At 70.2% G+C, this 227,732-nt stretch carries 198 protein-coding genes and 17 pseudogenes (2 of these 215 running past the window's edge); 89 read left to right on the top strand and 126 right to left on the bottom strand.

The genetic code is table 11. The features are described 5' to 3' along the window. The 5 genes from QBL25_RS01370 to QBL25_RS01350 all read right to left on the bottom strand — a co-directional run. Window positions 1-608, bottom strand: the 5' portion of a protein-coding gene (locus QBL25_RS01370; RefSeq protein WP_409055092.1) for a pyridoxal phosphate-dependent aminotransferase. 694 nt of this gene lie to the left of the window's left edge; only the first 608 of its 1,302 coding nucleotides appear in the window; the start codon lies at window positions 606-608; its stop codon lies off the left edge, out of view. Between the two features lie 88 nt (window positions 609-696). Beyond that, entirely contained in the window at window positions 697-2,031 is a 1,335-nt protein-coding gene (locus QBL25_RS01365) for a KamA family radical SAM protein (protein ID WP_409055091.1), read from the bottom strand. Further along, window positions 2,031-3,695 carry a carbamoyltransferase C-terminal domain-containing protein gene (locus tag QBL25_RS01360; RefSeq protein ID WP_409055090.1) on the bottom strand — a complete coding sequence of 555 codons (1,665 nt, stop codon included), beginning with the start codon at window positions 3,693-3,695 and terminating at the stop codon, window positions 2,031-2,033. The genes QBL25_RS01365 and QBL25_RS01360 overlap by 1 nt, the downstream gene beginning before the upstream one ends. A 40-nt stretch (window positions 3,696-3,735) precedes the next feature. Beyond that, a complete protein-coding gene (locus QBL25_RS01355) occupies window positions 3,736-6,219 on the bottom strand; it encodes an ATP-grasp domain-containing protein (protein ID WP_409055089.1) in 2,484 nt (827 codons plus the stop codon). 44 nt (window positions 6,220-6,263) lie between these two features. Continuing rightward, on the bottom strand, window positions 6,264-7,514 hold the full coding sequence (locus QBL25_RS01350; RefSeq protein ID WP_409055088.1) for a condensation domain-containing protein: 1,251 nt from the start codon (window positions 7,512-7,514) through the stop codon (window positions 6,264-6,266). A gap of 339 nt (window positions 7,515-7,853) precedes the next feature. On the opposite strand from QBL25_RS01350, the gene QBL25_RS01345 reads away from it, so the two are divergent. The 3 genes from QBL25_RS01345 to QBL25_RS01335 all read left to right on the top strand — a co-directional run bounded on the left by QBL25_RS01345 (window position 7,854) and on the right by QBL25_RS01335 (window position 12,447). Continuing rightward, complete coding sequence (locus QBL25_RS01345) at window positions 7,854-9,704, top strand: AMP-binding protein (protein ID WP_409055087.1); 1,851 nt, start codon at window positions 7,854-7,856, stop codon at window positions 9,702-9,704. A gap of 161 nt (window positions 9,705-9,865) precedes the next feature. Continuing rightward, the gene (locus QBL25_RS01340) at window positions 9,866-11,128 is read left to right on the top strand and encodes an MFS transporter (RefSeq protein ID WP_409055086.1); all 1,263 of its coding nucleotides are present in this window, start codon (window positions 9,866-9,868) and stop codon (window positions 11,126-11,128) included. Between the two features lie 38 nt (window positions 11,129-11,166). After that, on the top strand, window positions 11,167-12,447 hold the full coding sequence (locus tag QBL25_RS01335; protein WP_409055085.1) for an ATP-grasp domain-containing protein: 1,281 nt from the start codon (window positions 11,167-11,169) through the stop codon (window positions 12,445-12,447). A 173-nt stretch (window positions 12,448-12,620) separates the two neighbouring features. Here QBL25_RS01335 and QBL25_RS01330 read toward each other — a convergent pair whose 3' ends face one another. From QBL25_RS01330 to QBL25_RS01310, 5 genes and pseudogenes are all read right to left on the bottom strand, one after another. Next, the gene (locus QBL25_RS01330; protein ID WP_409055084.1) at window positions 12,621-12,980 is read right to left on the bottom strand and encodes a hypothetical protein; all 360 of its coding nucleotides are present in this window, start codon (window positions 12,978-12,980) and stop codon (window positions 12,621-12,623) included. 218 nt (window positions 12,981-13,198) lie between these two features. Next, window positions 13,199-13,831, bottom strand: a complete 633-nt coding sequence (locus tag QBL25_RS01325) for a hypothetical protein (RefSeq protein ID WP_409055083.1) — start codon at window positions 13,829-13,831, stop codon at window positions 13,199-13,201. 251 nt (window positions 13,832-14,082) lie between these two features. After that, window positions 14,083-14,832: an ANTAR domain-containing protein gene (locus QBL25_RS01320; RefSeq protein WP_409055082.1), complete on the bottom strand. Its 750-nt coding sequence runs from the start codon at window positions 14,830-14,832 to the stop codon at window positions 14,083-14,085. Between the two features lie 61 nt (window positions 14,833-14,893). Beyond that, window positions 14,894-15,565: an ANTAR domain-containing protein gene (locus tag QBL25_RS01315; protein WP_409055081.1), complete on the bottom strand. Its 672-nt coding sequence runs from the start codon at window positions 15,563-15,565 to the stop codon at window positions 14,894-14,896. A gap of 263 nt (window positions 15,566-15,828) precedes the next feature. Continuing rightward, window positions 15,829-16,107, bottom strand: a pseudogene (locus tag QBL25_RS01310) (cardiolipin synthase B); the annotation flags it as partial. A 193-nt stretch (window positions 16,108-16,300) separates the two neighbouring features. Between QBL25_RS01310 and QBL25_RS01305 the strand changes: the two are divergent. From QBL25_RS01305 to QBL25_RS01290, 4 genes and pseudogenes are all read left to right on the top strand, one after another. Then, the gene (locus QBL25_RS01305; protein ID WP_409062508.1) at window positions 16,301-17,161 is read left to right on the top strand and encodes a SigB/SigF/SigG family RNA polymerase sigma factor; all 861 of its coding nucleotides are present in this window, start codon (window positions 16,301-16,303) and stop codon (window positions 17,159-17,161) included. 264 nt (window positions 17,162-17,425) lie between these two features. Then, window positions 17,426-17,776, top strand: a complete 351-nt coding sequence (locus QBL25_RS01300) for an ATP-binding protein (RefSeq protein ID WP_409062507.1) — start codon at window positions 17,426-17,428, stop codon at window positions 17,774-17,776. Window positions 17,777-18,473: 697 nt separating this feature from the next. Then, window positions 18,474-19,154, top strand: a pseudogene (locus QBL25_RS01295) (DUF2637 domain-containing protein); the annotation flags it as partial. A 1,999-nt stretch (window positions 19,155-21,153) separates the two neighbouring features. Then, window positions 21,154-22,119: a DUF4331 family protein gene (locus tag QBL25_RS01290; RefSeq protein WP_409055080.1), complete on the top strand. Its 966-nt coding sequence runs from the start codon at window positions 21,154-21,156 to the stop codon at window positions 22,117-22,119. A gap of 209 nt (window positions 22,120-22,328) precedes the next feature. Here the strand turns inward: QBL25_RS01290 and QBL25_RS01285 are convergent, their stop codons facing one another. Beyond that, the gene (locus tag QBL25_RS01285) at window positions 22,329-23,972 is read right to left on the bottom strand and encodes an ABC-F family ATP-binding cassette domain-containing protein (protein ID WP_409055079.1); all 1,644 of its coding nucleotides are present in this window, start codon (window positions 23,970-23,972) and stop codon (window positions 22,329-22,331) included. A 662-nt stretch (window positions 23,973-24,634) separates the two neighbouring features. Here QBL25_RS01285 and QBL25_RS01280 point away from each other — a divergent pair. Next, entirely contained in the window at window positions 24,635-26,068 is a 1,434-nt protein-coding gene (locus QBL25_RS01280) for an MFS transporter (RefSeq protein ID WP_409055078.1), read from the top strand. Between the two features lie 83 nt (window positions 26,069-26,151). On the opposite strand, the gene QBL25_RS01275 is transcribed toward QBL25_RS01280, so the two are convergent. Genes QBL25_RS01275 through QBL25_RS01225 form a run of 11 tightly spaced genes read right to left on the bottom strand, consistent with a single transcriptional unit; the run spans window position 26,152 to window position 36,612 of the window. Further along, window positions 26,152-29,649, bottom strand: a complete 3,498-nt coding sequence (locus tag QBL25_RS01275; RefSeq protein WP_409055077.1) for a LysM peptidoglycan-binding domain-containing protein — start codon at window positions 29,647-29,649, stop codon at window positions 26,152-26,154. Between the two features lie 2 nt (window positions 29,650-29,651). After that, complete coding sequence (locus QBL25_RS01270; protein ID WP_409055076.1) at window positions 29,652-30,041, bottom strand: pilus assembly protein TadG-related protein; 390 nt, start codon at window positions 30,039-30,041, stop codon at window positions 29,652-29,654. 59 nt (window positions 30,042-30,100) lie between these two features. After that, entirely contained in the window at window positions 30,101-30,634 is a 534-nt protein-coding gene (locus QBL25_RS01265; RefSeq protein WP_409055075.1) for a TadE/TadG family type IV pilus assembly protein, read from the bottom strand. Continuing rightward, on the bottom strand, window positions 30,631-31,044 hold the full coding sequence (locus QBL25_RS01260) for a TadE/TadG family type IV pilus assembly protein (RefSeq protein WP_409055074.1): 414 nt from the start codon (window positions 31,042-31,044) through the stop codon (window positions 30,631-30,633). The genes QBL25_RS01265 and QBL25_RS01260 overlap by 4 nt, the downstream gene beginning before the upstream one ends. After that, window positions 31,041-31,262, bottom strand: a complete 222-nt coding sequence (locus QBL25_RS01255; RefSeq protein WP_409055073.1) for a hypothetical protein — start codon at window positions 31,260-31,262, stop codon at window positions 31,041-31,043. The genes QBL25_RS01260 and QBL25_RS01255 overlap by 4 nt, the downstream gene beginning before the upstream one ends. A 58-nt stretch (window positions 31,263-31,320) precedes the next feature. Next, complete coding sequence (locus QBL25_RS01250; protein WP_409055072.1) at window positions 31,321-32,178, bottom strand: hypothetical protein; 858 nt, start codon at window positions 32,176-32,178, stop codon at window positions 31,321-31,323. A gap of 50 nt (window positions 32,179-32,228) precedes the next feature. Continuing rightward, window positions 32,229-33,188, bottom strand: a complete 960-nt coding sequence (locus tag QBL25_RS01245) for a type II secretion system F family protein (RefSeq protein ID WP_409055071.1) — start codon at window positions 33,186-33,188, stop codon at window positions 32,229-32,231. Beyond that, a complete protein-coding gene (locus QBL25_RS01240; protein WP_409055070.1) occupies window positions 33,185-34,720 on the bottom strand; it encodes a CpaF family protein in 1,536 nt (511 codons plus the stop codon). Before QBL25_RS01240 ends, QBL25_RS01245 begins: the two co-directional genes overlap by 4 nt. Beyond that, entirely contained in the window at window positions 34,713-35,627 is a 915-nt protein-coding gene (locus QBL25_RS01235; RefSeq protein WP_409062506.1) for a hypothetical protein, read from the bottom strand. The genes QBL25_RS01240 and QBL25_RS01235 overlap by 8 nt, the downstream gene beginning before the upstream one ends. Window positions 35,628-35,642: 15 nt before the next feature. Next, window positions 35,643-36,302: an SAF domain-containing protein gene (locus tag QBL25_RS01230; RefSeq protein WP_409055069.1), complete on the bottom strand. Its 660-nt coding sequence runs from the start codon at window positions 36,300-36,302 to the stop codon at window positions 35,643-35,645. A gap of 46 nt (window positions 36,303-36,348) precedes the next feature. After that, window positions 36,349-36,612: a hypothetical protein gene (locus QBL25_RS01225; RefSeq protein WP_409055068.1), complete on the bottom strand. Its 264-nt coding sequence runs from the start codon at window positions 36,610-36,612 to the stop codon at window positions 36,349-36,351. Here QBL25_RS01225 and QBL25_RS01220 point away from each other — a divergent pair. Further along, window positions 36,611-36,916 (top strand): hypothetical protein, encoded by a 306-nt coding sequence (locus QBL25_RS01220; RefSeq protein WP_409055067.1) that lies wholly within the window; start codon window positions 36,611-36,613, stop codon window positions 36,914-36,916. The two genes, QBL25_RS01225 and QBL25_RS01220, sit on opposite strands and share 2 nt — an antisense overlap. A gap of 301 nt (window positions 36,917-37,217) precedes the next feature. Here QBL25_RS01220 and QBL25_RS01215 read toward each other — a convergent pair whose 3' ends face one another. The 8 genes from QBL25_RS01215 to QBL25_RS01180 all read right to left on the bottom strand — a co-directional run bounded on the left by QBL25_RS01215 (window position 37,218) and on the right by QBL25_RS01180 (window position 42,463). Beyond that, the gene (locus QBL25_RS01215) at window positions 37,218-37,823 is read right to left on the bottom strand and encodes a hypothetical protein (protein ID WP_409055066.1); all 606 of its coding nucleotides are present in this window, start codon (window positions 37,821-37,823) and stop codon (window positions 37,218-37,220) included. Window positions 37,824-39,044: 1,221 nt separating this feature from the next. Beyond that, complete coding sequence (locus QBL25_RS01210; protein ID WP_409055065.1) at window positions 39,045-39,686, bottom strand: hypothetical protein; 642 nt, start codon at window positions 39,684-39,686, stop codon at window positions 39,045-39,047. Beyond that, window positions 39,683-40,261, bottom strand: a complete 579-nt coding sequence (locus QBL25_RS01205) for a hypothetical protein (RefSeq protein WP_409055064.1) — start codon at window positions 40,259-40,261, stop codon at window positions 39,683-39,685. Before QBL25_RS01205 ends, QBL25_RS01210 begins: the two co-directional genes overlap by 4 nt. Before the next feature lie 204 nt (window positions 40,262-40,465). Then, window positions 40,466-40,570: a DUF5999 family protein gene (locus QBL25_RS01200; protein WP_409062505.1), complete on the bottom strand. Its 105-nt coding sequence runs from the start codon at window positions 40,568-40,570 to the stop codon at window positions 40,466-40,468. A gap of 40 nt (window positions 40,571-40,610) precedes the next feature. Then, window positions 40,611-41,069 carry a DUF6302 family protein gene (locus tag QBL25_RS01195; RefSeq protein ID WP_409055063.1) on the bottom strand — a complete coding sequence of 153 codons (459 nt, stop codon included), beginning with the start codon at window positions 41,067-41,069 and terminating at the stop codon, window positions 40,611-40,613. 25 nt (window positions 41,070-41,094) lie between these two features. After that, the gene (locus tag QBL25_RS01190; RefSeq protein WP_409055062.1) at window positions 41,095-41,499 is read right to left on the bottom strand and encodes a DUF6415 family natural product biosynthesis protein; all 405 of its coding nucleotides are present in this window, start codon (window positions 41,497-41,499) and stop codon (window positions 41,095-41,097) included. Continuing rightward, window positions 41,496-41,918 carry an ATP-binding protein gene (locus QBL25_RS01185; RefSeq protein ID WP_409062504.1) on the bottom strand — a complete coding sequence of 141 codons (423 nt, stop codon included), beginning with the start codon at window positions 41,916-41,918 and terminating at the stop codon, window positions 41,496-41,498. Before QBL25_RS01185 ends, QBL25_RS01190 begins: the two co-directional genes overlap by 4 nt. 8 nt (window positions 41,919-41,926) lie before the next feature. Beyond that, a complete protein-coding gene (locus tag QBL25_RS01180) occupies window positions 41,927-42,463 on the bottom strand; it encodes a hypothetical protein (protein ID WP_409055061.1) in 537 nt (178 codons plus the stop codon). Between the two features lie 262 nt (window positions 42,464-42,725). Here QBL25_RS01180 and QBL25_RS01175 point away from each other — a divergent pair, with 262 nt between their 5' ends. The 3 genes and pseudogenes from QBL25_RS01175 to QBL25_RS01165 all read left to right on the top strand — a co-directional run bounded on the left by QBL25_RS01175 (window position 42,726) and on the right by QBL25_RS01165 (window position 45,745). Further along, window positions 42,726-44,057: a hypothetical protein gene (locus QBL25_RS01175; protein WP_409055060.1), complete on the top strand. Its 1,332-nt coding sequence runs from the start codon at window positions 42,726-42,728 to the stop codon at window positions 44,055-44,057. Window positions 44,058-44,082: 25 nt separating this feature from the next. Then, a complete protein-coding gene (locus tag QBL25_RS01170; RefSeq protein ID WP_409055059.1) occupies window positions 44,083-44,643 on the top strand; it encodes a GNAT family N-acetyltransferase in 561 nt (186 codons plus the stop codon). A 629-nt stretch (window positions 44,644-45,272) separates the two neighbouring features. Further along, window positions 45,273-45,745: pseudogene (locus QBL25_RS01165) on the top strand (TrmO family methyltransferase). Window positions 45,746-46,736: 991 nt separating this feature from the next. On the opposite strand, the gene QBL25_RS01160 reads toward QBL25_RS01165, so the two are convergent. From QBL25_RS01160 to QBL25_RS01110, 11 genes are all read right to left on the bottom strand, one after another. Then, window positions 46,737-49,343 carry an ATP/GTP-binding protein gene (locus tag QBL25_RS01160; RefSeq protein ID WP_409055058.1) on the bottom strand — a complete coding sequence of 869 codons (2,607 nt, stop codon included), beginning with the start codon at window positions 49,341-49,343 and terminating at the stop codon, window positions 46,737-46,739. Then, window positions 49,340-49,984, bottom strand: a complete 645-nt coding sequence (locus QBL25_RS01155; RefSeq protein ID WP_409055057.1) for a hypothetical protein — start codon at window positions 49,982-49,984, stop codon at window positions 49,340-49,342. The genes QBL25_RS01160 and QBL25_RS01155 overlap by 4 nt, the downstream gene beginning before the upstream one ends. After that, complete coding sequence (locus QBL25_RS01150) at window positions 49,981-51,141, bottom strand: NlpC/P60 family protein (protein ID WP_409055056.1); 1,161 nt, start codon at window positions 51,139-51,141, stop codon at window positions 49,981-49,983. The genes QBL25_RS01155 and QBL25_RS01150 overlap by 4 nt, the downstream gene beginning before the upstream one ends. Further along, window positions 51,138-53,888, bottom strand: a complete 2,751-nt coding sequence (locus tag QBL25_RS01145; protein WP_409055055.1) for a hypothetical protein — start codon at window positions 53,886-53,888, stop codon at window positions 51,138-51,140. The genes QBL25_RS01150 and QBL25_RS01145 overlap by 4 nt, the downstream gene beginning before the upstream one ends. Beyond that, the gene (locus QBL25_RS01140; protein ID WP_409055054.1) at window positions 53,888-54,262 is read right to left on the bottom strand and encodes a hypothetical protein; all 375 of its coding nucleotides are present in this window, start codon (window positions 54,260-54,262) and stop codon (window positions 53,888-53,890) included. Before QBL25_RS01140 ends, QBL25_RS01145 begins: the two co-directional genes overlap by 1 nt. Next, window positions 54,259-56,937 carry an ATP-binding protein gene (locus QBL25_RS01135; protein ID WP_409055053.1) on the bottom strand — a complete coding sequence of 893 codons (2,679 nt, stop codon included), beginning with the start codon at window positions 56,935-56,937 and terminating at the stop codon, window positions 54,259-54,261. The genes QBL25_RS01140 and QBL25_RS01135 overlap by 4 nt, the downstream gene beginning before the upstream one ends. Then, on the bottom strand, window positions 56,937-57,527 hold the full coding sequence (locus QBL25_RS01130) for a hypothetical protein (RefSeq protein ID WP_409055052.1): 591 nt from the start codon (window positions 57,525-57,527) through the stop codon (window positions 56,937-56,939). Before QBL25_RS01130 ends, QBL25_RS01135 begins: the two co-directional genes overlap by 1 nt. Beyond that, complete coding sequence (locus QBL25_RS01125; RefSeq protein WP_409055051.1) at window positions 57,524-57,832, bottom strand: hypothetical protein; 309 nt, start codon at window positions 57,830-57,832, stop codon at window positions 57,524-57,526. The genes QBL25_RS01130 and QBL25_RS01125 overlap by 4 nt, the downstream gene beginning before the upstream one ends. Then, on the bottom strand, window positions 57,829-58,746 hold the full coding sequence (locus QBL25_RS01120; protein WP_409055050.1) for a conjugal transfer protein: 918 nt from the start codon (window positions 58,744-58,746) through the stop codon (window positions 57,829-57,831). Before QBL25_RS01120 ends, QBL25_RS01125 begins: the two co-directional genes overlap by 4 nt. 942 nt (window positions 58,747-59,688) lie before the next feature. Beyond that, window positions 59,689-60,132, bottom strand: coding sequence for an arsenate reductase ArsC (locus QBL25_RS01115; RefSeq protein ID WP_409055049.1), 444 nt, complete (start codon window positions 60,130-60,132; stop codon window positions 59,689-59,691). A 53-nt stretch (window positions 60,133-60,185) separates the two neighbouring features. After that, window positions 60,186-60,398 (bottom strand): hypothetical protein, encoded by a 213-nt coding sequence (locus QBL25_RS01110; RefSeq protein ID WP_409055048.1) that lies wholly within the window; start codon window positions 60,396-60,398, stop codon window positions 60,186-60,188. A gap of 76 nt (window positions 60,399-60,474) precedes the next feature. On the opposite strand from QBL25_RS01110, the gene QBL25_RS01105 reads away from it, so the two are divergent. The 3 genes from QBL25_RS01105 to QBL25_RS01095 are packed head-to-tail and all read left to right on the top strand — an operon-like array spanning window position 60,475 to window position 62,950. Further along, on the top strand, window positions 60,475-60,780 hold the full coding sequence (locus tag QBL25_RS01105) for an ArsR/SmtB family transcription factor (RefSeq protein ID WP_409055047.1): 306 nt from the start codon (window positions 60,475-60,477) through the stop codon (window positions 60,778-60,780). Then, window positions 60,780-61,895 carry an ACR3 family arsenite efflux transporter gene (arsB, locus tag QBL25_RS01100; protein WP_409055046.1) on the top strand — a complete coding sequence of 372 codons (1,116 nt, stop codon included), beginning with the start codon at window positions 60,780-60,782 and terminating at the stop codon, window positions 61,893-61,895. Before QBL25_RS01105 ends, arsB begins: the two co-directional genes overlap by 1 nt. Continuing rightward, the gene (locus QBL25_RS01095; protein ID WP_409055045.1) at window positions 61,892-62,950 is read left to right on the top strand and encodes an ArsO family NAD(P)H-dependent flavin-containing monooxygenase; all 1,059 of its coding nucleotides are present in this window, start codon (window positions 61,892-61,894) and stop codon (window positions 62,948-62,950) included. Before arsB ends, QBL25_RS01095 begins: the two co-directional genes overlap by 4 nt. A gap of 45 nt (window positions 62,951-62,995) precedes the next feature. Here the strand turns inward: QBL25_RS01095 and QBL25_RS01090 are convergent. The 4 genes and pseudogenes from QBL25_RS01090 to QBL25_RS01075 all read right to left on the bottom strand — a co-directional run bounded on the left by QBL25_RS01090 (window position 62,996) and on the right by QBL25_RS01075 (window position 65,406). Continuing rightward, window positions 62,996-63,327: pseudogene (locus QBL25_RS01090) on the bottom strand (YnfA family protein). A 50-nt stretch (window positions 63,328-63,377) separates the two neighbouring features. Further along, the gene (locus QBL25_RS01085) at window positions 63,378-64,193 is read right to left on the bottom strand and encodes a MerR family transcriptional regulator (protein ID WP_409062503.1); all 816 of its coding nucleotides are present in this window, start codon (window positions 64,191-64,193) and stop codon (window positions 63,378-63,380) included. Window positions 64,194-64,427: 234 nt separating this feature from the next. Next, window positions 64,428-65,000 carry a DinB family protein gene (locus tag QBL25_RS01080; RefSeq protein ID WP_409055044.1) on the bottom strand — a complete coding sequence of 191 codons (573 nt, stop codon included), beginning with the start codon at window positions 64,998-65,000 and terminating at the stop codon, window positions 64,428-64,430. 37 nt (window positions 65,001-65,037) lie between these two features. Then, on the bottom strand, window positions 65,038-65,406 hold the full coding sequence (locus tag QBL25_RS01075) for an ArsR/SmtB family transcription factor (protein ID WP_409055043.1): 369 nt from the start codon (window positions 65,404-65,406) through the stop codon (window positions 65,038-65,040). A 518-nt stretch (window positions 65,407-65,924) separates the two neighbouring features. On the opposite strand from QBL25_RS01075, the gene QBL25_RS01070 reads away from it, so the two are divergent. From QBL25_RS01070 to QBL25_RS01055, 4 genes are all read left to right on the top strand, one after another. Next, window positions 65,925-67,334, top strand: a complete 1,410-nt coding sequence (locus tag QBL25_RS01070) for an NAD(P)-binding domain-containing protein (protein WP_409055042.1) — start codon at window positions 65,925-65,927, stop codon at window positions 67,332-67,334. Window positions 67,335-68,899: 1,565 nt separating this feature from the next. Then, a complete protein-coding gene (locus tag QBL25_RS01065) occupies window positions 68,900-69,853 on the top strand; it encodes a hypothetical protein (protein WP_409055041.1) in 954 nt (317 codons plus the stop codon). 36 nt (window positions 69,854-69,889) lie between these two features. After that, entirely contained in the window at window positions 69,890-70,441 is a 552-nt protein-coding gene (locus QBL25_RS01060; RefSeq protein ID WP_409055040.1) for a hypothetical protein, read from the top strand. 203 nt (window positions 70,442-70,644) lie between these two features. After that, window positions 70,645-71,220 carry an RDD family protein gene (locus QBL25_RS01055; RefSeq protein WP_409055039.1) on the top strand — a complete coding sequence of 192 codons (576 nt, stop codon included), beginning with the start codon at window positions 70,645-70,647 and terminating at the stop codon, window positions 71,218-71,220. 189 nt (window positions 71,221-71,409) lie between these two features. Here QBL25_RS01055 and QBL25_RS01050 read toward each other — a convergent pair whose 3' ends face one another. The 3 genes from QBL25_RS01050 to QBL25_RS01040 all read right to left on the bottom strand — a co-directional run bounded on the left by QBL25_RS01050 (window position 71,410) and on the right by QBL25_RS01040 (window position 74,736). Further along, window positions 71,410-71,769 (bottom strand): hypothetical protein, encoded by a 360-nt coding sequence (locus QBL25_RS01050; RefSeq protein ID WP_409055038.1) that lies wholly within the window; start codon window positions 71,767-71,769, stop codon window positions 71,410-71,412. Window positions 71,770-72,514: 745 nt separating this feature from the next. Continuing rightward, window positions 72,515-73,207 (bottom strand): hypothetical protein, encoded by a 693-nt coding sequence (locus QBL25_RS01045; protein WP_409055037.1) that lies wholly within the window; start codon window positions 73,205-73,207, stop codon window positions 72,515-72,517. Between the two features lie 908 nt (window positions 73,208-74,115). Further along, window positions 74,116-74,736: a HEAT repeat domain-containing protein gene (locus QBL25_RS01040; protein WP_409055036.1), complete on the bottom strand. Its 621-nt coding sequence runs from the start codon at window positions 74,734-74,736 to the stop codon at window positions 74,116-74,118. A 739-nt stretch (window positions 74,737-75,475) separates the two neighbouring features. Here QBL25_RS01040 and QBL25_RS01035 point away from each other — a divergent pair. Then, window positions 75,476-76,372, top strand: coding sequence for an NADP-dependent oxidoreductase (locus tag QBL25_RS01035; RefSeq protein ID WP_409055035.1), 897 nt, complete (start codon window positions 75,476-75,478; stop codon window positions 76,370-76,372). 313 nt (window positions 76,373-76,685) lie between these two features. Here the strand turns inward: QBL25_RS01035 and QBL25_RS01030 are convergent, their stop codons facing one another. Next, on the bottom strand, window positions 76,686-77,777 hold the full coding sequence (locus QBL25_RS01030) for a Gfo/Idh/MocA family protein (protein WP_409055034.1): 1,092 nt from the start codon (window positions 77,775-77,777) through the stop codon (window positions 76,686-76,688). A gap of 74 nt (window positions 77,778-77,851) precedes the next feature. Then, the gene (locus tag QBL25_RS01025; RefSeq protein ID WP_409055033.1) at window positions 77,852-78,823 is read right to left on the bottom strand and encodes an aldo/keto reductase; all 972 of its coding nucleotides are present in this window, start codon (window positions 78,821-78,823) and stop codon (window positions 77,852-77,854) included. A gap of 110 nt (window positions 78,824-78,933) precedes the next feature. On the opposite strand from QBL25_RS01025, the gene QBL25_RS01020 reads away from it, so the two are divergent. Then, window positions 78,934-79,611, top strand: a complete 678-nt coding sequence (locus QBL25_RS01020; protein WP_409055032.1) for a MarR family winged helix-turn-helix transcriptional regulator — start codon at window positions 78,934-78,936, stop codon at window positions 79,609-79,611. A 220-nt stretch (window positions 79,612-79,831) separates the two neighbouring features. Here the strand turns inward: QBL25_RS01020 and QBL25_RS01015 are convergent, their stop codons facing one another. The 5 genes from QBL25_RS01015 to QBL25_RS00995 all read right to left on the bottom strand — a co-directional run bounded on the left by QBL25_RS01015 (window position 79,832) and on the right by QBL25_RS00995 (window position 85,059). Further along, the gene (locus QBL25_RS01015; protein WP_409055031.1) at window positions 79,832-80,371 is read right to left on the bottom strand and encodes a hypothetical protein; all 540 of its coding nucleotides are present in this window, start codon (window positions 80,369-80,371) and stop codon (window positions 79,832-79,834) included. Window positions 80,372-80,779: 408 nt separating this feature from the next. Next, window positions 80,780-81,334, bottom strand: a complete 555-nt coding sequence (locus QBL25_RS01010; protein ID WP_409055030.1) for a hypothetical protein — start codon at window positions 81,332-81,334, stop codon at window positions 80,780-80,782. Window positions 81,335-81,354: 20 nt separating this feature from the next. Next, window positions 81,355-82,275, bottom strand: coding sequence for a hypothetical protein (locus tag QBL25_RS01005; RefSeq protein ID WP_409055029.1), 921 nt, complete (start codon window positions 82,273-82,275; stop codon window positions 81,355-81,357). Window positions 82,276-82,844: 569 nt separating this feature from the next. Further along, window positions 82,845-83,537 carry a hypothetical protein gene (locus QBL25_RS01000; protein WP_409055028.1) on the bottom strand — a complete coding sequence of 231 codons (693 nt, stop codon included), beginning with the start codon at window positions 83,535-83,537 and terminating at the stop codon, window positions 82,845-82,847. 478 nt (window positions 83,538-84,015) lie between these two features. Continuing rightward, window positions 84,016-85,059, bottom strand: coding sequence for a zinc-dependent alcohol dehydrogenase family protein (locus QBL25_RS00995; protein WP_409055027.1), 1,044 nt, complete (start codon window positions 85,057-85,059; stop codon window positions 84,016-84,018). 109 nt (window positions 85,060-85,168) lie between these two features. Between QBL25_RS00995 and QBL25_RS00990 the strand changes: the two genes are divergently transcribed. From QBL25_RS00990 to QBL25_RS00970, 5 genes are all read left to right on the top strand, one after another. Further along, window positions 85,169-86,086: a LysR family transcriptional regulator gene (locus QBL25_RS00990; RefSeq protein WP_409055026.1), complete on the top strand. Its 918-nt coding sequence runs from the start codon at window positions 85,169-85,171 to the stop codon at window positions 86,084-86,086. A 369-nt stretch (window positions 86,087-86,455) separates the two neighbouring features. Then, the gene (locus tag QBL25_RS00985; protein ID WP_409055025.1) at window positions 86,456-87,286 is read left to right on the top strand and encodes a DUF4397 domain-containing protein; all 831 of its coding nucleotides are present in this window, start codon (window positions 86,456-86,458) and stop codon (window positions 87,284-87,286) included. Window positions 87,287-87,425: 139 nt separating this feature from the next. After that, window positions 87,426-88,130 carry a class F sortase gene (locus QBL25_RS00980; RefSeq protein WP_409062502.1) on the top strand — a complete coding sequence of 235 codons (705 nt, stop codon included), beginning with the start codon at window positions 87,426-87,428 and terminating at the stop codon, window positions 88,128-88,130. 47 nt (window positions 88,131-88,177) lie between these two features. Continuing rightward, window positions 88,178-88,738 carry an RNA polymerase sigma factor gene (locus QBL25_RS00975; protein WP_409055024.1) on the top strand — a complete coding sequence of 187 codons (561 nt, stop codon included), beginning with the start codon at window positions 88,178-88,180 and terminating at the stop codon, window positions 88,736-88,738. Continuing rightward, window positions 88,722-89,498: an anti-sigma factor gene (locus QBL25_RS00970; protein WP_409055023.1), complete on the top strand. Its 777-nt coding sequence runs from the start codon at window positions 88,722-88,724 to the stop codon at window positions 89,496-89,498. The genes QBL25_RS00975 and QBL25_RS00970 overlap by 17 nt, the downstream gene beginning before the upstream one ends. Window positions 89,499-89,730: 232 nt before the next feature. Here QBL25_RS00970 and QBL25_RS00965 read toward each other — a convergent pair whose 3' ends face one another. Further along, window positions 89,731-90,141: a hypothetical protein gene (locus QBL25_RS00965; RefSeq protein ID WP_409055022.1), complete on the bottom strand. Its 411-nt coding sequence runs from the start codon at window positions 90,139-90,141 to the stop codon at window positions 89,731-89,733. Window positions 90,142-90,580: 439 nt separating this feature from the next. Continuing rightward, entirely contained in the window at window positions 90,581-91,924 is a 1,344-nt protein-coding gene (locus QBL25_RS00960; RefSeq protein ID WP_409055021.1) for a hypothetical protein, read from the bottom strand. A 343-nt stretch (window positions 91,925-92,267) separates the two neighbouring features. On the opposite strand from QBL25_RS00960, the gene QBL25_RS00955 reads away from it, so the two are divergent. The 3 genes from QBL25_RS00955 to QBL25_RS00945 all read left to right on the top strand — a co-directional run bounded on the left by QBL25_RS00955 (window position 92,268) and on the right by QBL25_RS00945 (window position 93,602). Further along, on the top strand, window positions 92,268-92,693 hold the full coding sequence (locus QBL25_RS00955; RefSeq protein WP_409055020.1) for a hypothetical protein: 426 nt from the start codon (window positions 92,268-92,270) through the stop codon (window positions 92,691-92,693). A gap of 273 nt (window positions 92,694-92,966) precedes the next feature. After that, the gene (locus QBL25_RS00950; protein WP_409055019.1) at window positions 92,967-93,257 is read left to right on the top strand and encodes a hypothetical protein; all 291 of its coding nucleotides are present in this window, start codon (window positions 92,967-92,969) and stop codon (window positions 93,255-93,257) included. 42 nt (window positions 93,258-93,299) lie between these two features. Next, window positions 93,300-93,602, top strand: coding sequence for a hypothetical protein (locus QBL25_RS00945; RefSeq protein WP_409055018.1), 303 nt, complete (start codon window positions 93,300-93,302; stop codon window positions 93,600-93,602). A 112-nt stretch (window positions 93,603-93,714) separates the two neighbouring features. On the opposite strand, the gene QBL25_RS00940 is transcribed toward QBL25_RS00945, so the two are convergent. Further along, window positions 93,715-94,473, bottom strand: coding sequence for an SDR family oxidoreductase (locus tag QBL25_RS00940; protein WP_409055017.1), 759 nt, complete (start codon window positions 94,471-94,473; stop codon window positions 93,715-93,717). Window positions 94,474-94,574: 101 nt separating this feature from the next. On the opposite strand from QBL25_RS00940, the gene QBL25_RS00935 reads away from it, so the two are divergent. Beyond that, complete coding sequence (locus QBL25_RS00935; RefSeq protein ID WP_409055016.1) at window positions 94,575-95,462, top strand: helix-turn-helix transcriptional regulator; 888 nt, start codon at window positions 94,575-94,577, stop codon at window positions 95,460-95,462. A 169-nt stretch (window positions 95,463-95,631) separates the two neighbouring features. Then, window positions 95,632-95,883 (top strand): hypothetical protein, encoded by a 252-nt coding sequence (locus tag QBL25_RS00930; RefSeq protein ID WP_409055015.1) that lies wholly within the window; start codon window positions 95,632-95,634, stop codon window positions 95,881-95,883. Here the strand turns inward: QBL25_RS00930 and QBL25_RS00925 are convergent. Then, on the bottom strand, window positions 95,870-97,129 hold the full coding sequence (locus QBL25_RS00925; RefSeq protein ID WP_409055014.1) for an MFS transporter: 1,260 nt from the start codon (window positions 97,127-97,129) through the stop codon (window positions 95,870-95,872). The two genes, QBL25_RS00930 and QBL25_RS00925, sit on opposite strands and share 14 nt — an antisense overlap. A gap of 85 nt (window positions 97,130-97,214) precedes the next feature. Here QBL25_RS00925 and QBL25_RS00920 point away from each other — a divergent pair, with 85 nt between their 5' ends. Beyond that, window positions 97,215-97,541 (top strand): ArsR/SmtB family transcription factor, encoded by a 327-nt coding sequence (locus QBL25_RS00920; protein ID WP_409055013.1) that lies wholly within the window; start codon window positions 97,215-97,217, stop codon window positions 97,539-97,541. 1,154 nt (window positions 97,542-98,695) lie between these two features. Here QBL25_RS00920 and QBL25_RS00915 read toward each other — a convergent pair. The 3 genes from QBL25_RS00915 to QBL25_RS00905 are packed head-to-tail and all read right to left on the bottom strand — an operon-like array spanning window position 98,696 to window position 100,754. Next, the gene (locus tag QBL25_RS00915; protein ID WP_409055012.1) at window positions 98,696-99,472 is read right to left on the bottom strand and encodes an SDR family NAD(P)-dependent oxidoreductase; all 777 of its coding nucleotides are present in this window, start codon (window positions 99,470-99,472) and stop codon (window positions 98,696-98,698) included. Window positions 99,473-99,499: 27 nt separating this feature from the next. Further along, complete coding sequence (locus QBL25_RS00910) at window positions 99,500-99,898, bottom strand: hypothetical protein (RefSeq protein WP_409055011.1); 399 nt, start codon at window positions 99,896-99,898, stop codon at window positions 99,500-99,502. A gap of 7 nt (window positions 99,899-99,905) precedes the next feature. Further along, entirely contained in the window at window positions 99,906-100,754 is an 849-nt protein-coding gene (locus QBL25_RS00905; RefSeq protein ID WP_409055010.1) for an NAD(P)-dependent oxidoreductase, read from the bottom strand. Window positions 100,755-100,857: 103 nt separating this feature from the next. Between QBL25_RS00905 and QBL25_RS00900 the strand changes: the two genes are divergently transcribed. After that, window positions 100,858-101,688 carry a helix-turn-helix transcriptional regulator gene (locus tag QBL25_RS00900; protein ID WP_409055009.1) on the top strand — a complete coding sequence of 277 codons (831 nt, stop codon included), beginning with the start codon at window positions 100,858-100,860 and terminating at the stop codon, window positions 101,686-101,688. A gap of 64 nt (window positions 101,689-101,752) precedes the next feature. On the opposite strand, the gene QBL25_RS00895 is transcribed toward QBL25_RS00900, so the two are convergent. The 6 genes from QBL25_RS00895 to QBL25_RS00870 form a co-directional block, all read right to left on the bottom strand. Further along, window positions 101,753-102,931: an IS30 family transposase gene (locus QBL25_RS00895; protein WP_409055008.1), complete on the bottom strand. Its 1,179-nt coding sequence runs from the start codon at window positions 102,929-102,931 to the stop codon at window positions 101,753-101,755. A gap of 807 nt (window positions 102,932-103,738) precedes the next feature. After that, window positions 103,739-104,437 (bottom strand): substrate-binding domain-containing protein, encoded by a 699-nt coding sequence (locus QBL25_RS00890; protein WP_409055007.1) that lies wholly within the window; start codon window positions 104,435-104,437, stop codon window positions 103,739-103,741. Window positions 104,438-104,548: 111 nt separating this feature from the next. Then, window positions 104,549-104,857, bottom strand: coding sequence for a GntR family transcriptional regulator (locus QBL25_RS00885; RefSeq protein ID WP_409055006.1), 309 nt, complete (start codon window positions 104,855-104,857; stop codon window positions 104,549-104,551). Between the two features lie 252 nt (window positions 104,858-105,109). Next, complete coding sequence (locus QBL25_RS00880) at window positions 105,110-105,952, bottom strand: maleylpyruvate isomerase family mycothiol-dependent enzyme (RefSeq protein WP_409055005.1); 843 nt, start codon at window positions 105,950-105,952, stop codon at window positions 105,110-105,112. Between the two features lie 48 nt (window positions 105,953-106,000). Then, the gene (locus QBL25_RS00875) at window positions 106,001-106,264 is read right to left on the bottom strand and encodes a hypothetical protein (protein ID WP_409055004.1); all 264 of its coding nucleotides are present in this window, start codon (window positions 106,262-106,264) and stop codon (window positions 106,001-106,003) included. A gap of 397 nt (window positions 106,265-106,661) precedes the next feature. Continuing rightward, complete coding sequence (locus tag QBL25_RS00870; RefSeq protein ID WP_409055003.1) at window positions 106,662-107,330, bottom strand: nucleotidyltransferase domain-containing protein; 669 nt, start codon at window positions 107,328-107,330, stop codon at window positions 106,662-106,664. A gap of 178 nt (window positions 107,331-107,508) precedes the next feature. On the opposite strand from QBL25_RS00870, the gene pip reads away from it, so the two are divergent. After that, entirely contained in the window at window positions 107,509-108,471 is a 963-nt protein-coding gene (pip, locus tag QBL25_RS00865) for a prolyl aminopeptidase (RefSeq protein WP_409055002.1), read from the top strand. Window positions 108,472-108,666: 195 nt separating this feature from the next. Here pip and hypE read toward each other — a convergent pair whose 3' ends face one another. The 9 genes and pseudogenes from hypE to QBL25_RS00820 all read right to left on the bottom strand — a co-directional run bounded on the left by hypE (window position 108,667) and on the right by QBL25_RS00820 (window position 116,027). Beyond that, window positions 108,667-109,701, bottom strand: a complete 1,035-nt coding sequence (gene hypE / locus QBL25_RS00860; protein WP_409055001.1) for a hydrogenase expression/formation protein HypE — start codon at window positions 109,699-109,701, stop codon at window positions 108,667-108,669. After that, entirely contained in the window at window positions 109,698-110,804 is a 1,107-nt protein-coding gene (gene hypD / locus QBL25_RS00855; protein WP_409055000.1) for a hydrogenase formation protein HypD, read from the bottom strand. The genes hypE and hypD overlap by 4 nt, the downstream gene beginning before the upstream one ends. Next, the gene (locus QBL25_RS00850) at window positions 110,801-111,049 is read right to left on the bottom strand and encodes a hypothetical protein (protein WP_409054999.1); all 249 of its coding nucleotides are present in this window, start codon (window positions 111,047-111,049) and stop codon (window positions 110,801-110,803) included. Before QBL25_RS00850 ends, hypD begins: the two co-directional genes overlap by 4 nt. A gap of 10 nt (window positions 111,050-111,059) precedes the next feature. Further along, window positions 111,060-112,388 carry a Ni/Fe hydrogenase subunit alpha gene (locus QBL25_RS00845; protein WP_409054998.1) on the bottom strand — a complete coding sequence of 443 codons (1,329 nt, stop codon included), beginning with the start codon at window positions 112,386-112,388 and terminating at the stop codon, window positions 111,060-111,062. Beyond that, window positions 112,385-113,140 (bottom strand): oxidoreductase, encoded by a 756-nt coding sequence (locus QBL25_RS00840; RefSeq protein ID WP_409054997.1) that lies wholly within the window; start codon window positions 113,138-113,140, stop codon window positions 112,385-112,387. Before QBL25_RS00840 ends, QBL25_RS00845 begins: the two co-directional genes overlap by 4 nt. 1 nt (window position 113,141) lies before the next feature. Beyond that, the gene (locus QBL25_RS00835; RefSeq protein WP_409054996.1) at window positions 113,142-113,960 is read right to left on the bottom strand and encodes an FAD/NAD(P)-binding protein; all 819 of its coding nucleotides are present in this window, start codon (window positions 113,958-113,960) and stop codon (window positions 113,142-113,144) included. Beyond that, the gene (locus QBL25_RS00830) at window positions 113,957-114,415 is read right to left on the bottom strand and encodes a Crp/Fnr family transcriptional regulator (protein WP_409054995.1); all 459 of its coding nucleotides are present in this window, start codon (window positions 114,413-114,415) and stop codon (window positions 113,957-113,959) included. Before QBL25_RS00830 ends, QBL25_RS00835 begins: the two co-directional genes overlap by 4 nt. Continuing rightward, a pseudogene (locus QBL25_RS00825) lies at window positions 114,412-115,586 on the bottom strand (4Fe-4S dicluster domain-containing protein). Before QBL25_RS00825 ends, QBL25_RS00830 begins: the two are co-directional and overlap by 4 nt. 168 nt (window positions 115,587-115,754) lie before the next feature. After that, window positions 115,755-116,027: a DUF1876 domain-containing protein gene (locus tag QBL25_RS00820; RefSeq protein WP_409054994.1), complete on the bottom strand. Its 273-nt coding sequence runs from the start codon at window positions 116,025-116,027 to the stop codon at window positions 115,755-115,757. A gap of 712 nt (window positions 116,028-116,739) precedes the next feature. On the opposite strand from QBL25_RS00820, the gene QBL25_RS00815 reads away from it, so the two are divergent. Both QBL25_RS00815 and QBL25_RS00810 read left to right on the top strand, forming a co-directional pair. Next, on the top strand, window positions 116,740-117,276 hold the full coding sequence (locus QBL25_RS00815) for a 2'-5' RNA ligase family protein (RefSeq protein ID WP_409054993.1): 537 nt from the start codon (window positions 116,740-116,742) through the stop codon (window positions 117,274-117,276). A 97-nt stretch (window positions 117,277-117,373) separates the two neighbouring features. Further along, window positions 117,374-117,811 carry a hypothetical protein gene (locus QBL25_RS00810; RefSeq protein ID WP_409054992.1) on the top strand — a complete coding sequence of 146 codons (438 nt, stop codon included), beginning with the start codon at window positions 117,374-117,376 and terminating at the stop codon, window positions 117,809-117,811. 158 nt (window positions 117,812-117,969) lie between these two features. Here the strand turns inward: QBL25_RS00810 and QBL25_RS00805 are convergent, their stop codons facing one another. After that, complete coding sequence (locus QBL25_RS00805) at window positions 117,970-118,854, bottom strand: universal stress protein (protein ID WP_409054991.1); 885 nt, start codon at window positions 118,852-118,854, stop codon at window positions 117,970-117,972. A gap of 34 nt (window positions 118,855-118,888) precedes the next feature. Further along, on the bottom strand, window positions 118,889-119,791 hold the full coding sequence (locus QBL25_RS00800) for a universal stress protein (protein WP_409054990.1): 903 nt from the start codon (window positions 119,789-119,791) through the stop codon (window positions 118,889-118,891). 212 nt (window positions 119,792-120,003) lie between these two features. Between QBL25_RS00800 and QBL25_RS00795 the strand changes: the two genes are divergently transcribed. Continuing rightward, window positions 120,004-120,702: an AMP-binding protein gene (locus tag QBL25_RS00795; protein WP_409054989.1), complete on the top strand. Its 699-nt coding sequence runs from the start codon at window positions 120,004-120,006 to the stop codon at window positions 120,700-120,702. 23 nt (window positions 120,703-120,725) lie between these two features. On the opposite strand, the gene QBL25_RS00790 is transcribed toward QBL25_RS00795, so the two are convergent. The 9 genes and pseudogenes from QBL25_RS00790 to QBL25_RS00750 all read right to left on the bottom strand — a co-directional run bounded on the left by QBL25_RS00790 (window position 120,726) and on the right by QBL25_RS00750 (window position 127,239). Next, on the bottom strand, window positions 120,726-121,253 hold the full coding sequence (locus QBL25_RS00790; RefSeq protein WP_409054987.1) for an IS630 family transposase: 528 nt from the start codon (window positions 121,251-121,253) through the stop codon (window positions 120,726-120,728). Beyond that, on the bottom strand, window positions 121,250-121,789 hold the full coding sequence (locus tag QBL25_RS00785; protein WP_409054986.1) for a winged helix-turn-helix domain-containing protein: 540 nt from the start codon (window positions 121,787-121,789) through the stop codon (window positions 121,250-121,252). The genes QBL25_RS00790 and QBL25_RS00785 overlap by 4 nt, the downstream gene beginning before the upstream one ends. A gap of 57 nt (window positions 121,790-121,846) precedes the next feature. Continuing rightward, window positions 121,847-121,972, bottom strand: a pseudogene (locus QBL25_RS00780) (IS5/IS1182 family transposase); the annotation flags it as partial. 107 nt (window positions 121,973-122,079) lie between these two features. Then, window positions 122,080-123,861, bottom strand: coding sequence for a reverse transcriptase domain-containing protein (locus tag QBL25_RS00775; protein WP_409054988.1), 1,782 nt, complete (start codon window positions 123,859-123,861; stop codon window positions 122,080-122,082). 532 nt (window positions 123,862-124,393) lie between these two features. Then, window positions 124,394-124,717 (bottom strand): annotated as a pseudogene (locus QBL25_RS00770) (transposase); the annotation flags it as partial. Window positions 124,718-124,745: 28 nt separating this feature from the next. Then, window positions 124,746-125,659: pseudogene (locus QBL25_RS00765) on the bottom strand (IS5 family transposase); the annotation flags it as partial. Window positions 125,660-125,723: 64 nt separating this feature from the next. After that, a pseudogene (locus QBL25_RS00760) lies at window positions 125,724-126,095 on the bottom strand (transposase); the annotation flags it as partial. A gap of 80 nt (window positions 126,096-126,175) precedes the next feature. Further along, window positions 126,176-126,703 carry an IS630 family transposase gene (locus QBL25_RS00755; protein ID WP_409054987.1) on the bottom strand — a complete coding sequence of 176 codons (528 nt, stop codon included), beginning with the start codon at window positions 126,701-126,703 and terminating at the stop codon, window positions 126,176-126,178. Continuing rightward, window positions 126,700-127,239 carry a winged helix-turn-helix domain-containing protein gene (locus tag QBL25_RS00750; protein WP_409054986.1) on the bottom strand — a complete coding sequence of 180 codons (540 nt, stop codon included), beginning with the start codon at window positions 127,237-127,239 and terminating at the stop codon, window positions 126,700-126,702. The genes QBL25_RS00755 and QBL25_RS00750 overlap by 4 nt, the downstream gene beginning before the upstream one ends. A 65-nt stretch (window positions 127,240-127,304) precedes the next feature. Between QBL25_RS00750 and QBL25_RS00745 the strand changes: the two are divergent. The 5 genes and pseudogenes from QBL25_RS00745 to QBL25_RS00725 all read left to right on the top strand — a co-directional run. Beyond that, window positions 127,305-128,453 (top strand): annotated as a pseudogene (locus QBL25_RS00745) (AMP-binding protein); the annotation flags it as partial. Continuing rightward, window positions 128,450-129,508: a pyruvate dehydrogenase (acetyl-transferring) E1 component subunit alpha gene (gene pdhA, locus QBL25_RS00740; RefSeq protein WP_409054985.1), complete on the top strand. Its 1,059-nt coding sequence runs from the start codon at window positions 128,450-128,452 to the stop codon at window positions 129,506-129,508. The pseudogene QBL25_RS00745 and the gene pdhA, both read left to right, overlap by 4 nt. A 2-nt stretch (window positions 129,509-129,510) precedes the next feature. Further along, a complete protein-coding gene (locus tag QBL25_RS00735; RefSeq protein WP_409054984.1) occupies window positions 129,511-130,536 on the top strand; it encodes an alpha-ketoacid dehydrogenase subunit beta in 1,026 nt (341 codons plus the stop codon). After that, complete coding sequence (locus QBL25_RS00730; RefSeq protein WP_409054983.1) at window positions 130,529-132,070, top strand: dihydrolipoamide acetyltransferase family protein; 1,542 nt, start codon at window positions 130,529-130,531, stop codon at window positions 132,068-132,070. The genes QBL25_RS00735 and QBL25_RS00730 overlap by 8 nt, the downstream gene beginning before the upstream one ends. A gap of 5 nt (window positions 132,071-132,075) precedes the next feature. Then, entirely contained in the window at window positions 132,076-132,330 is a 255-nt protein-coding gene (locus QBL25_RS00725; protein ID WP_409054982.1) for an acyl carrier protein, read from the top strand. A 377-nt stretch (window positions 132,331-132,707) separates the two neighbouring features. Here the strand turns inward: QBL25_RS00725 and QBL25_RS00720 are convergent, their stop codons facing one another. The 5 genes from QBL25_RS00720 to QBL25_RS00700 are packed head-to-tail and all read right to left on the bottom strand — an operon-like array spanning window position 132,708 to window position 136,852. Next, window positions 132,708-133,238: a flavodoxin domain-containing protein gene (locus QBL25_RS00720; RefSeq protein WP_409054981.1), complete on the bottom strand. Its 531-nt coding sequence runs from the start codon at window positions 133,236-133,238 to the stop codon at window positions 132,708-132,710. Further along, window positions 133,235-133,762: a universal stress protein gene (locus tag QBL25_RS00715; protein ID WP_409054980.1), complete on the bottom strand. Its 528-nt coding sequence runs from the start codon at window positions 133,760-133,762 to the stop codon at window positions 133,235-133,237. Before QBL25_RS00715 ends, QBL25_RS00720 begins: the two co-directional genes overlap by 4 nt. Further along, window positions 133,759-134,148, bottom strand: coding sequence for a HypC/HybG/HupF family hydrogenase formation chaperone (locus QBL25_RS00710; protein WP_409054979.1), 390 nt, complete (start codon window positions 134,146-134,148; stop codon window positions 133,759-133,761). Before QBL25_RS00710 ends, QBL25_RS00715 begins: the two co-directional genes overlap by 4 nt. 5 nt (window positions 134,149-134,153) lie before the next feature. Then, window positions 134,154-136,535: a carbamoyltransferase HypF gene (locus QBL25_RS00705; RefSeq protein ID WP_409054978.1), complete on the bottom strand. Its 2,382-nt coding sequence runs from the start codon at window positions 136,533-136,535 to the stop codon at window positions 134,154-134,156. Next, on the bottom strand, window positions 136,532-136,852 hold the full coding sequence (locus tag QBL25_RS00700) for a hypothetical protein (protein WP_409054977.1): 321 nt from the start codon (window positions 136,850-136,852) through the stop codon (window positions 136,532-136,534). The genes QBL25_RS00705 and QBL25_RS00700 overlap by 4 nt, the downstream gene beginning before the upstream one ends. A gap of 200 nt (window positions 136,853-137,052) precedes the next feature. Between QBL25_RS00700 and QBL25_RS00695 the strand changes: the two genes are divergently transcribed. Then, window positions 137,053-137,928 carry a universal stress protein gene (locus tag QBL25_RS00695; protein WP_409054976.1) on the top strand — a complete coding sequence of 292 codons (876 nt, stop codon included), beginning with the start codon at window positions 137,053-137,055 and terminating at the stop codon, window positions 137,926-137,928. A gap of 25 nt (window positions 137,929-137,953) precedes the next feature. Here QBL25_RS00695 and QBL25_RS00690 read toward each other — a convergent pair whose 3' ends face one another. The 6 genes from QBL25_RS00690 to QBL25_RS00665 all read right to left on the bottom strand — a co-directional run bounded on the left by QBL25_RS00690 (window position 137,954) and on the right by QBL25_RS00665 (window position 144,198). After that, window positions 137,954-140,284: a heavy metal translocating P-type ATPase gene (locus QBL25_RS00690; RefSeq protein ID WP_409054975.1), complete on the bottom strand. Its 2,331-nt coding sequence runs from the start codon at window positions 140,282-140,284 to the stop codon at window positions 137,954-137,956. A 98-nt stretch (window positions 140,285-140,382) separates the two neighbouring features. Further along, entirely contained in the window at window positions 140,383-140,880 is a 498-nt protein-coding gene (locus QBL25_RS00685) for a hypothetical protein (RefSeq protein WP_409054974.1), read from the bottom strand. 219 nt (window positions 140,881-141,099) lie between these two features. Beyond that, window positions 141,100-141,711 (bottom strand): hypothetical protein, encoded by a 612-nt coding sequence (locus QBL25_RS00680; RefSeq protein ID WP_409054973.1) that lies wholly within the window; start codon window positions 141,709-141,711, stop codon window positions 141,100-141,102. A 30-nt stretch (window positions 141,712-141,741) separates the two neighbouring features. After that, window positions 141,742-142,536 carry an OsmC family protein gene (locus QBL25_RS00675; protein WP_409054972.1) on the bottom strand — a complete coding sequence of 265 codons (795 nt, stop codon included), beginning with the start codon at window positions 142,534-142,536 and terminating at the stop codon, window positions 141,742-141,744. A 198-nt stretch (window positions 142,537-142,734) separates the two neighbouring features. Next, window positions 142,735-143,319 (bottom strand): hypothetical protein, encoded by a 585-nt coding sequence (locus QBL25_RS00670; RefSeq protein ID WP_409054971.1) that lies wholly within the window; start codon window positions 143,317-143,319, stop codon window positions 142,735-142,737. Window positions 143,320-143,496: 177 nt separating this feature from the next. Next, complete coding sequence (locus tag QBL25_RS00665; RefSeq protein ID WP_409054970.1) at window positions 143,497-144,198, bottom strand: CBS domain-containing protein; 702 nt, start codon at window positions 144,196-144,198, stop codon at window positions 143,497-143,499. A gap of 624 nt (window positions 144,199-144,822) precedes the next feature. On the opposite strand from QBL25_RS00665, the gene QBL25_RS00660 reads away from it, so the two are divergent. Both QBL25_RS00660 and QBL25_RS00655 read left to right on the top strand, forming a co-directional pair. Then, the gene (locus tag QBL25_RS00660; RefSeq protein ID WP_409054969.1) at window positions 144,823-145,545 is read left to right on the top strand and encodes a response regulator; all 723 of its coding nucleotides are present in this window, start codon (window positions 144,823-144,825) and stop codon (window positions 145,543-145,545) included. 185 nt (window positions 145,546-145,730) lie between these two features. Further along, window positions 145,731-147,455, top strand: coding sequence for a GAF domain-containing protein (locus QBL25_RS00655; protein WP_409054968.1), 1,725 nt, complete (start codon window positions 145,731-145,733; stop codon window positions 147,453-147,455). A gap of 26 nt (window positions 147,456-147,481) precedes the next feature. Here the strand turns inward: QBL25_RS00655 and QBL25_RS00650 are convergent, their stop codons facing one another. The 5 genes from QBL25_RS00650 to QBL25_RS00630 all read right to left on the bottom strand — a co-directional run bounded on the left by QBL25_RS00650 (window position 147,482) and on the right by QBL25_RS00630 (window position 151,500). Then, entirely contained in the window at window positions 147,482-148,006 is a 525-nt protein-coding gene (locus QBL25_RS00650; protein ID WP_409054967.1) for a pyridoxamine 5'-phosphate oxidase family protein, read from the bottom strand. Between the two features lie 144 nt (window positions 148,007-148,150). Continuing rightward, entirely contained in the window at window positions 148,151-148,495 is a 345-nt protein-coding gene (locus QBL25_RS00645) for an STAS domain-containing protein (RefSeq protein WP_409054966.1), read from the bottom strand. 43 nt (window positions 148,496-148,538) lie between these two features. Beyond that, window positions 148,539-149,408, bottom strand: a complete 870-nt coding sequence (locus QBL25_RS00640) for a universal stress protein (RefSeq protein WP_409054965.1) — start codon at window positions 149,406-149,408, stop codon at window positions 148,539-148,541. Window positions 149,409-149,584: 176 nt separating this feature from the next. Beyond that, window positions 149,585-150,799 carry a globin domain-containing protein gene (locus QBL25_RS00635; RefSeq protein WP_409054964.1) on the bottom strand — a complete coding sequence of 405 codons (1,215 nt, stop codon included), beginning with the start codon at window positions 150,797-150,799 and terminating at the stop codon, window positions 149,585-149,587. 320 nt (window positions 150,800-151,119) lie between these two features. Beyond that, complete coding sequence (locus tag QBL25_RS00630; protein ID WP_409054963.1) at window positions 151,120-151,500, bottom strand: hypothetical protein; 381 nt, start codon at window positions 151,498-151,500, stop codon at window positions 151,120-151,122. A gap of 421 nt (window positions 151,501-151,921) precedes the next feature. Here QBL25_RS00630 and QBL25_RS00625 point away from each other — a divergent pair, with 421 nt between their 5' ends. Further along, window positions 151,922-152,911: an Acg family FMN-binding oxidoreductase gene (locus tag QBL25_RS00625; protein ID WP_409054962.1), complete on the top strand. Its 990-nt coding sequence runs from the start codon at window positions 151,922-151,924 to the stop codon at window positions 152,909-152,911. Window positions 152,912-153,151: 240 nt separating this feature from the next. Here the strand turns inward: QBL25_RS00625 and QBL25_RS00620 are convergent, their stop codons facing one another. Next, window positions 153,152-154,135, bottom strand: coding sequence for an Acg family FMN-binding oxidoreductase (locus QBL25_RS00620; protein WP_409054961.1), 984 nt, complete (start codon window positions 154,133-154,135; stop codon window positions 153,152-153,154). A 271-nt stretch (window positions 154,136-154,406) separates the two neighbouring features. Here QBL25_RS00620 and QBL25_RS00615 point away from each other — a divergent pair, with 271 nt between their 5' ends. The 4 genes and pseudogenes from QBL25_RS00615 (at window position 154,407) to QBL25_RS00600 (ending at window position 158,021) form a co-directional block, all read left to right on the top strand. Then, window positions 154,407-155,036 (top strand): hypothetical protein, encoded by a 630-nt coding sequence (locus QBL25_RS00615; RefSeq protein WP_409054960.1) that lies wholly within the window; start codon window positions 154,407-154,409, stop codon window positions 155,034-155,036. 152 nt (window positions 155,037-155,188) lie between these two features. After that, the gene (locus tag QBL25_RS00610; RefSeq protein WP_409054959.1) at window positions 155,189-156,094 is read left to right on the top strand and encodes a universal stress protein; all 906 of its coding nucleotides are present in this window, start codon (window positions 155,189-155,191) and stop codon (window positions 156,092-156,094) included. Between the two features lie 37 nt (window positions 156,095-156,131). After that, a pseudogene (locus QBL25_RS00605) lies at window positions 156,132-157,154 on the top strand (zinc-dependent alcohol dehydrogenase). 6 nt (window positions 157,155-157,160) lie between these two features. After that, window positions 157,161-158,021, top strand: coding sequence for a universal stress protein (locus QBL25_RS00600; protein ID WP_409054958.1), 861 nt, complete (start codon window positions 157,161-157,163; stop codon window positions 158,019-158,021). Between the two features lie 606 nt (window positions 158,022-158,627). On the opposite strand, the pseudogene adhE reads toward QBL25_RS00600, so the two are convergent. The 3 genes and pseudogenes from adhE to ppdK form a co-directional block, all read right to left on the bottom strand. Further along, a pseudogene (gene adhE, locus QBL25_RS00595) lies at window positions 158,628-161,271 on the bottom strand (bifunctional acetaldehyde-CoA/alcohol dehydrogenase). A 635-nt stretch (window positions 161,272-161,906) separates the two neighbouring features. Next, the gene (locus QBL25_RS00590) at window positions 161,907-162,287 is read right to left on the bottom strand and encodes a hypothetical protein (RefSeq protein WP_409054957.1); all 381 of its coding nucleotides are present in this window, start codon (window positions 162,285-162,287) and stop codon (window positions 161,907-161,909) included. A gap of 86 nt (window positions 162,288-162,373) precedes the next feature. After that, window positions 162,374-165,070 (bottom strand): pyruvate, phosphate dikinase, encoded by a 2,697-nt coding sequence (gene ppdK, locus QBL25_RS00585; protein WP_409054956.1) that lies wholly within the window; start codon window positions 165,068-165,070, stop codon window positions 162,374-162,376. Window positions 165,071-165,343: 273 nt separating this feature from the next. Here ppdK and QBL25_RS00580 point away from each other — a divergent pair, with 273 nt between their 5' ends. From QBL25_RS00580 to QBL25_RS00565, 4 genes and pseudogenes are all read left to right on the top strand, one after another. Continuing rightward, on the top strand, window positions 165,344-166,300 hold the full coding sequence (locus tag QBL25_RS00580; protein ID WP_409054955.1) for a universal stress protein: 957 nt from the start codon (window positions 165,344-165,346) through the stop codon (window positions 166,298-166,300). 185 nt (window positions 166,301-166,485) lie between these two features. Further along, window positions 166,486-167,172, top strand: a pseudogene (locus QBL25_RS00575) (pyruvate formate lyase family protein); the annotation flags it as partial. A 13-nt stretch (window positions 167,173-167,185) separates the two neighbouring features. After that, the gene (locus QBL25_RS00570; protein ID WP_409054954.1) at window positions 167,186-167,578 is read left to right on the top strand and encodes a universal stress protein; all 393 of its coding nucleotides are present in this window, start codon (window positions 167,186-167,188) and stop codon (window positions 167,576-167,578) included. Continuing rightward, window positions 167,520-168,020, top strand: a complete 501-nt coding sequence (locus QBL25_RS00565) for a universal stress protein (protein ID WP_409054953.1) — start codon at window positions 167,520-167,522, stop codon at window positions 168,018-168,020. Before QBL25_RS00570 ends, QBL25_RS00565 begins: the two co-directional genes overlap by 59 nt. 66 nt (window positions 168,021-168,086) lie before the next feature. Here the strand turns inward: QBL25_RS00565 and QBL25_RS00560 are convergent, their stop codons facing one another. Continuing rightward, a complete protein-coding gene (locus QBL25_RS00560; protein WP_409054952.1) occupies window positions 168,087-169,850 on the bottom strand; it encodes a SulP family inorganic anion transporter in 1,764 nt (587 codons plus the stop codon). A gap of 309 nt (window positions 169,851-170,159) precedes the next feature. Here QBL25_RS00560 and QBL25_RS00555 point away from each other — a divergent pair. The 9 genes and pseudogenes from QBL25_RS00555 to QBL25_RS00515 all read left to right on the top strand — a co-directional run. After that, window positions 170,160-171,036 (top strand): annotated as a pseudogene (locus tag QBL25_RS00555) (universal stress protein); the annotation flags it as partial. A 91-nt stretch (window positions 171,037-171,127) separates the two neighbouring features. Next, window positions 171,128-172,000 carry a universal stress protein gene (locus QBL25_RS00550; protein WP_409054951.1) on the top strand — a complete coding sequence of 291 codons (873 nt, stop codon included), beginning with the start codon at window positions 171,128-171,130 and terminating at the stop codon, window positions 171,998-172,000. A 154-nt stretch (window positions 172,001-172,154) separates the two neighbouring features. Then, on the top strand, window positions 172,155-174,539 hold the full coding sequence (locus tag QBL25_RS00545) for a phosphoketolase (protein ID WP_409054950.1): 2,385 nt from the start codon (window positions 172,155-172,157) through the stop codon (window positions 174,537-174,539). A gap of 30 nt (window positions 174,540-174,569) precedes the next feature. Continuing rightward, window positions 174,570-175,583, top strand: a complete 1,014-nt coding sequence (gene gap, locus QBL25_RS00540; RefSeq protein ID WP_409054949.1) for a type I glyceraldehyde-3-phosphate dehydrogenase — start codon at window positions 174,570-174,572, stop codon at window positions 175,581-175,583. Continuing rightward, window positions 175,583-176,323 (top strand): HAD family hydrolase, encoded by a 741-nt coding sequence (locus QBL25_RS00535; protein WP_409054948.1) that lies wholly within the window; start codon window positions 175,583-175,585, stop codon window positions 176,321-176,323. Before gap (QBL25_RS00540) ends, QBL25_RS00535 begins: the two co-directional genes overlap by 1 nt. A 14-nt stretch (window positions 176,324-176,337) precedes the next feature. After that, a pseudogene (locus QBL25_RS00530) lies at window positions 176,338-176,577 on the top strand (glycoside hydrolase family 65 protein); the annotation flags it as partial. Window positions 176,578-177,478: 901 nt separating this feature from the next. Beyond that, window positions 177,479-178,210 carry a CBS domain-containing protein gene (locus QBL25_RS00525; protein WP_409054947.1) on the top strand — a complete coding sequence of 244 codons (732 nt, stop codon included), beginning with the start codon at window positions 177,479-177,481 and terminating at the stop codon, window positions 178,208-178,210. A gap of 324 nt (window positions 178,211-178,534) precedes the next feature. Further along, complete coding sequence (locus QBL25_RS00520; RefSeq protein WP_409054946.1) at window positions 178,535-178,966, top strand: Hsp20/alpha crystallin family protein; 432 nt, start codon at window positions 178,535-178,537, stop codon at window positions 178,964-178,966. 182 nt (window positions 178,967-179,148) lie between these two features. Continuing rightward, entirely contained in the window at window positions 179,149-180,021 is an 873-nt protein-coding gene (locus tag QBL25_RS00515) for a universal stress protein (RefSeq protein WP_409054945.1), read from the top strand. Between the two features lie 290 nt (window positions 180,022-180,311). Here QBL25_RS00515 and QBL25_RS00510 read toward each other — a convergent pair whose 3' ends face one another. Then, window positions 180,312-180,518 carry a DUF2180 family protein gene (locus QBL25_RS00510; RefSeq protein WP_409054944.1) on the bottom strand — a complete coding sequence of 69 codons (207 nt, stop codon included), beginning with the start codon at window positions 180,516-180,518 and terminating at the stop codon, window positions 180,312-180,314. Window positions 180,519-181,146: 628 nt separating this feature from the next. Between QBL25_RS00510 and QBL25_RS00505 the strand changes: the two genes are divergently transcribed. Beyond that, entirely contained in the window at window positions 181,147-181,428 is a 282-nt protein-coding gene (locus QBL25_RS00505; RefSeq protein WP_125509839.1) for a metal-sensitive transcriptional regulator, read from the top strand. Window positions 181,429-181,466: 38 nt separating this feature from the next. Here QBL25_RS00505 and QBL25_RS00500 read toward each other — a convergent pair whose 3' ends face one another. Genes QBL25_RS00500 through QBL25_RS00490 form a run of 3 tightly spaced genes read right to left on the bottom strand, consistent with a single transcriptional unit; the run spans window position 181,467 to window position 183,999 of the window. Further along, window positions 181,467-182,216, bottom strand: coding sequence for a sulfite exporter TauE/SafE family protein (locus tag QBL25_RS00500; RefSeq protein WP_409054943.1), 750 nt, complete (start codon window positions 182,214-182,216; stop codon window positions 181,467-181,469). Beyond that, on the bottom strand, window positions 182,213-182,584 hold the full coding sequence (locus tag QBL25_RS00495) for a rhodanese-like domain-containing protein (RefSeq protein WP_409054942.1): 372 nt from the start codon (window positions 182,582-182,584) through the stop codon (window positions 182,213-182,215). The genes QBL25_RS00500 and QBL25_RS00495 overlap by 4 nt, the downstream gene beginning before the upstream one ends. 38 nt (window positions 182,585-182,622) lie before the next feature. Continuing rightward, a complete protein-coding gene (locus QBL25_RS00490; protein ID WP_409054941.1) occupies window positions 182,623-183,999 on the bottom strand; it encodes an MBL fold metallo-hydrolase in 1,377 nt (458 codons plus the stop codon). A 464-nt stretch (window positions 184,000-184,463) separates the two neighbouring features. Between QBL25_RS00490 and QBL25_RS00485 the strand changes: the two genes are divergently transcribed. Both QBL25_RS00485 and QBL25_RS00480 read left to right on the top strand, forming a co-directional pair. Continuing rightward, entirely contained in the window at window positions 184,464-184,838 is a 375-nt protein-coding gene (locus QBL25_RS00485; protein ID WP_409054940.1) for a hypothetical protein, read from the top strand. 189 nt (window positions 184,839-185,027) lie between these two features. Then, the gene (locus tag QBL25_RS00480) at window positions 185,028-185,366 is read left to right on the top strand and encodes an ArsR/SmtB family transcription factor (protein WP_409054939.1); all 339 of its coding nucleotides are present in this window, start codon (window positions 185,028-185,030) and stop codon (window positions 185,364-185,366) included. Window positions 185,367-185,931: 565 nt separating this feature from the next. On the opposite strand, the gene QBL25_RS00475 is transcribed toward QBL25_RS00480, so the two are convergent. Beyond that, the gene (locus tag QBL25_RS00475) at window positions 185,932-186,288 is read right to left on the bottom strand and encodes a hypothetical protein (RefSeq protein ID WP_409054938.1); all 357 of its coding nucleotides are present in this window, start codon (window positions 186,286-186,288) and stop codon (window positions 185,932-185,934) included. A gap of 138 nt (window positions 186,289-186,426) precedes the next feature. Between QBL25_RS00475 and QBL25_RS00470 the strand changes: the two are divergent. Further along, window positions 186,427-188,640, top strand: a pseudogene (locus QBL25_RS00470) (bifunctional polysaccharide deacetylase/glycosyltransferase family 2 protein); the annotation flags it as partial. Between the two features lie 198 nt (window positions 188,641-188,838). Further along, window positions 188,839-189,864 carry an acyltransferase family protein gene (locus tag QBL25_RS00465; RefSeq protein ID WP_409062501.1) on the top strand — a complete coding sequence of 342 codons (1,026 nt, stop codon included), beginning with the start codon at window positions 188,839-188,841 and terminating at the stop codon, window positions 189,862-189,864. Window positions 189,865-189,903: 39 nt separating this feature from the next. Here the strand turns inward: QBL25_RS00465 and QBL25_RS00460 are convergent, their stop codons facing one another. Further along, window positions 189,904-190,128: a hypothetical protein gene (locus QBL25_RS00460; RefSeq protein ID WP_409054937.1), complete on the bottom strand. Its 225-nt coding sequence runs from the start codon at window positions 190,126-190,128 to the stop codon at window positions 189,904-189,906. A 723-nt stretch (window positions 190,129-190,851) separates the two neighbouring features. Between QBL25_RS00460 and QBL25_RS00455 the strand changes: the two genes are divergently transcribed. Beyond that, the gene (locus tag QBL25_RS00455; protein ID WP_409054936.1) at window positions 190,852-191,343 is read left to right on the top strand and encodes a Gmad2 immunoglobulin-like domain-containing protein; all 492 of its coding nucleotides are present in this window, start codon (window positions 190,852-190,854) and stop codon (window positions 191,341-191,343) included. 119 nt (window positions 191,344-191,462) lie between these two features. Here QBL25_RS00455 and QBL25_RS00450 read toward each other — a convergent pair whose 3' ends face one another. Continuing rightward, window positions 191,463-192,506: a universal stress protein gene (locus QBL25_RS00450; RefSeq protein WP_409054935.1), complete on the bottom strand. Its 1,044-nt coding sequence runs from the start codon at window positions 192,504-192,506 to the stop codon at window positions 191,463-191,465. Window positions 192,507-192,683: 177 nt separating this feature from the next. Next, window positions 192,684-194,111, bottom strand: a complete 1,428-nt coding sequence (locus QBL25_RS00445; protein ID WP_409054934.1) for an MBL fold metallo-hydrolase RNA specificity domain-containing protein — start codon at window positions 194,109-194,111, stop codon at window positions 192,684-192,686. Window positions 194,112-194,405: 294 nt separating this feature from the next. On the opposite strand from QBL25_RS00445, the gene QBL25_RS00440 reads away from it, so the two are divergent. Continuing rightward, on the top strand, window positions 194,406-196,145 hold the full coding sequence (locus tag QBL25_RS00440; protein ID WP_409062500.1) for a GAF domain-containing protein: 1,740 nt from the start codon (window positions 194,406-194,408) through the stop codon (window positions 196,143-196,145). 21 nt (window positions 196,146-196,166) lie between these two features. Here the strand turns inward: QBL25_RS00440 and QBL25_RS00435 are convergent, their stop codons facing one another. From QBL25_RS00435 to QBL25_RS00425, 3 genes are all read right to left on the bottom strand, one after another. Beyond that, window positions 196,167-197,141 carry an Acg family FMN-binding oxidoreductase gene (locus QBL25_RS00435; protein WP_409054933.1) on the bottom strand — a complete coding sequence of 325 codons (975 nt, stop codon included), beginning with the start codon at window positions 197,139-197,141 and terminating at the stop codon, window positions 196,167-196,169. Window positions 197,142-197,261: 120 nt separating this feature from the next. Further along, window positions 197,262-197,963, bottom strand: a complete 702-nt coding sequence (locus tag QBL25_RS00430; protein WP_409054932.1) for a response regulator — start codon at window positions 197,961-197,963, stop codon at window positions 197,262-197,264. 259 nt (window positions 197,964-198,222) lie between these two features. Continuing rightward, window positions 198,223-198,687 carry a cyclic nucleotide-binding domain-containing protein gene (locus QBL25_RS00425; protein ID WP_409054931.1) on the bottom strand — a complete coding sequence of 155 codons (465 nt, stop codon included), beginning with the start codon at window positions 198,685-198,687 and terminating at the stop codon, window positions 198,223-198,225. A gap of 539 nt (window positions 198,688-199,226) precedes the next feature. Between QBL25_RS00425 and QBL25_RS00420 the strand changes: the two genes are divergently transcribed. After that, complete coding sequence (locus QBL25_RS00420; RefSeq protein ID WP_409054930.1) at window positions 199,227-200,132, top strand: universal stress protein; 906 nt, start codon at window positions 199,227-199,229, stop codon at window positions 200,130-200,132. Between the two features lie 86 nt (window positions 200,133-200,218). Here QBL25_RS00420 and ppk2 read toward each other — a convergent pair whose 3' ends face one another. Further along, entirely contained in the window at window positions 200,219-201,022 is an 804-nt protein-coding gene (gene ppk2 / locus QBL25_RS00415) for a polyphosphate kinase 2 (protein ID WP_409054929.1), read from the bottom strand. 211 nt (window positions 201,023-201,233) lie between these two features. Here ppk2 and QBL25_RS00410 point away from each other — a divergent pair, with 211 nt between their 5' ends. From QBL25_RS00410 to QBL25_RS00375, 8 genes are all read left to right on the top strand, one after another. Further along, complete coding sequence (locus QBL25_RS00410) at window positions 201,234-203,924, top strand: GNAT family N-acetyltransferase (protein ID WP_409054928.1); 2,691 nt, start codon at window positions 201,234-201,236, stop codon at window positions 203,922-203,924. Window positions 203,925-203,958: 34 nt separating this feature from the next. Further along, the gene (locus tag QBL25_RS00405) at window positions 203,959-204,690 is read left to right on the top strand and encodes a CBS domain-containing protein (RefSeq protein ID WP_409054927.1); all 732 of its coding nucleotides are present in this window, start codon (window positions 203,959-203,961) and stop codon (window positions 204,688-204,690) included. A gap of 16 nt (window positions 204,691-204,706) precedes the next feature. Continuing rightward, complete coding sequence (locus QBL25_RS00400) at window positions 204,707-205,213, top strand: flavodoxin domain-containing protein (protein ID WP_409054926.1); 507 nt, start codon at window positions 204,707-204,709, stop codon at window positions 205,211-205,213. A gap of 80 nt (window positions 205,214-205,293) precedes the next feature. Continuing rightward, window positions 205,294-206,334 (top strand): zinc-dependent alcohol dehydrogenase family protein, encoded by a 1,041-nt coding sequence (locus QBL25_RS00395; RefSeq protein ID WP_409054925.1) that lies wholly within the window; start codon window positions 205,294-205,296, stop codon window positions 206,332-206,334. Window positions 206,335-206,534: 200 nt separating this feature from the next. Further along, window positions 206,535-207,581: a type I glyceraldehyde-3-phosphate dehydrogenase gene (gap, locus tag QBL25_RS00390; protein ID WP_409054924.1), complete on the top strand. Its 1,047-nt coding sequence runs from the start codon at window positions 206,535-206,537 to the stop codon at window positions 207,579-207,581. Next, window positions 207,578-208,453: a universal stress protein gene (locus QBL25_RS00385; RefSeq protein ID WP_409054923.1), complete on the top strand. Its 876-nt coding sequence runs from the start codon at window positions 207,578-207,580 to the stop codon at window positions 208,451-208,453. Before gap (QBL25_RS00390) ends, QBL25_RS00385 begins: the two co-directional genes overlap by 4 nt. Window positions 208,454-208,494: 41 nt before the next feature. Next, window positions 208,495-209,061: an HAD family hydrolase gene (locus tag QBL25_RS00380; protein WP_409054922.1), complete on the top strand. Its 567-nt coding sequence runs from the start codon at window positions 208,495-208,497 to the stop codon at window positions 209,059-209,061. Then, entirely contained in the window at window positions 209,058-211,439 is a 2,382-nt protein-coding gene (locus QBL25_RS00375; RefSeq protein WP_409054921.1) for a glycoside hydrolase family 65 protein, read from the top strand. The genes QBL25_RS00380 and QBL25_RS00375 overlap by 4 nt, the downstream gene beginning before the upstream one ends. A 23-nt stretch (window positions 211,440-211,462) precedes the next feature. On the opposite strand, the gene QBL25_RS00370 is transcribed toward QBL25_RS00375, so the two are convergent. Further along, window positions 211,463-212,317, bottom strand: a complete 855-nt coding sequence (locus tag QBL25_RS00370) for a universal stress protein (protein ID WP_409054920.1) — start codon at window positions 212,315-212,317, stop codon at window positions 211,463-211,465. Between the two features lie 56 nt (window positions 212,318-212,373). Continuing rightward, complete coding sequence (locus QBL25_RS00365) at window positions 212,374-213,237, bottom strand: universal stress protein (RefSeq protein WP_409054919.1); 864 nt, start codon at window positions 213,235-213,237, stop codon at window positions 212,374-212,376. 171 nt (window positions 213,238-213,408) lie between these two features. On the opposite strand from QBL25_RS00365, the gene QBL25_RS00360 reads away from it, so the two are divergent. The 4 genes and pseudogenes from QBL25_RS00360 to QBL25_RS00345 all read left to right on the top strand — a co-directional run bounded on the left by QBL25_RS00360 (window position 213,409) and on the right by QBL25_RS00345 (window position 217,180). Beyond that, window positions 213,409-213,909 (top strand): hydrogenase maturation protease, encoded by a 501-nt coding sequence (locus tag QBL25_RS00360; protein ID WP_409054918.1) that lies wholly within the window; start codon window positions 213,409-213,411, stop codon window positions 213,907-213,909. Window positions 213,910-214,090: 181 nt separating this feature from the next. After that, a pseudogene (locus tag QBL25_RS00355) lies at window positions 214,091-215,418 on the top strand (Ni/Fe hydrogenase subunit alpha). Window positions 215,419-215,435: 17 nt separating this feature from the next. Further along, window positions 215,436-216,092, top strand: coding sequence for a CBS domain-containing protein (locus QBL25_RS00350; RefSeq protein ID WP_409054917.1), 657 nt, complete (start codon window positions 215,436-215,438; stop codon window positions 216,090-216,092). Window positions 216,093-216,307: 215 nt separating this feature from the next. Next, entirely contained in the window at window positions 216,308-217,180 is an 873-nt protein-coding gene (locus QBL25_RS00345) for a DUF6461 domain-containing protein (RefSeq protein WP_409054916.1), read from the top strand. A gap of 166 nt (window positions 217,181-217,346) precedes the next feature. Here QBL25_RS00345 and QBL25_RS00340 read toward each other — a convergent pair whose 3' ends face one another. Together QBL25_RS00340 and QBL25_RS00335 are read right to left on the bottom strand one after the other, a co-directional pair. Next, window positions 217,347-218,081 carry a DUF2637 domain-containing protein gene (locus QBL25_RS00340; RefSeq protein WP_409054915.1) on the bottom strand — a complete coding sequence of 245 codons (735 nt, stop codon included), beginning with the start codon at window positions 218,079-218,081 and terminating at the stop codon, window positions 217,347-217,349. Between the two features lie 794 nt (window positions 218,082-218,875). After that, a complete protein-coding gene (locus QBL25_RS00335; RefSeq protein ID WP_409054914.1) occupies window positions 218,876-220,336 on the bottom strand; it encodes an MFS transporter in 1,461 nt (486 codons plus the stop codon). A gap of 220 nt (window positions 220,337-220,556) precedes the next feature. On the opposite strand from QBL25_RS00335, the gene QBL25_RS00330 reads away from it, so the two are divergent. The 6 genes from QBL25_RS00330 (at window position 220,557) to QBL25_RS00305 (ending at window position 225,284) form a co-directional block, all read left to right on the top strand. Beyond that, on the top strand, window positions 220,557-221,216 hold the full coding sequence (locus QBL25_RS00330; RefSeq protein WP_409062499.1) for a TetR/AcrR family transcriptional regulator: 660 nt from the start codon (window positions 220,557-220,559) through the stop codon (window positions 221,214-221,216). A 9-nt stretch (window positions 221,217-221,225) separates the two neighbouring features. Beyond that, the gene (locus QBL25_RS00325) at window positions 221,226-221,771 is read left to right on the top strand and encodes an HXXEE domain-containing protein (protein ID WP_409054913.1); all 546 of its coding nucleotides are present in this window, start codon (window positions 221,226-221,228) and stop codon (window positions 221,769-221,771) included. Window positions 221,772-222,328: 557 nt separating this feature from the next. After that, window positions 222,329-223,120: a GAF domain-containing protein gene (locus QBL25_RS00320; RefSeq protein WP_409054912.1), complete on the top strand. Its 792-nt coding sequence runs from the start codon at window positions 222,329-222,331 to the stop codon at window positions 223,118-223,120. A 77-nt stretch (window positions 223,121-223,197) separates the two neighbouring features. Then, entirely contained in the window at window positions 223,198-223,380 is a 183-nt protein-coding gene (locus tag QBL25_RS00315; RefSeq protein ID WP_409054911.1) for a hypothetical protein, read from the top strand. Between the two features lie 284 nt (window positions 223,381-223,664). After that, complete coding sequence (locus QBL25_RS00310) at window positions 223,665-224,192, top strand: hypothetical protein (RefSeq protein WP_409054910.1); 528 nt, start codon at window positions 223,665-223,667, stop codon at window positions 224,190-224,192. 3 nt (window positions 224,193-224,195) lie between these two features. Beyond that, entirely contained in the window at window positions 224,196-225,284 is a 1,089-nt protein-coding gene (locus tag QBL25_RS00305; protein WP_409054909.1) for a hypothetical protein, read from the top strand. A gap of 365 nt (window positions 225,285-225,649) precedes the next feature. On the opposite strand, the gene QBL25_RS00300 is transcribed toward QBL25_RS00305, so the two are convergent. Next, window positions 225,650-227,732: the 3' portion of a GTPase-associated protein 1-related protein gene (locus tag QBL25_RS00300; protein ID WP_409054908.1), read on the bottom strand. The gene runs 371 nt beyond the window's last position; 2,083 of the gene's 2,454 nt are visible here — the last part of the coding sequence; its start codon lies beyond the right edge, outside the window; its stop codon occupies window positions 225,650-225,652.

Below are 227,732 nucleotides of genomic sequence, written 5' to 3'. Positions count from 1 at the left end.
CGGTAGATCTCGTCGGAGATGACGACCAGGTCCTCGGTGCGCGCCAGCGCGCAGATCTCGCGTATGAGGTGAGCGGGGGCGAGCGTGCCGGTGGGGTTGTCCGGCAGGGTCAGGATCACCGAGGTCGGGTTGCGGCCCGCGGCGCGGGCCCGGGCGAGCGCGGCGCGCAGGGCCGCGGGCTCCGGAACGCCCCCGCACTGCGCGGGTACCGGGACCGCGATGGCCTGCTTGCCGGCGTACGCGATCTGGGGAGCGTAGGTGTTCCAGGCGGGGGCGGGGAGCAGGACGTCGCCGGGGAGGGCGAGCTGGAGGGCCATGAGCAGCGGTTTGCTGCCCGGCGCCAGCACGATCTGGTCGGGGTCGGTGGGCAGGCCGCGGCGCGCGAAGTAGCCGGCGACCGCCTGGCGCACGTCGGCGCGGCCCGCCACCGGCCCGTATGACGTCAGGCTTGCCCCGTCGGCCAGGGCCTGGGCCAGCCCGGGCAGCAGCGGCAAGCGGGCCTCGCCGAATGCCAGGTGCACCAGCGACTGCCCGGCGGCCCGGCGCTCGTGCACGAGTTGGTCCAGGGCCAGGTTGGGGGAGGGCGGGTGGTGCGGGAGGCCGGGCACGTGCGGGTTCCTTTCACGGGAGCGAGGGAGCGAGGGAGCGAGGGAGCAGGGGGAGGAAGGAGGGCGACAGACGTGGCAGCGGGCGGGATCACGCCGTCGCGTCGGGGGGCCGGGTCGCGCCGCGCAGCGCGGCCGCCAGGTCCGGCGGGCAGTCCGGTGCGAGCTCCAGGTCGTCGAGCCAGGCCGCGTCGGGGCAGTAATGGGCGCGGAAGGGCCGGCCGACCAGAGCGGGATCGCGGGCCTGGAGCATGCGCAGTTGGAAGTAGGAGCCCTCGGGCGTCGTCTGCACCCCGTCCACGACGACCTTGCCGGGCGTCGCGGACATGACCGGGCCGCGCACGGTGCGGGCCAGCCCCGGCAGCGTGCGGTAGGCGTCCTGGAAGATGGCCGACGCGCGCGCCAGCGGCACCTCGAAGTACGCGTGCGGGCCGGTGTCGCGCTCCACGAACAGGTAGTACGGGACGACCCCCGCGGCCAGTTCGGCCTTCCACAGCGCGCTCCAGGTCGCCGCGTCGTCGTTGACGCGGGCGATCAGCGGCGCTTGGCCGTACACGACGGCGCCGGTCGCGCGGATGCGGCGCAGCGCGTCCTGCGCGGGTGCGGTCTCCAGTTCGCGCGGATGGCTGAAGTGCGCCATCACGGCGAGCTGTTTGCCCGCCGCCACGACCTGTTCGAACAGGCGCAGCACGTCGTCGGCGTCGTGGTCGGTGGTGAAGCGGTAGGGCCAGTACGCCACCGATTTGGTGCCGATGCGCACGGTGTCGACCGAGTCGAGGGCCAGCAGCGGCTCCAGGTGGCGGCGCAGCCGCTCGGTGGTCATCACCATCGGGTCGCCGCCGGTGACCAAGACGTCGCTGACCTCGGGATGGGCCGTGAGGTAGGCGAGCAGCCCGGTGGGGTCCGGGGCGGCGAAGCGCAGGTCGGCGTCGCCGACGAACTGCGCCCAGCGGAAGCAGTAGGTGCAGTACGCGTGGCAGGTCTGCCCCTGGCCGGGGAAGTACAAGACGGTCTCGCGGTACTTGTGCTGCAGGCCCGGCACCGACTGTCCGTCCAGGTGCGGCACGTTGTACTGCTGCTGGCCCGAGGGGTGCGGGTTCAGGCGGGTGCGGATGTCGCCGATGAGTTCGCGCAGGAGCAACTTGTCCCCGGGATCCGCGGACAGCTTGGCGAGCTGGTCCTCGTCGGCGGCGGCGAGCATGCCGCGCTGGGGGAAGGTCAGCTGGAACATGGGGTCGTCCGGTACGCGGTGCCAGTCGATCAGCTGGCTCAGGACGTACTCGTTGACCCGGAACGGCAACACCAGCGACACCCGGCGCACCGTCTCGCGCACCTTTTCGTGCAGGCCGTAGCGTGCCGCGATCTCGTCGAGGTGTTTGGGCCCTTGTGCGCGAAAGCGCCCCGGCGGCGCCAGGTCGCCCGCCATCACGCGCCACCTCCCGGCGCGCTCTTCTTGCGGTAGAGGCAGTCGCCGAGCACGAGGAAGTCCAGCTCCATGGAGCGGAACGCGGCCAGCGCGTCCTGCGCGGTGTCGACGACGGGTTCGCCCCGGTCGTTGAAGGAGGTGTTGAGCAACACCGGCGGCGCCCCCTGGGCCTCCAAAGCGTCCAGGGCCGCGCCGACGGCCGGTGCCTCGTCCCCGGTGAGGGTCTGGGGCCGGGTGGTGCCGTCCACGTGCACGACACCGGGCGCGACCTGCCGGCCCAGGTCGGTGGCGCGGGCGGCGCCGAGCATGTAGCGGCTGAGGTGTTCTTGCTGCTCCCACAGCCGGGCGCCGTAGCCGGGCCGGGTGACACCGGCGAACGGACGCCATTGCTCGCGGTTCTTCACCAGGTTCACGCGCGTGGTGACGTCCGCGGTGTCCGGTACGGCGATGATCGAGCGGTGGCACAGGGCGCGCGGTCCCACTTCGGCGCGCCCCTGGGCGACCGCGCCGACGCGCCCGTCCAGCAACAGCGCCGTCAACGCGTCGATGTCCAGCGGGGTGCGCAGCAGGTCCTCGGTGTCCGCTGCCGTGACCGCCCCGGCTGCGATGTCGCTGCCGAGGTAGGGGGAGAGCGGGGCCGTGCGCACGCGGGGCGGGCGGACCGTCCAGGCGGCGCCGAGGGCCACTCCCGCGTCGTGGGGGACCGGCGGCACGTACAAGGGGCCGGGCAGGGTGCCGTTGGTGGAGCAGTTCAGGGCGACGCCGCCGCTCATGCACAGCTCCTCGACGCCGGCCGTCTTGCGGGTCAGCGAGGCGAGGTGGGTGACGGTCTCCTCCACGATGCGCTGAGCGGTGTAGGCGACCAGGACGGCGGCGGGGTCCTCGGCGAGCCGGTCCTCCGCGGCGCGCGGCCCCTCGGCGCCCGCGATCCGGGTGTAGCGCTCTCGCCACCGGGCGACCGTGTGCTCGTACTGCTCCTTGATGTCTTCGGCGGTGGCCCGCCCCGCGCGTTCGGCCAGTGGCTCGACGGCGAGGGAGAAGTCGTCGCCGGCGAGGTCGACCAGGCTCTCGGTGACCATGCCCTGGGCGCGGCCATAGGCGGCCAAGCCCATCGTCTTGCCCGCGTTGAGGAAGGAGAAGCCCAGCCAGGTGGAGGCCGCGTCGTAGGCGTAGCCCAGGGAGGCGGTGCGCTGCCAGGAGCGGTCCAGGCGCGGCGCGCGGCCCTCCTCGTAGGTCCAGATGCTGGAGGACTCGTTCTCGCCGTGTCCGTCGACCACCAAGACGCCCGCCTTGCGAAACGGCGAGGCGTAGAAGGAGGAGGCCGCGTGTGCCTGGTGGTGGCCCACGCGCACCACCTGCGGCAGGCGCTCGCCGAAGTCGAGGCCGACCGCGTAGGAGAGGAATGCGGCGTCGTCGGCGAAGCGGCCGGGGTAGAGCTGCTCGTCGTCCCAGCCCAGCGCCACGACGTCGATGTCGGCGGCGCTGATGCCGGCCTGTTCCAGACAGAGCCGGGCGGCGCCGGTGGGCTTGCGGTACAGGGAGTGGCGGCGCCGGTTGAGGCGTTCTTCTTCGGAGAAGGCGACGATCCGGCCGTCGCCGTCGATCAGACAGGCGGCGGTGTCGTGCCAGCCGGCCGGCGGTGCGTTGACGCCCAGGATCCACATGATCGGAGAGCTCCTTGTCTTTCGCGGGAGGGTGCGGGGTTCAGGGGTGCAGCGGCGCGAGGCGGTGGCGCACGGCCCGCTCGGCGGCGTCCAGGGCCGTGCCGCACTCCTCGGGCGTGTCGCCCGTGGCGATCAGCGCGGCGAGCCGGGGCACGATGCCGTGCGGGGGAAGGCGCAGCGTCGTGCCGGGGGGTGCGAGGGCGATGGCGTGGGTGATGCCGGGCACGGCCGCGGCGGCGGAGACCTCGAGTTCGCTGACGACGCCGTCGTGCGCGGGATAGACGAAGCGGACCTCGGCGCAGCGCTCTTGGCGCGGTGACACGTCGGGGGTGCGGCCCAGAGCGAGGTCCGCGGCGGCCGCCACCTGGTCGACGCCGGTGGCCAGGTGGCCCAGCAGGGGGATGAAATCGCCGCCGAGGCGTCCGTTGACCTCGACCACGCGCGGGCCCGAGGGGGTCAGGCGCAGCTCGCTGTGGGTGATGCCGGTGCGCAGGTTCAGTGCGGCGTGCGCGGCCTTGACCACGAACTCCACGTCGTAGGCCCAGGGTTCCTCCCGCCAGGGGGCCACCAGGTGCCCGACCTCCTCGAAGTGCGGGCTGAAGCCGAGGCGTTTGCGGGCGACGTTGAGGAGATGGACGCGATCGCCCTCGACCGCGCAGTCCACGCTGATCTCGGGCCCGGTCAGGTATTCCTCCACGATGGCCCCCGCCAGCCGGTCGATCCCGGGGAAGGCGGAGGTGGTCGCCCGGTCGAAGGCGCGGCCGGCTTCGTCGGGCGTGCGCGCGAGGGTGACCCCGATGGAGCCGGCCAGGCCGCGGGGCTTGACCACGACGGGCAGGCCGAGGTCCCCGGCGGCCGTGATCGCTTCCTGCCGGTCGTGTACGTGGCGGAAGCGCGCGGAGGGCGTTCCGGCCGCCTCGAGGATCTGCCGGGTGGTGAGCTTGTCGCGGCAGCCACGCACGGCGCTCGGCCCCAGGTGGGGCAGGTTGAGTCGGCGGGCGACCTCCGCGGTGGTGGCGAGCAGTGTTTCGTCCCAGGTCAGGACCGCGCCTGGACCGTTGGTGGTGGCGAGCAGGTCGGCGACGGCCGCGGTGACGGCGTCCGCGTCGGAGGTGTCGGCGGCCCGGAAGCGATCGCCGATGTGCGGGCGCTGCCACTGCGGCGGTGCGGGCTGTACGAGCGCGGTCTCCACGCGCCCGGCCAGGGCGGCGAGCGCGTAGGCGCGGTAGGGCGGGTTGCCGCAGCCCACCAGGACAAGGCGGGCGGGCGCTTGCGTGTCGAGGGGGGTGCACTCCAGGGCCGTCTCGCGGGCCGTGCGCAGCAGATCCTCTTCCACCTGCGCGCTGCTGCGGCCCGCGAAGCGGAAGCGTGCGCCGGCGTGCTCGTAGCCGCCCCCGGTCATGAGCTGTCCGTGGTGCGGGAGGCTGCGCGCGTATGCCGGGCCGTGGGCGGGCTGGGTCACGGTCCGTACCCGGCACGGTGTGGGTGCCGATGGCGGTACCAGCAGCCAGCCGCCGATCCGGCCGCCGGCGCCCGGGGCGGCCGGTGTCGGGTCGGGGGTGCCGGTCTGGTGGGCGAAGGCGGCGGCCATGAGGTCGACGCCGTGCACCTCGCGCCAGATGAAGGGGACTTCGGCGCCGCCGGGCCGCGCTCCGAGTTCGAGCACGGTCAGGTCCCCGCTCGCGCTCTCGAACAGCTCCAGGTGGAAGACGGAGGGCCGGCCCAGCAGCGCTCGCGCGGCCCGGGCCGAAAGGGCGCCGATGCGATCGAGCGCGGTGGCGTCGTCGATCTCCACGGAGCCGAGCACCTCACCGGCGGTGAATTCCAGGCAGGTGCTCACATAGCGAGAGGCCCGCCAAAAGCCCAGGTCGTGGCCGTCGAAGACGCCGTCGACATGCAGGATCCGATCCGGCACCCACGGCTGGACGATCATCTCGGTGTCGGCGGGGAAGGTGTACGCGGCCAGGGCTTGCGGGTCGTCGAGGCGGGTGACGTGGGCGCTGGCGGTGCCGCGGCGCGGTTTGACCAGCAGGGGCCAGCCGTGCTCGGCGGCGAAGCGGGCCACGGCGGCGTGGTCGGGTGCGGCGGCGGTGGCCGGTGCCGGGACCGCGTGCGCCGCCAGACGGCGGGCCATCAGCAACTTGTCGCGCACCGGCTGCAGTTCCTCGGCGCCGGGGCCCGGCAGGGACAGCTCGTCGCGCAGGACCGAGGCCAGGTCGAGGTCGGTCTCCTGTAGTGCGGCGATGCGGGTGGGCGGCCCGCACCGCTCGGTCAGCCGGTCCACGGCCTCGCGCACGGCCTTGGCGTTCTCGGTGCTGTCCACCAGTTCCACGCCGGCCGCGGCGTCCAGCGGCAGGTGGGTCAGGGCCCGTTCGGTGGTGATGTAGCTGACCTGGTGGGTGCTGTGGTCGAGGTAGCGGGCGTAGTGGGCGTACCGGTCGCTCCAGCGGTGCAGGACGATGACGTGGCCGGGGGCGTCGGTGCCCGAAGGGGTCTGGTCGAGGGGGAGGGCGGGGTCGGGCACGGGGCCTCCAAGGGCGCGGGGACGTCGGGGCGGGGGCCGGCGGGTCAGGCGGCGGCGAGCAGCGTGTCGTGCAGTTCCCAGAGCAGGGAGGCGCACGGGGCCTGTCCGGTGTCCCGCGCGGTCAGCCGGATGGTCAGCACGTGCCCGTCCTCGTGGGAGCGGGCGTAGCAGCGCGGCCCGATGGTGGTGAACGGCGCCTCGAAGGTCACGGCCGACTCGACGGGCGCGGCCTGGCACACCGCGGTCCCGGGCGGCAGGGCCACATGGTTGAAGGCGCAGGCCGGCTCGGGGGCTTGTGGCATGCGGGCGCGCAGGGCCGCGACCACCGTCACGTCGTGCACGCCGTGGCGTACGGCGCGCAGGCTGCTCCAGTGCACGGCACGGGCGAGCGGGGTGAGGTCCGCGTCCGCTGCCTCGACGAGGACGGGCACCCACTCGTTCATCGAGGTGACGAGGTCCTTCCAGGGTGCCGAGAACCGGTTGGCGCTCATCAACTGCACGAGCAGCGCGTCGCTGTGACACCGGCGGGCCACGGCACGGACATACGCGGCCATGAGGGCGCTGGCGACGGAGACCTCGGCCCGTTCGGCCAGCGCCCGGGCCCCGGCGAGCGCGGCCGTCGAACGGAGCGTGCCCTGCACGACCTGGCCGGGCACGTCGCCGGTCGTGGGCAGGCGGGCGGCCGGGGCCCGGCTGAGCACGCCGCGCCAGTGCTCCAACGCCGCGTCTTGGCGCCGCAGTCCGTGGGGCGCGTACTGGGCGGCGGCCAGGTCGGCGGGGCCCGGTGCCGTTCCTTGGAGGCTGCCGGGTGCGGCGAGTTCGCGCAGGAGGTCGCGGCGCAGCACTTCTTGAGCCCAGGCGTCGGCCAGGATGTGGTGCTTGACGAAGACGAGCCGGTCCGGCGCAGGCTGCCCCGTGGGGGTGGGTCCGCCTTGCACCAGCCGGGCCCGCCAGCCGTCTTGCCGGCCCAGGTCGAAGGGTTCCGCGGCCAGCCGCAGGGCGAGCTCCTCCGCCTTTTCGTCCCCGGCCGCGTCGGTGGCGAGGGTGACGGACGGCGCTGCGGCCGGGACCCACTGGCGCGGCGCGTCGGGGTTGCTCACGTCATACCGGGTGCGCAGGGAGGGATGCCGGGCGGCGAGCGCGGTGAGCGCGGCCCGCACGGCATCGGGGCCGACGCCGGACGGCAGGTCCCAGACGGCCGCGTTGTTGGGTTCGTGGCGGCGGTGCGGCGGCAGATCGCGGATGTCGTGCCACACCGAGAGCTGGCCCAGGGAAAGAGGTGCCGCCTCAGTCATCTGCAACGCCGTGAACCTCCGAATTCCATAATGCGGAAAGGGTATTCCGATGTGCGGCATAAGCTGCCACAGCTTGTTGAAATCTGTCCAGCGGTCATCGGGAGGGGTGGATTCCGCTTGGCGCGGGCTCCCCGGTCATCTCGCCGCCTGGCGGGGGGTGTTGGGCGAGGTGGGTGGTGCTTTCGCGGTCGGATGTGAGAGCGTGACGATCTCATTGGAAACTGAATTCCGGTATATGGAAAAGTGAATGGCGTTTGCGTGAACCCGACGCACTGGGCACGGCCCGCAGGCCGTCCGCGAGGGACGCGCACGCCATCCGCGACGGAAAGGACCTGCGCAGTGAGCCCACGGCCGGACGAGATCCCGGCGGCGACCGGTGAGTTCCTCCACGATTTCCTGCTCGACCCCGGCCGCCACGACCCGGCTCACCCGGCCGTCGTGGAACCCGCCGCCGGCGGTGCGGCCGTCGTCACCACCTACGCCGACCTGCGCTCCACCGTGGACGCCTTCGCCGCGACCCTGCGTGCGCAGGAACTGGAGCCCGGGTCGCGGGTGCTGCTCCAGGCGGAGGTGAGCGCCGCCTCGATCGCCGTACTGCTGGCCTGCTCCCGTGCCGGACTGACCTTCGTACCGGTGAGCCCGGAGACACCGCCGGACCGGCTGCGCACACTCATCGAGACGGCCCGCCCCGCCCTGCACGTACAGGCGGCGAGCGCCCCGCGCACGGATCTGCCCACGACGCTGGGCGCGGCACGCTTCGGCGACGGCGAACTGGTGGTGACACGCGCCCCCGAGCCGGCCGTTCGCCGTCGGCACGTGCCGTGTGTCGCCGACCCCGCGTACATCATTTTCACCTCCGGAACCACCGGCCGCCCCAAGGGCGTGGTCATGAGCCACCGGGCCGTGATCGCCTTCTACCGCGGCATGCTGGCCCAGCGCATCGCCGCCCCGGGTGACCGCATCGCGGCCACCTCCCCGCTGCACTTCGACTTCTCCCTGCTCAGCATCGGACTCGCCCTGGGCAGCGGCGCGGTCGTGGTCCCGGTCTCCCAGCGCGAGGTGCGCTGGCCCCGGCACTTCCTGCGCGTCCTGCGCGACACGCGGGCGACCCAGGTCAACGGCGTGCCGTCGATCTGGCGACAGGTCCTGCGCCACGAAGCGGACCGACTGTCCGCCCTCGACGACCTGCGCGGGGTGTTGTTCTGCGGCGAGGAGTTCCCCTTGCCGGAGCTGCGCCGCCTTCAGGAACTGCGCCCGGGCATGCGGATCGTCAACTGCTACGGGGCGACCGAGTCCATGGCGGCCACCTTCCAGGACGTGCCCGAGCCGATCCCGGCCGCCGTGCAGCGGCTGTCGATCGGCACCGCCCACCCGGGCGCCGAACTCCTGCTCCGCAACGACGACGGCATCGTCGACGGACCGGGCACCCTGGGGGAGATGCTGCTGCGCAGCCCGGCGCTGTTCTCCGGCTACTGGGACGACCCGGAAGCCACCCGGGCCGCCCTCGTCCCCGACCCCCTGTGCCCCGAATCGGGGCAAGTCGTCCTGCGGACGGGGGACGTGGCGGTGCGCGGAGAGAAGGGGGAGCTGTACTTCCTGGGACGCGCCGACTCCCAGGTGCAGATCAACGGCAACCGCGTGGAACTGGGCGAGGTGGAACGCCGCCTGACGAGCCACCCCGCGGTGACCGCCGCCGCGGCCCTGCACCTGCCCCTCCCGGACGGCGGCGGTTGCCTGGCCGCCTTCGTCGTCGCGAACGCCGAGGAGGCAACACCGGGCCAAGGCGCTCACTCGGGCGGCGGCGCTCCGGGGCAGCGCAAGAGCGGCGACGAAGACTCGGCCGGCTCCCGCCGTACGAGCGGCGCCGAGGTCGCGCCGCCCCAGGACGCCGAAGTTGCGCTGCACCAGGACGATGAGGTCGGGCTGCACCAAGGCGACGGGATCGCGCCGCACCAGGGCGACGGGATCGCGCTGCACCAGGGCGACGCGATCGCGCCGCACCAGGACATCGCCGTTGCCCTGCGGGAGTTCTGCGCGCGCACGTTGCCCTCGTACATGGTCCCCGCCGAACTGCAGGTCATCGACGTGCTGCCGGTCACCGGCAACGGCAAGGTCGACCGGAAGGCCCTGGCCGCGCGCGTCTTTGCACCACCCGCCCAGCCCGGTCCGACGCGCCCCGCCCAGCCGTAGCGGCACCCGACACCACCCGCTTGCGCCCCAACGGCGCTGGCCGCGCGCGGCTTTGTACCACCGGCCGGGCCCGGTCCGACGCGCCCCGCCCACCCGCACCGGCACCCGACACCACCCGCTTGCGCCCCACCCGAGCCGCGCGGCTCCCACGGAGGAACACGTTGCCCCTCACCCCGCCCGCCCTACCGCCCGCAGGCCGCCTGCGCGCCCTGGTCAAGGTCCGCGCCGGCGGTCTGCCCCGCGCGTTCTGGGTCCTGTGGTCCGGCACCCTGGTCAACCGCCTCGGCGCCATGGTCAATCCGTTCCTGAGCCTCTACCTCAGCCAGGTCCGTGACGTGCCGCTGGGCACCATCGGCGTCATCCTCGCGATCATCGGGGTCGGCTCGGTGATCTCCCAGCCGCTGGGCGGATTCCTCACCGACCGCTTCGGCCGTAGGATCGCCCTGACCGGCGGGATGCTCGCCAACGCCGCCTCCCTGCTGGCCCTGGGCCACGCCCAGTCCCTTGTCGCCCTCACGGCGGCCGGCTTTGCCCTGGGCGTCACCCTCGACCTCTTCAGGCCCGCCGCCCAAGCCCTGATCGCCGACACCGTCCCCGCCGCCGACCGCACCCGCGCCTTCGGCCTGCTGCTGTGGTCGGTCAACCTCGGCTTCTCCGCCGCCATGGTCCTGGGCGGTCACCTCGCCACCCGCGGCTTCTCCTTGCTGTTCTGGGTCGATGCCGCCGCCTGCGCGGTCTTCGGCCTGCTGGTGTGGTTCGCCGTCCCCGAGACCCGGCCGACACCCGCGCAACGCGGAACCAGCGGAAGTTACCGCGATGTCCTGGCAGACCGGGCGATGCTCGCCTTCGCCGGAGTCGTCGTCCTGTACGCCGTCGTCTTCCAGCAGGCCTTCGCCACGCTGCCCCTGGTCATGGCACGGCACGGACTGTCCGGTGACGTCTACGGCATGGTCATGGCCGTCAACGGCATCGTCCTCATCCTGGTCCAGCCCCTGATCGGGCACCGGCTCGGCGCGTTCGACAAGAGCCGTGTCCTGGCCACCGGATTCGTGCTCGCCGCCGGGGGCAACGCTCTGGTCGCCGCCGCGTCCGCGGGCCCCGCCTTCGCGCTCGCCGTCGCGGTGTGGAGCCTGGGGGAGGTCTTGGTCTTCGCCATCACCACCGCCATCGTCGCCGACCTGGCGCCGGCCACCTTGCGCGGACGCTACAACGGCCTGCTCGGCATGGCCTGGGGCACGGGCTTCCTCATCGCCCCGCTGGCCGGCACCCGCCTGCTGTCGGTCGGCCCCGCCGTCCTGTGGCTCTCCTGCGCCGCCTGCTGCCTGGCCGCGGCGCTGGCCCAACTCGCCCTGGCGCCCGCCATCAGGAGGCGAACCGCGCTCCTCGTACAGCAGGAATCCGCGGCGCCGACGGCCGTCGCCTGAACACCCCTGGACCGCCGCCCACCTTCCCAAGGACCCCCATGCCGAAGATCCTCTTCCTCGAAGCCGGCGTCTCCGCCGGCCAGGCCCTGCTGCGCGCCGCCCGTGATCTGGGAGCCGAGACGTGGGTGGCCACCCACGAACAGATGTACGCCCAGTACCCGCCCGCGACCAGAGCACTGGTGACCGGGACGGTGTGCCCCGACTTCACCGACCCCGACGCCACGCTGGCGGAACTGACCGACTTCTGCCACCGCACGGACATCGACGGCATCTTGGCCTGCTGGGAGTTCCTCACCCCCCTCGCCGCGCAGCTCGCCGACCACCTCGGCCTGCCCGGCCACGACGCCGCTGCCGCCCCGGCCAGCCGCAACAAGCGCCTGATGGCCGACGCGTTCACGGCCCACGGCGTACCGGCCCCGCGCACCGTCACCGCCCCGGACGCCGACACCCTCGCCGAGCGCGTCGCGGCGGCCGGGCTGTGCCATCCGCTGGTGGTCAAACCGGCCGAGAACGCGGCCTCCATCGGCGTACGCGTGGTCACCGAGCCCGGTGAGCTGGCGCAGGCCGTGGCCCTGGCCGGAGCCGAGACGGTCAAACTGCCGCACGGCATCGCCCTGGAGCCCACACTCCTTGCGCAGGAGTACGCGCACGGCGAGGAGTTCAGCGTCGAGACCGTCGTCGTCCGCGGCGAGATCCACCACCTTGCCGTCACCGAAAAGTTCACCACCGAAGGGGCGGCGCGCGCCGAGACCGGTCACACCGTCCCCGCGGACATCTCGCTTGAGGCGCGCACGAAGCTGCTGGACGCCGCCGGCCGCGCCGTGACCGCCCTGGGACTGCGCAACGGCCTGGCCCACACGGAGATCAAACTCGACGATCAGGGCCGGACGTCCGTCCTGGAGACCGGCGCCCGGCCGCCCGGCGACGGCATCATGGACCTCGTCGAAGGGGCCACCGGCGTCGACATGGCCCGGGCGGCCGTCCAGATCGCCCTCGGCCACGCCTCCGACCTCACCCCGACCCGCGCCGCGGCCGCCGGCATCCGCTTCCTGATCGCTCCGCACGCCGGCACGCTGCTGTCCGTGAACGGACTCCCGGGCGACGGACTCCCGGTCGGCGGACCGCCAGTCGAGGGGGTCCCTGGCGACGGCCCGGAGTCGGACATCATCCTCACCAAGGAGCCCGGGGACCACCTCGACGACCCCACCGACAACCTCCAGCGCGTGGGCCACATCGCCCTGCGGGGCGCCACACCGGCCGCGGTGAACGAGGCGGCACTCAAAGCGCTGGCAGGGATACGCATCACCGTCGCCCGGTGACCCAGGCGACGTTGTGCGAGGTGAGCCGCAGACGCGACGCACCGTGTGGCTGTGCGCGGCGGACGCCCTCGATCGCCAGAGGCACGGGCAGAGGGAAGCGGGCCGGTGCGGTGTGCCCCCTTGACTCTACGGCTGCTGCGGAAGCCCCTGGCGCCCCGGGCGGGGCTTGTTGCTCAGTGGTCGGAATAGCTGAAGTCGCCCACGGTCCAGCTGTTGATGTCATCGATCGCCACGCGATACATCCCGCCCGTCTCGGGGATCCCCACCGTGCCCTGCAGAATCCGGGCCACGTGGAAGTGCAGATACGTAGGCGGCCCGTTCCTTTTCACGGGGGCATCGAAGACGGCGGAGAATTCTCCCAGGCGCTCCGAATCCGTCAGGACCTCCGAGACCCTCTGCCGCCATACAGCCTCGGGAGCAAGACGACCGGTGATGACGGCACCACCGGTGACCACGGTCAGGGACATCTGGTTGCTCTGCCCGGACTCCACCAGGGCGGCGAGATCAACGAGCAGTTCGTCAGGCTTCGACATGCGCAAGATTATATTCGCCGCACAGCCAGCTGATCGAGCGGTGGTGCGGTGGTGCCGCGGCGCCGTCGGAGGCGGGCAGGCGCTCACAGCCTTGCCGCTGGAGGAGGGCCGGAGGGAGCTTACAAAACAGCGTGGCGACCTCACTATTGCCCCGCGACACCGGAGTGACGAGCCCCACGGCTGCGGGGGTAGTACACGGACCAGCGTTGGCTATCTCTTCACGGCGTGGGGCGGGCGTCGGGCGGCGGTTCGGCAGAGGGGGCGTCGCCCTCTGGGTGGGTGGTTTGGTGGGCGGCCGTGCGGAGGTGCAGTGCCGTCTGGCGGGCCTGCCGGGCGAGGGTGCGGTGTTCTTCGCCGGCTGACGTGTTGCTTTGGGCGAGCTGTTCGTGGTGCTGGGCCACCATGTCGTGCGCGTCGGCCAGATTGGCCGACGCGGTGAGATAGCGCGTGTGGAGTTGCTGCACGTAGAGCTCCAGGTTGCTCTTACGCGACGGGCTTGTGGTGCCGAGCAGCCGGTCGGAGACGGCGAGTTCTTGCCCTATGACCCATTGCTCGCGTGCTTCGAGCACTTCCGCACGCGTCAAGTTGGCGTCGGCACGCGCCAGCCGGGCCTCGCTGGCGGCGAGCAGGGCCCGTGCCCTGTCGCTCGCTTCCCGGGAACGCTGCAAGAAGCTGGGGACTGCTTCCCCGAGGTGGCGGGCCTGTGCGTCGGTCTGCTCCTCCCGGGCGTTCAGGGCGCGTTCGCGCTCGTCGGCGATGGCCTCGCGTTCGTCGGCGGTGGCCTCGCGCTCATCGGCGGTGGCCTCGCGGTCGTCGGCCTGACGGTCGCGCTCACCGGCGGCATCCGCCATCGTGCCGACGACATCGCTGAAGGTTGACCGGTCTGACGGTTCTGTGCCCACTTTTCCAGTATTCAGGCTCGGGGCGCGGCCATCAAGCCCTTGCCCGGCCGCTGCACTCGCATCGGTTTGACGGCATTTAAACGGAATTGTTCTGGCGGGAGGGTGGCGGGGGCGCCGGAAATGTATCGGTGTATCAAGCCGTGCGCTCGGCAGGCTCTCGAGGGTTGCCGAGGAATGCGGAAAGCGTGCGCCTACTGGTATTACTCGCTGCCTGCTTTGTCGGTCTGCGGTCGAGCGGGGCCGGTGACCGGTGTCAGGCCGGACTCGATGACGTCCCGAGCGACGTTGCTGAGAAGGATCCGATGACGCCGCGCGTGCCGGCGCAGAGCGTCGAACGCCTGGTTGAGGGTGGTGTTGCTGCGGGCCGCGAGGACGCCTTTTGCCTGCTCGATGATGATGCGGCTCTGCAGGGCAGTATGGAGTTGCGTGTTGATGGTGTGCTGCTGGCGGATCGTGCGTGCCTGGATCAGTCCGATCGTGGCCGCATCGGCGAGTGCCTGGGCGAGGGCGAGGTCGTCAGTCTTTAGGGGCCGGTCTGCGGTGCGCAGCAAGAGCAGGCCGCCGATGTTTTCCTGGCGCAGCCGCATGGGCATGGCGCTGGCCAGGGTGTAGCCGCCGTCCTGGAGCCGTGAGGTGAACTGCGGCCAGCGTGCGGCGGCGTCGGCGGTGCTTGAGGCGCTGACCGGTTGGGCGGTTGCGTGGGCGTCCACGGCCGGGCCTTCGGTGCAAGCGGCTTCCAGGACTCGCTGCAGGGCGGGGCTGGGGTCACAGGGGGCGGGGGTGTGTAGGCGCAGGTTTGGATGGGCCAAAAAGACGGCTGCATCAGTGACGTCGAGGATCTCCTGGCAGCGGACGGTCATCTGGTGCAGGAAATCGATGACGTCGAAGTCCTCCACCAAAGTGTCGGCCAGCTCCACAAAGGTACGGGCAATGTGTTGTTCCCTGCTCATGGGTGCACTCCTTGAGTCCCGAGCGGAGCATGGCCGGTGCAGATAGCCGACCGGGCTAGTGTCATCGCGGCAGTTCCCGCTGGATGATGGTGTGGGCGGTGTCCGACAAGGACAGGCCCGACGCATAAGCGCGGGCGCGCAGTCGGTCCAGGGCTTCGCTGAGCGAGACGCCGAGTCTCACGCTGAGGATGCCGGTTGCCTGGTGCACTTCAGCTCGGTGCAGGTCCACCGCTCCTGGGTGGCCCGAGCCGTTGCCTACGTGGGTGGTCGGCCAGTGGCTCAGCACGTGCTGGGCCAGGGTGTCGGCGACCAATTGGCCCTGTGCCACCTGCTGCTCGGTGAGCGGGCCCACCGTACGCCGGTAGCCGGTCATTGTTCCTGCTTGTACGGCGCCGATGCGTACGGGCCAGACGAACAGCGCCGCGATCCCCAGCCCTTCGGCCTCGGCGGTAAATTGCGGCCACTGCTGGACGAGGAGCCGGCCGAGATCGGGCAGTTGCCGCACCTCCGTCTCGTCCTGGATGCGCTGGCTGGGGCCCTGGCCGAGGACGAACTGCAGGTCCTCGAGGCGCGCACTGGTTTCATCGCTGAACCACACGAGTTGCTGTCCCAAGGCGACGGCGATCCCGCCCAGGCCCAGGGCTTGGGCGCAGGCGACCGCCCACCCCCGGCGCTCGTCCTGGGTGGCCGCTGCCGGCAGGCTGTCCAGGAGTTCACCGACTGTCGAACTCATCTGCTCCGCCCCCGCTTTCGTCGGTTCCCGTGTGACGCGACAGGCGTCATCTGCACCTTTTCAGGATAGCGATGGCCGCACAGCGGAATTGTCCGGAAGCGGATCTCGTCCAAGATCACCGCATGGGCGTTCTGATCGCGAAGGGCACCGAATTCCGCGGTTGTCGCACCGTCGGTCTTTGCAGGCCGCACGCCGTGAGGAGGACACGTGCACGATTGCGTGTTCGTTCACCCCCGGTAGGCGGACAAACGAGATGGGATTCAGCGCCGTGCCGTGTAGCACAACAGTTTGGTGAGGTACGAGTCCGGCGAGAGGTACGCGGTGGACAGCCGGACGCGGCTCTCGGTCGATTCCGGCATGTCCCGGATCGGCGTCTGCATGTCCTGCCAGCCGATGCTGGCCGAGCCGCGCACCACCTGCACGATGGCGTCGCCCTGCGGGCGCTGCTCGATGAACCGGTCGCGGTCGTCGAAGAGTTCCTCGTGGCACTCCGCCCAGTTCTGCGCGAGCGCGGCGGCGATGCCGTCCACCGCGGAATGTCGTGGAGCCGAGCCAGCTGCTCGCGTGGCAGGGCCGAGGCGGCAATTGTTTCCCCACGGCAAGAAAATTTGGGTGAACACACATGCTGGACGGCAAGTGGGGCAGAGGCTAGGCAAAGAAGTCGTACCGTCAGCGTGGGGGCAAGGCATGTCGTTCAACCGTCAACGAGCTGTCAGAACCGCAGATGAGGTTGAGATGCCCGGCCTGAGCGATGGGGTGGGGCCTCGGGAGACGTCTGTTGCCGGTAGCGAGCTGCCGTGGATCGAGGACACGGACAAGGTGGCCCCGAAGGACGCTCGAGCGCTGTCGAAGATCTTCTTCGACAAGCTGCAGACCTTGGAAGAGGGCACGCGCGAATATCAGTACGCCCGTAACACCCTCATCGAGATGAACCTGACCCTCGTCCAATTCGCGGCCCGCCGATTCCGCAACCGGGGCAGCGGCGACATGGAGGAGATCATCCAGGTCGGCACCATCGGTCTCATCAAGGCCATCGACCGGTTCGACCTCACCCGTGAAGTCGAGTTCGCCAGCTTCGCCGTCCCCTACATCACCGGCGAGATCAAGCGTTTCTTCCGGGACACGACCTGGGCCGTGCATGTACCGCGCCGGCTGCAGGAGTTGCGCGTGGAACTCGTCCGGGCCAAGGAAAATCTTTTCGCCCGCCTCGACCGTGATCCGACGGTCAAGGAACTCGCCGACTACTTGGATCTCACCGAAGAAGAGGTGACCGAGGGCATCGTTGCCTCGAACGGCTATGTGGCCGGTTCTTTGGAGGCGCCGACCGACGGTGGCGAAAGTGCGGTCATGCCGACGCGGACCTTGTCCGATGTGATGGGCGGCGCGGACCCGGCCATGGAGACGGTGGAGGACCTGCACACCTTGGCCCCGCTCCTCGAGGGGCTCGAGGAGCGGGAGCGCCGCCTCATCGAGCTGCGCTTCGGCCAGGAGATGACCCAGGCGCAGATCGGTGCCGAACTCGGCGTCTCCCAGATGCACGTCTCACGTCTGCTCACCGGCACCCTCCTCAAGCTCCGCACCGGCATGCTGGCCTGACCACCCTTGCAGTCCAACCAAGGGCTACCTCCAAGAGATGTGGCCCTTCCAACGCCAAGCGCTGTCGGCCTGTCTGAGGCCTTCGTTTCGAAGGCGGCCCTCGCTGATGCGAGGGTGGGCCGCAAGCACTCGGATAGATGGACGAGTGATAGGCGCAACCCGGCGTTCAGGTAATTCGGTTGATTGCGCCCGTTCGTTCCGCAGGGAGATACCGACACGAGGCCCGTGACCACCTTGGAAGATCGGAGAGTTCCGTTGCTTACGATGACATCGTCCCAAGGGGACGTCCGGGACGCCCGCCGGGCCGCGACCGCGTTCGTCGCGGGCGAATGGCCGGGTGCCGATCTCGGCGCGTTGGCGTTGGTGGTATCCGAGTTGGTCACTAACGCTGTCTGTCACGCCGGTGGGTGGTGGCGACTGACCGTGCGCAGGGATGGGCAGGGTTTCGTACTGGATGTTGCTGACCACAGTGTCGCGTTGCCGTCTCTGCGCCCGCGGAGGCTTGATGCGGTGGGCGGTCATGGACTCAGCATCGTGCGACAGCTCTTCGGCCCGTTGGAAATACTCACCGGGGCCCAGGGCAAGACGGTGCGCGTCCGCTGGGCCTGTGGCTGAAGACCCACTGGAGTTTCGTGGGATCCACGTCGCACGTTACGCGGCGCTGCATGGTTGTTGACCAGGTAGGCGGCGCCTGAACGCGGCGCGCCTCCTGGGCGGGGTGCGCTGCCTGGACGGTTGTGCGGGTTGGCAGGGTTCGCGACCAGTCGGGACGAAGCAGTCGTCCTCGTTGAGACGATTCGCTGTCGATCCCCTGAGGCGAGCATCGGCTCAAGGCTTCGGGCGTGCCGCATGTCACCGGGCTACTGCCATGATCGCCACCCGCCACCCGATGTGACGGCACCTGGAAGAAGTCGGCAGATCTGGATGGCATCCGCGAGCGGTGACTGTGTGTCGAACCCCGGCCGGTTTGGGGCGAGCCGCGGTCGGCCTGACGCCGTGGCGTCTGCAAAGACCTGTGTCAGCTTGCCCGGGCATCTGTTCGTGGCGTGGTGCTGGGTGGCTCACGGCACGCCGCTCGCGCCGATTTCCCCGACTGCAGTGGATGCAGCTTTTCGTTCGCGATCACCTCAGTTCGGCATGGAGATTCGCTGATCCTTCTTGGTGCTGCAGCAAAGCGATGCCAGGGCGGGGAGAGTGAGATTTGTGGGCGTGTCCGACGCGAGGGGAACCTGGACTGCAATGTGCGAGTGTGATTTGCTCTGACGATTGGAACAGTGAGGGGGGAGTCGCGTGTGAGTGGGGGCGGCAAAAGGTGCCTGGCGCTTTAGGCAGGTCGCAGCGGGCCTTGATCGGCGTGGTCGTGGCCGGTGCGGTCGTCATCGCCGGCATCGGCTTCGCGGGGTCGTACGCGGCCGTGCGCGAGCTGGCCGAGAAGAAAGGCTTCGGCAGCTTCTCGGCGGTCTTCCCGATCGGCATCGACGCGGGCATCTGCGTCCTGCTGGCGCTGGACCTGCTCCTGACGTGGATCCGTATCCCCTTCCCGCTGCTGCGCCAGACGGCGTGGCTCCTGACGGCGGCGACCATCGCCTTCAACGGCGCGGCGGCCTGGCCGGACCCGCTGGGCGTGGGCATGCACGCCGTCATCCCGGTCCTGTTCGTGGTGGCCGTGGAGGCGGCGCGGCACGCGGTGGGCCGGATCGCGGACATCACCGCCGACAAGCACATGGAGGGCGTGCGCCTCACGCGCTGGCTGCTCTCTCCCGTGCCGACGTTCAAGCTGTGGCGGCGGATGAAGCTGTGGGAGATCCGCTCCTACGAGCAGGTCATCCAGCTGGAGCAGGACCGCCTCATCTACCAGGCCCGCCTCCAGGCCCGCTTCGGCCGCTCCTGGCGCCGCAAGGCCCCCGTGGAATCCCTGATGCCGCTGCGCCTGGCCCGCTTCGGCGTCCCGCTCGCGGAGACGGGCCCCGCCGGGCTGGCCGCCGCGGGCATCGGCACACCGGGCCAGCGGCACGCGTCGCAGGAGATGGGTGCTGTCGAAGTGCATCGACAGGAGGCGCGGCAGAGTAAGGCCCCGGTGCCGGGCCCGGACGCGAGGGAAGAGCGCATCCCACTCGGCCCACCGCAGGAGCATCAAGCTCTCCGCGCCGTGGACGAGCAGGAGGGACCTCTTTGGGACCTGAGGGGGGACGAGGGGGCGTACCCCGATGCCTACCTCCGGGCGTACCTCGGGTTCGTGGCGGAGTTCGGCATGTCTCCCACGGCCCACCAGTTCGCTTGTTATCTGAGGGAGGCACACGGGATCACGCGACTCAACGGAGCACCGCTCGCGGACGAGCAGCTGTGCGCCATGACCATCGCGTTCGAGCAGCGCGACGCGGGCCGGTCCCTGCTGTCGGCCGACGCGGCTGAAGTCCTCGAATACGACCACGGCGATCACGCGGATGGGTGGGCTCTGTTCTACCGTGATGCCGCCCGCCAGTTCGCTGCCGAGAACGGGACGCTCTCCGACGTGGGGGCCTTCGTCTCCTTCCTCGCCGAGCGCTTTGGCCTCATGGCGGGGGACGATGCCCTCGACGAGCAACGGCTGGCCGCGCATCTTGGCGCTGTCGCGGCTGAAGCCTCCGCCGGAGCCGAGGAGCAGCCGGATCCTGCGGCTGCGTCGACCACGGACCGGTCTACGGCGGAGGTCGACCGCCGGGCGCCGGACCCCGGACAGCAGGTGCGCTCGCGGCGGGTGAATGCTCCGCTTCCCGACGACGAAGTCGAGGTGGTGGCGGAAGCGCTCGCGTCAGCTGGTCCGGCCGCAGCGCAGCTCACCACGGTGGACCGCTACTACCTGGCCTGGCGCGACTACCAGAACACCCACGGAACTGAGCCCTCGGACAAGGAGTTGTCTGTCTTCCTGGCCGATCGCGGCGTGACGGGCCGCAGCGGAGCTCCGGTCGATCCCAGCACGCTGCGCCGCTACCTGCCGCAGTTCCGCATCTACGTCGTCTGGGACGCCGAACGGCAGCACACCGACCAGCCGCGGATCGCGGACGTAGTGCAGCGCCTTGCGGACCAGGGCGTGCGGAAGCGTCACATCAAGGACCCCGCGAAGGCAGCCTGGCGGGAGGACGAAGTCCAGGCGATGGCCGCCCAGGCCGACTTCGAGCGGCGCTACCAGGCGGTCATCGCCCACGATGCCGACCTCACGTCCTGACGCCGACTGCTCATCACCGCGATGCGCACCAGCAAGGCTGCGCCGCTGTCCGTATTCGGCGCAGGCCGCGCAGCCTGTTGTGCGCAGCGTCCGACGGGTTGCGGATGAGCGATGAGCCACCGTGCGGTGGTGACTCCTGTGCGACGAGCTGGTGTTGCCTATCGCGTGCGTGGAGGTCTGATTCCCTGGGGTCGGCCGTCGTTGGCTCAGCCCGGGAGGCGAGATACTCGGCTCAGTTCCGTCGGGCGCAGGCGACCCAGCGGAGTGCGGTGCGGCGGGTATCCCGGTCACGTGGGCGAGGATCGGGCCGTGGAGATCAGCGATGGGGGGCGGCGTCGCGCTGCACGCGGTGCGAAACCGTGATGCCGTGCTGGTTGCGTTTCCGGGATATGCCGCAGGTCGAGAATTCGCGCCGTAACGCCGGATGTCGGAGCTGACCGCAGTCGGGGCACTCCTCGAACGTGGCCGCGTCTGCACGGTAGAGGCGGTGACAGATGGGGCACGCGGGGTGCCGGGCGACAATGGGTTGGCCGTCCCGGGGGCAGCGTGTGCGCCCTCTGCCGCCGCGAATACGCCGGATGACGGATATGCAGCCGCTGGCGACAGGCAGATTGTTGCTCTCGACGTTCCTTCAGCGAGAAACGCAGAAGCCTGCCAGTGAGTCGTCAACGGCCATCGTCCCGGGCGAGATGCGGCGCCGGGGGCGCAGCGCCGTGCGATGAACTTCCACCTCTGCACAGCGCGCCACGTCACTTGGTCCGCACAGCCACCGGATAGGAGTCTCGAAATGGCGCACCACGTCTCTGGCCTGGGTATCAGCCCCACGAGCATGGACCCCAGGAGCCATATCACCGACCTCTACGTGTTTCAGAAGCCGGGTGATGCGAGCAAGACGATCCTGGTGCTCAACATCAATCCGACCTCGCCCATCACTGACGAAGCCGTCGACCACGAGTCGGTCTATGAGCTTGGCGTGGACACCGACGCCGACGCGGTCACCGACATCGCTTTACGGATACGTTTCTCACCTGTGCAGGGCGACGTGCAGAGCGCCAGTCTGCAGCTGGCGACCGGCCGGGAGGCCGCGGCCGACCTTGACGCCGGGGACACGGTTTTTCGCGATGCGCCGGTGACTTTCGGCTCCGAGCCGCAGATTACCGCGGCCGGTGACTTCAGGTTCTTCGCCGGGCTCCGCAGCGATCCGTTCTTCGCCGATCCCATCGGCGCGAGTGACAAATTCCAGTGGACCGGCAAGGACCTGTTCGCCGACAAGAACGTGTTCGGCATCGTGCTGGAAGTCCCCAACAGTGCGCTCGGCCCGAACCCGCAAGTGGGTGTCTGGGCCCGAGTCCTGGTACCTCACGATGGCCGCCTGGTCCAGGGCGACCGGGCCGGCCGGCCAGGGGTGGACGCCAACTTCAACCAGAACGACCACGACAAGCGCGTCTGGAACCAGCAGGAACCCTCTCACGATCGCGAGGGCTTCCTCGGCAAGTTCGCCCATGTCTTCGAACAGGCGGGCCACTCCAAGCACCGGGCGACTGCTCTCGCGGAGAGCTTGCTCCCCGACCTTCTGACCTATGACTACACCAGCGCCGAAGGATTCCCCAACGGCCGTAACCTCACCGACGATGTCATCAACATGGGCATCGTCCAGCTGAGCAACGGCGCTGTCCCCCACGATGGGCTGCGGCTCCACACCGACCTACGCCCCGAGTTCCCCTTCCTGGGTGATCCGCACGCACGTGACTGAACGAAGAAGGCTGGGCCCCTGGTCCGTGGGCGAGGGCCGTGGTGTCACCGGGGATGCAGGGGAAGTCCGGCTCGCACCATCAGCGCCGCGTGTCAGGAGCGTGGCTGTGCGGCCACCACCGCACAGCCACTGTCGCCTGGTGGTGTAGGGGTTCGGCTCACCACCAGGCGACCGGCGGGCAGCAGGTTCCCGCCCGGGCGCGGTCACCTTCACACGGGCGTATCGCTGACCTTGCCGTTCTCCAGGTGCATTCGGCGGGTGACCCGGACGGCTTCGAGCAGCCGGCGGTCGTGGGAGACCAGCAGCAGGGTGCCGTCGTAGGAGTCGAGGGCGGCTTCGAGCTGTTCGATGGCCGGGAGGTCGAGGTGGTTGGTGGGCTCGTCCAGGACCAGGAGGTTCACCCCGCGGCCCTGGAGCAGGGCGAGGGCGGCCCGGGTGCGCTCGCCGGGGGAGAGCGTGGTCGCCGACCGTAGGACATGGTCGGCGCCGAGGCCGAACTTGGCCAGTAGGGTACGCACTTCGGCCGGTTCCATGAAGGGCGTTGCGGTGCGGAAGGCGTCCAGGAGGGATTGGGCCCCGTGGAACAGGGCCCGGGCCTGGTCGATTTCACCGGTCACTACCCCGGTGCCGAGGCTGTGGTCGCCGGAGTCGAGCGGGACACGGCCAAGGATTGTGCCGAGCAGGGTGGACTTGCCGGTGCCGTTGGCGCCGGTGATGGCGATCCGGTCGCCCCGGTCGATTTGCAGGGCGAGGGGTCCGAGGGTGAAATCACCGCGCCGGACGACGGCGTCGCGCAGGGTGGCCACGACCGCGCCGGACCGTGAGCCAGTGGCGATGTGCATGCGCAGCTGCCACTCCTTGCGGGGCTCTTCCACTTCCTGAAGTCGCTCGATGAGGCGTTCGGCCTGCTTGGCCTTGGCGGCCAGGTTCTCGCTGTTCTCCGTGCGGGCGTTGCGGCCGAGCTTGTTGTTGTCGCGGCTGCGGCGCTGCGCGGTGCGCACTCCCTTGTCGGCCCAGGAGCGGTGGACGTTGGCCCGGTCCTGCAGGGCGGCTTTCCGCTCGGCGTACTCCTCGTACTCCTCGCGGGCGTGCCGCTTGGCGCGCTCGCGTTCCTCCAGGTAGGTGGCGTAGCCGCCGCCGTAGTGGCGGACCTGCTGCTGGGCGTGGTCGAGTTCGAGGACCTGGGTGACGGTGCGGGTGAGGAACTCGCGGTCGTGGCTGACCACGACGGCGCCCGCGCGCAGCCCGCGCACGAACTGCTCCAGCTGCTCCAGGCCCGCGAGGTCGAGGTCGTTGCTGGGCTCGTCCAGGAGGAAGACGTCGTAGCGCGAGAGAAGCAGGGAGGCGAGCTGGGCGCGGGCGGCCTGGCCCCCGGACAGGGACGTCATGGCCTGGTCCAGGCGGACGCCGAGGCCGAGCGTGGCGGCGACGTGCTCGGCGCGTTCCTCCAGGTCCGCGCCGCCCAGGCCCAGCCAGCGCTCCAGGCTCGAGGCGTAGGCGTCGTCCGCTCCGGCGGCGCCGTCGGCCAGTGCCTGGGAGGTGGTGTCCAGGGCGTGCTGGGCCGCGGCGACACCGGTACGGCGGGCGAGGAAGGCGTGCACGCTCTCGCCCGCGCGCCGCTCGGGTTCCTGGGGCAGGTATCCGATGGTCGCGCCGGCCGGGGCAGTGCGGATCTGTCCTTCGTCCGGCCGGTCGAATCCGGCCAGGACGCGCAGCAGGCTGGATTTGCCTGCGCCGTTGGCGCCGACGAGACCGATCACCTCGCCCGGGGCCAGGACAAGGTCGAGGCCGGTGAACAGGGGGAGGTCGCCGTGGCCCGCGGCGAGGTTCTTGACGGTCAGGGTTGCGGTCATGTGGTCGCCTACCAAAAGCGGGTCACCTGTGGTGACAAGTGTGAGGGGGAGGCACGCGCTCGGCAGGCGCCGGCAGGCGGGAGTGCAGACGATCGTGAGGTCGGACCGGCCGCCAAGGGCTCGGAGCGCGCAGAGGACGCAAGCACACCACCATCGCCGGCGGAGCCGGGCGTGGCAGGACAGCACGGGCGATATCGCCGTGCTGTCAGCGGGCACGTACCTCAGATGCGCAAAATCCACCTCAATCGGTGACAACAAGACCGTTCACCACGGTACACATCGGCCCCACAGCCGTGCCACCCGAATTTCTGGCAGGGCCGGGCACGAGGACGAGCGAGGCAGCCGGACCCGCTGACCGCTTTGTACGTCTGCCGGTTCTTCCTCTACCCTTTTCGGGTTACGCCGGTGCTCACGCGCCCGGCCTTCCGTCCCGACCACGAGGTGACTTCCGATCCGCCAGGCCCTGTAGCCGCTCGTTCCGAGGCTCTTTCCCAGCCGTCCGCGATGCCGGACCGCTGACGCATGCCTCGACATGGCGGTCCCCTCCCATGGCCTGGGCCCGGTGCACCTTCTTCGCTCCACCCTGTCGCGCTGCCGGCGTACAGGGGCCTGCCCAGGCCCGCCCCTGTCCGACTCCCTCCTTCGCGCGAACAGGAACCCCCGTGTTCACCCAGACCCACCAAAGCCCTGCCGGGGCCGCCCGCAGCACCGCGATCATTCTGGCCGTTGTGCTGGTCGCCGAACTGATGAATGCGCTCGACGCCTCCATCGTCTACACCGCCCTGCCCCTGATCCAGGCGGACACCGGCGCCTCCAGCGCCGCGATGCAGTGGATCCCCGCCGCCTACGCGCTCACCTTCGCCCTCGGTCTGATCACCGGCGGACGTCTCGGCGATCTCTATGGCCGCAAACGCGTCTTCCTCGCCGGGACCGCCGTCTTCACCCTGGCCTCACTGCTGTGCGGGATCGCCACCAGCCCTCAACTCCTGGTGGCGGCGCGGGCGGTGCAGGGCGCCGGCGCCGCGGTGATGGTGCCGCAGGTCCTGGCCACCATCGCGGTCACCGTCGAAGGCCCGTCCCGGGCGAAAGCGTTCGGCCTGTACGGCATGGTCATGTCGCTCGGCGGAGTCCTCGGCCCCGCCCTGGGCGCCGTGCTCACCGCCGCCGATGTCGCCGGCCTGGGCTGGCAGATGATCTTCCTGATCAACCTGCCGATCGGCCTGGCCACCCTCCTCCTCGGCTTGCGCTACCTCCCGGAGTCGAGCACGCCGCAGGCCCGCGGCCTGGACTTGGCGGGCGTGCTGCTTTCTGGCGCCGGCATGCTCCTGATCGCCTACCCGCTCACCGTGGGCGGCGAGCGGCACTGGCCCGCCTGGAGCCTGGCCACGCTGGCCGCCGGCATCGTCGTGCTGACGGTTTTTGTCGTGCAGCAGCGAGCCAAGACCGCCGAGGGCGACTTCACGCTCGTGGCACTGTCCCTCTTCAGAAACCGGGCGTTCACCGGCGGACTGGCCGCGCAGCTTCTCTTCGGCCTGATGCTCGGGGTGTTCCTGCTGACCTGGGTCCTGTTCATGCAGGACGGCCTCGGCCACACCCCCTGGCAGTTCGCCCCCGCCAACATCGCCATCTCCGCCGGCGGTATGGCCGGGGCGATGCTCGCCTCCAAAGCGGCGGCCCGTCACCTGCGGCGGGCGCCGCAGGCAGGGACGGTACTGATCGCCCTCACCCTGACCGGCTACCAGCTGCTCATCTCGCACCATGGCACCCACACCCCGTTCGTGGCCGCCGCCGCCCCGATGCTCCTGGTCGGCATCGGGCTGGGAGCCATCGGCTCGGGCCTGTCCGCACTCACTCTCAGCCAGGTCACCGGCGACGACGCCGGATCCGCGGCCGGCCTGTTCAACACCGCCATGCAGCTGGGCACCGCCCTCGGCCTGGCCATGGCCTCCTTCATCTTCTTCAACCACGCCCCCGCGGGCAGCCACGGCGCCACCGTGACCAGCGCGTACGCAGGAACCCTCTGGTATGTCATCGCCGCCCTGATCCTGATGTGGATGCTGATGTTCCTCCTGCCCAAACCGGCCAAGTCCACCTGACCGACCGCCACCCGGTCCGCCCCACCCACACTGTGCCAGCGGGCTCGGGAGAGGGCACAGGTCGCGGGGGGCGATACTGACGCTTACGACTGCCTGGTGCTGGTCTGGTCAAGGAGCCTGCGCATCAGCTGCTCGGTCTCGACCTCCATGGGCAGGCCCAGCGAACGATTCACCTGGTCCAAGCGCGAGAGGGCGGCGTTGAGGCCGCTACGGTTCCCGGCGGCGGCCTCGATCTGGAACCAGTCGCGGTAGAGGAGCTCGGCGGTGTCGTCGACCTCAAGACCGGTGGCGACGGCCCGGCGGGCCAGGGTGAGGTCGTGCTGGTGGCCGGGGGCCAGCCGGTAGGTGGCCACGGTGTGCGCGACGTCCACGATGCGCATTGCCATCTCCTGCTGCAGCGGCTGGCTCCAGGGCAGCGGCCGTGCGCCGAAAGGCCGTCCGCGCACCTGGGTCAGGGCCTTCTCCAGCTGAGCGAGCCCGTCGGGTCCGTGCGGCAGGGCGGCTTGGACGGCTGTTTGGAAGCGGTGCCAGTCGCAGCAGATCTTCTCGGACAGTGCGTAGGGGTCGGATTTGACGGCGCGGCGCGGCACATAGGGGTTGCCGTCCTCGTCGTGGCCCAGGCTGCGGCGCAGCCCACCCATCCGTGCGTTGAGGGTGTCGGTCGACCAGGGGCTGGCCGGGTCCATGTCCGCGCACAGGGTGTCCGCGCTACGGCCCGGCTTCAGGTGCAGCAGTGCGGCGAGGTGAGCCTCACGGGTGCCGTGCCGGGAAGCCGTGACCCCACAGATGGTGAGTGGCCCCAGAAGGCGGATGAAGGGCACGCCGGGGTCAGCGTGTGCGGCGGGAATGCGCGATGCCGTGTCCTGGGGATCAGGCCCGGGGGCGGTGGCCCCGGCGGGAGTAGGCTTTGATCGGGGGAGGGGGCTGGGGGCGGCTGCTTGTTCACCACTGCCGGGGGCGCCGGGGCGTAGCGCTTGGGAGGCGGGCGGTGGGACCGGCAGGTTGATGGCAGCCGGGGCCGGGGAGGCCGCCAGCAGCGCCGGGAAGACACCCAGGCCCTCACCGCTCTTCGCTGTGCTCTGCTCGCCGTCGTTTTGCGGAGCTGCCTCGGCGGCTGGGGCGCTGGGGGTGGTGGGCTCGGGGGCGCGGACGGCGCCGTCGGCCTCGTCCAACCGATGGGTGGCGGCTGCTTCCTGGGCCGCATGTGAGGTCTGGGATTCGGAGGGCACATGCCGCCAGGCACCCTCAGCGGGGTGGGCGTCCTGGCCGGACACAGCCAGCGCAGCGGTGATTTCTTCGACGGCCTGACGCTCCAGGCGCTGCAGTGTGACGGTGGTCCCCAGGATGTCGATGTGCTGCGGCCCATGGCTCGCCGCGTCGATGATCTCGGCCTGCTCGAAGAGCAGGTGGGCGGATGAGGCGGGCGCAAGCAGCGCCGCGCTGAGCACGCCGGAGGCCTTGTCGAATGTCTCGGCGAGTTGCCAGGCACTGTCCGCCGTGAGGTCGCAGGCGCTCAGGATGAGGTAGGGGGGCCGGGCCTCTTCCCGCTCCTGGTGGGCTTCCAAGAGCCGCTCGGCGAAGTCACGTGCGGCGTGGGCGCTTTCACGCATGTAGGCGATCCGGGAGGTGGGCAGGAGATGGTTCAAACCCTCACCGAAGCCGACCAGCACGACTTCCACGTCCGTGGCCCAGGGGCTCATGCCCAGCTCCAGGGCCAGGGAGAGGAGGACCTCCTCGATCTGGCCGTGCTCGCCGTCCCAGAGGACGACGCCGGCGTGCGGCAGATTCAGCAGCACGAGGTGGCCCGACTCGTCCGCACCGATCGTCACCATCCCCGGGTACGGGGCTGCGATGTGCGCCGCCTCCTGCTCGTCAAGGAGTTGCACGGAGTCTTCGCACACCCACCAGCCGCCGACGCCCGCGGTGAACGGGGCGAGGGGGCGGGCGTGCAGGTCCTCGGGCAGGACCTGCACGCCGGTGCCGGTGAGGCGCGCGCCGCGCAGTGCGGGCAGCGGCTGTCCCTCGCGGCCGGCGTGATCGGCCAAGGTCCGCAGAGCCCGGTCCAGGCGCAGCGGGCCCGCAGGTTCGGCGGCCTGGGCCATCTGTGCCTCGGCCGGGGAGACCTCCTCGGGCAGGGCGATGAGCTCGCCGGGCTGGGCCCGGCGGCGCTGCAGGAGGCGTCGGATGGCAAGGGCCAGCGTCACGGCGGCCGCCAGCGACGCCAGGACCCCGGCCAGGCGGGTGGTCAGCACACTCGGGGAGTCCTCGGCACCGGGCTCGGCTGGGCGCTGGGTGGATGGTGCGGGGCTCGACGTCGTATTGGGGGTGGCCTGGGGGGTATTGCCTGCCCGGTCGGGTGGCGGTGTCGACGGCTTGCGTTCCGTGCGGTCCGGGACAGGTGGGGCAGTGGGTTTGGCCGGTGCGGTGGGCTTGTCGGCGCCGCCCGTGGCCCCGCTGCCATCCCTCCCACCATCCTTCCCGGCGTCCTTCCCACCATCCTTTCCGTCGTGGTCCTGGCCGGTGTCCTCCCCGGGGTCGGTCTGGTCGTCATCGGAGGTGTCGCTCGGGGTGTCGGGCTGGTCCTCTGGGTGCGGGTCTGCGGGGGCAGCGGCCGCAGGGATGGTGATCTTCTGGCCGGGGAAGATCAGGTTGGGGTCGCGCACGCGAGGCGTGTCGCCCGGCTGGTCCCGGTTCTTGCTCGCCTCATACAACTGGGGCCAGCGCCCGGCGTCACCGGTCTCGTCCTCGGCGATCAGCGACAGCGACTCACCGGCCCGCACGGTGTGCGTGTGCTCCTGGCGCGGCTCGCCGTCATCGGCGCTGTTGATCGGCTGGTCGCCGGCGGCGAGTTGCACCTGCGGTGCGGACATCGTCGGTGTGTCCGACGCGGGTTGTGCCTGCACCAGGTGGGCGTCGGCGGGCAGGCGCAGCGACAGGCCCGCCGGCAGCAGCGCCGTGTCGGGCAGGTGCGGGTTGAGGGTACGGATCTCGTGGGCGCGTGATCCGGAGCCGAGATACTCCACGGCCAGGTCCCAGACGGTTTCGCCGGTCTCACCCACCACATGCACCGGCCCAGCGGCGACCTCTGCGGCAGGGGAGTGCCTACGCCCGGCGTCGGCGGCCTGGCCTGCCTCGTCGGTGTGCGCGGCGGGATGGACGGGCGCCGTGGCGGCGAGCGCGGGAGCCGGTGACGCGATTGCTGTCCCGGCGGGCAGCATCAGCAACCCGCCCAGGAGGAAGCCGGCCAGGCGCTGCGGGGCGGCCAGCACCCGGCGTCTGCGCGGCGGGTGTTGGCCGCCCCGCAGCGCCTGGCCGGGCAGTTGCGCGAGCACCCCCAGCGCGAACCAGGCCCACAGCGTCCAGGCCACCAGGGTCAGCACGGTCAGCAGCACGTGCCCGTCGTCGGGGGACAGCAGTGTGTCGCTGAGGTCCGCACCGCTGGGGATGCTGCCGGGCAGGGTGCCGGCGGCGGTCAGTAGCGTGGGCACTCCCGCCAGCAGCAGCGTGAGCGCGGCAAGGCTGCCCGCGGCGCGCACCAGGCGTATGGCCAGGGCCGGGTGGCCGGGGGAGGGGTGGGGCATTCTCAGGCTCCGGGGTCGGTACGTTCGAGCGTGACGTCGGCGTGCGCGGTGACTTGCATGCTGGAGTAGCCGAATCCGCCCAGCAGGAGTGTCTGATAGGTGTCGTGCACGGTGATGGCGATGCGCTGCCCGTCCTCGGCGATGGTCACGATGCCCTGTACACCGGCATCGGTCAGAAAAGCCTGGGCGGTTGTGACGGCCTTTTGCGGGTCGGCGCGGGTGCCCTCACCGGTGATCGCATCGGGTCCGTTGATTTCCTGGCCCGCGCTGCGGGCCGCCTCGGCCGCGATGTCCTCGGCATCGGCGGACGCCATCAACAGACGGCCGCCGTCCACGAGCAGCGCCAGCAGGCCGATCATGACGAGGGCGAAGCCGAGGAAGTACAAGGTCACCGAACCTTGTTCGCCCTCCCCTCGATCGCCGCAGCGGGCGGACAGCAGGCCTCTGATCCTCACGGGCCGCCCCCTTCGCCGGTCCGGGCGACGTACCGGTCGACGGCGCTGTGCCGGGTCGCGGTGAGCGTCGTGGAGCCGGGCAGGCCCGGAGCGGCCAGCTTCGCCAGCGGGATCGTGCAGTCCACGCGTACCGTGATGGTCCCCGGCTGGCCGGGCCGGCTGGGAAAGCCGCTGGTGTCGACCACGATGTCCGAGCTCGCGCAGGTGCGCTGCGCTTGGTCCAGGGACGTCAACGCGGCCTGCCGGCCACGGGCCGCAGCCGTGTCGGGGTCAGCTGATGTGCTGGCGGCGCGGGCGGCGGCGTTCGCCGCGTTCGCCGCGGTGCTGTCGCCCAGCCCGGCCAGGCCAAAGGCCGCGATGATGCCCAGAATCGGCACCAGCACCGTCAGGCACAGCACCGCCTCCAGGGTGGAGGACCCCCGCTCCTGGCCGCCTCGCGCCCGCCCGGCCCGCGCCAGGGCGGCACGCGCCGCTGCGGCACCGCGCGGTGTCCCGCCCGGCCTTGGAACCGGAATCTTGTTGCCGCTCACGGGTTCTTCTCCACGGTGTCCTCGGCGCTGCGCTCGATCCGCAGGTCCCAGGGAAGGAAGTGCATGACGGTGCCGGTGACCGTCACCCGCACCCGGTCCCCCGTCGATCCTGCGGTGTTGACCTGCGCCTGCTGCACCACTGCGACCTGAGCGAGCCAGGAGCGGGCGCGCTCCGCTCCCTGGCCGGGGGAGGAGTGGAACTGCGCGCCGCTCTGCGCGCCTTTGCGGGCAGCGGTATGGGCGGCCGTGCTGGCCAAGAAGAACACGCCCAGCTGCAGGACGATGCAGGAGATGACCAGCAGGACGGGCGCGATGATCAAAAACTCCAGGGTGGCGATGCCGCCATCTCCGCGGCGGCCGCGCCCGGCCTCCAGGCGGCTGCGCCACCACCGCCGCATCCGATCTCTCATGCGCCGACAGCGGCCTTGAACCGGTCGATCAGCGTCTCGGAGGTGCCCTTGAACACGGTGCCGAACGCGACGGCCACCCCCAGCACGACCGCCCCCAGGATCAGCTTCTCCAGGGTCTCCATCCCGGCATCCCGGCGGGCGCCGGACATCTTCTCCACCCGGGTGAGCCAGACGCAGTGCAGCCGGATCACGGCCTGATCGACAGTATGTAACCTCATGATCTTCTGTCCCCTCGTGTCCACCACGCACGCACGCACGTATCGCGGTGGGTGGTTGTCAGATGTTGGTCAGGGCACCGAAAGCGGGATAGGCGAACATCACCAGCACGACGGTGAACAGCACCGTGCCCGGCACCACGAGGCGCTCGGAGGCCGCATTGGCCTCCGCTTCCCGGTCGGTCAGCAGCCGCTGACGCAGCAGCAGCGCCTGCGTGGCCAGCGTCTTGTGGATGGAGGCACCGGCCCCGGCCAGCGAGAACGACTCCGCCGGGGCGGCCAGTTCGGGAATGGCCAGCTGCTCGCCGAGCTGCCCCAGCGCCTCCCACTGCGGGATGCCCGCCAGCTCGGCCCGCTTGAGGGCGGCGCTGATCCGGGTCAGGATCCAGTGGTCACCGACCTCGGCGGTGCGCTGGACCGCCGCTTCGGGGCCCACATTGGCGCCCCGTTCCAGCTGCGCCCGCTCCAAGAAGCTGGCGATCGCGTACCGGACCTCCAGGCGGGCCGCCTTGGCTTGACGCCGCACCGTGGCATCAGCGTCGAACCAGATGTAGGCGGCGAAGACGAGCGACGCCACCAGCGGCGGCGCCCACGACAGCCCGAAGCCCGCCAGGCTGAGCAGCAGCCCGCCGACCTGCACCATCACCAAGGCCAGCAGCGAACCCAGCACCTTCGTGCCGACATGGTGTGCCACCGACTTGTTCAGCAGCTCCAGATCGGCGCGCGACACCGTCAGCAGGTGGCCGTGTGAGGCCAGGATCTGCTCCCCAGCCCGCTCCCACACCGACGCCTCCGGTCGACGCCGTGCGCCGGTAGGGGCGGGGGAGGCGGCGCGGCCCCGGCTCGGGGTGGTGTTCTCCAGACGGTCCAGGACCGCGGCCATGTCCGGCCGGGACGGCAGCAGTTCCCGTACCAGCAAAAACAGTCCACCGCCGACAACGGCCCCGCATGCGAGCGCTCCGGGCGAGATCACACGGCCCCCTTCACCTGGTGCCTGCGGAGGATCGCCGTGGCCCTGGGCGTGTCGTTGCGGTGCCCGGCAGCCGAGGGCAGGGGGGCCAGCAGACGCGGCGCGGGCCGTGACCGGGCGAGCTTGCGCATCCCCACCAGCGCGCCGCCGAACACCGCCCCCAGCACCAGCATCACCAGCTGCCCAGTGGGGGTGCGATAGATCCCGCCCCAGGAGGGGTTGGTCAGGATGTACACCGCGATCGCCAACGAGATGATCGACACCCAGCGGGTGCCGGTGCGGACCTGGGCGCGCTTGGCGTCCAGGCTGCGCAGCGAGATCGCTTCCTGCTCGGTGAGGCTGGCCATGGACTGCAGGGCCCGGCTCAGGCCCGGCCCGTGGTCCTGGGCGTGGGTGAGGAAGAGCATCACGATGTTGTCGACGGCTCCGTCGGCGAACGCGTCGGCGAACTGCCGGCAAGCCTGCGAGGGGTTGACGCCCACCCGCAGCCGGGCGGCCAGCAGCCGCACCTGCGGGCGGATCACCTGCGGGGCCCGGGTCGCGGACGCGGTGATCGCGCTGTCCAGGGTGCCGCCGGATTCGTGGACACCGGCCAGCTGCTGCATCCACTCGGCCAGCGCCTCCAGGCGTACGATCTCGCGCCTGCTGGTCCCCGCCGGATTCCAGATCCACGGAATCCCCAGCACGACCACCCCCGCGAGCAGCCCGTGCACCGGACGGGCCCACACCAGCCACGAACCGACAGTGGCAAGCCCGGCGGCGATCACGATCAACCGATACCGGCGGGCCCAGGCGTCGGGCAGCGAGGCCTGGGCGGTCTGCCACCGCACCGCCCACCGCGACGGCGGCCGGCCTGCCGCCACGGGCACCCGGATCGCGCCGCGCACGGCGACCAGCAGCCCGCCCACGATCAGCGCGCCGCACAGCGCGGCGAGCAGACTCCACTGATCGCTGCTCATGCCGCACTCTCCCTTCCGCCCACCAGCTCCAACGGTCTGGGCCAGGCCCCGTACGGGGGCACCGTCAGCCAGCGCCGATCGAGCCCGGCCAGAGTCTCCAGCTCGGTGATGCACGAGGGCACCAGCTGCGGCACCCCGCGCGGATCAGACCCGCTGGGCGCGAAGATCTCCTGGAGGGCAGGGTGGCCGCCCTCGCCGGGCTGAACCTCCAGGACGTGGGAGACGAAACGGTGCCGGCGCCCGCCGACGCGGGTCTGATTGATCTGCTTCAGATAGACGATGAAGTTGATGGAGGTGCTCACCAGCTCATGGACGTCGTCGCGGTGCATGTCCCGGCACAAGGTGACCAGGCGCGGCAGGACCAGTTTGGGGTAGGCGGCATGCAGGGTGCACATGGATCCGGCGCCGCCCGCGCTCATCGCCTGCAGCATCGCGATCGCCTCCCGGTCACGGACCTCGCCGACGATCACGCGGGTGGAGAGCATGCGCAGCGCGTGCGGGAACATGTCCGCGACGCTGATCTGCCCCACCGGGTGCCCGTCGACGAACTCACCGTTGGACTCACGCGACTCCATCGCCAGGAACTGCGCGCCGCCCTGATGCTGGTCCAAGAAGAGCTCACGGTCGCTTTCGAGGGTGACCACCCGCTCCTCCGCCGGGATCTTCTTTGCCAGCGCCCGCAGCAGGGACGTCTTGCCGGTGCCCATGTCCCCGGCGAACAGGATGTTCTTCTTCGCCAGGACCAGCGAGTGCAAGCAAGCGGACAGAGCAGGGGAGAGGGTGCCCCACTCCTGGAGCTGCTCCAGGCTGGAGGTCAGCACCCGGTGGCGGCGCACCCCCAAAAACGGCACCGGGGTCAGTGTGGTGGCCTCGGCCCGTGAGCCGTCCGGCAGCCGGAAGCTGACCATCGGCGAGGACGAGGACAACCGGCGCTCCCGGTGACCGGAGTTGGAGGCCAGCCGGTTGATCAGCGCGATCAGCTCGTCGTCACCCTGGGCCACCGGCGGAACCCTCACGGTGGGCCGATTGACATAGTCGACCTGGACGTCCTCGCCCAGCACGACCACGTTCTCCACATCCGGGTCATCGAGGTACTTCTGCAGCGGACCGGCATGGAACAGCGCGTCGTAGACCGCCTGACAGAGCGTCTCCACCTGCACGGGGCTCAGCGCCTTGCCGCGGGGAGCCTGGGCGACCGCCCACCGCGAGACCCGCTCGACCACCAGCGAGCGTGCCCGCTCCCGGCGCGCGGACTCGTTGGGCAGCGGCTCCTGATCGTCGGCCGCGACGATGTCATCACTGACCGCATCCCGCAGGTCGGCAACAACCTGCGGCGACGCGGGAAGCGCGCCCTGCTCGCTGACCTGCACCGCCGTCGGGGACGCCAAGTCCACCGCCGGGTGCCGCGTGTGCGCCACCGCGCCCACCGCGCCCACCGCGCCCGGAGCCGCGGGCCGCAGGGCCTGGCTCAGCACATCGTGCAACCGCGCCGGTACCCCGGCCGTGGGCTGCTCGCCGTACCCGTCAGCCATGAGCGCTCACCCTCAGACGCGGATCCTGGTGCGGGACAGGGGGAGCCTGCCGACGCGAGGAGAGCCGCTGCAACACCCCGGCGACCACCGGCGAACTCACCGGAGCCGCAGGCATGTCCAATGCCCGGCGCCGAGAGTGCACCTCCACGCCGATGGCCTGCATCGTCTTACGGGCCTGCTTGACCAGGCCAAGCTTCAACAGCTTCGGCGGACGCTGCGAACCGTGCGTGAACAGCGCGCCTGCCGACACATCCCACGGCAGCATGTCGACCACCGGCACCACGAAACGCCGCGCGATCGCATCGGTCCGCAACCCCCCGGCCGTCATGGGCAGTTCCTGGATGACCAGCAGCCGCAACGCGTCGGCGCCGCTGCCGTGCCGTTCCAGCTCACCCTGCAAGAGCCGGGCCACCGGCAACGACTGTGCCACCGACGTCAGCGAATTGCGCACCACCAGCAGCACCACATCGGCCCGATGGGCCAGCACCGCAGGGAAGAGACTCGGGTGCAGGCCGCCGCCGTCGATGACGGCCTGCCCGGCATCGACCACCACGTCATACCCGGCGTGCTGGTCCATCGCCTGCAACAGCAGTGACAGCGGCTCCCACGTCCCGGCCAGCGCGGACGCCTGCGTCGGATCGGTCAGCCCCGGCAGCAGCAGCCGGTTGCCCTGAGTGTCCAGCGGCCGCAGGTGCGCCTCGAAGGCTTCGGCCAGCTGGTTTTGCAGGTGGGCCTGCGCCAGATGCCACAGCCCCACCTCCCCGCCCCACGCGCCTTGCCGGTAGCCGGTGCGGATCGAGGCTTGCTTCGCCGCCGCCTCCACCAGCAGGGACGGCCGGGCACTGGACAGAGCCAAGGCCAGTGAGGACACGGTGACACCGCACCCGTGCCCCCCGACGAGCACCATCACGGACATCGCCTCTCAGCCCCCAGCCTTCAGCACGATCGCCACCCGGCCCGCGCTGGCGTCCGACGCGACCGTGCCGCTGTCGGCATCGGACACGGCGACCTGCACGACGACATCGCCGCTGCCGGCGGGCACACCGACCTTCACCACCCGGCCGGTCACCTGGCCGAGATCCGGCTCCTTGCCCACGACCGCGCCCTCCTTGGGGCGGGTCACCAAACTCACCGCGGCGCCGGGTCGCAGCGCATCCACCGGCGCCATGCCCCGCTTCACCTCCACGGCCACCAGCGCCTCACCGGCCCGCAGGCCGCCCTTGCCGGTCAGCTGCCGCGAGGTGAGCAACGTCCCCCGGGACAGCGCGGCCGCGGCCCGCCGCCCCAGGATCGCGTCCCTCTTCTCGGCCGCCACCGGCATGAGCCCGGGATCCTCCGGCAACGCGACCACTCGCAGATCCGCAGCGGTGATTTTCTGACCGGCCGGCACGTCCCGGGCCAGTGCCAGCACATCGGACCGCTCCCCGGAGGCGTTCAGCAGACCGGCGAACCCGATCGCCCCGGCCAGCACCATCACCGCGCCGATCACCATGAACGACCGGCGCCGCCGGCGCGGCGGCTCCGGGTCGATGATGTCCAGATCCGGCCGCATCACGTCCCCGCCCGGCGGGGCGGGCACCATCGCCCTGTTCTTCGCCATGCTCTTCAACACGCGCTTGCCATCCCGCCTAGTCGAGGACTCTCATCTCGCCCACGGACACCGCAAAGTCGCTCTCGCGCACCTCGGTGAACGCGCCCTGCTCCCCGGCGCCACCGGTGACCTGCCAGGTGACGTTCCAGGTCGCGGTCGCGGTGCCCTTGAACCGGCCACCGGCCTGCGCCTTGGATGAAATGCGGTACTGGTGACCGCAGTCGGGGGACTTGGCCAGTCCGTAGGAGGCCTTGTACCTGGTGCCCGCGCCTTGGCACGTGACGGTCTTCTCGTCGCCCATGGACCAGCTGATCGAGGACACCTTCGCCGTCGCGGATACCGTCACACTTCCGGCTGTGGCAGTCGCCGTGTTGGGGCCGAAAGTGGTGGGGGAAGGGTTCACCCACATCCACATCGGCACCCCGACTGTGTATTTGCCGGCCGCTCGGGGGCTGGCGATGTTCGGGCCGAGCAAGTTCATCTTGTCCACGGCCCCCTGGGCCAAGGCCGCAGGATCGATCGGCGGAGGCTCCTCCGCCGCCCAGAACGGCACGGGCAGGGGAGGTAAGGCAGCATCGGCCGAGGTCCGGCACGAACGCTCGTAGATGGCACCGTCAGTGTGGCCTGACCACAGCGCGCTGTCCTTGGGGGGCTGCGGATCCATCCTCTTGACCGAGGTGCAGACCTGGCGATGGTCCACCTTCTTGCCCTTGCCGCCCTTCCCTCCGGCAGGACTGGCAGGTCCGCCGCTGCCTGGCGGAAGGTTGCTTTCCTCCTGCCCTGCCTCGCATACGATCCATGTGGCTGGCCCCTTCGTGCACGACCCGCTCTCGGGAGGAGCTGCGTTGGCCGGTTCGGGAGACCAAAGGGCCAGTAGGGCCAGGGAAGCTGAAGCCATAAGGACGGTCAGCAGGCGCGCTGAGTGGGTGTGAGCTCCAGGAGCTTCCACTGCTTCCCCCATTTCTCGGCTCTCACCTTCGTCACGTATCGGGGCATGGCTCCCTCGGGCAGGGGAACCGGCTTACCGGACGTGCGGTAGACGAACTTCCACGTTGAGGTATCGATGCAGTCCGTCAGCTCAGCACGCGGGACCCTGCGTTCCAGGTCAGTGCTGGTGACCTTGGTCTTGTGGCCAGGCCTGCCCTTAGTGATGATCCCTTTCTTCTGCATGCCCTCCACGTCGGACTTGGCGCGAGAGAGCGCGGCACCCAGGGAGTACTTCTTCAGGTCGGTGCCCCTAAGATCCGCGGCCGCGTAGGCCTTGACCTGCTCCTCCCACATCCGCTCGTAGACCTCAAGGACCGCCTTCTTCTCCTCGGCCTGCGGATCAGTGCTCCTGCTGGGCTCGTCGCCGGTGCTCGGAGGGGCAGAGGGCTTCTCGGCGCGTGTGTTGGAGTCGCTGGTGCAGGCAGTGACTGTGCCCGCCGTGCACATGACGAAGAGTAGGATTGCTGCCTGCTGTTTCCTGATGCGAACGCCGGAATATGCCTGCTGGCCAACTGATCGAGTCACTGTGTCTCTCCATACGCCGTGATTCTGTGCCGCCCGACTCCCAGAGCACGGAGCAAAACGATGGATGAGTGCGCGGCTGGTCCGAGCTGCGGCAATGCGCCGATGGCGTTCACGATAGGACGCAGGGCGCCCACCGGTCACCCTGTTCCCGTCTGTCGTGCGCGGCAGTTGGTGGCTATTCGGCCACAACGCGGCGAGTCCCCGCGGGAGGTGAGACTCGCCGCCGGAAGAGGGGCATGCAGAGTCCGACATCCTTCTCAGTGCAAAGGCAAACGTTCAAGCGGAGAGCGAATCCAGGACGGCTCTGCTGGGTTGATCATGCTCCGTCGCTCCGTCTTAGGCCCGCCGGACGGCTTTGTGGAGGCGCGAGTTGCTGAGTCTCCAGCGGGCTGAAGACGGCGCAGCGGCGGGGCCCGGTGGCTAGAGGGGCTGCGAAAGTGATCTGGCGGGGAGGGGCCGCGAGCGGTTGCCCTGCAGGGCAGAATGTCACCTGTTCAGGGGCAGGCGTCCGACGGTTGTCGGGGGCGTAAGTGTGATGCGACGCCAGGCGGTTCTAGGGGCGCCTGCCACGCCGCCCTGGAGCGGGAGCACGGTGCACCGCTGGGTGCGTGGTGTAGTTGCAGGCTTGCGGTGTAGAGCAGGCAACCAGACTGCTCCCGGCGGACATTGGCTAGGTTCGCAGGAAAGAAAGCGGAATCCAGCAGTACTCCGCTCCCAGGCTCTGGACCGTGTCGCTTGATATTCCGGAGGGCGTTCGTCGGGGTGCCGAAGCGCCCGCTGCTGTGGCCTCGGAGCCCTGGATGCGGAGGCTCCTGCTTTGAGGTGGAGAGGAAAGGTTGGCGCAAAGCATTCCTCAGCGAAGGTGGTTGGCTGCGGGACGTCTTGCGGTGTGGCGGTGGAATCGGCGAAGCGCGCGCCCTTCAATTGATCGCCGACTACCGGGTGCGCCCGTCTCTCAGCGAAGTACCATCCCCGCACCCGCAGGGGTGGTCCCGGTGTGACGATCAGTTCGTTCAGCATGACCACTCCCCGAGCGGTAGATACGACTCTCGGCGCTGCGCTGCCGCTCCGCGTCGAGTTTCAGGTCGTTTCGGTTCTACGATCCGTGAGCCGGGTTAGGTCGTGCGGGTCAGTACGTCGAACGCGCCCTGCCACCCTCGGGCGCTCGACCGACGGGCCGGGGCGAGGCTGCCGTACACGGACACGGGACGTGCGGCGAGATCAGTCGATGAGGTCGTGCAGGAAGAGCCAGGAGCGTGTCAGCCGGTACTCGTGCTCGTTCATCGGCCGGGACTCTGCGATCTCGGCGCCCGGTTCGGCCGGTGCCGGCCAGGCATCGGACGGCGGCATCAGCTCGGCGGTGGCTTTCCGGCGGGGGCCGCGGACGCAGAGGGTCACGCTGCCGGGTTCCATTGCGGCTTGGTGCACCATCGAATGCCCCAGCGTGTAGGCGCTTCCCGGGTGCTCGATGGTCACGATGCCCGGCTCCAGATTGCGTTCGCTGAACGCTCCACTCCCGGTGTCGGTCCGTAGGCGTACGACGTGCACGTAGCCGCCGGTGAGGATGCGCGTGGCGAAGGTGTAGCAGTGGTCATGCGGAGCCCGCTGGTTGTCCGGGCGTACGTTGAGGTTCAGGTGGACCTCGAACCCGCGTTCAGGTGCCTGGTAGAGGGAGAGCCGGTTCAGGAGCAGGGTGCTGCGGCTATTCGCCAGGCGCTCGGGATCGTGGAGGATCTCGTCGACCAGGCGGGTCAAGAGCTTGCGGTCCGCGGCAAGGCGGTTCAGGGTGTCGCCGCTGATCTGCTGCACGTCACGGAGGTTCGGCGTGTCCAGTGAGGGGACCTCGTCCAGCCAGACGTTCATGGGGCAGCTCCGATCCCGGCGTCCAGGACGCGTTCGAGGGCGCGGCGGGCTCGCTGGACCACATCAGCGTGCTCGAAGGGACTCATTGCCCCGGCGGGGGCAGCTTCGTACTGCCGGACGGCGAGAACCTGCGTGCCGGTGGGGGTGCTCCGTATCTGGCACAGGGTGCCCGCGTGCGCTGCGAAAGCCTCCCCGGGCCCGAAGCTGCGCACGTACTGAGGGTTGCACGTCTGGACGTCCTGGGGCCCCTGGTACATCTCCAGATCGAGGCTGCCGGTGAGCGTCAGGACGACAGATGTGGAGGCGATCGGCCACGCCGTCATCGGGGAGCCGTGGGCGAGACGGAGATAGACGCCGCGCCCGTCGAGGGCCGGGAGCGGAAGGCAGGCGAACCCGTGTGCGAGGAAGGCGCGGGAGGGGGCGCCGGTCAGGCCCTTTTCCATCAGGCTCAGGAGCTTGGCGGCCAGGGGAGTGAGCCAGCCGGTGGCGTCGGCCACCGGAATCTCGGGGATCGCATTTGGGTCTCGTCCTTGGTCGAGCAGTTGGTCGACGAAGGCGGGGAGTAGGGAGTCCACAAGGTGTCCTTTGCACGTCGGATCCAAGAGGCCCGGCGCCGGGCCGACGGGGGGAGCGACTCCCGGCGCCGGGGATTTATGCCGCTCGATGAACTGGCCGGAGGCATCCGGTTCACCGAGCGACGGTCTGGGGGCTCGGCCAGGCGGCCGGCTCGGCCTCTTCCCCTTCGAGGGAGCTGATGTAGGGGGCCAGAGGGCTCGTGGTCATGCTGCTGTTCCCGTAAGGCTGACGGGACGGCTTGGGGCGACGATCGCGCCGTCCGGCAGTAACGCGCCGATGTCGTGAAAGAGAAAGACGCCGTTGCACAGCCGCGCCCAGCTTCCGATGCCGTCGGCCCTGCTCGGTGGATTACCTGGCGGTGGGGGAGCCGGATGGGTACACCGAGCAGGGCGACTCGGGGGTGGATGCCGCGTCTGTGCGGCGGGCCGTGTAGCGGGCGATGGCGGCGTTGCTGTAGCCGTAGAAGCGAGCCAGAGCCTGTTCGTCACCGCACTCCCCGAGTGACGGGGGCTTCTCGCCCCACTCGACGAAGACCGCCGGAGAATCCAGGTCGGTCGAGAGGCTCAACCGCGGATGGGGGAATCCCGCGCGGCTCAGCAGGAGGTCGCGGACCTTGAGGGCGATACAGATGCAGGCCACGCTGTAGGTCCCGCCCCGGCGCGATCCGCCGACCGGCACCGCCAGGAACGGCATACGCAACGTGCGCACCGCAATGGCCTCCTGCAGGAGCCATGAGTCCGCCAGCCGCTGCTCGTAGTACTCGAAGTCGTACGCCTCTTGCGGGGCCTGTATGACGATGACCTTCACCGGTGGATGTGCACTGTTCGTAGGGTCATGCATCGTCGGCCCCCCTGGTACTGCCAGCCTCAATCACTTTTCCGACCGCGAAGGCCAGGCGCCGGGCGAGGCCGATGGCCTGCTGGTGGTCGGCCGGCAGGAACTCACCCCGGACGAGGCGTCCTTGCCCGATGAGGTGACTCGGCTTCGGGCCAGCGGCGGCGATGTCACAGAGCCTCTTGAGACGGCCGCGCAGCCGCTTGACCAGCGTGCCGACGGTGGCCGCGGGCGGAGGCTGGTTGCCGATCGTCGCATCGAGGTCGTCGAAAATCGGTTCCAGATCGAGGGGCGTCCAGGCAACGAGTGCGTCTCGAATGTCTCGCAGCCGGTCAACGCTGAGAGCCGGCATCCACTGGCCCTCGCGCCGGGAGGCTTGTGGGTTGACCATGGCGGCGTTCATTGCTCGCTCACACTCATTTCAGCCCAGACGATCTTGCCCCAGGGGTACTTCACGTAGCCCCAGTGGGAGCTGAGCGCGTCGACGAGGACGAGGCCCCGCCCGTGGCCGGAGTTGCCGTCAGCGAATCCGATCTGTGGAGTGGTGCACGAGGAGTCGGCGACCTCGATGCGCACCCGGCGCTTGCCGCGCCGGATGGAGACCGTCGTGAGGTCCGTCTTCGTGTGGGACACCACGTTCGCCATCAGTTCCGACACGATGAGCTGGCCGCTGTCTGCCAGCTCTTCCCTCATGCCCCAGGTATCCAGGGATTTGGTGACGAATGCGCGGGCTCGGCCCACGGCCTCGGGTTGGCACGGCAACTGTTCGGTGTAGCCGGATACGCCGTGTGCACCGGCTGCAGTGGATCGTGGGGCGGTCACGGTGGCGCTCACCGACCTCTCGCAGTGGTCGGCACCGGCAGTACGGCCCGCGCCGTCTTGCCCGGCCTGTCCTCACGTACCTCGTACGTGAGCTTCGCCCCGGCCCGCTGGACCAGTCCGAGGCTGGGCCTGCGATGTCCGGCCTCGGACGGCTTCTTCAAAACCTTGTCAAACCTGGGAAACGTCGGGTTGAGGTCCAGCATGTCGATCAGGAGCTGCCCCGTACCCATCAAAGCAAGGCGTATCCGGGCCGGAAGAGTGCGGCCATGGCGGACGGAGTTGTCGACGAGCTTGGCAGTCTCCCGCGCGTCCATCTCGGTGCCTCCGGGCTGGCGCACCGGGGCGAGGTGTGTGCGGGTGTCTAGCCGTGCGTTGCCTGTCGCCATCACCGCAAGGTCACCGGTGCTCCAGTCACTGGCCGCGCCCCATCCAAGTAGCCTGCACCATGGCCACAAAGCTGTCTTAGCGACTTCTGCACGGCTATCAACTGCAGGTGGCAGCGGTAGATCGGCAGTCTGCGTCTGCGTCTGCGTCTGCGGATTCACGGGGGCTCCCTGGCGCCACGATTGTGTTCACTCAAGTACTCTCAGCGAGGTGTGTTCCGAGCGTGGCGCCGTGCGCCGGACGGCTCTACCCCCACTTTGTCCTCGGCTTCAGACGGCACGTTGACGTCTTCCTCGGCTTGTCCTTGGTTTTTCCTCGGCTTGTCCTCGGCTCTGCTAAATGGCGTCTCTATAGGGCAAGTTGGTAGGGACAGCGCTCTACCGTCGAAGCAGTGACGGCCTGAGCCAGTGGGATGGGGGCGACATGTTGTTCTTCCGGCACCTTCTGGAGGAGCGCGGCATCCGAAGCCATGAAGAGTTCCTTCCGCCGTACAGGAAGGCCGCTGAGCGGCTGCAACTGACACACGCACAAGTGGACCCGGCTCCGAAAACCTTCCAGGGATGGCTCTACGACGGACGCAAGCCGAACAGGGTATTCCGCCCTGTCATCGTCGAGATGCTCGGATACAGCATCGAAGACCTCTGGACGGAGGTCCCCGCGGGTACGGAACCGACTTTCGTGCCCCTGGCCAGTACGCCACTCACCGAACGCCATGCCGAGCCCGGCATGGCACTGAACGAGATGCAAAGGATGGGCGCTATGGCTGCACGACGCGCGAAAGAGTTCGTTCTCGGAGCGGATCGCGACAAGGTGGGCGATGACACCCTTGGCTTCCTCAACGAGGAAGTGGCGCGACTGGTCTCCGCGTACCCACGCGACCCGCTGGCGACGATCTGGCAAGACCTGCTGTCGGCTCAGGACGACGCCTTCCGCATCCTGGAGGGAGGCCGGACCCGGCCGACGCAGCTGCGCGACCTGAACTTCAACGCCGGAGTGCTGTCCTTCCTCATCGCCAAGGGCTTCCACGACATGGAAGACCCCCACCAGGCAATGATGATGACCCGCGTGGCTGGCTACTGTGCCAAGGAATCCGAGCATCTGGGCCTCATCGCCCTGGTGGACGGCTTGAAGTCCCTGATCGCTTACTGGGCTGGGAAGACGGGCGACGCGCTGCACTACGCCCGCCGGGGGTCCGACATCGCGGAACCGCTGAACGGAACCGTCGGCCTGTGGCTCCTGGGCCTGCAATCGCGTGCCGCGGCAGTCCTCGGCGACACGCAGACCGTCGCCGCAGCTAATCAAGAAGCCACGGAGCGCCGAGAGCAGGTAGTCCCGGACGAACTCGACGCCCTCGGCGGTCTGCTCACGTACGCCATCGAGAAACAGAACTACTACATCGTGGAGAGCGGAGCGCTTCTCGGTGAAGGCGGCGTTGAATTCACCACGCAGGCCGAACTGGCCGTACACGGCCTCAGCGACCCCACCTCTCCCAACTGGGCCTTCGCAGACCTCGCCGGCGCACAGTGCAACCTGGCCCTCATCCGGCTGCACAGCGGCGAGCTGGAGGGAGCCGCCCAATCAATCCGCCCCGTACTCGACCTGCCAAGCACGCACCGCAACAACGGCATTATCGTTTCCGCCCAACGGGTGCACAGTGCTCTGACCAACGGCCCGCTGAGCACCGGTATCGCCGCACGTGACCTGCGCGAAGAGCTGGAGCAGTTCCCGGCTCGGCGACCGGCCCTTCCCCGCTAAGGGTACGCAGGTAAAGTCCCAGGACATGTACCCGGTAGAGCGATTGAGCCCGCGTCTGCTCCTTCGAGAACTCAGCATCGAGGACGTGGACGCGGTGTTCGCCGTCTACGGCAGTCCTGAGGCGACTCAGCATCTGTCATTCGAGCCTCGCAATCACGCCGACGTCGGCGCCATCGTGGCCCGATCGGTCGCCTCCGCCACGACGACACCGCGGAGTGAATACGCCCTTGCCGTCGTCGAGCGGGACAGCACCGAATTGATCGGCTTCGGCCGTCTCGCCATGGACCCCCACCAACCCAGGGCCGCGACCTTCGGCTTCGCCTTGCGCCCCGACGTCTGGGGTGTCGGCTATGGGCTGGAAACCGTACGGCTCCTCCTCGGCCTCGGCTTCGAGGATCTGGGGCTGCACCGTATATGGGGTGCGCGTGCGCCGTTGAATGCGGCTTCGGCCAAGACCATGGCCGCCGCGGGCATGTCGGAAGAGGGCACCATCCGTGAGCACATTCTGAAGGCTGGCGAATGGCGTGACTCCGTCGTGCACTCCATGCTCGAACGCGAGTGGACCGCGCTGGAGACGTCTAGCTGAGCGTCTCGCCCTGTCTGATCGTCGCCGCAGCCAGTTGCGCAGGTAGCTGCAGCCGGGATCTTCTCGAACAGGGCCAGGAGCTGAGTGACGTCGTTGCGGTTGCCGCCGGTCAGCGACACTGCGAGCGGAATGCCCTGGTCGTCGACGATAGGTGGTGCTCGCCGGCCGGACGTGCGAGGAATCGATCACCGCCCGGTCCCAGGCCAGCTGGCCCTTCGAGCACGGCTTCTCCGGGAGGACGACGTGGAGTTGGTGCCAGGCGCCGGCCTCGTTCCAGGGCCCAGGCCTCGCCAGCAGGACGTTCCCGAGCCGAAGCCCCCGTACAGGCCTGCCGGTCCGACACCCGCGGTCTGCCCTGCACCGGCTTCGATGCCGGTTCGGGCGGTAGCGGCTCGATGAGCGACCACAGTCCACCCGACGCCCCGATCCGCGGCCGCGACTGGGCCCTCGCCACAACCAGTCCAACGAGCGAAGCCTCCAACAGCCGCATGATCAAAGACGTTTGTTACTGAGCCTTCCTAAGGGGTTGCGTGCGATTTCCGCCGTTGGAGTACTCAATGCGCGCGCGACCGCGTACCTGGCCAACGTAGATTGATCACTCCGGTTAGGGACTAGCGGAGGGCAGGAGGATGACGTTGGAGATCGAGCCCATCGGAGAGGTCGTTGAGGGCCGAACCGAGGTCGCCGACGACTTTTGGGGTGGCATCGAGTCTGTGATCCAGCTCGATGAGGGGAAGTTCCCCCTCGACTCTGTGCAGGGACTTGAGGAGTTTTCCCATCTGGTCGTGTTGTGGCACTTCAACCAGGCGTCGCCAGAGGACATCGAGTACCACGCCCGAAGCCCCCGCGGGAACCCCAAGTGGCCGGCCACGGGCACCTTTGCGCACCGCAACCACCGACGCCCCAACCAGCTTGCCCAGAGTTTCCGCGGTTGCTGAGGATCGAAGGGCTGCGGCTACGTGTGACCGATCTGGATGCAGTAGTCGGTTCGACGATCTACGACCTGTCGCCGTACTTCCAGGCGATGGGACCGCGCGGCCCCGTACGGGAACCGGCGTGGCCCAACGAAATGCTGTCCGCCTACTGGTCCACGAAGCCGTGATCAGCCTCGTCGCGTGACAGTGCCGCATCATATCGCCGGGCAGCGCGAGGGAATCGCCGCCTGCCTACACCGCGCTCAACAGCGCGGTGAGATCACCGCGGAGAGGGTCTAGGGTCTGCTGGCACCGGACAGACTGGAAATTGCCGCAGTCGTCGGGGTGATGGTCCTGCAGGAGGACCTGCTCGGTGCCGTTCTCGACGTCGATGGGATAGCTCGCCTGGTGGACCAGGTGTTGCTGCCCCTCGTTGGCGCCATCCCCGCCGGCTGAAGTCCTTCCGGCCGATTTTTCGATTCGGCGCACAGCAACCTACAAGGTTCGTAGTGCTATTGAAGCCATTTGCCCGCCGCTCTTCGTCGCGCGCAGGCGGGTCATGAGGGTCGGCCCCGACCCGGTCGACCTGATCGCCTCGCATCTCCTCGGCCGGAGGCTTCACCGTGATCCGCCTGCGCCAAACCGCACGCTTGAGCGTTTCGGGGGCCCGGAACGAATGGCCAGTAGATCGCCGACCTCACGTGTCGTCGGCTACCGCACCCTGCTCTGGGAGCTGGACGCCGTGGACTGGGCCCGCGGTGCTGCCCTGCGGCCGAACCGTACCTGGAGGAGCAACTCCACGTGTTTTTCGTTGGAGAATTGCACCTACGGCCGCCTACCTCAAGCGGATACACAGCACTTTTTGTCGCCCTGTGGCCGGAGTCTTGCTTTTCGCGCCCCATGGCTGCTGATTCCCGCAGCAATCCCTGACGGCCGTCGGCGCCGTCAAGGCACAGCCTCGCAGCGCATGACACGGCACGTCGTGGTCGGGCACTAGGCCACCGCCGCCTCGCCGAACTACGCGTGCCGAACCCTCCGATCATGCGACGGGTGCACTCGGGCAGTGGGCGACGAGACGTGCGCGTGTGGACCGGCGTACTCGGCTGCGCTCTTTGGCCCCGAAGTCGCAGGAACGCGAGACCAACAGCGCGGAGGGCGACGGGGCGGACCGAGGTCGTTTCATTGGTAGTCCCTTGTCTTGGTGAGCGCGATGGGGCGGGTGTGGGCGGTGGCTTGGTTGTGAAGGAAGTCCTGGACCCGCTGCAGTTGGTTCGTGGCCAAGGCGGTGAGTTGGTTGAGGGGGCGGGCCTGGGCGTTGCGGTGGGCCGCCTGTTCCAGGGCGGCGACCTGGCCGGGCCGGTACTGCTCGGCGAACACCTCTTCCAGATGCGGGCCGTGGATCAGCACCGGGCCGATCGGGCGGCCCTGGACGGTGAACGAGCTGTAGTGGTCGTACTGGTCGAGGCCGGCGACCTGGGCGGCGCTGGGCCGCTCTCCCCACTCCTCGATAACCGGGCTGATGGCGGCCCTGGAGCCACGCGTGGTGGAGAGGGTGGAGGCGTTTTGGACCAGCGACTGCCGGACCGGGGCGGGCAGGCGGGCCAGGAGCTGGGTCAGGGCGTGGAGCCGGATCTTGTACTTGCGGAAGTCTTCGAACATCGACGCGATGGAGTCGGCGCCGGAGCTGGTGAGGGTGGTGAGTTCATCGAGGTAGCCGCGGAAGGGCACCCGCTGGTGTGCGGGGGTGTCGGTGCGCGAGCGTCCGGCGCGCAGCAGGTCGCGGTTGATCAGAGCGGTCAGGAGCCGGTCGGTGGGGCCGTTGCCCGCGGTGGATATCCACACGATCATCCGGCGGTCCATGGCCGCGCGGATGTTGTAGGCACCTTGGGGCTGGCCGAGGAAGGCGCGGGTGACAGGGTTGGCGGCCAGCCGGGTGAGGGGGTTGAGCAAGACGTTGAAGGCGTCGGGCGGGAAGGTGGGGAAGGTGGTGTGCCACCAGGCGTGGGAGTCGGCGTCCAGGACAGCTTCGGTGGCGGCCAGCGCACTGTGGCAGAAGGAGGGATCGGTCAGCAGCGGCCGGAGGTGGAAGAGGGTGGCCTGGTCCTGGCCGCGTCCACTCTGGCAGGCCAGTTCGTTGATCGCGGTCAGTACGGTCAGGGCCTGGGTGAAAATGGCGATGGCGCGGGGCGCGGTTGCGTCGTCCCAGCCGAACGCGGTGGCAAAGGCGTCCACGACATCTTCGACGACTTCGTGGGCGGCCTGGCCCTGGTGCTGCATGCCGATCGGATTCCACGTGCTGATCAGCGGGTTGGAGCCGCGGCCGGGTGCCCGCAGGTCGATGCGCGCGATCCGGTCCATGATCGGCTGGTGGGCGAGGAAGGGCGCCACCCGGTGCCAGGAGTCGTGGTGGGGGTCGATGAACAGCAGCCCGCCCCCGGCATGCGCATAGCCGACGGCTTGGGCGGCGGCGCGTTCGGTCTTGCCGCCGCCGGCCTTGCCCACGCCGAGCTCAAAGAGCGTCTGCTCGGCACGGGTGGCCACCAGCCGTCGGCGCCCGTCGGGCTGGCGATACCAGCCCTGCAGCAGCAGATCCGCATTGCCGTGCTCGAAGGTGGGCAGGTCCACGGGCAGCAGCGGCACCCGGCACCAAATGGTGGGCGGCTTGAGCAGCCCCAGCAGTTCCTCCAAGCCCAGCCAGTTGACGGCCGGGGGCAGGCACTGCCCGGTGCGCCAGCGCAGGTCGAAGCGTCCGCGATGGGGCCATCGGTCGGCGCCCAGCCGCCAGGGGCCGATGCGCACTCCGCGCATCGCCCACCGGGCCGGCCCACCGAAGACGTCGAGAGCGGCCTGGATGCGGGCCAGGCGCGCCTGGGCACGGCCCTCGATGGTCGAGGCGCAACGCACCAGGATCTGTACCCGCACCAGGTGCGCGTCCTGGGCGAGTTTGCCCAGCGTCGCCTCCCGGTCCACCCTTTCGGGTGGCGCGGTCATCACCATGCCCCGGCGCCCCAGCTGCGCCGGGCCGCCGCCTCCCGGGGTGAGCAGTTGCTGGAGCTGTCCGAGAAACGAGTCATCGCCATGGCGGTTCATCCAGCGCGTGGTGCGCTGGGCTTGGCGCCGTTCGCTTCGGCGGGCCTGTTGCATCAGCTTCCACCGCCGTGCGCGCAGCGCCCATTTGGGGGCGCGTTGCAGGTCGATGCAGATTTCGGCGAGCTCGCCCAGGTCGGCGCGCAGGTCGGCGACCGCGTCGACCAGTGGCTGCAGCGGGTCCGGCTGCAGCGGTACCTCCCGCAAGCTGGCGACGGGGTTGCCGCGCAGAAGGAACTCGGCGCGCACCTCGTGCGGCCGGGGCGTGTCCCGCAGGATCGTGGCCTTGGCCACGCGCACGCTGGGTCCGAAGGGGGTCGTGGTCAGCAGGCGCTCGGCGCCGGCGGGACCCTCGAGCCGGTAGGAGAAGGGGGCCCGGCCATCGGAGCGCAGGCGGATCCGTACCGCCTTGCTGCGTCGCGGCGCCCACCAGGGCAGCGACGTGCTGGCGCGCGTCAGCTCCACACCCCGGCGGAAGATCTCCTCATGACCGGGGTCAAAGTGGGCGGCCGGGGTGAGCTCCAGCGCCATCCGCTCCTGGGAAGCCGTCGCGGCCAGATGCCGCACCAGACACTCCCCGCCGATGCCTGCGGCCGCCAAGAGCACGGCGAGCAGATACCAGTGGCCGGCCAGCCACCCCAGCGCGGCCGCAAGATCTTGTGCGACTGCCGGGACGAGGGAAGCGGCAACGGCGCTCACGAGAGGTTCAGGGGCAGCGCTGTCCACGGTGCGCCTCTTCTCGGCCGGTGGAAGTACAGGTCGCTGATGCGGCCGTCGGTGTAGGTGCCGCCGCGGTCGGCCGCGGCCCACACCAGATGCACCACTGCCCGCCCGCTGCTGGTCTTGGCGCCCTTGTCTTGTCGGGCGATGACGGCCTGGATGCGAAAGCGGCTGAACGCGGGCGCCACCTGCTGCGTCGGCCGCGTGCCGAAGATGTCGGGGAACCGGCTGCGCCCTGTGCCGGTGGCGTCCGCATACAGCAGCAGGGCGCCCTGCTTGCGCAGCTGGCGCTCCTGCGCGGCGGGCAGGTCGGCGGGCCAGGCCTTCTCCAACAGCTGCTGGATTGGCCGGTCAGCTTCGCGTCCCTCGCCGTGCGGCGGCGGGGTCGGCGTCGGCAGCAGGGGAGCGGATGAGGTGGACGAGACGGATGGCCGGGGTGCCGGCGTCTTGTGGGATGGCTGCTGCGAGTGCGGCGCCGATCCGGCGGCCACACCGGAGGAAGCGGTTTTCTGGCCGCCGTTTAGGAGGAGATAGCCGCAGGCGGCCAAGACCAGGCCGCAGGCCAGCAGCAGCCACGGCCCACGTCCGGGGGGCCGCGCACCGGTCTTCTTGGACGTCACAGGACTCTGGCCCCTCCCGCGAACCCGCTCATGGCATCCACCGGGTCGAGACGGACCTTGGTGCCGGGTCGGGCGGCGTTGACCATCTGCCCGTTCCCCACGTAGATCCCGACGTGATAGATCGTGGAATCCGCGCCCGGCGCATAGGCGTAGAACACCAAGTCCCCGGTCCTGAGGGCGGCTTTGGACCTGATGCGCTGCCCCTTGCCGGCCTGTGCGGAGGCGGTGCGGGGGAGCATGATGCCCACTCGCGCGTACGCGTACTGGGTCAGCCCCGAGCAGTCGAAACCCACGATGCCGACGCCACTCTTGCCGCTGGGCGAGCAGCACACCCCCGTGCTGGGCCCCTTGGCGTTGCCACCACCCCAGGAGTAGGGCACTCCGCGCTGGGCGAGCGCCGCCCGTAGGACTTTCTTGGCCTTGCCCGAGGCGCCGCCCAGATCCACGTTCTTGCCCGAGCTGTTCGCGGCGGCCCGGTACTGCGTGATCCGTTTGCTGACGTTGGTGACGTATTCATGCGAGTGGTTGTACTGGAAGATCGCCGCCTGAAGCTGGCGGGCCTTGGTCAGGTCACGCCCGTTGCCGCACAGATACACCGCGGCGCCCAGCGCCGCGTCGAACGCGTTGTGTGGGTCGCGGGTCTTGTCGCTGTTGCCGTCCCGGCCGTTGCTCTGCCAGGTGGAGGGCAGGAACTGGAAGGGACCCACGGCCCGTTCACCGGTGGCGGTGCCGTCCCACTGGCCTCCGTCGGTGTCGGGGAAGGTGGTGGTGTTGCCGCCCTGGCCGGAGCCGTTGAGCAGCACGCCCAGGATGCGGGGGGTGATGCCGCCGTCCTTGGCGATGGTGCGTCCGGCGGCGTGATTGGACTCCACCTTCGCGATGCCCGCCAGGATCGGCCAGGACATGCCCCGGCACTTGGGCACATGACGGACGATCAGCTGGGAGGCCTTCTTGTAGGCGGCGAGCATGGTGGGCGGAATGCCGGCGGCGCTGCCGCCGTCCAGGGATCCGGTGTCGGTCTCCTCCTCTTGGCGGGCCAGTTGGGCGGAGGCAGAGAGCACGCTGGCGAAGGGGGCGGCGCAGCTGGCGGCGGCCAGCAGCACGATCAGCAGGCACCCCCACCTGGCGCGGCGCCGGGGTCGTCCAGGCGACCTCATCCGCCCTCCCCGCCCACGCCCGGATCTGCCGCGTCGCCGCCCCCCAGGGACTCCTCGCGCGCCCGGCGCTGTTCGCGCTCCTCGGCGAAACGGGCGAACCGAGCTCGCAGGTATTCGCGATCGGTCGACGCGCGACGGCGGATCTCGGCGGCATCGATCCCCCGAGTGCCTTCGCCCGCACCGGACCCCGCCCGGGGCGGCGCGGTCACCGACGAACGACCGCCGCCGCTCATGCTGGTGCTGCCCGGCGTGGCAGCCGGGCGGATCCGGGGGGATGCCACCCGTGCGGGCCAGTCGGCTTCGGCGGGCCCCGGCGGCACAGAGGGCAGGGAAGGCATTGCGGGTGCGGGGGGAGTCCCCGGGCCGGAGGGCCCGGCAGGGCCAAAGCCGCCACCGCCCATCCGGCCTGAGCCCGCGGCCGGCGGCTGGCCCTGCGGCTTCCACGCGCGCAGGTCCTCGCGCACGGTGTTGCTCCACACCCGGACCTGCTGCTGGGCATCCTTCGTGTTCTCCGAGGCGCGCTGGCGGGCTCGCCGGGTGGTGGAGGGCAGAGCGTCGGTGGCGTTGTAGGCGACGCGGCCCGTGCGGTGCGCGATGCGGTAGCCGCGCAGGCGGACCAGCCGGTTGTGGGCGCGGGTGGACAGCAGGGTGCGATCGGAGTTCTGGTCGTGGAGCGTCTCGCCCGACGCCCGGTCGGCGATGACGCCGTCCTCGTCGCGATAGCGGTCCGCCGGCCCCTGGCGCAGCGCATCGCCCTGCGGTCCACCGGGGCCGCTCCCGTGCGTGCCGTCGTATTGCGGGCCGCTGCCCGGGGCGTCGCCTGCCGCGGTGGGTTTGCGCAGCCGTTCCAGTTCCTTGTCGCCGGGATGCTTGCCGACCAGCAGCCCCCAGGCGCCGCGGGCACCGGCTGCGGCGCCGGTGGCGGCCAGCGCAATGGGGGCCAGGCCGCGCGAGGCCTCGGCGCCCGCGTCCGACAGGAGGCGGCCGGTGTCCACGGGCATGCCCGTTCCGTCGGTCATCGCGGCCAGGGACCGCATGAGGCGCTGGCGTGTGCCCAGCCGCCCATACCCGCTGCCGCCCAGGGCCCGCAGACCCAACCCGTTTCCCAGGCCGCCGTGCCCGTGGACGGCCATCGCGGCGCCGATCTCGGAGGTGTCGCCGGGCAGATGGGTGCCGCCGATCTTCGCGTAGCGCATCCGCAGGGAGAGCCGCTGCCCGGCCAGGGCGATCCCGGCCAGGAGCCTGCGGTGGAAGGCCAGTGCGGCCAGCGCGAGGGCGATGAGCGCCAGCAGCCGCTCGGCAGGCACCTCGGGGCCCTCGGTGAGGACCACATCGATGCCGATGGCGTACGTGGGCAGGAAGGCGCAGATCGCGAACATGCCCGCGATCGAGATGCCCAGCAGCGCCAGCCATTTCCAGGCGGCCTGCCGGTTGGGGCCCGGCAGCATCGCCCACACCAGCGTGATGGAGCCGGCCGCGGCCGCCGCGGCGTCGGCGGCTTGCATGCCCAGCAACACGAACGCCGCGGACAGCGGGATCGCGGAGATCAGCAGTGAGGCGGCGAACAGCATCAAGACGCCGGCGGTCCGCCAGCCGGTGGGCTCTTTGGCGTACGCGGCCGCCGCCTTGCCCACCGGCCCGGCCTTCTCCATCTCCTTGAGGAACGCCGCGAACTGCCGGTCTTGGTCGTTCAGGAGCGGGTTGGTGGCGTCCAGCAACGCCTCGCCGGGAGTGAGCGCCGGTCCGTCCTCGAACGCAGGCTCACCGGGGTCCGGGTTCTTCAACTTGCCCTTCACGCAGTATTTGTGTGCGGGCCCCTTGATCCTGTCGCACACCTCCTCGGCCCGCTCGCGATCGGCCTTGCTGGCCGCAGAGGTCGGCTTGTAGCCGCCGGAGACCCATTTGAGGTGCAGGGCATAGGCCTTGCGGTCCGAGGCCTTGCCCGGGTCGAGGATCCGCCCGTACTGCACGAGCATGTAGCCCTTGACCACCGTCACATTGGTCAGCGAGTCCTGGATGGGCTTGGCCACGTGGGATTGCCGCTCCGTGTTCTCGCTCTCGTAGCACTTGTGAAGTGCCGGACCGGACAGGCCTCCGCCGCACGGGCCGGCATCCCCGCTGGCGATCTTGCCGCCCCAGTCGTAGGAGTCGACCGTCATCCAGGCGACCTCCGAGGCGGATCGCTCGCTCTGGGCCAGCGGACCGTCTGGCCCCAGCAGGTAATCCGGGCGCACGAACGCCGAGGCCGCGAACGCGGCGATCACCAGTGTGAGGACGATCTCGCCGAGGCCCTTGCCGGCCTTGCCGCGCACGAGCAGGATTCCGCCGAAGATGAACGCCCAGGCCAGCAGCAGCCCCTTGAGCCCCAGGGTGTCGACGACGATGTCGGTGTAGGTGTCGGAGAGCTTTTGCGCCGGACCGGCCAGCATCTTGATCAGCGGGAAGCGCAGCGCGAACTCGACGGCCCAGCAAGCCAGGCCCACCACCAGCCGTAACAGGGTGAACAGGCCGTTCATGATGAACGCAAAAGCGTTGGTGCGCACCGAGAAGATCGAGCCGCCCTGGGCGGAGAGCTCATAGCCGTCCAGCGGCACGCCTTCGGAGCTGTCCACGTTCAGCGGACCCATCATGTCCCCGCCGCCGTCGGCGGCGGAGGCGACCTGCGCGTTGACGAGGAGGAACACCCCGGCCAGCCCTGAAGCGTGCAGGAGGGTGCGCAGCCGACCGTGGGCCAGATGCCACTGCATCACGACGATTCCGGCCTTCCCCCACGCCGCACGCCCACCAGGACGAGCACGGCCGTGGCCGCGGGTGCCCATATCCAGAGCGCCGGACCCTGTTCTTGGCTCGCCGCCCGCGGGGCCGTAGCGGTGCGCATCATGCGCTCGCAGTGCTCCCGGGCCGGACCTGCGATCGCGGCGCACACGTCCCGGTCGCTGCGCACGAAGGCGCGGCCGTCCCGGGCCGGGGGATCTGCGGCGGGAGCGGACCGAGCAGAAGATGAGGCCGGCGCGAGCGCACCGAGAGTGACGGCGAGCGGCAGACAAGCCGGCAAGAGGATGCCGGCCGCGCGGCGCACGGTGGTGCGGCGCCGGGCGGGCCGCCCTTCATCGGTGATCATCGGACCTCCTTGCGGGGGAGCGGCCACGGCTTGGACAGGTCCGCTCCCACACCGGACGCCCGGGCAGAGTGCCGCTGGCCCGGGGTGGTGGTGATACGGGAGGTGATGCGGGGGATGTGGGGGATGAGGACCTTGACGCGGCCGGTGTTCTGCCGCGGCCCGGTCAGCAGGACCTCACCGGCGCGGTCCTTGTGCCCGACGGGAGAAAGACCCGAGGTGACCATCCGCACGAGGTCGGAGTCGCTCGGGTCCAGACCGATGAACTCCAGCCCCCGGCGTGCCCGTTCGCGCTCAGAGGTCCGTGCCAGGGCCCGGTAGGCCATCAGCCCCCGGTCGGGGCCCAGCTCCTTGGCGTCATGAGCCCCGGCGAACAATCCGGCGCCGTGCTTGCGGCCGTCATGCAGGATTTCGTGGACCAGCGCGGTGCCCTCCGCCGACGAAGTCAGCCAGTACAGCTCGTCGGTGACCACCGCACAAAACCGCTCCGGCAGGGAGAACGCCGCCTGGCGGGCCATCGCCGCGATCAGATACAGCACCGCGCGGCCGATCAAAGCCTCCAGCGGCTGCTGGTGCAGGATCTCGGCGTGCTCAAAAGCCTGCTTGGGCGGCAGTTTCAGCCCGGTCGTGGTGATGACGATCATGTCGGAGGCGCCGGTGCCGTCCAGGCTCACCGGGGGCAGCGCCGGATCGAACACCATGCGCGCCAGCGGGTTTTGCTCCACCAGGCGCAACAGCCCGGCCAGCGTGGCCGCCGCGTCCTGGCGTTTGCCGCTCTCGGAGCCGGCCATCTGCCGCAGGACCTCCAGGACGCCGCTCATCGAGGGCGACACCGACACCCCGGCCCGTTCGATGGCGTGATGCAACACCTCGCCGGAGGTGGTCATGGGGCCGATGCCCAGCTGCAGGGTCAGATAGCTCAGCGCGTAGTGACGGCCCTGTGCGCCGGGAAACAGGCGCAGCGGGTCGATGGACAGCGCGGCGCGGGCGGCGTCGATGATCTGGCAGCGGCCCGGCGCGGCGGCCTGGGCGAAGGTGGCCCATTCGCGTACCGGGGTGCGGTCGATGCAAATTGCGCGGCCGCCGCGGTCCACGACCGACTGGCTGATCAGCTTCAGCATGACGCTCTTGCCCGCGCCCAGATCCCCCACCACGCCCAGCGATGCGGAGGCGTCCTGTTTGGGGGCGTCGGCGGGGTTGATCAGGACGGGGCGGGTGGTGCCGCAATCCAGGTCCAGGCCGAGCAGCATCCCGGTGGGATCGCCGACCTCGCTGTGGGTGAACGCGCCCGACAGCGCCCAGTCCTCGCTGAGCTGATGCTGGGTGAACTCGCGCAGCCGGTGCGTGCGCACCGCCCCGGGCAGTCCCAGGGCGAACAGGTCGGCCTGCAGTCCGGCCGGGCGCACCGCGCGGTAGTCGGCGCCCGCCAGCAGCTTGTCCAGGGCGCGGGCCCGTGCGTCACACAGCTGAGGCGTGGGCCCCCACACGGTCAGGGCGGTGATCGCCTGCACCTCCACCTCCACCGAGGTGCGAGAGAGCCGCGCGTCCAGTTCGCCCAGATCGCGGGCGGCATCCGGCAGCGAGGCGGGCATGCCGGTGGGCCGCGCCTCGTACTGGTCGGCCTGGTCGACCAGCTCGGTCTTCTTGCGCTGCACCTGTGCCCGCGCCTTCTCCGCGGGCACCAACGTCAAATCGATGGTGAAGTCGACGGGAAAGTCGAGGACTTCGAGCTGCGCGAACAGATCCGCGGCCTCCAGCGAGATGGTGGGCGGGCACTCGGCCAACGCCAGATGCGCCTGATAGCCGATCCCGCCGTCGCTTTCGACCTGCAGCCAGCGCCGCCGCAACGGGGACGCCGACCGGGTCTTCCACCACCGCGCCCGACCGGCTGTGCGGCCGCGTGCTCCACGGGTGGCCTGCCGGTCTTGGCCGGCGACGGGGTGGGTGCCGCCTTCCTCGAGGCGGACTTGGCCCAGGTCGGCATAGCTGGGGGAGTACAGCATCCCCGAGCGGACCTGACCTGCGTAGTGCTCGCTGAGTTGGGCCTGGCCCAGCAGCGGTTCGTCCAGACCGCGGTGCACCGCATGCTGGATCATCCAGACGATCTCCGTGGGCCGGGCCGGGCGGAACCAGGCGCCGCCGGTCAGCTGTGCCTCCACCTGGCCGGCCTGCTCGCGGCAGGAGTTCACCTCGGCGAGGGGCACCGGGGCGGCCCGCATGCCGAAGGTGTCGGCGACCTCCGCCCACAGGGCGCCGAGCACCTTCAGGCCCGGGTTCTCCGCCTCCAGCGGGATGGCCAACCACCAGGTGCGCTGGTGCATCTCCTGGCCCGCCAGAAGATCCAAGGCCGCGTCCAGATGCTCCTCCCACGGCCTGGCCTCAGGTATCAGGGCTTCTGCGCTGTCTTGAAGGCCCTCGACCATCTGCCAGACGACCTCGGCCGGATCGACCTGCGCGCACAGCCCGAACAGCCGCGGGGTGCCGGACAGCGAGCGCACCACCTGCGTGATCTGGGCGAGGAGTTCGTCGCGGACGGCCGCGGGCACATAGGTGCCCGGGACGCTCTCTTGAGTGCGGCCCCCCGGATCGGGGCCGGGGTGCAGCCGATAGAGCGCCCAGACGTGGCCCTGGGCGGACCACAGCAGATGCCCGGCGATATGCCGGATGGGAACGCGCATCAGCGGTGCCCTTTCTGGTTCGGTGCGCAACGGCGGGCATGCGCGAGCAGTGCTGCCGGCCGGGTCGCCCCGGAGGCGGGGGTGGCAGCTGCCGGGGCAGGCCGGGGCGGGCGTGGATGTGCAGGCGGCGCGGGCTGGGTGGGTGCCACCCGCGCCGCCTGCTGGGGCGGCCTGGGCGCCGGGGCGCCGGCCGCGGGCACAAGGTTTGTGAGGTCTTCGAGGATGAAGCCGCCGCTCAGGCGCCGGGCACGCGGATCACGTGCGGCACGCCGGCCGATGCGGCCTCCGGCGGGCTGGGCCATGAGCGCCACCAGGCCCAGGGCGACCGACACCGGGTGGCGGCCGCCGATCTTGGGCCTGCGCAGCAGCCAGATCCCCACCAGCCACGCGGCGACCGGGATGGGGCCCAGCACGCTCCACACCGCAATCGTCTTGACCAGGAGGAAGCCGCCCACGGTCGCCAGGGCGATCTGGGCGGCGTTGTAGGGGCCCAGCGGCAGCCGCCAGTCGGCGAGCTTGCCCAGCACCCAGGGGTGGCGCCGCGCGGCCGTGTAGAAGCGCGCCGTACGGGGCGCGGCGGCCGCGCTCACCAGCGCCCCTGGGGGCCAGGCTCGGAACGGTCAAAGGCCGGTGCCCCGTTGGCGGGGTTGTTCACCTCGTCCTCGAACATGTCCGCCAGGTCGTTGCGGGAGGAGTAGAGGCCCAGCGCGATGACCATGAGGATCAGGGCGCCGATGCCGGCCTTCAGCGAGAACCGCTGCACCATGATCACGACGACGATGATGATGAGCGCGGCCTGCAGCCCCGTGGTGCCCCAGTCCTTGGCGGTTTCGATCCAGGCCTCGCCCAGATCGGCCAGCTCTCCGGCCAGCACAACCTGATGGAGTGTGTTCATCGCCGCGCACCGCCCGTCGTGCCCGACACCAGGGCAGCGATCTCCCAGCGGCCGTCCCGCGCCGACAAGGTGAGCTCGTAGGCCAGGGGCCAGCGGCCCGCAGCGGCGCGCGCCTGGACCTGGGCCAGGACATGCACGGTGGTGTGGTCACCGGGTACCTGCTCGGTGGCCGCGGCGTGTTCGCGCGCGGTGACCTCCTGCACCTCGATGGACGCGGCGGCCGGCGGAGAGATGGCCGTCAGCTTCACGCCGGGCGCCAGGTAGCGGTTGACCTGGCCGCGTCCGGCCAGATACGCGGTCAAGAACTCCGCGGCCGTGGTGGCCAGCGGGCCCTCGGGCACCGTGACGCGGTAGGGCGAGTCAGGGATCTTGTGCCGGGCGGGGGCAGCGACGAGGGCCGGCGCCGCGGTGACGGCGAACGAGGCGCCGTCGGCAGAGGCGATCGCGGGCACGGCGAAGTAGCGCACCACGTCCGCGTACTGCGCGGCCACGGTCACCGACCACCGGCCGTCCTTTCCCGGCATGCTGCGCACCGCCGTCACCCGCCGCGGCACGGGCGCCTCGTCGGCGGGGGAGGGCAGCAGAATCCCGGGGGCCATCGCCTGCACGCGTCGCGCGGCCGCGCTGCCGGTCTCGTCACTGCTGCGCAGCCATGCGTCGACGAACTCCACGACGAAGCCCGCGGGGTCGGCGACCGTGGCGGTCTGCTCGGTGTGCTGCGGCGTGGGGGCGGGCGGGGCCGCGACAGTGGCGGCGGGCCGGCCCACCGCCAGGGCCAGCGCGAGCGGCCCGGCTGCCAGCGCGGTCCAGACCCCGGCGCGTCCCAGCTGCACGCGCCGGCGCATCTGGGTCAGGGCGATGCCGGCGGCAACCGGCGGGCCGGCGCCGGGTGGTGATGCTGCGGAGCGGAACACGAGGGGATCTCCCTGAGGTCGGAGGGTTGCTGTCTGGAGACAACCCGCCGGCCTCGACCGGCTTGCCGACCACAGCGGCCCGACCACGGTGAAGAACCGGTCACGAATGCGTGGTCGGGGTGGTAGCCGCGACCACCACAGCCACTCACCCCGTTGCGAGCGGAGTGATGCGCATCGCCAAGAGGGCAGGCGATCAGACGGGACCGGCTGTAGGCGGGGTGCGCATTGACGTCCTGTGCACCGCTTGATGCGGGCCATCGCCGGCGGTGCGCAATCGCGTTTCAAGACTTCGGCGTTGTCGGCGATGACCGGTTGCGGCCGGCAGTGGCCTGGCCCGCCGGCCAGTGCGCAGCCCGCTGGCGACCGCAGAACACGACGAGTGTGCACCCGGCGGCCGACTCCATCCTCATCGGCTGCGCACTGCTGTGACCTGCGGTGGTCGGGCTAGAGACCATGTGGTCGGGGCAGGGGGCGGCACTGCGTGGTCGCCATCTACCGCCCGTTCACAGGGCGATGGCCCCGCGGGTGACCACCGCAACACCGCTGCTGCGACAGCCCTCGATGCGTGAGCGGCCGGGCGGTGATGGCTGCGCGCTGCGCTGCGCACCACGGTGCGCAGCGGACGTCATCCGTAGGGCCCGCCGCGGAGTGCGCAGTCGGGCGATGACACCGAGGGTGATGACGGCGCGCAGAGTCGGCGCTGCGCAGTCGGCCTCTGGTCCGATCGCGGATGACGCCCCGGCCGTGGGCCTGGTGGTGTTCCGGTGTGGCTGGCCCTCAGCTGCATGCCGTCGTGTGCTCGTTGCGGCAGCCTCATGTGAGGCTCAGCGCTGAGACAGTGCGAGTGCGGCCGGTCTGCATGTCCCGTGCCGAGACCGCGCTGTTCATGCAAAGGACGCAGTCGATCGGCCTGCCGCCGGTGCAGGCCGATCGGTACTCATCTCACGGCGTTGCACTGTGAGGTGGCGTCGCCTTGTGCTGGCCGTCAATTTCGGCAATGAGGGCCTCGATACGGTTCTTGATCTCGTCGCGGATCGGGCGGACCGCCTCCACGCCCTGGCCCGCGGGGTCTTCCAGCGCCCAGTCGAGGTACTTCTTGCCGGGGAAGATCGGGCAGGCGTCGCCGCAGCCCATGGTGATGACGTAGTCGGAGGCCTGGACGGCTTCGGTGGTCAGGATCTTCGGCTTCTGGTCGGCGATGTCGACACCGACCTCCTGCATGGCCGTGACGGCGGCCGGGTTTACCTGGTCGCCGGGGATCGATCCCGCGGAGCGGACCTCGATCCGGTCGCCCGCGAGGTGGTTCAGGAATCCGGCGGCCATCTGCGAGCGGCCTGCGTTGTGGACACAGACGAAGAGGACGGAGGTGAGAGGGGAAGCGGTCATGGAATCTTCCTTGGCGAGGGATGAGCGGGCAACAGGGGTGTGAGCCAGGGTGTTCAGGTGCCCGGCAGGGTGTCGAGCAGGACGGTCATGTGCGCGTCGGTCTCGTCGCGGGTGGCCGTGCTGAGGGCGCTGTCGGGGTGTGCGACCGGCCAGTGCAGGTCGCGGCGGTCCGCGACGACGGGGCATGTGTCGCCGCAGCCACGAGGCGGGCGACTACGGCGGACAGCTGCGTGTCGGGAAAGGCGGGGGAGGGATGAGGTGGTCATGAGGGAACCCTTTCGGCGGGCCCTAGGGTTCAGCCCGGACTGGTATCAGCTCCGAATGATGTGACAGTATCAGTGCATGCTGACTTCAGTCGACGCTGATGTGATCCGGGTGCTCGGTGACCCGCTCCGCCTGAAAATCGTGACCCTGCTCGCCCAGGAAACGCTCTGTACGACGCACCTGGTGGAGGAGACCGGCGCCAAGCAGACCAACCTCTCCAACCACATGAAGGTGCTGCGCGAGGCCGGCCTGGTGGAGACCGAGCCGTGTGGCCGCTTCACCTACTACAAGCTGCGCCCCGAGGTCCTGGCCTCGATTTCCGAACGGTTCGCCGAACTGGCCGCCTCCGCCCACACCGCGGCTGACAACAAGAGGGCCTGCTGATGAGCCGCACCGACACCACCCCGCAAGACGATGAGCAAGCGGCGCCGTCCGGCGACGGCATCGTCGCCAAGCTCTCCACCCTGGACCGGTACCTCGCGGTGTGGATCCTCATCGCCATGGGTGTCGGCCTGGGCCTCGGGCGGCTGATTCCGGGCATGAATGACGCGCTGGCCAAGGTCGAGATCGGCGGCATCTCGCTGCCGATCGCCATCGGCCTGTTGATCATGATGTATCCGGTGCTCGCCAAGGTCCGCTACGACAAGCTCGACTCGGTCACCGGCGACCGCAAGCTGATGGCATCTTCGCTGGTCATCAACTGGATCGTCGGCCCGGCGGTCATGTTCGCGCTGGCCTGGATCTTTCTGCCGGACCTGCCCGAGTACCGCACCGGCCTGATCATCGTCGGGCTCGCCCGCTGTATCGCCATGGTCATCATCTGGAACGACCTGGCCTGCGGCGACCGCGAAGCCGCCGCCGTCCTGGTCGCCCTGAACTCCGTCTTTCAGGTCATCGCGTTCGGCCTGCTGGGCTGGCTCTACCTCGACCTGCTGCCGGGCTGGCTGGGCCTGGGCGATGGCGAGAAGCTCGACATCTCCATGTGGAAGATCGCGCTGAACGTCGTCATCTTCCTCGGCGTCCCCCTGCTTGCCGGATTCCTCACCCGCCGCATCGGCGAGAAGAAGATGGGCCGTCAGAAGTACGAGTCCAACTTCCTTCCCAAGATCGGCCCCTGGGCGCTCTACGGCCTGCTGTTCACGATCGTCATCCTCTTCGCGCTGCAGGGCAAGACCATCACCTCGCAGCCGGTCGACGTCGTGCGCATCGCGCTGCCGCTGCTGGTGTATTTCGCGGTGATGTTCTTCGGTACGTTCCTGCTGGGCAAGGGACTTGGCCTCGCCTATGACCGCACCGCGACCCTCGCGTTCACGGCCGCGGGCAACAACTTCGAGCTGGCCATCGCCGTGGCCATCGCCACCTTCGGCGTCACCTCCGGCCAGGCGCTGTCCGGGGTGGTCGGCCCGCTCATCGAGGTCCCCGTCCTGATCGGCCTGGTGTACGTCGCGCTGGCCTGGCGCCGGAAGTTCGCCGCGGACGCGGTGAGCACGGCCTCGTGACGCGCACGGCGGATGTGGTGGTGATCGGCGGCGGGCAGGCCGGGCTCGCCGCCGGCTACCACCTGCGCCGCCAAGGCGTGGGCTTCGTCATCCTCGACGCACAGTCCACGCCCGGCGGCGCCTGGCGGCACACCTGGGACTCGCTCCACCTCTTCTCCCCGGCTGCCTTCTCCTCCCTGCCGGGGCGGCCCATGCCCGCCCAGAGCGGTGAAACCTACCCGGACGCCGGACACGTCGTGGACTACCTGGCCGACTACGAACAGCGCTACGACCTGCCCGTGCAGCGCCCGGTCCGGGTCAGCGCCGTACGGCCCGAAGGCGAGCGGCTGCGGGTGGAGGCGGATGCGGGCGCCTGGTCGGCGCGGGCGGTCATCTCGGCGACCGGCACCTGGTGGCGTCCCTTCCTGCCCGCGGTCGCGGGCCGCGGGGTGTTCGCCGGCCGCCAGCTGCACACGGTCGGCTACCGCAATCCGGCCGACTTCGCCGGGCAGCGGGTCGTCGTGGTCGGCGGAGGCAACTCCGGCGCGCAGATCGCCGCCGATCTCGCCCTGGCCGGCATTGAGCTGACCTGGGTCACCCAGCGTCCGGCGCGGTTCTTGGCCGACGACATCGACGGGCGCGCCCTGTTCGACGCCGCGACCGCCCGCCGCCGTGCCCTCGACCAGGGCGCAGCCGATACCGGCGGGGTGGCTTCGCTCGGTGACATCGTCGCTGTCCCGCCGGTCCGCGCGGCGCGCGACGGCGGGCTCCTCAAGGCCGCGCCGATGTTCCAGCGCCTGGTTGCGGACGGGGTCCAGTGGGCGGATGGCAGCCGGGCCGAGGCCGATGCGGTGATCTGGTGCACCGGTTTCCGCCCCGCCCTGTCCCACCTCGCGCCGCTGGGTCTGCGGGGTTCGCGCGGGCGCATCCCCACCGAGGGCACGCGCGCTCTGGGCGAACCGCGGCTGCACCTGCTCGGCTACGGCGACTGGACCGGCCCGGCCTCCGCCACCCTCATCGGCGTCGGCCGCCCGGCCCGGGACGCCGCCCGCCAGATCCGCAGCCTGCTGCATTGACACCGGCCGACGGAAAGCTTGCGCGCCGGGCATCAGGCAGTGCGTTCAGCCCCGTGGTGCGTACATGATCACGGCCGTGCCGACGGGGCAGACCACGGCGCCGACGATGCCGTGGCGGTCGGGGCGATAGGCGTCGGCGGCCATGCCCCAGGCGATCGATCCGACGACGAAGAGGCCGCCGTATGCGGCGAGGATGCGGCTGAATGCAGCATCCGGTGGGAGCGTCGCGACGAAACCGTACACGCCCAAGGCGATGACGCCGGAGCCGATCCAGGCCGGCCGCGGTGTTCGCGCGCCCCCTGTCAGACCAGGCAGGTGCCAGCGATGTCAACGAGGGCAACGACGACGAGCGGCGCCACGGAGCGAGCGACAAGCACGGCGGGACTCTGCGAGGAAGCAACGGAGAGATCGGCCGGGCGGGCCCCCGTCATGCCGACGGGCCAAGGAGTTCGGCCATCATGCCGGCGGCCTCCTGCGGGGCGCGGACGTCCAGGTGCAGCACGGGCCCGTCGAAGTGAAGGCGGAAGTCGAAGAAGGGGCAGCATTGCTGTTCGGCTGCGGCGAGTTCGGCCAGTGCCCCGGCTCGCGCGGCGGGCAGCGTCAGCCGAAGGCCCTCGGGTATCGCGGCGCGTTCGGCTCCGTGGACCGCCTCGTGCCACCGGACGGTGCGATCGCTCAGTCGTGTGGCGGTCAGTGAGCAGGTGACCGGGGCGCAACGCCACCGTTCGGCTTCGGCGGCTTCGGCGGCTTCGGCGGCTTCGGCGGCTTCGGCGGCTTCGGCGGCTTCGGCGGCTTCGGGGCCGAGAAGCGGGGGTACCTCCACCGGCCGAGAGGCGGGTGTCGGGCGGTCAAGGAAGTCGCATGTGGGATCGCAGGGGCCGGACCGGTCGGGCAGCGCGTCGAGGTGTTCCAGTGCCCGGTGCAAGGTGGCGGTGAACCCGGCGAGCTCTACTGCCCGGGCTCCGGCGTCGGCGATCCGGGCGGTGAGGCGTGGCCGCAGGGTGGCCTTGACGTCGGCGCAGGCCGCGGAGTCGCGCAGGGTCAGCAGCTTGGCAATGTCCTCCAAGGGCAGGCCCAGGCGCTTGGCGGTGGCGATGAACGACAGCCGCTCGACGGCGTCTTCGTCGTACATGCGGTAGCCGGAGGGGGTGCGGTCGGCTGGCAGAAGGCCGACGCTGTCATAGAAGCGCAGCGTGGTGGCCGGGATGCCGGACCGCTCGGCCAGCTGGGAGATACGCATCATGCCCACCTGCTGACGGTAAACCTTCGACCTGACTCGAAGGTCAACACCGGACGTCGCCGACAGCCCAGCGGGGCACGCCCGTCGCGTCCACCCAGCGGGCCACGCCCGTTGCGTCCACCCAGCGGGCGAGCACACTGAAGGACCGGACCCCGCCTGCGCCACCCTGATCGGCGTGGGGCGCCCCGCAGTCGATGCGGCCGGCGAGATCGGCGCGCTGTCGTCCACCGAGGCGAGCTAGCCGCGCGGTTGCGGCCCTTTCCCGGTCCGCGGTCCTTGTCGGCCGGACAGGGTGAGCTGGGCGCGATGGAAGTCGAAGTGCCGGGCCGGATAGCGGTACAGATCCGCGACGGTCATGACGTCACGGAAGAAGGGATCCCAGCGCGTGGGATAGGGCATGGCGAGCCCGAAGTCGCCCTCCCGCTCGGCGTCGAGCCGACGATGCAGGAACGCGATCATGCGGTCGAACGCGGTCCCCATACGGCGGCGTCCCAAAAGCCTCGCACCAGCGACGGGGCCGAGGTAGTTCACCACGTCGAAAGGTTTGGTCCCGGCGTTGAGGAGCCGGGCAAAGCCCCGGCCGACCCGGCGCGGCAGCCGCCCGAAGATGCGCAGCAGGATCAGCAGCGGCCGGATCAGGATGTACCCGAACAGCATGTGGAACAACAGCTGCTGATTGGTCCACCGGGTGCCCCTGGTGGGCCGGCGCAAGTCGGCGGCACCGGCGTCATCGAGGAGCTGGTGGAACGCCCTACGGGCCCGTTCCAACTCCTCGTGAATCGCCTGACGGTCCGGCGATGATGCACACATCGCACTCCCCACTCCTCCCGGGAGTCTGCCGAGCGGCTCAGCCCGGGGAACCGAGCAGCTGCCCCATCGCGGCAAGGACCGAGGGCTCGACCCGGTAGTAGACCCAGGTGCCGCGTCGCTCGGAGACCAGCAGACCCGCCTCCTTGAGCTTCTTCAGGTGGTGGGAGACGGTCGGCTGGGAGACCCCGACATCGGAGATGTCGCACACGCAGGCCTCGCCGCCCTCGCGCGAGGCGACGGCCGTGAACAGCCGCAGCCGGACCGGATCACCCAGCGCCTTGAACATCGCGGCCGTCCGCACCGCCTCCTCGGCGGTGAAGGGACGCTCGGTCAGCGGCGGGCAGCACGGCTCCGCCGCGCTGCCCCCGTCGTCAGCGAGCTGCAACATCGCCTGCGCATTCGACATACGTCTATATTGACATACGCCGAACCAAGTGGCGCCCGGTGGCTGCCGGGTCATATCCGGGCCGGGCGGGCCGCCAGGCGCCGGACTGTGCGCATCGCATCGCGGCCGACCCCGCGCAGGGAGACAGAGGACGGGCTGCGCTGCCATTGCGGCCCGACGAAGGCCAGCTCGGGGCGGGAGAGCGCGACTGCGTCGCGGTGGCGTGGTCTCCGCCGAACGGCAGCCCGGGAAGTGAGCCGTAGCGGGCGGGGGAGAGCAGGGGGAGGGGATCGTGGCAGCGCGGCCACGAGCCGACCCGCCCGGTCCGAGGCCTCCAGCACCACCGGAGCGATCCCGTCCTGGCTAAGGGCGCGGGCGGTGGTCAGCCCCGACCGTCCCCCCGCCGATCGCCGCGACGTCCACGTACTCCCTCAACGACTCACTGATTCGACAAACATCTATATTGACGGCCGTCGCATCAGCTGCGATGCTGGCGGCGCAAGCCATCGACGGATGTCGAATCAAGCCGAGGAGTCGCCGTGCCTACGCCCGCCACCACCGAGCTGCCCGTCGTCGTGATCGGGGCCGGGCCCAGCGGCCTGGCCGCCGCCGCCCACCTCATCGACCGCGGTCTTGAGCCCCTGGTCCTGGAGGCCGCGGCGGTGGCCGGGGCGGCCGTGCGCCAGTGGGCGCACGTGCGGCTGTTCTCGCCTTGGGGCGAAGTCACCGACCCGGCCGCCGAGAAGCTGCTCGCCCCCACCGGGTGGACAAAGCCCGAGGCGAGCACGTACCCCTCCGGCGGCGAGTGGGCCAGGCTCTACCTCCAGCCGCTGGCCGACGTTCTGGCCGGGCAGGTCCGTTACGACGCCACCGTCACCGGGGTCACCCGGGTCGGCCGCGACCGGCTCGTGGATGCCGACCGCCAGGACCAGCCGTTCGCCGTCCACTACCGCCGGGCCGATGGCCGCGAGGAGCGTGTCTTCGCCCGTGCGGTGATCGATGCCTCCGGCACCTGGAGCACCCCCAGCCCCGCAGGCGCAGGTGGTCTGCCCGCGCTCGGCGAAAAAAGCGCGGCCGACCGTCTCACCTACCGGGTCCCGGACCTCAAGGACCCTGCGGTGCGGGCGCGTTATGCGGGCAGGCGCACGGCCGTCATCGGCTCGGGCGCCTCCGCCTTCACCGCGCTGGCCTACCTGGCCGATCTGGCCAAGAGCGAGGACGGCGCGGGAACGAAGGCCCTGTGGGTGCTGCGCCGTGGCCTGTCCGGCGCCACCTTCGGCGGCGGCGAGGCCGACCAACTGCCCGCCCGCGGCGCGTTGGGCCTGGCCGCCAAGGCCGCCGTCGACCAGGGGCACGCCGATGCCGTCACCGGCTTTCGCACCGAGGCCCTCGAGCGCGACGGCCAGGGCCGCCTGATTCTGGTGGGCGAGGACGGGCGGCGTCTTGAGGCGGTGGATGAGGTGATCGTGCTGACCGGTTTCCGCCCCGACCTGTCCTTCCTCGACGAGGTACGCCTGAACCTGGATGAGCGCCTGCAAGCACCCGTCCAGCTGGCCCCGCTGATCGACCCCAACCAGCATTCCTGCGGCACCGTCTACCCGCACGGCGTGAAGGAACTTTCCCACCCCGAGCAGGACATCTACCTGGTCGGCATGAAGTCCTACGGCCGTGCCCCGACCTTCTTGGCCATGACCGGCTACGAGCAGGTCCGCTCCATCGCCGCGGCCCTCGCCGGCGACCAGGAGGCCGCCGAGCGCGTGGAGTTGACCCTGCCGGAGACCGGAGTCTGCGGCGGCGCAGGCCTCTTCGATACACCCGAAGCCGACCAGGCAAACGATGCGGGCTGCTGCGCTCCCGCCCCGGTAGCGGTCCAGATCAGCGCCGGTCCGGCAGCCGAGCCCGAGCCCGAGCAGGCGCAGGCATCGGCGGGCGGCTGCTGCGCCCCGTGACCGCCTTCCACACCCGGCACGGGGCAGGGCCGCGACCGGAACGGGGGACCGGTCGCGGCCCCGCACCGCGCTGCCCGTCGCGGGCAGCGCGGTGCGGGGACTCTGACGCCCGACGCTACCGGCCGGGGGAGTGCCAGTACGAGCAGCGCATCGTCCCCGGCCTGATCAAAGGACCGAGGGCGCACTCCTCCGCACCGCTGGCACAACGCACTTGTAGGACCGACAGCCGGAATCCGACGCCTAAGGCAACGCCGTGGTCGCAGAGCATTTGCGTCGAGCGCGGCGCCGAGCGTGCCGGGGCCGAAGGAAGAAGCCTGGCGTCGCCCTGCGGATCGGTCCTATGAGTTCACCGGCTCCGGCCGCCCGCCTGGCTGGCCGTCGGCTGCGCGCCCGACAGCCCGGTGGTCGGCCCGACCACCGCACTCGGCCGCGGTCGTAGCTGTCTTGTGATGGCGGTGGGGGCTTGGTGGTCGGGGAGCTGGTCGGGGCGGCCGGCTTCTCTCCTTCTATGAACCACAACCGCTCCTTTCTCGAGCCGCCGAGGCCGAACAGCGTTACGGGGCCCGGCGGACGCCGGCTCTCCGTAGAAACACGCGGAGCCATGGCAGGCGCGCGGCGATGACGGGCCACTGGGCCGGGATCCACCGTGGGGAGATGAGGGGGGATCGCCCTACAAAGATCACCCAAGCCTCCTTCCGGGGTCCACGGATCTCCTCCAAGGCGAAGGGCATCTTCGGTCGGATCTCGACGCACCGCGACGCGTGGCGGTTGAGGTTGGCCGAACTTGCCCGCTGCGCACCCGAGGACAGCAGTGCCAGGGGGCCGCTCTGCATGACCTGGGGAAGTGCGGCCGCCTCACGCGGACCTGTGGTCGGCGCGCGGGCGGCACCCTGGGCGATGTCAGCTACGCCGTCGCCGATGTTCCGACCCATCTGTACGACCGGTTGGGCGACCACGCGTCGAGCGTCGCCCGGAACACCGACTCCGGCCCTCCCTCTGCCCATGCCTCCCGAGCCGTGTGCGCGCGTGAGCGATGTTCCGCATGCGGAGCGCGCCCGCCAGAGCCCACGGCACCCAAAGGTCCCCGCTCGGCAAGACAGCGTTCCTGTCGTGCCCGGCGAGCACCTGTTCCCGTCGATCAGCGCCGTGCAGCCTGAGCCGCTGTCCGGGCAGGTACTGACCGATCTGGGCTTGGCTGTCCAGGACTTGCTGGACTCCGGCGGGAGGGGCGGGCAGGTGCGGCACGTCAGCACCTGTCGGCAGCGGCCCGGGCCGCTGCGTCACACCTTCGGGGCGATCATCGCTGCCCAGCCGGGAGCGGCGCAGACCGCCACCGCACCGACCGCACGGCCAGACACCGGTCCTGGCCGTGCGCGCGGCTGGGGTTGGGGCAGCCGCCTGTCTGGATCAGCCCGTGTGCCGCACGTGCACCAGCCCCCACGCCGCACCGACCCGCAGGGAGATGGCCGCCGCTTTCTGCGCGCCACGACCTGATCAGACACACCACCGCCGAACCTCGAAGCTCCGCTCCGCACTGTCGCCCTGGGATCTGAAATCGAGGACCGATGACCGACCGCCACCATCCCTTCAGCGCACCCCTGACGCCCTTCGCCTCGCAGCCGGAGCGCTGGGAGCGCGAACAGCGCCGCGCACACCTGCAGCTCCAGGCCTTCCCCACGCGTGGTGCCCTCGTGCGCTGCTACGAGCGTACGGATTGGGGATGGCTGTGCTGGAACGCCGCCGACCCCGTGGTGCAACTGCCGCTGGAGATGGGCGTGCTGCCGCATGAGATGACGTCGCGCGTCCGCTGGGCCCGGCGCTGGATCACCCGCCGGTCGCCCACGCGCATCGCCCTCGACCACGGGGGCACCGTCACGGCGGCAACCCTGAACGCCGGCATTCTCAGCCTCCTCGGGATGATCTGCGCCTTGGGCCGCGGCTTGCCCCTGAGCCTCGTACTGCCCCTGACGCTGCTGCCACCCCTCCTCGTCGACCGCCTGCCTGCCCGCCTCGACCGCCGGGCACGCCGTCTGGCGCACGTGGTCGACCACCCCCAGGCTCTGCCGCTCATGCTGCGCCTGGCCGACTGGCAGGCACAGATCACCGACAGCGCCCGCACCTCACAGCCCCCGGAACTCGCCTGCGCCGTCCAGCTGGGGCACCGCTTCCTGCACGCGGTCGCCGGTCTGGCCGCAGCCCCTGGGCCCCGTGAAGGGGTCGACTCCCACCTGCACTTGTACGAGGGCCTGCTGGCGGAACTGGCCTGGCAGGCCCAGGACGCCCGCCTGGCCCAGCAGCACCTGGACGACATCATCGCCGCACCACTGCTGTCCTCCGCTCGGCCCGCGCCCTGCTCCGGCCACACCGACGTACCCGTGCAGGCACTTGAGGAGGTCACCGCGCAGCTGCGGCAGGCCGCCGCGGCCAGCCACCACGCCGCCGGGCACCTGCACGCGATCGACACGGCCGTACGCGCCGGTCGCACACGCCTCGCCCCGACGCGCACCGGTGAAGCCTGAATGGCCCTGATCCGCCACGACCCGGAGGAATACGCCATGACCACGCACCCCGTGCACGAGCAGTCCGCCACGAGCCGTACCTATCTCCTCTTCGCTCACGAGCCCTACCTCCCGCCGCACGGCCTGCGCGAGGTCAACTGCACCATCGTCGCCGCCGACACCCTGCTGCACCCCCATGTACGCCAGCCCGACGGCGCCCGCACCCACCGCGTTCTGGTCAACGGCTCGCGCGCCGAAGGCGAGATCGTCCCACTGGCCACGCTCACCCACGAGCTGGACGGTGGCACCGGATGGCACCGGGTCGCCGACTGGGAAAGGGTCGTGCACGACCTGCTCACCCTCACGCGCTTTGGCTCCTGCGACTCCCTGAGCGTGGGGCTGCCCGCCCTGGAGCGGGCGTTGATCTGCAACGGACCCAACAGCCAGGTGATCAACTACAACCCGGACACCGGACGCCGGGAGATCCACGGACCCGAGCAGCGCTCGGCTGTCCTGGCCGCACTGCGCAGACAGCTCAGCGCCGCAGAAGCCGAACACCCGCTCTGGCCGGGCGGTGGCCTGCTGCCCCATGCCTGGCCCGCTTCGTGAGACGGCCCGGCACTTGGCGCCCCGATCGTCTGTCGATCACGTCCAGGCCCACCCTCGACCGCCCACAGCCAGCTGGCGCCGCCCACGTGAGCCTTCCATGCGTCACCGAACCTGCCTCCCACCGGGCCCCAGCCCCACCCGGCCGTACACACATTCGTACTCTGTGTGATGCGCAGTCGCCCCGAACCACGAAGGAATCTCAAGTGACCTACCCCAGGCCGGAAGGCCCGCCCGGCTACCCGACACCACAGCAGGAGACCTGGCCCTCATATCCGCCGCATCACCCCACATACCCCCGGTATGCGGAGCAGTACGCGTCGTACGCTGCGTGGCTGCCGCGGGCCGAGGCGTTCTTCCTCGACTGCCTGATCAACTTCGGGCCGATGTGGGTCCTGATGGGCGTCGGGTATGCCATCGACGAGCAGAGTTCCGGCGACAGTGGTGAGGTCCCTGCGTCGATCGTGAGCTGGGTAGGCATCCTCGCCATGCTGGTCGCTGTCGTGCTTCAGCTGATCCGTGAGGGCCGTACCGGGCAGACCGTGGGCAAGGCGTTCTTCGCTATCCGCGCCGTGCGGGACAGCGACGGACTCGCGCCCGGCGTGGGCCTTGCGCTGAGCCGTCGCCTCTGCCAGTTCCTCAACTGGCCGGTGTTCGGGCTGGGCTGGTGGTGGGCCATCTGGGACACCAAGAAGCAGACCTTCGCCGACAAGATCACCGGGGTGGTCGTCGTCGGCGCTGACGTCGAACCTGCCAGGCAGCCTGCCGTAGGCGGCTGGTAAGCGAGCGGAGGAGCAGAAGCGAAGGAGACACCGGCCCCGACCTGTCCGGTCCTGGTCCGCCAGATGGTCACCGACTGCATCGAGATGGGCCGCTGTCTGGTAGGCGACCGCGACATCCTCGACATCCTCGTCGTCTTCGACGCCAGACACGGGAGCGTCCTGGAGCCAGGCGCCTTGCCCCGCAGAAAATCACTCGGCCCGGCTTTGCGCCGTCGCCTCCAGCAAGGTCGGAAGGACCCGGAAGCGGGTGAGGGTCCCCGTCACCTCCAGTCGCCGCTTCGTGGACAAGCTCAGGGGGCCGACAAGCCAGGGAAGGCGGCCCGTCCCGCTTCGATGCCTCAGCAGCGCGCCAAGCACCTCAGCGTTCATGCACTCGACGCGGGACACATCGACCACGATGTGCTTGCCCGCCACACGACCAGACTCCAGCGCCATGTCCAACAGATCGAGTTCGGACCGGTTCTCGAAATCGCCCGCGATCACCACCACGAACAGATCCGTCCACTCGGTGACGAACACTGCCTGCGGCGCAGGAACCGAAGAAGCCATCGTTCCATCATGGCATCCCGGTACGTGGCACTGGGTGAAAACGGCATCATCCGGGACTCAACGCCCATACGACGACTGGTTCGGCGGCAGACCGGCCCCTGCCGGTGCCCGCCATCACCATCAGCCGACGTTTTCGACGGCCACACCCCTCACCGCGGTCCGCGGCGCCGGCGATCGGATGACCTACGGGCGATCTGCACCCACAGGCCGAGACCCGCGCCTCAGCCTCCCCTGAGGAAGGCGGACGAGTGGTAGGCAGCCCCCGAAGGCCACTCACCGAACGCAACAATCTGCCGTCGCGGGTGCGCGTCGAGCCGACAGATCTTCGCCGACGGCCTGGCGTGGAGACCCGACGACGGGGCACCATGATTCTGCTCCCCCCCCCCCGGACCCTGGGCGTGCACGGAGGAAGGGCCCCATGCGGCCGGGGTAACGCTCTGCAGCGAACGCGACCCCGGCTAGACGTCCTCACGCACCGGTCCGGGGTTGATCCTGTATCCCTCGGCCCGTGAGGACGCCGGCGCGGAGGAGATGGGGGAGCCATGCCCCGCGCCTGGGCGGCCGCCGCCGTTGAGCGACTCGGCGGCGGCCGCGTCTGGCTTCTCACGGTGCCGCACGACGGCCGAGTACCCCGTCGGCGTCGAACAAGTCCCGAGTCAGCGGCTCTACCGGCTCGTACGAGGTGAGGGCCGTGTAGCAAGCTGTAGAAAACGCGGGGCGAAGCGGGTCGAGGAGCGGCCTGTAGTCAGGCTGGTGAGCGGGGAAGCGGCGTGGTGCCGTCGTCATCCTTGGGCGGCTGGGTCAGGGCGCGCAGAACGCTGACCGCGGTGCGGGCCTGCGCGGCGTTGCGCTGGTGCTCGGCGGCTTGTTGGGGCCGGTGTTGCGCCAGGCATGCGTGCGCCAGGGCGTCTTCGCCCGCTGCCAGCGTCTCGGCAGCCGTTGAGGCCTGCTCGCGGAGTCGGTCGACCCAGGCCTGCAGGTCTGCCGCTGCTTCCGGGCCGTGGGCTGTTGTTCGTGCGCCGGGCAGGTCCGTTTCCTGGTGGACGGCGCGTTGCTCCCGTGCTTCTGCGGCGCCGGAGCGGCGCAGTGCTGACAGGCTCCGGGCCAGGCGCTCATAGCTGGCCCCCAACAGAGCCTGGGCTTGCTCGATTCGCTCATACGAACGCTGCTGGCTGCTGGGAGCGGCCTGCCCAGTGGCGCGGAGCCGTGCGTCCAAGTCTCTTTCCTGGGCGGCGAGGTGGTCGTGGCGCGCGTTCGCGAGGGTTTCGCGTTCGTCGGCGGCCGCTTCGCGCTCGTCGGCGATGGCCTCTCGCTCGTCTGCGACGGCGTCCCGTTCGTCGGCGGCCCGGCGTTGTTCATCGCCCCTGAACCCGCCCCGGTCCGTCAGGTGAGGGGTCTGGCCTGCAGCGGAAGGTTTCGCCTGGGTATTCATGCCCATGCAGGGATTATGTCCTACCTCAAGAGTCGGTGGCAGAGTGCGTGTTGCTCGGGCAGGGCGAGGAACGGACGGGCCGGGGGGCGCACGTGGGGAGGCGTTGGAGGGGCTCGCGGTGGGTCAGATGGCCGCGTGCCCAGCCTGCCGCTCTGGCACCGAGCTCGGGATGCTGCAGCGAAGGGGGCACAGCACGTGAGGAGACGGCCGAATGCATCGCGACGAGGTAGGTCAGGGCAATGCAGTGGGCCGGGTGACGCGCGAAGTGTAGGACGGCGGGTTTGCCCGGGCAGCGGGCAGCGGGCAGCGGGCCGTGGTCCGTGGTCCGTGGTCCGTGCTGAGCATGGTGTGGTCCTGCGGGGACAGAAGGCCGGAATGTCTTCACAGACCTCTATATGGCTTTCAGAGTTGCGCCAGCGGGCCCGGCAGATGAGCAATCGCGCCGGCCGGCAGCAGGCAGATGCCCGGCGGATGCGCAAGAGCGTCCGCGCCATGCGCGCCAGGGCCGCAGCGCAACCAAATCCTCGCATCGCGAAGCGCACGGCCAGGGAAGCTGACCACGCAGGGGAAGCCTTACCTGCGCCGACTTCGGAGGGTGTTGCTTCCGCAGGTAACCCCGCGCGTTGATGTTGATGGTGAGCGCCCGTGGACGTGGAGCGCGTCCGGAGGCGGCTGCGTGGGAGCGGGAGGGCTCCCTCGGTCAGTTGTTGTTCGCTTCGGCCCCGGTGACGATTCGCCCCGGGGAGAAGTGGCGGAACGAGATCGGGAGCCGTTGCCCAACTGTTCTCCCCGAGGCCCGAGAGCTCTGCTAGTTCGCCAGGATTGAAGGGCCCGGGGTAGGAAGCCACGGGTCCGACAGCCGGTTCTCGGGTAAGGAGGCCCGGGTTCACGGCGAATCCGGGGTGCGGGACCGTCTACAAGGGTCGGTAGGCGCCGTAGTTCCCGGCAAGGGAGTTCGTGGCGGCTTCGGCGACATCGGATCGGGGGCTGTCGACGCAGGAGGTGAGGAAGTCGTGCGCTCGCTGCCCCGTCCAGCCGGCCGCGGCCACTGCGGGCCAGAAGTAGATCCCCTCGTGTGGGGGCCTGGCTTCGATGAAGTCGAGGACTTCGGTGACGGTTTCCTGGTCCAGGGCAAGCCGGAGCATGGCCACGGCCTGCATCGCTCCGTCCACAAGATTCTCGTTACCGCTACTCATGCACCAGCGAATCGCCTCGGTGTGGGAGTGCTCCATATAGCTCAGCCGGACGATGGCGTCGCCCCCGGCAGTGTGAACCGCCTGGACAGTGTCGCGTCGAAGGACGAGATCTCGCAGATGGGGAAGGTCGGACGGGGAGCCGCAAGTACCGAGCGCCATCGTCATCTGGTATTGGGTTTCCCAGGTCCGCGCATCTTTCACCTCGTTCCTCAGGGCTTCGAGCAGGGCGGGACCGGCGGCTGAGTCGCCCAGTGTTCGCAGACGCTTCGCGGCCGAGCGGCGCTTCGCGGAACTCCGGTCCTGAAGCTGGCGGATCGCTGCAACGGCGTCGAGAGCCACGGTCTTTCCTCCTGGATACGGACGTCACTGAGCCCTTTCTATCCTGCGGTGGGTAGACGTGAAGATGTTGATCGCTTCGCGTGCTCAGGCGCCGGAATGAAGCCGATCAGGACTGGTCTTCTCGTTGTTTGGCGGGCAGGTTCGGGCCATGCGGAGGTTCGGCAGCTTGCCTCGCCACCGGTGCCGCTGGCCATCGGTTTGGGCCGACCTACTGAGGGCGGCTGCTCCTTGGCGGACTTTCCGTTGGTACAAGGGGCAACGGCACCACGCGGGAACCTACTGGTCAGCAACCACCCGGACTCACGTGCCATACGAGTCCCGAATTGGAGCTCGCCCGGCTCTTGTTTGCCGATTTCGAGGTCTCGGTACATGGGATCGTGGCCCAGCCCTTCATACTGAAGACTGACCGCCTTCGGCGGCTTCGGAAAGCACTCCGGCCGGTGATCGGCGCCGTGCTGCCGCTGGCCGATGTCACCCACGCCCACAGCCTCTTGGAAGGCGGCTCCGTCGACCAAGGACGCGGACGCCCGCGCGGCAAGATCGCTCTCGCCGTGCATCCGTGGACGAGTCCCCGTACGGGGGCGGCGCCCCGGCCCTGAGCGACGCGACCGTGCCCGGCCCGTGTGATCGGACCCGTCGGACCGTAGGAATGGGGCACCTCGCGCACCTGTTGTCCTCTCGTATGAGCGAAACAACTGCGGTACTGGCGGGCGCATATGGCGGTCCCGAGGTCCTGTCGGTGATCGATGTCGCCATCCCGGAGCCGAGGCCGAACGAGGTACGGATCAAGGTCCGCGCGGCCGGCGTCAATCCCTTCGACTACCAGTCATACAGCGGTGCCTTTGGTACCGATCCCGAGAGACTGCCGGTGCGGCTCGGTGTCGAGGCTGCGGGCGTGGCGACAGCCGTCGGTACCGACGCCTTCGGCCCCTCAGGTGCGATCGCAGTGGGTGACGAAGTGATCACCTACTCCGCACCGGGGGCCTACGCCGCCGACATCGTGGTGCCGGCCCCGTCCGTGGTCCCGAAGCCTGTCGCCCTGTCCTGGGAGCAGGCCGGCGGGCTGCTGGCCGCCGGGGTCACAGCCGTACACACGCTTGAGGCGATCGGCTTGGGCAAGGGCGATACGGTGCTGATCCACGGTGCCGCGGGGGGCGTCGGTCTCGTGGCCGTGCAGCTCGCGGTGGCACGCGGCGCGACGGTCGTGGCCACGGCGAGCCGGGCCAAGCACGACCTCCTGCGAGAGCTGGGAGCGATCCCGGTCGTCTACGGTCCGGGACTGGCGGACAGGGTGCGCGCGGTGGCGCCGGAGGGCGTGCACGCGGCCGCCGCTCTCGTGGGCACCGAGGAGGCGGTGGACGTCTCCGTGGAGCTCGTGCCGGACCGCTTGCGTATCGCCACCATCGCGGGCCACGAGCGCGGGGCTCGCGCGGGAATCAAGCTTCTGGGTGGTGTGCCGGGCGCGGATCCTGGCACCGAGATCCGCCAAGCCGCCCGCCTGCAGCTCACGGAAGCCGCGACAGCAGGCCGCCTGCGCATCGTGATTGCGGACAGCTACCCCCTGCGCGAGGCCGCCACTGCCCACCGCAAGATCATGGCCGGCCACACCACGGGAAAGATCGTCCTGGTCCCGTAACCCGTTCCTGTTCCCGCACCGCTGAAGCCACACCGCGAGCGGCCGCCCGCGCAATCACCGGTCCCAGTCCGCAACGGATCGGGCCCGGTGGCACCGCCCCCCCAGGTCATCGGTTCGTCATCGGTTCGACAGGGGGAACAGCCATGCCGGACCCGGAGGCCAGCGGCCCTCTTGCAGGACCGCGAAGAAGACAATGGGGGTGGCCCGCAGGAACCCATCAGCGGGTCCGAACCTATGTCGGCCGCCCGTACTCGCGGATCGGTCGCCGTATCCGTCACGGCAGTAAGGCACGGTGCCGCGAGGTGCGGTGGCGTCAGTGCCGGACGCCGGTCCGGGCGGCTTGTTCGACTCGGGCGATGAGACGGCTGTTGTGGGCGGCGTGCCGGAAACCCGGGGTGTGGTGGGTGCCGTTTGTGATGTCGCGGGCCAGGCTGGCGTAGACCTCGCCGACGTTGATGGAAGCGCCCGTCCAGATGTCGGCGGCGGTGGGTCCCGCGCCGGTGGCGACCGGGCGGTCGGGCGCGGTGAAGTCGACGCTCGACGAGAGGGTGAGGTCGCCGACCTGGACGCCCGCGGGGTGGTTGCCCGTCAGCTTCAGCCAGCCCTCCGATCCGCGGACTTCGAGACTGAAGTGGGCGTCGGAGGCGGGCACGCCCGCCAGGATCTGCACCCCGACCGGCGCCCCCGAGGAGGTCTTGGCGATGGCGTCGAGGTGATCCGGGACCTCGCGGACAGATATCGCGCCTGTGTCGACCAACTTTACCTGGGGCCAGAGGAGTTCGGTGCGGGCGTCGATCTCGGTGATGTCGCCGAGAACGGCCTCGACCACATCCAGGACGTGGCCCGCGGCGATGGTGAGGAAACCGGCTCCGGACGCTGCCTTGTCGAAGTACTCGTACGCGCTCACCGACTCCGGGCCGTTGCCAAAGGTCGTGGCGGCGACTCGGGCCGAGAGCAGCCGCCCGAGCCGGCCCTCAGCGATGATCTCCGCCGCGCGGCGGACCGAGGGGTTGAGCCGGCCCTGCAGGCCGATCGCGGTGTGCAGTGAGCCGGCCGCGTCAGCCATCTCTTCGGTCTGCGCGACGGTCGCGCCCAGCGGCGACTCCGCGTACACGGCCTTGTTCGCCGCCAGGGCCGCCAGGACGAGCTCGCGGTGGGCCGGGACCTTCACCGCGACGGTGACGAGGTCGATCGAAGGGTCACCGATGAGCGCGTAGGGGTCCGCGAACCAACGCTCGGCGCCGAACGCCTCGGCAGCGCCACGCGCGCTCTCCTCGTGCCGCGTCGCCACACCGGCCAGGTGGAAGTCGGGCTGTGCCGCCAGCGCGGGTATGTGCGAGGCGCCCGCCCAGCTCGCCTTCGTGTCCGCGCCGATGATGCCGACCCGAATGAGATTGCTTGACATGATGTGGTGTTCCGTTTCTTTCGCTGAAGCAAGACGTGGTGTGTGCGGGGCGAATCGGCGCGTTCGCGCTGCTCTCACTGGTCGACGGCGGCCATGTCGGGCTCGGCATGGCGTTCGCCGGACGCCGGTGTGAGGTTGTTCAGGCGGGCGATCTGGCCCGGGGTGAGTCGGATGCCGTCGGCGGCGCTGTTCTCCTTGAGGCGGTCGAGGCGTTTCGTCCCCGGAATGGGCGCGATGTTGTCTCCTTGCGCGAGCAGCCAGGCCAGAGCGACCTGCGCGGGCGTGGCCCCGACGTCGTCGGCGACCTCGCGTACCTGGTCGACGATGCGCAGGTTGTGCGTGAGGTTGTCGCCGGTGAACCGGGGATTGGAGCGACGCCAGTCGGCGGCGTCCAGGCCGTCCAGGGTGCGGATGTCACCGGTGAGAAAGCCGTGTCCCAGCGGTGCATAGGGAACCAGTCCGATGCCGAGCTCACGCAGCGTGGGCAGCACCTCGGCCTCCGGGTCCCGCGTCCACAGCGAGTACTCGCTCTGGACAGCGGTCACGGGATGGACCGCATGAGCCCGGCGGACGGTCGCCGCTGCCGCCTCCGACAGTCCGATGTGGAGGACCTTTCCCGCCTCCACCAGCTCGCTCAGCGCCCCCACCGTCTCCTCGATGGGAGTGTTGGGGTCGACCCGGTGCTGGTAGTAGAGGTCGATGCGGTCGGTTCCCAGCCGCCGCAGTGAGCCGTCGACAGCCGTGTGCATGTTGGCGGGGGTGCTGTCCGGGCCCGGCCGGCCGGTGTGGGAGACGAGGCCGAACTTGGTGGCGAGGACGACTTCGTCCCGGCGGCCCTTGATCGCGCGACTCAGCAGTTCCTCGTTGACGTAGGGGCCGTACACCTCGGCGGTGTCCAGATGGGTGACACCGAGGTCGACGGCGCGACGAATGGTGCGGATCGACTCGGTTTCGTCCCGGCCGGCGCCGGTGTAGTACGCCGACATCCCCATGACACCAAGGCCGATGCGCGGGACATCGAGCTTGCCGAGCGACGTGGACTGCATCTGTTGTCCATTCCGTGTGGGGCGGGCCTCAGCACCGCAGAGCGAACTTGACGCATCAAGTTCTACTCTTTCGAACTTGACGCGTCAATAAGTGGGTTTAGGGTGTCCTCATGGCAAGGACGGAAGATGACACGAACGGCCGGCGCCGTCGGCGACCTCGGAACGGCCCGACATCCGAGGCGACGGCTCGTGCCGACGAAGGCTCCGACTCGGGGGAGTCCACCGCTCCTGTTGCTGAGACGCGATGGCTGAACGACGACGAGCTGGCGGCGTGGCTGGCCAACTCCGCGATCATGATCAGCCTGCCGGCCGCGCTGGATGCGCGCATGCAGCGCGAGGCTCAGCTGACCTTCTTCGAGTACATGGTGCTCTCGGTCCTCTCCGAGCAGCCGGATCGCACCATGCAGATGAGTGCCCTGGCCGCGCGAACGGCGGCGTCACTGTCGAGGCTGTCCCATGTCGTCGGTCGGCTCGAGAAGCGCGAACTGCTCGCACGCAAGCGGATCCCCGGTTCCGGAAGGCGCACCACCGCGACGCTGACCGAGGCCGGCTACGACGTAGTGGTGGCAGCGGCGCCGGGACACGTCGCCGCAGTCCGCGAGTACCTGATCGATGATCTCGGTCCTCAGGAACTGGCGGCACTGCGCCGCATCGGTGCCGCGGTGGACACGGCCATCAAGCGCGGGCAACCAGACGCAGGCTCTGCGGCCTCGTCTCCGGGGGACGGCGCGGTGGACGGCCAGTCACCCACGATTCATCCGGCTGCACAGCCTCCGGCCGACACCTGATCGTGAAATTCCGCGGGCCCGCCGACCAAGAGCCTGACCAGCCCTAACTGGCAGGCGTGAGTGATATCCGCCCAGCTTGCGGGCCAGGCTGGGCTGCATCACGGCACGCGGCCTTCACCGCCGTGACGACCATCGTCTTGACGGCGTTCTGCTTGCTCTTGCCGGAGATGAACGTGCCCACGATGAGGGAGGCACCCGCTGTCGACGCGACAGGCAGCACTCAGGAGCGCGCTGCGGCGGATCGCACCGCATCCACGCGGCACGTCGTCTTCGCTCGGTGCCGGCGTTGTCGGGACAACACGGTGGCCGGCACAAGCAGCACCGCGCCGAGGGAAAAGTATCCGTTGATCACCATCGTCTTCCAGAAGTCCCATGCCCCTGCGTCAACGGCCTCCTTCTCCCTCCCGAGCAGGCCGTGCGGAGTGAGCCCTGTTGCGACGGTGACGTTCTCCACGAGGCCGGGCACGCCCCGCATCGTCAAAATCGCGCAGCCGATCCACAAGGGCACGCGTACCAGCCAGGACGGCGCACGCCGGCCCCATGGTTCGACCATGGCCAGCACACACACGACACCGACGACTGACATGAGGACGATGAAGGCGTCGTAGGAGAGAAAGAGCCACACCGGAGTGCCGTTGTCGGGACCCATCGAGTGCTCGTACATGACGCCCATTTGTACGTGCCATACGAAGCTGACCACCAACCAGGCGACGGCAGCGTATGCCCAGCGCGGGAGTGCTTTCCCGGGTTCGGATTGCATGTCCTTGACGCTATGAGCCGAGGGCGGGCGAGGCGTCGGCTTACGGGAGGAGCGCCTCCACCGCACGGGGGAGATGCTTCGACAGCGAGCGCGAACGAGCGGCCCCTACGGCCGTGCTCCACGCCGCGGGGAACGGGCCCAGGTCACGCGCGAGGCGCTCTGCGAGGACGAGTTGACCGCGGCTGCGGGCCCGGGACACGGCCGGCACCGGGCCAGGCTGACGCGGGCAACCTGCCTGCCGCCACCCCGAGCGCGGACCGGGGCGCCGGGCAGCACTCCGCCGGCGCATCGAGCACAACTACCACGAGCTTCAACGCGGCCTGGGGCTGGATCACTTCGCGGGCCGCACCTGGCGCGGAGGGCACCACCACGTCACCCTCTCCCGAGCCAGCAGTTAGCGAAGCACGACTAGAGCGTCCGGTTGCGGCGTCGTTGGCGCCAGTTGGGGTCGAAGCGGGGTGCGGGTTGCGGTGGGGGGTCGCTGTGATCACGGTCGTTGATTTTCATCATGTTGTCGAGCAGCCACAGCATGCGCAGGAAGCGGATGAGTGCCAGGGCTATGGAGGCTTCGAAGAGGTAGCGGGCTGAATGCGTGTCGGCCTTGTTGTCCAGGCCCTGCGCGATGAGGCAGCCCATGCAGATCAGAGCGGTGGCCACCAGCAGTGCTTTCCAATTGCGGCGGAGTTCGCTTGGGTAGTGGCGGCGCGCGGCGCTGATCCGTTCCCCGGTGCTGGACAGGTAGATCGAAATGGCGATCGAGCTGAGGCCTCCGATCGCGGACACGACGCCGGCGGCGGTCCCGTACAGGGAGATGCGCTGCTCGCTGGCGATCCACCCGAGCCAGTCTCCCCGGCCGGTGGTCCGCACCAGGGCCACGTGGCCCGACACGAGCAGGAAGGCGATCACGTAGTCCCACCACACTGCGTGTGACCACCGGTCCACGACAGACTCCCGTGCGTTCATGCCCGCCCCCTTGTGACATGTCAGGCCAGATCGGCCTCCACCGCTGCCCGCAGTTCGCCCTCGTGCTCGGCTGCTACATCCAGGATCGCATCTACCGCTGACAAGATCCGGATGGAGTTTCCCTGGTCGTCGACGGCGGAGACTTTCCGTTTCGCTGTGATGTGATGCTCCGTCAGCTCTACCAGTCGGCTGTGCTCGACCCCGTCGGCCTCGGCGAACACCAGTTTCGCCCGGGCCCGGTCGGCGGCCCCGGGCGCCACCGGCGCGATGTCGCGCAGATCGTCCAGGAGCGCTTGGCGGTCCTGGACGCGCGCCTTGCCCCGGGGCACACTGATGATCATCGTGACGTTGATGTCGCCGTACGCGTCATGGGCCAGGCGCAGGAAATTGGCCAGCCGCCCCGTACGGCCGCGCAACGCCGCCGCCTTGTGATTCCCGATCCTGATTTCGATGCTGGAGGCCCCCTCTGCGCTGCCCAGCCGCTCCACCTCTGCCTTCGACAGCACGGGCCGGAGCACCAGCCGGGCGCCGGGGAACAGGTGCAGCTCGTTCAGCCAGGTCTCCAGCCCCTTGTGCGTGGGGGCTGATACCGAGCCCTGCATGATGCCCACCACGTTCCCGAAGGACAGGAGGCCGATGGCGGAGGTGTCGACGAAGCCGCGGCTGGCGTTCTGCTCGAGCTCGTGCCACTCACCGGTGCTCCAGTCCATCACGCTCAGCCACTCGGCGCTGTCCTTGACCCGGTGCAGCAGCAAGTGATCCTGCTCGTGCACGGTGGCCACCGAGCCGATCAGCGTCGTCTCCTTGTCGATCATCCGTTCCTGTACGGACGCCGTGGCCAGCGAGGGCAAGGCCTGGTCCCAGTCCAGCTGGGGGATCCGACGCTGTTCGCCTGCGGCCTCGGTGACGATCTCGAAAAAGGCGATCGTGCGCTCGGGCATGCGTCGGATGGGCACCATCGCGTCTCCTGGTTCACGGCACGCGAACGGACCGTTCCGGAGGCGACGGGGGAGTGAACGGGCGGGCGTGCAAGCTGAGATAGGCATATGACGCTAGCACCGGGCATCGCCCGGATGGCCTGCATTGCGCCAACCCCGTGGACAACGCCTCAAATTGGCTCGACCTCACTGCCGGCAGGGGAACACAGAGCCTGCACCGGGCCGACCGGCCGCCGTGGGAGCGCTGGGCCCAGACAATGCGTCCGCTGGTGGGAGGTCTTGCCGCCCGATGTTCCGGCCGCGCCCCTCCGTGCCTTGACTCTCCAGGTCGAGCTCGGTGCCCGCGGTGCCGGCCGGAACAGACCACCTGCCGCTCTGGGCGGACGGCGCCGTTTGCGCGACTCGGCGGCGTCCATGTCCTCCGGCCGTCAGGTCGAAGGACCGCCCTGAAACCGACGGGGGGAGCCAGGCCCCAGGTGCAAAGCGGCGCTGCAGAGATGAGCGCCGTGGTCTGCGCGAAGGACGCCGAGCGGTATGCGGGGCGCGATTCGGCCGCCGGTTCGCGTGCACCGTCACAACGGTGGGCGCCGAAGCGGCGTGGTGCCGTCGTCGGCCTCGGATGATCGGGTGATGGCGCGCAGTACGCCCACCGCGGTGCGGGCCTGCGCGGCATGGCGCCGGTGCCCGGCGGCTTGCTGGGGCTGTCGATGCGCCGCGTACTGGTGGGCCAGAGTGTCCTCGGCCGAGGCCAACGCCTCGACGGCCGCGGAGGCCTGCTCTCGAACCCTGCTGACCCAGGCCTCCTGGGCCTTTAGTTGCTCCCCGTCCTGAACGGGCCTGCGCACACCGGACAGGCCAGCTTCACGATCATCGGCGCGTTGTTCCCGTACCTCGGTGTCGCCGAAGCGGCGTAGTGCTGCCAGGCTCCTGGCCAGGCGCTGATGACTGGCCTCCAGCAGGGCCTGAGCCTGCTCGATCTTCTCGTGCGACCCTTGATGTTTGCCGGTCACCGCGTTTCCTGCCGCGCGAAGCCGTGTGTCCAGGTCGCTCTCTTGGGAGCTGAGCTGGTCGTGCCGTGCATTTGCTGCAGGTTCGCCCTGAACGGCGGCGGCTTCGCGTTCGTCCGCGAGGGCCTCCCGCTCGTCTGCGATGGCATCCCGCTCGTCGGCGGCCCGCCGTTGTTCATCGGCCATCACCTCGCCCAAGTCCGAGCGCTGTGAGCTGTCGTCTGTGGCGGACGGTGCGGTGCGGGGGTCACTGCCCATGCGAGCAGTGTGTCGGGTGCTGCCCGGGCGGTGGCGGCTGCGCGCGCTGCTGGACCAGGACGGGGGAGCGCACGCCCCGGCGCGATTGCGGCGGGAGGCGACCCGGAGGCGAATAGGGAAGCAATCCTCGTCGGTTCCCGAGCCTGCGTTTCCTGCTGCGCTTGTGGGACGCGTTCATCGCAGACAGAGAGTACGCCGGATCCAGCGACATGCTGCGTCCTGAGTGCGAGGCCGCAGGTGGCCGGCCACCGCCGCGGCTGATGCGGCGACGGCCGGGCGCGAGGAGCCGAAGGGCTCTCCCTCTGATCGGTCCTCGCGCGCGCCCTCTCGATGCTATCCGGCTGCGAGATGCCCCCGCCGTAGCGCGGGGAGGTGGTGCTGGCCCCCACGAAGCCCAAGCCGCCGCTGTCCATTGGGGTACTGCGGGCGGCGATCCCATGCTCAGCGTCAAAGCCCGGGACGACTTCAGGCTGCGCCGTCAGAGGGTGATGCGGACCTTGAGGGCTGTGCGGTCGTTCATGGCCTCGTAGCCCTCCGGCACCCCGTCGAGGCCCACGGTGCGGTCAAAGACGAGGCCTGGGTCGATCGCGCCGGACAGCACATCCGGCAGCAGCTCGGGAATGTAGGCGCGAGCGGGGGCGACGCCGCCGGCCAGTGTGACGTTCCGGTCGAACATCTGGGAGATGTCGACACCGGCGCCACCGCCGTGGGGCACGCCGACGTAGCCGACGGCGCCTCCGTCGCGGGCGATGGAGATCGCGGTGCGCATCGACTCCTCGGTGCCGACGGCTTCCAGTACCGCATGTGCGCCCTGGCCGCCGGTCAGCTCCTTGACCGCTTCGATCGCGGCCTCGCCGCGCTCGGCGATCACGTCGGTGGCGCCGAAGCTACGGGCGATGGCGGTGCGCTGCTCGTGCCGCCCCAGGGAAATGATGCGGTCGGCGCCAAGGCGCCGCGCGGCAAGCACCCCGCACAGGCCGACCGCGCCGTCGCCGACCACGGCGACCGTGGAGCCGGGCCGGACACGGGCGGTGACCGCGGCATGATGGCCGGTGCTCATCACGTCGGAGAGGGCAAGCAGGCCGGGCAGCAGCTTCTCTTCGTGGGCTGTCTCCTTGGGGAGCTTGACCAACGTGGCGTCGGCGAAGGGCACGCGGACGGCCTCGCCCTGGCCCCCGTCCGCACCGACCGAACCCCAAAAGCCCCCCTGCGGGCACGAGGTCTGCAGGCCCTCGCGGCAGTAGGCGCAGGTGCCGTCGGACCAGACGAACGGGGCGACCACGAAGTCACCCGAACGCAATTCCCGCACCTCGGAGCCGACCGCCTCGACGATGCCGACGAACTCGTGCCCGATGCGCTGCCCCGCTGTGCGGGAGGCCACGCCGCGATACGCCCACAGGTCGCTGCCGCAGATGCAGGCGTTCACGACGCGCACGACGGCGTCGGTCGGCTTTTGGACCATCGGGTCGGGCGCCTCGACGATCCGGATGTCGGTGGGGCCGTGGATCACGGTGGCACGCACGAAAACGCTCCTGGAACTGTCCGGGGAAAGGGCTGCAGGAGCCAGATTCGCCGCGGAGGCGGTTCCGCGTCCAGCTACATCAGCTTCAGCGTTGCTTTAAGGTGAACTTATGCTCGATGTTCGGCGCCTCATCCTCCTGCGGGACCTGGCCGCCCACGGCACGGTCACCGCCGTGGCCGAGCTCCACAGCGTGACGCCGTCTGCCGTCTCGCAACAGCTGCGGCAACTGGAAGAAGAGACCCGTACCCACCTGCTGGAACGAACCGGCCGCTCCATCCATCTCACCGCCGCCGGTCGGCGGCTGGTGGAAGACACCGAAGATGTGCTTGCAGCGCTCGAACTAGCCCAAAACCGGCTGTATACCGCGGCCGGGGAGCCGGCCGGGCCCCTCCACATCGCCTGCTTTCCCAGCGCCCTTGCACCGATCGCCGCCCCCCTGGGCGAAGCTCTCGAAAGCGCCCACAAGAACGTGCGGATGCATCTCGTCGAAGCCGAACCCGATGCCGCTGTACGCCTGTTGCTCCAGCGGCGCGTCGACGTCGCCCTCCTGTACAACTACACCAACCTCGCCACGCCCCCGCACACGAGCGTCGAAACCCATACGCTGCAACGCGAGCCGATGGTCGCCATCTTGCGGCACGATCGCCCGACGGCTGCCCCCCAGCGATCTCCGATCGATCTGCGGGAACTGGCTGACACCCCCTGGATCACAGCCCCGCCGCAGACCAGCTGCGGGGACGCCGTCCTCCAGGCCTGCCGAACGGCTGGTTTCGCCCCTCAGGTGCGCCATACGTGCACCGACTTCTCCGCCATGATCGCCCTTGCCGCGAGCAGCGGGCATACGGTGCTCGTCCCGCACATGGCTGCGGCCCATCTGCCGCCGACCATGGTGGCGCGGCCGGTTGCGGACACCACCCTCACCCGCACGATCGAGGTTGCCGTCCGACACGGCACAGCGCACGAACCCGCGATCGCTGCCTGTCTCGCCACGCTTGGCACGCTGACCGGCTCCAGTACACGCTGCTGATCACAGGGCTGCCGCCGGTCTGCCGAGTCTCGCGATCACGGCTTGCGGCGTTCGCGCGGCCGATGCACCACCAAGCTGCACCAGGCTGTCGTCGAACAGGGCCACAAGCCCATGCCGGCCGTGGTGACGGCGAGGCCGCGGAGACTTCCCGCAGTACGAACCGGTGCCGGAGAAGATCCGCGTGCCCCGCATCGGGGCGGGCCGCCAGCCGCGTGCCGTCAAGGCCTACGCCGTGGGCCGGGCCGAAGGACAACCCTGCGGGAGAGCCGAGAGAAATCGACGACCCGGCGCTGCAACCGGTAGGGGGATGCCGGCGGAATGCGTTCCCGACCGAATCCGCTGAGTGGTTCTTCGAAGGGAAGTTTCACCATGACCGTTCGCGTTGCCAGTGCCGCCGTCGTCGTGGGTGTCGCTCTCGCCGCACCCGTCGTCACGGGAGGAGCCGCGTGGGCCCTGCCGCAGGCGGCGGAGGGGCAGGCCACGGTGTCGGTGCTGCACGCCGTCCCCGGCCTCACGGTGGATGTGTACGCCGGGGACAAGGAGCTGCTCCCGGACTTCAAGCCGGGGACACTCACCGACCCGATGAAGCTGGATGCCGGTTCCTACGACATCAAGGTCTTCAAGGACGGCGACGGACCGGACGGAACGCCCGCCATCGAGAAGACGGTGGATGTCCCCGAGGGCGCCAACGCCACCCTGGTCGCGCACCTGGATGAGAACGGCAAACCGGCCCTGGACGCCTTCGTCAACGACACGTCCAAGATTCCCGCGGGCAAGGCCCGCCTGACGGTGCGCCACGTGGCCGCCGCCCCGGCCGTCGACGTGCGGGCGGACAAGAAGCCGGTGTTCAAGGACCTGGTCAACCCCAAGGAAGCCAAGGGTGAGGTTCCGGCCGGGAACATCTCAGCCGACGTCGCACTGGCGGGCACCGACACGGTCGCCATCGGCCCGGCCGAGCTGGACCTGGCCGAGGGCTCGAACACGGTCGTGTACGCCTGGGGCAGCGCCAAGGCCAAGGACCTGGCGCTCAAGACCCAGAAGCTGACCGGCATGCATTCGGCGCCCAGCGGCGTGCCTGCGGGCGAGGGCGGACAAGCCGCGGCCCGCAACCAGCTCGTACCCGTTGGCGCACTCACCCTCGGCACCGCATCTGCCCTCACCGCAGTGCTGATATCGCGCAGGTTGCGGACTTCCCGCTGATCCAGCCGGCGCGCACCACACAGATCATCCCGGGTGCCGTCGCTCAGGCGGCACCCACCGCACCTCCCGCGCTTTCCACATCGTTTTGACGCGGCGAGGTGCCCATCATTCGTTCCGGTCGTGGAAAGGCAAGTGCTTCATGGGCAGGCCCGTATCGAGGCGCCTCCTCCTGGCCGCCCTGGCGGTCGCACTCGTGAGCCTCGTGGCGGCGACGGTCTGGACGGTCAGCGCTTGGCCGAGCACACCAGACAAGCCGGAAGATTTCGGTACCGGCTTTCACGACGGAACTGGTGCCAAGTCCCCGCCCGCGGGGAACGCTTCGAGCCCTCCTGTCTCTTCGCCGGGCGAGGCATCCAGGCCCTCACCTGACGCAACACCCACCCCCGCGCAGCCCCCGGCACCCGTCACCGTGTCGTTGCCTCGGCTCAAGGTCCAGGCACCCGTGGACGCAGTGGGTGTGACCGATTCGGGGCAGATGCAAGTGCCGCGCGATCCACGGCGCGTGGGGTGGTACCGCTTCTCCCCGGCGCCAGGATCCTCCGCGGGATCCGCCGTTCTCGTGGGGCACCTCGACTCCACGGACCGAGGGCTCGGCGTCCTGGCAGCGCTGAACGAGGTGCGCCAAGGGGACAGCGTGCGCCTGACGCGGTCCACCGGAAAGGACCTCCTCTACCGCATCGTCGCTCGGCGCACGGTGGACAAGAGCGGACTGGGCGCTGCCGGCGTCTTCCGTCGCCAGGGGCCACCCGTGCTGACCTTGATCACGTGCACGGGTCCGTTCAGGCCTGACGCCGGCGGCTATCAGCAGAATCTGGTGGTCACCGCCCAACAGGTCAGCTCATGAAGCCCATTTGGGCCGGATCGCAGGTTCTGGCGGCTAGTGTGGCGGGCGTGACGCCTCCTTCCGACGACCACCTCGGCCTCGGCTTCGCCGACGGGGACGAGGCATGCCTGAGCGAGGCATACCGTCGCTTCGGAGCCCTCGTGTTCACCGTCGCTTCCCGCAAGCTGGGAGACCTGGAAGAAGCCAAAGACGTGACCCAGCAGGTCTTTGTCGGTGCCTGGAACAGCCGCAAGAACTTCGATCCGCGCCGCGGCACCCTGAAGACCTGGTTGATGGGCATCACGCACAACAAGGTCGCCGACGCCCTCACCAGACGTACACGACTCAGCCGAGATCGGGATGCACTCGCTGTGACGTTGCGCTCCGATGAGACACCCTCTGCCACCGGCACCGCAGAACTGATCGTCGACCATGTGGTGCTCACCGACGAACTCGATCGACTCCCGCCACAACAGCAAAAAGTCCTGAAGCTGGCGTTCTATGAGGACTTGAGCCAGTCCCAGATAGCCGAGAGGACCGGCCTTCCCCTGGGTACGGTCAAAAGTCACACCCGTCGCGGTATGCAGAGCCTGAGGAAACGGCTGGAGGTGGATGATGAAGCACACTGATGAGGAGGCCTTGGCCTTGATGGCGCTCGGAGAGCAGCCCTCGGACCCTGACCACCTTCACCTGTCCACCTGCCCGCAGTGCCGGCGTGAACTGCAGTCCCTGCGCCGGGTGGTGGCTGCTGCCAGGACGACCGCAGCCGAGAAGCAAAACCTGCTGGTCCCTCCGGCGGAGCTCTGGACCGACATTGCCAACGCGCTCGACATCGCCCCGCAGCCGAGCACGGCCGCGGCCGACGAGACGGCCGGCCCGGCCGATGACCGCGTGGCACCTGCCGACACCAGTGCATCCCAAACCCGTCCTCGACGAGCCTTCATGCTGCGTGTACGCAGGATCAGTCGCCTCAGCGTCACCGTGGCCGCGTGCGCCGCGCTTTTGGGCGCCGCCGCCGGCAGCGCCGTCACCTGGTGGGCAACTCGCCCAGAGACGTCAACCGCCACAGCGGACAGCCAAAAACTACGGTCCTTGACGCCAGCCTCGAGGGGTTACGCCAGCCTCACCGGCGACCGAGGTCACCGCACCCTCGCCATCCAAGTGAAAGGGCTGCCCTCGACGAAGGGATACTTCGAGGTGTGGCTCATGGACCGTTCCCACACCAAACTCGTGTCCATGGGTGTCCTCAACGCCGATGGACGTGCCACCCTGCCGGTCCCCGCCAACGTGGACCTTAGCGAGTACTCGGTCGTTGACGTCTCCGTGCAGCCCTTCAACGGCAAACCCGACCACTCGGGACGGAGCATCGTGCGCGGGCCCTACGCTTGATCACGACGACGGTCGAGGATGGGCGGGGGATCTACTGGCCAAGGGGTTGGTGGTCTGCAATCCCCTCGGTGGCGATGCTGGTCAGCGCGGACCACCCCACACCCGTCGAGCTCGCGGGTCGCCCAAGTCTCATCCCAGCAGGCCCAGCCCGTCTTCGACGCGGCACAAAATCTTCTGCGCGCGTGGTTCCGGGAGCGGTTCCCCGGCCGGGACGCGGAACTCGTCGCCCCCCTCACACCGGCCAGAATTGCAGCAGGAATCGCTCCACCCCCTCGGGCACCCCCTGCTCGGCCAGGGGCGTGACCTCTTCCTGCCCCACCACATGAGCGCGCAGCCGCCACCGCCGGTGGGGGATGCCCAGATCGATCACGTTCTCGTCCGGTCCACCGACCGTGTGGAACTGAAGCTGCCCTGAGGCGGACTCCAGCTCCGCCTCACCCGTCGCCTCCCAGGAGACGGTGTGATCGGGCTGAGGCGGTGCGTCCCAGACCTCGACAGTGAACGTGGCTGTGTGCGTGTGGCCTCCCGACTTGATGTCCACCCGCCCGTGCTGCTCCGACACCAACCCCTGGGCGCCTTCAGGCCAGGCGTCGATCAGATCCCCCTCGGCATCCTGCAACCACAGCAAGAACCGCTCGATCAAGACCGGGAACTGCTCACGATGTACCAACGCCATACCGGCGCTCCGCCCCTTAACCTCACTGCCCCGCCACATTCACCGGCTCATGATCCTAGGCGCATCAGCCGCTTGTTCCGCCTGTCGACAGGCATGACCGCCTCGCTGGCCTTCGCCCGGCCGGCCCAGGTTGGGGACCGAGGGTTCCTTGTCACCTGCACCTCAGCCGCGGTGCCCAGGAACAGCCCATGAGCCGTGCCCCGCTGGCGTGCCTGGCTGTGGTGTCCTTGGCGCTCACACGTTTCTGGGTGCGGCCGGTGCCACGCTCGGCACCACAGCCATCGTGGTTCCGCTGGCCCTCGTCTGGGCGATCTGGGCGCTGCACCGGGACCAGAAGTAGACGGGCTCGGCGTGGGGAGGTTCCGGGATGTGTCGTCAGCTGTCAGGGCGCCGGGCGCCGGGATGCTCACAGGTCGCGGAAGTTCCTGGCCGGGGGGTAGGTGACGTGGGTGCAGCCCCGCCGGGTGGTGATGTCGTCGACGTAGGCGCGGAACAGGGAGCTGAGTGCCTGGTGGCCGAGGACGTCGTCGTAGAGATGGTCGACGGTGAGGGTGTGCAGGGCGGGTTGGCCGTTGCAGGTCGAGGACGCCCACCACATGCCGTTCTCACCTCCCGCCGTTCCCGGCTTGAGCCGCACGTCGCCGCTGGTCGCTTCGTAGCCCACGGATGCGGCATCGGCACCGAAGTAGGACACCGTGCGCAGCCACCAGGGCGCATAGTCGAGCGCGCCGTCGGCCCAGGCGCGCTGATCGGCGTCCAGGCCGCCGGCGATGGCCCGGACCCGGGCGGGTCCGACCGCCAGCAAGCAGCCTTCCATGGGGTTGGCATCCCGGGCGGGAATGGGCAGGGCACGGTCGGGCAGCCGGCCTGGCCCGTCTTCCTTGGCCAGTGGGCCGGCCCAGCGGCAGGAGCCGGTGGCCGAGGCGACCGGACGCAACTTGGTGGGGACCGCAGGCATCTGCTCGGGCAGGTCCGCTAGCCGGGTGCGGCAGCCGATGCGTTGAGTGAGCTGCTGTGTGGCCGAGTATGCGAGGCGTGCCAGGCGTCGGCGGTCTCCCGCTGAGACGTCCTCGTATCGGCCCACGGCGGTGACGTGCAGCAGCCGCGGCGCTGCTTTGGCGCTGCCGGAGCCGCACTGGGCGCGGATGGTGGTGCGGAAGTTCGTGTAGGAGCCCAGTGTGCCGTCGCCCAGCGGCCACGCCTCAGGCTCGCGATCGGCGGCCGCGGTGACGTTCTCGGGGTAGGAGCTGCTGCGCGTGAAGAACGGGGAGCTTTGGCCGATCATGTTCACCGGATCGGAGTGGCCGCTGCTCTCGGCAATCAGCCGAAACAGGCCGGTGCTCCGAGCGCCGCTCACCCTGTATATGGTGCAGGCGCTGGGCAGATGCCGTGCATCGAGCCGGTAGTCGTCGTAGTCTTCGGCCCGCGCTCGGACCATGCCGCCCTGCAGATCCATCACCTGTGCCCCCGACACCAGATGGTCGCAGGCCGCGGCTATGTCGCGTTCGCTGGAGGCCCGGTCTCGGAAGTCGTCGGCGGTCAGCCAGCCCGCGTACAGGCTCAGCCCGATCCCGCCTACGGCCGTCGTCAGCCACAGCCGCCGCAAGCCCGCACCCATCATGTGCTTCCCCCGCCCCTCCCGCTCGCGGCGCCCGCCGCGTCGATCACTGAGCGTAGAGGAGATGGGTCTCAGCGTCCTCGTCAGCCCCGCACACGCCGCGACGGCGGCCGTCACCGTCTGATAGTCCACGGGCAGGTCTTCGAGTCCGGCAGCGTTCTGCCGATGCGGCACCGAACGGCGCGGTCCCACCGCCTTCCGCGCGACGGACCGACGGTCACCACGGCAGATGCTTCCTCCTCGGCCGGCGCCTCCCAGTCCTGCTCGAGACCGATCGCCCGGCACCTGAGGGCCTCTTCCGCATGGGCCGCCGCCCTCAAGAAGGGCATCCCGGTCACCTGGTCGTTCCCTTACCCGGGCATGGAGAGTGCGGCGAAGCAACTACTGGCTTAATACGTCAAGAAAGCTGGCGGGAGTCGTGCGGCACGCTCCCTGGCAGAGCAGGACCAGGACCTGAAAGGGAAGGGAACGACGCATGGCCGAGTACGGATTCGAACGCTCGCCGACAGCCTCACCGGAGGTCCTCGCCCAGCGCACTGCCCTGGCTGAAGAGGCCTGCCGCTCGCTGACCCTGGCCGGGTTTCCCGTTCATCGGAGCGGCCTCGGGGGCGGGGCCGAAGACATGCCCGGGGTGGAGGTTCACGTGGAATCCGTTGCCGACGGCGGTGTGCTGGTGGAATGGAAAACGGGAGAAGAACTGACAACTACCGCTGTGACCCTTCTGGAGGCCGGAGTTGATCCTTCACATCCGCCTTGCGTGCTGCGCCATTACTCAACCGTCCATGCATGTATGCGGGAGGCTCTTTTGAGGATCCTCGCCTCGGCGGGGTTCGACGCGGAAGAAGCGGACCCGCACAGTTACGGCGACGCGGTTGTCGTGAACAGCTTCCGGCGGCCCTGATCAGGCCCCCAACGTCACTTCCTTGCTTGGAACTGCTGGGCAACGGTGGCGGGTGAACGCGTACATAGCCCCACCCGGCCGAGGTCGTCGGCCCGAACGGCAAGGGGTGGTCCGGACGCAACGATACTGCGGGACTGCCGGCGCGCTGGTCGAAGTCACCTCCCAGGTGACCGGCAGCCAGCCCACCTCTCGCTCAAGGTCGTGCAGGATAGGCGCGGCAGCGTACGCCAGCATGGATCCAATCAATGAAGCCGGTCGAGCAGGGGAAAACCCATGGCAGTCACCATCTACGGGGAGAACAGGGTGCACGAGCGCATAGCGTGCGTCGGCGACGATCTGGATGAGAGCTTCCTGTCGGCATGCCATGCCGCTCCGGACGGGAGTGTCCTGAGCGGTGTCTTCTCCGTCGGCGACACCATGTTCAACGAACGGCAATTGGAGCAGTTCGCAGCCGAACTGGATCGGCTCCCCGAGGAGCGAAAGACGGACACGACCCGACAGGTCGCCGACATGGCACGGCGGGCGGCAGCCTCGCGCGGCTACTTGTTCATCTCCGGGGACTGACCGGACCGCTCCCCAACGACTCTCTGGAGGAAGACGGACCGCATGCCCCTTGTCATCTATGTGGAAGACCAAGTGCACGGCCGCATGGCCAAGACCTACGAGGACCACAAGGAGACGTTCCTGGCCCTGTGTGAGTCGGCGCCGGAGGACAGCATCCTGCGCGCAGTGAACCGCCACGGCGACACCATGTTCAACGAGCTGCAACTCAAAAGATTCGTCGCAGAGTTGACTGCCCTCCCGGAACGGGACAAGAACAGCACGGTGCGCAAGCTCATCGCGGCGGCCGAGTTCGCGATTGCCTCCTTCGGCTACCTGTATTTCATCGGGGAGCCCGCACGGGCCTGAGGGCCTGCCTGAGCCACTGAGAGGCGGGCGCCCCGTCTCGCGCGAGGCGCCCACTGCCGTGCTCCTCTACTCCCCACCCGGCCACCTGTGCACGGCAAGCACTGGTGCCCTGCTAGTGCGGGTCGGAGCCGTTGAGAGTTTCGACCACTGTGTCGTAGTCGCCGCGTGCTTCGCCGTACCGCAGGAACTTCACCCGCTCGACCTGGATCTCCTTTGCGTCGGGCTGGGTTTGGAGCAAGGAGACGACCTCGGTGATGAACTCGTCGAGCGGCATCGCCGCCTCGTTGTCCTGGTGTCCGGGCATGAGGGCGGTGCGCACGGCCGGCGGCACCAGTTCCACCACCCGCACCGAGGTGTCGGCGAGCTGCAGCCGGATGGACTCGCTGAGCATGTGGATGGCCGCCTTCGACGCGTTGTAGGTCGGCGTGGCCTTGAGGGGTGTGAAGGCCAGGCCGGACGAGACGGTCAGGATCGTGGCGTCCGGCCGGGTCTGGAGGTGCTCGATGAACGCGGCGATCAGCCGGATCGGGCCGAGCACGTTCGTCGTGATCGTCGCCTCGGCCGTGTCGAGGAACGAGGCCGACTCGTGCCAGTCCTCGGCGCGCATCACACCGGCCATGGGCACCAGGACGTTGAGATCCGGATGCCGGGTCAGGACTTCCTTCGCCGCGCTGTCGATGGCGGCCGCGTCGGCCGTGTCGATCGGCACGGTGTCGATGCCCGGGTGCTCGGCGGCGATCTGCCGCAGCAGCTCGGTGCGCCGGCCGCCGACGATGACGGTGTTGCCGCGTGCCTGGAGCTCGATCGCCAGGGCCAGGCCGATGCCGCTCGTGGCTCCGGGGATGAAGACGGTGTTTCCGTGGATGTTCATGAATTCCATACTGGCCGCCGCGGTGGTCGCGGTGCAGAGACGACTTGTCGGGGGATCGGCGATCCCTGGTTGAGCTGGGCCATTCAGCCGACAATGGGGGCATGGACCGACCCGCTCTCGCCGATTTCCTGCGACGACGCCGTGAGGCGCTCCAGCCTGCCGACGTCGGGCTGCCCCTTGGCGCCCGCCGCCGTACCCGCGGGCTCAGGCGCGAGGAGGTGGCCTCCCTCGCTCTGATGTCCAGCGACTACTACACGCGGCTGGAGCAGCAACGCGGTCCGCAGCCCAGCGAGCACATGTTGGCCTCGCTCGCACGGGCCCTGCGCCTGACGAGCAGCGAACGCGACTACCTCTACCGCGTCGCGGGCCGCAACGCGCCGGCGCCCGTGTCGGTGTCGCCGCATGTCGCGCCCGCGCTGCTGCGCGTGCTCGATCGCCTGGTCGACACGCCCGCGCTGATCCTCAGCGATCTGGGGGAGACGCTGGTGCAGAACGCGATGGCTGCGGCGCTCTTGGGCGACGTCTCGCATCTGACGGGGTTCGCGCGCAGCGGGGTCTATCGGTGGTTCACCGACCCTGCGGCGCGGTCGGTGTACCCCGAGTCCGACTGGGACCGCCAGAGCCGCAGCCAGGTGGCAAACCTGCGGGCCGCCTATGGGGCGAGGGGGCCGCAGTCCCGGGCCGGCGATCTCGTACGAGCGCTGCGCAAGGCCAGCGGCGAGTTCGACGACCTGTGGGCCCAGCACGCGGTGGCCGTGCGTTTTGAGGACCACAAGGTTCTCGTCCATCCCGAGGTCGGCTCGGTCGAGGTCGACTGCCAGGCGCTGTTCACGGAGGACCAGAGCCAGGTCCTGCTGGTGCTCACGGCCGCGCCGCGCAGCGAGAGCGCGGACAAGCTGCGGCTGCTCGCCGTGCTCGGCCAGGACCGCGTCAGCGCGTCGGGGAGCCAGGGGCTGTCCGGCGAATCAAGCACCGGAGCGAAGCCGTAGCCGGGCGCTGCTGCGTGGTGGTGGGGTGGAAGACGTAGGCCCCTGACCGCGACCGCCCTCACGGAGACCGCCCTCCTGCTGATGACCGCCGGTGGCGGCGGAGACGGCGTCGGCCACCGGGCCGGTCCCAACAAGCCCGCCGCCGCACATGGCGCGGCCAAGACCAGGGGTGGTAGGCCGCACCGACGCCCACCGGATCGTCGACCACTACGAGAAGATCAACAACCGGGCGGGCGAGACCCGGGACGCCGAGCTCGCGGCCACCGTCGGCGAGGGCACCCTGTTCCAGCGCAGCAGCGCCACCTTCCGGCAGGTCAGATCACGAGGGCTGGGCTCCCCCCAGTCACCTGTCCGGGGACGTGGGGGGTTTGTCCGGCGGGCGGGTGACGGGCGGCTGGGGGCGCTGCTCAGCCGGCCTTAGTTTCTTGGGGCGCCTCGGTCGTCGGCGTCGTCGCCGTCTCCGTCGGCGCAGGGTGTCCTCCTCGGTGTCCCAGGACGCGTTCGGTGATCACGGCGCAGAGGCAGAGGAGGGCCGCGATTACGGAGAAGACGGGGAAGATCGCGGTGTCGTCCCAGAGGGTCGCGCCGATGCCCACCAGGAGTGTGGGGGTGATGAGTGCGCCGTAGGCGAGCAGGTAGAACATCGACATGACTGCTCCGCGGCGCTGGGCGGGGATGTGGGCGCTGAGGTGGCGCAGGGAGCCGCCGAAGGCCAGTCCGTAGGCGCCGCCCTGGAGTGCGACGGTGATGATGATGACGGTGGCGTTGCCGGTCGCGAAGCCGGCTATGCCGGCCAGCATGAGCACGGCGAGCGCGGTGTCTCCGGCGAGCGCGACCGTGCGGGCCGGGTGGCGGGCGCTGGCTGCCTGGGCGAGTGCGGCGGACAGGGTCACCGCCGCGATGACCACGCCGCCGAAGAACGGCCCGTCGACGTGCGCGGCGTGGGCGGCGATCGAGGGTTCCAGCGAGAAGCAGACCCCCAGCACGGCCCAGGCGGCACCGGCGCCGATCACGGCGAAGACGAAGTGCCCGCGGATTTCCCTGGGCACCTGCGGACGCGGGATCCCCAAAGGCGCGGTACCGGCCGACGAGTGCGGTTCGCGCATGACCACGAGCAGGACGAGCAGGACCAGGGCGATGAGTGCGTCGGCGAGATAGGGGAGGAGCAGGGGGTGGAAGCCGGTTTGGGCCAGGCCCGCGGTGCCGAGCGCGGCGAGGGCGATGCCGATGTTGAACGCGATGGCGGTGAGCGTTCCGCTGCGCGCCGCCCGCTGTGGGCTCACGTCCAGCAGGGCGGCTCCGGCGACCACCACGACCGCGCCGATCCCCGCGCCGTTCAGCATCCGGGCCACGACGAGATGGCCGGGCCCGGTGGCGAGGATGAAGACGGCCAGCCCGGCCAACAGCAGCAGGAGGGCGACCAAGAGCACGGGCCGGCGGCCGTAGCGGTCGGACAGGGGCCCGGAGACGATGATCGCGACGACCGCCACGGCCCCGTACGCGGCGAAGATGACGGTGGTCAAAATGGGCGGGTAGTGCCACTTCTCGGCGTAGAGGGAGTAGAGCGGCGAGGGGATGGCGGAGGTCGCCTGCCCCAGCATGAGCAGGGCGAGCAGGGCCGCGTAGCTCCATGACTGGGGTCGGCGGCCCGGGGAGGGTGCCTTCACGAGGGCTCCAGGAAGTATGATGGGGGTCGTACTTCGAGGATGCTAGGGAGAAGTACGACGCACGTCAAACTTGTGGAGTTGTCTGATGCCGTCCTGGGAGACCCCGCCCGACCAGTTGCCGCCCGTGGCCACCGTCCAGAAGCTGCTGCGCGCCCTCGCGGACCCCGCGCGCCTGGAAATGGTCCGTCGCCTGGCCACACACCCCGCTGGTGAAGCCCCCTGCTCGGACCTCTACGAGGGCCTGAACAAGTCCACCGCGACCCACCACTTCAAGATCCTGGTCGAGGCAGGCGTCCTGCACCCGGTCATGGTCGGCCCCTCCCGCGGACACCGCCTGCGCCGCACCTCTCTCCAGGAAGCGGCACCGGGCCTGCTGGACGCGCTGATGACGGCCATGGCACGCGAGCGCTGACGATCTCGACACCGCTCACGGCGCACGAGGGGTGTCCACCGCGACCACGCGGGCGCGTGCGCCGCCCTCACCGCCACGAGGCCCCGCAGGCCCGCTCCCGGCCGATGCGTCGCGCGGACTGGTCAACTCCTGTACCCGTCCATCCGCTGAATGCGGCATCGGCCCGGCCGCGGCTCTTGCCTCCACGGGAGTCACACCCCTGCGCGAAGCGGCCCCTGGAGGTTGACCGCGCACAACTTGCGGCAGTTCTCGGGTCCAGGGACGAACTCATGCACCCCTCCAGGGATGAACGCCTGCACGGCGATCCCCACGGTCCGCCCCCACCGCCTCCCCAGGCCCCGGCCCCACCTCTCCATGGCCGTACTCAGGCAGGGGAGGGGTGCGCGACACAGAGGGTGGTCGTCGCCTCCTTGGAGGGGCAGCCCTGGCTCAGGAGCTGGCTCTTGGCCCCTGCGGTGACGGCCATGCAGGGGTGCGGCTCCTGCACAGCTGCTCGACACGAGCCGGGGGTTGAGGTTGTGTGTCGTTCTGCGGCACAGGGCGACGTGTGGTGCTGGGCCTGGCGGCCAGTTGGACCTTTGCTGTCGGCCTCGGGGGTAGTGGGTGAAGGGCCTGTCGAGTGATCGTGCGGGAGATGTCTCGACGTCAGCTTCAGCTTCACTCTTCGGTGCCGCCCTGGGATGTGAAGGCCTGTCAGCGGGTTCGGCGTCTTGGATATGCAGGGTGCGGTATGTGTTGTCCCTGGAGAGCTCCCCGGGGCGCAGGGTGTACGGGGGTGGGGCGTGGTCGTAGGACGGACCCTCGCGGCTGGGCCGCCTCGATGCCTTTGTGTACTCGCCTGCCGCCTGGGTGGGGTGGGGAGGCGGGCGAGGGCCCTCTGCGCGTTCCGGGCCCCGACCGCATCGGCGCGCCGGTCAGCACGGCCCTGCTCACCCCTCGTTGATGCGCGTGGCGGGCGACGGGCGTGGGTTCGCGGGGGCCGACGTGGGCGCTGGTGGCAGTCTGCGTGATGTTGGCCCTGCTGGTCGTGGCGCAGATCATCGACCCGGCCTCTGGTTTGCGCGCTGCTGAGCACGCGGCGGGCGCCGCCCGTGCATGGGGGCGGCGCCCGAACGAGGCGATGGTGTTGAGCGTAGGAGTGCCGTCGGCTGCGGCTACTTGCTGTAGCGGGTGGCGAGCGCCGGGCTCTGGCCGCCGAAGGCGGCGAGGTCAGCGGTGAACACGTTCTGCAGGAGCTGGTAGTCCTCGACACCGGGGGCGCTGACGATCTCGCCGAGCTCCAGGCCGCGCAGGGCGCCGGTGACGAGGTCGTCGGCGCTCATGCGGGGAACTGCGCTCATGTCCAGGCCCTGGGAGGAGTGGAACTCGGTGGCCACGACGCCGGGGCAGACCACGGCGACGGTGACGCCGGAGTCCTGGACCTCGGCGGCGAGCGTCTGGGTCATGGTGACGAGGTAGGCCAGTGTTCCGGCATACACGGCGCGGCGGGGCATGACGCTCTTGTCGGCGGGGCCGGAGAAGGCGATCATGCCGGCGACGTTGAGGATGGTGCCCGTTCCGCGCTGCTGCATGGGGCCGACCGCGGCGCGCATGAGCTGGGTGGGGGCCAGGACCTTGACGTTGACGAGCTCCTGGACCTTGTCGGCGGGCAGGTCGACCAGCGGCATGTAGTGGGAGACGCCGGCGTTGTTGACGAGCATGTCCAGCGGCTCGGTGGCGCAGATCTCCGCGAGGGCGCTGACGCCTTCGGTGGTGGCCAGGTCGGCGGTGACGGTGCGCACGGTGGTCTCGGGGTGGGCGGAGGCGAACTCCTCGAGGCGCTCCTGGCGGCGGCCGACGATGATCAGGTCGTAGCCGTCGGCGGCGAAACGTTCGGCGAACGCCTTGCCGATGCCGGAGGTCGCGCCGGTGACGAGGGCGAGCTTGCTCATGAGGGAGGTCCTTTCGCGGGACGCGGCTCAGGCGGCCGGGTCGGTGGGGGGTCTGGTGCAGCCAGGCGAACTTGCTGCGGTTCTGCTCGGCGACGCGTCGAGGTCTGCTTCGGCATCGCCCGCGTCGAGGCGCCACTCGACGATCAACGGCAGTTCGGCCAACGCAAGGCCGCTGTCCACGCGGGCGCTCTCCACGTGCCCGCCATTCACGTGGACGGCGGGCGGGCCCAGCCGGTATACGGCGATGTCACCGCGGTGCGCCATCTCGCGGGGGCGGGCGGTGAAGTCGGCACCGCTGGCGGTGAACCAGCTCATCTGGATGTGGCTGTCGGCACTGGGGCAGGCGGCCAACTGCGTGTACCAGGAGCAGTTGCGGCTCCCGGGCTCGCGCGTGACGGGTTGGGTGGCCTCGCTGATGCCGTCCATGACGGCCTCAGCCGTTGAGGCGGGTCAGCAGCGCGGGCAGCCTGCGGGCTCCGGACAGGCCGCGCGCGGTGACCTCACCTGCTTCGACACCGGCGTCGCGCATCGCCTGGTCGAACAACTCCATGTCCAGGGCTTCCACCTTGGACAGGTGCTCGACGGTGTCGGTGCGGACCATGGTGTTCAGCAGGCTCAGGGCGGCGCTGGAGGCACTGCCGAGCTGGAGTACGTCCACCAGCGAGCCGAGGTCGAGGTCGAGCTGGGCGGCGAGGGCGACGATGTCGGCAATCGAGCTCTGGTTGAGCATCAGCAGCGCGTTGTTGAACAGCTTCGCCGTCTGCCCCGCGCCGGTCTGCCCGAGGTGCACGACGTGCGCGGAGAACGCCGCGAACACCGGGCGGCACTGCTCGAACGCCGCGTCGGGCCCGCCGACCATACAGGTCAGCCGCTTCTCCTCGGCCGCAGGCCGGCCGCCGCTGACCGGCGCGTCCAGCACCGCGACCCGCCGGGCCGCGCACTGCTGGGCAAGACGGGTGGCGGTGGCCGGTACGCCGGTGCCGTGGTTGACGACGACGGCACCGCTGCGCAGGTGCGGCAGCATCTGGGCGACGAGTCGCTCGACGTCCTGGTCGGTGCCCACGCACAGGGCGACGACGTCGCACGCGGCCGCCAGGTCCTCGACCGAGCCCGCCGCCTCGTGGGGGGTGCCCGCGAGGGGCTCCAGGGAGGCGGGTCGCCGGGCCCAGACCCGCAGGGCGAAGCCGGCCTCTGCCACGGCGCGGGCCATCGGCAGACCTTGGTCGCCCAAGCCGATGAATCCGACGACGGGAGTGTGCTTGGGTGCTGTGGGTCCGTTCATCAATCCCAGCATCCGCACTATTCGAATGAATAGGTAATAGACCCGCTTTTCTGGGACTATCAGTACCAGGCTAGGCAAAAGGCCTTTCTGTCACTATGGCGGCATGCCCACCACGGAACTCGGCGAAGCCCTGCACGCCTGGCGCCACCGTGTCACCCCTGACCAGGCCGGACTCTCCGGCGGTGGCCGCCGGCGCACCCCCGGACTGCGGCGCGAAGAACTGTCCCAGCTCGCCGGGATCTCCGCGGACTACATCATCCGCCTCGAACAGGGGCGCGCCCGCAACCCCTCCCCCCAGATCGTCGAATCGCTCGCCCGCGCCCTGCGGCCGGAGAGCGGCGAACGCGAGCACCTGTTCCGGCTCGCCGGCCTCGCGGTGCCCGGGCCCGGCACCGTGCCCCGCCACATCACTCCCGGCGTCCATCGCATCCTGGACCGCCTGGACTCCACGCCCGTCGCCGTCTACGACGCCACATGGACCCAGCTGCTGGCCAACCCGCTGTACACCGCGTTGATAGGAGCATGGTCCGGGCCCGACCTCAATGCCGCATGGCGGGCGTTCGTCACCTCCACCACCCGCGTGCGCCACACCCCGGAGTCCAACGGAGCCCTGCAACGCCTCCTGGCCGCCGATCTGCGCCGCACCAGCGCCCTGTATCCCCAGGACGCAGCGCTCGCCGAGCTGATCGACCAACTGCGTTCGCGCAGCGCGCTGTTCGGTGAACTGTGGGAGTCCGGTGCGACCGCCGAACACCAGTCGAGCCGCAAGACCATCGACCATCCCACCGTCGGTCCGCTCACCCTGGACTGCGACGTCCTCCACGTCGCCGGCAACCACCTGCGGATCATGGCCTACACCGCCAAACCCGGCACCCAGGACGCCGAACGCCTGGCCCTGCTCTCCGTCATAGGGACCCAGACCCTCACCGGGTGAGACCGCCACGGCATGCTCCCAGGCCCAGCGAAGCCGAGCTGCCGGACGTCAAACGATGGCGAGCTCAAGCGGTCAGCGCATCACCGCTGTTCAGGAGGTCAGCGTAGATCTCTGCCGGAGTGCGATAGCCGTGGGTCCTGCGCGGGCGGTGGTTGAGCTCGTGGGCGATGGCGTCCAGGTCGGCCTGGCTGAACGTACGGAGGTCCGCGCCCTTGGGCAGGTACTGCCGAAGCAGCCGGTTGGTGTTCTCGTTGGTGCCGCGCTGCCACGGGCTCCGGGGCTTGCAGAGGTAGATCGGCATACCCGTCTCGGCGGTGATGGCCTGATGCTCGGCCATCTCCCGGCCCCGGTCCCAGGTGAGGGTCCGTCGCAGCCGAGGCGGGATGCCGAGGAGACTCCTGGTGAGGTGCGGTGCGACCTGCTCGGCCTTGATGCCGTCGGACAGCGCGACGATGGCCGTGTAGCGGCTGGTGCGCTCGACGAGCGTGGCGACGGCCGAGGGCCGGGTGCCCATCACGAGGTCGCCCTCCCAGTGGCCGGGAACCTTGCGGTCCTCGACCTCTGCGGGGCGGGCGGTGATGGACACCATACCGCGGATGACGCCCCGGCCTGTGGGCCGGCGGGCGATCTTCGGACGACGCATGGGCCTGCCTGACCGCAGCCGCTGGGTGAGGCTGCGGTCGATCGCCTGGCGCCGGCGAGGGTCGTAGAGCGAGAGGTAGATCGCTTCGTGCGAGACCTGTATGGAGGCGTCACCGGGGAACTGCCGTCGCAGCCATCCTGCGATCTGTTCGGGTGACCAGCACAGAGCCAGCTTGGCCTCCACCAAGGCGCGCAGAGCGGGCCGCTGGGCGAGCTTGGCCTGCTTGGGGCGGCGCCCGCGCTCGTAGGCGGCCGCATCGGCCGACGCGGCTCGGTAGCGGTCCCGGCCACCGTTGCGGGCGATCTCGCGGGAGACGGTCGAAGGGGATCGGCCCAGCCGCTTGGCCAGCTGCCGGGCTGATTCCCCGGCGGCGATGCCGCGGGATATCTCCTCGCGCTCGCTGCCGCTCAGATGCCGCTCTGACCGCGTCTGCGGAGGGAGGCGGACGTCGCCGCTCTGGTGCAGGAAGCGACGGGCGTGCTGCATCGGTGCCCCGAGCGCCCGACCGATCAAGCTGAACGACTGCCCCTCGCGCCAGCGTCTCCAGATCTCGTCCTGTTGAGCCGGCGAGAACCCGTAGTCACGCACCTGTGCCTCCACGATCACATGATCATCCGTGGGTGGTGCGTTGATCACTTGAGGGTGCCATCGTCTGCAGACAGTCGGCTGGCCCGTCCGGCGAACCCTTGCGCTCCGCGGGCTCACGGCTGGGCGGGCCCCGCAGCGGGTTGAACTCGAAGCTGCGCAGGTGGGGGTTCCGGCTCAGCCTCCGTGGCTCGGTCTCGACCTTGCACGCTTTCCGGTCGACGATGAGTGGCGCTCAGTGAGGCCCTGCGGGAGCACCCGGTCGGAGCTGTTGCGCCCGGCCCTGGAAGCGGCCTGAGTCATCCCGTCGCCGGACTGCGGCGATGAATGATCGGGCGTGGACGAGGAGGTGTCGGCGCACCTCCAGCGGTGGAGGATGCTGGCGGTCATAGGTAGGTGCTTGGCTCTGTCCTTGATCTGGCAGGTCATCGAGGGCGGGCCTCTGCCTGTGCTGCTCATCCGCATCGTGTTCTCTGCCTTCAAGTGGCAGCACGGCACGCGGGTGGAAGTGGGCCTGAGGAGTGGCCGGCTGCGGAGCGGCTCCTGGTGGCCAGTGGTCTCGTGCCAAGTGCCGGCCGCAGGGGTGGTCGCGTGTCAGTTATTGGTTTGGGCTGCCGTGTCCTGGCGGAGGAGGGTGGCGGCGCCGGGGTCCGAGCCGAGCACCGCCGCAGTCAGCGTGGCCAGGAGGGTCGAGTGCGGGGGACGGGGAGAGTGTTGTCCCCGCGCGGAGGGCCAATGCCTGCGGCCTGGGCGGAAGAGGCTGAAAACTGGTGGAGCGGTCGTCGGCATGAGGGGAACGCTGCCGGACCGGGACGGAAGGAATCAAGAAGGACTGGCGGCCCGCGCGCCGCAGGAGGCACGGACGGTCAGTCGGGGCCGCAGCCAGATGTGGCGTAGCTCGGCGTCGGGTTCCTCCAGGCGGCGCAGCAGGGTCTCCAGGCCCAGCGCGCCGAGGCGGAACTTTTCTGGTGCGACCGAAGTGAGCGGTATGGGCTCAGTGGCGGCGTGCCGGTCTTCGCAGGAGACCAGGGCCAGATCGCCGGGGATGGATACGCCGGCCCGGCGTGCGGCGGCCAGCAGCGCAGATCCCTCCATGTCGCCGAAACAGACCAGTGCCGTCGCGCCGCTGCTCACAGCGGCGGCCAGGACGGCGTCCGCGAGGGGTGGTTGAGCGGCCAGCACCGCTTCGAAGCCGTCGTGGCCGGCGATGAGCGGCCAGTTCAGGCGAGCGGTGACGCGCAGCCCGAGAGCGGCGGCGCCTTGGGTGAACCCTGCCGCCGTTCCGCGGCTGGGGGCGGCCTTTTGCCGGCAGACGAGCGCCACATCGCGGTGGCCCAGTGCGGCCAGGTGCGCGAGGGCGAGATAGGCGCCGCCGGCATGGTCGGTGGAGACATGCTCGCTGGGGTCGTCGATTCCGGTGGGCGCTCGCTCCACCAGGACGTAGGGCAGGGGGAGTGTCCGCAGCAGGCGGGCGTGTGCGCGGGGAGCGGCGTCGGCGGGGCCCGGGTGGGTGAGGAGCAACCCCTGGGCCGATGCCAGGTGGTCGGCGAGACGGGCCAGCCGCTTCCAGCCACGGTCGGCGTAACCGGTGGTGTATACGTCGATCGTTGTTCGGGTGCGTTCGGCCGCTGCCTAGATGCCTGCGATCATCGGCGGGAAGTAACAGGAGCGTTCGGGGAGCACGACAGCGATCCGCCGCCGTGCGCCCGGCGGATCAGGCGCGATGCGGGCAAACGTGCCGACGCCCTGGCGCCGCTCGAGGCTCCCCTCCGCAGCCAGTACCTCCAAGGCGCGCCGTACGGTGTTCACGGACAGGCCATGGTCGGCGGCCAGCTGGCCCTCGGTCGGCAGCTTGCTGCCCGGCGGCCAGGCGCCGCCCCGTATCCCGCGCCGCAACTCCGCCGCAAGCTGCAGGTACTTGATGGGTGCGCCAATTGCCATGGAGGCATTCTGGACGACGCGTGATCACTGGAACAGGAGGCCCAGCGCACCGAGTCGCCTTGGGACGGTTCGTACCGGTGCTCGGCAGCAGGAGGCGACCCAGCTTCATAGCGGGCTCGGGCAGGCTCACCGCACCGGACTACCGGTAGCAGGGCGTTGCCGATGCCCACTCGGCATTTTTTCAAGGGTGTCCGGGGCGCGCAGAGGTCGCAGCCGGCCGGGCAGATCAGGTCGCTGGCGATGCCGGCGCCGTCAGTGGACGATGGACACGATGTGGCACGCGGCTTCGGCGAGCCGGCGATCTCCCCGCACCTGGGCCCGGGACAGGGCGTCCGCGGGATCGAAGTTCCGCGTGGACAAGCGCCATACGGACTCTGTGTCCAGCAGCATGGTTGCGGTTGGTCGCCCGCTCGGCCTTTCCGCCAACGACCAGCGATCCGCTGCGGCAGTGACTGTCCAGCATGCGCCGCCTGGGCCCTCGGCCATCACCTGGACCTGCGCTCCTACGGGTGCCGACGTGTTTCGCAGTGTGTGGGGCAGGGCCCGCATGAAGGTGTCGAGGACCATACCCAGGGCACGCGGCTCCGGATCGGTGTCGCGGCCGATGGCGTGGCGGATCTGCTGCCGGTGAGTCCAGTGCTCGGTGAACTCCCGGGCGATGTCCAGCCACGCCGGCGCGGGCGCGACGCCTGCCCACGACACGCCCAGGGCAGCCGCGTGGAGGTCGGCTGTGGCGAACTGTTGGGCGAGCTGGGTCCCGGCTGCTGTCGGGGCATCGATGAGCGCGGCCGGGCTGTCGTCGGCGTGCGACTCGACCCATTCCTGATTCGTACGGTGGATGAACGCTTCGAGGGTCTCGCCATCGGCGAAGCCGTTCCGGTAACCGTGGCCGAGGCGGCCGTAGTAGCCGCCGAGAAGGTGGGTGGCGACGTCGTGCACCGTCCACTGCCCGGCTGCCGTTCTGCCCCAGTCGGAGGGTGCCAGACCACGCAGGGTGTCGAGCAGCGACCTGTGCTCCGGACCGAACAGCGCACGCGCGTCGATCGGGGGCCCCAGCCAGGAGCTGCCGGACACACCGTTGGACTCGGGACTCATGGGGCACAGCCTGACAGGCAGAAACCATGCCCTGCCATCGAATACCCCTCACGCCCCGGAGTGTCCGGGTACGTCGCGCTCTTGGGCCCCGACGTATCCCGACCTGCCGCCTGCGACAACAGGGCTGGGACCAGACGAGCGAGAATCCAGCGCATGGATGATGCGTTCACACTTCTCCGGCGGGCTGTCGACCTGCTGCCCGAGGACGCCGTTGCTGAGAACGGCGCGCCGCTCGGGGAGGTTCGTGAGGGTGTCGCGCACCAGGAATGGGAAATCGTGCTCGACCTTCTCATCGAGATCGCGGATGTTCATCCCACGGCCCAATCCTTCTGGGAGGCCCTTGCTGAGGCCGCGCGGCAGATGATGCTCGACCGCACGCGCCGCTGGTGCCAGTGGCGGGGCCGGGAAGCCACGTTCGGAACCTTCCGTGCGACGCTGACCCTGCTGGGGACAGACGAGGGCGGACGCCGTGGCGCCTTCTCAGGGGATGGTCAGCTCCGACCTTTGTGGGACATCGGTAACCGCACTGCTGATGGAGAGCGAGATCTGAACATCGCCTCGATATGGGTGGAGTTCGCGCGGGAACTCGGCCCTGGGGAGACCGCAGATGTCCGGCTGGCTCCTCTGCGCCCCGAGCAGTGGCGGATTCTGAGGCCCGGTCACGTGATCACCATGCATGAGGGCCGACCTGTCGTCGGGACGGCCACAGTCATCGAGGTTCCAAGCCAAGCCTCGGCTGCAGGTCCGCAATCCAGCGGTGACCCGGGTGCACACGGGCGAGCAGCTCGGCCAGGGCCTCGCGCTGAGTAGAGGTCATGTGCGGGACGGTCGCCTCGAAGTCCGTCTGATCCTTTCGACGGGTGTGCTTGGCCTTGAACAGCAGGACCAGTTCGGGTGCCAGATACGGGATGCCGTCGTGGGTGCGGTGAATGATGTCGCTGTAGGGAAGCCGGATCCTCTCGTCGCGTCGGCAGATCCAGGTGTCGCCGTCGTGCGGTTCGCGGAACACGTCGAGCAGGTAGTTTCCGGTCGCCGGATCGCGGAGCCATGTCTGTTGCACGGTGGCCAGCACCTCTGGTGTGGCGTCCTCCCAGATGCGGCCGCTGCCTACCGCAGCGAAGACGTACCCGGGGAAGCGGTCGCGGACTTCTGGAAAACTCGCGGCCGGAATCGCGATCTCGATGTCTCCATGCGCACGCGTCTGCCTGCCGCGGAACAGGTCCAGCGCCCAGCCCGCGGCCACGTACCAAGGCGTACTGATCCCGGTCAACCGCTGCGCGACCTCACCCGGGGTCCAGCAGGATGACCACTTGGCGTGCAGGGCTTCGATCTCGTCGGGTGACATCTCGATGCCACCGCTGGGTAGCTGCTCGCTCACTTGCAGGAATCTATCAGCGGAGCCGAAGGCCCCTGGGTGTCGCCCATGGAGGAGAACAACCGGCTGCGCGTCTTCCCCTCAGAGACGTTTGCCCGGCTGCCTGAGGTGCGCGCCCACCCCCGCGTGAAAGCCTGTGCGTGCATGTACGTGTTGGAGGTGTGCCGTGCGGAGGACGGAAATGGACGAGCTGTTCCCACCGATCGAGCCATACGACCAGGGGATGCTCGACGTCGGGAACGGTCACCTCGTGTACTGGGAGGTCTGTGGCAATCCGGACGGCAAACCGGCAGTCGTCGTCCATGGAGGGCCGGGGTCAGGGTGCGGTGCCGGTGCGCGCCAGTACTTCGATCCGGAGAGGTATCGAGTCGTCCTCTTCGACCAGCGCGGCTGTGGGCGCAGCCGTCCACACGCGAGCGACCCCCTCACCGACATGAGGCACAACACCACCCAGCACCTGATCGCCGACATGGAGCAGCTGCGCGAGCGCCTGGGGATCGACCGCTGGTTGCTGCACGGCGGCTCGTGGGGCTCCACGCTGATCCTGGCCTACGCCGAGACGTACCCGGAGCGGGTGTCGGAGATCGTCATCTCCGCTGTCACCACCACCCGGCGCTCCGAGATCGACTGGCTCTACCGCGGTGTCGGCCGGTTCTTTCCCGAGCAGTGGGAACGCTTCCTGGCGGGTGCCCCCGGCACACCGCGAGACGGCGACATCGTCGCGGCCTACGCGCGTCTGGTGGAAGACCCGGAGGCCGCGGTACGGGAGAGGGCCACGGCCGACTGGTGCGCCTGGGAAGACGCGGTCCTGTCCGGAGAGATGAACGGCGCCTCCAACCCCTACGGCGACCGCCCGCCCTCCGCACAGCTGGCTTTGGTGCGCATCTGTGCGCACTACTTCTCCCACGGTGCGTGGCTGGAAGAAGGTCAACTGCTGCGCGACGCCCACCGCTTGGCCGGCATCCCCGGTGTCCTGATCCACGGCCGACTGGATCTGGCCGGTCCGCTCGACACCGCCTGGGAGCTGGCTCGCGCATGGCCCGCCGCCGAGCTGATCGTCTTCGATGACGCGGGCCATTTGGGCAGTGACACGTCACGCGCCCATGTGCTCAGGGCCCTTGACCGTTTCGCCCACGAGAGGTGAGTCCGAACCGAGGCCGCCGTGGGGACTGCCGGCGCTGCGGCCATGTCGACCGGTGCCAGCGCCCACAGGAGTGCGTGCCGCGCGGTGCGGCGTGGCGGGCCCCCGCCGGTCCGTATCTCAGGCGGATCACCGTCTGCGCGCGAGCGAGGTGCCGCCGCTTCCGTGCCGCGCGGTCGGCCACGGGTTCGTCATCTGTCAGCAGATTCGCGGGAGTTGCTCGCCCAGGGGCATGTCCACCACCCGTCGGGCGCCGACCAGAGTCCGCAGTGTGACCCGGCCGCTCGGCCCCTGCGGCAGTACCTCGCCGATGCGGACCGCACCCCGGCCCTCGGGGAGCGTACGCATGGTGGCGAGGGCCTCGTCGGCCGTGGAGGGGCTGACGAAGGCGATCAGGCAGCCTTCGTTGGCGACGATGAGGGGGTCGAGGCCGAGCAGGTCGCAGGCGGATGCCACCGCATCAGGTACCGGGAGGGCGATCTCGTCGATCTCCACGGCGACGGACGAGTCGCGGGCGATCTCGTTGAGTGACGCGGCGAGGCCGCCACGGGTCGGGTCACGCAGCGTGTGGATGTGTTCGCCGAGCGGCGCCAAGGCGCGGACGAGACGGTGCAGGGGGCGGCTGTCCGAGGCGATCTCGCTCTCGAAGCCGAGCCCTTCACGGGTGGAGAGCACGGTGGTGCCGTGCAGACCGATCGGTCCCGAGAGCAGGATCGCGTCGCCGGGGCGGGCGAGTGCGGCGGAGGGGTGCAGCATCGAACGACGTTGCCCGATTCCGGTGGTGTTGATGAACACCTTGTCCACCGCGCCCCGCCCCACGACCTTGGTGTCGCCGGTGATGACGGGTACTTCGGCGTTGCGGGCCGACTTGCCCAACGACGCAAGTACCGAGCGGAGTTCGGACAGCGGGAGGCCCTCCTCGACGATGAGGGCTACGGACAGGGCCAGCGGCCAGGCTCCGCGCATCGCGAGGTCGTTGATGGTGCCGTGTACGGCGAGCGAGCCGATGTCCCCGCCGGGGAAGAACAGCGGGCTGACGACGAAACTGTCGGTGCTCACGACCAGGTCGGGGTGACCGGGGAGCAGCGCGGCGTCCTCCAGCGGGCCATTCTGTCCCTCAAGGGCCGGCAGTACCACGGCGTCCAGGAGTTCCTCGGTCAGTCGTCCTCCAGCGCCGTGGCCGAGCAGGACGAGTTCGTCCTCGTGGCGCGGGGTGGGGCATTCCATGGTCATGGCGCTTCCTCGGGGTCTGGGGTGCGGCCGACGGCGTGGAAGGCGGCGCACGTTCCCTCGGCGGACACCATGGGAGCACCGAGTGGGTGGCGGGGGGTGCAGCGGGTGCCGTAGGCCGTACAGTCGGTGGGCAGTCGGGCACCGGTGAGGATGGCGCCCGCGATGCACTCGGGGTCCTCGGCCGGGCACAGTGCGCCCACCTCGAAGCGGTGTGCGGCGTCGAACTTCTTGTAGGGGGCGGCGAGTTCGAGGCCGCTGTCGGGCAGTGCTCCGATGCCGCGCCAGGCCCGGTCGGTGACGCGGAAGACTTCACGCACCGCGTCCTGGGCCTCGGTGTTGCCGCCGCGGTGCACCGCCCGTACGTACTGGTTCTCGACCTCGTGGCGCCCCTGCTCCAGCTGGGTCACGGCCATGAGGATGCCCTCCAGGAGATCCAAGGGCTCGAAACCCGTGACCACGATGGGTACGTGGTACCGGGCGGCGATCGGCTCGTACTCGCGCCAGCCCATGACCGCGCACACGTGCCCTGCCGCCAAGAACGCCTGTACCTCGCAGTCCGGGTTGTCGAGCAGGGCGGTCATCGCGGGGGGTACGAGGACGTGGCTGACCAGGACCGAGAAGTTGGTCAGGCCCAGGCGGGCCGCGTGCAGGACCGCCATGGCGTTCGCGGGCGCCGTCGTCTCGAATCCGACGGCCAGGAACACCACTTCACGATCAGGTGACTCCTGCGCCATCCGCACCGCGTCCATCGGCGTGTACACGACTCGCACGTCCGCGCCGCGCGCCCGCAGGGCCAGCAGGTCGGTCTCCGAGCCCGGCACGCGCAGCATGTCGCCGAAGCTGGTGAAGACCACGCCGGGCCGGGCGGCGATGGCCATGGCCCGGTCGAGGGTCTCCAGGGGCGTGACACAGACCGGACATCCGGGCCCGTGGATCATGCGGATGCCCGCGGGCAGCAGCTCGTCGATTCCCTGGCGGACCAGTGTGTGGGTCTGTCCGCCGCATACTTCCATGATCTGCCAAGGGCGTGTAGCGGTCGTCCGCAGCTGGTCCAGGAGGCGGCGGGCGAGCTCGGGATCGCGGTACTCGTCGAGGTACTTCATGAGGCGCCCCGTCCGGAGGCGGTATGGGTGTTCTGCCTGGCGGAGGGGGCGGCGTTCGGGCCGGGGAGGTCGACAAGGATGTCGACGGCGCCCTCGGCGGCGCGCACCAGACGCGCCGGGAGCGGCACCAGCGTCCGGTCGCGGGGCGCACCGCCCACCGTCACCACCCCTTTCTTCAGGGTGGTCGTCTGCCCCGTCAGCGCAACGGGCCCTTTGGAGGAGGCCGGTTCCGGCGTGACAGTCATGCAGGCCTCCTCAGCGTCTGGTGACGCGCTCGACCGTGAGGTCGAGGAAGTGGGTGGAGCAGGAGATGCACGGGTCGTGGTTGCGGATGGCCCGCTCGCACAGCCGGGTCAACTCCTCGTCGTCCACACCCCGCCCCGTGATCGCGGTCTCGGCGATCCGGCGCAGGTCCTCCTCGATGGCGCCCTGGTTCTGCGCGGTCGGCGGAACGAGGAGGGCGTCGGTGACCGTGCCTTCGGCGTCCAGGACGTAGCGGTGGTAGAGGAGGCCGCGCGGTGCTTCGGTCGCGCCGTGGCCGGTGCCCGCGGTCGGCGGTACCTCCACGAAGGAGCGCGGCGGCGGCTCGTACGTCTCGATGATCCGCAGTGCCTCCTCGACCGCGTACACGGCCTCGACCGCGCGCACCAGGATCGACCGGAAAGGATTGAGGCACACCTCCCCGTCGAGCCCGGCCTCGCGCACAGCCTCCCGGGCGGTCGGCGACAGCAAGTGCCCGCTGATCGCGAACCGGGCCAGCGAGCCGGTCAGATGGCGCCGACCGTCGAGCCGGGAATGCAGCGCCGTGGAATGCGGCACCTGCTCCTCGCGTACGTGGTCCGGGAAGTCGGGGACGGGGAACGCGGTGCGCGTTCCGTCGGCGCGCAGGACCGTGGGGTCGCCGCCCTCGATGGCGTACGTTTCCGGGGCGGCCAGCGCCAGGAAGTCTGCGTCCACGGTGGCGTCAGGGAAGTCGAAGCCCGCCACCCAGCGGACCGTTTCCCAGGCGTCGTCCTGGGCGCGCCTCAACTGCTCGGCCAGTGGGCGCAGTTCCCAGGGCGTGGGTGCCCGGTGGAAGCCGCCCAGGCGGACGTTGACGGGGTGGATGGCGCGGCCGCCGAGCAGTTCCAGGATCGCGTTGCCCGTTTGCTTGAGGCGCAAGCCCCGCTCCACGTGGGCGCGCTGGGTGCGGGCGAGGCCGATCGCGTCGTCGCAGCCCAGGAAGTCGGGGGCATGCAGGAGGTAGATGTGCAGGACCTGGCTCTCGATCCATTCGCCGCAGTACAGCAGTCTGCGGAGCTCGCGGATGGCCGGGGTGACGGTGACTCCGCAGGCGTCCTCGATCGCCGCACAGGCGCTCATCTGGTAGGCGACCGGACAGATGCCGCACACCCGGGCGGTGATGTCCGGCGGCTCGGTGTACGCACGACCGCGCAGGAAGGCCTCGAAGAAGCGCGGCGGTTCGTAGATCTGCAGCCTGGCCTCGGTCACGGCCGTGCCGTCCACCCGCAGGTGCAGGGCGCCCTCGCCCTCCACACGGGAGAGTGAGCCGACGTGCAGGACGCGGGAGCCTCGGTGGGTCACGTCTCCTCCTCGATCTCCGCGAAGGCGGCGGCGTTGAAGGTGTGCAGGAAGCGTTCGGTGTCGCGGTCGTCCATGCCGTCGCGATGCAGCAGCGGGATGAGCGCGGGCAGATTCACCGATCCGGACGGGCCGAAGCAGCCGTAGCAACCGCGCCCGTACGCCGGGCAGATCGCGCCACAGCCGGAGTGCGTGACCGGGCCGAGGCAAGGGGTGCCGTGTGCGACGGTGACGCAGACCGTGCCGCGCCGCTTGCACTCGAAGCACACGCTGTGATTCGGGATGCCGGGCTTGCGGCCGGCCAGGTGGGCGGTGATGACCTCGAGGAGCTGGCCCTTGCCGATCGGGCAGCCTCGCAGTTCGAAGTCGACGTCCACATGGGCGGAGACGGGGGTGGAGGTGGCCAGGGTCTCGATGTAGTCGGGCCGGGCGTAGACGGTGCGGCGGAACTCCTCGACGTCCGCGAAGTTGCGCAGTGCCTGGATGCCGCCCGCGGTGGCGCAGGCCCCGATGGTCACCAGGGCGCGGGACTGCGCACGGATCTCCCGTATCCGCTCCGCGTCGGCGGCCGTGGTGACCGACCCTTCGACGAGCGTGAGGTCGTAGGGCCCGGGACGCGCGGCGCTCGACGCTTCCAGGAAGTGAGCGATCTCGACCTGCCCGGCCAGTGCGAGGAGTTCGTCCTCGCAGTCGAGGAGAGTGAGCTGGCAGCCGTCGCAGGACGCCAGCTTGAACACTGCGAGCTTCGGTGTCATCTCACAACTCCCTTACGGAGAGCAGGGATGCGGCCCGGCCCCAGTCGATCACCGGGCCGTCGCGGCACACCAGGACACTTCCGAGCTGGCAGTGGCCGCAGTGCCCGGTGGCGCAGCGCATGTTGCGTTCGAGTGAGACCCGGATCCGGTGTGAGGGCAGGCCGCGGTGGAGCAGGTCGCGGGCGGTGGCGCGGATCATCACCTCGGGGCCGCAGATGTACGCCGTGGTGTTCTCGGGCTCGAACCGGGCGCCGTTCAGCAGGGTGGTGACGACGCCGACGTGGCCGCTCCAGGCGGGGGCCGGGCGGTCGACGGTGACCGCGCAGTGCAGTGGGCCGCGAGCCGCAGTCCAGGCGCGCAGGTCGTCGGCGTAGAGCAGATCGTCCGGAGTGCGGGCGCCGATCAGGAGATTTGGCCGCCCGTACGCGTGCGGGGCGGCCAGTGCGTCGAGCACCAAGGGCCGCAGCGGGGCCAGACCGATACCACCGGCGATGATCAGCAGGTCCTGCCCGGTGGCTCCGTCGAGCTCCCAGCCGGTACCGAAGGGGCCGCGCAGCCCGACCTGGGCGCCCGGCCCAAGGCCGCACAGGGCGGCCGAGACCGCTCCGACCGAGCGGATGGTGTGCACGAGTTCGTGACCGTTGATGCGGGACACCGAGACCGGGATCTCGCCGACCCCGAAGGCGTACACCATGGCGAACTGTCCGGGCGCGAAGGGCGCGAGGGCCGTCTGGCCCGCGGGCGTGAGGGTGAGGGTGACCGTGTCGGCCGTCTCGCCGCGCACGCGCGTCACCCGGTAGGGCAGGGGAATGCCGGTCATGGCCGGCCGCCACTGCCGTAGGGGGCGTACAGGTCGAGCAATCTGGTGCGGGACGCGTGCAGCCGGTGGGCGACCACCCGGCCCACCCATACCGCGATCGCGCGGCCGAACTCGGGGTCGTCCGCGCACATCGCCCGTACCGCCGACGCGTCGAACTCGTAGGCGCGCACCGGACTCATGGCTTTGGCGCCCAGTTGCCATACATAGGGCGGGAAGTGCCAGGACCAGCCGATCAGTTCACCGTGTCCGAGCGACTCGACGACGGCGGCATGACGGCCGGGGACATGCAGATCGAGCGCGACGACACCGGTCCGCACGATCCAGAACCTGTCGGCTCGGCGGCCCTCGTCGAACAGTCGGGTGCCCGCCTCGAAAGACACCTCGCGGGCGATCTGCATCAGCCGTTCCCGGTGTTCGGCAGGGAGAGCCGCGGCCATGGTGGTGGCAGAAGTCATTGCTCCGTCTCCCTTCGTTCCCGCTGCCTCTCGTGCTCGTCCTGCTGCAGCCGTTCGGCGAGTTCGTCGTGCAGGGCCGCGGCCTCTTCGGTGATGTCGATGCCGACCGGGCACCAGGTGACGCAGCGTCCACAGCCGACGCAGCCGGAGCTGTCGAACTGGTCGTACCAGGTGGAGAGCTTGTGGGTGAGCCACTGGCGGTAGCGGCTGCGGGGTGACTTGCGTACCGGGCCGCCGTGGATGTGGGAGAAGTCGAGGTCGAAGCAGGAGTCCCAGCGTTGCCACCGCTCGGCGTGGTCGCCGGTGAGGTCGGTGACCTCCTCGGTGGTGGTGCAGAAGCAGGTGGGGCACACCATGGTGCAGTTGCCGCAGGTCAGACAGCGGTCGGCGACATCGTCCCAGCGGTCGGCCTCCAGGCTCTCGCCCATCAGATCGCGCAGGCTCACGGGAGGCATGGCCCGGCCCATCCGGTGCCGTGCGGCGTCCACCGCGACGCGGGCTGTCGTCTCTGTCTCCGTGTCGGCCGGGCGGTGCGGGACGCCGGAGAGGAGCTCGGCGCCTTCCTCGCTGCCCACGCGTACGAGGAAACGGTGTCCGTTCTCGTCCACGACCTCCGTCAGTGCGAGGTCGAACCCGGTGTCGGCCGCCGGGCCGCTGCCCATGGAGACGCAGAAGCAGGTGGCTCCTGGTTCGGTGCACTCGGCGGCTATCAGGAACGCGCCCTTCCGCCGTTCCTGATAGCCGGTGTCCCTGAAGGCGCCCCCGGTCAGCACCCGGTCCTGGATCGCGATGGCTCGCAGGTCACAGGGGCGCACGCCCAGGAAGGCGTACGACGGTGGGGCGGCACGCTCTTCGGTGACGGACCGTCGGCGGTTCGGTCGGTGCTCCACAGCTTCTCCCGCTGCGGGTGCAGGAACGTCTTCCAGGACTGCGGGCCCGAGGAGTGCGCGAAGGCCGCGCCGTCCTCGCGGGGGACGAGACGGTAGTGGCCGGCCTCGACCTGGGTGCCCCAGCCGAAGGGCAGCTGCTCGGCCGAGGCGAGCTCCGCAAGGACCACCGCTCCATCCCGGACGGTAGGGCCGACGACTGTGCGTCCCTGGGCGGCCAGGGTCTTGATGAGGGCGTCGAGCCCGTTCCTGTCCAGGACGGCGGACGCTGGGCTGCACGTCATCGTTACCCTCCGCGACTGTGGGGGTTGTTGACGGTTGCTGATCCCAGCGTGAGCGCGCGAGCGGGCGAGGCGCCACGGGCCGCCCGGTCCTGGGCGGGGGTCGTTCGGCCCTAGTTGTTCTGTCCGGGGAGGTCGCTCAACGCTGCACCTCCGGATGTCGTGTGGTGGTCACCGGCCGCGCGGTGGGGGATCGGCAGGGCCTGTCAGCTGCACGATGTCGTCGGAGGCGACGTCGTGCAGCCTGATGGCCAGATCTTCCAGAGCGCGGCTGGCGGCGAGCTCGTCACCGATCTCCGGGATGGAGCGGTCGATCGGGTTGCGCCTGGCCACGCCACGTCCGGTGACCGTTGAGGTGTCCTGGGTGGTCAGCACGGCACGGGCGTGCGTGTCGTCGCCCTCCTCGGTGATGTAGATCTGAACGGTCCACTGCTTGGCTTCCATCGTGATCACTCCTGGGTGGAGGAGGTGGACGGGTGCGGACTTGTGCGGAGTGGGGACGCTGCTTCGCCGCGCAGGACCGGCGAACGTCTGCGGGACCTCGCTCATCTCCAGCGTGCGCCGGACCGCGCTGCCGGTCCAGGGGCGAACGGGCCGTCACCCGGCACCGGTCTGGTCCCGATCGATGCCTCGTCGGTTGGCAGTGCGGACCGGTCTCCGGTGAGCAGGTGGGGCGCCTGCGGAGAATGTGCTGATGCGCGGGCGGGAGCACGAGGGACTTGGTGACGTGCCGCACGGTCGTGCGGGATCGGTGAGGATCTGTAGTTCTTCCCGGCTCGCGCATGGGGCTTGTTGGCTCCTCGGGTGGGCCGGTCGGCCCCTGCTGCGGTACGGGCCTGTGGTGCCAGGGTCGGGACTCAAGCCCGTGACGAGCGTGCGGATGGTCTCCCTCACGGGGACTTCCACCCGTATCCACTTCTCCAGGATGAGCGTCGCAGCTCCCTGCGGGAGGTCAACTCGCTTGCGGGTGCGCCGGTTGGGGTCGGCGCAGGCCGCTACGGCGGCTCCTCGGAAGGGGCGGACCGGTCTTCCGCCCCAGTGCCGGACCTGCACCACGCCGACGCGAGACGACGGTGGTCGAGGGGGGTCCTCGTGCGGCCCGCAGGTCCGGCATCCTCCCTTTACCAGGGAAGCCGCGTGCTGACACACTTCCACAGTGACCGTGCTCGACAGCCCTCGTTGGCTCCCCGGGCGGTCGATCGTGCTGGCCAGGGTTCTCGAGGCCGAGCCGGTCGTGGCCGCTTGCCGATCTCGGTACGACGAGTCCGCTCGGGCCGGAATGCCGGCTCACGTCACCGTCTTGTCGCCGTTCCTGCCCGCTGGTCGCCTGACGCCGGACGTGCTGGAGGAGTTGACGGGCCTTGTTTCACGGCACCGGGCCTTCGAGGTCACCTTCGCCCGCTTCGGGCGTTTCCCGAACGCTCTGTGGCTGGCGCCGGAGCCGCCCCAGCCTCTGCGTGCACTTACCGAGGCGATCGCCGCGCACTGGCCCGGGACGCCACCGCACGGCGGGCGATTCGAGGAGGTCATCCCTCACCTGACGGTCGCCTCTGACCGGTCGACGCAGGTGTACGACGCAATCGAGGAGACCCTGGCGTCCACATTGCCGTTCACGGCACGAATAACGGGACTGCATTTGATGGTCACCGATGGTGCCAACTGGGGTGATCGCGCGCGATTTGCTTTGGGGTGACGCAGACTGCGTTCTCGGACGTCGCAACGGGGTCCTTCTGGTGCAACTCTGATGCTGTACTGACCGTGTGGAGTCAATAGCCGCGAGTGGGATAGCGGTGCTGGGCACCTTGCTGGGGGCGGCATTCACGCACCTCTTCCAGCAACGCGCCACTCAGCGTGGGCGGGTTTTCGAACGGGACGAAGAGCTCAGGAGAGAGCGCCTCGACGCGTTCTGTGTGTATGCCGGAATCCTGGTGAATCTGCGCCGGGTGCTGGTCACCCGTTGGTACTGCGCGCACGAGGACCGGCCCGAGGAGCAGGCACGCGAGGCCCGGCAACGCTCGTACGATCTCCGCTCCGATGCGCAGGAGGCGCTGTTCCGTATTCAGATGCTCACGGACAGCGAAGAAGTCCTGCGCCAGGGGCAGGAGGCTTTCGAGGGGGTAGTGGATGTCCATCATGGCGACGACGTATCCGAGTTGGACAGGCGGCGCAGAGCCGCCACCGAGTTGATTGATCGCTTCGTGGCTCTTGCGCGACGAGATGTCGGCTGAGGTTCACGCGGCGCCTGTGTCGGAACCTCGTGATCCGTGACGCTCCGTGTGGTTGCGCGCGGAGCTTCCCGGCCCGGCCGGGGACGGGTATGCACAGGTCATGACGCTCTGCGTCCAGTGCCGGGCAGGGGCCGCGGCGCGTAGCCCCGCCCGGCTCCTCAGACATGCGGGACCACGGCGACGGGGCAGCCGACGTGGTGGATGACCGCGTGCGTCACGGCGCCGATGCGGGCGCCGACTGCCGCGTTACGGGGCTTGCGGCCCACCACCAGCAGCCCGGCGTCGCGGGATGCCTTCATGATCTCCTGTGCGGGTCCGCCGTTCACCGCCAGAGTCCGTACCCGCACCGTCGGGTACTTCGCCTGCCAGGGCTGCAGCGCGGTGGCGAGCGCCCGGTCTGCCACGGCCTGGTCCCCGCCGTGCCCGTGCGCGGCCGCCGGAATTCGGGTGGCGTGCCAGGCGTGCACGACGCGCAGCGTCGTGGTGCGGCAGGCCGCGGCCTCGAAGCCGAAGCGGATGAGGGCGTCGCACGGGTCACCCAGGGCCACGGCGAGGACCACGACGCGGTACGGAGTCCGGTCGCAAGGGCGTCCGTCGGTGTCCGGGAACCGCTCGTCCTCGGCGCGGTTCGCCGCCCGCACCAGCACCACCGGCCGTTGCGCGTGCGCGACGGTGGCCATCGCGACGGAACCGGCGAAGAAGCCGCCGACGCCGCCGAATCCCTGACTGCCGAGGACCAGCACCTCCGCTTCCTCGGCCTCGGCCACGAGGGCCTGGACCGGGGACTGCCGCAGCTGCTCCGCGCTGATGCGGACCTGCGGATACCGTTCGGTGAGCCGGTCCATCGCGCCGCACAGGATGCGGCGCGCCCACTCCTGGGGGACCTTCAGCTCGGGCAGTGACGCCGCCTCGTCCGACAGTCCCTCCCAGGCGTGGACGAGCCGCAGCGGCAGTCCGCGGCGCAGTGCCTCACGTGCCGCCCAGTCCGCGGCGGCGGCACTCTCGCGTGAGCCGTCCAGACCGGCGACGACGGGCCTCAACATGACGGACACCTCCCTCAAGGAGTGCGTGGCCGCCTCAGTCGTGGGCGACGACGGCCACGGGGCAGCGCGCGTGGTGAATCAACGTGTGGGTGACCGGACCGGCGTGCGGGCCGACGTCGCCTTCGTGCATGCGGCGGCCGACGACGAGCAGTCCGGCGCCGGAGGAGGCGGACACCAGATGTGGGCCCGCCTTTCCCTCGACGACCGTCTCGTCGACATCCACGCCGGGGAACCTCTCCCGCCAGGTCTGGAGCACCGCTTCGAGGAAACCGCGCCACTCCTGGGCGCGCTCGGGAGCGCTCTCCAGACCTATCTCGCCGGGACCCAAGGACAACAGGGACGGGCCGCTCCACGCGTGCATGACACGCAGCCGCGCCCCGCGAACCCGCGCGGCCTCGAAGGCGAACCCGATCACCTCGTCGCTCGGGTCGTTCAGATCGAGACCGAGAACGACGTCCCGGCACGTGGCGAGCGCGGAGCGGCGGCCGTCCTGGTCCTGTCGGCGCCCGTCCTCAGGGTGCTCTCCCGCTCGGACCAGGACCACCGGCCGGGTCGCCCGTGCCACGACGCCCTGGGCCACCGAGGCGGCCAGGAGCCCGGTGAACCCGCTCAGCCCGCGGGACCCCAGGACCATCAGCTCGGCCCGGTCCGCCGCCTTCAAGAGGGCGGCGGTCGCCGGCCCATCGACCTGCTCGTCGGTGAGCCGGACGTCCGGGCACGTCCGCGCGATGTGGCTCTCTGTCTTGCGTAGGACGCCGCGGCCCATCTGGCGCCTGATCACGTTCGCGGGATCCGAAGCCGAGGGATGGGGGCTCCAGCTGGTCGCGTGGACCAGGTGCAGCGGCAAGGAGCGGCGCTGGGCCTCGCGGGCCGCCCACAGGGCGGCGGCCAGGCTCTCCGGGGATCCGTCGACCCCGGTGACCACCGGTCGAAGCATGGTGTGGCACCTCCAGCGCCTTCGCAGTCGGCTACGGGTTCACTCCCATCGTGGTGCGTCGGCGGCGCCGGGAGCAGGGGCCGCCGGTCCCTTGTCGCGGCCCGGACGGTCCGGGCGGAGCCGCGTGGCACTGTGCGGGGGACCTTCGGCCCAGTGCGGGTGGTACTGCCGTCGGCGGATGGTCGAAGCAGGCCGATGCGAAGGGGACCGCCATGCCCTGGGAGACGATCCGCAAAGACACTCCGCCGAGCGTCCCGCCCAACCTGGACGACTATGAGAAGGCGCGTGCCGCCTTCTCCTGGGCGGGCGCACGCACCAAGCTCTCCGGGCTGCCCGGCGGACGCGGGCTGAACATCGGGTACGAGGCCGTGGACCGGCACGCCGAATCCGATCACGGCAGTGCGGTGGCGCTGCGCTGCATCGGCCGCGACGACTCCGTGACCACGGTGACGTACGGCCAACTGGCACGCTCCAGCGCGCAGTTCGCGAACGTCCTGTGCGCCCTCGGCCTGGGGCGGGGTGACCGGGTCGTCACCCTGCTCGGACGGTGCCCGGAGCTGTACACCGTGGTCCTCGGCACGCTGAAGAACACCAGCGTGCTGTGCCCGCTGTTCTCCGCGTTCGGCCCCGACCCCGTCGAGCAGCGGCTGCGGATCAGCAATGCGCGGGCGCTGGTCACCACCGCGGCCCTGTACCGGAAGAAGGTCGCCGATCGCCGTGCGCTGCTCTCCGAGCTGGAGTACGTCCTGATCATCGGCGAGGGCGCGGACGAACTGCCCGGCACGGTTTCGTACGAGGCGCTGATGGCCGGTGCCGCCGACACCTTCACCATCCCGCCGACGTCCCCCGCCGACATGGCCCTGCTGCACTTCACCAGCGGCACCACCGGCACCCCTAAGAGGTCCTACTGACCTTTCCGATGAGTTGTCGGAGGTTACGTCGTGATCGACAGACCGGTGCTGTCCAGGCATCCGTCGATGAGGGGCGGTGTGTACTGGATGCGTCTCAGGCCGCTGCGGATGGTCTGGACGAGGTGGTCCCGGCTGGCGAAGACGGTGTTGGCTGTCACGGCCCGCCGCAGAAGAGACCAGATCCCTTCTACTGGGTTCAAGTCCGGTGCGTACGACGGGAGCTGGATGATGCTCAGCCAGTCGTGCTCGGCTGCGTAGTCGCGGATTGCGGCACTGCGGTGGACGTTGAGATTGTCCCAGATCACGACGATGGGGCCGCCGAGTTGGAGATGAGCGCGCACGAGCAGGTCACGGTAGTTCTGCCAGGTGAAGCCTCGTTGAGCGCCCAGGTGGTGGCCCTGGATCCGTGGCCGGTAGATGAGCCGGCTGCGTTCGCCGGGTTTGTAGCAGGCGAGTGCGGCCAGGGTCACTCGGCCGCGGGAGGCGCCATTGAACCGGACCACCGGGGTCTTCCCCTTCGGCGCCCAGGTGCGTCCACGATGCGACGTCATCGTGACAGCGGCTTCGTCCTCGAAGACGAGCCAGGCCCCGAGCGCCGCCGCGGTGGCTTTGCCGATGGCCAGGTCTCCTTCACCCAGCCTGCAACGGCTGCCTCGTCCCGTTCCACTGCCCGACGCCCGGGCTGCTGGCAGGACCAGCCGTGACGCCGCAGTAACTCCCAGACTCCGCGGACGGACAGGCTCACACCCAGCTTTTCGGCGATGAGGGCCTGCACCCGGGACAGTGTCCATCGCTCGTTCGGCCACCCGTGGAACACCGATCCCCGCAGCAGCTCTTCCTCCAGCTCAGCGAACTTCTCAAGGCTCACCTTCGGGCTCTTGGCCGGTCCCGAACAGCGCAGGCCAGCGGTGCCGTTCTCCCTCCATGCCCGCCGCCACCGCTCAACCGAACGGACACTCACGCGAAGGCCCTTCGCGATCACCGAGTTCCTCTCACCCTGCTCAAAACCCTCTGCCGCCAGCATCCGTATCCGTTCCCGGGCAGCTTGTTCATGAGTCCTGAGCCCACCTCCTTGCGCATACCGCATATCACCGGGATAGCGCGAAGCACCGTCAGCGTCACCCCCGACAACTCATCGGAAAGGTCAGTAACAAAGGCGTTGGACGTGTCGGTGGACGACCAGGCAGGTGGCGAGGCCGAGGAAGGCTTCGTGGATGTCGTCGCGTCGCTCCCAACGGATCCGCAGCCGTCGGAAGCCGTGCAGCCAGGCGGATGGGTGGGCCGCGCGGCGAGGAGCCCACCAGAGGTGAGTCCTTTTCCGCACGGCCTCCCGCCGAACCGGACATGACGGTTTCCTGTCATCCGGCTCTCCAGTGACTACTGCGTGAGTGGTTTGGCAGGTCGTTCTGAATGGATTCGGTCATGGCAAGTGTCGCAAGCCACAACTGTTTTGCGGCGTCGGTGAAGCATCACGCGCGCCCAGTCAGAAGTCTGCCATCCGGCGTGCGCGAGGTCAGCGAGTGCACGGACATGGTGAACCTGAACGTTGCCCTTGCTCCCGCAGATCTCGCAGGTATCCGCAAGGAGCCTCGTGATGAGTTCCTTCTGCGGATAGTCCACCCGGACCGGCTCACGGTCGACGATTTCTGCCGTCCGTTGCCGTTGGAGTGGAACTCCACCGAACCGCGCGACCAGTGGTTTCCTGTTGTTCCGTTCAATACGGGCTTCAAAAGCAGTTCGAGGCCCGCTCTCTGTTTCGTAGGTGGTTTTGTATCTCGCTGCCATCTTCGAAACTGTGGAACGGTGCTTTCCTGCCAGGGTCTTGAGCATCGAGGTCTCCATGACCCATCGCAGGCGGTGCAGCCGGTGGACGTCCCCGGCCAACAGGTAGTACTGGACGATGCCCCGGTAGACGGTCCCGAAGGTGGCGACGATAGCGTGGTCGTCGCTGTTCAACAGGGCCGGTTGTTTCGCGGGTTCTCCGCGATCGATATACGGGGAACATTTGGCCTTGATCACATCCAGTGGGACACGCAGCGCGATCTGACCGTTGACCGCTCGACGGCCGCGGGTGACCTTGCTGCTGTTCTGCTGAGTGGTGATCTCGTAGCCGAGGAACCGTGCGGCCTGGGTTCTGGCATGGGTGATTAGCGTTTTCTCCTGGGAGAGTTCCAGCTTGAGTTCATCACGTAGGAACTCGGCCAGACGCTGTTTGATTTCCTCGGCTTCTGCCTTCGGCCCGGTGAACCCGAGCAAGTGGTCATCGGCGTAGCGGACATAGCGCAGCCGCCTAAACTCCGGATCGTTCGGATCAGAGCTCGGCAGACCGTGCATCTGCTGACGCAGTCGCCGGGCTTCAGCCCTGTCACCGCGCCGGCGTGCCCTTGCCAGCACATTGGCCACCATGAGGTATTCCAGGTTGCGAGCCCGGCGTTCCCCTCGGGTGTATTCCGGAATGAGAACCTTCTCGACGAACTCGTCCAACTTGTGCAGGTAGATGTTGGACAGGATCGGGGAAGCCACTCCGCCTTGCGGCGCTCCGGAGAGCGTGGCTCCCCACCTCCAGTCCTCCAGGTATCCGGCCGTCAGCATGTTGCGCACCAGCCGAAGGAATCGGTTGTCGTGGATCTTCTCTCCGAGGATCGAGAGCAGGACCTCATGGTCCAAGCTTCCGAAGCAGTCGGCGATATCCCCTTCGATAAACCAAGAAGTTCCAGTCCAGGTGTGAGCCACCTCACGTAAGGCAGTGTGGCATCCCTTCCGAGGCCGAAACCCATGTGAATGGCTGGAGAACGTCGGCTCGTAATACGCCTCCAGCAGGAGGCGTACGACTTCACCGACGAGCTTGTCCGACCATGTTGGCAACCCCAGCGGCCGTGTTGTCCCGTTCTTCTTCGGAATGTTCACGCGGCGCACTGGGCGGAATCGGTAACGCTCGTGGCGCATCGCATCGATGATGCGTCCGATCTTCCGCTGTGACATGCCGTCCACTGTTTCCCTCGTGACTCCGGGGGTCATAGCGCCGTGGTTGGCGTAAATGCGCCCGTAAGCCAGCAGATATAACTGCGGGTTGGACATCTGCCGATATAGTTCGTCACACGGCAGGCCACGCCTGCCGCGCTCACGCAGGACACCCAGCACCGTTTCGGCGCTCTGCATTTCGCATACCTCCCGAGTCTCGGTGTCCGAATCACCTGGCCCCCTTGGCCCTGCGGACGGCTTTCCCGTCCTCCCTGGCCGGGCGTGACTCCGGCGACTACTACGGGGCCTCCGTCGCCATAGGACTCGCGTCCCGTAGGCGATCCCACGTTCGTCTCTGCTGTACGTCATAGCGCGACGTAGGCGTCCCACTCATCTCCTTGAATGCCCTCGTTGGGCATCGCTCCACGCTCCGGAGGTGCACCAGATGACGATCGGTCCAGTGCAGAGCGCGGCGCCGGTTTCAGTCGTCTTTCCGACGGATGGGAGCTTGCATCTTCTGGAGATTAGGCTTCAAGCAATCCAGCCTTCGCCATATCGCGCGGGCCACCCAGCACACCGCCCCTGACAACTGGGCCCGGTCACTGGTTTTCTGACATGCTGTTGTCCCCTTCACCTTTCGGATCCAGGTGAGTCATTTGGCCCAGGAACCTCCTTCCGAGTTTCTCCCGGCTGAACCGGGGATACAAACAGAGCGCCACGTGGCGCACATCGTGCGCTCCACCACCCAACGGAAAACACCCAGGCCAGATCCGTGTTCGACGCCTCGTTCGGCGATGACCGGGCGGATGTGGCGCTGCCAGAGCTGGCGCCGGTACTTGTCATGGTCGTAGGCGCGGTCGGCGAGCAGGGCGTCGGGTCTGCGTCTTGGCCGGCCGACGGCACCCGCCACCGCGGGAATCTTGTCCAGCAGGGGCAGCAACTGCGTGACGTCGTTGCGGTTTCCGCCGGTCAGCGACACCGCGAGTGGGATGCCCGCGGCGTCGGTGACGACGTGGTGCTTGCTGCCCGGCCGCGCGCGGTCGACCGGGCTGGGGCGTTTCTGATGGCTCTTGGACGATGTCGCGGAGCCAGATGACCATGGCGGTGACGGTCAGTGTGCCGTGGAAGATGTAGGCGCGTTTGTCGTAGCGGCTGGCGACCGCACGGAATTGCTTCCACTTACTGACGCAGCGTTCGGCGGCACTGCGGCGCCGGTACTGATCCGAGTCGAAGGCCGGAGGCCGGCCGCCGCTGCGGCCGCGCCGGCGACGGTGTTCACGCTGGTCATCGGGCTGGGCGATGGTCGCTTTGATGTGCCGTCGGCGCAGGTAGGCGCGGGTGTCACGGCTGGAGTAGGCCTTGTCGCCGCGGAGTCGGTCCGGGCGGGTGCGGGGGCGTCCGGGCCCGTGCCGGTAGACCCGCAGTTGCTCCAGGACGGGCACGAGCATGGGGTTGTCGCCCCGCTGGCCGGGCGTTGTCTCCCAGACCAGCGGCCGGGCCCGGTCATCGGCCAGAAAGTGGATTTTGCTGGTCAGTCCGCCCCGGGAACGTCCCAGGGCCTCGCGTCCATCGGCCTCCACACGCGCCCCGCCCCCTTTTGCGGGAAATCACGCGGCGGCCGATGCCGGGCCCCGGCCGCATGCTGATGCGCCCGGCAGGAGGTCGAGTCGATGTTCACCGCCCACTCGGCCTCTTTGTCTGCGGACCGGACGAGGGCACCATCGGGGTCACCTGCATCGGCGTCGATCTGCAGCTCGGCCAGGATCCGCTGCCAGGTCCCGTCGGCCGACCAGCGGCGATGGCGCTCCTAGACGGTCTGCCACGGCCCATACCGCTCTGGGAGATCCGGCCACGGCACCCCCGTGCGGGCCCGGAACAGCACACCGTTGATCACCCGCCGGTGATCCGCCCACTGCCCGCCCGGGCCGCCGTTCACCGGCAGCAGCGACTCGATCCTCCGCCACTGCGCATCGGTCAGTTCATGACGTCGCACCATATGACCCACGTGCCCGGCGTCAGCACTGATCCACCCAACCCAGCAAGAGCCATCAGAAACGCCCTGGGGCCGCTTTTGGGCCCCGCCGGGCCGCCCTGACGTGGGAGGAATCGATCACCGCCCGCGACCAGTCCAGCTTCTTCGCGGCCCGCAGCTTCTCCAGCAGCACCAGGTGCAGTTCGTCCCACACGCCGACCTCGTTCCACGCGGCAAGACGCCGCCAGCACGTCATCCCCGAGCCGAAGCCCAGCTCCTGGGGCAAGTACTCCCACTGGATGCCGGTATGCAGTACGAACAGGATCCCGCACAGCGCCTGCCGGTCCGGGACCCGAGGTCTGCCCTCCGCCAGCTTCGGACCCGGCTGGGGCAGCAACGGCTCGATGAGCGACCACAGTTCGTCCGAGACGATCCACGGCCGCGAATCCCTCTTTCCCACAACAACGACAACGAGCGATCAAGCCGACAGTCACACGATCACAGCTTCTGTTACTGACCTTTCCGATGAGTTGTCGGAGGTTACGTCGTGATCGACAGACCGGTGCTGTCCAGGCATCCGTCGATGAGGGGCGGTGTGTACTGGATGCGTCTCAGGCCGCTGCGGATGGTCTGGACGAGGTGGTCCCGGCTGGCGAAGACGGTGTTGGCTGTCACGGCCCGCCGCAGAAGAGACCAGATCCCTTCTACTGGGTTCAAGTCCGGTGCGTACGACGGGAGCTGGATGATGCTCAGCCAGTCGTGCTCGGCTGCGTAGTCGCGGATTGCGGCACTGCGGTGGACGTTGAGATTGTCCCAGATCACGACGATGGGGCCGCCGAGTTGGAGATGAGCGCGCACGAGCAGGTCACGGTAGTTCTGCCAGGTGAAGCCTCGTTGAGCGCCCAGGTGGTGGCCCTGGATCCGTGGCCGGTAGATGAGCCGGCTGCGTTCGCCGGGTTTGTAGCAGGCGAGTGCGGCCAGGGTCACTCGGCCGCGGGAGGCGCCATTGAACCGGACCACCGGGGTCTTCCCCTTCGGCGCCCAGGTGCGTCCACGATGCGACGTCATCGTGACAGCGGCTTCGTCCTCGAAGACGAGCCAGGCCCCGAGCGCCGCCGCGGTGGCTTTGCCGATGGCCAGGTCTCCTTCACCCAGCCTGCAACGGCTGCCTCGTCCCGTTCCACTGCCCGACGCCCGGGCTGCTGGCAGGACCAGCCGTGACGCCGCAGTAACTCCCAGACTCCGCGGACGGACAGGCTCACACCCAGCTTTTCGGCGATGAGGGCCTGCACCCGGGACAGTGTCCATCGCTCGTTCGGCCACCCGTGGAACACCGATCCCCGCAGCAGCTCTTCCTCCAGCTCAGCGAACTTCTCAAGGCTCACCTTCGGGCTCTTGGCCGGTCCCGAACAGCGCAGGCCAGCGGTGCCGTTCTCCCTCCATGCCCGCCGCCACCGCTCAACCGAACGGACACTCACGCGAAGGCCCTTCGCGATCACCGAGTTCCTCTCACCCTGCTCAAAACCCTCTGCCGCCAGCATCCGTATCCGTTCCCGGGCAGCTTGTTCATGAGTCCTGAGCCCACCTCCTTGCGCATACCGCATATCACCGGGATAGCGCGAAGCACCGTCAGCGTCACCCCCGACAACTCATCGGAAAGGTCAGTAGGACCTCTAAGGGTGCCGTCCATGTGCACGAGGCGATCATCGCCCACTACGCGACCGCCTCGTTCGCCCTTGATCTGCACCCGGACGACGTGTACTGGTGCACCGCCGATCCGGGCTGGGTCACCGGGATGTCGTACGGGATCATCGCGCCGCTCGCGCACGGGCTGACCGTCGTGGTGGACGAGGGTGACTTCGACGCCCGCCGCTGGTACCGCATCCTCGCCGGACAGCGGGTCACCGTCTGGTACACAGCGCCCACCGCCCTGCGCATGCTGATGCGCACGACGCCACGGCAGGGACCGCACGACCTGCCCGACTCCTTCGACCTGACCGCCCTGCGCTTCATCGCCTCGGTGGGGGAACCGCTCAATCCCGAGGCCGTGGTGTGGGGCCGGGACGTGCTCGGGCTGCCGGTGCACGACAACTGGTGGCAGACCGAGACCGGCGCCATCATGATCGCGAACTTCGCCGGGTGCGAGATCCGCCCGGGTTCCATGGGGCGCCCCCTCCCCGGTGTGGAGGCGGCGGTCCTGGAGCGCGGTGCGGACGGGCAGATCGAGGTCGTCGACGGGCGCGTGCGTGTTCTTCAGCAGCCCGGAGTGGAGGGGGAGTTGGCGCTACGGCCCGGCTGGCCGTCCATGTTCCGAGGCTATCTCCATGCCGAGGAGCAGTCGGCGGCGGCGTTCGCCGGGGGCTGGTACCTGACCGGTGACCTGGTGCGCAAGGACGCCGACGGCTGGTACTGGTTCGTGGGCCGCGCCGATGACGTCATCAAGTCCGCCGGACACCTCGTCGGGCCCTTCGAGGTCGAGAGCGCACTGATGGAACACCCCGCGGTCGCCGAGGCCGGAGTGATCGGGCGGCCTGACCCCGTCGCCGGAAACATCATCAAGGCGTTCGTGTCGCTCCGGCCCGGTTTCGAGGCGACCGGCGCGACACGTCGGGAGCTGCTCGCTTTCGCCCGGCGCAGGCTCGGCCCCGCCGTCGCGCCGCGCGAGATCGCGTTCGACCAGCACCTGCCGCACACCCGCAGCGGCAAGGTCATGCGCCGGCTGCTGCGGGCCCGCGAACTCGGTCTGCCCGAGGGGGACATCTCCACCCTGGAGGGCGACCCCTCGTCGTCGGAGGGAAGGAAGGAGGGGTCGGCATGAGCGCCGCCCGCACCCCGCGCGGCAACCACAAGGCCGCGGGGAAGACCGCACAGCCGAAGCAGCCCAAGACCACACAGCAGAAGCAGAAGGCGGCGCACCGGCTGGACCTCCTCCAGTCGATGCTCCGCATCCGCCGCTTCGAAGAACGCTGCGTGGAGCTGTACAGCGCCGCGCGGATCCGTGGCTTCGTCCACCTGTACATCGGTGAGGAGGCCGTCGCCGTCGGCGTCAACGAGGCACTCACCGAGGACGACGCGGTCGTCTCGACATACCGTGAACACGGCCACGCGCTCGCCCGCGGCATTCCCGCCGACGCCGTCATGGCCGAGATGTTCGGCAAGACAACCGGCTGCAGCCACGGCCGCGGCGGCTCCATGCATCTCTTCGACGCGAGCCGTCGCTTCTACGGCGGCAACGCCATCGTCGGCGGTGGTCTGCCGCTGGCCGCCGGACTCGCGCTCGCCGACCGTATGAACGGCCGGAACCGCGTCACCTGCTGCTTCTTCGGTGACGGCGCCTTTGCCGAAGGCGAGTTCCACGAGACGGCCAACCTGGCCGCGCTGTGGGGCCTGCCGCTGCTGCTGGTCTGCGAGAACAACCGGTACGCCATGGGTACCGCCCTCGAGAGGGAGCAGGCCCAGACCGATTTGGCGATGCGGGCCTCCTCGTACGGGATGGTCTCCTGGGCCGTCGACGGGATGGACGTGCTCGCCGTCGAGGACGCCGCCCGCCGCGCCGCCGAGGGCATCCGCACCGGAACCGGACCGCACTTCCTCGAAGTGCGCACCTACCGCTTCCGCGCCCACTCGATGTACGACCCCGACCGATACCGCGACAAGGGCGAGATCGAGCACTGGAAGGATCGCGACCCGATCGAACTGCTCGCCGGGAAGCTGCGGGAGAGTGGCGGGCTGAACGAGGAGGTGCTCGCCCGCCTGGAGAGCCAGGTGGCCGCGGAGGTGGGCGGAGCCGTCGAGGCGGCAGAAGTGGCGCCGGAGGAACCGGCCGAGGACCTGCTCAGGTTCGTCACCAGCCCTGTGGGGGAGGCGAGTTGATCATGTCTGCGACTGAGAAGGTGAAAGGAACCACTGACCCCGCCGAACACAAGACGACGTATCGCGAAGCCCTGCGTGAGGCTCTGCGGGACGCCCTGCGCGCCGACGACCGTGTCTTCCTGATGGGCGAGGACGTCGGCCGCTACGGCGGTTGCTTCGGCGTCAGCCTCGGCCTGCTGGAGGAGTTCGGCCCCGAACGCATCCGCGACACCCCGCTCTCGGAGTCCGCGTTCGTCGGCGCCGGAATCGGAGCGGCCCTGGCGGGCATGCGGCCGATCGTCGAGATCATGACGGTCAACTTCAGCCTGCTGGCGCTCGACCAGATCCTGAACAACGCCGCGACGCTGCAGCACATGTCGGGCGGGCAGCTGCCCGTCCCCCTCGTGATCAGGATGACCACGGGCGCCGGACGGCAGTTGGCGGCCCAGCATTCGCACAGCCTGGAGGGCTGGTACGCGCACATCCCCGGCCTCAGGGTCCTGGCCCCGGCGACCATCGTTGACGCCCGGCACATGCTGGTCCCGGCCCTCGCCGATCCCGACCCGGTGCTGATCTTCGAGTACGGCGGCCTCTACAACGCCTCCGGCGACCTGCCGGCGGACGCGGGTCCCGTGGACCTGGACAGTGCGGTGGTGCGCCGGACCGGCAGGGACATCTCCCTGCTCACGTACGGCGGTTCGCTGCACAAGGCCCTCGGGGCAGCGGACGAACTGGCGGGTCACGGCATCAGCGCGGAGGTGGTGGACCTGCGCGTCCTGAGGCCGCTCGACGACGCGACGATCTGCGGCTCGGCGGCCCGCACGCACCGCGCCGTCGTCATCGACGAGGCCTGGCGCAGCGGCAGCCTCTCCGCGGAGATCTCAGCCCGCATCACCGAGCGGAACTTCTACGATCTCGACGCCCCTGTCGAGCGCGTGTGCAGCGCCGAGGTTCCCATCCCTTACGCCCGCAAGCTGGAGGAAGCAGCGCTGCCCCAGGTCGCGGACATCGTCGCCGCAGCACGTTGGGCGGTGGGTTCGGATGGCTGAGTTCACCATGCCCTCCCTCGGCGCGGACATGGACGAAGGGCTGTTGCAGGAATGGCTCGTGCACCCGGGGGACCCGGTGCACAAGGGCGACGTGGTGGCCGTCGTGGAAACCGACAAGGCGGCGATCGAGGTCGAGTGCTTCGAGACAGGGACGGTAGGGCGGCTGCTGGTGGAACCGGGAACGCGGGTGCCGGTGGGGACGCCGCTCGCGCTGATCGAGGCGCCCGGGGCCGGGGCGGGGGTCGGGCGACCGGACGCCGAGCCGGTGGCCGCACCGGCTGCGGAGCCCGCTGCCGCGACAATGGCCGCACCGGCTGCGGAGCCCGCTGCCGCGACCGTGGCCGAGCCCGTGCCGGAGCCACCCCCCGCCATCCCTGAGCCGGCTCCCTCGCCCCCCGTCCTGGTGACAGAGCCGGTGCCGACGTCGGCTGCTGATGGTGCCGCTTCCACGAAGCCGCATGCGAAGGCGTCGGCCTCGACCACGGCGAAGTCTGCTGTCGTCGAGGCAGGGCCCCTCATCCGGCATCTCGCCGCGGAGATGGGCATCGATCTCACCGCCGTGCACGGCACCGGGCGCGGCGGCCGGATCACCCGGGCCGACATCGAACACGCTGTCCCTGCTACCGGGACGCGAGTGCGGGCCACCCCCTACGCGCGACGGCTCGCCCATGAACTCGGCCTCGACCTGGCTGCGCTGCGCGGCTCCGGCGAGAGCGGCGCCGTACGGGCGGTGGACGTGAGCGAAGCCGTACGCCTGCGAGGCGAATCCGAGCACTCCGGGACAGCGCATCCCTTGGACGGGGAGTCCAAGCGGCCGGAGCGAAGGCCGCCCACGCCCGCCGAGCCGCACGAGGACGCCAAGGCGCAGCGCGCGGCCGCGATGCGTCGGGCGATCGGCGACCTCATGAGCCGCTCCAAACGGGAGATCCCGCACTACTACCTGTCCACCACCATCGACCTCGCGGCCGCCACGGAGTGGCTCCGCCGGGCCAACCGCGGCCGCTCGCCGGGCGCGCGCCTCGTTCCCGCGGCCCTGCTGCTCAAGGCGGCCGCCGTCGCGGGCCGTGACGTACCGCAGCTCAACGGCTTCTGGCAGGACGGCGGCTTCGTGCCCGGTACCGGCGTGCACCTCGGTGTAGCCGTCTCGCTGCGGGACGGGGGCCTGCTCACACCCGTGATCCACGACGCCGACACGTTGAAGCCGGAGGAACTGATGGCCGCGTTGAAGGACCTGGTCCAAAGGGCCCGTCAAGGCCGCCTGCGCGGCAGCGAGCTGTCCGGTGCCACGCTCACCGTCACCAGTCTGGGCGACCAAGGTGTGGAGTCCGTCTTCGGCGTCATTCACCCACCCCAGGTGGCCCTGGTCGGCTTCGGAGCGGTTGCCGAGAGGCCCTCGGCCACGGGCGGAATGCTCGGCGTACGACCCGTCGTGACCGCCACCTTGTCCGCCGACCACCGCGCGAGCGACGGCGCGATCGGTGCGCGGTATCTCATGGCTGTCGATCGTCTGTTGCAGAAACCGGAGGAGTGGTGAGCCAGATGAAGCCCTTGAACAGCTCGGAGGCGATGACCGTCGTCAAGGAGTCCATCACGCAGATCGTCCCGGACGCCGACTTCGACGGCGTCGGACCGGACGACAAGTTCCGCGACGCACTGGAACTCGACTCCCTCGACTTTCTGAGCCTGGTGGAGATCCTCTCCGAACGCACGGGTGCGCGGATCGACGAGGACGACTACCCAGAACTCACCACCCTGGCCGACACCGTGGCATTCCTGGTCAAGCGGACGCGATAGAGGTGTGCAAGGCGTATGCAGCCGGCGCAAGGGCCGTCTCAGACCTGTGTTCGAGCCGGTCGGCTCATGAGCCGCGCGTCGTCTCGGAGTTGACTGACAGTGAAGGGAACGGCACCGGCCTGAAGGGAGTGAGGACCGTGCGTACGACTCTCACGCCGGAGTTCTGGGAACTGTCGCCGTGCTGCTGGTCGCGGCCATGGGTGTGACGTTCATCCTCGCCGCGGCGCTCGACGCGCTTGCCGTCCGGCTGCTGCGCCGTCGCGTACGCAGGCCGCCGACTCAGGAGCCGCCGACTCAGGAGCCGCCGTCCAGTTCGGCCACCGCGAACCCTCGCATGCTCGTAGGGCGCTGAAGTCGCGACGGATGGCCGCGGCCCGTCAGCGGTAGCCTGCCTGGCGTTGTCCGCGGGCCAGCTGTTCGGCGATTCCGGACGCCCATGCGTCGATCGCGTCCCAGTCGCGGTAGTCGCCGAAACGGCCGCCCACCAGGCGGAACAGGATACGTCCGGTACGCGGCAGTTGGTCCCGTGAGACGACTCCGGAGAACAGCCGGTGACCGCGGTAGGAGAGGCCGCCCGGCAGACTCTCGACGATCACTGGGATCTCCTTGGGGGCCATGCGCCTCCACGGGCCACGCAGTGCGTCCGGCATCCCGACGCTGAAGATCCATACGGGCCGCAGGCCGAGTATGTCTCCGTTGGTGCCAAGGAAGTCCTTTGCCTCGGCCAGCCAGGTCTGCCCGTGAACGGCACTGCCGAGTACGAACGCCCCGTACGCGTCGGCGTCGTCCACGGTCTCCATGGCCCGCGCCTCGGCCGTCAGTCCGGCCTCGCTCAGCTCCGCGGCCAGTCGCTCCGCGATCTCGCGAGTGGAGCCGTGCGCGGTCGCGTACCCCACCAGGACGTTCATGACATCACCTCCACGGCACGTTCCCTTCGGGTGAGAGGAGACGCCTTCACCGCCCGGAGTGGTGACGCCGGCCGGTCGGCGACGGGTACCGCGACCACGGGGATCGTCGCGTGACGCAGACACTCGCGGCCGACGGAGCCGTTCCAGGGGCCCTCGTACTCACCGTGGGCCGTGCGACCCACAGCGAGCATGAGCGCCCCGCGCGCGTGCTCCAGCAGCACCCGTGCCGGTGGTCCCTCGGCCAGAACGGCACGTACGGAGCCGTCGATCCGCGGGCCGAAGACCGCTCGTACCGTCGAGGCGAGCAGGCGGGCGGCCTGGTCACGCTCCTCCGTGGCCGTGGGCAGCGCCGACAGAGGTGCGTAGGGAGCGATCCTGTTCGCACTTGGTTCCCAGGCGTGCACTGCGACGACTTCGGCGCACAGTGCCCGAGCCTGTGACGCGGCCCAGCGCAAGGCGGCCGTGGACGCCTCCGAGCCATCGATGCCGACCACGATGTCGCGCCCGCCGGCGAGTTCCGTCATGACTTCCTCCCTGGACGTCCTCCTGCCTCACCGTGGCCCTGAGCGGCAGTTCGGGGGGAGGGACCGAGCGGCTTCTGTGAGGTGTCGAACGGCCCTCTTCCGTCGGCCGCGGAGACGCCCTCCGCCGCCGCGGGGAGGGGCTCGCCCAGTTCGCTCGCGACCGCGTCGGCCATGGCGCGCAGCACGTCGAGGGTGCGCTCGGCCTCGGACTCGTCGACCTCGGCGATGGCGAAACCGACGTGGACGATGACGTACGTGCCGATGCCCGCTTCCGGGGTGTAGGCGAGGCACACCTCGCGTCGTACGCCGCCGAAGTCGACCATGCCCATCCGCACACCGGCGCTGTCGTGAACGTCGAGGATCCGTCCGGGGATGCCCAGGCACATCGCGCTCATCCTTTCCTGGTTCGCGGTGCGAGGAGGGCGGACGCCACCGCGGCCTGCCCATAACTGATGCCGCCGTCGTTCACGGGGACCTCGTTGCCGGTCAGGACCTGTAGTCCCTGAGCGCGCAGCAGGCGGCCCGCTTCGGTCAGCAGGCGTCGGTTCTGGAAGCAGCCACCACCCAGGCACACGGTGCGCGGGGCGCCGGCGGTGACGGCACGTTCCACGATCGCTGCGGTGACCTCGGCGACGGCGGTGTGGAACGCGGCGGCGAGGCGGGGCACTTCGGTGCCGGCGGCGAGTCCTTCGAGGAGGGCGGTGAGGGTGGGGGAGGGGTCGTACACCCACAGCCCGTCCGCCCGGGTCAGCCGCCAGGGCAGCGCGCTCGCGCGGCCGGTGCCCGCGGCGTTCTCCAGGGCGATGGCTGCCTGCCCCTCGTACGACACCGTGTCCCCCAGGCCGAGCAGACTTGCCGCGGCGTCGAACAGCCGTCCCGCGCTCGAAGCGTGCGGGGAGTTCACCCCGCGCTCCACCATGGCGCGGACCGCGCGCACCTCGCCTGCGTCCAGCCGGTCGGTGAACGGCCGGGTGAGCCACGGCGCGGTCCGGGGCACGCCCAATGGCTCCGTCCCGTACAGATAGCCCAGTGCCATCCGGGCGGGGTGGCGCACGGCGGCCTCTGAGCCCGGCAGCGGCGCGTGGGCGAAGCGCCCCACGCGGCGGTAGCCGGTCAGGTCGGCGACCAGGATCTCGCCACCCCACAGGGTGCCGTCGTCACCGAGACCGAGGCCGTCGTAGGCGATCCCGATGAACGGCCCGTCCAGTCCGTGCTCGGCCGCGACCGCCGCGACGTGCGCGTGGTGATGCTGCACGGCGATCCGGCGGTCGACGCGCTGGGCGTGCGCCCATTGCGTGGACAGATAGCCGGGGTGCAGATCGTGGGCGACCACGCGCGGGGCGATCCCGGTGAGGCGGGTGAGATCCGCGTACGAGGTCTGGAAGGCGTCGTATGTCGCCGCGTCGGCCAAGTCCCCCGTATGCGGACCGAGATGGGCCCGGCCATGCTCGGCCAGCGTGAACGTGTGCTTGAGCTGGGCGCCGGCGCTCACCACGGGGGATTCGGAGGAGCTCGGGAGCTGAAGGGGGACGGGGGCGTATCCGCGTGCCCGGCGGAGCATGTGCACGCGGCGGCGGGTGGTCTGGACGACGGAGTCGTCGTAGCGGGCGTGGATCGGTCGATCGTGGGTCAGGAAGCCGTCCGCGACCGGCCCGAGCGTCCGCAGGGCCTCGGCGTCGTCCGTGGCGATGGGCTCATCGGCGAGATTGCCGCTGGTGACCACGAGCGGTCGGTCCAGCTCGCGCAGGAGGAGGTGATGCAGTCCGGTGGTGGGGAGGAAGAGGCCGATCCGGTCGGTGCCGGGGTGCACCTTCGGGTCGATCCGCCCGACGGCGTGGCCGGCGTCACCGAGGCGTGCTTCCGGCCGCGTCGGCGGGCGTGTCCCGGGAAGGCGCGGCCTGCGTGCGCGGAGCAGCACCACGGGCCTCTGCGGCGAGATCAGCACGGCATGCTCCGTACGGCCGATGTGCGCCAGGCGCCGCGCGGCCGCGAGGTCGGGCACCATGACGGCGAACGGCTTCACGGGCCTGCGCTTGCGGTGCCGCAGTTCGGCGACCGCCACCGGGTCGGTGGCATCGCACACCAACTGGTACCCGCCGAGCCCCTTCACCGCGACGATGCCGCCGCCCGCGACGGTCCGCACCGCGGCCCGCAGGGCGCCTTCGCCGGTCACAGCGCCCCAGAAGAGTCGAGGTCCGCAGACGGGACATGCCAGAGGTTCGGCATGGAAACGCCGGTCGGCGGGATCCGCGTACTCGGCCGCGCAGGCGGGGCACAACGGGAAGTGGCGCATGGTGGTGCGCTCGCGGTCGTACGGCAGGTCCTCGATCACCGTGGCCCGGGGGCCGCAGTCGGTGCAGTTGATGAACGGGTAGCGGAAGCGGCGGTCCGCGGGGTCGAACAGCTCGCGCAGACAGGCTTCGCAGGTGGCTGCGTCGGGTGGGATCTCGCGCGGTGCGGTCAATGCGTCGGTGTGGCTGGAGCGCACTGTGAAGCCGCTGTGGGTGGGGGTGCCGTCGTCCGGCACGTCCGTCACGTCCGTCACCTGGACGAGGCGGACGGCGGCCAGTGGCGGTGCCTGCTCGCGGATTCTCGCGACGAGGTCGTGCAGGGCATCGGGGCGTCCGGAAGCGGTGAGTTCCACGTGCCCGTTGACGTTGCACACCCATCCGTCGAGGCCGAGCGTGGTCGCCGTCCTGTGCACGTACGGCCGGAAGCCGACGCCCTGGACGCGGCCGAAGACCTCGATGTGCTGGGTGATCCGCTCGCTCATGGCCCGTCCTCCAGGGCACCGCGCGCGGTGTCGCCGAGGTACCGCACGATGTCCTCCCGCATGCTGTGTGCCACGTCGTCCACCCGCGCCGCGTCCGGATCGGACAGACCAGTGCCCGAGCTCGTCTCGCCGTCGCAGGTCTCAAGGAGGGTGCCGGGCCGCAGGAGGTTCCCCTCGCCCGAATGGGGCCGTGAACTGGGGCCAGGACGGCTGGTCGCGCGCTTCTTGATCCGCTCGATCACGGCCCGCCCCACCCCGTCGTCGTGCCGGGACTCGTTTCCGACACCGATGACCACGATCCGGGGGGCGACAGCCATCTTCCCGCTCCTGTCTTCCTTCCGGTCTCCTTCCGCGACACGTGATCATCCTCTGCCTCCCGGAGCGGGGACGGCAGGTGCCGAACGTCCCTGACAAGGGCCGAACCGCCCCTACTCCCGCTCAGCCGGTGGTGCGACGATGACCGTGGAACCCGCTTCGCTGCGCGATCTCCGCAACGGGACGAAAGGCGGTGGGGACGATGGACCTGCCCTTGGTCGTGGGAGTCGACGGATCGGATGCGAGCCTCCTGGCGGTCGACTGGGCGGTGGACGAAGCGGCTCGGCACGGTCTGCCGCTGCGCCTGGTGCACGCGTCCCTCTGGGAGCGCTACGAAGGCATCGCGCTGCAGGGCAGCCTGGATCGGCCCTCCGCGCACGTCATGGCGGAGAACATCGTCGGAGCCGCGGTGGAGCGCGCCCGACGGCGCAACCCTGGCGTAAAGGTCTCCGCCGAGGTGGTGCGCGAGGAGGCGGTGGACGCGTTGCTGCGCGAAGGCCACAACGCCTCGGCTCTGGTGACGGGATCACGTGGCCGCGGCGAGTTGAAGGGCCTGCTGCTCGGCTCGGTCGGTCTGACGGTGGCGGCCCGTGCCCACTGCCCGGTGATCGTGGTCCGAGGCGGCAAGGCGGCGCTGGAGGGCACACACGAACGGATCCTCCTCGGCGCGGGCGACCCTTCCGCGGGTGCGGAGTCGGTACGGTTCGCCTTCCGCGAGGCCGAGGCACGCACCTGCACGCTCGACGTCGTACGCGCCTGGCGCTGCCCCGCGCACGAGACCACCGACCACCCCCTGCTGGCCGAGGAACCCGAGCATCACCACGAGGAGCGGGCGTCGGCCCTGCTCGATGCCGTGCTCCACGATGCGACGGCGGACCATCCGGCCGTGCGGGTACGCCGCACCACGGTCGAGGGGCCGGCCCGCAAGGTGCTGCTGCACCGCTCGGCCGCCGCGGACCTCGTGATCGTCGGAGCTCGGCGCAGGCATGGCCACTTCGGACTCCAACTCGGGCGCGTGGGTCACACTCTGCTGCACCACGCGGAATGCCCGGTGGTGATCGTGCCGCAACTCGTGTGACGGCATCAGCTCTTCGGGACCCTCATCAGGGGGCGAGCGAGAAGTAGTTCTCCTCCTCCTGCGTGAAGTGCAGGCGCAGTACCGTGTGCAGCCCGTAGAGGCAGGCGCGCAGGTCGTCGAGTTGCTCCGGGGTCAGTCGGCCGTCGGTTCCGGTGAGGCTGAGGTGGAGGGCGATGCGCCGGGCGAGTCGTTCGATCTCCGCGTGGGCGCGGCTCATGGTGGCGGTCGACTCGGGGCCGCCGAGTGCGGGGGCGAGCGCGGGGTAGAGCTGGTGCTCTTCGGCGTACTCGTGCGGCAACAGCCGGTCGACCAGCAGCCTGTGTGCCTCGCTCACCGCAGCGAGAGCCTTCGGGCCGGAACTGTCGGAGAGGCGGTCGGCGGCGTCGCGTACGGCCTCGAGGACGTGCCGTAGATCCTCGTGTTCGGCCGCGAACCTGTGGATCAGGGCCTCGGTAGCCGGTGGGAGGACGGGACGTGCGGCCTCGTCGACCCGCAGGGCGCGCAGTGCGTTGAGAATGACCGCCGCGTCGATGCCCTCCTGGAGCAGGGCGCCGACCGCCGGGGGCAGCAGGCCGAGGGCGGCCGCGGCCATCGCGGTGAGCGACATCAGCATGCCGCCGAGTGCGCTCTGCACGGCGATGCGCCGGGAGCGCACAGCGATGGCGACGGCGTCGGCAAGGCGGTCCACGCGGTCGGTGGTCAAGACGATGTCGGCGGCTTCGGAGGAAGCCGTGGAGCCGCGTGCGCCCATGGCCACACCGATGTCCGCGGCGGCGAGTGCGGGGGCGTCGTTGACGCCGTCGCCCACCATCACGGTGACCGCGCGTTCGCGTTCGGCACGCACGGCGGCGACCTTGTCGGCCGGGTCGAGTTCGGCACGCACGTCGTCGAGGCCGAGTACGGCGGCGATCTCACGGGCGGGTCCGGCCCGGTCGCCGGTGAGCATCACGAGTCGTTCGATGCCTGCCGCGCGCAGACGGCGCAGGGTCCGGGGTGCGTCGTGGCGCAGCGGGTCGCGCAGGAGGACGGCGCCGCAGAGGTGGCCTTCGACGCTGAGCCAGGCGACGGCCGCGCCGTCGAGGAGCGCCCGGTTGTCGACCGAGCGCGCCCAGGCCGGCCTGTCGGCCCGGACACTGCAGCGGCCGACGGACATCCGATGCCCGTCGACGATGCCGATGGCGCCCCGGCCGGGTTCCTCGGTCACCTCCGTGGGCATCGACAGGTCCAGTCCGCGCTCGCGGGCCGCGTCGACGATGGCGTGCGCCAGGACGTGCGGGGAGAACTGGTCGAGCGAGGCGGCCCACCGCAGGACGTCCGTCGGCTTCTGGCCGGGGGCGGCGGCCACGTCGAGGGCGCGCGGGCGGCCACTGGTGAGGGTGCCGGTCTTGTCCAGAAGCAGTGTGCGGGCTTGCCCGAGGTTCTCCAGAGCCCCTCCGTCACGGACCACCACGCCGCAGCGGGAGGCGCGGGACAGGCCGGAGACGATCGCGACCGGCGCGGCGAGGAGCAGGGGGCACGGGGTGGCCACCACCAGGACGGCAACCGCCCGCACCGCGGAACCGCTCACCAGCCAGGCAAGACCCGCCACCGTGACGGTCAGCGGCAGGAACCAGGCCGCGTAGCGGTCGGCCAGGCGGATCACGGGAGCGGAGTCCGCCCCGGCCTGCCGGGCCAGGCGCACGATCTCGGAGTAGGTGCTGTCCTGCTCGGTGGCGGTGGCCCGCAGGTCGAAGGCGCTGCCCGCGTTGACCGCGCCGCTGCGCACCTGGGTACCTGCCTTGCGCTCGACGTTCAAGGGCTCCCCGGTGAGCACCGATTCGTCGAGAACGGCTGTCGCGCCGACCACTCGGCCGTCGACGGGGACCACTTCTCCGGGGCCCACCACAAGCAGGTCACCGACCGCGACGTCGGCCAGCGGGACGGTGTGCACCTCGGTGCCGGATCGGCGTCGGGCGGAGCGTGGCGCGTGCTCCACCAGCGCACGCAGGTCGTGGGAGGCGCGCCGCCGGGCTGCGGCCTCGAGGCTGCGACCGGTCGCCAGCATCAGCGCGATCAAGGCCCCGGCGAGGTACTCGCGCACGGCCAGGGTGCCACTGAGCGCCAGCACCGCGATCAGGTCCACTCCGGCGCGCCCTTGCCGCAACGCATCCAAGACCCAGGCCACCGCAGGCGCGATGGCAGCCAGGGTGCCCAGGCCCCAGCACCAGTCGGCGATGTCCGGCGCGCCGACGGACCAGGCGATGCCACCGGCCGTCAGGGCCGCGACCGTGACGACCAGCAGAGCCGGTTCGGTCCGCGGACGCAGGGCCGCGGTGAGGAGCCGGCGGAGCGGTCCTGCCGTGGTGAAGCGGTTCATGGAATTCCTCGGTTCCGGCACCGTGTCCTTCCCCTCTGCCAGTCTCCGTCTCGCATGTGCCGCGGGGGAAGCCTGGACGCCTCAGCCGTGGCGCAGGGTCACTCCCCGGCGCGGATGCCGGAGATGAGCCGTGTCGCCAGGTCGGACTGGACCATCAGATGCGTGTGGCGGGTGTCGTGCCCCGGGTCCTTCCAGGTGAGGGTGACGCGGGTCCAGCAGTGCCCCATACCGCTGTCGTTGTAGACGACCGTCCACCGCGCCGGGACCCCGTTGGCGCGCAGCACCCCGTCCTTGTGGTGTGCGGCCTCCCAGCGAGCCAGACTGTGCCGCGCGTCAGCGGTCAGGTAGTGGCGGCGCAGGGCGTCGGTCAACCGGCCGCGGCCGGAATCGTAGAGCGCGTCGATGTACGTGCCGTAGAAGTCGGCGACGTGGTCGACGGCGGACTGCGGGTCACCGCTGCGGCCGGACGGGGTGATCGCGGTGGCGGTGGACGTGGTGTCCGCGGGACTGCCGTTCGCGGTCGTCGGCAGCGTCAGCCCGAGAGTCAGCACCGAGGCGCACAGGGCGAGCCGGCGGACCTTGCGAGATGTGGCCATGACGTTCCTCTCCCTTCGTGAGGTGGAACGCGGATGTGCCTACCACTGAGTACAGCGCGCTGGGACCTGTGTCATCGAGGGGCAAGTGACCCTGTTTGAGGGCCCGTTCGGTACCTGATGGCGCTCACGTCCGTCGGGCCGTCGGGGGCCTCTACGCCTTCCCGCGTACGGCGGCACATGCTCTGGTGCACGGTCCTCATGCGCGTGCTGATCAGCTGCTCACCTCTGCTCGGCGTCCGCTTTGACCGCCCTGAGAGTGGCCCGCAGCGCGATGCCGACACCGCTCGAGGTCAGCGTCCAGTACCGCAGGAACCGCGCGGTGGACTCGGGGTCGGTGCAGGCCGTGCGGGCCTCGTAGGACAGCAGGGCACGCCGCTGCCCGTACGGATGAACGACGAACGAGGCGGCCATCTTGGCCCAGCCCGGCTCGTCGAACGCCGTGAAGTCCTCCGGTGAGATCCACCGCCACTCGATCGAAGGCCGCCACACCTTGCCGACCGCGCCGAAGACCAGTTCGCGGCCGGGGACCTCGCCCAGCGGCAGCCAAGGCTGCTCACCCTTGCGGGCGAGGTCGAAAAGATCGGCGACCCGCATTGACGGGAGCGGAGGCGGAGTGCGGTCAAAGAGCCTGTCCGGCATCCCGCGCACCCACATCACCGCGTCGAACAGCGGGGCATGGACGCTGAGCAGATCCAGCCCGCGCGCGGCGTCGAAGACCGTGTCCGGCGAAGCCGCGATCGCCATGGTCTCCAGACGCGCGAAGCGGAACCTCGGGAGGACGCCGTCCAGCAGCAGTGGTGAACAGATCGAGGGCTTGGGTTCGGTTTCCATCAGATCCTCCAGGATCGCCGCACCTCGTCATCATGACTCGGGCGCCGGTTCGCAGGGCCGAACGGCCTGTGCCCCGGCGCCGACCGGCAGTGACCACGAGGCGGCTGTCGTCGACTTCGGTCGTTCTCCTTCCTCCGGTGACGGGGAGAGCGCCGAGGTGATGCCGAACGTGACGTCGGGCGGGTGCTCAAGGGAGTTGTGGACCGTGCAGTGCTGCACCATGGCCAGCAGACCGGCGACGCGCTCGGGCGGCACTCCCGGCGCGTTCACACGGAGCGCCACGGAGGCGACGCGCGCCGGGCGGTCTGTGGCCATGGTGTAGCGGGCGTCCACGGTCAGACCGTCGCGGTGGAACGCGTGACGGTCCAGATACCGGCCGGCGTAGTGGGCGACGCAGGTGGCGAGCGAGGCGACGAAGAGTTCCACGGGGGTGGGTGCCGAGTCCGAACCGCCGCTGTCGACAGGCTGGTCGACGGCCAGATGGTGCCCGCGGACCTCGACCCCGTAGACGTCGCCCCGGACATGGACCACTTCGACCTGGTGGCGAACTGCGGATTCCCGAGCACTGCCTTCCGCGTGCCGCTGCGCCTCGGCGCGCTCGACGGCGGCAGCCTGTGCCAGCAACGTTCCGGCCAGATCCCGCGCTTCACGCGGTGTCAGGCTCGCCCAGATCTGGCCGTCGTCGTACGGCTCGCGTGGGATGTCGAGAATCACGCGCCCCGATCCGGCCGGCAGCTCCTCGGCGTCGAAGCGGGACACGGCGATGGTGCGTCCGCACTCCGTACGGGTCCGGCTGGGCTCGGTGAAGGACCTATTCCACGTCATCGCGGCCTCCCATTTCGGCGGGCGTCGGCCTACACGCCCAGCACATGCCTTGCCGGTTCGGGCTGCCAGGGGCGTTTGGTCCCCTCCTGGGTGGCCGTCCGGCCCCGCATTCTCCGGCGCCCCCTGACTCGGGCGGGATCAGCGGCGCGGCGTCAGCGAAGGAAACCTGTGGCGAGCAGGACCGTGGTGAGGGCCGGATCACGTGGCCCTGCGCCCCCACTGCGGCCCGATCTGGTCCCATTCCCGGCCCCATTGGTCGTAGCGACGCCGGTCGAGCCGCCACTGGACGACGCGCCCGGCGGCGAACGTCACGCCACCGAAGAAGAGCCCGGCCCCGGCGCCCAGCAAGCCGGCCTGAGCGGCTGCCTCAGCGGCAGTTGGCGGCTCCGTCGTGAGCCGTCCTCTGCTGTCCATCCAGACCAGCACCTTGGATCCGGCCCTGCGCCCGGAGTCCACCGAGGCTCGGCCGGTGTGTATGGAACCGTCCGACGCCGTCCAGCGGACCTTCGCCCGGACATGGCCTCCGTACGGGTCCTCGTCCGTCGGCACGACCCCGGCGGTGTTCTCGACGAGCACGGCACGGACCGCATGCCGTCCTTCGCGTAGCCGGGTGAAGGACTCATCGGCGGCACGAGCCGTCACCACGCCCACGAACGCGCCGCCCAGTGCGATGACCGTCCATACGGCCAAGATGATCCATGCCTCCACGAGGTCCTCGCGCCGACGCAGCGGATTGCTCCGCCACCGCCACAACAGTTGCTGCCTGGGCTCTGCCGCGTGCATGGGACCGCACCTCCTCGGCGTCGTCACAGTCAGCAAGGTGACACCTGCGAGAGAGTCAAGGCATGGGCCGACCAGACGTGAACGTAGGGCCGTTCGGGGTCAGTCACCGGCGGCGCTTGGCATGACGAGAATGCCTTGCGCTCAAGGTCGCGCCGGTACCCGGCCGGTGACTTGCGTTCAGGGCGACAGCTGGGAGCGCCGCGACCCGGGGTGCGCGGTCGGGCTGTCGGTGTCATCAACCCGGTAGTCCAGGCTGTCGGATACGTCGACCACCCCGTCCACACCTCGGCACAGCCGTACGGTGACCGCGATGAGACTCTTGTGCGCGACCGTGCCGCTCAGCGAGACGCGGCCGTCGACGACATGGACGGTCACCGCGCCGGGCGCGATGCCCAGGGTGTGCGTGAGCACGTCCCGGTCGATCTCCTCACGGATGGCCTGGTCCCTGCGCAGAAATACGCGGAGCAGATCGGCACGGCTGATCACACCGACCAGCCGGCCCGCCTCGTCCACCACGGGCAGCCGCTTGACCCGGCCCTGCTGCATCACGCGTGCGGCCTCGACCACGGTCCACTGCGGCCGTGCGGTGATGACCGGGCTGCTCATGAGGCCTTCGGCCGTGGTCGCCGCCGCCTTGGCCCGGTCGGCGGGCTGCGGGCGCAGAGCGGACATCAGCCCCACCGGGTCCAGCTGCGCTGCCTCTTTGCGGAGCAGATCCGCCTCGGACACCACGCCGACCGGACGATCGTCATCGTCCACGACCGGAACGGCCGTGATGTCGAACTCGGCCAGCAGCTTGGCGATGTCCTTGAAGTTGGTGTCTCGGCTTACGCGGGCGACGGATGTCGTCATCAGGTCGCTCACCATACGATGCCGCATGGTTCCCGCCTCCTTCTGCGCACGTCTCTTCCCTCCAGTTTCCGATGACTGGTGAGGACGTCTGTAGAGGCCGGTGGACCTCTGTGCGCGGCCGACCGGCCCATGCGCCCGCGTGCTCACGGCTGTGAGGGCACGCCACCGTACTGATCACGCACTGGCTGACCGGACTTGAGGTCATCGACGACTGGTTCTCGGCCATGGCGGCGGCATCGACGGAAGCCAAGAACTGGCGCCCGCTTCTCGCGGACCCTGATTGCGCGGTGCACGGTACCGAACCGCTTCTCCGCGCCATTTCGGGCCAGTTCCTGGCTTCACCTGCAGTACACCACTCAGCGGACACGACCAACAGGGCCGAACGGCCCCCGAACCGGCCAAGCAGCGCCCGAGACCGGCACCGTGCGTGTGACGACGTCGCCACAGTCGTTCCGCAGCCTGGAGGAGAGCATGCAGACCCCTATTCCTGCAGACCCCCTATTACGGAACGTCGCAGGAGTAGGGCCACGGTGAACGGAGCATACGTAAGGGGAAAGCGGGCCATCCGGCCCTGGTCTTTCGACCCTGGCCGGATACATGCTGCCAGTGCGCCCCACTTCGGGGGCAGACCAGGAATGACGGAGCTGTTTGATGACGGACAACACCGCCGGCACCGGCGGCGCGGCGCGAGAGCCGATCAAGGTCTTTCTCCTCGACGACCACGAGGTCGTGCGTCGAGGGGTGCACGACCTGCTGGATGCCGAGCCGGACCTGACCGTGGTCGGAGAGGCGGGCACCGCGGAGCAGGCCTTTGTGCGCGTCCCCGCCCTCCGTCCCGATGTGGCCGTACTGGACGTTCGCCTGCCCGACGGAGACGGAGTGAGCGTCTGCCGTGAACTCCGCTCGCAAATGCCGGAGCTCTCCTGCCTGATGCTGACTTCTTTCGACGACGAGGAGGCACTCCTCGACGCGATCATGGCCGGCGCGTCGGGATATGTCCTCAAGCAGATCACCGGCACGGACCTTGTCTCCGCCGTACGCACCGTGGCCGCGGGACAGTCCCTCCTGGACCCCGGAGCGACCGCGCGCGTGATGGCCCGGCTGCGGGGCGGTGACCGGCAGAAGGAGGAGCAGCCGTCCGCCCTCGCCGGGTTGACGGAGCGGGAACGGGACATCCTCGCGCTGGTGGGGGAGGGGTTGACCAACCGGGAGATCGGCAAGCGGCTCTATCTGTCCGAGAAGACCGTCAAGAACAACATCTCCCGCCTGCTGGCCAAGTTGGGAGTGGAGCGCCGTGTGCAGGCCGCCGTGCTGGCCACCCAACTGACGGAGCGGCCACAGAACGGCATCTCCATGCCGCCCACGCGTAGGTAGAGCCGCTCGGGGCCCGCCCCCTCCAGGGGACCGGTCTGCCGTGCCCACGCGGGTCACCATGCCGCCGTGTCCGCCGACTCCGGGATTCCCGCGGATCACGTCGGCTCCACCTCCGCGTTCCCACAGCATCGGTGCCAGTGGATAGGCTGGAGAGGGGCGGGGTACTGCGGACCGAGGAGGGGGTTGTGGGCGTGGAGGAACCGCTGTCGCGGATGCCTCAGATGCGGCTCGATGAGCTGTTGGAGGAACTGCAGGCGCGCATCAACGCCGCACGCGGGACGCGGGACCGCGTTCACAGCCTGCTGGAAGCCGTCGTCTCGGTGGGCCGGGAACTGGACCTGGCTCAGGTGCTGCGTCGCATCGTCGAGGCCGCCGCGCAGCTCGTGGACGCACGTTACGGCGCGCTGGGCGTCATCGGTCCTGACGGCCGGACGCTGTCGCAGTTCCTGACCACGGGACTCTCTGAGGAGGAGATCGCCGAGATCGGCCACCTGCCGGCCGGACACGGCCTGCTCGGCGAGATCATCCACAACCCCGAACCGCTGCGGCTGCGCGATCTCGGCGCTCACGAGGCGTCGTACGGCTTCCCGGCGCACCACCCGCCGATGCGGTCCTTCCTGGGCGTGCCGATCCGGGTCCGCGACGAGGTCTTCGGCAACCTGTACCTGACCGACAAGCGGGGCGGGCAGGACTTCGACGCCGAGGACGAGGCAGTGATCTCCACCCTCTCCGTGGCCGCCGGCGTGGCCATCGACAACGCCCGGCTGTACCAGAATTCGCAGCGTCAGCAGCGCTGGCTGCAGGCCAGTGCGGAGATCACCAATCACCTGCTCTCCGGCAGTCCTCGTCTCCAGGTCCTCGAACTGATCGCCCGCCGCGCCCAGGAGATCACCGGAACACGCCTCGCGGACGTGTCGGTACCGGTCGCGGGAACCGACGACCTTGTCGTCGAGCTGGCGATCGGGGGGGACGAGAGCGAGCGGCGAGGTCTGGTCGTACCCGTGGTCGGCACTCTGTCCGGCGCCGCCTACGAGTCCGGCACCCCTGTCACCTCCGCCGTCCTGGCGGACGACACGCGGTTCCACTTCGGGCCCCGCCGTTTCGACGGCTTGGGACCCGCGGTGGCCGTGCCGCTGGGCACCGGGGGTGAGGACACCCGCGGCGTACTCCTCCTGGCGCGCTCCGCGGACGGGCCGCTCTTCACCGACGAGGAGCTCGCCCCCCTGCTCGCCTTCGCCGGTCAGGCGGCACTGGCCCTGGAGCTCGCCGAGCGTCGTCACGACGCCGAGCAGCTCACCCTGCTGGAGGACCGGGACCGCATCGCCCGCGACCTGCACGATCTTGCCATCCAGCGGCTCTTCGCGACCGGCATGACCCTGCAGAGCGCCGCGCGACTGGTCGAGCACAAGGGAGCCGCGGAAAGGGTCGAACGGGCCGTCGGGGACCTGGACGAGACCATCAAGATCATTCGCTCGACGATCTTCGGCCTCCGTACCCGCGACGAGGGCACCGCCCCCAGCCTGCGCGCCCAGGTCGCCCGAGCGGTCGGGGAAGCCGGGTCGGCGCTCGGCTATCCGCCCCGGCTGAGCATGGAGGGGCTCCTGGACACCGATGTGCCCGTGCAGGTGGCCGACCACGTCATGGCGGCCCTCACGGAGGCGCTCAGCAACGCGGCCCGGCACGCGCACGCCACGCGGGTGGAGGTCAGTGTGCAAGCCACCACCGACGAGGTCGTCCTGACGGTGACGGACAACGGCAAGGGAATCCCCGAGGGGGGCCGGCACAGTGGTCTGGGGAACCTCGCGGAACGGGCGAGTGCGGTCGGCGGCACCTTCAAGATCGAAGGGTCGGCAGGGAAGGGCACCCGACTCGTGTGGCGTGCCCCCTTGGACGCCGCCGACAACGCATGACGCCTCGCGGCGTGCCGCCCTTTGCCTCAGGCGCGGGGCGGAGTCGCGGCCGCGGTGGTGGGCGTCCCTTCGAAGGGTGCTGGTCTCCCCGTCGGGAACTGATCGGTCAGCCGGAAGCCGGTGACGAGGTCGGGCTGGATACGAAGGGCATGCTGCATGGCCCCCGCCACCCACGGCCGCAGCACGGACCGGTAGTGGTCCAACTCGTCGGGATGCGTCACCGGGCGCGCGTATCCGGTGACGACCACACTCCAGCCGAGGTGGGTCTCGGGATCGATCGCATCGGCTTCGTATGCCACGACGAGCCCTGGCCCCTCGGCGGGTGCCGTGAGCGAGGCGAGCGTCGTGCCGTCGTGGAGGGAGACGATGACGTCGTCGCCGTCGAGGCAGTGGTTGACGGGACGTACCGCGGGCAGCGCCTGATGGGTGAACACGATGCGTCCCAGCGAGACGCCGCCCAGGAGCCGCAGTGCGTCGGTCCGGGACAGGGAGACCAGGTGGCGGGGCGGCACTTCGCGGGGATCTCCCGCGTAGTCCGCGTACTCGTTCATCGTGCGCATCCTTCACAGCGGCTGTGTGTCGAATCAGTCTCGGCCTGACGTCAAGCGTTCCTGTGCGCGTCCATCGGGTCTAGGGCCGAACGGACCTTAGGGCGGGCCTCCTCGTGGACCCGCGTGATGCGCACGTGGTCGCCCTCAGATGAACGCACACGGAATCGTGCGGTCCACACCGAGAGTGCGCATCACCTGTCCCGGCCGACGCGGAATGTGGCACAGACGGAGCCGGACGCCGTCTGCCGCGCATCGCCGGTGGAGGCGCAGGAGCAGTTTCACCCCGGAGGTGTCGCAGAAGGTGACGCCCGCCAGGTCCAGGACGACCTCCGTCCCGCCCCCCGCCGTCACCAGCATCAGCTCGGGCTCGATGCGCGCGACGGTGTCGAGGTCGAGCTCTCCTTCGAGCGCCAGGCCCGTCACTCCGTCGCACCGTGCCCCGGCCGTCAGGTGGATGGGGGTGATGCGGACGATGGGCGAGACGGTCATGGGCTTCCTTCCACGAGACAGAGGGCGGGGCGAGGCCGGTGCCTCAGGCGTGGGGCACGACGGCCACGGGGCAGGGCGCGTGATGCAGGACGGCGTGCGCCACGGAGCCGATGCGGGCCCCCACAGGCGAACGGCGGGCCCGTCGGCCGACAACGAGGAGTCGCGCGCCGGGAGCCGCCGCGAGCAGCACCTGTCCGCCGCTGCCCAGCTCGACATGCTCGATCACCGGGACATCGGGGAACCGGTCGCGCCAGGGCGCGAGTGCCTCCCGCAGGGCCTTCTCCTCGTACTGCACCAGCCCACCCGCCTCGTCCGCCAGCCGCAGCGAGCCCGGGCTGTAGGCGTAGACGGGCGGCAGGCTCCACGCCCGTACCGCGCGTACCGCGGCACCTCGCGCCGCCGCTGCCCGGAAGGCGAAGCCCAGCACCTCGGCACTGTCCTCCGCGGAGCCCTGCTGCCCCACCAGGACGTCACCCCTGTCCGGCAAAGCGCCGCCCCGCGGGACACGGACGGAGACGACCGGGCAGGAGGCGGTGGCGATCACCTGCTGACCGTACGAACCCAGCAGGAACCCGAGGAGGGCGCCGTGCCCACGTGAACCGAGGATCAGCGTTTCGGCGTGCTCGGCCTCGCGCAGCAGGGCGGCAACGGCGGTGTCCGACACCACTTCTGAGGTGCACCGCAGGTCGGGGTGCCGGCCTGCCGCTCGGGTCTCGGCCTCCCGCAGAATGCCGCGGGCGGACTTCGCCGGCTCCTCCGGATCCTGCACGAGGGGCACGTCGAGGGGCTGCCAGAGCCAGGCGTGCACCAGACGCAGTGGTGCTCCATGGAGCGCGGCCTCGTCGGCGGCCCAGTCAACCGCCGCCAGGCTCTCGGGAGAGCCGTCCACTCCTACGGTGATCGCGGGGGTCATCGCATACCTTTCGCAAACGTTTTATGGGGCGTAGCGCGACCGTGTGGGCCGCTGCTCCGTCGGCTCAGCGTGGCGTCGTCGGCCGGTGCGGGGGGAGGGCCGACCGGCCCTCTTGACGTGGCCGTTCGGCGCCGTGCTGAGACGGGTCGGTCCGGCGTTGTGCGGAGGGGGACAGTTCAGGCATCCGGGCCGGGCAGCCACAGGTCGGGGCCGAAGACCTCGTAGCGGATACGCCGTGCCGGAACGCCGGCGGCCAGCAGCTGTGCGCGGACGCCGCGCATGAACGGCAGCGGGCCGCACAGGAACACCGAGGCGTTCCGGGGCAGTTCGATGCCGTCGAGGTTCATCAGACCCTCGCGGGCGCCAGGTTCCTCCGCGCCGGGGTGCTCGTACCAGAAAACGGCACGGGCGCCCGGCAGTTGTCCGACCAGCCTGCCCGTCTCGGCGCGCAGGGCATGGTCGACGGGGGACCGGTCGGCGTGCAGGACCAGCACCGGGCGGGTCGAGGCGTGGGCGGTGAGATGGGCCAGGACGCTGGTCATGGGAGTGCCGCCGATGCCGGCGGAGATCAGGGCGAGCGGAGTGGTGGCGTCGTCCGGGTCGTCGAGAAAGACATCACCGAAAGGCACGGAGAGCGCCAGCTCGTCGCCCTCACGGACCTGGTCGTGCAGCATGTTGGAGACCTCGCCGGCGGGGGTGTCGGCCGTCGAGGCGACCCGCTTCACCGTGATCCGCCGCAGGTCCCCGCCTGGATCGGAGGACAGGCTGTACTGCCGCAACTGGTGCACTCCGTCGGCCATCAGAACCCGCACGCTCACGTACTGGCCCGCCCGAGCTCGCGGCGCCGGCCGACCGTCGGCCGGGCGGAGCAGGAAGGACACCACGTCCGGGGTCTCGACGCGGCGCCCGACGACCGTCCAGTCCCGCCACACCTCGCCAGGACGCACGCCGACGTCCTGATACAGGCGGGCCTCACGACTGATCAGGGCGCCCGCCATCAGCCAGTACACCTCGTCCCAGGCGGCCGCCACCTCCGGGGTGACGGCGTCGCCGAGGACCTCGGCGATCGCCCCGAACAGGTACTTGTGCACGATCGTGTACTGGTCGTCGGTGACGCCGACCGCGGCGTGCTTGTGCGCGATCCGGTCCAGCAGTGTGTCGGGGCGGGTGTCCGGATCGGCGAGCAGCGCCGTCGCGAACCCGGCTATCGACCCGGCCAGTGCGCGGCGTTGGGCCCCACTGGCCTGGTTGCCGCGGTTGAACATTCCGTCGAGAAGTTCCGGCCGGTCGCGGAACATCGCACCGTAGAAGCGGGCAGTGATCTCGTCTAGCGCTCCGGCCACGGCGGGAAGGGTGGAACGGATCACGGCGGCGGATTCTGCGGACAGCATGAGGCCTCCCGGGCAGGGATGAGAGAGGGAACGAGGAGGGGGGAAGGGCGCCGCATCGCGTCGGGCGGCATCTTCTGTCTAGCAGGCGTCCGAGCGCCATTCGGCGCTGTTGCAGGGCTCTGGACGAAGGAGGGCCGAGTGGCCCCCTGGGTTCAGGAGCATCGGTCCCGCAACCCGTTTCGCGGTGGGGCCGCTCGGCACCGGGACGCTCTCCTGGCGGCCCTTTCGCCGTATGAACATGGTGAAGCCGGACCGGACCGGGCCGCGCTGGGCGTCGTCGGTCCTGCGAGCCCGTGCCGTGCGTCGAACCCTGCTCGAACTCAGTACGCGGAAGCGGGCCACGTGCAGGCCACGGCCACGATGACGCCCACATCCAGCAGCACGCCGACGCTGAGCCACGGGTCGAACCACACCGCCTTGAGGACAAGGCCGACCCCGGCGGCGACGACAGCCGCCGTGGGCCACCATTCGCTGCCGGCGAGCACCCCGGCACCGGCGACGGCGTAGACGACCGCTGTGTACCAGGCGAGCGCCAGGGCTGTGCCTCGGGCCAGGGAGGGCAGGACATGGGAGGCGGCCAGGGCCCGTGAGTGCCCCGGGTCGAACGGGGACGCCTTGTCGGGCCGCTGCGGCGCCGTCCACACGCCTATGTGCAGCAGCCCGTGCACGATCAGGAACGCCGCCACCAGGAAAGTGGTCACGACAGCACCTCCGGTTCACTCGATTCCACGCCGACCGTGCCGGGCCGGAACGGTCGAATACCTGTCGGCCGTCAAGAGGGCGTAGCCGCAGGGTGTGGGACGGCTGACGACCACCGCTCGCGCCCGGGTCTGGCCTGCTGTCAGCGTCGCCATCGGCGGCCCCCGTCACGAGAGCCGTCCGGGGTCGTCGTGGAGGCCATCGGTCCCGCGCTGCACCCGCCGGTTTCACGGTGGCGCCCATCGCCCGAAGACAGCTCAACTGCGCCGTGGAATCTCGTGACCGTCCGGTTCCGGAAGGCGAGAGAGCGCGGGCGGCAGAAGGTTCCTCGCCGAAGTGAAGCGGGGCGCGCGTGTGTACGCTTTGTCTGTCGGACACCCGACAGACAGGCCCCGTCGCAACCCCAGCCTGCGAGGAAGTGCCATGGCCTCTCGACTCGACGACAAGACGGTGGTGAGCCTGGTGGCCCAGGCCACGGCGGCCCCGTCCATGCACAACGCTCAGCCGTGGCGCTTCCGCTTCCTGGCGGGCGAGCGCCTCCTGCGGCTGTACGCCGATCCGGAGCGGGCCATGCCGCACTCCGATCCTGACAACCGTGCGCTGCACATCGGCTGCGGCGCGGCGTTGCTCAATCTGCGCGTCGCCGCCGCGCACGCGGACCTCCGCCCGGAGACGCGATTGCTGCCCGACCCGCAGGATCCCGCGTTGCTCGCCTCCGTGCACCTGGCTGACCCGGCCGAGCGTCCGCAGGACGACGACCTGGCGCGGCTGCATCCCGCGATCCGGCAGCGGCACACCAGCCGGCATCCCTTCGCCGACAAGGAGCTGCCCGAGGATGTTCGGACCGTCCTGCGGGACGCTGCCGCGCAGGAGGGAGCCGAGCTGTCGTTCCCCGACTCCTGGCACGCGGAGACCGTGCTCGACCTGGTGCGCGACGCGGAAAGCCGCGACATCCTGGACCCCGACGCCAACGAAGACCTGGTGCGCTGGACCCGGCTCGGGGACGAGGCGGACATCGCCGTGGACGGCGTTCCCGAGTACGCGTTCGGGCCCCGCAAACGGGGCGGCCAGGCTCCTGTCCGGGACTTCGCCGGGCGCCGCCGGGTGGCCGACCGCGGCACGACCTCCTTCGAGCAGATTCCGCACCTGGTCCTGCTCAGCACTCCCGGCGACAGTCCCGCCGACTGGCTGCGCGCCGGCCAGGCACTGGAGCGTGTCCTTCTGGAAGCCACCCTCGCGGACCTGGCCACCTCCCTGACCTCCCACGCCCTGGAGATCCCCGGGCTGCGCCTGCTGGCCCGTGACCCGGCCTCGGGCCACGGCCAGGTGCAGATGGTGCTGCGGATCGGATACGGACCGAGAGGCCCGGCGACCCCGCGCCGCCGGGTGGCGGATGTCCTGGAGACCGGCTGACTGAGACCGCGGGGGACCGGTCAGCGTGCAGCGGGGGGCGCGGGAACCAGGCTCATGGAGCCAGGCGCATGGGGTTCGGCGGAGCCGAGACCGTACGAGGCGGGTGCGTGCGCTGTCCGAACCGGGCGGCGCCCGGCCGAACCGCGCCTGCTCGGCGGTGCGTCGCGTGCTCCGCGCGACGTCGGAGGAGGCAGACGGGTGGGTGACCGCGGCGTTCGGGCCGACACCGCGTTCGGCTCGTCACGCGCCGGTGTCCAGGACCTCCCGCACAGCGCGGCGCGGCGTGACGGGGCCCTCGGGGCCGTACCCCAGCCGGATCACCATCTGCGTGTGACCGCGTCGACCGTCGGCGGGCAGACGGTCCAGCCGTCCGCGCAGATCGGCCCACTCCAGCGCCTGGTGCAGGAGCGACGACCGCACGCCGTGCGCGGTCGCCACCAGCAGTACCCGCTCCAGCGCCTGACCGGCCCTCAGCCAGTCCGTCCGCCGGTCATGGGCGGTACGGAGCACCGCGAGCGTGCGCCGCGTCTCGTACGGGCGGGCGGGTAGGACCACCGGGTGCCGGTGGGCACCGAAGTCCCGCATCGGAACTCGGTCCAGGGCGTCCTGAAGGCCCAGGGCCGCAGCGGTCAGGCCCAGTGAGGCGGGATGCGGAGCGCTCGTCCAGCGGCGGCTCTCGGCTGCCCGGTCGGCATCCACCCGGTTGCGGTCCTCCGCCACCCATGTCGTGCGCAGCACCTCGTCGGTCTCCCGGGGGTCAGGGAAGTGGAGCCAGGCCCCTTCGGTGTGGGCTGCCTCGGTCAGCTCTGTGAGCAGGCCCGGGGGCAACGGTCGGCCGGAGAAGGGGAAGCGGCTGCTGTGCCGACGCCACAATGCCTCGTAGAGGCCGGGTGCCGCGAAGGCCCGGGAGCTGTCGGCCAGTCGTACGGAAGCGAGCAGGTCGGGCTTTTCAGGGCGGGGGAGCAGCCGGGTAACCGGTTCCCAGCCGAAATGGGCAGCCGCCACCCGCAGGTTGAAGACCGCGCAGCCCACGGACAGTTGCACGCCGCGTCCCGTGGGGTCGGTGTGCCTCAGTCCTCGGTCCGTCGCGGCGTGGATCAGCACCGTGCGGGTCTCCACATCGAGCCGGAACCGCCAGGGCTGGGTGTTGTGCAGGGACGGCGCGGCGACCGCCGCACCGATCAGTTTCTCCAGTACGGGCACGTCGAGCGTCGTGAGACTCATCGGAACTCCTTCCGACCACACCCAGAGCGTCTCTGGGCCGATCGATGCCTCCCCACGCTGCTCCCGACGGGCCGGAGGGCGCGAGAGGCCGGACGGCCCCGCCTTGCTCCGAACGGTCCCGGTTCGTCGGCGACGGACTGAACGGCCCACGCGCCAAGGGACGTTCAGCCCGTGGCCGTGGACCATCCGCACCCGGTGACGGCCCGCCGTCGGCCAGGAGAGTAAGTGCCGCCAGAAGCCGACCGGACCGTCCCCCGAAAGGAACACGACCGTGGCCGTGGACCAGCACGCGAACCGGAACAACGGATTTCACCTGCCGTCCTTCCGCAGGAACCACCCTGCCTCAGCACCCGGCTCCGCCCCAGCGGCACGCACCGACACACACATGATCCGCGCCTACGTCTTCGCCTCGGCCCGCGTCCTGATGGGCTTCGTCTTCCTGTGGGCCTTCCTCGACAAGACCTTCGGTTTCGGCTATGCCACCCAGTCAGGCAAGGGCTGGGTCGACGGTGGCTCGCCCACCGAGGGCTTCCTCGGCCATGTCGCCGTCGGGCCGATGGAATCCACCTTCCACTCGTGGGCAGGGGCCGCCTGGGCGGACTGGTTGTTCATGCTCGGTCTGCTCGGAATCGGTCTCGCGCTGACGGCCGGGGTGGCCCTGCGCCTGACGGCGCTGGCGGGCACCGTGATGATGGCGCTGATGTGGGTGGCCGAGTGGCCACCGGCCCAGCACCTGTCGGATGGCTCGCCGAGCATGTCGACCAACCCGTTCGCCGACTACCACCTCGTCTACGCCGTGCTGCTCGTCGCCCTCGCCGCCGCCTCCGCCGGAGACACCCTGGGCCTCGGCCGGCTGTGGGCCCGGCTCCCGATCGTCCGCGATCACGGGTGGCTGCGCTGAACGTCACCGACACGGTGGGTCCGCCCAGCGGCCCACCGCGTTGCCCGGCCGAAAGGGCCGGTCGGCCCCCGTCCGGGACCAGCGACCCCTGCACCGGGAGATCGCCGAACGACAAGCTCGAAGCAGCACACACACCACAGGAGGTGGGCTCAATGCCCGGCACGATCATCGTAGGGCTCGACGGCTCCACCGAGAGCCTGGCCGCTGCCGAATGGGCCGCACGCGAGGCGGCGCTCCGCAACGCCGCGGTGGAGCTGGTTCAGGTTTGGGAGCCGGTGCCCGAACCGATGGCCCAAGCCCCCCTGCTGGGCGCCGAGACCCACCAGCACTGGACCGGACGCGTACCCCGCGAAGCCGCCGACGGTCTGCGCCGGCGTCACCCCGGCGTCGAGGTGACCACCACACAGCGCACCGGAGCCCCGGCCACGAACCTCCTGGAAGCGGCACGTGAAGCGGAACTTCTGGTTCTCGGTTCGCGCGCGCTGAGCGGCATCGCCGGATTCCTGATCGGGTCCGTCGGCCAGGCCGTCGTCGCTCGCACCGAGGTGCCCGTGATCCTCGTACGAGCGGGTGAACAAGCCGCCGACGAACACGTCGCCGACCCGGCCGGCGTTCCATCGGCCGCCACCGCCTTCCGGCCCGTGGTCCTGGGTCTGGACACCCGCAGTCCCGACGAGACCGTGATCGGCTTCGCTTTCGAGGAGGCACGCCGCCGCCAGGCTCCGCTGACCGCCCTCCAAGCCTGGTACCCGCCGTCCTCCTATGCGTACAGCCTGGCGGCCGGTTACGACCCCAGCGAGGACATCGCCCGCGAGCACGCCGCCGCGCTCACCGAGGCGCTGCGTCCGTGGCGGGAGAAGTACCCGGATGTCGAGGTGACCGGGGTGTCCCGTCTCGGCAGTCCCGCCGACCAACTGGTGGACGCCTCCCACGACGCCTCACTGGTCGTCGTCGGCCGCCGCGTGCGCCGCAATCCGCTGGGCGTGCACATCGGGGCGGTCGCCCACGCGGTCATGCACCACGCCACTGCTCCCGTCGCCGTCGTGGCGCACAGCTGACCGGCACGGCCGACCGCACGCGCACAAGGAGAAACACATGAAGGCCGCAGTCGTACGGAAGTTCGGCGCACCCCTGGTCATCGAATAGCGCCCCGACCCCGAACCCGGTCCCGGACAGATCCGTGTCCGTGTCGAGGCGTCAGGCCTCTGCCACACCGACATCCACGCCGCACACGGCGACTGGCCGGTCAAGCCGACCCCGCCGTTCGTCCCCGGCCACGAGGGTGTCGGCCTCGTCGAGAAGCTCGGCGACGGCGTCACCCACCTCTCGGTGGGGCAGCGAGTGGCCGTGCCCTGGCTCGGCAAGGCGTGCGGGCGCTGCGAGCACTGCCTGTCCGGCTGGGAGACCCTGTGCGAGAGCCAGGTCAACACCGGCTACGGCTGCGACGGCGGGTACGCGGAGAAGATGCTCGCCTGGGCGGACTACGCCCAGGTGGTGCCCGCCGGCGTGAGTGCCCTCGACGCCGCCCCGCTGACCTGCGCGGGCGTCACCACGTACAAGGCCCTGAAGGTGGCCGAGGTCCGGCCCGCCCAGCTCGTCGCGATATCGGGCGTCGGCGGACTGGGCCACCTGGCGGTGCAGTACGCGAAGATCGCCGGCGCCACCGTCGCCGCCATCGACGGCACCGACGACAAGCTCGCACTCGCCCGCGAACTGGGGGCCGACATCGTCATCGACGCCCGCACCCAGGACGTCGGCACCGAGCTGAAGCGGCACGGCGGCGCCCACGCCGCGCTCGCCCTCGCCGTCAGCCCGGCCGCCTTCGAAGCCGTCAACTCCGGTCTCAGGCGCGGCGAAAAGCTCGTGATGGTCGCCCTGCCACCGCACGGCACCATCCAGGTCCCCATCTTCGACACCGTGCTCAACGGAACCTCGGTTATCGGTTCCATCGTCGGCACCCGCCAGGACCTCGCCGAGGTCTTCCGGCTGCACGCGGACGGCCGTACGAAGGTCATCCGGGAGTCCCGTCCGCTCACCGCGGTCAACGAATCCATCGATGAGGTCCTGAGCGGGCAGGTCAAGGCCCGTATCGTCTTCGACCTCGGCACGGAAGGCTGAAGAACCATGTCGCTTCCCCTGGTCGTCGGCGTCGACGGCTCCGAATCCAGCCTGCGGGCCGTCGACTGGGCGGCCGACGAGGCCGCGCTGCGCCGGGCGCCCCTGCATGTGGTCTACGCCTCCCGGTGGGAGCGGTACGAGGGCGCCGCGCTCGCCCGGGAACTCGGCGAACCGTCCGCGCAGGTGAGCCCCGAGGAGATCGTGCGCGTCGCCGAGCGGCGGGCTCGTGGCCGGGCGGACCTCGCGGTCACGACCGCGGTCGTGACGGAGGAAGCCGAGTACGTCCTGATCCACGAGAGCCGCAACGCCTCGGCCGTGGTCGTGGGCACGCGAGGGCGTGGGGCGCTCGCCGACGCCCTGCTCGGCTCCGTCAGCCTGTCCGTGGCCACCCACGCCCACTGCCCGGTCGTCGTGGTCCGGGGCGATCGGGACGACCGGACCGCCGGCCGACTGTCCGCCCCCGTGGTCCTCGGCGTGACCGACGGGCCGACGCCCGCGGTGCGGTTCGCCTACGAGGAGGCACGGCTGCACGCGGTCCCGGTGGAGGCCGTACGGGCCTGGCGGTGCCCCTCGCACGAGACGGCCGACCACCCGCTGCTCGCGGGCCAGCCGGAGCGCCTGCACGAGGACCGCGCCGTCGAGCAACTGGAGGCGGCTCTCGCTGACGCCCCGCTCGACGTGAAGCTGCGGCGGCGCACCACCGAGGGCCCGGCCGGCAAGGTGCTGCTTGCCGCCTCCCACGAGGCCGGTCTGCTGGTCATCGGCCGCCGCCACCCGAAACACCTGGGACCCCATCTGGGGCGGGTCGCGCATCGCCTCCTGCACCACGCCGCATGCCCTGTGGCGATCGTGCCCGACGCCGTGTGACAGCGGCGTCCGCACACGCACCACGCGCACAGCGAAACGACCTGCGGGAGGCGTCCGGAGGGGGCCGGGATCACCCGGCCCCCTCCGACTGCTCCCTGGGCGCACAGGAACGCCCGACGTTCAGGCGGCCGGTCGGCCGAACCGGGAAGACGCAGATCTGCCAGACCCGCGTGAAGTCGGCGAGGTCCTCGAAGGTCGCGGCAGTCCGATGGCCACGAGGGTGTGGGTCACCACGGGCTTGGAGCCCGGGCATCCCCCGGGAGGCGTGATGCCGCCGTGCCGCACAAGCGGTGGCCGCTACTGTACGGGCGTGCAGGCCGAGCGGTCGGCACGACGGTGTCCCGGGGGTTCGACGTGCAGGCCGCCCGTGCGGCTCGACGTTGTGGCCGACGGGCCGGCGCCCTGGTGGCCGTGGACTTGCGGGTCAGTGACACGGCGGCACTACCGATGATCCGGAGCCGGCCGGCTCTCCTCGCTGAATGGAGGCCACCTCAAGGTGGGCCGACGTGATGCGGTCCAGCCGCCCCGGTCTCCTCGGACCGAAGCGGCTGGACCTGCCGTGCCTTTCCGGACGGGGCCACCCCGCCCCGTCCGGAAAGGCCACCCTCAGCCGTGGTATGCCGCGCGCATGATCCCCTGCATGTCGTCCAGCATCGGCATCCGCGGGTTGGCGGGTGCGCACTGGTCCTCGTAGGCGTTGAGAGCCTGCCGCGGAAGGGCGTCCAGGTAGGAACGCTCATCGACGCCCAGCGCCCGGAACGTCGGCTCGATGCCGACGGCGTCCCGGAGCTGTTCGACAGCCCGTGCGAGCGATTCCACGCCTTCGGCCGGGGGTGGTGGCGGGCAGGCCGAGGGTGCGGGCGATGTCCTGGAAGCGCTCGGGGGCGCGGTAGCTCTCGTACTTGGGCCAGCCCGTCAGCTTCGTCGGAACGGTCCCGTTGTAGCGGATGACGTGCGGCAGCAGGATCGCGTTGGTGCGCCCGTGGGCGACATGGAAGGTGGCGCCGAGGGTGTGGGACATGGCGTGGACGATGCCGAGGAAGGCGTTGCCGAAGGCCATGCCCGCGATGGTGCCGGCATTGTGCATCTTCTCCCGTGCCTCCGGCGCTCCGTCGCGGTCGGTCACCGCCGCCTCGATGTTGCCGAAGACGAGACGGATCGCGTGCAGGGCGAGGCCGTCGGTGAAGTCGTTGGCGTAGACGGAGACGTACGCCTCGATGGCGTGGGTGAGGGCGTCGAAGCCGCTGTCGGCGGCGAGCTCCGGGGGCAGCGCGGTGGTGAGCAGCGGGTCGACGATGGCCACGCTCGGCGTGAGTGCGTAGTCGGCCAGCGGGTACTTCTTGCCGGTCGCCGGGTCGGAGATGACGGCGAACGGGGTGACTTCCGCACCGGTGCCGGAGGTCGTGGGAACGCAGACCAGACGGGCCAGCTTGCCCAGCGTCGGGAAGCGGAAGGCGCGCTTGCGGATGTCGGAGAACTTCTGTCGCATGTCGGCGAAGTCGATGTCCGGCTGCTCGTACAGCAGCCACATGACCTTGGCGGCGTCCATGGGGGAGCCGCCGCCGAGCGCGATGATCGTGTCGGGGCGGAACTCCCGCATCAGGCGGGCGCCTTCCTCGACGGAGTCGATGCTGGGCTCGGGCTGGACGTTGTCGATGATCTGGAGGATGACCGGTTCGCGGCGCTGTTGCAGGACACGGCTGATCCGGTCGACGAACCCCAGGCGGGTCATCGTGGCGTCGGTGACGATCGTGACGCGGTGGACGTCCGGCATGGAGGTCAGGTAGCGGATGGCCTGCGGCTCGAAGTAGATCTTCGGCGGGACCTTGAACCACTGGAGGTTGTTGCGGCGGGTGGAGACCCGCTTGATGTTCAGCAGCTGGGCGGCGGAGACGTTGTTCGACACCGACGTGCTGCCCCAGGAACCGCAGCCCAGTGTGAGCGAGGGCAGCAGGCCGTTGTAGATTCCGCCGATCGCCCCCTGCGAGGACGGGGCGTTGACGATGACACGTACCGTCTTCATCCGCTTGCCGTACGCCTCCGCCAGGGCGCGGTCCTCGGTGTGGATGACCGAGCTGTGGCCCTGGCCGTGGAAGGCGACCATGTCGGCCGCCAGGTCGAAACCGTGGCGCTCGTCCTCGGCACGCAGCACGGCCAGGACCGGGCAGAGCTTCTCGCGCGTCAACGGCTCGTCCGCGCCGACCCGTTCGGCCTCGACCAGGATGAGGGAGGTGCCGGCGGGCACGGCGAAGCCCGCCTGCTCGGCGATCCACTCCGGGCTCTGTCCGACGGCGGCGGCGTTGACCTTCGGCTCGCAGCCCGCGCCGGAGCCGCCGGACGCGGGGAAGAGGAATGTCTCCAGTCTCGCCTTCTCCTCGGCGGTCGCGAGGTGGGCGTGGAGGCCACGGAACTCGGCGAGGGCCGCGTCGTAGATGTCGGCGTCGAGGATGACGGCCTGCTCGGAGGCGCAGATCATCCCGTTGTCGAACGACTTCGACAGGACCAGGTCGTTGACGGCCCGGCGCAGCTTCGCGCTCCGGTGCACATAGGCGGGGACGTTGCCGGCACCGACCCCGAGGGCCGGCTTGCCCGCCGAATAGGCCGCCTTCACCATGGCGTTGCCGCCGGTGGCGAGGATCAGCGAGACGCCGGGGTGCCGCATCAGGGTGCTGGTCGCCTCGACCGACGGGGCTTCGACCCACTGTACGCAGTGCTCCGGCGCGCCCGCGGCGACGGCCGCGTCACGGACGACGCGCGCCGCCTCGGCGCTGCACCGCTGGGCTGCGGGGTGGAAGGCGAACACGACCGGGTTACGGGTCTTCAGTGCCAGCAAGGCCTTGAAGATCGTGGTGGAGGTCGGGTTGGTGACGGGGGTGACCGCCGCCACCACGCCCACCGGCTCAGCGATCTCGATCATGTCCTCGATGTCGTCGCGGGCTATGACCCCGACGGTCTTCATGTGGCCCATGCTGTGCGTGACGTGCTCGCACGCGAACGTGTTCTTGGCCGCCTTGTCCTCGAAGATCCCGCGTCCGGTCTCCTCGACCGCCAAGCGGGCCAAGCCGGTGTGCTGGTCCAGGGCCGCGACCGACGCCTTCTTCACGATGTGGTCGATCTGCTCCTGGGTCAGGGACTCGTAGTCGTCGAGCGCCTTCAGACCGGCCGTGACCAGTTGGTTCACGGCGACCGCGGTGTCGGACGGAAACTCTGGGCCGGCCGTGGCGCGGGTCCGCGCGTCCTGTCGGGTCATGGTGGTCTGCCTCCGTCGTCAAGGGCCGCCATGCGAGTGCGGCGGCGCTGAAGCGGGAGCGGTTTCGCGGGGAAGCCGCTTCCTTCGACCACTCTCACGCCTGGGCCATGCCGGGCGCGGGCGCCGAAGGACCCCTTCCGGGCCCGCACGGCCCGCGCGGGCGGGGCCTGTTGGCCCCGGACGGCCCAGGTCTGTCGGCCCCCGGGGCGCGACGGCCCGGGGAGCGGTCGGCCCCGGGGGACCGGCGGCGGCGAACCGTACACGAGTCGTCGACTCGCGGTCGTCAGACCGTCACCACCCCCGACGACGCCCTCGGGCCGTCACATCGCACCGATGGTCCCCGGAACCTGCCCGCGCCGCCATGCGCGGACGCTCCGTCCGCGGAGACCTGCGACAGGCACCGGCGGATCGCGGTGCCGGTGAGTCAATCCTCCTCGGCCGGCACAGAGAGCCGTTCCGCCCCTCGATGTGTCACCGGTTGGGCCGCGTGCGGGAAGGTGACGGACGGCCTGCTCGGGACGCATCCCGACCACGCACAGCCCGCTCGTCCACGCACTGCCCTCCCGCCACCTCGTCCGTCCAGGCAGTGCCCGCCGACGGGGTGACGGTCGAGCGGCTTCGCAGGAGCGCCTCCGCTACAGCGGACCACCGCGCCACGGGGGCGGCGGGGCCGCCCTGCGGGCCTCCGCCCTGCGGTGCGCCGTGCGGTCCGTGCGCTCGCGCAGCCGGTCCCGCAGCCGGTCGGCCAGTTCCCGGGCGCTGGCCTCGCGGGCGTGGACGATGACGAGGCCGCCGCCCAGCCTGATCTCGGCCCCGGCCGACCAGGGCAGCTCGACGTGGTGCCCGGTGGCCCTGACGACGCGTACCTCACCGCTCACGGGCGCGAGCCCCGGCCGGTCCAGGGCGGCGCCGATCTTCTCCTTGAGATACGCCAGCGACTCCTCGTCCACCTCTCCCTCGGCGCGCACCCGCACGGTGTCGGTGATGTCGCCAGTACCGCCGACCTTGTCAGTCATGTGTCCCACCCCTTGCCCTTGTTCCGCCCGGCATTCCGGGCCTGATGCCCGTGCCGCCCCGTTCTCCGGTCCCGCCCCCGGCCCGCTCACCTGCTGTCACTCGCGTCGGTCCCCTCCAGCGCGGCCCGCCCGGCCTCCAGCCGTGCCACGGGCACCCGGAACGGCGAGCACGAGACGTAGTCCAGGCCGGTCGCGTGGAAGAAGTGGACCGAGTCGGGGTCCCCGCCGTGTTCGCCGCAGACGCCGATCTTCAGGTCCGGCCGTGCGGCACGGCCCTCGGTGACGGCGATCTCGACGAGCCTGCCCACACCTTCCCGGTCGAGGGTCTCGAACGGGGAGGTGGGAAAGACGCCCTTGTCGAGGTAGGCGGAGAAGAACTCCGCCTCCACGTCGTCGCGGGAGAAGCCCCATGTGGTCTGGGTGAGGTCGTTGGTACCGAAGGAGAAGAACTCGGCCTCCCCGGCGATCCGGCCGGCGGTCAGCGCGGCGCGGGGCAGCTCGATCATGGTGCCGACGGGGCAGGAGACCGCCACGCCCGACCGCTCGGAGACCTCGGCGAGCACCCGCCGCACCTCCTCGCCGACGATCCGCAGCTCGCGGACGTCCCCGACCAGCGGAACCATGATCTCCGCCCGGGGTGCGCCACCGGCCCGCGTGCGCTCGACCACCGCCTCGCCGACCGCCCGTACCTGCATGGCGACCAGACCGGGCACCAGCAGGCCCAGCCGGACACCGCGCAGGCCCAGCATCGGGTTCTCCTCGTGCATGCGGTTGACGGCGGCCAGCAGCTCCACGTCGTGCGGGGCCGGCACCTCGCCGCGTGCCTCGGCTGCGGCGATGCGCACCGCGAGGTCCGTGCGGTCGGGCAGGAACTCGTGCAGCGGCGGGTCCAACAGCCGGATCGTGACCGGCAGGCCGTCCATCGCCTCCAGGATTCCGGCGAAGTCCTGCCGCTGGAGGGGCAGGAGGGCCGCCAGGGCCCGGTCCCGTTCGGTGTCGGAGCCGGCCAGGATCATCTCCTCGACCAGCTTGCGGCGCTCGCCCAGGAACATGTGCTCGGTGCGGCACAGGCCGATGCCCTGCGCGCCGAACCGGCGGGCCCGTGCCGCGTCCTCGGGGGTGTCGGCGTTGGCCCGCACCTCCAGGCGTCGCACGCTGTCCGCGCGGGCCAGGGCACCGGCCACCGCGTCGACCGTCCCGGCAGCGTTCTCGTCGCGCGTGCCGTTTTCCAGGAAGCGGATGACCGCGGAGTCGGCCAGCGGCACCGGTCCTTGGTACACAGCTCCGGCCGAACCGTCCACGGAGAGCACCGTGCCCTCCTCGACGACCGTGCCGTCCGGGGTCGTGAATCGCCGTGCCCCGGTGTCCACCGACAGCGCCTCGGCGCCGCACACGCAGACCTTGCCCATGCCGCGGGCCACTACGGCCGCGTGACTCGTCTTGCCGCCACGGCTGGTGAGGACGGCCTGCGCGGCGATCATGCCGGGGAGGTCGTCGGGGGTGGTCTCCTGACGGACCAGCACCACCTTCTCGCCGGCTGTCGCGCGCCGCACGGCCTCGGCGGAGTCGAAGACGGCGGCGCCCACCGCGGCGCCGGGCGAGGCCGGGACGCCGTGAGCGAGCGGCTCGCCGGTCGCGTCGGCGTCGAACCGCGGGAACATCAGCCGGGCCAGCTGCTCACCGCTCACCCGTACGAGCGCCTCGTCCTGGGTGATGGTCCCTTCGTCGGCCAGCTCGGCGGCGATGGCGAAGGCGGCCTCCGCGGTGCGCTTGCCGACCCGGGTCTGCAGCATCCACAGCGTGCCGTGCTCGATCGTGAACTCGATGTCGCACAGGTCCCGGTAGTGCCCTTCCAGGGTCTGCATGTGCGCGCGCAGCCGGTCGTAGGAGCCTGGGTCCAGGCGTTGCAGCTCGGTGAGCGGCACCGCGTTGCGGATGCCGGCCACGACGTCCTCGCCCTGCGCGTCGGGCAGGTAGTCGCCGTAGAGTCCGGGCCGCCCGGTGGCGGGGTCACGGGTGAAGGCGACACCACTGCCGGAGTCGGCCCCGAGGTTGCCGAAGACCATGCGCTGGACGTTGACGGCCGTGCCCAGGTCGTCCGCGATGTGCTCACGCCGTCGGTACAGGCGAGCGCGTTCCCCGTTCCAGGACGCGAACACGGCAAGCACCGCACGGCGCAACTGCTCGGCGGGGGACTGCGGGAAGGTCTCGCCGGTCTCGTCCCGGATCAACTCCTTGAACGTATCGACCAACCCGGCGAGGTCACCGGCCGTCAGGTGTACGTCGTCCTGTACGCCGCGCGTTTCCTTGAGCACCGCGATCTCACGCTCGAAGTGCGCGCTGTCGACACCCATGACCGTACTGCCGAACATCTGGACGAGGCGCCGGTAGGAGTCCCAGGCGAAGCGCTCGTTGCCGGAGACCTTGGCGAGACCGAGGACGGATTCGTCGTTCAGGCCGATGTCGAGGATCGTCTCCATCATGCCGGGCATGGAGAACCGTGCGCCGGAGCGGACGGACAGCAGGAGCGGCCCGTCCGGCTGCCCCAGCAGCCGGCCCGCGGCGCGTTCCAGGGCCGTCAGGCGGTCGGACACCTCGCGCCACATGCCCTCGGGTTCACCACCGCTGTCCAGAAAGGCCCGGCACGCCTCGGTGGTGACGGTGAAGCCCGGGGGCACGGGCAGGCCGAGCCGGGTCATCTCGGCGAGGTTGGCGCCTTTGCCGCCGAGCAGGCCGGCCATGTCCCGGCCGCCCTCCGTGAAGTCGTAGACGTAACGGACCATGACGCGCGCTCCTCTGCTGCGGGGCTCGGTGTCTCCAGCCTCGGACGGCGCCGACACGGGCGCGAGGTGCCGCCGGTCCCCTCGGGTGGGCCGACCGGCCCTGTGCCGCGCCGGGAAACGCGGCCGGGCGAGCCCCTGGCGTCGTAGGACGACCACTCGGCATGTAGGGCCCGGCGAGACCCGGACCAGGGCCGAGTGGCCCTGGAGTCGCCGTCCGTCAAAGAGGAGGCTCACAGACATCAGGAGGTATACCGACTCGGGAGAGGACGCGTCATGCTTCACGACATCGCCGTGGGGGTCGACGGCTCGCCCGCGAGCCTTGCCGCCGCGCACTGGGCGGCTCACGAGGCACGGCGGCGGGGCACCGGTCTCCGCGTGGTGCACGCCTGGAACCGCCACCCCCGCCCCGCGCCGTCCGTTCCCATCGACTGTACCGAGCACGACTGGGCCGAGAAGATTCTGCTGGAGGTCGCAAGCGGTCTCCGGGCGGCCCACCCGGACCTTCGGATCACCGAGCGGCTGGTGTGCGACTCGACGGTCGCCGCCTTGCTCGCGGTGGGCGCCGACAGCGACATGCTGGTACTCGGCTCGCTCAGCCTGGGAGCCATCGGCGGCTTCGTCACGGGGTCCGTGTCCCAGCGCGTCGTGGCCCGCTCCACTCACCCTGTGGTGCTGGTCCGGGCGGGCCGGGGAGTGGTGGGGGACCATCTTCCCGCCGCCGACGGCGTCGCTCCGGACGAGATCCCGAAGACGCCCTACCGTGAGGTCGTCCTCGGCCTGCACACCGGCCACCCCTCCGACGAGGTCCTTGAGTTCGCCTTCGACGCCGCCCAGCGGCGCGGCACCGGCCTGCGTGTGGTGCACGCCTTCCGGTCGCCCACGCGGCCTGTGTCCGACGCGTCGCTGGTCATCGCGCCCCCTGCTTCCGGCCGCCCGGCAACGGACCAGCAGGCGGAGTCGCCCGCGCGGGCCCAAGCCCAGGCTGACGCGGAAGGCGCGGTGAGCGCAGTGCTCCGTTCGTGGCGGGAGAAGTACCCGAGGGTCCCGGTGACCGAATCGGTCATCGAGGGCCGGGCCGCTGTGGAGTTGGTGCACTCGGCGCAGCACGCCGGGCTCCTCGTGGTGGGCCGCCGCGCGAGCGGCCACCGGCTCGGCGCCCACGTGGGCCCGGTGGCGCACGCGGCGCTCCACCACGCCGGTTGCCCCGTCGCCCTGGTACCGCACGGTTGAGGCGTTCGATCGCGCCCCTGCCGGGCCGGTGCGCGGCAGGGGACCTGTACGTACGGCGGGGGCCGAAGGTCCCGATCCCTGTCAGGGCCGCAGGGCCCCCTGGGTGCCCTGCCCGGCCCTCCTCTCCTCTCGAGCCCGGGACGAGTATCGGCCGTGGAGACGACGACCCGACGAGAGGACCTGGGATGACCGCGACGGTGACAGACGGCTCTGGGACCGCCGACGCCTGGCGGAAGTTCGCCGGAGGCGAGTGGCGCGAGCGCGTCGACGTGCGCGCCTTCGTCCAGACCAACTACACGCCCTACGAGAAGGACGCGTCTTTTCTCGCCGGGCCGACGGACCGCACCCGCGCCGTGTGGGAGAAGGCCAGCGCGCTCTTCCCGGAGGAGCGCAGCCGGGGTGTCCTTGATGTGGACGCCGCCACCCCCTCTACGATCACCTCGCACGCTCCTGGCTTCATCGACCGCGACCGCGAGCTGATCGTCGGCCTGCAGACCGACGCCCCCCTCAAGCGCGCGATCATGCCCAACGGCGGCATCCGCACGGTGGAGAACAGCCTCAAGGCGTACGGCTACGAGCCCGACCCCTTCGTCAGTAAGGTCTTCGGCAGCTACCGAAAGACCCACAACGACGGCGTCTTCGACGCGTACACGCCCGCGATGCGCACCGCCCGCAAGGTCGGCATCATCACCGGGCTGCCCGACTCCTACGGCCGTGGCCGGATCATCGGTGACTACCGAAGGGTCGCCCTCTACGGCACCGACCGTCTCATCGAGGCCAAGCGCGCCGAACGCGCCCTCCTGGACGCCGTGCCGTCCACCGCGAACGTCATCCGCGACCGTGAGGAGATCGCCGAGCAGATCAAGGCCCTGCGCCCGTGAGGCCATGCGCCGCGGCGTCTCGCTCAATCTCCTGCATGCCTGGACGTGGCACCCCCGCCCCGCCCCTTCGGTCCCCGCGGGCAGGGCCGAGCACGAGTGGGCCGAACAGATCCTGGATCGGGCGGCGGGCAGCCTCCGTGCCGCTTACCCAGGGCTGCGGGTCGTGGAGCGCCTGGTGAGCGACTCCGCGGTGGCAGCCTTGGTGGCCGCCGAGGACGACACAGAGCTGCTGGTGCTCGGTTCCCGTGGCCTTGGCCGAGTCTCTGGCTTCCTCCTCGGTTCGGTGTCCGAGCGGGTCATCGCCCGGTCCTCCCACCCCGTGGTGCTCGTACGGGCGGATGAGAGCACCGCCGACGAACACCTTCCCGCCGTGGACGGTATCTATCTCTCCCGATGAGATACCCGAGACCCCGTACCGCGATGTCGTCCTCGGCCTCGACATCCATCACCCCGGCGACGAACTGATCGAGTTCGCCTTTGAATCCGCTCGACGCTGCCGCTCCGCACTTCGGGTGATCCATGCCTACCGTGTGACATACGACCAGCCGGTGGAGGAACCGCAGGTACCGGTCTCCGGACCGGAACTGCTGGCGGCGCAGGAACGCGCCCTACAAGCGATGCTACGGCCGTGGTGCGAGAAGTTCCCGGAAGTCCCCGTGAGGGAAACCGTCCGTGAAGGACGGGCGGCCACCGCAGTGGTGGGCGCGTCAGCGGGAGCCTCCCTCGTCGTCGTGGGACGCCGGACTCGGGACAGTCGCCTCGGTGCGCACATCGGTGCCGTCACTTACGCGGCGCTGCACCACGTCCGCTGCCCGGTGGCTGTCGTCCCGCACAACTGAGATTGCCGGGACGGCCGTCCCGGCGTCGTGCTGAGGACACTCGCGCTTGAACGGCGAGTACCTGGACTACGGAGCTGATGGCGGTATGTCACCAGACGTCGGACTGGCTGGCGGCGACGTACGTGACGGGTAGAACTTGCGGTAGGCGGCCAGGGCCGTCGGAAGTGTGGGGAAGATCAGATCGGGGCCGACGGTCTCCCTCAGGCCGTACGCCTCCAAGTCGTCCAAGAGATCATGCTTCACCCGGGCGAGAGCGAAGACCACGCCCCGCCGGGTCAGTTCACGGCGCAGGGCATCGACCGCGTCCAGGGCGGTGATGTCGACTTCGACATTGGCCTCGGTGTTGAGGACGAACCAGTGGACCAGCCCATCGCGTTGGTCGACGGCGGCCAGGGCACGACGGTAGAAGTCGTCTGCGTTGGCGAAGAAGAGTGGCGAGTCATAGCGGTAGACCAACAGGCCGGGAACCGTTCGGGCCTGGGGGTAGTCGTCCACGTCATGCATGCCGGCCACACCTGGCAGCAGTCCTTCGATCGCATCGTGCGGGCGCGCGACCCGGGACAGCAGTTCCGCGACCGACAGGCCGATGGCTACCAGTACGCCGTACAGGATGTCCAGAGCAAGGACGCCGACCAGACAGCCGACTGCCAGGAGCAGCTCCCGGCGGCGACAACCCGCCAGGCGCCGGAAGCCCGCCAGGTCGATCATGCGTATGGTGGCGTACACGACGAGCGCCCCCAGGGCGGCTGTAGGGGTGCGGGTCAGAAATGGGCTGAGGAAGAGCAGGACAGCGAGGACCGCCGCCCCCGCGATCAGCGAGTAGGCCTGCGTGCGGGCGCCCGTCGATGATGCGAGTGCCGTGCGGCTGGCGCTGCTGCTCACAGGGAATCCATGCACAGCGCATGCGCCGAGGTTGGCCGCGCCCAGGGCCAGGAGTTCTTGATTGGCGTCCAGATCCGGCCCTTGATCGCCACGATCACGGAAGGCTCGCGCGGTGAGGATGACATCGGTGTAGCCGACCAGGAGCACTCCCAAAGCGGGCAGCAACAGGTGCGGCAGCTCGGTGAAGCCCGGCACGGCCAGGCCGGGCAGGCCCGTCGGGACCTCGCCGATCACTTTGACGCCGTGCCGGTTGTCGAGGTCCAAAATCACCACGGTCACCGTGCCGAGCACCATGGCCAGCAGAGGGCCGGGCAACACGGGGGCGAATCGACTTACGGCGAGCACGAACGCGAGCAGGGCGACACCCAACACCAGCGTGGTCGGCTGGGCCTCCGCCAGATTCCCCGCGAAGGACCAGAGCTGGGGGAAGAAGGCGGAGCCCGTTGTGTGCACGCCGGTGAGTTCTGTCAACTGATCGGCCATCATGATCAGTGCCACGCCCGCCAGATAGCCGATCAGCACCGGCCGGGACAGCAAATCGGCGACGAAGCCCAGCCGCAGCGCATACGCGACAAGACACAGCACCCCGACGGTCATGGCGAGAGCTGCCGTCAGTGCGGGGTAGCGGGCAGGGTCCCCGGCAGCGAGCGGGCCGACCACGGTGGCCGTCATGAGCGCGGTCGTCGACTCGGGGCCCACCGACAGCAGGCGTGACGAGCCGAGCACGGCGTACAGGGCGAGCGCGGGCAGGATCGCCCACAGCCCTGCGACCGGCGGCAGGCCGGCCACGCCCGCGTACGCCATGACCTGTGGGACGAGGTAGGCGGCCACCGTCACCCCCGCCAACAGGTCGCCCTTCAGCCACGAACGCCGGTAGCGGCAGAGGATGGCGAGCCCGGGCGCCGTGCGACGCCACTGCGCAAGGTGATCACCCGAGCTGAGGGGCATGAGTCTCCTTGTGATGCGTGTGCTCAGATCCTCGTCGGCGGGTTCGCGCTCCGGCTAGCCGCCACACCGGCCTCTGCCGGCGACACCCTGGGCCTTGGGAAGCTCTGCACAAAGCTGCCCCTCGTCCGTACCCACAGCCGGCTTCGCTGACCCGACGTGGGGCAGGGGAGGCGCGGCGGGCCCAGAATGGGGCCGCCGCGCCTGCGGCCATAGGGCCGAACGGCCCCGGCCAGGTCCCTGTGGCCCCTGCACAACCACCCCGATCGACACGACGCTGGAACCCTCAAGGGATTCCAGGAGGTGGAGACCATGCCGCGCACCATCATCGTGGGCCTCGACGGTTCGCCGGAGAGCCGGGCGGCGGCCGAATGGGCGGCCCGCGAGGCCAAGCTGCGCGGACTGGCGCTGAAGCTGGTTCATGTCCGGGAGCCACTGCCGTATCCGACGGTACAGGCGCCGCTCCTCGGCGCTGAGACACAGCAGCACTGGAGCGAGCGGGTCCCGAGTGAGTCCGCCGACGGGCTGCGGCTACGGCACCCGGGTGTCGAGATCACTGCAGAACACCTCACGGGTCGGCCCGCCGAGCGGTTGTCCGAGGTGGCGAAGGATGCCCCCCCTGCTTGCCCTGGGCTCGCGTGGTATGAGCGGGCTCGGCGGATTTCTGGTGGGGTCGGTGGGCCAGGCCGTCGTTGCGCGCGCAGAACGGCCGGTGGTCCTGGTCCGCGCCGAGGAACAGGCCGCGGACGAGCATCTGATGGACCCCGCGGGCATCCCGTCCGCCGCGACTCCTTACCGGCCCGTGGTCCTGGGGTTGGCCACCGACGACGACCCGGACCCCGCGCTCGTCGAGTTCGCCTTTGAAGCGGCTCGATGCCGCGCCACCACTCTCAGGGTCGTCCACGGCTGGAATCCGCCGCCCTACTACGCGTACGGCCTCGCCGCCGATCGCGATTTTCACAACGAGCTGTCCCGGCAGGAAGCCATCACCCTCAGGCACGCCCTGCGACCGTGGCGGCAGAAGTTCCCCTCCGTCGACGTCATCGAGGAGTCCCGGTACGGACCACCGGCGGAGCATCTGGTCGATGCGGCCCGTGAGGCCTGCCTGATCGTGGTGGGCCGTCGCGTCCGGCGGAGCTCCCTCGGCGTCCACATCGGTCCCATCGCGCACGCTGTCCTGCACCACGCCGTGAGGGCAGCGGACGAGTCCCCCGACAACGCGCTGCGCGGTCACGCCAAAGCGCGCATCGCCTTCGATCTCGCCACGGGAAGTGAGGATCATGGAACTGCCTCTGATAGTGGGCGTCGATGGGTCGGAGACCAGTTTGCGCGCCGTCGACTGGGCTGTCGGCGAAGCCGCCCTGCGCGGTGTGCCTCTGCGGCTCGTGTACGCCTCGTTGTGGGAGCGCTACGAGGGGGCCGCTCTCTCCGAAGCGCTTGGCGTGACCTCAGAACAGGTACAGGCCGACACCATCGTCGAGGCAGCAGCGGAACGCGCCCATCGCCGCGAGGCGAACGTGAAGATCTCCACCGAGGTACTGCGCGGAGAGCCGGTGCCCGAGCTGGTGAACGAGGGGCGTAACGCCTGCGCGCTGGTTCTGGGGTCCCGCGGCCGCAGCGGCATCACCGAGCTGCTCCTCGGCTCGGTATGCCTCGCGGTCGCCGCCCGTGCCGACTGTCCCGTGATCGTGCTGCGCGGCAGCCACGGCAACCTGGCAGAGTCTGCGGGGCGCGGACGCGTGGTGGTGGGGGTCGGCGAAGAGCCGGAAAGTGCGGTGGCCGTGCGCTTCGCCGTCCAGGAGGCGGCGCACCGCGCGGTGCCCCTCGAGGCGGTACGTGCCTGGCGATGCCCCGCGCACGAGACCGTCGACCATCCGCTGCTGGCGGGCGAGCCGGCCCGGCTGCACGAGGAGCAGGCGGCGACGGCCCTGGAAGCGGCGCTTTGGGACGTCCCGGCGGAAGTGGAACTGCACCGGCGTATCGCCGAAGGCCCCGCCCAGAAGGTGCTGTTGGCTGCCTCCGCCGGCGCCGATCTGCTCGTCGTCGGTGCCCGACGCCGGCACGGGCACTTCGGAATCCAGCTCGGCCGGGTCGCGCACGCGGTCCTGCACCACTCCGCCTGCCCGGTCGCTGTCGTACCGCAAAGGGTATGAGCGCCGTGACCGGCTCAGCGGCCCGCCGCATGGTCGGCGGCGCCTGCCGACCGCCGCTTCCCGGCCCTCGGCCGGGCGCCCCCGGCCCGCACCCGCTCCTGGGCCATGCCGCCCGCTCCACTCGATGACGTGCCTCGACGACTACGGAGTCACCATGCCCCAGACCGCACACCAGGACAGCACGGTACTGACCGACGCGGAACTGCGCGCCCTGGACGCCCACTGGCGAGCCGCCAACTACCTTTCCGTGGGCCAGATCTATCTTCTGGGCAACCCTCTGCTGACCAAACGCCTGACGCCCGCGCACATCAAGCCGCGACTGCTGGGCCACTGGGGGACCTCGCCCGGCCTCAACCTCGTGTACACCCACCTCAACCGGGTGATCCAGGCGCGGGGCCTGGAGGCACTGTGCGTGTGGGGGCCGGGCCACGGTGGCCCCGCCGTGCTCGCGAACTCCTGGCTCGAGGGCAGCTACAGCGAGACCTATCCGGATGTCCCGCGCGACGCGGACGGCATGGATCGCCTCTTCCGGCAGTTCTCGTTCCCGGGCGGAGTGCCCAGCCATGTCGCTCCGGAGACACCTGGCTCCATCCACGAGGGAGGCGAACTGGGCTATTCACTCGCTCATGCCTACGGCGCCGCGTTCGACAACCCGAACCTTCTCGTGGCCTGTGTGATCGGTGACGGGGAAGCGGAGACCGGCCCGCTGGCCGCTTCATGGCACTCCAACAAGTTCCTCGACCCGGTACACGACGGCGCGGTCCTCCCGATCCTCCACCTGAACGGCTACAAGATCGCCAACCCGACGGTGCTCTCCCGGCTGCCCGAGCCCGAGCTCGACGCACTGCTGCGCGGCTACGGCCACGAACCCATCCACGTCAGCGGCGACGACCCGCACGACATCCACCGAGCCATGGCCAAGGCCTTCGACCAGGCACTGGACCGCATCAAGTTGATGCAGTCGACAGCCCGCGAGGAAGGCGTGGCCGAACGGGTGCACTGGCCCGTCATCGTGCTGCGCACCCCCAAGGGCTGGACCGGGCCCGCCGAGGTCGACGGGGTCCAGGTCGAGGGCACGTGGCGCGCTCACCAGGTCCCTCTGTCCGGGGTACGCGAAAACCCGGAACACTTGAGGCAGTTGGAGGCCTGGCTGCGCTCGTACCGTCCCGAGGAGCTCTTCGACGCCGCTGGGCGGCCTGCCGCCGACGTCCTGGCCTGCATCCCCGAGGGCTCCCGTCGGCTCGGCGCCACCGGACACGCCAACGGGGGCCTGCTGGTGCGGAACCTCCCCGTTCCGTCCCTCGACCGTTTCGCCGTACCCGTCGACAAGCCCGGCGCCACGCTGCATGAACCCACCCGGATCCTCGGCGATCTCCTCGAACAGATCATGCAGGACACCTCGGAACGCCGCGACTTCCGTGTCGTCGGACCGGACGAGACCGCCTCCAACCGGCTGGGAGCCATCTACAACATCAGCGGCAAGGCGTGGCAGGCCCAGACCCTCCAGGTGGACGAACACCTGGACCGCCACGGTCGGGTGCTGGAGATCCTCTCCGAACACACCTGCCAGGGATGGCTGGAGGGCTACCTCCTCACCGGCAGGCACGGCCTGTTCTCCTGCTACGAGGCGTTCGTCCACATCGTCGACTCGATGGTCAACCAGCACATCAAGTGGCTCAAGACGTCACGGGAATTGCCGTGGCGGGCACCGATCGCATCCCTCAACTACCTGCTCACCTCACACGTCTGGCGCCAGGACCACAACGGCTTCTCCCATCAGGACCCCGGCTTCGTCGACCATGTCCTCAACAAGAGCCCCGAAGTCGTACGGGTCTACCTCCCGCCGGACGCCAACACCCTGCTGTCGGTGGCGGACCACGCCCTGCGCAGCCGCGACTACGTCAACGTGATCGTCGCCGGCAAGCAGCCGTGCTTCGACTGGCTCTCCATGGACCAGGCCCGCGCCCACTGCGCCCGCGGGGCCGGAATATGGGACTGGGCAGGCTCCGCGCACGGGGACCGCGAACCCGATGTCATCCTCGCCTGCGCGGGCGATGTCCCCACCCAAGAGATCCTCGCGGCCTCCGACCTGCTCCGGCGACACCTTCCGGAACTGGCCGTGCGGGTTGTGAACATCGTCGACATGACGCGGCTGCTGCCCCGTGAGGAGCACCCCCACGGAATGAGCGACTTCGAATTCGACGGCCTCTTCACCACTGACAAGCCGGTGATCTTCGCGTACCACGGCTACCCGTGGCTGATCCACCGGCTCGCCTACCGCCGTTCCGGACACAGCCACCTTCACGTCCGCGGCTACAAGGAAATGGGCACCACGACCACACCGTTCGACATGGTCGTCCGCAACGACATGGACCGCTATCGCCTCGTCATGGACGTCATCGACCGGGTTCCCGGCCTCGCGGTGCGCGCCGCCGCCGTGCGCCAGCACATGGCCGACACCCGCACCCGGCACCACGCCTGGATCAGGGAACACGGCACCGACATGCCCGAGGTCGCCGACTGGACCTGGACCGACTGAAACCCGCCCGTCACAAAGGAGTTCACGACCATGACCACACGCGTCGGCATCAACGGCTTCGGCCGCATCGGCCGCACCTACCTTCGCGCGGCACTGGACCAGGCCCAGGCGGGCACCCAGGATGTCGAGGTCGTCGCCATCAACGACATCGCTCCGCCCGCCACCCTGGCCCACCTCCTCGAATTCGACTCGACGTTCGGCCGCATCGGCCGCGAGGTCACCCACGACGACAGCTCCCTCACCGTCGACGGCCGGCGCATCGAGGTCACCGCCGAACGTGACCCGGCGGCCCTGCGCTGGGCCGACCACGGCGCCGACATCGTCATCGAGTCCACCGGCCGGTTCCGCGACCGCGAATCGGCCGCCCTGCACCTGAAGAGCGGGGCTCACACGGTGCTGCTCTCCGCACCCGGCAAGAACGCGGACGCGACCATCGTGCTGGGCGTCAATGACGACACGTACGACCACCACAGTGACCGCATCGTGTCGGCGGCCTCCTGCACCACCAACTGTGTGGCGCCGATGGTAAAGGTCTTGCACGAGACGTTCGGCATCGACCGGGGAGTGATGACCACCATTCACGGCTACACCAACGACCAGGCCCTCCTCGACGGTCCGCACAAGGACCTGCGCCGGGCCCGCTCGGCGGCCCTCAGCATCATCCCGACCAGCACGGGAGCCGCCCGCGCCGTCGGTGTGGTCCTGCCGGAGATGGCGGGCGTCCTGGACGGCATCGCCGTCCGCGTGCCGGTGGAGGACGGCTCGCTCACCGATCTCGCGGTGGTGCTGCGCCGCGAGACGACGGCCGACGAGGTCAACGCCGCCTTCGCCGAGGCCGCGGACGGCCCCTTGAAGGGCATCCTGCGGGTTTCGAAGGCGCCCATCGTCTCGCGTGACGTCATCGGGGATCCGGCGTCCTGCGTCTTCGACCCCGCCCTGACCCAGGCCAATGGCACGCTGGTGAAGGTCTTCGGCTGGTACGACAACGAGTGGGGCTACACCAACCGGCTTCTGGACCTCACCGCGCTGGTGGCCGACCGCTGATGGACACCGGCCAGGACGGCACGGTTGCCACACCCCGCGTACTGCGGGACACAGCGGCCGTGGTCTTCGACACCGACGGCGTGATCACAGACTCCGCCCGGGTGCACGCCGCCGCGTGGAAGACGGCCTTCGACGCCTCTCCGCTCTTGCGCGGCAGGCGCCCCTTCGACGTACGGGACGACTATCTTCGATACGTCGACGGCAAGTCGCGTCCCGACGGGGCAAGGGCCTACCTGGAGTCCCAGGGCCTGACCCCCACGGAGGCCGAGGTCCAGGCCGTCGCGGCCGACAAGGAGCGGTTGTACACCGACCGGCTGCGCGAGCACGGCATCGACGCCTATCCCGGCACGGTCCGCCTGCTGGGCGTCCTGCGCTCCGCCGGCGTCGCGACAGCCGCCGTCTCGGCTTCCCGGCACGCCCTCGAACTCCTCGAATACGCGGGAGTGCGCGATCTCTTCGACGCACTCGTGGACGGCTCCGAGGCCTCCCGGCTGCACCTGGCCGGCAAACCCGACCCGGCCCTGTTCCTGGAGGCGGCCTGCCGCCTGGGGACCCCCGCGGCTCGTGCCGCTGTCGTCGAGGACGCACTGGCCGGAGTCGAGGCGGGGCGCCGTGGCGGTTTCGGCGTGGTGATCGGGGTGGACCGGACCCACACGCCGGGTACCCGTGCCGCGTTGCTGAAGCACGGAGCGGACCTGGTGGTCGACGACCTCGCGGAGCTACTGGACTCGGAGGACTGACGATGCGGGCCTGAACCTGGGAGTACGAGGCATACGACCCGGCGCGGGTGCGTCTGCGCGAGTTCCTGTGCACCCTCGGCAACGGCTACTTCGCGATCCGGGGCGCCGCCCCCGAGTGGACCGCCGACTCCGTCCACTGTCCAAAGACGTACGTGGCGGGCTGCTGCAACCGGCTCACCTCTCAGGTGGCCGGGCGCCAGGTCGAGAACGAGGACATGGCCGACCTGCCCAACTGGCTGCCGCCGCAGGTCCGCCATGGATCGACCCTGAGCAACCTCGTCCACGGCTGGATGCTGGCCCGTGCCCTTCGTGCCCGGCCTGTGGCTTCGTGCAGGAGGCGCCCTGAGCGCTACGGCGGGCACGCTGGACCCCGTCCAGCGTGGTTCGACAGGGCTTGAGAACAGGGCAGGCGCCCTGCGGTTCGTCCGCGTTCCGCTGCCGGAACTTTCCGTTTACGGGATTTCGATCCGCAACCAGGGCCACTGGGGTGTCCGTCAGCACCTGCGGTCGGGGACGCTGCACCTCACCGTGCCGGACTCCGACCGCGATCCGGTCTCCGTCTCCGACCGCACGGTGTCGGGGATTTTGGGGGAGTCCCTGCGCTCGCACCCTGCCGAGCTGACCGGTCGGCACCGAGCACCGTGTCTGCAGGGTCGGTCGGCCCCAGGTCGCGCCCGGTCAGCCCATGGGCGCCCTCTCTCGTCCGTTGGACGATCGAAGCGTCACGAGCATGGAGGAGATCCGTTATGACGGACGACCGGTTCGGCCGACCCACGGTCCTTGCCCTACTCCCCGACGGCACCACCGTGTGCATCTCCTCGCTGACACCAGCCGATCACGGACAGGTGCGGGGACCATCTCGCAGCTCATCCGGACGCCGGCTGGCTCGCCCCGCGTGCCTGTGCAGGCCTCCTGGATCTGCAGGGCGGCTCCCAAGTGCGCTCCGCCTCGGGGCACTTGGTGGCCGGGTCCGCCGGTCTGCTCACCGGCGTGGTCAAGGACGAGGTCTTTGGCCCCTTCGTACTGTTCGGCGCGCATGGCAGCGGACCTGCCGGCTTTGAGGGGCTGGAGTAACTGTCGCTGCGCCTGCCCTTAGGGCGGGCGACCTGCAAAAGAATCCCTATCCGCGCCGACTCCGCTGAGGAAGGAACACTCATGAAGCACAACAAGGTCGGCTCCGTGATGACCAAGGAAGTCATCAGCGCCAAATACGACACCACGTTCAAGGAAGTGGCACACCTGCTGGCCCACCATCACATCAGCGGGCTGCCGGTGGTCGACGACGACGAGAAGGTCGTCGGAGTGATCTCCGAGTCCGACCTGTTGGCCCGCCAGGCGGCCACCCCCGACCGCTACGAGCCCAAGCATCGCTTCCAGCTCTCCGCGCTGTCCCGCAACTCCAAGGAGCAGGCCGCGAAGGCGAAAGCCCGCACCGCCGGCCAGCTGATGAGCGAACCACCCGTAACCGTTCACGCCGATGACACCATCGTCAAGGCCGCCCGCACGATGGCGCAGCGACGCGTGGAACGGCTGCCTGTCCTGGACGAGGAAGAGCGGCTCGTGGGCATCGTCACGCGGGGCGACCTGCTCCAGGTCTTCCTGCGGACGGACGCCGACATCCATGACGAGGTGATCGAGGAGGTGCTGGTGCGCGCGCTGTGGTTGTCGCCTCGGCTCATCGACGTGTCGGTGACCGAAGGCGTGGTCACTCTCGCCGGCCAGATGGAGCGCAGGAGTGAGACGGAGATTGCCGCCTCCATGGCGCGTCAGGTGGACGGCGTCGTCGCGGTGGTCGCCAAGCTCAGCTACCGGCTGGACGATTCACACCTCAGGCCGGACGAGCAGGCATTGCACGGCGTCACCGAAGAATGGCTGCGAAAGCTGTGAAAGCAAGCGGAAACCCATGCCCAGCAGCGTGTTGATCGCCTACGGGACCACCGACGGGCCGACTGCCCGGATCGCGGGTCCTCGACTTCCTGGGCTGCCGCCTCGGCCAGCCTTTGCTGTTCCATGAGGACTCACACCGTGTTCAGGTCGGTTCCTGCGGCCCCTACGGGCACAGCTGAGGCGCCGTGACACGCGCGCGACGGCTGTGAGCCCAGTCGGGGCCAGCCGGGCTCGAAGCAGGTCCGGTCGGCCCTGGTGGACGGGCCGGGGCGGCGCGACGCTGGGAGGGAAGGAAGACCCCAACTACGTGAAAGGTGGGGCGAGATGAGTGGCATGATCGAGCGGCTGCCGAACTGGCCGTCGGCCCTGCCCGACCTGTTCGGCTGGGTCGAGGCGGGACTGCCCGGCTTGCACACGGTGCCCGGGCTGCACGGTATCCGGATCGAGGAGTCCTTCACCGAAGGGACATACATCCTGCGGGCCGAGCTCCCCGGCATCGACCCCGCCAAGGACGTCGAAATCACCGTGACGGAAGGCGTCCTGACGCTCCGCGCCGAGCGCAGCACGGAGGCCACGGACAAACGCCACACGGAATTCCGTTACGGCACCTTCGCCCGCGCCGTCCGGCTGCCCGCCGACGCCCGCGGCGACGACGCCACGGCCGACTACAAGGACGGCGTACTGACCATCACCGTTCCGGTACCGGAGACGAAGACCGGCACCAAGACCATCCCGGTGCGGCACACCGGAGCGTAACCCGCCCGTACCGCCGGCGCCTGCGTGACCAGACCACATCGGCCGCACAGGCGCCGTGCCCACGTTCATCTGGGCGGGCAGCACCCCAAGACGGGCCGAATCGCTCTTTCTCCAACCGTTCCCGCCTCGGCCCGGTGTTGCCGGCGGTGCCCGAGCGAACCGGCAAGAAGGTGAGGGGGACGATGAAGCTGCCTCTGGTCGTGGGCATCGACGGTTCCGAGTCCAGCCTCCGGGCCACGGACTGGGCGGCCGCCTACGCGGCGCGGCATGGCCTTGTGCTGCGCCTGGTCCACGTGTCTGTACGAGAGTCGCACGAAGGCTCAGTATCCCCGGTGGAAGACCGATCCTCCCCGCACGTGGATGCCGACCTTCTGGTCCACGATGCCGCCGAACGCGCTTGGCGCAGCAAACCCGACGTGGAGTCCACCACCGAGGTGCTCTACGCGGACCCCGTGCAAGCGCTCCTGCGTGAAGGGCGGCACGCGACCGCGCTCGTCACCGGGTCACGCGGGCGTGTCGAGATCACGGAGCTGCTCCTCGGCTCGGTCGGCCTGGCCTTGGCGGCGCGCGCCGAGTGTCCAGTGATCGTGGTGCGGGGTGCTGCATTCAGTCGGCAGGGAAGGCACGAGCGCATTCTGCTCGGTGTCGGCAACAGCCCGGCAGCCGATGCCGTGGTGCGATTCGCCTTCGAGGAAGCGGAAGCCCGGCGCTGTGAGCTCCACGCCGTGCGTGCCTGGCGCCGCCCAGCCGTTGAGGGGGCCAGCCATCCTCGGCTTACCGCGCAGTCCGTGCACTTCCATCAGGAACAGGCCTCCACCCTGCTCGACGAAGCGGTGCGCGAGGCATCCATCGATCACCCCGGCGTGGTGGTGCATCGCGCCACCCCCGAACGTACCGCTCGCAAGGCACTCCTGCGCCGCTCAGCCGCCGCCGACCTACTGGTGGTCGGTGCCACGAGGCGCCACGGCCACATCGGTCTGCAGCTCGGCCGGGTGGCGCACGCGGTGCTGCATCACGCTCAGTGCCCCGTGGCGGTGGTCCCGCATCTGGGATGACGCTTACGAGGATCACGCCACGGGCGGACAGAGTGCCTTCCAACGTCACGCCAGTGCTGCCCCGCCCGCTTCGAGGCAGGCAGCAGGGCAGCAGGGGGCGCAACAGCCGGAGCCGGGGTACTGCTTCACGCCCGAGGCTGAGAGCTGGAGTTGTCCTACGTGGACAGGACCCCTCGTCCGTCGACCGAGAGCGTGGTGCCCTCCGGCACCGCGTTCCCACGGAGTGCCGTGAACCGACGCCTCTGGTCATCGACCGTGAGCGGCGCAGTGCCTCCGAGCGTGCGGTCGGCCTAACCCGTTGACTCCGCGTCGTGGCATACACCGCAGGTCATGTGACGTGCGTCGCGAAGACCGTGACTCAGCCCCATGCCCGCCACATGCCGCGCTTCCTCACCGGTCACGCGTACGTGTTTCGGGCACACTCCACCTCCACAATGGCGGCACACAGCGACTGCCTGCTCGGTTTCGCCGGCCTCGGCGCAGTCGTAGCACCTCATGCCGATCCCCTCTCACCCGAGATCGTGACTTTCGTTCATCGTGCCGCTCGGCACACCCGTGCGCTGTGGGCCAGTCGGCCCCGCTCCGGGGACGTCCGGCCCATGTGCCCATACAGCGGAGAGTCAGCCCGGCAAGGATGGGGAACCAGGGCTGCCTTCCCCGCGTCTCCCAGGCCGAACAGGACGCCCAGACGCATGGAGTGCTCTTCAGCGCCCAGCCAGTACTCCGGTGAGGAGTACGACGTGCTGGATGAGAATGTCGCGCGGCCGTCCCCGCCGCGTCACGCGAACCTGAGCTGCTTGGGACGCTACAGCTCCCGTGCCATGGTCCCGGCGGTCGGGGCCGGCGTGCGCTGCGTGACCCGGACGCCACCGGGCTCGACTACGAGGATGGGGTGCAGGAGTGACCGCGAACGCCACGACGGCCGCCCGCTTCTGCCGGAGGCTCAGCATGGCATCCCAGTGGTTTGGTGCGCCCGTGAGGATGAAGGCGGCGATGCCCGGGTCGGCCAGGCGCTGGGTGGCGATGGCGGAGCGGGCACCGGAGGCCCGGGGATTTATCTCTGCTCGGTTGGGGTTACCCCTTCGGTAGGGTACCCGCGGGGGTATCCAGAAGGAGTGTGTGGCTGTGGAACTGGCGATGGCGGCTGAGGAACTGAAGACCGTGGTCAACCGGCTGCGCCGGGCGCAGGGACAGATCGCCGGTGTGATCAAGATGATCGAGGAGGGGCGGGACTGCGAGGACGTGGTCACGCAGTTGGCTGCCGCGTCCCGGGCTCTGGACAAGGCGGGTTTCGCGATCATCGCCACGGGGTTGCAACACTGCCTGACCGATGCGGACATGGCCGCTTCCGGTGACCGGGAGGAGATGCGGGCCCGGCTGGAGAAGCTGTTCCTTTCTCTTGCCTGAAGCCGGGGCGCCGTCGGCATCTGATCGTCCGCCAGGTGTCAGATGAGGGTGTCGATGAGCATGAAGGCGGCTACGGCCAGGAGGACGATGGCGAAGGTGTGTTGCAGCAGGGTGCCGGTAACTTTGGCGGCCAGGCGTTTGCCGTCCCAGGCGCCGAGGATCGCCGCACCCGTGAAGGGGCCGATGACCGCCCAGTCGATGCCGGCGGTGGTGGCGCCGCGGGTGGCCAGGGAGGCTATGGAGTTCGCCGAGATGACCAGCAGGCTGGTGCCGACGGCGGCCTGCATTTCGAAGGCCAGCACGGTGACCAGGGCGGGGACGGCGAGGAAGCCTCCGCCGACCCCGAGCAGCCCGGTCAGCGCCCCGAGTCCCACGCCGGCGCCGGCGGCCTTTGCCGGTTGCACCACGGGCGTCCGAGCGGCGCTCGCCTGGCCGGGACGCAGCATCTTCGCGGCGGCGAGGGCTGCGATGGCGGCGAATGCGGCGGTCAGTACGGGCTGGGGCAGGCGGGAGGCGGCGGCTCCGGCCGCTGCGGCGGGCACCAGTCCGGCCGCGGCGAACAGGGCACCGGCTTTCCAGCGGACGTTGCCGGTGCGGGCGTGGGCGTACAGAGCGGTGAGCGAGGTCGCGGCGACGATGATCAGGCTGGCGGTGGTGGCGGCAGCCGGGGTGAAGCCGAGCAGATAGATCAGCGCGGGCACCGCCAGGACGCTGCCGCCCCCGCCGAGCGCGCCGAGCGCGAGGCCGACCACGGCTCCTGCGAACAGGGCCAGAATCAGCGCGCTCACGCTATGACACCGCCGCCGCCGCCCTGGCCGGTGACCGGCAGGCCCTCTCGAGCCCAAGCGACCATGCCGTCGGTGACGTCGGTGACGTCGGTGGCCTCGATGCCGCGGCCGGCCAGGAGCTTGGTGGCCTGCTGGGAGCGGTGACCGGAGCGGCAGATCGCCACCACCGGCCTGCCCTGAGCGGAGGGCGGGAGCGATGCCCCGGCCATCAGGCGAGACAGCGGCAGGTGCAGCGCGCCGGGCGCGTGTCCCGCCGCCCATTCCGGTGTCTCGCGCACGTCCAGCAGCACGGCCTGGCCGTCGCGGGTGCGTTGGTGAGCCTGTTTCGGGGTGAGGCGGCCGGGGCCGCGGCGAAGAAGCGGAAACATCGTCGGGTCACTTTCGTGCAGGTGGTGCGGGCGGGCTGTCAGTCGGTGGCATCGGGGCGGGTGAGGGGCAGTCCCGCCTCGGTGGCGGCGTCGAAGCCGTCGTCGACGGCGACCACGTCACGGCCTGCGGCATCCAGCAGGGAGGCGGCGATCGCCGCGCGCATCCCGCCGGCGCAGTGCACCCACACCACCCCGTCCGGCACCTCACCGATACGCCCGTGCAGCTCGTGGATCGGGATGTGGACCGAGCCGTCGATGTAGCCGTCCGCGCGCTCGGAATTGCGGCGTACGTCCAGGACGACCACGTCAGCGCCACGCTCGCGCACCTGGGCGAGGCCGGCGAAGCGGGCGCGGGGGAAGGAGGCGAGCTCTTCGCCGGGACGGATCCAGTCGGCCTGGTCGCCGGTCGCGGCGGCGGCCGGGCGGTCGATGCCCACCCGGGCCAGCTCCCGCTGTGCGTCGGTGATCTGCTCAGGAGTGTCGGCGAGCAGGGTGACGGGCTTGCCCCACGGGATCAGCCAGGCCAGGTAGGTGGCGAGCTTGCCCTCGCCCTCGAAGTTGAACGACCCGGCCACGTGCCCCTCGGCGAAGGCCATGCGGCTGCGCAGGTCCACCACCCATTCGCCCGCGGCCAGCCGGGCTGCGATCTCCTCGGCGTCCGCCCGCCGCGGCGGGGTGAGGTCGATCGGTGCGGGCCCTGCTGCGTTGGCCGGGCCCATGTGCGCGTAGTAGGCGGGCACGTCGTCCAGGCCGGCGAGTATCTGCGTGACGAAGGTGTCCACATCCAGGGTCAGCGCGTCGTTGGTGACGCGTTCCTTGCCGATCGTGGTCGCGTCCTCCTCGGCCTGCGAGGAGGAGCAGAAGCTGCCGAAGCCGTGGGTGGGCAGCACCGGTACCTCATCGTCCAGCTCGTCGACCAGGCGGTGGGCGGAGGCGTGCTGGGCGCGGGCCAGCTGCTCGGTCAGCCTGGGTTCAACCAGATCCGGGCGGCCCACGGTGCCGATCAGCAATGATCCGCCAGTGAACGCCGCGACCCCGCGCCCGTCCTCTGCAAGGGCGTAGGAGGTGTGGTGCGGGGTGTGCCCGGGAGTGGCGATCGCGCGCAGCGCCAGGCCATCGTCCACCGTGACCGTGTCGCCGTCGGCAACCGGGGTGCGGGCGAGGGACACCTGGGCCTCGGCCGGCACCAGGTAGGTGGCGCCCGTCACCCGGGCCAGTTCCAGACCGCCGGTGACGTAGTCGTTGTGCACGTGGGTCTCGGCCACGAAAGCGATGCGCACACCGCGCCGGGCTGCCGCGACGATGACCTGATCGATGTCACGCGGCGGATCGATGACCACCGCGGCACTGGGTCCGCCGGCCAGGTAGCTGCGGTTGCCCAGGCCCTCGAATTCCAGGGTGTCGATGAAGAACACGACGACGACTCCTCACGAACGGTGGGACGGTGTACCCCGGGGGGTATCTGACACTCACCCTAACAGCAATACCCGGGGGGGGTATTCCAGAGATGGACGGCACCCCCTTGCCAGGCGCCGCCTCAAGCTGCGCGGGTACCCGGTGGGGTATAGAGGAAACGGCCGTTTCCTGCCAGTGGGAGTGCTCATGTCCTACGACCGCACCGTGTCTGGCGCGGCGGCCGACATGCAGTGGCTCTCCCGCGTCGCCGCCGTCCACGCCCGGGTGATTTCACCCGGGCACGCCGCGTGCACAGTCCGCGACCGACAAGTAGGTCAAGTGAGCGGCTCGAGTACGGCACGCAAGCGCATCCAACCGATCCGAAGAGGGCAACTGCGGCTGCTTTCGCATCGGGTGGCGGCGCGGCTCCTAGAGTCTCCGCCAGGGCCGGACAACCAGCCTTCACGTCTTTCGAAGGAGAACCATGACCAGTGTGGAAGTGTCCCTCAAAACCCTGCTGACCGAGGCCGAAGGAGCGCTCGGAGCCGCCGTCGTCGACTACACGAGCGGCATGGCGCTCGGCACGCTGGGCGGCGGCAAGGACCTGGATCTGAACGTCGCGGCGGCCGGCAACACCGACCTGATCCGCGCCAAGGTGCGCACCATGGAGATGCTGGGCCTCAAGAGCGAGATCGAGGACATCCTCGTCACTCTGGGCACCCAGTACCACCTCATCCGTCCGGTGACCGGAAGGTCAGGTAACGGTCTCTTCATCTATCTCGTCATCGACAAGGCCCGGTCGAATCTCGCTATGGCGCGCCGCCTCCTCAAGCTCACCGAGGAGCAGATCGAGGTGTGAGCCCCGACGTTTTTTCTACGCCCGCTACTTGAAGAATTGTTCAAGCCGCTAGCTCTGCATCTTCCGAACTCTCGGATCGAGTGGTCCCGGCCGGGGAGGGGGGACGTCACGCCGGGTGCGGCGGCGGCGGTCAGGGCCGCCGCACCCCCGTCTCAGGGCCTCATCCGCGTCAGGAGAGTGAGAGATCCCGTGCAGGCGCCCCTCTACCAGGTCAAAGCAGAGTTCTTCCGCATGCTCGGGCACCCGGTCCGCATCCGCGTCCTGGAACTCCTCCAGAACGGACCGGTATCGGTACGGGACCTGCTCATCGAGATCGACGTCGAGCCCTCGAACCTCTCTCAGCAACTCGCCGTACTGCGCCGCTCCGGCATCGTCGTCTCCACCCGCGAAGGCACGACCGTCACGTACGCCCTGGCCGGTGGCGATGTCGCCGAACTCCTGCGTGCGGCACGCCGCATCCTCACCGAACTCCTCGTCGGCCAGACCGCCTTGCTGGCCGAACTCCAGGACTCCGAGCAGCATCAATAGGCGTCGTGACCGGGCGTGTTCAAGCGTGTGGTCCCAACCGCCGGGCCAGACGACGGTACGCAGCCGTTCCAGCGGGGCAAGTGCCGGCACATCGGTCACTTGAGATCCATCTCCTTGGAGCGCAGCTGCTGGAGGAAGGCATCCCCAACCTTCCGTGGCGGTCCTGCACGCGGTCACCGATCCGGTATGTGAGACGACGAACCGGCAACTCGCCAACGCGCCCGTCCGGCCCGCCCCCGGAAGGGGCCGGGCGGTCCCCTGGCGAGGCCGACCGGCCTCTTCGGGCGCTCGCCCGGACGCGAGGATGGTGGTGACGACGGGCACGCGCATCCGGCAGGAGGGGGAGGGCCATGCTTCCCCGGGTGAGCACACGCTTTCGGTGGCGGCGCACGCACCTGTCCGAAGATGGCACCGACAGCACCGAAACGCTTCCTCTTGCCAGTCCTGATTTCGCGCGCTCGTCCGGATCGACGGAACGTACCGCCCCGGTGTTCGTCGACTCGACGGGCCGTCGGGGCCGGGTCGTGCGGCGTCTCGCGTATGGATTCGGCGCGCTGTGTGTCGCTTACACGATCGCGCTTGCGCTCAGCTTCATGGGTGCGGCGCCCTTCGCCCCCGGAACGTTGCTGCCCATCCCCGGAGTACCGTCCGACGAGCCGGGCACGGTGCGGCGGACACCTCCGACGCATTCGCCGGGTCCCACCGCGGCGCCAGGACCCGCGAGTCCCTCCTCGACAGACGTGCCCAGCCGGCCCGTGCCGACATCATCCGAGCCGGCCGATCCATCACGCCCCAGCGGCAGCGCGTCGAGCGCCGCGTCACCGCCCGGCACCACGGCCCCCACTCCCTCCGTGACGAGTAGCGGCCGACCGACGCCGAGTACGACGCCGAGTACGACGGGCCCCGGCCCGACCTCGGACACCAGCGAATCGGTGACGGGGCCCCCACTCGGCACAAGGGGCACACCATCCGCTGCCAAGGTTCCTGCACCGTTCACCGGCGATGGTGTTCCCTGGGTGATCGTCCTCATCGCCTCACCTCTGACTCGGGCGACCCGGTCATGACTCCCTATCACCCGAGGGGCCAGTCACGGACCGGGCGCGTCCTGCCCGCGGAGCGGCGGCGCGGGGCGGTGTCGCGCCCAAGAGTCGCTCTCCTGCTGCTGATCCTGTGCGTCCTGGCCGGCATCCTGTTCCTGCACGGCTACGTGCACGGTGACTTCGGCGCCGACCATCGGGTCCGTGCGCCGGTATCCGCGACCGACCGGGTTCCGGCGGCGGTCCTGCGCGGCGGGCCCGTCGTCGACACCACCGGCTCCCGGACGAGCAGCCACCGCCTCCCGGACCATGTGGTCGCCCTTACTTTCGACGACGGACCGGACCCGACATGGACGCCGCGGGTCAGGGAGGCACTCGACCGGCACGGAGTGGACGGAACCTTCTTCGTCACCGGCGCGGCGGCCGCTCGCGAACCTGGCATCGTCCGTGACCTGGTGGGCTCAGGTCATGAGATCGGCGTGCACACCTTCACCCACCCCGATCTCAGTTACCAGTCCCAGGGGCGGTTCGACCGCGAACTGGCCCAGACCCAGCTGGCGCTGGCAGGAGCGGCCGGCATCCACAGCTCGCTGGTGCGCCCGCCGTACTCCTCTCACGCCTCGGACCTGGACAACAAGTCCTGGCCGGTGATCCGGCGGCTGGGAGAAAAGGGGTACACCAGCGCATTCGTCGACATCGACAGCGAGGACTGGCGGCGGCCGGGGGCGGATGCCATCGCCGCTCGCGTCACCCGGCCCCTGACCGGGCAGGGCGCCGTTGTACTGCTGCACGACTCAGGCGGCGACCGGTCCCAGACGGTGCGGGCTTTGGACCGGATCGTCACCGAACTCAAGAGCCGGGGCTACCGCTTCACCACCGTGACCGGCGGGTTGAGCGCTGCGGCTGCGCATCGGCAGGTCGGAGGCACTGAACTGTGGAGTGGTCGTGTGTTCGTGGCAGCGGTCGTGGTCGCCGATTGGCTCGTGCCCGTCCTCGCGGTGCTCCTCGCGGCGGTCGGGACGTTGATGCTTGTCCGGTTCGTCGCGATGCTGCTGCTGGCCCACCACCACGCGCGTACGCGTCGGCGCCCGGGCTTCTCCTGGGGCCCGGAGGTGACCGCCCCGGTCGGCGTCGTCATCCCCGCCTACAACGAACGCGAGTGCATCGCCCAGACGGTGCGGTCGGTCGTCGAAGGCGAGCACCCGGTCGAAGTCGTCGTCGTGGACGACGGCTCAAGTGACGGCACCGCCACCATCGTCCGCTCCCTGCGCCTGCCCGGGGTGAGGGTCGTAGGGCAGGCCAACCGGGGCAAGGCCGCCGCACTCGAGCACGGTGTCGCACTCGCCTCCCACGAGCTGATCGTGATGATGGACGGCGACACCGTCTTCGAGCCCACGACCGTGCACCGTCTGGTGCAGCCGTTCGCCGACCGGCGCGTCGGGGCCGTGTCAGGCAACACCAAGGTCGGCAACCGTGGTCGTCTGCTGGGCACCTGGCAGCACCTCGAGTACGTGATGGGCCTCAACCTCGACCGCCGTATGTACGACCTGCTGGGTTGCATCCCGACGGTGCCGGGCGCCGTCGGGGCGTTTCGGCGCACCGCACTGCGCCATGTCGGCGGCATGAGCGACGACACCCTGGCCGAGGACACCGACATCACCATGGCGCTGCACCGGGGTGGTTGGGAAGTGGTGTACGAGGAGGGGGCGCGCGGCTGGACCGAGGCTCCGACCGGCATCGGTCAACTGTGGCGGCAGCGTTACCGCTGGAGTTACGGAACGCTGCAGGCGATGTGGAAGCACCGGCATGCCGTCGTCGAGCGGGGCCACGCGGGCCACTTCGGGCGCTTCGGTCTCGCCCTGGTGGTGCTGTTCACGGTCCTCACCCCGCTCTTGGCTCCGCTGATCGACCTGTTCCTGCTGTACGGGCTGGTCTTCCAGGACCCGGTGCGCACCGCCGTGGCGTGGTGCGGGCTGCTGGGGGTGCAGATGCTGTGCGCGGGATACGCGCTGCGCCTGGACGGTGAGAAACTACGGACACTGTGGGCGCTTCCGCTGCAGCAGATCGTCTACCGGCAACTCCTGTACCTGGTCCTGCTGCAGTCCTGCGTCACGGCGGTCACCGGCGGCCGGCTGCGCTGGCACAAGCTCCGGCGCGTGGGCGGAGTCACCGTGGAGCCCCGTCCGAAACGGCTTCCTGCGGCGCAGCCTCCGCCGCCGCCCAGGCCGTCAGGGACCGATGTGACGCGGCCACTTCCCGTGTCGTCGCCGAACTCCGTGTCGCGAACCCCGCCCCTGCCTGGACCGGCCTCGTCGGACCGGGCGACCGCCACCCGCGCGACCGAGACCGTACGCCTTCCGGGCAGCGTTCCGCGCAAGAGCAGTCGCAACCTCTATCTGGACTTCCTGCGCGCCCTGGCCCTGGTACGCGTTGTGATGTACCACACCTTCAACTGGGCCTGGCTCACGCTGGCCTTTCCCGCCATGGGCGTCATGTTCGCCCTCGCCGGTTCACTGATGGCTCGCTCCCTCGACTGCCGTGACCGCACGGCGACAGCGGTGGTACGCGCCCGGATGCGCCGACTCCTGCCACCGGTGTGGCTGTTCGGGCTGATCGTCGTGGGCGTGATGCTGCTGAGCGGCTGGCGCCCGGACGAGGACGGCGACACGTCCACGACATGGCCCGCGATGCTGTTCTGGGTCGTTCCTCTGGGTGACCCGCCCGCCGCACCCGACGACTGGGCACAGGAGATCGTCGCACCGCTCTGGTACATCCGCGCATACCTGCTGTTCGTCCTCTTCTCGCCCCTGCTCCTGCGGATGTTCCGCAGGTCGCCCCGGTCCTGCGTGATCGGCTTCCTGGCCTTGGCGGCCGTTGCACAGGCCGAGATCACTCCGCTGCCCGCGCGGGTCGAGGACTCCGTGGTCGACCTGGCCATCTTCGGCGCCTGCTGGTTGCTGGGTTTCGCCCATCGAGACGGCATGGTCAAGGAGCTGTCCACCGCTCTGGTGTGGACGCTGGGCGCGGGCGTGATGGCGGTCGGCGGATGGTTCGCGATGACCCATCGGACGGAAGAGGGGTACGACCTCGGGGCGATCCCCCTCGCCCAGGCCCTGTGGTCGTTCGGATTCGTCCTTCTCCTGCTGCGCTTCGGCCCAAAGGACGACAGCTGGGTGATTCGCCACCGGCCGTTGCACGCGGCCGTGGTGTGGTTCAACGCCCGCGCCGTGACGATCTATCTGTGGCACGAAGTAGCTCTTGTGTGCGGCATCCTTCTCGTCGACCAGATGTGGAAGGTGCCTGCGATGGAGTCCTACCTGCCGCTGGACACCCAATGGTTCCTCTTCCTGGTGGCGTGGCCGCTGATCGTCGTGGCGGTGCTGCTGATCGGATGGACCGAGGACTGGGCGGCAAAGCGTCCATTGCGCCTTTGGCCGCGGCCTGCGGGCCGCGGCCGATGAGAACCGGGTGCGGTGACCGCCTCAAGGAGAGCAGGCGGTTCAGTCACGGTAGCGACGGTGGTCGTCGCCCTTGCCCATGTAGTGCCGTTCTTGTATGACCGTCTCGCGTTCACCGGGCCGTTTGACCATCCCGGGAGTACCCATGAAGGCCATGAGGCCGAGGATGCCCGCGGCCAGCAGGGTGAATCCGACGACGAAGGAGCTGGGGCCGAAGAGGATGCATGCTCCGGCAACGGTCGCGCCTATGAGAAGCAGGGGAACCATGACTGCCTTCCTTCGTATGCCGCCAACTCGCTTGTCGGGCTTCAGGCCTGTACAGGCCACGAGTGGGAGCGCAGGTACAACCGGTGATGAGCGGTTGGGTCCGTCCTGCCGCGGCGGCCGGGCATTTGTTTGTGCCATCGGCAAGTCGATCGCCACCAACGCTCCCTTCTGATGCAAGTTCAGTGTCTGGCGCCGGCCCCGGACGGCACAGGGGCTGAGCGGGTAGGGGCCAGGCCGAACGGCCCTCTACGCGTATGCGGCGGCTCACACCTTCAGCAGGAGGGGTGAGCGGACTGAAGGGCGGCACATCGCCTCGGCACCGAAATGGGCGTGACGAGCGTAGAGCGCCGCGCCGTTGGCGCCGTTGCTGTAGACGCAGGCCGAGCTTCGCCTCAAGCGCCGTCGAAGTCGAATCCGGTCCGGCCCGGGTGCACGAAGTTCGTCGCCCCCTCCGCCGACAAGGCTCAGCCTTTGGGCCCCAGTAGGGAGCCGTGGGAACGGCTGCCTACAGGGGTGATCGCGGACGCCGTGCGGCATGTACATCGGGGGTCATCACCGCTGTCCCTCATCTGTGGTGGCGGGCGTCGGCAGTGCGTCCGCAGCGCCGGAATGCGGCCGAAGTGGCACCGAAGGCGATTGTGTCCGAAAGTTCCGTTTGCGGGGCGCCTGGAAGGCAGTTGTCTGGTGGCAGGCACAGGCTCCACAACCAGCCCTGGAGGGGTCATGACCAATCGCATGGATCAACCGCGAAAGCTTGATCTCGTCGGTAACCCGGTGCTCGTAGGAGGGTGTGGCACGGGCCACGAGGCGACCTTGCACTATCGCGTCGGTGACGGTCACGTCGAGGTGACCGGCCACTTCAGCGCGGGGGGCGGCACCGGGGAGCACGGCCAGTTCCAGGTCGCCGCGGACGTCAGCCGCGTCAAGTTCAGCTCCGATCAGATCCTGGTTCAGGTGTTCGAGAAGAGCCCCAAGGACGGCAGCGAGATCAACGTGGTGACGGTGCCGGTATTGTACGGGCCCCGGATCGTGCCCGGTTACTACGGCTACCGCGAGCACAAGGTGGTCAAGGGCGACACCCTGTCGGGACTTGCGAAGGCGCATTACGGAGACGCGTCATTGTTCAAGCGCATACAGCGCGCCAACCCGGACCAGATCAGTGACCCCGACAAGATCATCCCGGGACAGGTGCTGCGGATTCCCATCGGCTCCTGAACGCACCGCCTCACCGTCGCGTGGGCCGGGCAACGCCGAGGTCTGTGACCGGGCCTGCCTCCGGGCATCGATGCGGCAGACATCGACCCGCCAGAGGGTGGTCACCGGGGCGTCCGGCCTCATCCGGGGTCGGACGCCCGCTGTGCGGGCGCACCGTACCGTGGCACTTCTGCGGTGCTCCGCCCGGCCGGGTGGAGCACCGCGCGGGCGACCAGGCGGGTGTAGTGCCCCACGGCTCTGTGCGACCACCGAACGATACGTCTGACCTGGGGCCATCCGTATCCGCGGGCGTACGTGTTCGGCCAGGGAACGGCAACGACCGGACACCGCGCATGGCGAATGGCGCGAACGGCCGTGGAGTTTCGCGACAGTGGCCAACCGGGGCCGCGGGCCCCCAAAACGAGGCCGAGGGCGTGTGCGGACTCCTTGGTCAGCACACGCGCCGGCCTGCCGCGGAGCACCGCGTGGTGTACCGGCACGGCCGGATGAGCGACCTGGCAGCCTGCCACCATCTGCGACAGCAGACGCCTGCACTCCTCCAAGGCCGCACGCTCGTCCAAGGAGCCCAGCAGCGGCCCGTGCCAGATGTGCAGCACCCGCAGCGCGGCCTTGTGCCGGGCGGCCTCCTCAAAGGCGTAATGCAAGGCAGCCGCGGAATGGCGTCTGCCGTCCCAACCGACGCCCACCCCTACGACGAACAAGGGCTTCCGTCGCACGTCGGATTGAGCCTCGGGGACCACCACCGGGCAGCCGGCATGCGCGATGATCGGCCTGGGGCGAAGCGCCTCCCCGGCGAACAACGCCGGGAGTCTGTTCGGCCGCCGTGCGCCGACCACCAGGGCCGCCGCCGCACGGGCCGGCCCGCACAGCGTCCGAACCGAGATGTTCGCCACGGCCGACGTGGAGATCTCCAGTTGCGGATGCTGCTGACGGACGGAGGCCACGGCTTTGCGCAGGTCCTCTTCCGCCGGGTTGCGCCCCTCGTCTCCGCGCCGACGCTCGGGCGCATACGGCTTCTGGCCAGGCGCCCCCTCGCCGACGAGGACCAGCATCAGCGGCAGTCTGCAGCGGCGCGCCTCCTCGGCTCCCCAGTCGACGGCCGTACCACAGGGCCGGCCGGCTTCAACGGCGACCACGATCCTGTTACCGGGCGACGACGTCATCGGCGATCAGCTCCCCGGACTTGTGCCGACGCTGCGGCCATCCAGTATGTGGCCCACGCAGTGGCGACGGCAGATACCGGAGACGTGGCGGCCGAGGCTCGGCCCCCGCGTCGCTCGGTGAAGGCCAGCCAGAACGCCGGACAAGGGACAGCCTGGGCGAAGGACGTGTGGTTCAGGTCAGCGGACCAGGACACCCTCACCGGAGCGGGGTACGACGGCCGTCCAGCCCAGCTTGTGATCGATGCGGTCGCGCAGGGCGGCGGACGCGGCTGGTTCGCCGTGGACGAGGTAGGTGGTGTGCGGGGGAGGGGCGGCACGCAACCAGTCGATGATCTGGCTCGCGTCGGCGTGCGCCGAGAAATGGGGTACGTCGGCGACCTCCGCCCGTACGGGCACGTACTCGCCGAACATCTTCAGCACCCGCGCCCCGTCCACCAGGTCCCGCGCCCGGGTGCCGGCCGCGGCGAAGCCGATCACCACCACGGCGTTGCGAGGGTCCGGGAGCAGGCGGTGCAGATGGTGCAGGACACGGCCGCCGGTGGCCATGCCGGCCGATGAGACGATCACGGCGGGGCCGTGCACGCTGTTGATGTCGATTGAGTCCTGGACCGTCCGCGCGGCGAGGAACGGCTCGGGGCTGAGCGCGGCCTCCCCCTGGGCCAGTACCTCCGGGCGCAGTTCCACCGATTGTTCGCGTATGGCGTCCCGGTACACGTCGAGGGCGGCCAGTGCCATGGGGCTGTCCACGTACACGGGGACGGACCGGGGCAGGATGCCCGTGTCGCGCAGTGCGCTCAGCTCATGCAGGACGACCTCGGTACGGTCGATCGCGAAGGCGGGAATGACGACGGTGCCGCCGCGGGCGAGGGCCCGCGCGATCACGGAGGCGAATGCCGACCGCCCGAGCTCCCGCTCGTGGTGACGGTCGCCGTATGTCGACTCCATGAGCAGCACGTCGGCACCTGCGAACGGTTCCGGGGGCAGCAGCAGCGGGTGTCCTGCCCGCCCCAGGTCACCGGAGACGGCGAGGGTGTGGCCGTCCTCCAGCGTGAGGTGGGCCCATGTCGAGCCGAGGATGTGCCCGCCGTGGTGAAGGGTCAGCCGGGTGCCGGCCATGATCTCGACGTCGTCACCGACCGGGATGGGGTCGAAGAACGCCAGCGTTTTCTCGGCGTCGGAGTCGTTGTAGAGCGGCTTGGCCGGCCGGTGCTTGGACCAGCCGTGCTCGTTGGCGTGCCGAGCGGCTTCCATCTGGAGCCGGGCGCTGTCACGCAGCACGATCCCGGCGAGGCGGGTGGTGTGGGCACTGGCGAGAATCGGGCCCCGGAAACCCTGCCGGACCAGCCGCGGCAGATAGCCGCAGTGGTCCAGATGAGCGTGGGTGACGACCACGGCGTGGATGTCGGTGACGTCGCGGCCGAACCGTTCCCAGTTGCGCCGCCGCAGGTCCGCGAACCCTTGGAAGAGGCCGCAGTCCAGGAGGATCCGCGCATGGTCGCTCTCGACGAGGAACTTGCTTCCGGTGACCGTCCCCACGCCACCGAGGAAGCTGAGCAGCGCCGGCCGTGGAGCGGCCGTAGCGGGGTTCGAGGCTGTTTCGGTCATGGTTTGCCCTCCTCCGTGAAGTGGGCCGGTTTCACCCTTGCATGCGGAGCGTGCGCTCCGGATGGGCCTGAACGGTCCTTGAGCAGGGCCGATCGGCTCATATGGTTCCCCGTCGGCGTCGAGCACGCGGCTCGCGGACGAACCAGGGCTGGAGGGTGTGTTCGCGCCGATCCGTGGTCACGATGTCACGGTCTGCGCTTAGGGCTCTGCGGTGAACCGCACGCTCGGTAGGGTGGGAATCGTGGGCCTTTGGGCGGGCTGTCCCCTGTCTGCGTGTACCGGTCGGAGGATGCGATGAGTGGGGAAGAGCGGGGTGGGACTGGTCAGCAGCTGCCCAAGCTGCGGCTGGATGAGCTGCTGGACGAGTTGCAGGCGCGGATCGACGCGGCGCGCGGGGCGCAGGACCGGGTGCGCAGCCTCCTGGAGGCGGTTTTGTCGGTGGGGCGCGAGCTGGATCTGCCGCAGGTGTTGCGTCGCATCGTCGAGGTGGCCGTGGTCCTGGTGGACGCCGGGTACGGGGCTCTGGGGGTGATCGGTGACGATCGCAGACTGTCCGAGTTCCTGACCGTCGGCATCGACGACGAGGGCCGCGCGGAGATCGGTGATCTTCCCAGCGGGCACGGCATCCTTGGCGAGCTGATCCGGCATCCGCAGCCGCTGCGACTGCCCGAACTCTCCGAGCACCCGGCCTCGTACGACTTCCCCGAGCACCACCCGGCGATGCACTCGTTCCTCGGTGTACCGATCCGGGTGCGTGACACGGTGTTCGGCAATCTCTATCTCACCGAGAAGCGTGGGGCGGTGGAGTTCGACGCCGAGGACGAGGCGGTGCTCTCCACGCTCGCGGTGGCGGCCGGGGTGGCCATCGAGAACGCGCGGTTGTACGAGGAGGCCAGGCTGCGGGAGCGGTGGCTGCGGGCGAGTTCGGAGGCCACCAACGCCCTGTTGTCCGGGGCGCCGAGTGCCGAGGTACTGGGGCTGATCGTCGAGCAGGCCCGCGTGATCGCCGCCGCGGACGTGGGGATGATCGCGGAGTATGTGGCCGGGGCGGAGCACCTGCAGCCGACGTTCGCGGTAGGAGTGGAGGCGAAACTGCGCAGTGGACTCGTGCTGTCCGCGCGGGACGGTTTCGTGGGCGCCGCGCTGTCGGCGGCGGAGCCGGTGGTGAGCGCGGACATCGAGCACGACACCCGCGTGGGGGCGCAGGGGGCGCAGGGGGCGCCGTGGGCCGGGCTCGGCCCGATGGTGGCGGTGCCGCTGGGCTCGGGCGGCAAGGGGCGTGGGGTGCTGCTGCTGGGGCGGGTGGCTGGGCAGACGCCGTTTGTCGATGCCGACACGGGGCCGCTGCTGGGCTTTGCGGGACAGGCGGCGCTGGCGCTGGAACTGGCCGAGCGGCGCCGTGACACGGAGCAGATCACGCTTCTTGAGGACCGTGACCGGATCGCGCGCGACCTGCATGATCTGGCGATCCAGCGGCTCTTCGCGGCGGGAATGACCCTGCAGAGCACGCAGCGGTTCGTGGATCACCCCCAAGCGGTCGAGCGTCTGGCGCGGACCGTGGACGACCTCGACGACACCATCAAGATCATCAGGTCGACCATCTTCGGCCTCCGGTCGCACGGCGCGACCAAGGAGGGAGGAGGTCTGCGCGAGCGGGTCTCGGACGCGGTGCAGGCATCGGCGAGCGCGTTCGGCTTCTCACCCGCGCTGCGCATCGAGGGACTGATCGACACCGAGGTGGACCCTGATGTGGCCGGTCATGCTCTGGCGGTCCTGGGAGAGGCCCTCAGTAACGCGGCCCGTCATTCCGGGGCGCGTTCGGTGGACGTTCATCTGCGGTGTTTTGAGGGGGAGTTGACGGTGACGGTTTCGGACGACGGTTGCGGGGTGCCCCAGAGTGTGGCCCGCAGCGGGCTGAAGAACCTGGAGGAGCGTGCCCTGGCGCTGGGTGGAGTGCTCACGCTCGGTGAACGGCCGGGGGGTGGCGGTACCCGGCTGGTGTGGCGGGTACCGGCGCGTTCGAAGGAGAATTGAGACAGCCGCCGGAGGCGCTTCTCACTGGAGTGCTTGCCGCGCCGTACGGCGCGGCGAGGCGGGCCCCTCCGGTCCGTATCCCAGGCGGATCACCATCTGCGCGTGCTCACGCCGTCGGCGCGGGGCGGGGGTGAGCAGTTCGCGTAGGTCGGACCACTCCAGTGCTTGGTGCAGCAGCGATGCCCGTACGCCGTGGGAGGTGGCCACCAGAAGGACGCGTTCCAGTGCTTGGCCTGCGCGCAGCCAATCCGTCCGCCGGTCGTGTGCGGTGGACAGCAGGAGGATCGAGGACCGTGTCTCGAAGGGGCGCGCGATGAGCGCGGTTGCCTTCCGGTTGGCGGTGAAATCCCGCATGGGGACGTGCCCGCGAGAATCCTGGACGCCCTGGGCCCGCGGTGGCACGCCGAGCCGCGTGCCATCCGGATCGTGTGACCAGCGGCGGCTTTCCGTCGCCCGGTCGGGGGTGGTGGCATTGCGGCGTTCGGCTTCCCCGGTGAGCCGTAGCAGACGGTCCGTGTCGTCTGGTTCGGGACGGCCCAGCAGGGCCCCCTCGACGTGCGCGGCCTCGATGAGCTCGGCGATCACGGGCGTGGGCAGGGGCCGGTCGGAGAAGGGGAAGCGGCTGCTGTGCCGTCGCCACAGCGCCTCGTACAGGCCGGACGTCGGGGTGGAGGTGCGCGCGGTGCGGCCGAGGCGCACGGCGGCGAGCAGGTCAGGTTCGTGGGGCCGCGGCAGGAGCCGGGTCACGGGCTCCCAGCCGAAGTGCGCCACCGCCACCCGCAGATTCAGGAGCGCTCCACCGACCGAGACGTGCAGGGCTCGCCCGTGCGGATCGGTATGCCCCAGGCCGCGCCCTCGGGCGGCACGGATCTCCAGGGTGACGGTGTCCGGATCGAGCCGGAAACGCCAGGGCTGGGTGTTGTGGATCGACGGTGCCGCCACGGCCGCGGACACGAGCGTCTCCAGTGTGCGGACGTCGAACGTCGGGGAAGGCATCGGAACTCCTCCTTGCCCTTGCGCCGGAATGTTCCGGTGACCTGAGCGTGGGGTTCCGAGGGGGACAGGGGGAGGGGCCGGAGGGCCCGGCGTGGGGCCGGACGGCCCTCGGCCCGTACGTCACCTGGCCGGGCGCTCACCCGTCTCCGGGTGTTCGAGGTGTGAGGCGAGGACTGCCGCTTGGACCCGGCGCTGCACGCCCAGTTTGGCCAGCAGCCGGGAGATGTGGTTCTTGACGGTCTTCTCGGAGAGGTAGAGCTTCTTGCCGATCTCCCGGTTCGTGAGACCGTCACCGATGAGCGCGAGGATGGCTCTCTCCCGTGGAGACAGGCTCGCGAGTTCGGGGGCGAGCGTGGGCGAGTCCTTGGGATCCGCGCGCAGGGAGCGCATGAGGCGGGCGGTCATCTCCGGGTCGAGCATGGACTGGCCGGAGGCGACGGTGCGAACGGCCGCGATCAGGTCGGTCCCCTTGATCTGTTTGAGCACATAACCGCTGGCCCCGGCCATGATCGCGTCGAGCAGAGCGTCTTCGTCGTCGAACGAGGTGAGCATCAGCACGGCTAGTTCCGGCATCTGGCTGCGCAGCTCGCGGCAGACCGAGATGCCGTCGCCGTCCGGGAGGCGCACGTCGAGGACGGCCACGTGGGGGCGCAGGGCCGGGCCGCGGACCAGCGCGTGTTCGACGTTCTCGGCATCGCCCACCACGGAGATGTCTGGTTCGGCGTCCAGCAGGTCGGACAGGCCACGTCGTACGACCTCGTGGTCGTCCAGCAGGAAGACCCGGATCGGGTCCTGCTCCGTGTAGGTGCGCGCCTCAGTCATGACGATCCCTCGTTCCCCGGTGACTGACGGACTGCGGGTTCCGTGACGACGATCATCATGCTCGGGGGCTGTGGACACTAGGGCCGACCGGCCCTATTACGCAGCGCGGAGACCCCTGACGGCTCCGGCGCCACGGCCCGATGTCCCTCCCGCATCGCCAACCCGATGAGACCGCCCTTCCAGTATGCGCGCCCACGTGCCCACGAGGGGGTACGCCCGCGGGGAACAGGGGACGGAGGCCCGGGACCGTCGGCTCGCGTCAGCGCAGACTTGCGCTGCCGTACGGGGCGTACAGGTCCAGCAGCCGCGTACGCGCCGAACGCAGGCGGTGGGCGACGATGCCACCCGTCCACAGCGCAACCGCCAGGCCCAGCGCGGGGTCGTCCTGGCCGGCCAGCCGGACCGCGACGGCGTCGAACTCGTAGGCGCGGACCGGCGTGGTCGCCTCGGCGCCGAGATGCCAGGAGTAGGGGGCGAACAGCCAGGACCAGCCGAGGAGTTCGTTGTGGCCGAGGGTCTCGATGACCGCTGACCTGCGGCCGGGCACGTGCATGTCGAGGGAGACCGTGCCGGTGCGGATGACCCAGAACCGGTCGGCGTGTCCGCCCTCCTCGAAAAGGCGCGTTCCCTGGGGGAAGGACACTTCGCGGGCCATCCGCATCAACCGTTGCCGGTGCTCCGCGGGCAGCGCCCGGAGCATGCTGGGGGTGGGGGGTGCGTTCATGGCGTGCCTCCAGGCGTGCGAACTGTTGGGCCGCTCCCAGCGTGGTCCGGTACCGCGGGCCGGTCCATGGGCCACCTGGTCCCGTGGCTGGGCCGTCCGGTTCTGCGGTGTCCGGCGCACCAGCGTGTGCCTGGTCTGGAAGGAGAGCCCCGTCGGCCCTCAGCGGTGGGTCGACCAGCCCTTCTTCCCGTGTTGCGGCGGCGGGATGATGCAAGTGGAAAAGCGTCTCCGTTCCTTTCGAGGCGGCAGGATGACGCACGGAGACTGCTCCCCCCCTACCGGTCCCGTGCGAGGCCTCCTGCCGGGAAGGTCACGGTGGAGTCGGTGCTGCCGTGGCTGCGGCCGGAGTGCGGGACATGAACCGGCCGGGTGTCCGCGCGGGCCGACCGCGCGGACACTTTCCTGTCCGGGGTGAGGCGACGCGGCTGCGGGCCCCCTGCGCTGGGGCCGGTCGGTCCCCGAGGGGGTCCTGCGGCCCCTGCACCGCCCGGCACGGGGCCGTGAAGCTGATGGCGGACCCCGATCCAAGAGGTAGGACCATGTCCCGCACTGTCACAGTCGGCATCGACGGTTCACCCGAGAGCCGGGCCGCGGCCGAATGGGCCGCCCGGGAAGCAACGCTGTGCGGTCTGCCGGTGAAGCTGGTCCACGTCATGGACCCGGCACCCGAGCCTGTGGCACAGGCCCCGTTCGAGGGTGCGGAGGCCCGGCAGTACTGGGGTGCACGTCTTCCCCGTGAGTCCGCCGAAGGCCTGCGCCTGCGCCACCCCGGAGTCGAGGTCATCAGCGAACAGGTCGCCGGTCGGCCCGCGGATGTCCTGTTGGCCGAGGCGAAGAGCGCCGCGCTCCTCGTGCTGGGCTCGCGCGGTCTGGGCGGGGTCGGCGGCTACCTGGTCGGCTCGGTCGGCCAGGCTGTCGTGGCCCACACCGAGACACCGGTGGTCCCGGTCCGTGCCGGGGAGCAGGCCGCCGACGAGCACACCATGGACCCGGTGGGTGTCCCGTCGGCCGCGAGCCCGTACCGGCCAGTCGTTCTCGGCCTTGACATCGAGCGCCCTCATGACTCGGTCATCGCCTTCGCCTTCGACGCGGCAGTCCGGCGCGCCACGGCCCTGCGGGTCGTCCATGGCTGGCAGATTGCTCCGTACTACGCGTACGGCCTCTCCGCCGACCCTGAGATCGCCGGTGAGCTGGCTCGGCAGCAGGCCTCGGCCCTGAGCGGGACTCTCGTCTCGTGGCGGAAGGAGTTCCCCGCTGTCGAGGTCGTCGAGGAGTCCCGCCTCGGGGCGGCGGCCGGCCACCTCGTCGATGCCTCGCGGGAGGCATCCCTGGTCGTCGTGGGCCGCCGGATGCGTGGGCACGTGTTCGGCGTGCACATAGGCCCCGTCACGCACGCCGTGTTGCATCACAGCGCCGCTCCCGTCGCTGTCGTCGCGCACGGCTGAGGCAGGGACTGCGGCAGAGCGCGTCGCGGAAAAGGACCGACGATCAGGAAAGCCGCGGCCTCACAGGCGGGAGGGCCGCACCCGCCTCAGAGGTTCGCCGAGTGGTCGGGAACGTACGTCTGCAGACCGCGCGGTGGCCGCTCGTAGCCGGACGACGGTGGCCGTGGCGGAAGTTCGAGGACCGGCGGCGGTACCTCGTGGTACGGCACGGAGTCGAGCAAGTGGGCCATCATGTTCAGCCGGGCCCGCTTCTTGTCGTCGCTCTCCACGATGTACCAGGGGGCGTCCGAGATGTCCGTGTGCACGAGCATCTCGTCCTTCGCCCGGGAGTACGCCTCCCAGCGGGTGATCGATTCCAGGTCCATCGCGGAGAGCTTCCATCGCCGCGTCGGATCCGCCAGGCGCCGCCGGAAACGCTCCGCCTGTACCGCGTCGCTCACCGAGAACCAGTACTTGCGCAACAGGATGCCCCCCTCCACCAGCATGCGCTCGAAGACGGGGCACTGGCGCAGGAACAGTTGATGCTCCTCTTTCGTGCAGAAGCCCATGACGTGCTCCACGCCGGCCCGGTTGTACCAGCTCCGGTCGAACAGCACGATTTCCCCGGCGGTCGGCAGATGCTTCACGTAGCGCTGGAAGTACCACTGGGTCCGCTCGCGTTCGGTCGGTTTCGGCAGCGCCACGGTCCTCGCGACCCGCGGGTTGAGGTGCTCCGCGAGCCGCTTGATCGTGCCGCCCTTGCCCGCCGCGTCCCGTCCTTCGAACACGACGACCAGCCGGGCCCCGTCGGCCCGTACCCATTCCTGCAGCTTCACCAACTCCGTCTGCAGGCGCAGGAGTTCCCGCTCGTACACCGCGCGCGGCAGCTTCGCCGTCTTCTCGTCGGCCATGCGGCCTCCTCCACCCGATGACCCTCCGCCCGATGACCCGTGAAGTCACCGTGCCAGGTCGAACACCGGGACGACACCGTGTTGACGGCGGAACTTTGCTCGTCTGCCGTTATGGGCCGATCGGCCCTTCGGGCGCCCCCGTTCAGCCCATGGGCCTCACACCAGGCCCGTCGGATGCTCAAGGTGTCGAAAGGCTTGGAGGAGACCCGCGATGACCGACGACGCGCTCAGCCGACCCATGGCCCACGCCTTACTCGCGGACGGCACCACGGTGTGCATCCGTCCCACGACAGCGGGCGACCACCAGCAGTTGCAGGGGCTGTACGAGGAGATGTCCCCCGACAATCTGCGGCTGCGCTTCTTCGCGGTGAGCCGGGCCTCGGCCAAGGCGGCCGCCGACCGCGCCTGCGCGCCGCCGCGCCACGGCTACCGGGCCCTGGTGGCCGAGACGAAGGGCCAGATCATCGGCCTGGCCGAGTACGACACCGCCGGTGGCGACGACTCCGCGGAGATCTCCATCGCCGTGGCCGACGGTCTGCACCACCGGGGGATAGGCACGCTCCTCGTGGAGCACCTCGTCTCCGCCGCCCGCACGGACGGCATCACCACATTCACTGCGGACGCGCTGAGCGAGAACCACGAGGTGCTCCGGCTCTTCGCCGACCTGGGCCTGCGTACGGCCCGTCACTTCGAGGGGCCGGAGGTCCGGTGCACCATCGAGCTCGGTGAGGACGCCACCTACCTCGCCGCCGTGGAAGAGCGCGGTCGCGCCGCCGATGTGGCAAGCCTGGAGCCGTTGCTGCGGCCGGACACGGTCGCCGTCGTGGGCGCCGGGCGCAGGCCCGGATCGGTGGGGCGGGCTGTACTGCGGCAGCTGCACACAGGCGGTTTCACCCGTCGGCTCTACGCGGTGAACCCCGGCGTCACCTCGGTCCTCGGCGTCCCCTCCTATCCCTCGGTCAGTGCACTGCCCCGCACACCCGACCTCGTGGTCGTCGCCGTGCCGGCGGCGGCGGTCGCGGCCACGGCGGAGGAATGCGGCAAAATGGGCGTGCGGGCCCTGCTCGTGGTCTCCGCAGGGCTCGACAGCGCTCAGGCCCAGGCGCTGCTGGGCGCTTGCCGCACGTATGGGATGCGCCTCGTCGGCCCCAACTGTCTGGGCGTCTCCAACACCGACCCCGCACTGTCCCTGGACGCCACGTTCGCCGCCGACCATCCACGCCCCGGTACGGCGGGCGTGGCGGTCCAGTCCGGCGGTGTGGGAATCGCCCTGCTCGGCGGGCTCGCCCGGCTCGGCATCGGTGTCTCCTCCTTCGCCTCCCTCGGCGACAAGTACGACGTCAGCGGCAACGACATGCTCCAGTGGTGGGAGAGCGACGGCCGTACCCAACTCGCCCTGCTGCACCTGGAGTCCTTCGGCAACCCACGGGCGTTCTCTCGCACCGCCAGGCGTGTGACCCGCCGCATGCCGGTCCTCACGGTCGACGCCGGACGCACCGACGCGGGCCGTCAGGCCGCCGCCTCGCACACCGCGGCCGCCGCCACCCGCACCATGACCCGCCAGGCCCTGTTCACGCAGGCGGGCATCACCGCCACCCGCTCCGTCGGTGAACTCCTCGAAAGCGCGGCCCTGATGTACTCCCAGCCCCTTCCGGCGGGCATCCGCGTCGCGATCGTCACCAACGCGGGCGGCGCGGGCGTCCTGGCGGCGGACGCCTGCGCGGAGGCAGGGCTCTCCCTTCCGCCCCTCACATCCGAAACGATCGACGACCTGCTGGCCGTGCTGCCCGACGGCGCCTCCGTCGGCAACCCCGTGGACGTCACCGCGGCCGTCACCGAGGACCAGCTCAGGGCCTGCGTGGACCGGCTCGAACGCTACGCGGGCATCGACGCGGTGCTGCTCGCCCTCGTCCCCACGGCGGTCGCCACGGCGACCGGCGACGACCTCATCCGGGCCCTCACCCACGCGCCTGACCCCCGGGGCCGGCCGGTCGTGGCGGTACGACTGGAACAGGACCAGCCCGTCAGGCTGCTGCCCGCGCTTGCCGGAACCGTACCCTCGTACGCTGAACCCCAGGCGGCGGCACGGGCTTTGGCCCACGCCGCGCAGCGGGCGGCTTGGCTTGGCCGGCCTGCCGCCACGGTCCCGGACCTCGACGGGGTCGACGCGCACCGCGCCCACGAGGTGGCCGAGGCCTACCTCGCCGCTCACCCGGACGGCGGCTGGCTCGATCCGCGCACCTGCGCCGAGCTTCTCGCCTGCTACACGATCCCGCAGCTCCCCTGGGCCTGGGCGGAGACGGAGGACGACGCCGTGCTCGCCGCCGAACGGCTGCGCGGAACCGACGGCCGGGTGGTCATGAAGGCTCACTGGCCGGGGCTGCTGCACAAGAGCGAACAGCACGCCGTCCATCTCGACCTCCAAGGAGACGCCCAGATCCGGGCCGCTTTCCGGGACTTCGAGACCCGGTTCGCGGGCCTGCTCACCGGCGTGGTCGTCCAGCCGCTCGCCGAACGCGGCACGGAGCTGTTCACGGGAGTCGTCCAGGACGAGGTCTTCGGTCCGCTCGTGCTGTTCGGACTGGGAGGCACCGCGACCGAGGTCCTGGCCGACCACGCGGCCCGCCTCGCCCCGCTCACCGACCGCGATGTGCACGAGCTGATCACGGCCCCGCGCTGCGCACCGCTCCTGTTCGGCGCCCACGGCAGTGGACCGGTCGACCTCGAAAGCCTGGAGCAGATCCTGCTGCGGCTGTCCCGCATGGCGGCCGACCTGCCCCAGCTGGCCGAGGCCGACTTCAACCCCGTGATCGCCGCACCGGAACGTGTCACCGTCCTCGACGCGCGCGTACGCCTGCTGCCGCGCCGGCCCCAGGATCCCTATCTGCGCCGACTCCGCTGAGGAGGAGGCCGGCTTCACCGAGAAGGGAACAGCCATGAAGCACGACAAGGTCGGCTCAGTGATGACGACGGATGTCGTCCGCGCCGAGTACGCCACACCGTTCAAGGAGGTGGCCCGGCTGCTCGCCGCCAACAGGATCAGCGGGCTGCCCGTGGTCGACGCCGAGGACATGGTCATCGGAGTGATCTCCGAGACGGACCTGCTGGTCAGGCAGGCCGAGGCGCCCGAGCCGAAGCACCGCCACCGGTCGGCCGGCCTCAAGGCGTGGACACGCGGCGCCAAGAGGCAGGCGGCGAAGGCGAAGGCCCGTACCGCCGGCCAGCTCATGACCACGCCGCCCGTCACCGTGCACGCCGACGAAACCATCGTCGAGGCCGCGCGGACCATGGCGCGGCGACGTGTGGAGCGGCTGCCGGTCCTGGATGAGGAGGAACGGCTCGTCGGCATCGTCACCCGCCGCGACCTGCTCCAGGTCTTCCTGCGCACCGACGCGGCGATCCGGGACGAGGTGATCCAGGAGGTGCTGGTCCACGCCCTGTGGCTGGCTCCCCGGACCATCGATATCTCCGTGGAGGAGGGGGTGGTCACGCTCGCCGGCCAGTTGGAACGCAGGAGCGAGACGGAGATCGCGGTCTCCATGACCCGGCAGATCGACGGAGTCGTCGCGGTCGTCGACAAGCTCCACTACCGGCTGGACGACTCACATCTGCGGCCCGACGACCAGGCACTGCACGGTGTCGCCGACGACTGGCTGCGTAAACTGTGAATGGAGACGTAGCGCCATGCCCAAGAAGGTACTGGTCGCCTATGCGACCACGAACGGATCGACCGCCCGGATAGCCGATGCCATCGCCGAGGTGCTGCACAAGAACGGCCTCACGGCCGAGGCCCTGTCGGCACGGTCGGTGGCGAGCCTGGACTCCTACGACGCCGTGGTGCTCGGGGGAGGACTCTATGCCGGGCGCTGGCACAGGGACGCCCGTCGCTTCGTCCGCCGTCACCACCGCGCGCTGGCCGAGCGCCCGTTGTGGCTGTTCAGCAGCGGCCCGCTCGACGCCACGGCGTCGGAACGTGACATCCCGCCCGTACGGGGGGTGAGGCGAACCATGGACCGCCTCGGCGCGGAGGAACACCGCACCTTTGGAGGATGCCTGGAAGAAGGAGCGAAAGGCTTCGTCGCGCGGAAGATCGTGAGCTCCGGCAAAGGCGGAGACTTCCGGGACTTCCCGCAGATCGAGAAGTGGGCGGCGGGCATCGCGAGCGAACTGACACGGGCCCGCCACGGCTGAACGCGTACCGGCACGGCGGGCGGGCACAGCGCCCGCCATGTCGTGCGGAAGAAGAAGGTTCACGCCTCAGGGAGGCAGCCATGAAGGCTCTGATGTTCCACGGCCCCGGCAAGCGATCCTGGGAAGACGTTCCCGACCCGGTGATTCATGACCCCGGCGACGCGATCGTACGCATTGACGCCGTCACCATCTGCGGCACGGATCTGCACATCCTCAAGGGCGATGTGCCGACCGTCGAGTCGGGTCGCATCCTTGGCCACGAAGCCGTCGGCACCGTGCACCAGGCGGGGCCATCGGTCACCACCGTGCGCCCCGGGGACCGTGTACTGATCTCGTGCATCAGCGCGTGCGGCCGCTGCCGCTTCTGCCGGTCCTCGCAGTACGGGCAGTGCCTGGGCGGTGGCGGCTGGATCCTTGGGCACCGCGTCGACGGCGTACAGGCCGAATACGCCCGGGTCCCCTTCGCCGACACCTCCACCCACGTGCTGCCCGACCAGGTCAGCGACGAGAGCGCACTCATGCTCGCCGACATCCTTCCGACCGCGTACGAAGTGGGAGTGCTCAACGGTCAGGTCTCGCCCGGAGACGTCGTGGCCGTCGTCGGAGCCGGTCCCATCGGCCTCGCCGCGATCCTCACGGCCCGCCTCTTCAGCCCGAGCCGCGTCATCGCCGTCGATCCCACTCCCGCACGGCGGGAGGCGGCCGCACGGCACGGCGCGCAGCTCACGCTCGACCCCTCCGACGACGTCACCGGCCGGATCGCTGAACTCACCGACGGACTCGGCGCGGACGTCGCGATCGAGGCGGTCGGTATTCCCGGCACCTTCGAGGTGTGCACCCGGCTGATCCGACCCGGCGGACGCGTCGCCAACGTCGGCGTCCACGGCCGTTCGGCCACCCTGCACCTGGAGGACCTCTGGACCCGTGACGTCACGATCACCACGGGCCTCGTGGACACGTACTCCACACCGGCACTGCTGCGCATGGTCGCGGCCAAGCAGTTGGACACCGCGGGGCTTGTCACCCATCGGTTTGGTCTGCACGAGATGCAGGAGGCGTACGACGTCTTCACCCGGCCCGAGGAGAGCGGAGCGCTCAAGGTCGCGCTGTTCGCCTCGTGACCCTGTTCCGTTCCGGAGCCGAGCAAGCCGGCCACGTGGCGGCCGCCCTCTGCGAATTCGTACAGGCTCGGACGGGGCGGGCACGACGCGAGGCAGTCCCGTACGGCCCCGATCGTGGGGCCGGTCGGCCCCTGCCCGCGCCGCAGGCGGGCGCGCAGGCTGGCACGGGAGACAGGACACCGACCCGGGAGGCGACGGACATGAGCGTGCGCGTGGGGATCAACGGCTTCGGGCGCATCGGCCGGAACTATCTGCGCTGCGTACTGGACCGCGCCGAGACCGCCGGCCGGTCCGCCGTGCAGGTGGTGGCCGTCAACGACATCACGTCCCCGGCGACGCTGGCCCATCTGCTGGAGTACGACTCGACCTACGGGCGGTTGCGGCACACCGTCGAGCACGACGACACCTCGCTCACGGTGGACGGACAGCGCATCGCGGTGACGGCCGAGCCCGACCCCGCCGACCTGGCATGGGCCGATCACGGCGTGGACGTGGTGATCGAGTCGACCGGCCGCTTCCGCACCCGCGACGAGGCGGGCCGATACCTGAAGGGCGGGGCGCGCAAGGTACTGCTGTCCGTCCCCGGCAAGGGTGTGGACGCCACGCTCGTCGTGGGCGTCAATGAAGCCACCTACGACCCGGACCAGCACCACGTCATCTCCAACGCCTCGTGCACCACCAACTGTGTGGCGCCGATGGTGAAGGTGCTGCATGAGCACTTCGGCCTGGTGAAAGGGCTGATGGCCACCATCCACGGCTACACCAACGACCAGGTGGTGCTCGACGGCCCGCACAAGGACCTGCGGCGGGGCCGCACCGCCGCCGCGAACATCATCCCGACCAGCACCGGAGCCGCCCGCGCCGTCGGCCTCGTCCTGCCGGAGCTGGCGGGCACCCTGGACGGCATCGCCGTGCGGGTGCCGGTCGAGGACGGCTCCCTGACCGACCTGAGCGTGGTCCTCGAACGGTCCGCGACCGCGGACGAGATCAACGCCGCGTTCTGCGAAGCCGCCGACGGAGCTCTGAAAGGCGTCCTGCGGGTGTCCGACGCGCCGATCGTCTCCCGCGACATCATCGGCGATCCCGCTTCGTGCGTCCTGGACGCGCCGCTCACCCAGGCGCACGGCGACCTGGTGAAGGTCTTCGGCTGGTACGACAACGAATGGGGGTACACCCACCGGCTCCTCGACCTCACCGAGTTCGTCATGCCGTCCGTACAGCCGCGTGAAAGGCGGCAGGGACGATGAAGCTGCCTCTGGTGGTCGGAGTCGACGGGTCCGACGCGAGTCTCGTGGCCGTCGACTGGGCGGTGGACGAGGCGGCCCTTACCGGCCTCCCCCTGCGCCTGGTGCACGCCTCCCTCTCGGAACACCACGAGACCGCGCTGCCCCATGGCGATGTGGAACGCCCCTCCGCACAGGAGACGGCGGAGAGCATCGTCGAATCGGCCGTTGCGCGCGCCCGTCGGCGTAACCCCGGCATGGAGATTTCGGCGGACCTGGTGCACGACGACGCGGCGTCCGCGCTGTTGAGTGAAGGACACAACGCCTCGGTCCTGGTGACGGGCGTGCGAGGGCGTGGAGAGCTGGCCGGACTGCTGCTCGGCTCGGTGAGTCTCGCCGTGGCCGCCCGTGCCTACTGCCCGGTGATCGTGGTGCGCGGAGACAAGGCGGGCCTTGAGGGCGCACATGAACAGATCATGCTCGGTGTCGGAGACCCCGAGACCAACAGTGAGGCCGTGCGGTTCGCCTTCCGCGCGGCCGCGGCCCGCAAGTGCCCGCTCGATGCCATACGTGCCTGGCGGTGTCCCGCGTACGAGGCCACCGACGACCCCCTGTCCTCCGACGCACTCTCCCGATACCACCGGGAACGGGCATCGGCCCTGCTCGACGCCGCTCTCCACGATGCCGCCGCGGATCACCCCGAGGTCCGGGTGCGGCACAGGACGGTCGAGGGATCGGCGCGCAAGGTACTGCTGCGCCGTTCGGCCGCCGCGGACCTCATGGTCATCGGGGCTCGTCGCCGGCACGGCCACTTCGGCCTCCAGCTGAGCAGGGTGGGGCACACGCTGCTGCACCATGCGGACTGCCCGGTGGCGATCGTGCCGCAACTGACGTGAGCTCGGAACGTTGCCCGTCCCGCACTGCCGAGGAGCACGCCATGACCCCGCTCACGAACGTGACCCGCGGTGACCTGGCGGCCGTCCTGCGAGGCCTACGTGCCGTCGTCTTCGACACGGACGGAGTGATCACCGACTCGGCCCGGATGCACGCCCTCGCACGACGACTACCCGCGGTACGTGGACGGCATGTCCCGCCTCGACGGCACGGAGGCGTTCCTGGCCTCACGCAGGCTCGAACGCTCCGTCCGGACCGTGCGGGGAGCGTCGCCGCCGAGAAGGAGCGGCTGTACGTGACGCGGCTGAGCGAACACGGCATCGACGCCCATCCCGGAGGCGACGAGGCGGCCCGCCTGGACCCGCCGGGCAAACCGCGGCCCGACCACTTCCTGGAGGCGGCACGCCGCCTCGGTGTCCCCGTCGGACGGGCCGCGGTCGTCGAGGACGCCCTCGCGGGTGCCGAAGCCGGGCGGCGAGGAGGGTTCGCCCTCTTCACCGGCGTGGACCGCGCGTCAACCGAGGGCTCGCGCGAGAGACTGCTGCGGCACGGCGCCGACCTCGTCGTACGCGACCTGGAGGAACTCCTCGTGGGAGGTACAGCGAAGTGACGGACCAGACCTGGGAGTACGAGGGCTATGACCCCGTGGACGAGAGGCTCAGGGAGTCGCTGTGCACGCTGGGCAACGGTTACTTCGCGACCCGCGGGGCGCTGCCCGAGTGCACGGCGGACGACGTGCACTACCCGGGCTCGTACGCCGCGGGCTGCTACAACCGGCTCGTCTCCGACGTGGCCGGACGACAGGTCGAGAACGAGGACATGGTCAACCTGCCGAACTGGCTGCCGCTGCGTTTCCGTCTGCCCGGCGACACGGACGCAGGCACGTGGTTCTCGCCGGACACCGCGGCCCTGCTCGACCACCACCAGACCCTGCACCTGTCCAGCGGCCTGCTGGAGCGCCGGAGCCGCTACGCCGATGGTCAGGGGCGCCGGCTCGTCGTCCGTCAGCTGCGCCTCGTCCACATGGCCGACCCTCATCTGGCCACCCTGCGGACCGAGTTCACGGCAGAGAACTTCTCCGGACGTCTCGAGGTCGAGGCGACACTCGACGGCACCGTCACGAATGGCGGCGTGCCCCGCTACGGCGATCTGGACGGCAGCCATCTGACCCACGTGCACACCGGGACCGCCGCCGTCGACACCGTGTGGCTGCGCTGCCGTACCCGCACGTCGGACATCCGCGTCGCCATGGCGGCCCGCCTCGCCGTGCCCACCACCGTCTCGACCCGCCACACGGCCTCGCGGGCCACCCAGCGCACGCTCCTGCAGCTCACACCGGGCCGCACCGTGACCGTCGACAAGACCGCAGCCCTGCACACCTCGCGCGACCCCGCGATCAGTGACCCGTTGCGCGCCGCACTGGACCGGGTCCAGGGGGCGCCGGACTTCGACGAGTTGCTGGACCGGCACATCAGTGCCTGGGACCAACTCTGGCGCCGGGCCGAGCTGGAGGTGCCGGGGGAAGCGGGCAGCATCCTGCGCCTGCACCTCTTCCATGTGCTGCAGACCCTTTCCCCGCACACCGCCGAACTCGACGTCGGCGTACCGGCCCGGGGGCTGCACGGCGAGGCCTACCGCGGACATGTCTTCTGGGACGAACTGTTCGTCCTGCCCTACCTCAACCTGCACTTTCCCGAGGTGTCCCGCGCCCTGCTCCGCTACCGCCACCGACGCCTGGAACAGGCCTGTACGGCTGCTCGCGGCATCGGCCGGGCGGGCGCGCTGTACCCCTGGCAGAGCGGCAGCGACGGGCGCGAGGAGACGCAGGAACTGCACCTCAACCCGCGCTCAGGGCGCTGGCTCCCGGATCACTCCCGTCTCCAGCACCACGTCGGCTCGGCCATCGCGTACAACGTCTTGCAGTACTGCGAGGCGAGCGGGGACATCGAGTTCCTGCACACCAAGGGTGCCGAGATGCTGTTGCAGATCGCCCGCTTCTGGGCGGACTCGGCCACCTACGACGAGAGCCTTGGACGGCATCGCATTCGCGGTGTCGTCGGGCCCGACGAGTACCACGACGCCTACCCGGGCGCGAAGGAGCCGGGCCTCGACGACAACGCGTACACCAACGTCACCGCTGCCTGGGTGCTGGCCCGCACGCTGGAAGTGCTGCGCAGCCTGCCTGCCCCGCGCCGCCAGGAACTTTTCGAGCGGACCGGCCTTGACGGAGGTGAGCTGGAAGTCTGGGAGGACGTGTCGCGCACCCTTCACGTGCCCTTCCACGAGGACGTCATCAGCCAGTTCGACGGCTACGGCAGCCTGATGGAACTCGACTGGGACGGCTACCGGAAGCGCTATGAGGACATCCGTCGTCTGGACCGGATCCTGGAGGCGGAAGGGGACACGGTCAACCGCTATCAGGCCTCCAAACAGGCCGACGTCCTGATGCTGGGCTATCTCTTCTCGCCCGCCGAACTCCAAGGGCTGTTCCGGCGGTTGGGATACCGGCTCGACGAGGCCACCTGGCGTCGCACCGTCGATCACTACCTGCACCGCACCAGCCACGGCTCCACTCTCAGCGGCCTGGTCCACGGCTGGGTCCTCGCCCGTGCCCGGCGAGCCGATGCGTGGAGCTACTGTCAAGAAGCCCTGCGGGGTGACATCGCCGATCTGCAGGGCGGCACCACCGGAGAAGGCATCCACCTGGGAGCCATGGCCGGCACCCTCGACCTGGTCCAGCGGGGACTGACCGGGCTGGAAACCAGGCAGGGTGCCCTGTGGCTCGACCCGGCGCCCCTGCCGGAGCTGTCCTCGTACGGTTTCGCTCTCCGATACCAAGGTCATTGGGGCGTGCAACTGCGCCTGGAACGGGGGGTGCTGAAGATCTCGGTGCCCGCGTCCGACCGCTCAGCCGTCGATGTCCGCCTGGCCGATCGGTCGATCTGTGTACGGCCGGGGGAGACGTGTCGGCTGCTGCTTCCTGACTGAGCACCGCGCGCCTTGGTGCCCCGTCAGGCGTGCGGGACGATCGCGACCGCGCAGGTGGCACGGTGGATCGCTTTGTGCGCGGTCGCTCCGAGGCGCGGTCCGGCGGAGATGGGGCGGCCGAGTACGAGAAGGCTTGCGGTGGAGGCAGCGTTCACCAGATGGTGGCCCGCCGCACCGTGGACGAGCCGCTCGATGACCCGCGTGCCCGGGAACTTGTGCTGCCAGGGGGCGAGAGCGGACGTGAGCAGGTGTGACTTCGTCACGGCGGGCGCGGTGGCGTCGGTGCTGGGGCCGAGCGGATGCGTCCAGGTGTGCATCACGTGCAGTGGTGCGTCCCGGAGGGTCGCCGCGAGGAAGGCGAACTCCAGGAGTTCGTCACAGGGGTGGTTCAGGTCAAGGCCCATCAGCACCGGGGCGTAGGGCCCGGCCGCGGGGCCCTGACGCGCCTTCGGGGCTTCCTCGCCCGCACGGACCAGGAGGACCGGGCATGTGGCCCGGGCGGCGACGGCCAGGGCCACCGAGCCGATCAGGGCACCTGTCACCGACCCGAAGCCGCGTGAGCCGACCGCGAGCAAGGCCGAGGTTTCGGCCGCGGCCAGCAGCGCCTCCACCGGTGGCCCGGTGACCTGCTCGTCAATGATGCCGAGCGCGGGATAGGTGTCGGAGATCTTCAGGACGGCTCGGTCGAGGGCGCCGCTCTCCCGATGGAACGGGACTTCGATCTCCGGTAGACGGGTTCGCTGCGACGGCTGGTCAAATACATGGACGAGGTGCAAGGGGAGGTCACGGAGCAGGGCTTCACGCGCTGCCTCATCGGCCGCAGTCAGGCTTTCGGGCGAGCCGTCGATGCCTGCGGTCACGGGTGTTCGCAAGGACATGGTGTGCACCTTCGTGGCTTGTTGGGTACGCCGGCGGGCGGGGCCCACAAGTCGGCTCAGCCGTGCGGGACCACCGCCACCGGGCAGGCCGCGTGGTGCAGGACGGCGTGATTGACCGGACCGAGCTGCAGGCCGAGGTGTCCCTTCCGGCGACGTGCGCCGACCACCAGGAGATCGGCCGTGCGGGCCGCGTCGAGGAGCGCGTCGCGTGCGTGGCCCTCGACGATCTGGCGGCGAATCCCGATGCCGGGATGGGAGGCCGCCGTACCCCGCAGGGCCTCTTCGACCTGTTCCTCGCCGCGGCGCTGGTGCTCGTCGGACGTCCTGGCGGGGAAGTCAGGGGCCTCGCGGGCCGGGCAGCGCCAGGCATGGATGACCGATACCGCGGCCTTGTGGGTTTCCGCCTCGCGCAGAGCGAACTCCATCGCGGCGTCGGCTTCCCGGGGTTCGTCGAGCCCGACGGCAACACTTCCGAACCCGCGGCTGAGGTTCCTCTCGCCGCCGCGTACGACGATCACCGGTGACGTGGCGTGCGCGGCGACGGACAGGCCGACCGAGCCGAGCAGCAACTCGGCGATCTCGCCGCGCCCTCGATTGCCCACCACGATCGCACCCGCCTCGGAACTGAGCCGTACCAGAGCGGCGGCCGGATCCTCGGACAGCACGTCACTCGTCACCTTCAGGGAGGCCGCGCGGCGCAGTGCGCGCTCGACCGCTGTGGCGGCGATGTGATCCGAGAGAACCTGCACGGACGTCCGGTTGATGCCGAACGACGGCTCGTGACCCTCGTACCACTCCCACCTCGACGCGTGAACGACACGCAGCGGCACACCGCGTGCCGCGGCCTCGTCCACCGCCCAGTCCAGTGCGCGCAGGCTCGGATCCGAGCCGTCCACTCCGACCACCAGAGGCTTGTCCACGGTGTCACCGCCCTCCGCCGTGCCTCCTCGCGGAGGCCCTACTGCGCACGGTTCCACCGAGGCGTTCCGTGGGGGAGGGGCGAACGGGCCCAGGAGGGGGGACATCCGGCCCCTACCGAGGGCGATGGCCACCGCGCACAGTGAAAGCGAGGTCCGGCGGAAGGAGGCGCGATGTCCACGCGGACGCGCATCGCTGTGATCGGCGTCGGAAACGAGTTCCGGCGGGACGACGGCGTGGGATGGGCCGTGATCGCGCGGCTCCGGGAACGAGCCGCCGTGCGCCCCCTGCCGCCGGGGGTGCTTCTGGCCACCTGCGACGGCGATCCCGCGCGGCTGATCGGGTTGTGGGAGGGCGCGGACCTCGCGGTGGTCGTGGACGCCGCCCACGCGCATCCCGCACGTCCAGGGCTGGTGCACCGGCTGGCACTCGACGCGGAGGCCCTGGACCGGCCCCGGACGACCAGTTCGCACGGGCTCGGGCTCGGGGAGGCCGTCGAGCTCGCCCGAGTCCTGGGCCGGTTGCCGGGCCGGCTGGTCGTCTACGCGGTCGAGGGCGCCGACGACGCGCTGGGAACCGGCTTCTCGGCGGCCGTCGAGCCGGTGGTGGCACCGCTGGCCGAAGACATCGAGAACGAGATCGTCCAGCACCGGGACGCCGCGGCACGCGGGTGAGGCGAGGCCATGACGGAGCGCGACGCGGTCCACTTCGAGGTGCTCGGCGCGGTCCAAGGGGTGGGTTTCCGCTTCGCCGTGATCCCGCCCGACGCCGCGAACTGCGCCGCCCGCCCGACCGAGCTCCTCGATCCCGGAGGCCGCCGCTTCCGCTGCCCCTTCATCAAGAGGAGTTACGCCGATGACGCACCGCGGCAGCCGTGCCCTGCACGTCGGCTCGCTCTCCCGCGTGGAGGCCGAGGGCGCCCTGCACCTGCGTGTGCACGACGGCACGGTCACCGAAGCACGGCTGCGGATCTATGAGCCGCCGCGGTTCTTCGAGGCCTTCCTGCGGGGGAGGGCCTACACCGAGGCGCCCGACATCACCGCCCGGGTGTGCGGAATCTGCCCGGTCGCCCATCAGATGAGCGCTTGCGCGGCCATCGAGGACGCCTGCGGCGTGGCCATCGATCCGGCCCTGCGCGAACTGCGGCGGCTGTGCTGCGGCGAATGGATCGAGAGCCAGACGCTGCACATCCACCTCCTGCACGCACCCGACTTCCTCGGCTGCGACGGCGCCATCGAACTGGCCCGCACTGCCCGCACGCAGGTCGAACGGGGACTGCGTTTGAACCAAGCGGGCAACGCGATCCTCGAACTCCTCGGCGGCCGCGCCGTCCACCCCGTCAACGTCCGCGTCGGCGGTTTCCACCGCACCCCGCCCCGCAGTGCGCTGCGGCCGTTGGCCGAGCAACTGAAACGGGCGCTGGAAGATGCCTGGCAGACCGTTCACTGGGTGGCCGGATCGACTTCCCGGACGCCGAGGCCGACGCCGACCTGTTCGCCCTGGCCCAGCCGGGAACGTACGCCATCGAAACCGGCACCCCGGCGGTGCTGCGCCCCGACGGGACGCTGGGCACCTTCCCGCTGCACACCTTCCTTGACCGGGTACACGAGGAGCACCTTTCGCACTCCACCGCCCTGCACTCCACACTCGACGGGCGCCGCCACCTCACCGGGTCCCTCGCCCGTTTCGCGATCAGCGGCCGGTGGCTGTCGCGCACCGCCGTCGAGGCCGCCCGCGCGGCCGGGCTCGGAGACCCGTACGAGGGAGTGGTCTGCCGCAATCCATACCGCTCGATCCTCGTCAGGGCCGTGGAGGTCGTGTACGCGATCGACGAAACGCTGCGGATCATCGACACCTGCGAGCCGCCGCGGCGTCCGTACACCGACGTTCCGCCCGTCGCGGGCACCGGCCACGGAGCGACCGAGGCCCCGCGCGGACTCCTCTACCACCGCTACCTCCTGGACGCCGAGGGCACGGTCGCCGACGCCCGCATGGTGCCGCCCACCGCGCAGAACCAAGGCGCGATCGAGGAGGACCTGCGGCGCACCGCCCAGACCGCCATCACCGAACAGGGCCTGGACGACGCGGAACTGAAACGGCTGTGCGAGCGGACGATCCGCAACCACGACCCCTGCATCTCCTGGTCCACCCATTTCCTCGACCTGACCGTCGAGCGCACCTGACCCCAGAGGAGGACACCGTGCTCCACACCCCGCGCACCGTGAGCGACGTGATGACGCACACCGTCATCGCCGTCGGCCGTGAGGCCCCTTTCAAGGAGATCGTCGCGCTGATGGAGCAGTGGAAAATCAGCGCGCTGCCCGTTCTCGCGGGCGAGGGCCGGGTGATCGGCGTGGTCTCCGAGGCGGACCTGCTGCCCAAAGAGGAGTTCCGCGACAGCGACCCCACCCGCACCGACCAGTTGCGACGCCTCTCCGACCTGGCCAAGGCCGGCGGGGTGACCGCGGGCGAGGTGATGAGCACTCCCGCCGTCACCGTCCACCCGGACACCACACTCCCGCAGGCCGCTCGCATCATGGCGCAACGGCACATCAAGCGACTCCCGGTGACCGATGCCCATGACCTGCTCCAGGGCGTGGTGAGCCGCAGCGACCTCCTCAAGGTGTTCCTGCGCACCGACGAGGACCTCGCCGACGAGGTGACGCACACCGTGACCGCCTTCCTCTTCCCCGGCCGGACCGTCACCGTCGCCGTGGAGAGCGGCGTGGTCACCCTCGGCGGAGAGATCCGCGACCGGACCCTCGTCCCGGTCGCCGCGCGCCTGACCCGGGCCGTCGAAGGCGTGGTGGACGTCCGCATCGCCCTGACGGAACCCGACCGGTCACCACCCCGTTGAAGTACCTCGACGAATACCGGGGCCGCGGCAGGCAGTCGACCCTTTCATCACGAGCGACACAGTCCCTTGAATCTGCTGAGAGATGGCCCTCTCGCGGCTGAGGGGCCGTGCCCGGGGTCGTACCCGGTCGTGCATTCTCTGGCGGTACTGTGCGCAGGCCTCTTGCACTCCCGCCAACGGACCACGTCCGCGGACCCGACGAAAGGCCCCATGCCGTGGACTTGGACGAGATGTTCGGCGACGGCTGGTGCGTAACCCTCGCCGCCCACCCACTCGCCGAAACGCTCCGCCTGATGGGCGTCACTGGCCCCGTTCCCTGCCCCGAGGGCGTGGATCAAGCCGCCCGCTTTCTGCAGGAGAGCCAAGGCGAAGGCGCCTTCCTGCTCGGCCGCGAACTGCCCGGAGGCTGGACCCTCATCATGGAATTCGAAACCTGGATCGGCTTCGGTGACGAGGTCCTGCGCACCCTCGCCGCCGGCGGCCAGACCGCCGTCAGCGCCTACCGCGACCCCGACACGAAGACGGCCGCCATCGCTCACGACGGTGCCATCCTCGGCCAACTCGACCTGACGGGCGGCTACTTCGACGGCCTCTCCGGCAGCGTGGACACCGCCCACCCGGTCCTCGGCTCCCTCACCGCGGCCGGCTTCGACGCCTCCGACGCGTGTGTACCCACCGGCGAAGCCGACACCGAAGAGCCCGACGGCTGCCTCATCCTCGCGGTACGCGTCCTGACCGGCATCACGCTCACCTCGGCCGACTTCGAGGGGACTGCCGGTCAACAGCGTCATCTGGGACACCAGCGGGCCGCCCGCCCGCGCGTACAGCGCGTCGAAAGCCTGGGCGGGGGTGCGTGCGGCCCCGGGATGGGGAGTTGTCTCCCCCAGCAAGGCGTCGCACGCCGCCGCGGGCACGCCTGCGGCCCCAAGGTGCGGAATCGTTTCCTCCCGGCCGCGGGGTGGCGCCGCCGCGGTGGGGTGGTGTGCGCCGGCCGGGGGAGAGGCGGGGGCCCGGCCCGGGGGCACGGTGGTGCTGTGCTGTGTCAGGGGGAGGGTGGGCTGCTTCACCGGTGGGTGCCTCCGGTTTAACTGAGGGGTACGGAGTGATCCATAAGATCATGGTGCGGTATGGGGGTCCGGCTTGTGCAAGCGGCCGGGTGCGGGGTGCAAGTGGCCGGCCCGGGGCAGGGTGCTGCCGGTGGCGTAGGGCAGCCGCCTGCCGTGCCGCGCATCTGACCGGTCGCCAGAAAGGTCCTCAGGGTCCGGGGCGCCGCTGGGCATGGGCGGCGTGGCGGCTCCAGCGTTTGGAAGAGACTTGGCCGATCAGTTCCCAGAAACACACCAGGGCGGTCAGGGGCGGGATGCCGAACAGCACGTAGGCCATGAGGGAGCGGGTGGAGTAGCCCACGCACAGGGCTGCGGCCGTGGCGGAGGCGGTGAGGAGGACGGCCCAGGAGCGGCGTGCGTCGCGGTGTTGCACTGCGGCCCGCAAGATGGACAGGGCCGCCACGAACCAAGGTCCGTATACCGCCAGCGGCCACCATTGCGCCACGGCGTGGGGCAGCATGATCTCTGCGACCGCGCGAAGCCGCCCGTAGGTGTAGGCGACGGACCAGGCGAGCAGCAACGCCGCACACCCGCAGATCGCGCAGATCAGGATCGCGGCCTGGGGGATGCGCCGCCCGGCCAGGAAGTGCGGCTTTTTCTGCAGGCGTCGGCGGTCGCTTCGGCTCAGCGGCCCGCCCGGGGCGCCGGGAGTGGGCTGCGGGGTGAGGGCCGGGGGCCTCGCTGCTGCTGGGGAGGGCGACGTCAGAGCCGCCAGCTCTTCGTCCGGGTCCCAGCCCGGTGCCACCGCGGTGGGCGCCGGCGGATGGTCCCAGGCCGGCGGGGCCGGAAGAGGAACGCTGTCGTAGCGGCTCGTTGGTTCCTCTGGCGCCCAGGGAGCGTAGGCCTGGGCGTGCATGTAGTCATCGTCGGTGAACCTGTCCATGTCAATCGTTGCCGTCCTCTCGGTCAGGCCGGCACGTGGAGTGCACAAGGCGCGGACGGCGGCGCGGAGGAGAGAAGGATCGTTTCTTCAAGGTCTTCTTGCTGTGTCACGCCCGCCTAACGACCGTCGCACGAGAGTGATGCGCTGCCCGGGTGGGGGAACAACCGCCCGACGGGTCACCCAAGATCGGGAAAGGAAGCCTGCCCCTGCACAAGCGGGGGCCCGCCCCTGCAGGTGCGGGCCCGGCTCACGCGCCCTGCACGCAGGACCTGACTGCGCTGCGCCCTCGCTGATGCAGCCGGGCCCTGACCAGGTGGGATCGGATCGAATCCAGTCCTGCCCGCCGAGGCCTTGCTCGGCAGGCGCCGGGATGAGGGTGGGCGCCCCCATCGTCGCTGCCGTCCGCGGCGGGGCAGTACTGCGGCAAGGATCCGTTGCCCAGTGCCGTCCGCGGCCCACCTGGTCAGCCGTTTATGGCGGTCTGGAACGAGCCGAGCTCATCCGGCAGGTCCCGGCAGGGCGGGCAGGCGCGGTACTTCCACGCGATGGCCGTGGCCCCCAGGGTTCGGCGGTGACCGGCCCACCGCCGTTTACGAACCGGACCGGCCGGCATCAGCGGCTCGATCCGGTTCCGCATCGCCTCGGTGATTACTCACCGGACAGACACATCCGATCAACTGACCAACCGCTCACAACGAGCCCGCCACTGCCAGGCCATGGTCACCCTCGCCTGCCGGTGACTCCGGCCCTCCTTAACGTTGCGAACCCATACGCCGGGGGCTCGGCGGCCTTCCTCAGCCATGCTCCTCGACGGAACGCGAGTTCGTCAGGGTGACGGCGCCGCCCGCCGCGACCAGGCCGACGACCACCGCCAGGACGGCATAGGTGATCCGCTCGCCGTGGAAGAAGGACTGCACGAGGCTGCTGCTCCACACGCCCGCGGGCAGCTGGGTGGTGACCAGACCGGCGATCATGGTGCCGACCAGGGCGGTGCCGACGCTGGTGCCGACCTCCTGGGCGGTGTCGTTGAGTGCCGTACCGATCGAGGTGCGGTTTTCCGGCATCGCCTCGACCAGGGCGATGGCGCAGATCGTCATGACGGTGCGCAGTCCGATGGTCATCACGACCATGCAGACGGCGATGGCGGCATACCCGTGGTCGACGCCCCAGGCGAGTCCGGCCAGCGCGCCGGCCAGGCAGGCCGCGCCGACCAGGCAGGCGACGCGGTGGCCGAACCGCTGGGCGAGCCATTCTGACAGCGGGGTCGCGGCGATCATGGTCACGATGAGCGGCAGGTTCGCCAGGCCGGCCCTCACCGGGCTCCACCCGTAGGCGTACTGGAAGTGGAGGATGAGCCCGAACATTACGCCGGCCATCGCGATGGACGTGCCGATCTGGGCGATGGCCGCGCCGCGGACCGTGCCGCTGGTGAAGATCTTGAGGTCCAGCATGGGCGCCTTGCTGGTGCGCTCGTGCCAGATGAAGGCGGCGGCCGAGACCACCGCGCCGAGGATCGAGGCGAGGGTCGCCGCGGAGAGCCAGCCGTGCTCGACGCCGCTGGTCAGCGAGTAGCAGGCCAGGCCGATGGTGAGGACGCTCAGGGCCGCGCCGGGCAGGTCGAGCTTGTCCTTGGTGAGGTCCTCGGGCCGGTCGGCCGCGACGCCGAACCGTACGCCGATGCCCGCGATCAGCGCGATCGGCGCGTTGATCAGCAGCAGCCACTGCCAGCTCACGTGGGCGAGCGCGGTGCCGCCGAGCAGCGGGCCGAGGATGAATCCGGACATGCCGACGACGATCATCAGGGTCATCGCGCGCATGCGCAGCGCCTGGTCGTCGAAGAGCCGGAAGACGAGCGAATTGGTGATGGGCGCCATGGCCGCGGCGGCGATGCCGAGACCGGCCCGCAGGGCGATGAGCTGCCCGGCGGAGTCGACGGCGACCACGCACAGGCTGAGCAGGCCGAACGCGCCGAGGCCGACGAGCAGCACCCGTCGGCGTCCGAGGCGGTCGGCCATGGAGCCGGCCGTCAGGAGCAGGCCGCCGAACGTCAGTGAGTAGGCGCCGGTGACCCATTGCAGACCGGTGGTGCCGCTGCCGAGATCGCGGCCGATCGTGGGCAGCGCGATGGACAGCAGCGTGTTGTCGACCATCTCGACGAAGAAGGCCAGGCAGAGCGCGGCCAGGGGGATCCACGCCGCGCGCAGCGACGTATAGGTGCCGGATCGGGGCACGGCGGGTTGGGTGGTCGTGGTCATGGCCGACCTCCTCTCTGAACGTCGCTGAGCGCGGGCCCGGAAACGACGATCTGCATGGAACACGATTCGATGAACGAACAGCGTTCGATAATGGAACGTGGTTCTACAGTAGAACGCCGTTCGATGTGACGCAAGCTGTGATTGGATATGAGTCATGACGCCCCCGCGCACCCGCCCCGCCGATGGACCCTCGCGAGGGCGCAAGCGCGCTTCGCACTCCATGGAGGCCGTCCTCGCCGCGGCCGTGGCCCTGCTCGACGAGGCCGGCGGGCCGGCGCTGACCTTCCGCGCCCTGGCCGCCCGGCTCGGCACCGGCGTCGGCACCATCTACTGGTACGTCTCGAACAAGGACGAGCTGCTCGACCGCGCCACCGACCACGCGATCGGGGGAGTCCTGGCCGTCGTCGAGGCGCAGCCCGCCAGCGACGACCCGATCGCCGACCTGCGCGCGATGGCCGTGGCGCTGTTCGACGCCATCGTGGACCGGCCGTGGCTGGCCGCGTACTTCATGCGCAACACCGATATCCAGGGCAACTCGCTGCGGCTGTACGAGAAGCTCGGTCAGCAGACGCTGCGGCTCGACCTCACCCCGCGCCAGCGCTTCCACGCCGTGTCGGCGATCGCGGGCGTCGTCGTCGGCACGGCAGCCGACCTGGGCATGGAGATCCCGCAGGAGCTGCTCGACGGCGAGGCGGACCGCGACGGGCACCTCGGCCGCTTCGCCGAGGCGTGGCGCGCGCTCGACGCCGAGGACTTCCCGTTCGTGCACGAGATCGCCGACGAGTTTGCCGGGCACGACGACCGGGACCAGTTCCTCGCCGCCCTGGACCTGAGCCTGGCGGGCCTGCGTCTTCAGGCGGGCGTCGAGTCCCTCAAGTAGCCTACGGGCATGGGGAATTCAGCGACCGATGAAAAGGTGACCGCCGCCGTCACGCTCGGCCTGTTCGCCGCCTGGGCGCTGCACGACACCGAAGAGGTGCTCACCGCCCCGCGCTGGATCAAGCAGCGCGTACCGCAGTTGCGTGAGCGGTGGCCCGAACTGCCCGAGCGGCTCTGGCGGGTGATGGAGGGCATCGACGAGCGCGAGTTCCGGGCCGCCGTCGGCGTCATGGCGGGCATCGTCGCCGCCGGCGCGATCGCGGGGCAGGTAAGCGGCGGGCGCAGCGCGGTGTACCAGGCGATGCTGAACGCGTTCGGGCTGCACGGGCTCATCCACCTCGGCCAAGCCCTCGCCGTACGGGGCTACACCCCCGGCGTCGCGACCTCACCGACGCTGGTCGTGCCCTTCACCCTGTGGGCGCGCGGACGCCTCAAGCGGGCCGGGGTGCTGCGGCCGGCGCGGCCCCGCGACGCCGTCGTCGGCATCGCGTGGGCCGCCGCGGCGACGGCCGTCGCGCACGGGGTGTCACGGCACGCCGTCGGGCCGCGTTCCTGATCGCCGCCCGGCCGCCGGACGGGACTGTGCGGACCTGACCCGAGGGGCCTTCCCTGGACAGCGCATGCAACCAGCGCCATGCGGAACCTCTCACCCGCGGACTCGGCGGCACCGGCCTTGAGGGCCGTCCACCCAGCTTCCCGGCCCATGGCGGGGGAGAGGAGTGCATGCCGCACGGCGCGGGCGTGAGCGGGCCGTGGCGGCTTGGCCTGCTGCAAGCCAGAGCAGTCTTCTGCACGGGTCCCGGTAGGTGCGCCTTCCTCGTCCGCCGGTTTCAGGTGGCCGTCGACGGCCCACGGTGATGTCCCACTCCCGGTAGCCGCGCGTGCGGGTTTCCTGCGGCGTGCATGGTGCAGGGGCGCGGCCGCGGTGCGCAAGGCGTGCGTCAACAATTCCACGCCCCCTCTTTCACGCCTTTGCATCCATGTAGCTTCACTCGTTCTGACGACCTGCGACCTTGCCGCAGGCATTTTCTCCGACATACTGCTGGCTTCATCTTCCGATGAATGACAGGGCATTGTTTGCGGTGACGGGGCGGCATGCCCCGCGGGGGTTTCATGGTGAAGAAGATATGGGCCACGCTGAGGGCGATCGCTTTCGTTCTCCTGCCGGTCGTCTCGCCGGGTCTGACGTTCTTCTGCGGAAGTCAACTCGCCTCCTCGCACGGGGCGATGAGGTGGCTGTTCATCGCTCTCGGCGTGCTCTTCGCGATCATGGCGCCCTGGACGACCCGCCTGACCCAGACGCGTGATCGCCGCAACGCCGTGATCAAGAATGAGGCGGTCATTTCCGCGGTCGCCAACCAAATGGGCACGCTGGCGACCGAGCCCGAAAACCGGGAGGCCACCCTCGCCACCATCCACAACCGGCTGACCGACTGCGCTGCCCAGCACGCCGGAAGCAAGGCGCGGGCCGGGTTCTTCGCCCTGCGCAACAAGAAGCAGCTGCGGCTGGTCTCCCACTACAACCGTGACACCAAGCCCAGTCAGCTGGACCGCAGAGACGAAGAACGGCTCGTCAACGCCATGAACGGAAAAGAGATCGTCTACACCAAAGACACGTTGAACGCCGACGGAAACCTGAACGTCAGCCTCGGCGACTCCTACAGATCGGCTATTGCCGCACCCGTGTATGCCGGAAACGAAGCACAGGGAGTCTTGTTGATCGACGCGCCGGATCCCAGTCGGCTGACGAAAAAGCATGTGCGCGAGTCCTACATTCGCGCCATCACACATCTGCTGGGCACCGCGCATGCCATGGGGGAAAGCGACAACGGAAGGGTTGTGCCCCGCCAGCCGGGCCGCGGACAGAACGGTAAGGCTACCCCAACTCCGGGTAAGGAGGAGTGAGATGCACGAACTGGCCCGACATCAAACGGAGCGGCCTAGCGTGCTGAATGGCTGGCACATTGTTCCGGGGGGACGGCATGCCTGAACGCGAAACAGAGATCATCGAGGCAGGGCGCGCCTGGATGGCGGGCAAGGTGCCCGGCGACGAGTACTTCTCCAAGGTGGTCGCCTCCACGGCCGCCACTCCTGGCGCAGGGTTGGCGACCGCGCTGCGAACCCTGGTCACGACGGTCGCGAACTGGTGGCGCAAGGGTCCGTGACCAGCCCACCCGGGGACGTCGTCACGCGCATGCGGGGGCGGCCAGGCTCATCATCCGGAGTGGGGGCCGCCTGGCGAGTACCACCGCTCCGCTCCGGTGGGCTGGCGCCGGCGTGCTCAAGGCGGCCAGGCGGGAAGCCGACAGCGCGGGAAGCCCAGACGCAGGCCCGCACCATCTGCGGTGTCACAGAGTGCCCGATGCCGTTGCTGGCATGGGAACGCATGCGCTTAGATCCGTAAGGCGCGTGGGGTGGTGCGGGATGAAGCCGGCAGGCGGGAGCGACGATGGCGGCCAAAGGCGATCCGGAGTCCGGTGACGAGACGACGCAGTCCGGCGAGACGGTCAACATCGGCTCGCACACCGGCGGATGGGCGATCGGCGACCACTCGACGTCCGTCACCTCGTACCGGTCGGGAGCCTCAAGTCAGACCGAGATCGAACAGCTGCTCCGCGCGGCCCACGAGCTGCGGGCCGATCTCGCGCGTCTCGCGGCCGGCGAGCACACCGCGCGGCTCGATGAGGAGCTGGCAGAGGCCGTGCGGGAGCTCGAGAGGACAGGCCATGCCGACGTGGCCCGCTGGGCCCGGCTGCGCATCATCCTGGCGGAGTCTGCCGCCACCGGAGCGCTGGCTTCGGCCATGGCGCTCGATCACGTGATCCGCGTGGTCTTGGACGGTCCCGGAGCCTCCACCCCCTACATCCAACCGGCCAGCCCGGCCTCCAGCGGCACCCCCCGACCCGCGCCTGATCCCTCGGGCCATACCTCTCCGGGCCCCAGTACCGGCTCCGACGACGACGAGTGGCCCGAGTAGCGCATGGGCGATATCGCCAAGGGCGCGCTGGGCGGGGCCTGGACCCTGATGGTGGGCTGGATCCTGCCCACCGCGCTCAATCTCGCCGTCCTGCTCGTCGCCGTCGCCCCCAGCCTGCGGGGCGTTGGCGTCCTGGACCAGCTGCAGCCACAGACCCGCGTGGGTACTGGCGTGCTGCTGACCACCGGAGCCCTGCTGCTGGGGCTGGTCGCCTATGCCTGCCAGAACCTCCTGTACCGGCTCCTGGAGGGCTACCTGCTGTGGCCCGCCCCCCTGTACGCCGCCGGCTGCAAACGCAGCCGCCGCACCAAAGCCCGCCTCACCGACCGCCTGACCGTGCTGCGCCTTGAGCGCCGGCGCAGCGAGCAAGGCGCCCTCTCCGCCGAAGCCGCAGACCAACTGGCCCGGCTGTGCGCGCAGCCCTACCTCGCCCGCCGGGTCCCGCGCGACCGGCGCCGTACCGCCGCCCAACGCGCCCTCCTCCGCGAGCAGCTGGCGCGCTACCCCATCGCGGACGACGAGATGGCCCCCACCCGGCTGGGCAACGCGATCCGCCGTTTCGAGGAATATGGCTGGGACCGCTATCGCCTGGACACCCAGGTGCTGTGGAACGAACTCACCGGCTGCCTTCCCGACCAGGTACGCCGCCAAGTCGAACTCGCCCGCACCAGCGTGGACTTCTTCATCACCCTGCTCTACGGCCACCTCGCGGTCATCGCCCTGGCAGCCATCGCGCTGACCTCCTCCGAACGGGCCGACCGGCCGTTGCTGCTCAGCACCATCACGGTCTTGGCCCTGCTCGTCCCCGCCTGGTACCGCTCGGCGGTCTCCAGCACCGACGAGTGGGCCGCCGCGGTCCGCGCCATGGTCAACATCGGGCGCAAGCCCCTCGCCCAAGCGCTCGGACTTCTGCTCCCCGACACCATCGACGCCGAGCGCAAGATGTGGACGATGGTCTCCCGGCTCTCCCGCATCCCCTACCACGAGAGGGCCGCGGCACTGGACGTCTACCGTGCGGGCGAGACCGGATGGCCCGACGGGATGACGCTGCCCGGCCCCGCGACCCCTCCGGGCGCCCCCGGAAGTCCGTAAACCTCGATGGCCTGCCGCACCGCCAGCCGCTGTGCCGCCCGACGAACCCGCCCAGGATCGGCGCGCCGATCAGCGTTCCGGCCCGCGAGGCGAGGACCCTGAGGGCGCCCTGCGGTCAGCGGCACGGGCCCAGCATCAAGCCGCGCGGCTCTGGGAGGGGCCGCTGGAGAATGTGCTGAGCGGGGCCGCCGTCGCCGGTGTCGAGGTCGGTCGTCGTCCGTTGCCGGTCGATGACGAGTTGACCGGCACCGGCCCCTTCACCACCAACGCACGGACGAAAGGGGCAGGTTGAGCGGGCTGACCAGCGATCGCATCCGCGCCGCCGCAGGCAAGCTCGGCCTGCCGCGCCGCGCCGGTCCCCGTACTCAGCCGCGCCGCACCCGGCCCGCGAGCCGCCGGCTCAGCCGGCCCAGCGTGCCGCGCTCCTGGCGGTGCCAGGCGCGGAAGGCCTCGGCCCGGCCGCTGCTGCCCGACCGCCCGACCGCCTCCTCGACCGCCGTCACCCGGTCGGCCGTCAGCCCGCGCACCACCGGCCGCAGCACCTCCTCCAAAAGTCCGGCGGCGGCCTCGCCCCACACCCGGCCCGCGTGCGGATGGGCCGTCCAGAGCGTGAAGCAGTCGGCCGCGTAGCCGGGGACGGCGGCCAGCCGGGCTCGGACGCCGTCGTCGCGCGCCGCCCGCGCGTAGGCGCCGATCAGCTCCTCGTCCCCGCTGTGCACCAGCGCGTACAGCTCCTCGTCGGGCCGCTCCGGCGCCAGCAGTCGCCCGGCCACCGCGTCGCAGGCCTGGCCCAGCACACCCGCCTCCACCGGCTCCGCCTGCGCGCGCAACTCCCGTACGCGCTCCGCCCACGCCGGCTCCGCCGCACCCGAGCGCACCTCGCGGGCGAACGCCAGGAGTTGGAGGGCCGAGCGCACCCGCCCTCCGGTCTCCCGCGGAAAGCCGCGCAGCAGTTCGTGGGCCAGCTCCGGCGCCTCCGCGTCCGCCGCCCCGGCCTCCAGCGCGGCGGCCACCAGCCGCGGCCAGGTCCCGGCCGCCCGGTGCGCGTCGGAGGTCGCCGCCTCCAGCAGCAGCCGGGCCTCGGCGGGCGTGGGCGCCTCCGCGCCCCACACCAGGCCCACGGCCGTCCGCAGCACCAGCGGCTCCCCGAACGGGGAGACCCCGCCGGCCCGCACAATCCGCTGGAGGGCCGCCACCCGGTCGTCGCCGCAGCCGGACCGGGCCTCCGGCGCCCCCGCGCACATCCGCAGATGCGCCAGCGCCTGGCTGCCGGTGAACGGCAGCGGCACCCGGGCCAGCAGCCCCTCCACCGCCGCCGGGTCGTGCGGCGCGATCCGGTCGAGCGCGCCGAGCAGGGCGGTCCGCACGTCGAACTGCTCGTCCATCAGCTCCAGCAGCGCCGCCGCCCAGCCCGGCGCGCCCTGCGCCGCGGCCCCGCCCGGCAGCAGCGCGGGCGCCAGCCGGTCCACGACCCCGGGCAGCAGCGCGGCGCAGTCGACCTCGAGCAGCCGGGCCACCCGCAGCAGTTGCACCGTACGGGACACGTCCAGGCCGAGCCCGGTGCCGCCCAGTTCCGTCCGGATCTCCGGCCCCAGGACCTCGGCGACGGCCGCGCCCTCGGGGCCGCTGAACGCGGTACGGCCGGGCAGCTCCAGCGAGCCGTTGCCGCCGCGCACCGCCTCGGTCACCAGCATCGCGGCGAGCGGGGCCGTGGCGGTCGCGGGGGAGCGGCCATCCAGCGCGGCGAACAGCCGTCCGGCGGCGTCGAACTCGGGCCCGGAGCGGTCGTCCACGCCGGGCGCGGTGAGCGCCTCGACCAGCTGCTGGGTGCGCTTCCCGTCCAGCGCGTACGGCCGCTGCGCCGCCCAGTCGGCCGCCGCCGCGCGCTCCTGGGTGCCCAGCGCGATGCCCGCGCACAGCGCGGTCACCGCCAGCGGGCCCGCCGCGAACGGCTCGCCGGGCAGCGCAGCCGCCTCCCCGAACAGCTCCGGCGCCCGGCCGCGCCAGACGCGGGCCGCCGTCTGCGCCCAGACGTCGCCCACCGGCCCCTCCGGGCGCCGGCCGCCGCACACATGCACGCACAGCCCGGAGTCCGCCAGCTCGGCGGCGTCCTCGGGGAGCACACCCACCACCCGCTGCGCGGCCTCGCGCGGGCGGCGGGTGTACGTGGTGAAGGTCAGGCCCTCGGCGAGCCCATCCGGCAGGGCGTAACCGGCGAGGGCGAGCCAGCGTGCGACATCGGCACTGTGGCGTTCGACGAGCACGACCCGCTCCGGGGCCCCGGGCCCGTGGAGCCGGCGCAGGTCGGCCAGCACACCGGCGAGCCAGGGGCCGCGCGAAACGGCGAAGTCGTTGAGGGCCTCGCGCTCGCGGGCCTCGTGCCCGATCGCGGCGGGCGGCGCGGCCAGCGGGTCGGGCAGCGGGCGGGCGGGGACGACGGCGGCCCAG

It is taken from the genome of Streptomyces sp. SYP-A7185, assembly GCF_046103685.1.
Lineage (GTDB): Bacteria > Actinomycetota > Actinomycetes > Streptomycetales > Streptomycetaceae > Streptomyces.
This window is presented reverse-complemented; position numbering and strand designations above follow the sequence as displayed.

Coding starts and splice junctions, on each gene's coding strand:
- QBL25_RS00430 (WP_409054932.1), bottom strand. CDS start 197,963: ATGACTGAGGCGCGCACCTACACGGAGCAGGACCCGATCCGGGTCTTC.
- QBL25_RS00400 (WP_409054926.1), top strand. CDS start 204,707: ATGCCCAAGAAGGTACTGGTCGCCTATGCGACCACGAACGGATCGACC.
- QBL25_RS01050 (WP_409055038.1), bottom strand. CDS start 71,769: ATGGCTTCTTCGGTTCCTGCGCCGCAGGCAGTGTTCGTCACCGAGTGG.
- QBL25_RS00455 (WP_409054936.1), top strand. CDS start 190,852: ATGACCAATCGCATGGATCAACCGCGAAAGCTTGATCTCGTCGGTAAC.
- QBL25_RS00685 (WP_409054974.1), bottom strand. CDS start 140,880: ATGGCCACATCTCGCAAGGTCCGCCGGCTCGCCCTGTGCGCCTCGGTG.
- QBL25_RS00665 (WP_409054970.1), bottom strand. CDS start 144,198: ATGCGGCATCGTATGGTGAGCGACCTGATGACGACATCCGTCGCCCGC.
- QBL25_RS00330 (WP_409062499.1), top strand. CDS start 220,557: ATGGAGGCCGTCCTCGCCGCGGCCGTGGCCCTGCTCGACGAGGCCGGC.
- QBL25_RS00405 (WP_409054927.1), top strand. CDS start 203,959: ATGAAGCACGACAAGGTCGGCTCAGTGATGACGACGGATGTCGTCCGC.
- QBL25_RS00970 (WP_409055023.1), top strand. CDS start 88,722: ATGATGAAGCACACTGATGAGGAGGCCTTGGCCTTGATGGCGCTCGGA.
- QBL25_RS00735 (WP_409054984.1), top strand. CDS start 129,511: ATGTCTGCGACTGAGAAGGTGAAAGGAACCACTGACCCCGCCGAACAC.
- QBL25_RS00955 (WP_409055020.1), top strand. CDS start 92,268: ATGGCCGAGTACGGATTCGAACGCTCGCCGACAGCCTCACCGGAGGTC.
- QBL25_RS00800 (WP_409054990.1), bottom strand. CDS start 119,791: ATGCTTCGACCGGTGGTCACCGGGGTCGACGGATCCCCGGAGAGCCTG.
- QBL25_RS01365 (WP_409055091.1), bottom strand. CDS start 2,031: ATGGCGGGCGACCTGGCGCCGCCGGGGCGCTTTCGCGCACAAGGGCCC.
- gap (WP_409054949.1), top strand. CDS start 174,570: ATGACCACACGCGTCGGCATCAACGGCTTCGGCCGCATCGGCCGCACC.
- QBL25_RS00495 (WP_409054942.1), bottom strand. CDS start 182,584: ATGTTTCCGCTTCTTCGCCGCGGCCCCGGCCGCCTCACCCCGAAACAG.
- QBL25_RS00980 (WP_409062502.1), top strand. CDS start 87,426: ATGGGCAGGCCCGTATCGAGGCGCCTCCTCCTGGCCGCCCTGGCGGTC.
- QBL25_RS00310 (WP_409054910.1), top strand. CDS start 223,665: ATGGCGGCCAAAGGCGATCCGGAGTCCGGTGACGAGACGACGCAGTCC.
- QBL25_RS01225 (WP_409055068.1), bottom strand. CDS start 36,612: ATGGGCGACGAGAAGACCGTCACGTGCCAAGGCGCGGGCACCAGGTAC.
- QBL25_RS01335 (WP_409055085.1), top strand. CDS start 11,167: ATGCCGAAGATCCTCTTCCTCGAAGCCGGCGTCTCCGCCGGCCAGGCC.
- QBL25_RS01235 (WP_409062506.1), bottom strand. CDS start 35,627: ATGGTGCTCGTCGGGGGGCACGGGTGCGGTGTCACCGTGTCCTCACTG.
- QBL25_RS00580 (WP_409054955.1), top strand. CDS start 165,344: ATGCTTCACGACATCGCCGTGGGGGTCGACGGCTCGCCCGCGAGCCTT.
- QBL25_RS00460 (WP_409054937.1), bottom strand. CDS start 190,128: ATGGTTCCCCTGCTTCTCATAGGCGCGACCGTTGCCGGAGCATGCATC.
- QBL25_RS01075 (WP_409055043.1), bottom strand. CDS start 65,406: ATGTCGAATGCGCAGGCGATGTTGCAGCTCGCTGACGACGGGGGCAGC.
- QBL25_RS01285 (WP_409055079.1), bottom strand. CDS start 23,972: ATGACCGCAACCCTGACCGTCAAGAACCTCGCCGCGGGCCACGGCGAC.
- QBL25_RS00680 (WP_409054973.1), bottom strand. CDS start 141,711: ATGGAAACCGAACCCAAGCCCTCGATCTGTTCACCACTGCTGCTGGAC.
- QBL25_RS00620 (WP_409054961.1), bottom strand. CDS start 154,135: ATGAGTCTCACGACGCTCGACGTGCCCGTACTGGAGAAACTGATCGGT.
- QBL25_RS00305 (WP_409054909.1), top strand. CDS start 224,196: ATGGGCGATATCGCCAAGGGCGCGCTGGGCGGGGCCTGGACCCTGATG.
- QBL25_RS00805 (WP_409054991.1), bottom strand. CDS start 118,854: ATGTTGAGGCCCGTCGTCGCCGGTCTGGACGGCTCACGCGAGAGTGCC.
- QBL25_RS00835 (WP_409054996.1), bottom strand. CDS start 113,960: ATGACCGGCATTCCCCTGCCCTACCGGGTGACGCGCGTGCGCGGCGAG.
- QBL25_RS00750 (WP_409054986.1), bottom strand. CDS start 127,239: ATGCGGTATGCGCAAGGAGGTGGGCTCAGGACTCATGAACAAGCTGCC.
- QBL25_RS01240 (WP_409055070.1), bottom strand. CDS start 34,720: ATGGCTGACGGGTACGGCGAGCAGCCCACGGCCGGGGTACCGGCGCGG.
- QBL25_RS00590 (WP_409054957.1), bottom strand. CDS start 162,287: ATGACTGACAAGGTCGGCGGTACTGGCGACATCACCGACACCGTGCGG.
- QBL25_RS01110 (WP_409055048.1), bottom strand. CDS start 60,398: ATGACCACCTCATCCCTCCCCCGCCTTTCCCGACACGCAGCTGTCCGC.
- QBL25_RS00945 (WP_409055018.1), top strand. CDS start 93,300: ATGCCCCTTGTCATCTATGTGGAAGACCAAGTGCACGGCCGCATGGCC.
- QBL25_RS01360 (WP_409055090.1), bottom strand. CDS start 3,695: ATGTGGATCCTGGGCGTCAACGCACCGCCGGCCGGCTGGCACGACACC.
- gap (WP_409054924.1), top strand. CDS start 206,535: ATGAGCGTGCGCGTGGGGATCAACGGCTTCGGGCGCATCGGCCGGAAC.
- QBL25_RS00690 (WP_409054975.1), bottom strand. CDS start 140,284: ATGAACCGCTTCACCACGGCAGGACCGCTCCGCCGGCTCCTCACCGCG.
- arsB (WP_409055046.1), top strand. CDS start 60,780: ATGAGCCGCACCGACACCACCCCGCAAGACGATGAGCAAGCGGCGCCG.
- QBL25_RS00715 (WP_409054980.1), bottom strand. CDS start 133,762: ATGACGGAACTCGCCGGCGGGCGCGACATCGTGGTCGGCATCGATGGC.
- QBL25_RS00840 (WP_409054997.1), bottom strand. CDS start 113,140: ATGACACCGAAGCTCGCAGTGTTCAAGCTGGCGTCCTGCGACGGCTGC.
- QBL25_RS00910 (WP_409055011.1), bottom strand. CDS start 99,898: ATGGACGGCATCAGCGAGGCCACCCAACCCGTCACGCGCGAGCCCGGG.
- QBL25_RS00325 (WP_409054913.1), top strand. CDS start 221,226: ATGGGGAATTCAGCGACCGATGAAAAGGTGACCGCCGCCGTCACGCTC.
- QBL25_RS00795 (WP_409054989.1), top strand. CDS start 120,004: ATGCCCTGGGAGACGATCCGCAAAGACACTCCGCCGAGCGTCCCGCCC.
- QBL25_RS00850 (WP_409054999.1), bottom strand. CDS start 111,049: ATGACTGTCACGCCGGAACCGGCCTCCTCCAAAGGGCCCGTTGCGCTG.
- QBL25_RS01275 (WP_409055077.1), bottom strand. CDS start 29,649: ATGCCCCACCCCTCCCCCGGCCACCCGGCCCTGGCCATACGCCTGGTG.
- QBL25_RS00385 (WP_409054923.1), top strand. CDS start 207,578: ATGAAGCTGCCTCTGGTGGTCGGAGTCGACGGGTCCGACGCGAGTCTC.
- ppk2 (WP_409054929.1), bottom strand. CDS start 201,022: ATGGCCGACGAGAAGACGGCGAAGCTGCCGCGCGCGGTGTACGAGCGG.
- QBL25_RS00920 (WP_409055013.1), top strand. CDS start 97,215: ATGCCGTCCTGGGAGACCCCGCCCGACCAGTTGCCGCCCGTGGCCACC.
- QBL25_RS00790 (WP_409054987.1), bottom strand. CDS start 121,253: ATGACGTCGCATCGTGGACGCACCTGGGCGCCGAAGGGGAAGACCCCG.
- QBL25_RS01125 (WP_409055051.1), bottom strand. CDS start 57,832: ATGAACACACTCCATCAGGTTGTGCTGGCCGGAGAGCTGGCCGATCTG.
- QBL25_RS00885 (WP_409055006.1), bottom strand. CDS start 104,857: ATGGCAATTGGCGCACCCATCAAGTACCTGCAGCTTGCGGCGGAGTTG.
- QBL25_RS00380 (WP_409054922.1), top strand. CDS start 208,495: ATGACCCCGCTCACGAACGTGACCCGCGGTGACCTGGCGGCCGTCCTG.
- QBL25_RS00730 (WP_409054983.1), top strand. CDS start 130,529: ATGGCTGAGTTCACCATGCCCTCCCTCGGCGCGGACATGGACGAAGGG.
- QBL25_RS00435 (WP_409054933.1), bottom strand. CDS start 197,141: ATGCCTTCCCCGACGTTCGACGTCCGCACACTGGAGACGCTCGTGTCC.
- QBL25_RS01000 (WP_409055028.1), bottom strand. CDS start 83,537: ATGGGCAGTGACCCCCGCACCGCACCGTCCGCCACAGACGACAGCTCA.
- QBL25_RS00395 (WP_409054925.1), top strand. CDS start 205,294: ATGAAGGCTCTGATGTTCCACGGCCCCGGCAAGCGATCCTGGGAAGAC.
- QBL25_RS00695 (WP_409054976.1), top strand. CDS start 137,053: ATGGACCTGCCCTTGGTCGTGGGAGTCGACGGATCGGATGCGAGCCTC.
- pip (WP_409055002.1), top strand. CDS start 107,509: ATGGACGAGCTGTTCCCACCGATCGAGCCATACGACCAGGGGATGCTC.
- QBL25_RS00425 (WP_409054931.1), bottom strand. CDS start 198,687: ATGAACGCACCCCCCACCCCCAGCATGCTCCGGGCGCTGCCCGCGGAG.
- QBL25_RS00775 (WP_409054988.1), bottom strand. CDS start 123,861: ATGCAGAGCGCCGAAACGGTGCTGGGTGTCCTGCGTGAGCGCGGCAGG.
- QBL25_RS00940 (WP_409055017.1), bottom strand. CDS start 94,473: ATGAACATCCACGGAAACACCGTCTTCATCCCCGGAGCCACGAGCGGC.
- QBL25_RS00700 (WP_409054977.1), bottom strand. CDS start 136,852: ATGGCTGTCGCCCCCCGGATCGTGGTCATCGGTGTCGGAAACGAGTCC.
- QBL25_RS00535 (WP_409054948.1), top strand. CDS start 175,583: ATGGACACCGGCCAGGACGGCACGGTTGCCACACCCCGCGTACTGCGG.
- QBL25_RS00670 (WP_409054971.1), bottom strand. CDS start 143,319: ATGCACGCGGCAGAGCCCAGGCAGCAACTGTTGTGGCGGTGGCGGAGC.
- QBL25_RS01060 (WP_409055040.1), top strand. CDS start 69,890: ATGACCACGCACCCCGTGCACGAGCAGTCCGCCACGAGCCGTACCTAT.
- QBL25_RS01005 (WP_409055029.1), bottom strand. CDS start 82,275: ATGCCCGAGCGCACGATCGCCTTTTTCGAGATCGTCACCGAGGCCGCA.
- QBL25_RS01330 (WP_409055084.1), bottom strand. CDS start 12,980: ATGTCGAAGCCTGACGAACTGCTCGTTGATCTCGCCGCCCTGGTGGAG.
- QBL25_RS00990 (WP_409055026.1), top strand. CDS start 85,169: ATGCTCGATGTTCGGCGCCTCATCCTCCTGCGGGACCTGGCCGCCCAC.
- QBL25_RS01320 (WP_409055082.1), bottom strand. CDS start 14,832: ATGAGCAGGGAACAACACATTGCCCGTACCTTTGTGGAGCTGGCCGAC.
- QBL25_RS00720 (WP_409054981.1), bottom strand. CDS start 133,238: ATGAACGTCCTGGTGGGGTACGCGACCGCGCACGGCTCCACTCGCGAG.
- QBL25_RS00635 (WP_409054964.1), bottom strand. CDS start 150,799: ATGCTGTCCGCAGAATCCGCCGCCGTGATCCGTTCCACCCTTCCCGCC.
- QBL25_RS00985 (WP_409055025.1), top strand. CDS start 86,456: ATGACCGTTCGCGTTGCCAGTGCCGCCGTCGTCGTGGGTGTCGCTCTC.
- QBL25_RS01025 (WP_409055033.1), bottom strand. CDS start 78,823: ATGCAGTCCACGTCGCTCGGCAAGCTCGATGTCCCGCGCATCGGCCTT.
- QBL25_RS00410 (WP_409054928.1), top strand. CDS start 201,234: ATGACCGACGACGCGCTCAGCCGACCCATGGCCCACGCCTTACTCGCG.
- QBL25_RS00445 (WP_409054934.1), bottom strand. CDS start 194,111: ATGACCGAAACAGCCTCGAACCCCGCTACGGCCGCTCCACGGCCGGCG.
- QBL25_RS00465 (WP_409062501.1), top strand. CDS start 188,839: ATGTACCACACCTTCAACTGGGCCTGGCTCACGCTGGCCTTTCCCGCC.
- QBL25_RS00600 (WP_409054958.1), top strand. CDS start 157,161: ATGTCGCTTCCCCTGGTCGTCGGCGTCGACGGCTCCGAATCCAGCCTG.
- QBL25_RS01315 (WP_409055081.1), bottom strand. CDS start 15,565: ATGAGTTCGACAGTCGGTGAACTCCTGGACAGCCTGCCGGCAGCGGCC.
- QBL25_RS00335 (WP_409054914.1), bottom strand. CDS start 220,336: ATGACCACGACCACCCAACCCGCCGTGCCCCGATCCGGCACCTATACG.
- QBL25_RS00370 (WP_409054920.1), bottom strand. CDS start 212,317: ATGTCCTTGCGAACACCCGTGACCGCAGGCATCGACGGCTCGCCCGAA.
- QBL25_RS01015 (WP_409055031.1), bottom strand. CDS start 80,371: ATGCAATCCGAACCCGGGAAAGCACTCCCGCGCTGGGCATACGCTGCC.
- hypD (WP_409055000.1), bottom strand. CDS start 110,804: ATGAAGTACCTCGACGAGTACCGCGATCCCGAGCTCGCCCGCCGCCTC.
- QBL25_RS00905 (WP_409055010.1), bottom strand. CDS start 100,754: ATGAACGGACCCACAGCACCCAAGCACACTCCCGTCGTCGGATTCATC.
- QBL25_RS00950 (WP_409055019.1), top strand. CDS start 92,967: ATGGCAGTCACCATCTACGGGGAGAACAGGGTGCACGAGCGCATAGCG.
- QBL25_RS00705 (WP_409054978.1), bottom strand. CDS start 136,535: ATGAGCGAGCGGATCACCCAGCACATCGAGGTCTTCGGCCGCGTCCAG.
- QBL25_RS00440 (WP_409062500.1), top strand. CDS start 194,406: ATGAGTGGGGAAGAGCGGGGTGGGACTGGTCAGCAGCTGCCCAAGCTG.
- QBL25_RS00900 (WP_409055009.1), top strand. CDS start 100,858: ATGCCCACCACGGAACTCGGCGAAGCCCTGCACGCCTGGCGCCACCGT.
- QBL25_RS01300 (WP_409062507.1), top strand. CDS start 17,426: ATGACATCGTCCCAAGGGGACGTCCGGGACGCCCGCCGGGCCGCGACC.
- QBL25_RS01030 (WP_409055034.1), bottom strand. CDS start 77,777: ATGTCAAGCAATCTCATTCGGGTCGGCATCATCGGCGCGGACACGAAG.
- QBL25_RS00510 (WP_409054944.1), bottom strand. CDS start 180,518: ATGAGGTGCTACGACTGCGCCGAGGCCGGCGAAACCGAGCAGGCAGTC.
- QBL25_RS01145 (WP_409055055.1), bottom strand. CDS start 53,888: ATGCAGTGGCATCTGGCCCACGGTCGGCTGCGCACCCTCCTGCACGCT.
- QBL25_RS00915 (WP_409055012.1), bottom strand. CDS start 99,472: ATGAGCAAGCTCGCCCTCGTCACCGGCGCGACCTCCGGCATCGGCAAG.
- QBL25_RS00450 (WP_409054935.1), bottom strand. CDS start 192,506: ATGACGTCGTCGCCCGGTAACAGGATCGTGGTCGCCGTTGAAGCCGGC.
- QBL25_RS00570 (WP_409054954.1), top strand. CDS start 167,186: ATGCGCCGCGGCGTCTCGCTCAATCTCCTGCATGCCTGGACGTGGCAC.
- QBL25_RS00660 (WP_409054969.1), top strand. CDS start 144,823: ATGACGGACAACACCGCCGGCACCGGCGGCGCGGCGCGAGAGCCGATC.
- QBL25_RS01305 (WP_409062508.1), top strand. CDS start 16,301: ATGCCCGGCCTGAGCGATGGGGTGGGGCCTCGGGAGACGTCTGTTGCC.
- pdhA (WP_409054985.1), top strand. CDS start 128,450: ATGAGCGCCGCCCGCACCCCGCGCGGCAACCACAAGGCCGCGGGGAAG.
- QBL25_RS00785 (WP_409054986.1), bottom strand. CDS start 121,789: ATGCGGTATGCGCAAGGAGGTGGGCTCAGGACTCATGAACAAGCTGCC.
- QBL25_RS01220 (WP_409055067.1), top strand. CDS start 36,611: ATGGACCAGCTGATCGAGGACACCTTCGCCGTCGCGGATACCGTCACA.
- QBL25_RS00360 (WP_409054918.1), top strand. CDS start 213,409: ATGTCCACGCGGACGCGCATCGCTGTGATCGGCGTCGGAAACGAGTTC.
- QBL25_RS01350 (WP_409055088.1), bottom strand. CDS start 7,514: ATGACTGAGGCGGCACCTCTTTCCCTGGGCCAGCTCTCGGTGTGGCAC.
- QBL25_RS00520 (WP_409054946.1), top strand. CDS start 178,535: ATGAGTGGCATGATCGAGCGGCTGCCGAACTGGCCGTCGGCCCTGCCC.
- QBL25_RS01325 (WP_409055083.1), bottom strand. CDS start 13,831: ATGGCGGATGCCGCCGGTGAGCGCGACCGTCAGGCCGACGACCGCGAG.
- QBL25_RS00675 (WP_409054972.1), bottom strand. CDS start 142,536: ATGACGTGGAATAGGTCCTTCACCGAGCCCAGCCGGACCCGTACGGAG.
- QBL25_RS00565 (WP_409054953.1), top strand. CDS start 167,520: ATGAGAGCACCGCCGACGAACACCTTCCCGCCGTGGACGGTATCTATC.
- QBL25_RS01045 (WP_409055037.1), bottom strand. CDS start 73,207: ATGGGCATGAATACCCAGGCGAAACCTTCCGCTGCAGGCCAGACCCCT.
- QBL25_RS01140 (WP_409055054.1), bottom strand. CDS start 54,262: ATGATCACCGATGAAGGGCGGCCCGCCCGGCGCCGCACCACCGTGCGC.
- QBL25_RS01105 (WP_409055047.1), top strand. CDS start 60,475: ATGCTGACTTCAGTCGACGCTGATGTGATCCGGGTGCTCGGTGACCCG.
- QBL25_RS00935 (WP_409055016.1), top strand. CDS start 94,575: ATGGACCGACCCGCTCTCGCCGATTTCCTGCGACGACGCCGTGAGGCG.
- QBL25_RS00485 (WP_409054940.1), top strand. CDS start 184,464: ATGACCAGTGTGGAAGTGTCCCTCAAAACCCTGCTGACCGAGGCCGAA.
- QBL25_RS00340 (WP_409054915.1), bottom strand. CDS start 218,081: ATGGACAGGTTCACCGACGATGACTACATGCACGCCCAGGCCTACGCT.
- QBL25_RS00320 (WP_409054912.1), top strand. CDS start 222,329: ATGGTGAAGAAGATATGGGCCACGCTGAGGGCGATCGCTTTCGTTCTC.
- QBL25_RS00755 (WP_409054987.1), bottom strand. CDS start 126,703: ATGACGTCGCATCGTGGACGCACCTGGGCGCCGAAGGGGAAGACCCCG.
- QBL25_RS00640 (WP_409054965.1), bottom strand. CDS start 149,408: ATGACCCCCGCGATCACCGTAGGAGTGGACGGCTCTCCCGAGAGCCTG.
- QBL25_RS01175 (WP_409055060.1), top strand. CDS start 42,726: ATGTTGTTCTTCCGGCACCTTCTGGAGGAGCGCGGCATCCGAAGCCAT.
- QBL25_RS00725 (WP_409054982.1), top strand. CDS start 132,076: ATGAAGCCCTTGAACAGCTCGGAGGCGATGACCGTCGTCAAGGAGTCC.
- QBL25_RS01135 (WP_409055053.1), bottom strand. CDS start 56,937: ATGCGCGTTCCCATCCGGCATATCGCCGGGCATCTGCTGTGGTCCGCC.
- QBL25_RS00880 (WP_409055005.1), bottom strand. CDS start 105,952: ATGAGTCCCGAGTCCAACGGTGTGTCCGGCAGCTCCTGGCTGGGGCCC.
- QBL25_RS01150 (WP_409055056.1), bottom strand. CDS start 51,141: ATGAGGTCGCCTGGACGACCCCGGCGCCGCGCCAGGTGGGGGTGCCTG.
- QBL25_RS00610 (WP_409054959.1), top strand. CDS start 155,189: ATGCCCGGCACGATCATCGTAGGGCTCGACGGCTCCACCGAGAGCCTG.
- QBL25_RS00315 (WP_409054911.1), top strand. CDS start 223,198: ATGCCTGAACGCGAAACAGAGATCATCGAGGCAGGGCGCGCCTGGATG.
- QBL25_RS01230 (WP_409055069.1), bottom strand. CDS start 36,302: ATGGTGCCCGCCCCGCCGGGCGGGGACGTGATGCGGCCGGATCTGGAC.
- ppdK (WP_409054956.1), bottom strand. CDS start 165,070: ATGGTCCGTTACGTCTACGACTTCACGGAGGGCGGCCGGGACATGGCC.
- QBL25_RS00420 (WP_409054930.1), top strand. CDS start 199,227: ATGTCCCGCACTGTCACAGTCGGCATCGACGGTTCACCCGAGAGCCGG.
- QBL25_RS01080 (WP_409055044.1), bottom strand. CDS start 65,000: ATGTGTGCATCATCGCCGGACCGTCAGGCGATTCACGAGGAGTTGGAA.
- QBL25_RS00515 (WP_409054945.1), top strand. CDS start 179,149: ATGAAGCTGCCTCTGGTCGTGGGCATCGACGGTTCCGAGTCCAGCCTC.
- QBL25_RS00560 (WP_409054952.1), bottom strand. CDS start 169,850: ATGCCCCTCAGCTCGGGTGATCACCTTGCGCAGTGGCGTCGCACGGCG.
- QBL25_RS01020 (WP_409055032.1), top strand. CDS start 78,934: ATGGCAAGGACGGAAGATGACACGAACGGCCGGCGCCGTCGGCGACCT.
- QBL25_RS01085 (WP_409062503.1), bottom strand. CDS start 64,193: ATGATGCGTATCTCCCAGCTGGCCGAGCGGTCCGGCATCCCGGCCACC.
- QBL25_RS01290 (WP_409055080.1), top strand. CDS start 21,154: ATGGCGCACCACGTCTCTGGCCTGGGTATCAGCCCCACGAGCATGGAC.
- QBL25_RS01190 (WP_409055062.1), bottom strand. CDS start 41,499: ATGAACGCCGCCATGGTCAACCCACAAGCCTCCCGGCGCGAGGGCCAG.
- QBL25_RS01210 (WP_409055065.1), bottom strand. CDS start 39,686: ATGAACGTCTGGCTGGACGAGGTCCCCTCACTGGACACGCCGAACCTC.
- QBL25_RS00645 (WP_409054966.1), bottom strand. CDS start 148,495: ATGACCGTCTCGCCCATCGTCCGCATCACCCCCATCCACCTGACGGCC.
- QBL25_RS01115 (WP_409055049.1), bottom strand. CDS start 60,132: ATGACCGCTTCCCCTCTCACCTCCGTCCTCTTCGTCTGTGTCCACAAC.
- QBL25_RS00625 (WP_409054962.1), top strand. CDS start 151,922: ATGGCCTCTCGACTCGACGACAAGACGGTGGTGAGCCTGGTGGCCCAG.
- hypE (WP_409055001.1), bottom strand. CDS start 109,701: ATGACCATGGAATGCCCCACCCCGCGCCACGAGGACGAACTCGTCCTG.
- QBL25_RS01255 (WP_409055073.1), bottom strand. CDS start 31,262: ATGAGGTTACATACTGTCGATCAGGCCGTGATCCGGCTGCACTGCGTC.
- QBL25_RS01170 (WP_409055059.1), top strand. CDS start 44,083: ATGTACCCGGTAGAGCGATTGAGCCCGCGTCTGCTCCTTCGAGAACTC.
- QBL25_RS01010 (WP_409055030.1), bottom strand. CDS start 81,334: ATGAACGCACGGGAGTCTGTCGTGGACCGGTGGTCACACGCAGTGTGG.
- QBL25_RS01245 (WP_409055071.1), bottom strand. CDS start 33,188: ATGAGCAGCGATCAGTGGAGTCTGCTCGCCGCGCTGTGCGGCGCGCTG.
- QBL25_RS00650 (WP_409054967.1), bottom strand. CDS start 148,006: ATGAACGAGTACGCGGACTACGCGGGAGATCCCCGCGAAGTGCCGCCC.
- QBL25_RS00525 (WP_409054947.1), top strand. CDS start 177,479: ATGAAGCACAACAAGGTCGGCTCCGTGATGACCAAGGAAGTCATCAGC.
- QBL25_RS00820 (WP_409054994.1), bottom strand. CDS start 116,027: ATGGAAGCCAAGCAGTGGACCGTTCAGATCTACATCACCGAGGAGGGC.
- QBL25_RS00710 (WP_409054979.1), bottom strand. CDS start 134,148: ATGTGCCTGGGCATCCCCGGACGGATCCTCGACGTTCACGACAGCGCC.
- QBL25_RS01065 (WP_409055041.1), top strand. CDS start 68,900: ATGACCGACCGCCACCATCCCTTCAGCGCACCCCTGACGCCCTTCGCC.
- QBL25_RS00830 (WP_409054995.1), bottom strand. CDS start 114,415: ATGACTTCTGCCACCACCATGGCCGCGGCTCTCCCTGCCGAACACCGG.
- QBL25_RS00875 (WP_409055004.1), bottom strand. CDS start 106,264: ATGAACATCCGCGATCTCGATGAGAAGGTCGAGCACGATTTCCCATTC.
- QBL25_RS01260 (WP_409055074.1), bottom strand. CDS start 31,044: ATGAGAGATCGGATGCGGCGGTGGTGGCGCAGCCGCCTGGAGGCCGGG.
- QBL25_RS00545 (WP_409054950.1), top strand. CDS start 172,155: ATGCCCCAGACCGCACACCAGGACAGCACGGTACTGACCGACGCGGAA.
- QBL25_RS00550 (WP_409054951.1), top strand. CDS start 171,128: ATGGAACTGCCTCTGATAGTGGGCGTCGATGGGTCGGAGACCAGTTTG.